This is a genomic window from Reyranella aquatilis (assembly GCF_020880995.1).
In the GTDB taxonomy this organism is placed as follows: Bacteria; Pseudomonadota; Alphaproteobacteria; order Reyranellales; family Reyranellaceae; genus Reyranella; species Reyranella aquatilis.
On the sequence record NZ_JAJISD010000013.1, the window covers coordinates 1 to 196,511 of the forward strand.

175 protein-coding genes, 2 tRNA genes, 3 pseudogenes and 1 riboswitch are annotated in these 196,511 nt (G+C 66.0%); of the genes and pseudogenes, 76 read left to right on the forward strand and 104 right to left on the reverse strand.

Annotation, left to right across the window (positions count from 1 at the left end; genetic code table 11):
- Window positions 1–103: pseudogene (locus LJ725_RS24235) on the forward strand (IS5 family transposase); the annotation flags it as partial.
- A gap of 449 nt (window positions 104–552) precedes the next feature.
- Here the strand turns inward: LJ725_RS24235 and LJ725_RS24240 are convergent.
- Window positions 553–837, reverse strand: a complete 285-nt coding sequence (locus tag LJ725_RS24240) for a hypothetical protein (RefSeq protein ID WP_230553527.1) — start codon at window positions 835–837, stop codon at window positions 553–555.
- Window positions 834–1,292 carry a thermonuclease family protein gene (locus tag LJ725_RS24245; protein WP_230553528.1) on the reverse strand — a complete coding sequence of 153 codons (459 nt, stop codon included), beginning with the start codon at window positions 1,290–1,292 and terminating at the stop codon, window positions 834–836. Before LJ725_RS24245 ends, LJ725_RS24240 begins: the two co-directional genes overlap by 4 nt.
- 138 nt (window positions 1,293–1,430) lie before the next feature.
- Here LJ725_RS24245 and LJ725_RS24250 point away from each other — a divergent pair, with 138 nt between their 5' ends.
- Window positions 1,431–3,032: a site-specific DNA-methyltransferase gene (locus tag LJ725_RS24250; protein ID WP_230553529.1), complete on the forward strand. Its 1,602-nt coding sequence runs from the start codon at window positions 1,431–1,433 to the stop codon at window positions 3,030–3,032.
- Window positions 3,033–3,180: 148 nt separating this feature from the next.
- Here the strand turns inward: LJ725_RS24250 and LJ725_RS24255 are convergent, their stop codons facing one another.
- The 9 genes from LJ725_RS24255 to LJ725_RS24295 all read right to left on the reverse strand — a co-directional run bounded on the left by LJ725_RS24255 (window position 3,181) and on the right by LJ725_RS24295 (window position 11,273).
- Window positions 3,181–3,699 carry a P27 family phage terminase small subunit gene (locus LJ725_RS24255; RefSeq protein WP_230553530.1) on the reverse strand — a complete coding sequence of 173 codons (519 nt, stop codon included), beginning with the start codon at window positions 3,697–3,699 and terminating at the stop codon, window positions 3,181–3,183.
- A 683-nt stretch (window positions 3,700–4,382) separates the two neighbouring features.
- The gene (locus LJ725_RS24260) at window positions 4,383–7,451 is read right to left on the reverse strand and encodes a hypothetical protein (RefSeq protein WP_230553531.1); all 3,069 of its coding nucleotides are present in this window, start codon (window positions 7,449–7,451) and stop codon (window positions 4,383–4,385) included.
- Between the two features lie 221 nt (window positions 7,452–7,672).
- Complete coding sequence (locus LJ725_RS24265) at window positions 7,673–8,140, reverse strand: hypothetical protein (protein WP_230553532.1); 468 nt, start codon at window positions 8,138–8,140, stop codon at window positions 7,673–7,675.
- Window positions 8,137–8,439, reverse strand: coding sequence for a hypothetical protein (locus LJ725_RS24270; RefSeq protein WP_230553533.1), 303 nt, complete (start codon window positions 8,437–8,439; stop codon window positions 8,137–8,139). The genes LJ725_RS24265 and LJ725_RS24270 overlap by 4 nt, the downstream gene beginning before the upstream one ends.
- A 38-nt stretch (window positions 8,440–8,477) precedes the next feature.
- Entirely contained in the window at window positions 8,478–9,095 is a 618-nt protein-coding gene (locus LJ725_RS24275) for a hypothetical protein (RefSeq protein WP_230553534.1), read from the reverse strand.
- Window positions 9,092–9,475 carry a helix-turn-helix domain-containing protein gene (locus LJ725_RS24280; protein WP_230553535.1) on the reverse strand — a complete coding sequence of 128 codons (384 nt, stop codon included), beginning with the start codon at window positions 9,473–9,475 and terminating at the stop codon, window positions 9,092–9,094. The genes LJ725_RS24275 and LJ725_RS24280 overlap by 4 nt, the downstream gene beginning before the upstream one ends.
- Before the next feature lie 71 nt (window positions 9,476–9,546).
- On the reverse strand, window positions 9,547–9,819 hold the full coding sequence (locus tag LJ725_RS24285) for a hypothetical protein (RefSeq protein WP_230553536.1): 273 nt from the start codon (window positions 9,817–9,819) through the stop codon (window positions 9,547–9,549).
- The gene (locus LJ725_RS24290; protein WP_230553537.1) at window positions 9,812–11,017 is read right to left on the reverse strand and encodes a tyrosine-type recombinase/integrase; all 1,206 of its coding nucleotides are present in this window, start codon (window positions 11,015–11,017) and stop codon (window positions 9,812–9,814) included. Before LJ725_RS24290 ends, LJ725_RS24285 begins: the two co-directional genes overlap by 8 nt.
- 163 nt (window positions 11,018–11,180) lie before the next feature.
- Window positions 11,181–11,273, reverse strand: a tRNA-Ser gene (locus tag LJ725_RS24295).
- 148 nt (window positions 11,274–11,421) lie between these two features.
- Between LJ725_RS24295 and argE the strand changes: the two genes are divergently transcribed.
- On the forward strand, window positions 11,422–12,582 hold the full coding sequence (gene argE / locus LJ725_RS24300; RefSeq protein WP_230553538.1) for an acetylornithine deacetylase: 1,161 nt from the start codon (window positions 11,422–11,424) through the stop codon (window positions 12,580–12,582).
- Between the two features lie 129 nt (window positions 12,583–12,711).
- Here argE and LJ725_RS24305 read toward each other — a convergent pair whose 3' ends face one another.
- The 5 genes from LJ725_RS24305 to LJ725_RS24325 all read right to left on the reverse strand — a co-directional run bounded on the left by LJ725_RS24305 (window position 12,712) and on the right by LJ725_RS24325 (window position 16,434).
- Window positions 12,712–13,230 (reverse strand): Dps family protein, encoded by a 519-nt coding sequence (locus LJ725_RS24305; RefSeq protein ID WP_230553539.1) that lies wholly within the window; start codon window positions 13,228–13,230, stop codon window positions 12,712–12,714.
- 65 nt (window positions 13,231–13,295) lie between these two features.
- Window positions 13,296–13,730, reverse strand: a complete 435-nt coding sequence (locus tag LJ725_RS24310; RefSeq protein ID WP_230553540.1) for a DUF3574 domain-containing protein — start codon at window positions 13,728–13,730, stop codon at window positions 13,296–13,298.
- Complete coding sequence (locus tag LJ725_RS24315) at window positions 13,730–14,356, reverse strand: glutathione S-transferase family protein (protein WP_230553541.1); 627 nt, start codon at window positions 14,354–14,356, stop codon at window positions 13,730–13,732. Before LJ725_RS24315 ends, LJ725_RS24310 begins: the two co-directional genes overlap by 1 nt.
- Window positions 14,357–14,396: 40 nt before the next feature.
- Entirely contained in the window at window positions 14,397–15,065 is a 669-nt protein-coding gene (locus LJ725_RS24320) for a DUF2076 domain-containing protein (RefSeq protein WP_230553542.1), read from the reverse strand.
- 79 nt (window positions 15,066–15,144) lie between these two features.
- Window positions 15,145–16,434 (reverse strand): serine hydrolase domain-containing protein, encoded by a 1,290-nt coding sequence (locus tag LJ725_RS24325; protein ID WP_230553543.1) that lies wholly within the window; start codon window positions 16,432–16,434, stop codon window positions 15,145–15,147.
- A 62-nt stretch (window positions 16,435–16,496) separates the two neighbouring features.
- Window positions 16,497–16,696, forward strand: a riboswitch (cobalamin riboswitch).
- Window positions 16,697–16,845: 149 nt separating this feature from the next.
- Here LJ725_RS24325 and LJ725_RS24330 point away from each other — a divergent pair.
- The gene (locus LJ725_RS24330; protein WP_230553544.1) at window positions 16,846–18,564 is read left to right on the forward strand and encodes a fatty acyl-AMP ligase; all 1,719 of its coding nucleotides are present in this window, start codon (window positions 16,846–16,848) and stop codon (window positions 18,562–18,564) included.
- 21 nt (window positions 18,565–18,585) lie between these two features.
- On the opposite strand, the gene LJ725_RS24335 is transcribed toward LJ725_RS24330, so the two are convergent.
- Window positions 18,586–19,668 carry a cyclase family protein gene (locus LJ725_RS24335; RefSeq protein WP_230553545.1) on the reverse strand — a complete coding sequence of 361 codons (1,083 nt, stop codon included), beginning with the start codon at window positions 19,666–19,668 and terminating at the stop codon, window positions 18,586–18,588.
- A gap of 114 nt (window positions 19,669–19,782) precedes the next feature.
- On the opposite strand from LJ725_RS24335, the gene LJ725_RS24340 reads away from it, so the two are divergent.
- Window positions 19,783–20,835, forward strand: a complete 1,053-nt coding sequence (locus LJ725_RS24340; RefSeq protein WP_230553546.1) for a CobW family GTP-binding protein — start codon at window positions 19,783–19,785, stop codon at window positions 20,833–20,835.
- Here LJ725_RS24340 and LJ725_RS24345 read toward each other — a convergent pair.
- Window positions 20,832–21,458, reverse strand: a complete 627-nt coding sequence (locus LJ725_RS24345) for a glutathione S-transferase family protein (protein ID WP_230553547.1) — start codon at window positions 21,456–21,458, stop codon at window positions 20,832–20,834. The genes LJ725_RS24340 and LJ725_RS24345 overlap by 4 nt on opposite strands.
- Before the next feature lie 73 nt (window positions 21,459–21,531).
- Here LJ725_RS24345 and LJ725_RS24350 point away from each other — a divergent pair, with 73 nt between their 5' ends.
- Complete coding sequence (locus LJ725_RS24350; protein WP_230553548.1) at window positions 21,532–22,284, forward strand: VOC family protein; 753 nt, start codon at window positions 21,532–21,534, stop codon at window positions 22,282–22,284.
- Between the two features lie 50 nt (window positions 22,285–22,334).
- On the opposite strand, the gene LJ725_RS24355 is transcribed toward LJ725_RS24350, so the two are convergent.
- Both LJ725_RS24355 and gatB read right to left on the reverse strand, forming a co-directional pair.
- Complete coding sequence (locus tag LJ725_RS24355) at window positions 22,335–23,102, reverse strand: N-acyl homoserine lactonase family protein (protein WP_230553549.1); 768 nt, start codon at window positions 23,100–23,102, stop codon at window positions 22,335–22,337.
- Between the two features lie 2 nt (window positions 23,103–23,104).
- On the reverse strand, window positions 23,105–24,553 hold the full coding sequence (gene gatB / locus LJ725_RS24360) for an Asp-tRNA(Asn)/Glu-tRNA(Gln) amidotransferase subunit GatB (protein WP_230553550.1): 1,449 nt from the start codon (window positions 24,551–24,553) through the stop codon (window positions 23,105–23,107).
- Window positions 24,554–24,744: 191 nt separating this feature from the next.
- Here gatB and LJ725_RS24365 point away from each other — a divergent pair, with 191 nt between their 5' ends.
- A complete protein-coding gene (locus LJ725_RS24365) occupies window positions 24,745–25,728 on the forward strand; it encodes a Bug family tripartite tricarboxylate transporter substrate binding protein (RefSeq protein ID WP_230553551.1) in 984 nt (327 codons plus the stop codon).
- A gap of 60 nt (window positions 25,729–25,788) precedes the next feature.
- Here the strand turns inward: LJ725_RS24365 and LJ725_RS24370 are convergent, their stop codons facing one another.
- Window positions 25,789–27,507 (reverse strand): N-acyl-D-amino-acid deacylase family protein, encoded by a 1,719-nt coding sequence (locus LJ725_RS24370; protein WP_230553552.1) that lies wholly within the window; start codon window positions 27,505–27,507, stop codon window positions 25,789–25,791.
- 339 nt (window positions 27,508–27,846) lie between these two features.
- Here LJ725_RS24370 and LJ725_RS24375 point away from each other — a divergent pair, with 339 nt between their 5' ends.
- Genes LJ725_RS24375 through LJ725_RS24390 form a run of 4 tightly spaced genes read left to right on the forward strand, consistent with a single transcriptional unit; the run spans window position 27,847 to window position 31,888 of the window.
- The gene (locus LJ725_RS24375; RefSeq protein WP_230553553.1) at window positions 27,847–29,160 is read left to right on the forward strand and encodes a tetratricopeptide repeat protein; all 1,314 of its coding nucleotides are present in this window, start codon (window positions 27,847–27,849) and stop codon (window positions 29,158–29,160) included.
- Between the two features lie 19 nt (window positions 29,161–29,179).
- Complete coding sequence (locus tag LJ725_RS24380; RefSeq protein ID WP_230553554.1) at window positions 29,180–30,283, forward strand: PIG-L family deacetylase; 1,104 nt, start codon at window positions 29,180–29,182, stop codon at window positions 30,281–30,283.
- Window positions 30,284–30,320: 37 nt separating this feature from the next.
- On the forward strand, window positions 30,321–31,289 hold the full coding sequence (locus tag LJ725_RS24385) for an ATP-grasp domain-containing protein (RefSeq protein WP_230553555.1): 969 nt from the start codon (window positions 30,321–30,323) through the stop codon (window positions 31,287–31,289).
- Window positions 31,277–31,888 carry a histidine phosphatase family protein gene (locus LJ725_RS24390; protein WP_230553556.1) on the forward strand — a complete coding sequence of 204 codons (612 nt, stop codon included), beginning with the start codon at window positions 31,277–31,279 and terminating at the stop codon, window positions 31,886–31,888. The genes LJ725_RS24385 and LJ725_RS24390 overlap by 13 nt, the downstream gene beginning before the upstream one ends.
- Window positions 31,889–31,901: 13 nt before the next feature.
- Here the strand turns inward: LJ725_RS24390 and LJ725_RS24395 are convergent, their stop codons facing one another.
- The 5 genes from LJ725_RS24395 to LJ725_RS24415 form a co-directional block, all read right to left on the reverse strand.
- Window positions 31,902–32,045 (reverse strand): hypothetical protein, encoded by a 144-nt coding sequence (locus LJ725_RS24395; protein ID WP_230553557.1) that lies wholly within the window; start codon window positions 32,043–32,045, stop codon window positions 31,902–31,904.
- Entirely contained in the window at window positions 32,042–33,538 is a 1,497-nt protein-coding gene (locus tag LJ725_RS24400; RefSeq protein ID WP_230553558.1) for a glycosyltransferase, read from the reverse strand. Before LJ725_RS24400 ends, LJ725_RS24395 begins: the two co-directional genes overlap by 4 nt.
- A 16-nt stretch (window positions 33,539–33,554) precedes the next feature.
- Window positions 33,555–35,027: an Asp-tRNA(Asn)/Glu-tRNA(Gln) amidotransferase subunit GatA gene (gatA, locus tag LJ725_RS24405; RefSeq protein WP_230553559.1), complete on the reverse strand. Its 1,473-nt coding sequence runs from the start codon at window positions 35,025–35,027 to the stop codon at window positions 33,555–33,557.
- A gap of 3 nt (window positions 35,028–35,030) precedes the next feature.
- Window positions 35,031–35,348: an Asp-tRNA(Asn)/Glu-tRNA(Gln) amidotransferase subunit GatC gene (gatC, locus tag LJ725_RS24410; RefSeq protein WP_230553560.1), complete on the reverse strand. Its 318-nt coding sequence runs from the start codon at window positions 35,346–35,348 to the stop codon at window positions 35,031–35,033.
- Window positions 35,349–35,425: 77 nt separating this feature from the next.
- Window positions 35,426–37,939 (reverse strand): cation:proton antiporter, encoded by a 2,514-nt coding sequence (locus LJ725_RS24415; protein ID WP_230553561.1) that lies wholly within the window; start codon window positions 37,937–37,939, stop codon window positions 35,426–35,428.
- A gap of 67 nt (window positions 37,940–38,006) precedes the next feature.
- On the opposite strand from LJ725_RS24415, the gene LJ725_RS24420 reads away from it, so the two are divergent.
- Window positions 38,007–38,774 (forward strand): alpha/beta hydrolase, encoded by a 768-nt coding sequence (locus tag LJ725_RS24420; RefSeq protein WP_268990864.1) that lies wholly within the window; start codon window positions 38,007–38,009, stop codon window positions 38,772–38,774.
- Between the two features lies 1 nt (window position 38,775).
- The gene (gene ruvX / locus LJ725_RS24425; protein WP_230553563.1) at window positions 38,776–39,252 is read left to right on the forward strand and encodes a Holliday junction resolvase RuvX; all 477 of its coding nucleotides are present in this window, start codon (window positions 38,776–38,778) and stop codon (window positions 39,250–39,252) included.
- Between the two features lie 23 nt (window positions 39,253–39,275).
- On the opposite strand, the gene LJ725_RS24430 is transcribed toward ruvX, so the two are convergent.
- Genes LJ725_RS24430 through LJ725_RS24445 form a run of 4 tightly spaced genes read right to left on the reverse strand, consistent with a single transcriptional unit; the run spans window position 39,276 to window position 42,304 of the window.
- On the reverse strand, window positions 39,276–40,454 hold the full coding sequence (locus LJ725_RS24430; RefSeq protein ID WP_230553564.1) for a cytochrome-c peroxidase: 1,179 nt from the start codon (window positions 40,452–40,454) through the stop codon (window positions 39,276–39,278).
- Window positions 40,451–40,852: a FixH family protein gene (locus LJ725_RS24435; RefSeq protein ID WP_230553565.1), complete on the reverse strand. Its 402-nt coding sequence runs from the start codon at window positions 40,850–40,852 to the stop codon at window positions 40,451–40,453. The genes LJ725_RS24430 and LJ725_RS24435 overlap by 4 nt, the downstream gene beginning before the upstream one ends.
- Window positions 40,849–41,661 (reverse strand): amidohydrolase family protein, encoded by an 813-nt coding sequence (locus LJ725_RS24440; protein ID WP_230553566.1) that lies wholly within the window; start codon window positions 41,659–41,661, stop codon window positions 40,849–40,851. The genes LJ725_RS24435 and LJ725_RS24440 overlap by 4 nt, the downstream gene beginning before the upstream one ends.
- Before the next feature lie 10 nt (window positions 41,662–41,671).
- Window positions 41,672–42,304 carry a TIGR02466 family protein gene (locus LJ725_RS24445; protein WP_230553567.1) on the reverse strand — a complete coding sequence of 211 codons (633 nt, stop codon included), beginning with the start codon at window positions 42,302–42,304 and terminating at the stop codon, window positions 41,672–41,674.
- A gap of 46 nt (window positions 42,305–42,350) precedes the next feature.
- Here LJ725_RS24445 and LJ725_RS24450 point away from each other — a divergent pair, with 46 nt between their 5' ends.
- Window positions 42,351–43,241, forward strand: a complete 891-nt coding sequence (locus LJ725_RS24450; protein ID WP_230553568.1) for a phytanoyl-CoA dioxygenase family protein — start codon at window positions 42,351–42,353, stop codon at window positions 43,239–43,241.
- Between the two features lie 30 nt (window positions 43,242–43,271).
- Complete coding sequence (locus LJ725_RS24455) at window positions 43,272–43,823, forward strand: hypothetical protein (RefSeq protein WP_230553569.1); 552 nt, start codon at window positions 43,272–43,274, stop codon at window positions 43,821–43,823.
- Between the two features lie 6 nt (window positions 43,824–43,829).
- Here LJ725_RS24455 and LJ725_RS24460 read toward each other — a convergent pair whose 3' ends face one another.
- Entirely contained in the window at window positions 43,830–44,915 is a 1,086-nt protein-coding gene (locus tag LJ725_RS24460; RefSeq protein ID WP_230553570.1) for a citrate synthase/methylcitrate synthase, read from the reverse strand.
- Window positions 44,916–44,999: 84 nt separating this feature from the next.
- Between LJ725_RS24460 and LJ725_RS24465 the strand changes: the two genes are divergently transcribed.
- The 5 genes from LJ725_RS24465 (at window position 45,000) to plsY (ending at window position 50,042) form a co-directional block, all read left to right on the forward strand.
- The gene (locus LJ725_RS24465) at window positions 45,000–46,205 is read left to right on the forward strand and encodes a citrate/2-methylcitrate synthase (RefSeq protein ID WP_230553571.1); all 1,206 of its coding nucleotides are present in this window, start codon (window positions 45,000–45,002) and stop codon (window positions 46,203–46,205) included.
- 62 nt (window positions 46,206–46,267) lie between these two features.
- Window positions 46,268–47,233 carry an aspartate carbamoyltransferase catalytic subunit gene (locus LJ725_RS24470; protein ID WP_230553572.1) on the forward strand — a complete coding sequence of 322 codons (966 nt, stop codon included), beginning with the start codon at window positions 46,268–46,270 and terminating at the stop codon, window positions 47,231–47,233.
- Window positions 47,230–48,570: a dihydroorotase gene (pyrC, locus tag LJ725_RS24475; RefSeq protein ID WP_230553573.1), complete on the forward strand. Its 1,341-nt coding sequence runs from the start codon at window positions 47,230–47,232 to the stop codon at window positions 48,568–48,570. The genes LJ725_RS24470 and pyrC overlap by 4 nt, the downstream gene beginning before the upstream one ends.
- A gap of 64 nt (window positions 48,571–48,634) precedes the next feature.
- Window positions 48,635–49,420: a hypothetical protein gene (locus LJ725_RS24480; protein WP_230553574.1), complete on the forward strand. Its 786-nt coding sequence runs from the start codon at window positions 48,635–48,637 to the stop codon at window positions 49,418–49,420.
- Window positions 49,421–49,430: 10 nt separating this feature from the next.
- Window positions 49,431–50,042, forward strand: a complete 612-nt coding sequence (plsY, locus tag LJ725_RS24485) for a glycerol-3-phosphate 1-O-acyltransferase PlsY (protein WP_230553575.1) — start codon at window positions 49,431–49,433, stop codon at window positions 50,040–50,042.
- Here plsY and LJ725_RS24490 read toward each other — a convergent pair whose 3' ends face one another.
- The gene (locus LJ725_RS24490) at window positions 50,043–51,056 is read right to left on the reverse strand and encodes a putative 2-aminoethylphosphonate ABC transporter substrate-binding protein (RefSeq protein ID WP_230553576.1); all 1,014 of its coding nucleotides are present in this window, start codon (window positions 51,054–51,056) and stop codon (window positions 50,043–50,045) included.
- Between the two features lie 87 nt (window positions 51,057–51,143).
- Between LJ725_RS24490 and LJ725_RS24495 the strand changes: the two genes are divergently transcribed.
- The 8 genes from LJ725_RS24495 (at window position 51,144) to LJ725_RS24530 (ending at window position 62,380) form a co-directional block, all read left to right on the forward strand.
- On the forward strand, window positions 51,144–52,319 hold the full coding sequence (locus tag LJ725_RS24495) for an MFS transporter (RefSeq protein WP_230553577.1): 1,176 nt from the start codon (window positions 51,144–51,146) through the stop codon (window positions 52,317–52,319).
- Between the two features lie 68 nt (window positions 52,320–52,387).
- Window positions 52,388–53,443: a DNA-processing protein DprA gene (gene dprA, locus LJ725_RS24500; RefSeq protein ID WP_230553578.1), complete on the forward strand. Its 1,056-nt coding sequence runs from the start codon at window positions 52,388–52,390 to the stop codon at window positions 53,441–53,443.
- Between the two features lie 51 nt (window positions 53,444–53,494).
- Window positions 53,495–56,188 carry a type I DNA topoisomerase gene (topA, locus tag LJ725_RS24505; protein WP_230553579.1) on the forward strand — a complete coding sequence of 898 codons (2,694 nt, stop codon included), beginning with the start codon at window positions 53,495–53,497 and terminating at the stop codon, window positions 56,186–56,188.
- The gene (gene rnr / locus LJ725_RS24510) at window positions 56,181–58,457 is read left to right on the forward strand and encodes a ribonuclease R (RefSeq protein WP_230553580.1); all 2,277 of its coding nucleotides are present in this window, start codon (window positions 56,181–56,183) and stop codon (window positions 58,455–58,457) included. Before topA ends, rnr begins: the two co-directional genes overlap by 8 nt.
- 22 nt (window positions 58,458–58,479) lie before the next feature.
- A complete protein-coding gene (locus LJ725_RS24515; protein WP_230553581.1) occupies window positions 58,480–58,884 on the forward strand; it encodes a DUF983 domain-containing protein in 405 nt (134 codons plus the stop codon).
- Window positions 58,885–58,933: 49 nt separating this feature from the next.
- Entirely contained in the window at window positions 58,934–60,532 is a 1,599-nt protein-coding gene (locus LJ725_RS24520; RefSeq protein WP_230553582.1) for a S41 family peptidase, read from the forward strand.
- Window positions 60,533–60,614: 82 nt separating this feature from the next.
- Window positions 60,615–60,782, forward strand: a complete 168-nt coding sequence (gene rpmG / locus LJ725_RS24525) for a 50S ribosomal protein L33 (protein ID WP_020696277.1) — start codon at window positions 60,615–60,617, stop codon at window positions 60,780–60,782.
- A 98-nt stretch (window positions 60,783–60,880) separates the two neighbouring features.
- Window positions 60,881–62,380, forward strand: a complete 1,500-nt coding sequence (locus LJ725_RS24530; RefSeq protein WP_230553583.1) for an aldehyde dehydrogenase — start codon at window positions 60,881–60,883, stop codon at window positions 62,378–62,380.
- Between the two features lie 85 nt (window positions 62,381–62,465).
- Here the strand turns inward: LJ725_RS24530 and LJ725_RS24535 are convergent, their stop codons facing one another.
- Window positions 62,466–63,032, reverse strand: coding sequence for a cysteine hydrolase family protein (locus LJ725_RS24535; RefSeq protein ID WP_230553584.1), 567 nt, complete (start codon window positions 63,030–63,032; stop codon window positions 62,466–62,468).
- 49 nt (window positions 63,033–63,081) lie between these two features.
- Here LJ725_RS24535 and LJ725_RS24540 point away from each other — a divergent pair, with 49 nt between their 5' ends.
- Window positions 63,082–63,600, forward strand: a complete 519-nt coding sequence (locus LJ725_RS24540) for a DUF2867 domain-containing protein (RefSeq protein WP_230553585.1) — start codon at window positions 63,082–63,084, stop codon at window positions 63,598–63,600.
- 86 nt (window positions 63,601–63,686) lie between these two features.
- Window positions 63,687–64,793, forward strand: a complete 1,107-nt coding sequence (locus tag LJ725_RS24545; protein ID WP_230553586.1) for an LLM class flavin-dependent oxidoreductase — start codon at window positions 63,687–63,689, stop codon at window positions 64,791–64,793.
- Between the two features lie 57 nt (window positions 64,794–64,850).
- Here LJ725_RS24545 and LJ725_RS24550 read toward each other — a convergent pair whose 3' ends face one another.
- Both LJ725_RS24550 and LJ725_RS24555 read right to left on the reverse strand, forming a co-directional pair.
- Window positions 64,851–65,612 (reverse strand): tellurite resistance TerB family protein, encoded by a 762-nt coding sequence (locus LJ725_RS24550; protein WP_230553587.1) that lies wholly within the window; start codon window positions 65,610–65,612, stop codon window positions 64,851–64,853.
- A gap of 64 nt (window positions 65,613–65,676) precedes the next feature.
- Entirely contained in the window at window positions 65,677–66,846 is a 1,170-nt protein-coding gene (locus tag LJ725_RS24555; protein ID WP_230553588.1) for an MFS transporter, read from the reverse strand.
- A gap of 128 nt (window positions 66,847–66,974) precedes the next feature.
- On the opposite strand from LJ725_RS24555, the gene LJ725_RS24560 reads away from it, so the two are divergent.
- Genes LJ725_RS24560 through LJ725_RS24570 form a run of 3 tightly spaced genes read left to right on the forward strand, consistent with a single transcriptional unit; the run spans window position 66,975 to window position 70,026 of the window.
- On the forward strand, window positions 66,975–68,000 hold the full coding sequence (locus LJ725_RS24560; RefSeq protein WP_230553589.1) for a patatin-like phospholipase family protein: 1,026 nt from the start codon (window positions 66,975–66,977) through the stop codon (window positions 67,998–68,000).
- A 31-nt stretch (window positions 68,001–68,031) separates the two neighbouring features.
- Window positions 68,032–69,114 (forward strand): linear amide C-N hydrolase, encoded by a 1,083-nt coding sequence (locus LJ725_RS24565; RefSeq protein WP_230553590.1) that lies wholly within the window; start codon window positions 68,032–68,034, stop codon window positions 69,112–69,114.
- Window positions 69,115–69,120: 6 nt separating this feature from the next.
- Complete coding sequence (locus LJ725_RS24570; protein ID WP_230553591.1) at window positions 69,121–70,026, forward strand: ROK family protein; 906 nt, start codon at window positions 69,121–69,123, stop codon at window positions 70,024–70,026.
- 123 nt (window positions 70,027–70,149) lie between these two features.
- Here the strand turns inward: LJ725_RS24570 and LJ725_RS24575 are convergent, their stop codons facing one another.
- On the reverse strand, window positions 70,150–70,956 hold the full coding sequence (locus LJ725_RS24575) for an EipB family protein (protein WP_230553592.1): 807 nt from the start codon (window positions 70,954–70,956) through the stop codon (window positions 70,150–70,152).
- Window positions 70,950–71,735, reverse strand: a complete 786-nt coding sequence (locus tag LJ725_RS24580) for an EipB family protein (RefSeq protein WP_230553593.1) — start codon at window positions 71,733–71,735, stop codon at window positions 70,950–70,952. Before LJ725_RS24580 ends, LJ725_RS24575 begins: the two co-directional genes overlap by 7 nt.
- Window positions 71,736–71,922: 187 nt before the next feature.
- Between LJ725_RS24580 and LJ725_RS24585 the strand changes: the two genes are divergently transcribed.
- Complete coding sequence (locus LJ725_RS24585; RefSeq protein ID WP_230553594.1) at window positions 71,923–72,900, forward strand: 2-hydroxyacid dehydrogenase; 978 nt, start codon at window positions 71,923–71,925, stop codon at window positions 72,898–72,900.
- Here the strand turns inward: LJ725_RS24585 and LJ725_RS24590 are convergent.
- The gene (locus LJ725_RS24590) at window positions 72,860–73,423 is read right to left on the reverse strand and encodes a hypothetical protein (RefSeq protein ID WP_230553595.1); all 564 of its coding nucleotides are present in this window, start codon (window positions 73,421–73,423) and stop codon (window positions 72,860–72,862) included. The two genes, LJ725_RS24585 and LJ725_RS24590, sit on opposite strands and share 41 nt — an antisense overlap.
- 82 nt (window positions 73,424–73,505) lie before the next feature.
- The gene (aspS, locus tag LJ725_RS24595; RefSeq protein ID WP_230553596.1) at window positions 73,506–75,311 is read right to left on the reverse strand and encodes an aspartate--tRNA ligase; all 1,806 of its coding nucleotides are present in this window, start codon (window positions 75,309–75,311) and stop codon (window positions 73,506–73,508) included.
- Window positions 75,312–75,436: 125 nt separating this feature from the next.
- On the opposite strand from aspS, the gene rnd reads away from it, so the two are divergent.
- Window positions 75,437–76,594 carry a ribonuclease D gene (gene rnd, locus LJ725_RS24600; protein ID WP_230553597.1) on the forward strand — a complete coding sequence of 386 codons (1,158 nt, stop codon included), beginning with the start codon at window positions 75,437–75,439 and terminating at the stop codon, window positions 76,592–76,594.
- Between the two features lie 44 nt (window positions 76,595–76,638).
- On the opposite strand, the gene LJ725_RS24605 is transcribed toward rnd, so the two are convergent.
- Both LJ725_RS24605 and LJ725_RS24610 read right to left on the reverse strand, forming a co-directional pair.
- Window positions 76,639–78,144 carry a Ppx/GppA phosphatase family protein gene (locus LJ725_RS24605; RefSeq protein ID WP_230553598.1) on the reverse strand — a complete coding sequence of 502 codons (1,506 nt, stop codon included), beginning with the start codon at window positions 78,142–78,144 and terminating at the stop codon, window positions 76,639–76,641.
- Window positions 78,145–78,230: 86 nt separating this feature from the next.
- The gene (locus tag LJ725_RS24610) at window positions 78,231–80,390 is read right to left on the reverse strand and encodes an RNA degradosome polyphosphate kinase (protein WP_230553599.1); all 2,160 of its coding nucleotides are present in this window, start codon (window positions 80,388–80,390) and stop codon (window positions 78,231–78,233) included.
- Window positions 80,391–80,502: 112 nt separating this feature from the next.
- Between LJ725_RS24610 and LJ725_RS24615 the strand changes: the two genes are divergently transcribed.
- The gene (locus LJ725_RS24615) at window positions 80,503–81,036 is read left to right on the forward strand and encodes a SixA phosphatase family protein (protein WP_230553600.1); all 534 of its coding nucleotides are present in this window, start codon (window positions 80,503–80,505) and stop codon (window positions 81,034–81,036) included.
- 36 nt (window positions 81,037–81,072) lie between these two features.
- On the opposite strand, the gene LJ725_RS24620 is transcribed toward LJ725_RS24615, so the two are convergent.
- The 6 genes from LJ725_RS24620 to LJ725_RS24645 all read right to left on the reverse strand — a co-directional run bounded on the left by LJ725_RS24620 (window position 81,073) and on the right by LJ725_RS24645 (window position 86,239).
- The gene (locus LJ725_RS24620) at window positions 81,073–81,813 is read right to left on the reverse strand and encodes an enoyl-CoA hydratase/isomerase family protein (protein WP_230553601.1); all 741 of its coding nucleotides are present in this window, start codon (window positions 81,811–81,813) and stop codon (window positions 81,073–81,075) included.
- Window positions 81,814–82,094: 281 nt separating this feature from the next.
- On the reverse strand, window positions 82,095–82,874 hold the full coding sequence (locus LJ725_RS24625) for an SDR family oxidoreductase (RefSeq protein ID WP_230553602.1): 780 nt from the start codon (window positions 82,872–82,874) through the stop codon (window positions 82,095–82,097).
- Between the two features lie 16 nt (window positions 82,875–82,890).
- Window positions 82,891–83,352, reverse strand: a complete 462-nt coding sequence (locus LJ725_RS24630) for a DUF2147 domain-containing protein (RefSeq protein ID WP_230553603.1) — start codon at window positions 83,350–83,352, stop codon at window positions 82,891–82,893.
- Between the two features lie 13 nt (window positions 83,353–83,365).
- Window positions 83,366–84,049 carry a P-loop NTPase family protein gene (locus tag LJ725_RS24635; protein WP_230553604.1) on the reverse strand — a complete coding sequence of 228 codons (684 nt, stop codon included), beginning with the start codon at window positions 84,047–84,049 and terminating at the stop codon, window positions 83,366–83,368.
- Window positions 84,050–84,056: 7 nt separating this feature from the next.
- Window positions 84,057–85,139 carry an AI-2E family transporter gene (locus LJ725_RS24640; protein ID WP_230553605.1) on the reverse strand — a complete coding sequence of 361 codons (1,083 nt, stop codon included), beginning with the start codon at window positions 85,137–85,139 and terminating at the stop codon, window positions 84,057–84,059.
- Window positions 85,140–85,162: 23 nt separating this feature from the next.
- On the reverse strand, window positions 85,163–86,239 hold the full coding sequence (locus tag LJ725_RS24645) for a DUF2066 domain-containing protein (protein ID WP_230553606.1): 1,077 nt from the start codon (window positions 86,237–86,239) through the stop codon (window positions 85,163–85,165).
- 45 nt (window positions 86,240–86,284) lie between these two features.
- Between LJ725_RS24645 and purM the strand changes: the two genes are divergently transcribed.
- From purM to LJ725_RS24660, 3 genes are read left to right on the forward strand one after another with little or no spacing between them, the layout of a single operon-like run.
- On the forward strand, window positions 86,285–87,391 hold the full coding sequence (gene purM / locus LJ725_RS24650; RefSeq protein WP_289296415.1) for a phosphoribosylformylglycinamidine cyclo-ligase: 1,107 nt from the start codon (window positions 86,285–86,287) through the stop codon (window positions 87,389–87,391).
- Complete coding sequence (purN, locus tag LJ725_RS24655; protein WP_230553608.1) at window positions 87,379–88,029, forward strand: phosphoribosylglycinamide formyltransferase; 651 nt, start codon at window positions 87,379–87,381, stop codon at window positions 88,027–88,029. Before purM ends, purN begins: the two co-directional genes overlap by 13 nt.
- Before the next feature lie 40 nt (window positions 88,030–88,069).
- Window positions 88,070–88,273, forward strand: a complete 204-nt coding sequence (locus tag LJ725_RS24660) for an aa3-type cytochrome c oxidase subunit IV (RefSeq protein ID WP_230553609.1) — start codon at window positions 88,070–88,072, stop codon at window positions 88,271–88,273.
- A gap of 73 nt (window positions 88,274–88,346) precedes the next feature.
- Here LJ725_RS24660 and ndk read toward each other — a convergent pair whose 3' ends face one another.
- Window positions 88,347–88,769, reverse strand: coding sequence for a nucleoside-diphosphate kinase (ndk, locus tag LJ725_RS24665; protein WP_230553610.1), 423 nt, complete (start codon window positions 88,767–88,769; stop codon window positions 88,347–88,349).
- A gap of 126 nt (window positions 88,770–88,895) precedes the next feature.
- On the opposite strand from ndk, the gene LJ725_RS24670 reads away from it, so the two are divergent.
- Window positions 88,896–90,773: an ABC-F family ATP-binding cassette domain-containing protein gene (locus LJ725_RS24670; RefSeq protein ID WP_230553611.1), complete on the forward strand. Its 1,878-nt coding sequence runs from the start codon at window positions 88,896–88,898 to the stop codon at window positions 90,771–90,773.
- Window positions 90,774–90,776: 3 nt separating this feature from the next.
- Here LJ725_RS24670 and LJ725_RS24675 read toward each other — a convergent pair whose 3' ends face one another.
- The gene (locus LJ725_RS24675; protein ID WP_230553612.1) at window positions 90,777–92,009 is read right to left on the reverse strand and encodes an MFS transporter; all 1,233 of its coding nucleotides are present in this window, start codon (window positions 92,007–92,009) and stop codon (window positions 90,777–90,779) included.
- Between the two features lie 131 nt (window positions 92,010–92,140).
- Here LJ725_RS24675 and LJ725_RS24680 point away from each other — a divergent pair, with 131 nt between their 5' ends.
- Both LJ725_RS24680 and LJ725_RS24685 read left to right on the forward strand, forming a co-directional pair.
- Window positions 92,141–93,178, forward strand: a complete 1,038-nt coding sequence (locus LJ725_RS24680) for a cyclase family protein (RefSeq protein ID WP_230553613.1) — start codon at window positions 92,141–92,143, stop codon at window positions 93,176–93,178.
- Between the two features lie 12 nt (window positions 93,179–93,190).
- Window positions 93,191–94,276: an FkbM family methyltransferase gene (locus tag LJ725_RS24685; RefSeq protein WP_230553614.1), complete on the forward strand. Its 1,086-nt coding sequence runs from the start codon at window positions 93,191–93,193 to the stop codon at window positions 94,274–94,276.
- Here LJ725_RS24685 and LJ725_RS24690 read toward each other — a convergent pair whose 3' ends face one another.
- Window positions 94,277–94,729, reverse strand: a complete 453-nt coding sequence (locus LJ725_RS24690) for a DNA polymerase III subunit chi (protein ID WP_230553615.1) — start codon at window positions 94,727–94,729, stop codon at window positions 94,277–94,279.
- Window positions 94,730–94,736: 7 nt separating this feature from the next.
- Window positions 94,737–96,230 (reverse strand): leucyl aminopeptidase, encoded by a 1,494-nt coding sequence (locus LJ725_RS24695; protein ID WP_230553616.1) that lies wholly within the window; start codon window positions 96,228–96,230, stop codon window positions 94,737–94,739.
- Between the two features lie 155 nt (window positions 96,231–96,385).
- Here LJ725_RS24695 and LJ725_RS24700 point away from each other — a divergent pair, with 155 nt between their 5' ends.
- From LJ725_RS24700 to LJ725_RS24715, 4 genes are all read left to right on the forward strand, one after another.
- Entirely contained in the window at window positions 96,386–97,717 is a 1,332-nt protein-coding gene (locus LJ725_RS24700; RefSeq protein WP_230553617.1) for a UDP-glucose dehydrogenase family protein, read from the forward strand.
- A gap of 100 nt (window positions 97,718–97,817) precedes the next feature.
- Window positions 97,818–99,542, forward strand: a complete 1,725-nt coding sequence (locus tag LJ725_RS24705) for a hypothetical protein (RefSeq protein WP_230553618.1) — start codon at window positions 97,818–97,820, stop codon at window positions 99,540–99,542.
- Window positions 99,543–99,603: 61 nt separating this feature from the next.
- Complete coding sequence (locus LJ725_RS24710; RefSeq protein WP_230553619.1) at window positions 99,604–101,316, forward strand: hypothetical protein; 1,713 nt, start codon at window positions 99,604–99,606, stop codon at window positions 101,314–101,316.
- 69 nt (window positions 101,317–101,385) lie between these two features.
- The gene (locus LJ725_RS24715) at window positions 101,386–102,414 is read left to right on the forward strand and encodes an FkbM family methyltransferase (protein WP_230553620.1); all 1,029 of its coding nucleotides are present in this window, start codon (window positions 101,386–101,388) and stop codon (window positions 102,412–102,414) included.
- On the opposite strand, the gene LJ725_RS24720 is transcribed toward LJ725_RS24715, so the two are convergent.
- On the reverse strand, window positions 102,411–103,988 hold the full coding sequence (locus LJ725_RS24720; RefSeq protein WP_230553621.1) for a hypothetical protein: 1,578 nt from the start codon (window positions 103,986–103,988) through the stop codon (window positions 102,411–102,413). The genes LJ725_RS24715 and LJ725_RS24720 overlap by 4 nt on opposite strands.
- A gap of 39 nt (window positions 103,989–104,027) precedes the next feature.
- Entirely contained in the window at window positions 104,028–105,161 is a 1,134-nt protein-coding gene (locus LJ725_RS24725; protein WP_230553622.1) for a tetratricopeptide repeat protein, read from the reverse strand.
- A 376-nt stretch (window positions 105,162–105,537) separates the two neighbouring features.
- On the opposite strand from LJ725_RS24725, the gene gmd reads away from it, so the two are divergent.
- Genes gmd through LJ725_RS24750 form a run of 5 tightly spaced genes read left to right on the forward strand, consistent with a single transcriptional unit; the run spans window position 105,538 to window position 109,561 of the window.
- Entirely contained in the window at window positions 105,538–106,575 is a 1,038-nt protein-coding gene (gene gmd / locus LJ725_RS24730; RefSeq protein WP_230553623.1) for a GDP-mannose 4,6-dehydratase, read from the forward strand.
- Window positions 106,572–107,492 carry an NAD-dependent epimerase/dehydratase family protein gene (locus LJ725_RS24735; RefSeq protein WP_230553624.1) on the forward strand — a complete coding sequence of 307 codons (921 nt, stop codon included), beginning with the start codon at window positions 106,572–106,574 and terminating at the stop codon, window positions 107,490–107,492. Before gmd ends, LJ725_RS24735 begins: the two co-directional genes overlap by 4 nt.
- Complete coding sequence (locus LJ725_RS24740) at window positions 107,489–107,896, forward strand: cupin domain-containing protein (RefSeq protein WP_230553625.1); 408 nt, start codon at window positions 107,489–107,491, stop codon at window positions 107,894–107,896. The genes LJ725_RS24735 and LJ725_RS24740 overlap by 4 nt, the downstream gene beginning before the upstream one ends.
- Entirely contained in the window at window positions 107,893–108,459 is a 567-nt protein-coding gene (locus LJ725_RS24745) for an acyltransferase (protein ID WP_230553626.1), read from the forward strand. The genes LJ725_RS24740 and LJ725_RS24745 overlap by 4 nt, the downstream gene beginning before the upstream one ends.
- Complete coding sequence (locus tag LJ725_RS24750; RefSeq protein WP_230553627.1) at window positions 108,452–109,561, forward strand: DegT/DnrJ/EryC1/StrS family aminotransferase; 1,110 nt, start codon at window positions 108,452–108,454, stop codon at window positions 109,559–109,561. The genes LJ725_RS24745 and LJ725_RS24750 overlap by 8 nt, the downstream gene beginning before the upstream one ends.
- On the opposite strand, the gene LJ725_RS24755 is transcribed toward LJ725_RS24750, so the two are convergent.
- The 14 genes from LJ725_RS24755 to LJ725_RS24820 form a co-directional block, all read right to left on the reverse strand.
- Window positions 109,537–111,003, reverse strand: coding sequence for a hypothetical protein (locus LJ725_RS24755; RefSeq protein WP_230553628.1), 1,467 nt, complete (start codon window positions 111,001–111,003; stop codon window positions 109,537–109,539). The genes LJ725_RS24750 and LJ725_RS24755 overlap by 25 nt on opposite strands.
- 11 nt (window positions 111,004–111,014) lie before the next feature.
- A complete protein-coding gene (locus tag LJ725_RS24760) occupies window positions 111,015–112,133 on the reverse strand; it encodes a class I SAM-dependent methyltransferase (protein WP_230553629.1) in 1,119 nt (372 codons plus the stop codon).
- Between the two features lie 31 nt (window positions 112,134–112,164).
- The gene (locus LJ725_RS24765) at window positions 112,165–112,941 is read right to left on the reverse strand and encodes a TylF/MycF/NovP-related O-methyltransferase (protein ID WP_230553630.1); all 777 of its coding nucleotides are present in this window, start codon (window positions 112,939–112,941) and stop codon (window positions 112,165–112,167) included.
- The gene (locus tag LJ725_RS24770) at window positions 112,938–113,756 is read right to left on the reverse strand and encodes a phytanoyl-CoA dioxygenase family protein (RefSeq protein ID WP_230553631.1); all 819 of its coding nucleotides are present in this window, start codon (window positions 113,754–113,756) and stop codon (window positions 112,938–112,940) included. The genes LJ725_RS24765 and LJ725_RS24770 overlap by 4 nt, the downstream gene beginning before the upstream one ends.
- Window positions 113,757–113,853: 97 nt before the next feature.
- A complete protein-coding gene (locus LJ725_RS24775; protein WP_230553632.1) occupies window positions 113,854–114,687 on the reverse strand; it encodes a class I SAM-dependent methyltransferase in 834 nt (277 codons plus the stop codon).
- 3 nt (window positions 114,688–114,690) lie between these two features.
- Complete coding sequence (locus tag LJ725_RS24780) at window positions 114,691–115,587, reverse strand: transketolase C-terminal domain-containing protein (protein WP_230553633.1); 897 nt, start codon at window positions 115,585–115,587, stop codon at window positions 114,691–114,693.
- Window positions 115,584–116,399, reverse strand: coding sequence for a transketolase (locus tag LJ725_RS24785; protein WP_230553634.1), 816 nt, complete (start codon window positions 116,397–116,399; stop codon window positions 115,584–115,586). Before LJ725_RS24785 ends, LJ725_RS24780 begins: the two co-directional genes overlap by 4 nt.
- A 4-nt stretch (window positions 116,400–116,403) precedes the next feature.
- A complete protein-coding gene (locus tag LJ725_RS24790; RefSeq protein WP_230553635.1) occupies window positions 116,404–117,291 on the reverse strand; it encodes an NAD-dependent epimerase/dehydratase family protein in 888 nt (295 codons plus the stop codon).
- A gap of 14 nt (window positions 117,292–117,305) precedes the next feature.
- The gene (locus tag LJ725_RS24795; RefSeq protein WP_230553636.1) at window positions 117,306–118,055 is read right to left on the reverse strand and encodes a cephalosporin hydroxylase family protein; all 750 of its coding nucleotides are present in this window, start codon (window positions 118,053–118,055) and stop codon (window positions 117,306–117,308) included.
- Window positions 118,052–119,275: a class I SAM-dependent methyltransferase gene (locus LJ725_RS24800; RefSeq protein WP_268990860.1), complete on the reverse strand. Its 1,224-nt coding sequence runs from the start codon at window positions 119,273–119,275 to the stop codon at window positions 118,052–118,054. The genes LJ725_RS24795 and LJ725_RS24800 overlap by 4 nt, the downstream gene beginning before the upstream one ends.
- A 7-nt stretch (window positions 119,276–119,282) precedes the next feature.
- Window positions 119,283–120,236, reverse strand: coding sequence for an NAD-dependent epimerase/dehydratase family protein (locus tag LJ725_RS24805; protein ID WP_268990861.1), 954 nt, complete (start codon window positions 120,234–120,236; stop codon window positions 119,283–119,285).
- 2 nt (window positions 120,237–120,238) lie between these two features.
- The gene (locus tag LJ725_RS24810; protein ID WP_230553639.1) at window positions 120,239–121,249 is read right to left on the reverse strand and encodes a GHMP family kinase ATP-binding protein; all 1,011 of its coding nucleotides are present in this window, start codon (window positions 121,247–121,249) and stop codon (window positions 120,239–120,241) included.
- Window positions 121,242–121,697 (reverse strand): dTDP-4-dehydrorhamnose 3,5-epimerase family protein, encoded by a 456-nt coding sequence (locus LJ725_RS24815; protein ID WP_230553640.1) that lies wholly within the window; start codon window positions 121,695–121,697, stop codon window positions 121,242–121,244. Before LJ725_RS24815 ends, LJ725_RS24810 begins: the two co-directional genes overlap by 8 nt.
- Window positions 121,690–122,730, reverse strand: a complete 1,041-nt coding sequence (locus LJ725_RS24820) for an NAD-dependent epimerase/dehydratase family protein (RefSeq protein WP_230553641.1) — start codon at window positions 122,728–122,730, stop codon at window positions 121,690–121,692. Before LJ725_RS24820 ends, LJ725_RS24815 begins: the two co-directional genes overlap by 8 nt.
- 155 nt (window positions 122,731–122,885) lie before the next feature.
- Here LJ725_RS24820 and LJ725_RS24825 point away from each other — a divergent pair, with 155 nt between their 5' ends.
- The 3 genes from LJ725_RS24825 to LJ725_RS24835 all read left to right on the forward strand — a co-directional run bounded on the left by LJ725_RS24825 (window position 122,886) and on the right by LJ725_RS24835 (window position 126,065).
- Entirely contained in the window at window positions 122,886–123,512 is a 627-nt protein-coding gene (locus tag LJ725_RS24825; RefSeq protein ID WP_230553642.1) for a D-sedoheptulose-7-phosphate isomerase, read from the forward strand.
- Window positions 123,513–123,523: 11 nt separating this feature from the next.
- The gene (locus tag LJ725_RS24830; protein ID WP_230553643.1) at window positions 123,524–124,735 is read left to right on the forward strand and encodes an HAD-IIIA family hydrolase; all 1,212 of its coding nucleotides are present in this window, start codon (window positions 123,524–123,526) and stop codon (window positions 124,733–124,735) included.
- Between the two features lie 76 nt (window positions 124,736–124,811).
- Window positions 124,812–126,065 carry a glycosyltransferase family 2 protein gene (locus tag LJ725_RS24835; protein WP_230553644.1) on the forward strand — a complete coding sequence of 418 codons (1,254 nt, stop codon included), beginning with the start codon at window positions 124,812–124,814 and terminating at the stop codon, window positions 126,063–126,065.
- Window positions 126,066–126,069: 4 nt separating this feature from the next.
- On the opposite strand, the gene LJ725_RS24840 is transcribed toward LJ725_RS24835, so the two are convergent.
- Window positions 126,070–127,056, reverse strand: a complete 987-nt coding sequence (locus LJ725_RS24840; protein WP_230553645.1) for an FkbM family methyltransferase — start codon at window positions 127,054–127,056, stop codon at window positions 126,070–126,072.
- Between the two features lie 221 nt (window positions 127,057–127,277).
- On the opposite strand from LJ725_RS24840, the gene LJ725_RS24845 reads away from it, so the two are divergent.
- The 4 genes from LJ725_RS24845 to LJ725_RS24860 are packed head-to-tail and all read left to right on the forward strand — an operon-like array spanning window position 127,278 to window position 131,257.
- Window positions 127,278–128,588: a peptidylprolyl isomerase gene (locus LJ725_RS24845; protein ID WP_230553646.1), complete on the forward strand. Its 1,311-nt coding sequence runs from the start codon at window positions 127,278–127,280 to the stop codon at window positions 128,586–128,588.
- Window positions 128,589–128,598: 10 nt separating this feature from the next.
- Window positions 128,599–129,597 carry a 4-hydroxythreonine-4-phosphate dehydrogenase PdxA gene (gene pdxA / locus LJ725_RS24850; RefSeq protein WP_230553647.1) on the forward strand — a complete coding sequence of 333 codons (999 nt, stop codon included), beginning with the start codon at window positions 128,599–128,601 and terminating at the stop codon, window positions 129,595–129,597.
- Between the two features lies 1 nt (window position 129,598).
- The gene (gene rsmA / locus LJ725_RS24855; RefSeq protein WP_230553699.1) at window positions 129,599–130,432 is read left to right on the forward strand and encodes a 16S rRNA (adenine(1518)-N(6)/adenine(1519)-N(6))-dimethyltransferase RsmA; all 834 of its coding nucleotides are present in this window, start codon (window positions 129,599–129,601) and stop codon (window positions 130,430–130,432) included.
- A 21-nt stretch (window positions 130,433–130,453) separates the two neighbouring features.
- Window positions 130,454–131,257 (forward strand): lysophospholipid acyltransferase family protein, encoded by an 804-nt coding sequence (locus LJ725_RS24860; protein WP_230553648.1) that lies wholly within the window; start codon window positions 130,454–130,456, stop codon window positions 131,255–131,257.
- On the opposite strand, the gene gmk is transcribed toward LJ725_RS24860, so the two are convergent.
- Window positions 131,232–131,879 (reverse strand): guanylate kinase, encoded by a 648-nt coding sequence (gene gmk, locus LJ725_RS24865; RefSeq protein ID WP_230553649.1) that lies wholly within the window; start codon window positions 131,877–131,879, stop codon window positions 131,232–131,234. The genes LJ725_RS24860 and gmk overlap by 26 nt on opposite strands.
- A complete protein-coding gene (locus LJ725_RS24870; protein ID WP_230553650.1) occupies window positions 131,869–132,753 on the reverse strand; it encodes a YicC/YloC family endoribonuclease in 885 nt (294 codons plus the stop codon). The genes gmk and LJ725_RS24870 overlap by 11 nt, the downstream gene beginning before the upstream one ends.
- Window positions 132,754–132,852: 99 nt before the next feature.
- On the opposite strand from LJ725_RS24870, the gene LJ725_RS24875 reads away from it, so the two are divergent.
- Both LJ725_RS24875 and LJ725_RS24880 read left to right on the forward strand, forming a co-directional pair.
- Window positions 132,853–134,106, forward strand: a complete 1,254-nt coding sequence (locus tag LJ725_RS24875; protein ID WP_230553651.1) for a hypothetical protein — start codon at window positions 132,853–132,855, stop codon at window positions 134,104–134,106.
- A 10-nt stretch (window positions 134,107–134,116) separates the two neighbouring features.
- A complete protein-coding gene (locus LJ725_RS24880; RefSeq protein WP_230553652.1) occupies window positions 134,117–134,869 on the forward strand; it encodes an SDR family NAD(P)-dependent oxidoreductase in 753 nt (250 codons plus the stop codon).
- Here LJ725_RS24880 and LJ725_RS24885 read toward each other — a convergent pair.
- Genes LJ725_RS24885 through LJ725_RS24895 form a run of 3 tightly spaced genes read right to left on the reverse strand, consistent with a single transcriptional unit; the run spans window position 134,866 to window position 138,048 of the window.
- The gene (locus LJ725_RS24885) at window positions 134,866–136,155 is read right to left on the reverse strand and encodes an alginate O-acetyltransferase AlgX-related protein (protein ID WP_230553653.1); all 1,290 of its coding nucleotides are present in this window, start codon (window positions 136,153–136,155) and stop codon (window positions 134,866–134,868) included. The two genes, LJ725_RS24880 and LJ725_RS24885, sit on opposite strands and share 4 nt — an antisense overlap.
- Window positions 136,148–137,347, reverse strand: coding sequence for an acyl-CoA dehydrogenase family protein (locus LJ725_RS24890; protein WP_230553654.1), 1,200 nt, complete (start codon window positions 137,345–137,347; stop codon window positions 136,148–136,150). Before LJ725_RS24890 ends, LJ725_RS24885 begins: the two co-directional genes overlap by 8 nt.
- A complete protein-coding gene (locus LJ725_RS24895) occupies window positions 137,344–138,048 on the reverse strand; it encodes a VWA domain-containing protein (RefSeq protein WP_230553655.1) in 705 nt (234 codons plus the stop codon). Before LJ725_RS24895 ends, LJ725_RS24890 begins: the two co-directional genes overlap by 4 nt.
- 63 nt (window positions 138,049–138,111) lie before the next feature.
- On the opposite strand from LJ725_RS24895, the gene LJ725_RS24900 reads away from it, so the two are divergent.
- Window positions 138,112–139,368, forward strand: coding sequence for an MFS transporter (locus tag LJ725_RS24900; RefSeq protein ID WP_230553656.1), 1,257 nt, complete (start codon window positions 138,112–138,114; stop codon window positions 139,366–139,368).
- Here the strand turns inward: LJ725_RS24900 and LJ725_RS24905 are convergent.
- Together LJ725_RS24905 and LJ725_RS24910 are read right to left on the reverse strand one after the other, a co-directional pair.
- Window positions 139,286–140,218, reverse strand: coding sequence for a division plane positioning ATPase MipZ (locus LJ725_RS24905; RefSeq protein WP_230553657.1), 933 nt, complete (start codon window positions 140,216–140,218; stop codon window positions 139,286–139,288). The genes LJ725_RS24900 and LJ725_RS24905 overlap by 83 nt on opposite strands.
- Entirely contained in the window at window positions 140,215–142,326 is a 2,112-nt protein-coding gene (locus LJ725_RS24910) for a molybdopterin-containing oxidoreductase family protein (protein ID WP_230553658.1), read from the reverse strand. Before LJ725_RS24910 ends, LJ725_RS24905 begins: the two co-directional genes overlap by 4 nt.
- An 80-nt stretch (window positions 142,327–142,406) precedes the next feature.
- Here LJ725_RS24910 and LJ725_RS24915 point away from each other — a divergent pair, with 80 nt between their 5' ends.
- Together LJ725_RS24915 and LJ725_RS24920 are read left to right on the forward strand one after the other, a co-directional pair.
- Window positions 142,407–143,675 carry a COG3904 family protein gene (locus LJ725_RS24915; protein WP_230553659.1) on the forward strand — a complete coding sequence of 423 codons (1,269 nt, stop codon included), beginning with the start codon at window positions 142,407–142,409 and terminating at the stop codon, window positions 143,673–143,675.
- Between the two features lie 23 nt (window positions 143,676–143,698).
- Complete coding sequence (locus LJ725_RS24920) at window positions 143,699–144,328, forward strand: D-glycero-alpha-D-manno-heptose-1,7-bisphosphate 7-phosphatase (protein WP_230553660.1); 630 nt, start codon at window positions 143,699–143,701, stop codon at window positions 144,326–144,328.
- On the opposite strand, the gene LJ725_RS24925 is transcribed toward LJ725_RS24920, so the two are convergent.
- The gene (locus tag LJ725_RS24925; RefSeq protein WP_230553661.1) at window positions 144,325–144,891 is read right to left on the reverse strand and encodes a D-sedoheptulose-7-phosphate isomerase; all 567 of its coding nucleotides are present in this window, start codon (window positions 144,889–144,891) and stop codon (window positions 144,325–144,327) included. The two genes, LJ725_RS24920 and LJ725_RS24925, sit on opposite strands and share 4 nt — an antisense overlap.
- A gap of 65 nt (window positions 144,892–144,956) precedes the next feature.
- On the opposite strand from LJ725_RS24925, the gene LJ725_RS24930 reads away from it, so the two are divergent.
- Window positions 144,957–146,591 (forward strand): AMP-binding protein, encoded by a 1,635-nt coding sequence (locus LJ725_RS24930; RefSeq protein WP_230553662.1) that lies wholly within the window; start codon window positions 144,957–144,959, stop codon window positions 146,589–146,591.
- 20 nt (window positions 146,592–146,611) lie between these two features.
- Here LJ725_RS24930 and LJ725_RS24935 read toward each other — a convergent pair whose 3' ends face one another.
- The 3 genes from LJ725_RS24935 to cyaY form a co-directional block, all read right to left on the reverse strand.
- Window positions 146,612–149,617, reverse strand: a complete 3,006-nt coding sequence (locus LJ725_RS24935; protein WP_230553663.1) for a S8/S53 family peptidase — start codon at window positions 149,615–149,617, stop codon at window positions 146,612–146,614.
- A 171-nt stretch (window positions 149,618–149,788) separates the two neighbouring features.
- Window positions 149,789–151,543, reverse strand: coding sequence for an ABC transporter transmembrane domain-containing protein (locus LJ725_RS24940; RefSeq protein WP_230553664.1), 1,755 nt, complete (start codon window positions 151,541–151,543; stop codon window positions 149,789–149,791).
- Entirely contained in the window at window positions 151,540–151,845 is a 306-nt protein-coding gene (gene cyaY, locus LJ725_RS24945; RefSeq protein ID WP_230553665.1) for an iron donor protein CyaY, read from the reverse strand. The genes LJ725_RS24940 and cyaY overlap by 4 nt, the downstream gene beginning before the upstream one ends.
- Window positions 151,846–151,976: 131 nt before the next feature.
- Here cyaY and rpmE point away from each other — a divergent pair.
- Together rpmE and LJ725_RS24955 are read left to right on the forward strand one after the other, a co-directional pair.
- Window positions 151,977–152,189 (forward strand): annotated as a pseudogene (gene rpmE / locus LJ725_RS24950) (50S ribosomal protein L31); the annotation flags it as partial.
- Window positions 152,190–152,316: 127 nt separating this feature from the next.
- On the forward strand, window positions 152,317–154,359 hold the full coding sequence (locus LJ725_RS24955; RefSeq protein WP_329958391.1) for a molybdopterin-containing oxidoreductase family protein: 2,043 nt from the start codon (window positions 152,317–152,319) through the stop codon (window positions 154,357–154,359).
- A gap of 39 nt (window positions 154,360–154,398) precedes the next feature.
- Here the strand turns inward: LJ725_RS24955 and LJ725_RS24960 are convergent, their stop codons facing one another.
- From LJ725_RS24960 to LJ725_RS24975, 4 genes are all read right to left on the reverse strand, one after another.
- Window positions 154,399–154,731 carry a putative quinol monooxygenase gene (locus tag LJ725_RS24960; RefSeq protein ID WP_230553667.1) on the reverse strand — a complete coding sequence of 111 codons (333 nt, stop codon included), beginning with the start codon at window positions 154,729–154,731 and terminating at the stop codon, window positions 154,399–154,401.
- A gap of 81 nt (window positions 154,732–154,812) precedes the next feature.
- Window positions 154,813–156,282 carry a DUF2252 domain-containing protein gene (locus LJ725_RS24965; protein WP_230553668.1) on the reverse strand — a complete coding sequence of 490 codons (1,470 nt, stop codon included), beginning with the start codon at window positions 156,280–156,282 and terminating at the stop codon, window positions 154,813–154,815.
- Between the two features lie 84 nt (window positions 156,283–156,366).
- Window positions 156,367–157,902: a serine hydrolase gene (locus LJ725_RS24970; protein WP_230553669.1), complete on the reverse strand. Its 1,536-nt coding sequence runs from the start codon at window positions 157,900–157,902 to the stop codon at window positions 156,367–156,369.
- A 4-nt stretch (window positions 157,903–157,906) separates the two neighbouring features.
- A complete protein-coding gene (locus LJ725_RS24975; RefSeq protein ID WP_230553670.1) occupies window positions 157,907–159,331 on the reverse strand; it encodes an MFS transporter in 1,425 nt (474 codons plus the stop codon).
- Between the two features lie 152 nt (window positions 159,332–159,483).
- Here LJ725_RS24975 and ogt point away from each other — a divergent pair, with 152 nt between their 5' ends.
- A complete protein-coding gene (gene ogt / locus LJ725_RS24980) occupies window positions 159,484–160,002 on the forward strand; it encodes a methylated-DNA--[protein]-cysteine S-methyltransferase (RefSeq protein ID WP_230553671.1) in 519 nt (172 codons plus the stop codon).
- A 3-nt stretch (window positions 160,003–160,005) separates the two neighbouring features.
- On the opposite strand, the gene LJ725_RS24985 is transcribed toward ogt, so the two are convergent.
- The 5 genes from LJ725_RS24985 to LJ725_RS25005 all read right to left on the reverse strand — a co-directional run bounded on the left by LJ725_RS24985 (window position 160,006) and on the right by LJ725_RS25005 (window position 164,134).
- A complete protein-coding gene (locus LJ725_RS24985) occupies window positions 160,006–160,539 on the reverse strand; it encodes a hypothetical protein (RefSeq protein ID WP_230553672.1) in 534 nt (177 codons plus the stop codon).
- Between the two features lie 49 nt (window positions 160,540–160,588).
- Window positions 160,589–161,566: a Bug family tripartite tricarboxylate transporter substrate binding protein gene (locus LJ725_RS24990; RefSeq protein WP_230553673.1), complete on the reverse strand. Its 978-nt coding sequence runs from the start codon at window positions 161,564–161,566 to the stop codon at window positions 160,589–160,591.
- Between the two features lie 49 nt (window positions 161,567–161,615).
- Window positions 161,616–162,623: an asparaginase gene (locus tag LJ725_RS24995; RefSeq protein WP_230553674.1), complete on the reverse strand. Its 1,008-nt coding sequence runs from the start codon at window positions 162,621–162,623 to the stop codon at window positions 161,616–161,618.
- A 105-nt stretch (window positions 162,624–162,728) separates the two neighbouring features.
- On the reverse strand, window positions 162,729–163,604 hold the full coding sequence (gene yghU, locus LJ725_RS25000) for a glutathione-dependent disulfide-bond oxidoreductase (protein ID WP_230553675.1): 876 nt from the start codon (window positions 163,602–163,604) through the stop codon (window positions 162,729–162,731).
- 149 nt (window positions 163,605–163,753) lie between these two features.
- A complete protein-coding gene (locus LJ725_RS25005; protein WP_230553676.1) occupies window positions 163,754–164,134 on the reverse strand; it encodes a YciI family protein in 381 nt (126 codons plus the stop codon).
- Window positions 164,135–164,474: 340 nt separating this feature from the next.
- On the opposite strand from LJ725_RS25005, the gene LJ725_RS25010 reads away from it, so the two are divergent.
- A complete protein-coding gene (locus LJ725_RS25010) occupies window positions 164,475–165,737 on the forward strand; it encodes a lipase family protein (RefSeq protein WP_230553677.1) in 1,263 nt (420 codons plus the stop codon).
- A gap of 33 nt (window positions 165,738–165,770) precedes the next feature.
- Here LJ725_RS25010 and LJ725_RS25015 read toward each other — a convergent pair whose 3' ends face one another.
- Window positions 165,771–167,396, reverse strand: coding sequence for an ABC-F family ATP-binding cassette domain-containing protein (locus LJ725_RS25015; protein ID WP_230553678.1), 1,626 nt, complete (start codon window positions 167,394–167,396; stop codon window positions 165,771–165,773).
- 163 nt (window positions 167,397–167,559) lie between these two features.
- Window positions 167,560–167,985, reverse strand: a complete 426-nt coding sequence (locus LJ725_RS25020; RefSeq protein ID WP_230553679.1) for a DoxX family protein — start codon at window positions 167,983–167,985, stop codon at window positions 167,560–167,562.
- A gap of 129 nt (window positions 167,986–168,114) precedes the next feature.
- Between LJ725_RS25020 and LJ725_RS25025 the strand changes: the two genes are divergently transcribed.
- Window positions 168,115–169,011 (forward strand): LysR family transcriptional regulator, encoded by an 897-nt coding sequence (locus tag LJ725_RS25025; RefSeq protein WP_230553680.1) that lies wholly within the window; start codon window positions 168,115–168,117, stop codon window positions 169,009–169,011.
- A 422-nt stretch (window positions 169,012–169,433) separates the two neighbouring features.
- The gene (locus LJ725_RS25030; protein ID WP_230553681.1) at window positions 169,434–171,656 is read left to right on the forward strand and encodes an NADP-dependent isocitrate dehydrogenase; all 2,223 of its coding nucleotides are present in this window, start codon (window positions 169,434–169,436) and stop codon (window positions 171,654–171,656) included.
- Between the two features lie 249 nt (window positions 171,657–171,905).
- Here the strand turns inward: LJ725_RS25030 and LJ725_RS25035 are convergent, their stop codons facing one another.
- Window positions 171,906–172,079 carry a DUF2256 domain-containing protein gene (locus LJ725_RS25035; protein ID WP_230553682.1) on the reverse strand — a complete coding sequence of 58 codons (174 nt, stop codon included), beginning with the start codon at window positions 172,077–172,079 and terminating at the stop codon, window positions 171,906–171,908.
- Entirely contained in the window at window positions 172,079–173,608 is a 1,530-nt protein-coding gene (locus tag LJ725_RS25040) for a cryptochrome/photolyase family protein (protein WP_268990862.1), read from the reverse strand. The genes LJ725_RS25035 and LJ725_RS25040 overlap by 1 nt, the downstream gene beginning before the upstream one ends.
- 228 nt (window positions 173,609–173,836) lie before the next feature.
- Here LJ725_RS25040 and LJ725_RS25045 point away from each other — a divergent pair, with 228 nt between their 5' ends.
- Complete coding sequence (locus tag LJ725_RS25045) at window positions 173,837–174,844, forward strand: DUF808 domain-containing protein (protein WP_230553683.1); 1,008 nt, start codon at window positions 173,837–173,839, stop codon at window positions 174,842–174,844.
- A gap of 249 nt (window positions 174,845–175,093) precedes the next feature.
- Here LJ725_RS25045 and LJ725_RS25050 read toward each other — a convergent pair.
- The 6 genes and pseudogenes from LJ725_RS25050 to LJ725_RS29250 form a co-directional block, all read right to left on the reverse strand.
- Window positions 175,094–175,424: pseudogene (locus tag LJ725_RS25050) on the reverse strand (ATP-binding cassette domain-containing protein); the annotation flags it as partial.
- A 121-nt stretch (window positions 175,425–175,545) separates the two neighbouring features.
- On the reverse strand, window positions 175,546–176,958 hold the full coding sequence (locus LJ725_RS25055; protein WP_230553684.1) for a hypothetical protein: 1,413 nt from the start codon (window positions 176,956–176,958) through the stop codon (window positions 175,546–175,548).
- Complete coding sequence (locus tag LJ725_RS25060) at window positions 176,955–181,292, reverse strand: AAA family ATPase (RefSeq protein ID WP_230553685.1); 4,338 nt, start codon at window positions 181,290–181,292, stop codon at window positions 176,955–176,957. The genes LJ725_RS25055 and LJ725_RS25060 overlap by 4 nt, the downstream gene beginning before the upstream one ends.
- A gap of 21 nt (window positions 181,293–181,313) precedes the next feature.
- The gene (guaA, locus tag LJ725_RS25065; protein ID WP_230553686.1) at window positions 181,314–182,864 is read right to left on the reverse strand and encodes a glutamine-hydrolyzing GMP synthase; all 1,551 of its coding nucleotides are present in this window, start codon (window positions 182,862–182,864) and stop codon (window positions 181,314–181,316) included.
- A 302-nt stretch (window positions 182,865–183,166) separates the two neighbouring features.
- A complete protein-coding gene (locus LJ725_RS25070) occupies window positions 183,167–183,745 on the reverse strand; it encodes a GNAT family N-acetyltransferase (protein ID WP_230553687.1) in 579 nt (192 codons plus the stop codon).
- Complete coding sequence (locus LJ725_RS29250) at window positions 183,742–185,286, reverse strand: RsmB/NOP family class I SAM-dependent RNA methyltransferase (protein ID WP_230553688.1); 1,545 nt, start codon at window positions 185,284–185,286, stop codon at window positions 183,742–183,744. Before LJ725_RS29250 ends, LJ725_RS25070 begins: the two co-directional genes overlap by 4 nt.
- A gap of 31 nt (window positions 185,287–185,317) precedes the next feature.
- On the opposite strand from LJ725_RS29250, the gene LJ725_RS25080 reads away from it, so the two are divergent.
- Both LJ725_RS25080 and LJ725_RS25085 read left to right on the forward strand, forming a co-directional pair.
- A complete protein-coding gene (locus LJ725_RS25080) occupies window positions 185,318–186,388 on the forward strand; it encodes an SGNH/GDSL hydrolase family protein (RefSeq protein WP_230553689.1) in 1,071 nt (356 codons plus the stop codon).
- Window position 186,389: 1 nt separating this feature from the next.
- Complete coding sequence (locus LJ725_RS25085) at window positions 186,390–187,436, forward strand: SGNH/GDSL hydrolase family protein (RefSeq protein ID WP_230553690.1); 1,047 nt, start codon at window positions 186,390–186,392, stop codon at window positions 187,434–187,436.
- Here the strand turns inward: LJ725_RS25085 and guaB are convergent.
- The 4 genes from guaB to LJ725_RS25105 all read right to left on the reverse strand — a co-directional run bounded on the left by guaB (window position 187,418) and on the right by LJ725_RS25105 (window position 191,314).
- Window positions 187,418–188,881, reverse strand: coding sequence for an IMP dehydrogenase (gene guaB, locus LJ725_RS25090; protein WP_408015772.1), 1,464 nt, complete (start codon window positions 188,879–188,881; stop codon window positions 187,418–187,420). The genes LJ725_RS25085 and guaB overlap by 19 nt on opposite strands.
- 128 nt (window positions 188,882–189,009) lie before the next feature.
- On the reverse strand, window positions 189,010–189,519 hold the full coding sequence (locus LJ725_RS25095) for a DUF1993 domain-containing protein (protein WP_230553692.1): 510 nt from the start codon (window positions 189,517–189,519) through the stop codon (window positions 189,010–189,012).
- Between the two features lie 33 nt (window positions 189,520–189,552).
- Window positions 189,553–190,245, reverse strand: coding sequence for an RlmE family RNA methyltransferase (locus LJ725_RS25100; RefSeq protein WP_230553693.1), 693 nt, complete (start codon window positions 190,243–190,245; stop codon window positions 189,553–189,555).
- A 1-nt stretch (window position 190,246) separates the two neighbouring features.
- Entirely contained in the window at window positions 190,247–191,314 is a 1,068-nt protein-coding gene (locus LJ725_RS25105; protein ID WP_230553694.1) for a Ppx/GppA phosphatase family protein, read from the reverse strand.
- A 114-nt stretch (window positions 191,315–191,428) separates the two neighbouring features.
- Between LJ725_RS25105 and LJ725_RS25110 the strand changes: the two genes are divergently transcribed.
- From LJ725_RS25110 to LJ725_RS25120, 3 genes are all read left to right on the forward strand, one after another.
- Window positions 191,429–191,502 (forward strand) — tRNA-Gln (locus LJ725_RS25110).
- A 211-nt stretch (window positions 191,503–191,713) separates the two neighbouring features.
- Complete coding sequence (gene rfbD / locus LJ725_RS25115) at window positions 191,714–192,682, forward strand: dTDP-4-dehydrorhamnose reductase (RefSeq protein ID WP_230553695.1); 969 nt, start codon at window positions 191,714–191,716, stop codon at window positions 192,680–192,682.
- A gap of 83 nt (window positions 192,683–192,765) precedes the next feature.
- Window positions 192,766–193,857: a hypothetical protein gene (locus tag LJ725_RS25120; protein ID WP_230553696.1), complete on the forward strand. Its 1,092-nt coding sequence runs from the start codon at window positions 192,766–192,768 to the stop codon at window positions 193,855–193,857.
- An 82-nt stretch (window positions 193,858–193,939) separates the two neighbouring features.
- Here LJ725_RS25120 and LJ725_RS25125 read toward each other — a convergent pair whose 3' ends face one another.
- Together LJ725_RS25125 and LJ725_RS25130 are read right to left on the reverse strand one after the other, a co-directional pair.
- On the reverse strand, window positions 193,940–194,884 hold the full coding sequence (locus tag LJ725_RS25125; RefSeq protein ID WP_230553697.1) for an NAD-dependent epimerase/dehydratase family protein: 945 nt from the start codon (window positions 194,882–194,884) through the stop codon (window positions 193,940–193,942).
- Between the two features lie 89 nt (window positions 194,885–194,973).
- Window positions 194,974–196,194 carry an NAD-dependent epimerase/dehydratase family protein gene (locus LJ725_RS25130; RefSeq protein ID WP_230553698.1) on the reverse strand — a complete coding sequence of 407 codons (1,221 nt, stop codon included), beginning with the start codon at window positions 196,192–196,194 and terminating at the stop codon, window positions 194,974–194,976.
- Window positions 196,195–196,511: the final 317 nt, after the last annotated feature.

Genomic DNA, 196,511 nt, shown 5'->3' on the forward strand with positions numbered 1-196,511 from the left:
CAGACTGAAGCAATGGCGACGCATTGCAACTCGCTACGACAAGCTGGCGGCAAACTTCCTCGGCTTCGTAAAGCTCGCCAGCATCATGCTCTGGCTCAAATAGAAATTGTCACCACAGCCTAGAGCATGCCAGTGAACGATCCACAGCGTTCAAGCTCTGGGTTCATGAGCCCCTGCGGCCTGCCGAAGGCAGCAACAACGGTTTCCCATCTGACAAGCTCGACATGATGGCCGAGGGGATTTGCAGGAATGTCGTTAATCCCGTCAACAACGCCCTCGGCTGCCCGGCGTTCGTCCTCACGGTCTCCCGGCGAGCCGCGAAACACCCGCACGACCCTTCTTGGCTCATCCACAGCGCTCGCCCCCGGAACCGGCAAGCTGCACGAACTCTGACGGATTTTACGCTGTGTGGAACTCCTGCGAGGAGACACGCCCAGAGCGCCCATTTTACTGGGCTTCAAGGTAATGGCGGAGGGGATGGAAGCGCGCCACATCGGCAAAAGCCATATAAACCGGGCCTTTGCTGGCCGGGCGCGCTTTCCGGTCCCCCGTCTAGTCCCCGCTTCCGACGGGCCGACGAACAATCCCCAAGGGCACCGCGCACGCGTAGTCCGCCGCCGCCAACCGGCGAACGAGGATCGCGCGAGCCTGTGCCATGGCGATGCCGGCGCGTTCGGATTTGATGCGACCCGCCGCGCGGTCGGCTTCGTCCAGCGCGCGCAAGGCGACTACGCGGTCGCGCTCGCAATCCGCTTCGGCGATTGCGGACGGTTCGGGGGCCGAACAGCCGGCCAGCACCAGCGCGGCCGAAATCGGTTTCAGGATATCGCGCATCATTGCCGCCCCTTCGCCCGCCACGTCCAAGGCGTCTCGCACCCTTTGCCGTGAACGCCAAGCCCTGCGGCCCGTGCCGCCGCTTCCTGCCGTTCGTAGTCGCGGCTATAGCGCGTGAACGCCCAAGCCCAACCGGCGGCCACCATGCGCGCGCCTAGATCGCCGTCGCCGGCCGTGCAGGTCGCGACGGTGCGGCCGTAACGGTCCACCGTGCGCGCCTCGCACGCGACATTGCGGTCCGCGATGAAAGCCGACAGCGCGGCGGCGGCCTTCGGGCCGGGGAGCCAGTCGCCGCACGTCTGGCCGGCTTCCGGCGCGTCGATACCGAACAGGCGAACGGTGACGCCGCCGACGTTGAGCGTGTCGCCGTCCACCACGCGGGCCGGGCCGTTGATCGCCTGCCCATGCGCCGACGTGGCGACCAACAGCGCGGCTAAGGTCGAGAGGGTTCTATTCATTTTCTGAAACTCTCTACAGGGCGCGGAGCCAGCCGGGCAATGTGCGTCGGTTCGTACTGGTAAGTCTCGCGGCAATGCGGAGCGCGATAGAAGGCGCCGGCTGTTTCAAGTATTCTGTTTCAAGGAGACAGAAACAGAATGCCGAACACGCTGTACTACGGTGATAATCTCAAAGTGCTGCGAGACGCGATCAAGGATGAGACGGTGGACCTCGTCTACCTAGACCCGCCTTTCAATTCCAATGCCTCGTACAACGTGTTGTTCAAGGCGCATTCGGGCAAGGGCTCGCAAGCACAAATCGAGGCGTTCGAAGATACATGGGAATGGGGTGAAAACGCCGAAGCGGCGTTTGAAGATGTAATCAAGTCTGGCAACGCGGACGCGGCGAACCTCCTGACAGCGATGCGCAAGTTTCTCGGTGACAGCGCCATCATGGCCTACATCGCCATGATGGCCGTTCGATTGATCGAACTTCACCGCGTCCTAAAGCCGACAGGGTCGCTTTATCTTCATTGCGACCCTACCGCCAGCCACTACCTGAAACTGGTGCTTGACGCGATATTCGGTCCCGAGCGGTTCTTGAACGAAATTACTTGGAAGCGGACAACAGCACACAACGATCCGAAGCGTTACGGCCGGATCGCTGACCGCATCTTGCTCTACTCAAAGACCGCGACCAAAACTTTCAACGTCGTGCATGGCGCGTACTCTCCCGAGCAACTGTCCCGCTACAAATACGAAGATGAGAAGGGCAAATTCAAAGCGGAACAACTTACCGCGCCACACTTCTCCGAAACTCGCACGGTCGAGTGGCGCGGCACTCATCCGGGTGACAACCGTCAATGGCGTTTCTCTACTGAGGAATTAGAGCGCCTCTACTCAGAGGGATTGATCCTGTTGCAGAAAGACGGCCGCCCACGGAAAGACGGTTTCAAGGAATACCTCGACGACCAAGAAGGCGCGGCGGTTCAAGATATATGGACGGACATAAACATGTCCCCCACTACGAAAGAGCGCCTTGGCTACCCAACACAAAAGCCGCTCGCTTTGCTAGAGCGCATTGTGGAAGCATCTTCAAATCCCGGCGATGTCGTGCTTGATCCTTTCTGCGGGTGCGGCACGACAATTCATGCGGCACAGAAACTCGACCGGCAATGGATTGGAATTGATGTAACGCACCTTGCTATCGGCTTGATCGAAAACCGATTGAAGGCCGCGTTTCCTGGAATTCAATTCACCGTTGAAGGAACGCCGAAGGACTTTGAAGCTGCCGTCGATCTGGCGACGCGCGACAAGTATCAATTCCAATGGTGGGCCGTGACGCTCGTCAATGCTGTCCCTTATGGCGGCAAGAAGAAGGGCGCCGACACCGGAATTGATGGCTACTACTACTGCAAGCCCGATGGAAAGCAGACCGAAGCCGGCATCGTATCGGTAAAGGGTGGCGATCATCCCAGCGTCAAAGACGTTCGTGATTTAGTAGGTGTCGTCCAACGAGAGAAAGCGCCGGTCGGTATTCTCATTACGCTTCGCGATCCTACCGGCCCGATGAAAGCCGAAGCGGCCAAGGCGGGGACCTTCGATTGTGCTTGGGGCAAGTTTCAGAAAATCCAAATCGTGACGGTCGATGAATTGCTCGCCGGCAAGAGCCTCAAGCTACCGCCGCAGGAAGCGGGGGGCGGTCTAAAGCAAGTGAGCAAAGAGGACACTAGTGCGAAGAAGCAAACGCAGCTTCTCTAGGCCGGCGCCGACGGGGTCTAATGCTTCGTTCGTGATCGTTTGGCGTGCGTGGGTACACGCAGCGAGGCATTAGGCGGCCTCGCGCTGTCCTGAAACGTGGCGACCCGCGATTAGTGGTCCGCGAGTTCGTTTCAGGATTGCGACCCTGTCAGCGTGTCCCGGTCGCCGGGCTCTGCCGCATCGGTGCCGCGCGGTTTGCTGCCGCGTACACCCTGCCGCCCTCGATAGGGTCGCCGTCGGTGTCCAGTTCGCCAGCCTCGCAGAGCCGGGCGTGCAAAAGTTCCTCGCCTTCGAAGGTGTGGCCGTCGGGCCGGGCTAGCAGGCAATCGGGGTCCATCGCGAACGCCAGCACGGCAGATATCGAGCCATCGGACATGATGCCGAATTCATCGCCGGCCGCAGCTTGGGCGCGGCCCTGCCGGCGGCTTTCACCGACACTGATATTCAAGCCCAGATCGGTGCGCGCCCGCTTGATCGCGAGTTCGGTCGCCTTGCGAACCGATATCAGCGGGTGCGCGGCCAGCCTGCCGCCGCGACCGGGCACCATCAACCCTTCGGCCTCAATCGTCCGATTGATCGCCCGCAGTTCGGCCATTCGTTCAGCCAACGCGCGCACCTGCCGGCGCTCGATAGCCGACCAGCCGCCCGCCGGTCGCAGGGCCAGCAAGGCCGCGAAATCGGCCTCTAGGGCGGCTTCCCGGTCGGCCGGGGCGTCGGGTGCCGGGGCGGCGGCCGGTGCTGCCGTGGCGGGCTCGCCACGGCCTGCCGGGGGCACCGCTGCCGGGGCGCTGGCCGGGGGCTCGCCGGGTGCTGCCGCCGGGCTTGCGACCGGCTCGGGCTGGCCTGCCGGGCTCGCGCCATGCCGGCGACGGCGGCGGCCCCCGGTCGCCGGGCGGTCGCCCATCGCGGCCGGATCGGCGGCCGGGGTGGCCTGCCGGTCGGGGGCCGGTCCGGTGCCAGTCGCCCCGGCCTCTAAAGCCGTAGGCGGGGCCGGAATTTCGGCCGCCTGTGGGCTTTGGGCGGCCCTTGCCCTGTGGAGCCTGTCGCGCTGGCGTCGGTTCATCTGGCGGCCTCTCTTGCCGGGGGCTGGGGTGACTATTTGCAGGGGTTTGCGGTTACACGGGGCAGGGAAAAAGGCTTGTTGCTCGGCTGATGCTAATTCATGAGAAGAATTTACCCTCCCCCTAGGGGGTAATTGCCTGTCGCCTTGGTCTGCCGGGTGCGGGGGATGCTGGGTATGCGGGGTATGATTTCAACTGTTGTCAGGTGAAGTAAAACGAGTTCGTTTTCTAAATATCAGCATGATGGAAACCATGCCCCGCATACCCAGCATCCCCCGCACCCTTTGCCCTAGCCCTCCCCCGGCGTGCTAGGGCCAAGGTCGCGGACCTTGACCACGGCCCAGCGCATGACCCCGTTGCGGTCCGGCTTTACGCGCCCGTCACGCCCGCGCTCCCCGGCATGTGACAGCTTCACTTCCAACCGCCTGCCGTCGTGGTCCACTGTCACAGCACGGTCCCGCACGGTGCGGAGGTAGTGCCCCACCCTGCCGGCGATGGCGTCCGCGCCGGGCAGTACGCCCCGTTCACCGCCAGCCCCCACCAGTCCGCCAAGGGTTTGAAGCCGCATCGCGTCGCCCGCCTGAATGTCTGCGATCAGTTTTTTGACCGTCCACATGCCATCCGTCACCATGCCATCCGTCCCCATGGCGGCCGTCCCCATGGCGGCCGTCCCCATGGCGGCCACGACGATGCCGACGACGCTCACCAGCTTATGCAATTCGGGGTCTTCGGCGATGGCCGCGCGCGTTGTCTCCAGCACGTCGGGACAGCCCAGCCAAACAAGCGCCGACCGCACCAGCCGGGACCACGCTTCGAACGAACCGTAAGACAGCGCACCCGGCGCGTCGGCCGCGCGGTACGCCCTCGCGATGGTCAACACGGCCGACACGAACCGACCACGATCCTGTCGCAACAGGTCGAGAGGGTCAGGCGTATCAAACACCCGCTCGCGAGGGTTCGCCATTCCCGGATTTATGTAGAGGGTAAGGAACCGCTGCGTTGCGTCTTCCTTGATGCGCGGATGGTTCCCGTTGATCGTCAGCACAACGCCCGTTGTCGGTGCTGTAATCTCTCGCGTCTCGCCTAGGATGCGGACTTTCACTTGCGGTTCGGTCAGCATCGAGCAAATCAGGTCGCCCGTGATATCAACCCCGTTCGCGTTGTCGTATGCGATGAACGGAACGCCAGCGACCAACATGGCGTGAAGATGTTTCGCGAATTCTTCACCCTTCGGCCAGTTGGACACGGCCGGCAATACACCATGCGCGAGGAAACCAATCGTCTTCGTGAGGTGCGATTTGCCCGCCCCCGCCGCCGGGGCTTCGATCATCAAGCCCGGCATCGAGGGGAAGGCCGGCCGCAGTACCGCGCCCATCATGTGAGCCAGCGCGACCGTTGCCGACATGTCATCCATGGGAAAGCCGGCGAGCAATTCGCGAAGGACTTCAAGCGCCGCCAACGCGTCCGCCTTCGTCGGCGTTTCAGGAACCGACAGGACCAAATCATGATCCAGCCAAAACCCCGTGTCGTTGTCGAAGCCATTGGCAGTCAGCAACGATCCATCCGGACGCATGGTCGGAGTTGATATAATTCCTGAAATGGTGGGGACCGTTTCCATGGTCGTTTCCATGACCTTGCTCACGATCACGCGCGGCACGTCGATTGAAGTGACGACCGGCGCCCCGCGCACCGGGTTGGGGTTGTCGAGTGTGCGCCGGGGCATCGCCCCCGGCTTCAGCTTCACGAAATCGAGGTTCTTCGCGAGTTCGGTTCCCAGCAACAGCGGCCGGACCCGTTCCATGGCCGTTGTCTTTAGCAGCGTCGGCCGGCCTTCGTTGTCGAACATGCGGACTTCACGCGACTTGCTGACGTACACCAGCCCGCCGGCATGTCGGAACATCGGCGGATTAAGCCGGGGCAGTTCCTCAAGCACTCGCTGCACTAGCAGATGTTCAACGCCCGTTGCGTAGACGACTTGCGCCCGTTCGCCTTGCGCCCGCATCGCTGACGCTTCGGTCGTGACCGCGTCCGCCGCGTGGTCGGCCCGGCTTTCGGCGACCGCTGCCGCGACGGTTTCGGGCGACAGGACTTCGTGCAGCCGTTCGCTAAGGTCGGCCACCGCTTCGGCGCGCAAGGCTTCAACATCCAACGTGTAGGTCGTGCTGGTCCCTACGTCGTGAAGGTATCCGGCTTCGGGTCCAGTACGGCGGATGAAAGCCGCTTCGGAAACCGAATACCTGAAACACGCCTCACAACGCATCGTCTCGCCGTCGCGCATCCCGGCCAGCCATGCGCCGAACGTCTGCACCACGCCCCGGCTTTCGATTTCGGTGGCGAGTGTGAGCAGTCCGGCCGAACGGGTCGCGATGCTCCCGCCTTCGTTGGCGTAGCTGATCCGCTCCCCTGTCATTTCCTGAAACGTGTCGAGCATTTCAGGTGTCGGCATCGTGAAGCCGGACAGGTCCAGCACACCGCCGCCTTCGTTCACGATGCGCACGTCCGCATCGGCCACCGTCCAGCCGGCCGCGATCATGCCATCCGACAGCGTCGGCCGTGCGCAGAAGATCAAGCGCCCGGCCCCCCACGGGGCCAGATCGAATACCGTGCGATGCGCATGGCCGATGACCGAACCGTCGGTGCGCGAGAAACGCGGCGAGGGGAAGGACAGGCCGTGCGTCACCATCGCGATGGACACGAACGCTTTAAGCGTCGCGATCATGTGCGGATCGCTCACGCGGACATAAGCATGTGACGCCCCGCCCGGCTGTTTACCGGGCGCGATCACGCGGGCCGATGAACCGCGAAGTTCCACACGCTCGCAGGTATCGAGGCCGGGAATGATGGCGGCCAGAAACGCGATGCGTTCCGCCATCGTCATCGCGCGCCATTCGTCCGGAATGCCGGGGGCATCGTCAAGGTCGAGCAGAAGCCACACCGATGGATCGAGGCCGCGCCGAAGCCTTGCAGCGACACGGCGGCGGCCTGCCCTGTTCAGGATGCCGGCCAGTTCCGGCGAGCCGACATGGTGGCCGGTGATGCGCGCAAGTTCTCCCTCGGTCACGATATCGAACGGCCGGCCTTCGCTGGCGCCCGTATCGCCGTGCCACTTCGCCGGGCAAATGGCGCGGTCGGTTTTCTGCGAAACCCATCGCAGGATTTTCGCCAGCGCGGCGGCGGTGTCGGCCATATGGGAATAAGCCACGCCCGCCGTTATGTTCGCGACCTGATGTTTGACGACTTCGCCGTTGACCAATTGGTATTGCTTGCCCACCGTCGCCGGGCTGGTCGAACGAATGACAGTCACCACGTCGAGTTGATCGGCCGGGGTGGCGGGTGCTTCGATTTGTGGAACACTCATGGTAAAGTCTCTCTGCGTTCGCGTGCCCCCTTGCTCAGAGAGACGCGCGAACGCGCTAGGGTGTTAAGACCGGGTCGCGTGCGGGATTGCGCGCGACCCGGCGGCCCTCTTTCCTTTTTCCTCTTTCCTGTTCCCCGGTTCCGGCCGTGCGGTCTTCGCCTAGTTGCCGTGCCCTACCAAGGCGCGGCGGCGGTAGTAGAATTCCTGAAACTACAACCGCGCTACTGCAACGTAGACGGCGGCTCGGAAATGTGTTGCGCGTTCGCCCCGTCCCAATGGAATTCAGGGAAGGCCAAGCGGGCGGCATCCATGGCGATTTCCATAACGGCAGGATCGCTTTGGCATCGTTGACAGGCGATCTGGATAATCTGTTGCCGGCCGTTACTGATATCGAGGAGCCGAAGGGCGATGACGGGCAGGGCTTCGCCGCCCGCTATGATAGGCGTCTGACAGACAAGGCAGCGCAGCGCCGGGCCTTTGGTGAACCTGTCGAATAGCATGGCGGCCACCAGCCGATCGTTCGGGTCTTGCGACTGCAAAATATCGGCTGTGGGCTGTCGCAACAGGTACACCCGCCGCCCGGCCGCGATCTTGTTTGCGGTGCGCAGTTGATCCGCGTCGAGGTCTTCGACCACGGCGGCCTTTCGTGCGCGCATCGCTGCGGCCTTCCGCCGTTCGTGCCGGTTCACGACTGGCCGCCATTGTACCGCCGTCGCCGCCGTGGCGGCGCGAGGTCTTCGGCCGGCGTCGGCGTCAGGAGCACGGCACGCCGTGCGGCGTCTTGCTTCGCCATCGCTTCGGCGTGCTGCCGGCGCGCGTGTTCATCGGCCATCATTCGGCCGAAGCGGTGAAGGATCGTCGCCACGTCCTGTGGCGGGCAACCGGCCGCAACGCAGCCGGCCACAAGGTCGCCCAGCGTTTCGTTGAACAGGTCGATTGCCGCGTTGTGTTCGTCAATCACGTATCGCCCCGGCTTGGCGTCACGCATGGCCGCGTTCACGGCGGCCACGCCTTTGCCGCCGGGGTTCACGACCGCACCGTGCTTGCCGGCTTCGCCAACGCCTTTTGAAGCGCGCGCGCTCGCGGCAATTCGGTCGTGAGTTCGTCCAGCGCGATGATGAACACCGCGCGGCCGGGATGGGTCGGCACGATCACGGCCGGACAGTCGGCGGGCCGGGTCGGCACGACGATGGCGAATGCCCGATACTTGAACGATACGGCCGGGTGTGGCGCGGCCTGCCCTTCACGCCCGGCGGCATTGACCACCGCGCCGATGAATGCCGCCGCCTCGCGCGTGATCGCATCGGTGTCCGTGGTCCATGGCAGCGCCAACACGGCCATGCGGACCTTTTCATCGGGCGGCCAGCCGGCCGCCAGCGCGGGCAGCGACGGCGGCAACGCTACACACCGGGCAGTCGTGCGCTTGATCCGCTTCAAACTCAGCCCGGCGATGCGCGTTTGGTATTTCCTGAAATGCGCCATGGCAGTTCCATCCGCGATGGCAGCGGGAAGCCATTTGCGCCACGCGTTCAGCATGATCGCGACAGGCGCGGCCGGGTCTTCCATGAAGACCACCACAGGGGCCGTAAGGGGCTTCACGAAGGCCGGGGCGGGCATGTGAAGCGTGCCGGCTTGCAGGCTCACGCCGCCCGCCTTGCGCGCGTGCGCGGTGCCGCTGCCGCTGCCGCTGCCGCTGCCTGCCGTGGCGTCTCGCGCCCGGCTGCAATGAGCGCATCGAGGTCCGTTCGCAGGATGAACGCCCGGCCGCCGATCTTGGTCCGCGCCAGCGTGCCGGCTTCGATCAGTTCGTAAAGTTTCGCGCGAGAAATTCGAAGGTAGCTGTGCGCCTTGTCGATGGGGAGCAAGGGCGACACAAGGTCCGCCCGGTGTTCGTCGCGAAGCGTGGCGATCAGTTCGGCGTGTACCGCTGAAAGCCGGCGGTTCTGATCCAGCACGGCCGCAATGGCCGCGTCAGCGGCGCGGGACGTGAACACGTCCAGTCGTTCGGTAGTCGGTCGGGTCATCGTCGGCCCCTCCATTCGCGAGCCGACAGACCATCTATCAGATGTTTTTCAAAAAGGTGGGGACATTAAATTCAGTCCGCGTCGAATTCGTATCCCCGGCGCTGCCGCAGCTTCCGCAGGCGTTCGAATTCATCGCCCTTGTGCTTTGCGGGCGCGGCCACGGCCAACAGGTGCTTGCGCACGCTCACGCCCGCCGGGCGCGCATCGGCTGGCACCAGCGCGGCCAGTTCGGTGGCCGTTAGCGCCCGGTCGGCGTGAGGGTCGCCGCCGTTCGCCACGGCCGCGAAGCGTTCGGCCAGCGTCAGCGCGGACCGTGCGCCCTTGGGGCGGCCCCTCTTAGCCATGGTCGCGTTCCGTCAGGTACGCGGCCCATGCGGTCATCATCGGCCGGCGCTGTTCGAGCAAGTCGGTTCGGCGGTACGCCGCGACGGTGGCGGACTTCTCGACGTGCGCCAACGCGCGATCTATCAGCGCCGGGGTATAGCCGCGCTCGGTCGCCCAATCGTCAAAGGATGACCGGCTGGTGCCGTGCGGGGTGGCCTCGCCTCCCCCGGCCTGCCGCAGCGCCTTGGACAGACTGGCAAGCGATAGGCTGGTTTCCTTGCCGCGCGTGCGCTTTCCGCCGGGGAAGACGTATTCGCTACGCTGCCGCGCCTCGGCTTGTTTCAGGACTGCGATGGCTTCGTCCGATAGCGGCACCCTATGCTCGCGGTCGCGCTTCATTCGCTCGCGCGGGATGGTCCACACCTTCGCGGCCATGTCGATTTCGGACCACGTCGCGCCGGTCGTCTCGCCCGGCCGGCCGGCGCATAGAATGTTGAACCGCAGAGCCAGCGCGGCCGTGCCCTCGCTGTCGCACAAGCCGGCATAGACTGCCGGCATATCGGCCACAGGGACGGCCGCGTGATGCTCTACCCTGTGAACGGTGCGCTTCGGCGGGAGCATCAGCGCGAAGTGCCCACGCCAGCGCGCCGGGTTCTCGCCGTCGCGCAAGCCCCGCGCCTTCGCCCAATCAAGCACGCGTTCCAGTCGGCCGCGAAGTCGTGAAGCCGTTTCAGGTTTTGACGACCAAAGCGGCGTGATGATCTTCGCCACATGGTCGGCCGTGATGGCGGGGAGCGCCAGCGCGCCAATGACCGGGCTCGCGTAGGTGGTCAACGTGTTGCGCCATTGCTGCCGGTGCTTGGGGTTCTTCCATGACGGCTCATGCGCGGCGATGAATTCGGTAACAGCATCGTCAAAGGTCATCGCATCGGCGGCGGCCTGCGTCGCGGCCTGCCGGGTCGATACCGGATCGCCGCCCATGGCGACGGTGCGGCGATGCTCGCTCGCGATTTCGCGCGCGTCCGACAGGCCGATAGCCGACAGGCTACCTAGGCCGATTTCGCGGCGCGTGCCGTTACGCTCAAACCTGAATACCCATGACGCGGTGCGCGCTGCCGTGATTTTGAGGAACAGCCCTTCGCCATCGAATAGCTTTGCCGGGCCGGGCTCGCTGCCGCGCGCCACCTTGTTGACCTGTGCCGATGTGAGATTGCCCATTGTCCGCCTTTTTCGGGGCTCGCCCCGGTCAGTCCCCCGGCGTGTCCACCGGGCTCGGCTGGACACTAATGGACAGTGGCGGACATTCCTAGACCAGAAATGGCCGTTTTACGGGCCTTTCCGGCGGGGACTGGACGGCGTTGGATCAGGGAAAACAGGGTAATGGCGGAGGGGATGGGATTCGAACCCACGATAGGGATTATCTCCCTATAACGGTTTAGCAAACCGCCGCCTTCGGCCACTCGGCCACCCCTCCGCGGACCCGTTAAGACCCCGGCGACCCAAACCACGACGGATGCCGGGCGGTTCTAGCGGCGGCGTCCGAGGGTGTCAAACGACGGAGAAATTTCGCAAGTATTTACAGGGTCTTGGCGCATTGGCCTGAAGCGTGCGACGGTCCGTCCATGACCTCCGCCTCCATCGACATGCTCCAGCGCCTCGTCGCGTTCGACACGACCTCGCGCAATTCCAACCTCGATCTGATCAAGTACATCCAGGCCTATCTGGACGATCACGGGATCCGCAGCACCCTGGTCCCCAACGAGGAAGGCACCAAGGCCAACCTGTTCGCCTCGATCGGTCCCGAGGCCGAGGGCGGCATCGTCCTGTCCGGCCATACCGACGTCGTGCCGGTCGACGGACAGCCCTGGGAGACCGATCCGTGGACCCTCACCGAAAAGGCCGACGGCAATCTCTACGGCCGCGGCACCTGCGACATGAAGGGCTTCATTGCCGTCTGCCTGGCCCATGTGCCGGCGCTCAAGAAGGCAAAGCTCAAGGTGCCGATGCATTTCGCCTTCAGCTACGACGAGGAGATCGGCTGCCTCGGTGCGCACGCGCTGGCCGAGAAGCTGGTCGGCAACGTCCCTCGCCCGCAGGCCGTGATCGTGGGCGAGCCGACCATGATGGGCGTCGTCAACGCGCAGAATGCCGGGGGCGGCATCATCGCCACCTTCACCGGCGTCGAAGCCCACTCCTCGATGACGCATCTCGGCGTCAGCGCCATCCACTTCGCCGGCGACTTCATCCACTGGCTGAACGAGCTGCAGGTAGAGCTGGCCGGCCGCAAGCGCACCGACATCGACACCGTGCCCGGCCATACAACGATCAACGTCGGCATCGTCACCGGCGGGACGGCCGGCAACATCCTCGCCCGCGAGTGCACGTTGAACTGGGGCTACCGCACCCTGCCCGGCGACGATCCGTGGGAAGTGCAGCGCCGGGCGGAAGCCTATGTCGCCGAGCTGCTACTGCCCAAGATGAAGGCGAAGCATCCCGACGCCGACATCAAGATGAAGCGGCGCTCGTTCGTGCCGGGCCTGCTGCCGCAGGAGAACGAGGAAGCCGCCAAGCTCGCGCTGCAATGGACCGGCGGCAATCGCACCTATGCCGTGCCCTACGGCACAGAGGCCGGCATCTTCCGCAGCCACGGCATCCCGACCGTGATCTGCGGCCCCGGCGACATCTCGCAGGCCCACCAGCCCAACGAATTCGTCGCGAAGTCGCAGATGGATGCCTGCGACGCCTTCATCGGCAAGATGATCGGCTGGGCCGAGCGGCAGTAGCCGAAGCAGCCCTCCCCATTCGGATGGGGAGGTGTCGCATCTCATGCGACGGAGGGGTCATGGCCCCATCGTCCTCGTAAGACGAGGGCACTTCCCCTTTGCGGACTCCGCAAAGGGGAAGGATTCGAGTCAACCTTCGGTGCGGCGCGTCGTCTCGAACAGGAACCAGACGCGCTTCTCGGTCTCGTCGATCCAGTTCTCGATCAGGCTCGCGCTTGCGATGTCGTTGTGCTCGTCGCACAGCTCATGGAGCGTGCGCATGTGGACGCAAAGCTGCCGGTTGTCGTCGCGCAGCTCGGCCAACATGTCGAGCGGCGTCACGTAGTCGGCATCGTTGTCGAGGACGCGCTGGAGGCGCGCCACATGGCCGATCGAACGCAGGGTCGTGCCCCCGAGCTTGCGCACGCGCTCGGCGATCACGTCGACCATCGCGTCGAGCTCCGTCGCCTGCTCGTCGAGCAGGAGATGATAGTCGCGGAAGTTGGGGCCCGAGACGTGCCAATGGAAGTTCTTGGTCTTCCAGTAGAGGGCCACCACATCCGCCAGGAGGATATTCAAACCGCCCGTTAGATCCCTGGTGGCGTTGGCGCCCAAATCCGTCGGTGTGGCGAGAGCGGCGGTCTTGCGTGACTTGGCATCCTTGGCCATGGGCTGACTCCTGTTGAAGGGTTGTGGCGGCAATCTATCGCGCTTCGGCCGTGCCGTGAACCGCGCTACCCGCCGGCGCAGACGGGCTGCTCGACCCTGAAAACGCCGTGCTGGCCGAAGCGGGCACGGTATCCCTCGACGATCGCCCCGACCTTCTCCCGATGGGCAGGCGCATCGAAAACCACGATCACCATCAGCTTGGTGCGCTCGCTGCCGATCCGTCCCTGCGGATCGCGATGCTGGCCACGCGCATCGATCACCGTGAGACCGGCCGGAAACCGGGGCGTAACGCTTTCTGCAACGAACGACGCCCATTCGGCGTCGCTGACCTCGCCGCCGCCCGGCTTCTCGCGCCCGAAATACAGGTTCACTTCGAGCGCAGGCACGAGCGGCGCGACGCAGGCGGAGGTCGCCGGCTGGATTGCCGGCTGACCGCACGCCGACAAAACCAGGAACAGACAGCCCGCCCCGAGCGCCCCAGTGCGCTGCCCGCGCGTCATCAGTTCAGGTACGGAACCGCCATGCCCTTGGTGACGGCGGGACGGGCATTCACGATGTCGTACCAGCGCTTCACGTTGGGAAAATCGGCGAGGTTGACCGTGTGCCATTCGTGGCGCGCGGCCCACGGGAAGATCGACATGTCGGCGATGGTGTATTCCTCGCCGGCAACGAACGCATTGCCCGCAAGCTGCTTGTCCAGCACGCCGTAGAGCCGCTTGGCTTCGTCGACGTAGCGCTTGATGCCGTACTCGATCTTGGTGGGGGCCGCCCGCAGGAAGTGATGGGCCTGGCCCAGCATCGGCCCGAAGCCGCCCATCTGCCACATCAGCCACTGCATCGCGTCGTAGCGCTTGGCGCCGTCGGCCGGCAGGAACTTCTTCGTCTTGTCAGCAAGGTAAATCAGGATCGCACCCGATTCGAACAGGCTGTACGGCTTGCCGCCCGGACCGTCCGGATCGACGATGGCGGGAATGCGATTGTTGGGGCTGATCCGCAAGAAATCGGGCTTGTGCTGCTCGCCCTTGGAGATGTCGACCTTGTGCACGCTGTAGGGCAGCCCGCACTCCTCGAGCATGATGGAAATCTTGCGGCCGTTCGGCGTGCCCCAGGTGTGAAGCTCGATCATCTCTTTACGTCCCCCGTATATTGCTCATCGCGGCTGCGCATCACGCCCAGCTGTCGTCATCTCCAGTACCACTGCCATCATCCAGCGATGCGGTATCGTAATCGTCCTGCGCTGAAGCGCCGTCCGCATAGGCCTGCTGCTGCGAAGGCAGCGATTCGGGCGGCAGCAGTTCGGGCGGCGTCGATCCGGTCGCTCCGCCCATGGCGGCTTGCTGGCCGAATGGCCCCGGGTTGCTGCCCATCAGGTTTCGAATGCCCTCGAACAGCAGTGCCCCACCGGCGACACCCGCGGCGGTCATCATGGCCGTCCGCAGGAAGCCGCCGCCGGCCGCCGCCGGCTGCTGCGGCTGCGCCGGCGGCGAGACCGCGGCCTGCAGCGACGAACGCGTCGAAGGGGCCGTCGTGGGCACGGAGGTGCGCGGTGCAGCGGCAGCGCCCCACGGGCCGAGCCGGGGTGCGCTGCCAAGGAAACTCGGCGCGGCCGGCGGCTCGGCAGCCGTCTTCGCCTCGAGTTCGGCAATGCGCTCCTGCGCGGCCTTCAACGCCTGCTCCTGGACGAGCACGGTCTGGACGAGCAGATAGGCCGAAGCGGGCTGCTGCGCCGCCAGCCCGCGAATGAACTGATCGGCCTCTGCGTCGCGCGGCTGCGTCTCGAACGGCTTCAGCCGGTCGAACAATCCTGAAATCAGCTCGCGTTCCTGCTGTTGCATGACAAAAGCCTCCTGCCGCGACCGACTGTCGAGGCTCCGCCAACGTGGTTGCCCGTCGGCGGAGCGTCAAGGGTGACGGTCAGTTCACCATGGCCTGGTAGACGAGGTCGCGCATCAGGTAGCGATAGCGCAGTCGTGCCTGCGGCGACTGCATCATGAAAACGACATACAGGCGCTCGCGCGGATCGTGCCAGAAGTAAGTCCCGTAGGCGCCGCCCCAGTAGTAGTCGTTGGGGGAACCGGGCAGCGGGTTGACGCCCTGCACGTTGCGAACGGCGAAGCCCAGGCCGAAGCCCTGCCCCATCCTGGCGCTGGGCTCCAGCGCCTCGAAGCGGAACATGTCTGCGCCCATCTTGATGTCGGGCGGCAGCGCGTCGGCCGTCATGAGATCGATGGTCTTGCGCGACACGAGGCGCACGCCGTCGAGCTGGCCGCCGTTGGCGAACATCTGCAGGAAGCGCGCATAGTCGGCCGCGGTCGAGACCATGCCGCCGCCGCCGGAGCGCCAGGTGAACTTCTCGGTGATGTCGGGAATCGCCGGCAGCTCGTTCTTCGGCCCCTCCTTCATGGGCTTGGCGCCGCGCGCCTTCTTGTCGGCGCTGGCCTCGAAGGCGGTGTCGCCCATCTTCAGCGGCTTGGTGATGCGTTCCTCGATGAACTTGTCGAGCGGCATGCCGGAGGCGACCTCTACGACGCGCCCCAGCACGTCGGTCGACATCGAGTACTCCCAGGTCGTGCCCGGCTGGTAGAGCAGCGCCAGCTTAGCCAGCTTGTCGGCCATCTCCGCATTGGTCTGGTTGCGGTCCGCGACCTTCATGTCGAGATAGGACTGCTTCACCGGATTGGCTCCGGCCGCGCCGTAGGTGAGGCCCGACGTGTGCCGCATCAGGTCGTGAACGGTCATCGGCCGGTACTGCGGCTCGAGCACCATCTCGACCGTGCCGTCGTCCTTCTTCTTCGGCACCGCGACCTTGGTGTCCGCGAAGGCCGGAATGTAGGTCGATACCCGGTCGGCCAGGGTGAGCTTGCCCTCCTCCATGAGCATCATCGCCGCGAGCGTCACGATCGGCTTGGTCATCGAGGCGATACGGAAGATCGTATCGTTGGTCATCGCGACCTTGGCCTCCTTGTCGCGGAAGCCATAGGATTCGAACATCACGATCTTGCCGTTTCGGGCGATCAGCACGACCGCGCCCGGCAGTTCGTTGTTCTTGACGCCCTCGTTCAGCCGGTCGCTCAGCCGCTTGAGGCGGGTCGACAGAAAACCGACTTCCTCGGGGGATTGAACCTTCGGAATGCCCTGCGCCACAGCGGGCAAGGCCAGCGCGACCCCCAGCGCCGCCGCAGCGGCCAGACGAATGACGGACATACCTGCACTCTCCTCCCGGTCTTTGCGGCATCAAAGCAATTGACCGACGTCCTGCGCAAGCCTAACGAGGGACTATCGACGGTCCTCCTTAACCGGAGGCGAACAGGGAATGCCGTGCCGCCCCTCAAAAGGCCAATCGGCAGCTGTACCCGCAGCTGTAAGCGGCGAGCGAGAGCCCATATGTCACTGGACGCAAGTCCGGGAAGACGGGCAGGAGCCGAGACCCGCGAGCCAGAAGACCTGCCGGCGATAGCGTCGCTCTTCCGATGGACGGGATGATCCAGCGGGACGGTCAACCGAGCGGTGACGCGCTTCGTGCGAACCGTTTGGGAGATCGTCTTGACGTCGATCCGTGGAATCCTGCCTGCGCTTGCTTCGGATGCCGTCCCGGCCGAAGGAGATGAAGTCCGCGTGCAACGTTATGCCTCGACCCTGCAGTCGAACCCCGACCGCTGGGTGGTAGCCCCCACACCGACCCAGAATGCCTCCCTGCCCTTCCGGCGCGGCGGTTTCGGCAGCCTGTGCGAGGCGCTGGACTACGCCGCCCGTGGCGAGACGGGGCTCAATTTCTTCGATGCGCGCGGCCGCCTGCTCGCCCCCCTGTCCTACCGGCAGCTCCGCCAGGAAGCCCGGTCCTTCGCCCGCCGCCTGATCGGGGCCGGCTTCGCACCCAGTGAACGGCTGCTCATCGTGGCCGACACCTGGCCGGGCTTCTGCATTGCCTTCTTCGGCTGCCAGTATGCCGGCGTCGTGCCGGTCCCGGTCCCGGTGCCGGTCGGCTTCGGCGCCAAGGCCCAATACATCTCCCAGCTTCGCAAGCAGATCGAGGCGTCCCAGGCCGTGGGCATCCTTGCCCCCGACGAACTGGCCGAGTTCGCGAGGAGCGCCGCCGAAGGCACATCCGCGCGGGTTGCGGGGCCCATCTCGCTGTTCAACGCGCTCCCCGAACCCAGGGTCGAGCTACGGCCGCTCGGTGCCGGCATGGCTTGCTACATCCAGTTCTCTTCTGGCAGCACCCGCGTGCCGCTGGGCGTCGACATCCGTCAGGACCAGCTCATGGCGAACATCGACGGATCGATCGCCGCGCAGGGATTGGACGACGCCGATTCGGGCGTTAGCTGGCTGCCGCTCTATCACGACATGGGCCTGATCGGCTTCGTCCTGGCGCCCATGTGCGCCCAGCGCACCGTCGACCTCCTGGCGCCGCGCGACTTCGCCCGGCGGCCGATGCAGTGGCTTTCTCTGATCTCGCGTCGCCGCGCGACCATCACCTACAGCCCGAGCTTCGGCTACGACCTCCTGACGCGCCGGGCGCAGACCGCGCCCCTCGCCGAACTCGACCTGTCGAGCCTGCGGCTTGCGGGCATCGGGGCCGACATGATCCAGCTTCCGGTCCTTCGCCGCTTCGCCGAATCCTTCAAGGCGGCGGGCTTCGACGAGCGCGCCTTCATGCCGAGCTACGGCATGGCCGAGGTCTGCGTGGGACTGAGCTTCACACCACCGTTCACCGGCATGAAGGTCGACCGTTTCGTCGATCCGCAGTCGGGCCGGACGCGCGACTTCGTGGTCTGCGGCAAGGTCCTGCCCGGACATGCGGTGGAAATCCGCGACAAGGCGGGCGCGATCCTGGGCGAGCGCTGCATCGGCCGCCTGTTCGTGCGCGGCCCCAGCGTGATGCCGGGCTACTTCCAGAAACCCGACGAGAGCGCGCGCGTGCTGCGCGACGGCTGGCTCGATACCGGCGACCTGGGCTACTGGCACCAGGGCGAACTGGTGATCACCGGCCGTGCCAAGGACCTCATCATCGTCAACGGCCGCAATATCTGGCCACAGGACATCGAATGGGCGGTCGAATCGCTGCCCCAGATCCGCCGCGGTGACGCCTGCGCCTTCTCGGTCGATGGCGCCGGTGCCGAGTCGGTCGTCGTCGTGGTCGAGGCCCATCCGACGGAACAGACCGAGCGGGAAGCGCTGCTCGGAGACATCAAGCAGGCCGTCAAGGATGCGGTCGGCGTCGACGGCCGGGTCGTGCTCATCAAGCGCCAGCCCGGCCTGCCGCGCACCTCGTCGGGCAAGCTCAGCCGCACGCACGCCAAGTCGAAGTTCGTCGCCGGCGACTACTCGACCTGACGCACGCCCGGCGCCGGTCGGTCAGGTGACCGCGATCGGCCCGCCGTTCGAGCCCGTCGCTCCCCGGATCGGCGCCGGCGAGAAGATGTAGGCAAACTGGTACTTGCGGTCGGCGATCAGCCCCGTGAAATCCAGGTTCTCGTGGTTGAAGATGCCGTTCTTGGTGATCAGCTCGGCATGGACCGGGAACGCCAAGTCCTTGTTGGGATTGGGCACGACCTCGGTTCCCCAGGTATCGGCGCCGGTGAGCGCAATGCCCTTGTCGATGAACCACTTGGCCGCTTCCAGGCCGATTCCGGGCTCGCCGCCGTTGAACTTGTCGTTGTTCTTCATCCAGAGCTTGCCCCAGCCGGTGTTGAAGAACACTGCATCGCCCTCCTTGATGTCGGACTCCTGCATGTTCTGCTTCTGCAGAGCCGCCTTCAGGTCGGCGACGGTGATCTCCTGCCCGGCCTCCATCATCGCGCCCTTCAGGGCCTCGAGATCGAACAGGTGGCCGCGCGTGAAGAACGGCTTCACGTTCTCGATGCCGAGCTTCTTCATGCCGTAGGCGCTGTTCATTTCCTGATCGGTGACGCCGTTGTAGTAGCGCATCTCGCTCTTGTCGCCGTCCTTGCCCATCTGGATGCCGATATGGGCGAGCCCGTCGAACTGCGTTCCGGTCTGGCCGATCTCGGTGGACAGATACTCGTCGTTGTAGATCAGCTTGTTGACGCCGAACGGACCGCCGGTGGGACTGCCCGGGATGCGCAGGGTGAAGGCGCGCTCGCCGAACTTTGGCATCGCCGATTCGTAGATGCGGCCAATGCGGTAGACTTTGCCGTCCTTGATCAGCTTCACCGTGTCGAGGACCTTTGCTGGCGTCATGTAGTTCGAGGCGCCGGCCTGGTCGTCCTTGCCCCACTTCGGATGCGGCCACCAGACTTTGTCCGACAGCGCGGGCGCCTGTGCGACCTGCTGCGCGTGCGCCATGCCGGCCGCCAGCGTGCCGGCAGCGACGGCGCCGCCGACCAGGCCCGCCGTCAGGAAGGAGCGACGGTCTTCGTCGATCTCCCGGCGCGGTTGCTTGAGCTCTTCCTTGTCCTGAAGATATCTCGAGTCCATGAACGCCCCTCCTTTTCTTGTTGATGAGAGAAGCGTCATATCCTCAGCTTGTAGCGTCAAGCAGAAGCGACATTCGTTACTTTGTTACATATGCATTCCTGAAGGTTTCATGAGATGAGCCTGTTCGACCGGGACAAGTCGGCCGAGCGCATGCCGGTGACCCTGTTCACCGGCTTCCTCGGCAGCGGCAAGACCACGCTTCTCAACCGCATCCTCGCCGACCGGCGCATGGCGCGAAGCCTCGTTCTCGTGAACGAGTTCGGAGAAGTCGGGCTGGATCATCTCTTCATGGAGCAGGTCGGCGGCGACATGGTGCTCCTCCAATCGGGCTGCGTGTGCTGCACGATCCAGGGTGATCTCGACAAGACGCTGCGTGACATCGCTCGACGCCGTGCGCGGGAAGAGACGCCTCCGTTCGATCGGGTGCTGCTGGAAACGACCGGGCTCGCCGATCCCGCTCCCATCCTTCAGCTGCTGCTGAACAACCCGATGATCAGCCACGACTACAGGCTGGATGGCGTCGTGACCACGGTGGATGCGGTGAACGGCGCGCGACAACTGGACGAGCATCCGGAAGCGTTGAAGCAGGCCGCCGTCGCCGATCGGCTGCTGATCAGCAAGACAGACATCGCCGAGGTGGCGGCCAGCGCCGGCGTGCGGTCGCGATTGGCGTCGCTCAATCCGGGCGCCGCCCTCTTCGAGATCGTCCAGGGCGAAGTCGATCCGGCCCTGTTGTTCGACTCAGGTCCGTTCGACGCCACCGGCAAGAGCGACGCCGTCCGCGCGTGGCTCAATGCCGAAGCGCACGATCACGCCCATCACGGCCATGACCACACTCACGACCGCTCCCGCCACGACGCCCATATCGGCTCCTTCTGCCTGACCTTCGAGGAACCTCTGGACTGGGACCGCTTCAACCAATGGCTCATGGCCGTGCGGGCGGCCTGGGGCGACCGCCTGCTGCGCGTGAAAGGCGTGCTCGACGTCGCCGGCGAGAGTCAGCCGCTGGTGATCCACGGCGTGCACCGGACCTTCCATCCGCCCACCCTGCTCGCGCGCTGGCCCGATGAAGACCGCCGGTCGCGGCTGGTCTTCATCACCCGCGACCTCGACCGCTCCACGGTCGAGGCGAGTTGGGTCGAGATGGAAGAGGCTGCGGGAGCCTAGGCAGCGTCCTGCTTCGGCAGGACGTCCTCGTACTTCTTGAAGCCCGGCAGCTTCTCGATGCGGCCCATCCAGGCCTTCACGTTGGGATAGGGCGAGAGGTCGATCGCCGCTTCCTCGGCATAGGCCACGTCGCCATAGACGGCGACGTCGGCGATGGTCGCTTCGCTGCCGACCAGGAAGTCGGACTTGGCGAGCGCGCCGTCGAGCACCTTCAGCGCGTCCCCCGCCTGGTTGACGTACATCTGATGGACGTTGTCGTCGGCCTTCATGAAGCCGCGCTTGATGGCCCGCGGACGGTAGATGTTCGAGGCGAGGCGATCGAACTCCCAGAACAGCCATTCGCGCACGCGCGCCGTCTCCTCGGCGGTCTTGCCGCCCATCTTGCCGAACTTGTCGGCGAGGTAGAGCAGGATCGAGCCCGACTGGCAGAGCTTGAGCTCGCCATCGACCAGCGCCGGCACCTGGCCGAAGCGGTTGATCGCCAGATACTCCGGCTGCTTGTGGGCGCCGGCCCGCAGGTCGACATGCTTGTAGGCGAAAGGCTGGCCCATCAGGGACAGGGCAAGACCTGCCTTGTAGGTCGGACCGCTCAGCCAAATGCCGTACAGCGTCATCTTGGACATCGTTTCCTCCAGTGAAATGGGACCCCGCAGCATCGCACTTGAGCGAGGGGGGTGTAAGCCTATATGAGCGGGCATGAAAATTTCAGCACGCGATATCGACCATCTCTCCCTCACGGCTTCGGACCCGGCGGAGATCGCAGCCCGCCTGAGCCGTCTGGGCTTCAACCTGACGCCCGACGATGTGGAGCCGCGCTGCATCTGCTTCCAGCCCGACCGCGACGACGTCCCGAACTATATCGAGCTGCTCCAGGGGCACCCGCCTGTCATCTCCCTGGCGCTCAACGTCCCGGAACTGGACGGCGAGGAGCGCACTCACTCCTGGGAGACCGAGGACGGCTTCGAGGTCGATGCCGGCGTCGTCGTCGGCGAGAGTGGCGGCCCCCTGCCCTGGTTCCCGGTGAAGCATGAGACTCCCGACGCGTTCATGGAACCGGAATGGATCGTCCATCCGAACGGTGCGCTGGGCATGATGGCGATCCACGCGATCGCCGAGACGCCGAAGGACACGGCCAAAGCCCTGAAGACCGCATGGGGCGCCAGCGTCGAGGAGATCTTCGACGGTTGCACCATGGTGAAAGCCGGCTCGGTCGAGTTGCTGATCTGGTCGCCGCTGGCCTTTCAGCTCGAATACAAGGCACTCGAAATGATGATGCCGACCGAACTGCCGGCGGTCGTCGGTGCGGCCGTCGCCATCGAGCGGGCCCGCCCGCTGCAGGGGCTGCTCAGCGCCAACAATGTGCCCTTCGCGCTGGCCGAAGGCGATCGTGTCCTGGTCGCGCCGGAGCAGACCGGCGGCCTCATGATCGAGTTCATCCCGCAGAACTGAGTCACGGGAGCGCGCCACTCAATTGGCCCGCTCCACCGAAATCCTTCGTTTCAGAAGGCCGGCACCGGGGCCTGCGGCACATCCTTCCAGAAGTCGGGATCGTGGCCGAAGAACAACCGGGCGCCGCCCTTCTCCAGGGCTTCCAGCCGGTCGAGCGATGCCAGCATCTGCTCGCGGTCGTAGACGAAGCGCGGCAGGCGGCGCTCGCGCAGCGTCCGGCAGAAGTAGCAGGCGTCGCCGGTGATCACGATCTCGCCCGCCTCGGTCCGCACCTTCAGCGACTGGTGGCCGGGCGTATGGCCGTAGGTCGGGATGCAGACCACCGAGCCGTCGCCGAACAGGTCGTGCTCGCCGTCGACCTGCTTCACCGGGTGGCCATGATCGAAGTCGGCGCGGAAGAAGCCGATCTTGGCGGCCAGCTCCGGATCCTGCGCGGCTTCCCATTCGCGCCTTTGCACGACCATGGTGGCATTGGGCACGAGCTCGTTGCCGCCGGCATGGTCGAAATGCAGGTGGCTGTTCACGATGAAGTCGACCTTGCCGGGATCCCGATCGATCGATTCCAGGCGGGACTGCACGTCGTCGTCGGCCCCGAAATGCTCGAAGCCGAAGATACGTGCCGCACGCTCTCCGATGCGGCCGGCCGCGTCGGTGCGGCATTGCGGGTGCATGCCGGTGTCGAACACCGCCCGGCCCTTCGGGTGCTCGATCAGGTAGGAGGGAATGGGCAGCGCGACCTGACCGTCCTCGCCCTCGATCATGTCCTTGAGGCGGCCGACCAGTCGGCCGCAGGTCATGGCGTAGAGCCTGACGGTCATGGTCAGGCGTCCAGCACTTTTTTCAGCAGCTCGTTGACGACCTTCGGGTTGGCCTTGCCGCCGGTCGACTTCATGACCTGGCCGACGAACCAGCCGAACATGGTGGGCTTCGCCTTGTAGGCCGCCACCTGCCCCGGGTTGGCGTCGATCACGGCCTTGATGGCCGCCTCGATCGCGCCGGTGTCGGTCACCTGCTTCAGCCCGCGCTCCTCGACCAGGACAGCCGGATCCTTGCCCGTCTCTTCCATGGCGACGAACAGGTCCTTGGCGATGCGGCCCGAGATCGTGCCGTCGGCTTGAAGGTCGAGCAACTTGCCCAGGTTGGCGGCGCTGATCGGCGAGGTCTCGACGGTCGCGCTCCGCCGTTTCAGCATGGCAAAGAAATCGCCCGTCACGAGATTCGCCGCCTGCTTGGCGTCGCGACCCTTGGCGACGGCTTCGAAGAACTCGGCCGTTTCCTTCTCCGCCGTCAGAACGCCCGCGTCGTAGGGCGAGAGGCCGTAATCCTTGATGTAGCGGTTCTTCCGCGCGTCGGGCAGTTCCGGCAGGGTGGCGCGGATCTGGTCGACATACTCCTGCGTGAAGATCAGCGGCAGCAGGTCGGGATCGGGGAAGTAGCGATAATCCTGCGCATCTTCCTTCGAACGCGATGAGCGCGTCTCGCCGCGTCCCGAATCGAAGTTCCGAGTCTCCTGTTTGATCGTGCCACCACTTTCGATCACCTCGATCTGGCGACGCGCCTCGTACTCGATCGCCTGCTTCACGAAGCGGATCGAGTTTACGTTCTTGATTTCGCAGCGCGTGCCCAGTTCGCCGCCCGGCCTACGCACCGATACGTTGACGTCACAGCGCATGGAGCCCTCATCCATGTTCCCGTCGCAGGTGCCGAGATAGCGTACGATCGAGCGCAGCTTGGCGAGATACGCCGCGGCCTCATCCGCCGAGCGCATGTCCGGCTTGCTGACGATCTCCATCAGCGCCACGCCCGACCGGTTCAGGTCGACATAGGTCTGGCTAGGATGCTGGTCGTGCAGGCTCTTGCCGGCGTCCTGCTCGAGGTGCAGCCGTTCGATGCCGATGGTGCGGGTCTTGCCGTCCGGCAGGTCGATCTCGACCGCGCCCTCGCCCACGATCGGATCCTTGTACTGCGAGATCTGATAGCCCTGCGGCAGGTCCTGGTAGAAATAGTTCTTCCGGTCGAAGATCGAGCGCAGGTTGATCTTGGCATTGAGGCCGAGCCCGGTCCGGATCGCCTGCTCCACGCAGCGCTCGTTGATCACGGGCAGCATGCCGGGCATGGCGGCGTCGACCAGCGACACCTGCGTGTTGGGATCGGCCCCGAACGTGGTCGGGGCGCCGGAAAAGAGTTTAGCGTCGGAAATCACCTGGGCATGGACTTCCAGCCCTAGCACGATCTCCCACTCGCCGGTTTCACCTTTGATCAGCGACATGGCCGGTAGATAGCCAATGACGACCCGCTTGGCAAAAGGATCGAGCCTCCGCCGACGCTCCCATCGATCCGTCACGCCACAATTTCGGCACAACATCGCGCTTCCCGACGTCGAAGATGCTGAAGTAAAAGCATGCCTCAGGAGCGAGCCTGAAATCGCTCACAACAAGACGTATCCGCAGGGAGGATTTCATGACGACGTTCAAACGCCGTACGCTGCTGGCTGGCGCGGCTGCCGCCGCTCTGGGGGCTCCGGCCCTCGCCCGTGCCCAGGGCGCCGCCGACTGGCCCAAGGGTGCCCTCAAGATCATCGTGCCCTTCCCGCCCGGCGGTTCGACCGACCCGGTGGCGCGCATCATCCAGGCCAAGATGATCGAGAACACCGGCTGGAACATCCTCGTGGACAACAAGCCGGGTGGCACAGGTGCCGTCGGCTCGGCGATCGCGGCCAAGTCGGCGCCCGACGGCCAGACCTGGATGCTGACCTTCGACAGCCACATCCTCAACCCCGCCTTCGCGTCGGGACTGCCCTACAAGGATTCCGAACTGTTCAACGTGATGCAGATCGGGCGCACGCCGCAGGCGATCTGCGCGCATCCCGACCGGCCGTACAAGACCTTCGCCGAGGTGATCGCCGACGCCAAGGCGCGGCCGGGCAAGGTCAATGTCGGCGTGCTGGGCGCCAGCCAGGCGCTGGTGCTGATGACGCTGATCAAGAAGGAGAACGGCGTCGACCTCAACCTGATTCCCTACAAGGGCGGCGGACCGCTCAATCAGGACATCCTTGCCGGAGTCACGGACGTCGCCATCGGCAGCCTGACCTCCTTCAGCCCGCACGTCCGTGCCAACAAAGTCCGGGCGCTCGCCGTGACCGGCGAGAAGCGCACCCCGGCGCTGCCCGACACGCCGACTCTCATCGAGCAGGGCGTGAAGGCCTTCCCGTCCTATTCGTGGTGGGGCGTCTACGCGCCGACCGGCACGCCGCGCCCGATCGTCGACCGCATGCATGCCGAGATCAAGAAGGCCGTGCTCGCGCCCGACGTGACGCAGAAGTTCATCGACCAGTTCAACATGGAAATCCTGACGACCTCGCCCGAGGAGTTCGCGGCCTACCAGAAGAGCGAGCAGGAGCGCTGGTTCAAGGTCATCAAGGACAACGACATCAAGGGCGACTAGTCGCCCCGGGACCATCAAGGGCGACCAGGCGCCCTCGTTGTCAGTGCCGCGCGGGCCCGATCAACCGGCCTGCGCGCCGCGCACCAGGCGGCCCGGCAACGCGCCGGTTGCCTCGCCGTCGCGATACGTGACCTGACCCGACACTATGGTCGCCCGGTAGCCCGTCGCGCGCTGCAGCAGGCGCTTGCCGCCGGCCGGCAAGTCCCACTTCATCACCGGCGCCTCGACGCGCAGCCGGTCGAAGTCGATGACGTTGAGATCCGCCTTCTTGCCGACCGCCACGACACCGCGATCGCCGAGGCCGACCGCCTTGGCATTGTCCTGCGTGTGGCGTTTCACCAGCCAGGACACGTCGAGCCTTCCCTGCTTGCGGTCGCGGCCCCAGTGCTGGAGCAGATAGGTCGGATAGGAGCCATCCGAGATCAGGCCGACATGCGCGCCGCCGTCGCCGAGGCCGATCAGCGTATGCGGGCTCTGCATCATCTCGCTGCAGCAATCGAGATTGTAGGCGGCGTAGTTCGCGAACGGCGCGAAGATGAAGTTCTTGCCCTCGCCCTCGATCAAATAATCGTAGATCAGCTCGCGCGGATCGCGGCCCTCTCGCGCAGCCCGGGCGCCGAACGAGGTCTCCTGCGGCGGCTCGTAGTTGGGCGGATCGCCCAGCGGGAACATGCGGTCGAAGTCGGTGAGGCGCTGTGCCATCTCGGAGCGCATCGGCTCGCTGCTCTCCTTCAGGATGCGGGCGCGGAAGGCCGGATCGCGCATGATCGCCAGCCGCTCTTCCACCGACTTGTGCTGGATCTCCTTGTAGGCGGCGCACATCGAGAACGGGATACGGCTCGCCTGCAGGCCCTGCAGCACGCCGATCGGGCGCGGCGCGACCTGCGCCTTGGCGCTGTGGCCCTTGGCGACCAGCCCCTCGACCAGGCCGAGCAGGCGCCGCCAGCCGTCGGGACGCGAATGGCGCTGCGCCAGCGACACCGAGAACGGACGGCCCGAGGCGGTGAGCAGCCGGTCGAGCATCTCGAACTCGCTCTCGGGATTGGGCGTGTTGAAGTCGGAGATGAATTCGATCACGCCGCGGCCGGCATCCTTCATGCCGAGCGCGATGCCGAGAAGTTCCTCTTCCGAGGCGCGCAGCGACGGCGTCGGATCGCCTTTCACCGTACGATGGTTCAAGGTGCGTGAGGTCGAGAAGCCAAGGGCGCCGTCGCGCATCGCCTGCGCCGTCAGCGCCCGCATCTGCGCCACTTCTTCCGGCGTCGCCTCTTCCAGCCGCGCGGCGCGCTCGCCCATCACAAAGACGCGGAGCGCGCCGTGCGGCAGCTGGGCGCCGAGATCCATGTCGCGCGGCTTGGCGTCGAGCGCATCGAGATACTGGCCGAACGACTCCCACGACCAGTTGAGGCCCTCGTCAAGCGCGGCGCCGGGAATGTCCTCGACGCCTTCCATCAGCTCGATCAGGCGCTGCCGGTCCTCGATCTTCACCGGCGCGAAGCCGACACCGCAATTGCCCATCACCGCCGTGGTGACGCCGTGCCAGCTCGACGGCTGGAGGTAAGAATCCCAGGTGGCCTGGCCATCATAATGGGTATGGATGTCGACGAAGCCGGGCGTGACCAGCAAGCCCTTGCCTTCGATCTCCTCCCGGCCCTGCCCGCTCACCTTGCCGACAGCGGCAATCCGGCCATCCTTCACCGCGACGTCGGCTTCCCTGATCGCGGCCCCGGTACCGTCCGCCAGGTTGCCGCCACGCACCACGAGATCGAAATCCGCCATGTTCGTTCACTCCCGATTTGACGATGAGCTTACGCGGCCGAATGGCAGTCGTCTTCACCGCCCGCTCGTGCACCGGCCGGGAATTTCCCTCTGTCTGCACCGTGCGGAACTCCCGGAAGGGTATCGGGTGCTCTGCGGCGCCGATGGCGATTTCGTGAACGATTTCATGCAAAATTTAATAAATTGCACCAAGATTGAGATTAACGAATATGCTGTTTCGTGCTACCGCATGGTGCGTGTGGAGGACGCGTGGGGACGCGTCCTTGGGTGTAGCGTAGGCCGCGTGGGGCGGCTCTTGGGACCGGGCTGGCTGCCATTGCCGGGTCGGGTAAGTGGGAAATGGTGCGTCGCGGTTGGAGCGTCGTCCTTACCGCCTGGCTGATGTCGTCGACCCCATGGGCCGTGGAAGCCCAGCAGGCCTGCGATGTCGATGAGGCTCAGCGTCTGTTCGGGGAGCAGCCCAAACCACTGCCCCGGCTGCGGGAGCTGTTGGCGGCGTGCGAACGCGCCGGCTCCCGGGACTATCGCGTCTACATGTTCCTCGGCGTGATGGCGCGCGATGCCGGCGACCGCACGGAGGCCATTGCGCAACTGCGCCGTGCCTACGAACTGGCTCCGACGGAACCCAATCCCGCGCTGGAACTCGCCTTCACGCTCGAACCGAAGCATGCGTCGCAGGCCGCACAGGTCTACCGCGCCCTGCTGGCCCGCGATCCGGACGACCGCGCGGCCTTGCTGGGGCTGGCGAGGGTCGACCGCAGCCAGCAACGCCTCGAAGACGCCCGCCTGATCTACGAACGGATGCTGAAGAAGGATCCCTGGGATGCGGACGCGCTGAACGGACTCGCCTGGCTCCAGCTTGCCAACCGCAACCGCGAGAAGGCGCGGTCTGAATTCGAGACCGTATTGGCAAAGGACCCGAACAACGACGAAGCGAAGTACGCGCTCACCAAGGTGAACGACGTCTACAAGTACGTCTTCGACACCAGCGGCGCCTATGTATCGACGACGAACGGCAATTCATGGGGCTTCGGCGCCTCGGCGCTGATCGGGCTCGACGCCTTCAACACGATCGAAATCGGCGAGTATCATTTCACGAACGAGCTGGTGACGGTGAGCTCGATCGGTCTTGCGGTCCTGCCGTCTAACGATGTGCGCCTCGGCTTCTATCACGCGGTGCCGACCTTCTATAACCTGTCGCTGACCTACGACTATCGCACGCACGCCACGCTGCCGTCCGAGCACTGGATCGAGGGCGGCGTCGGCTTCTACGTGACCGATCGCATCAAGTGCTTCGGCACCTATCGCCAGGCATTCGGGGCGACGCAGTGGAACGGCCGCCTGATCAGGACCGGCCTCGGCCTCATTCTCTCGGATTCCTGGGAAGTGGGCCCCAGCGTCTTCAGCTCCGCCCAGGGAATCTTCAACAACTATCAGAACATCTTCAGCTGGGTGTTCGACGTCACCTATCGCGGCCCGGAGAATCTGCTGGTCGTTTTCGGCGTCGGCTACAGCCCGATGATCAACAACGTCGACCTCCATGCGCGCGCCATCGTCCCGGTGACCGAGCGCTTCGGAGTGACCGGCTCGATTGCCTACAACTCGATCAATGCCGACACGCGTGCAACCGCCGGCCTTCGCATTAACTGGTAATGCCCAAATGACCCAAGCGATGAAGAAGCCTCCGCAGCCAAATCAGCTCCGCATGGTGAAGGCGCCGGTCAAGGAACCGCTCAACATCCTGTTCGTCGACGACGATGAATCCGATGCGGCTCTCGGCCGCCTCAGACTCTCGACGGAACGAAACCTTCATGTCGGCTATGTCACCGCGGCCTCGGACGCCGAACGCATGATGGCCGAGCGCGAATGGGACGTGGTGGCGGTCGATCCCAGCATTGCCGGCGGTTTCGAGTTTCTGAAGCAGACCAAGACGCTCAATCGCTACAGTTCCACCCTGGTCGTCGTGCGGTCGAACTGCCCGGAGGCGATCCGCATGGCCGTGCAGTGCCGCATCGAATGCCTGATGTTCAAGCCCGTCAACGTCGAGCATTTCACGGACCAGGTCCTTCAGCTTGCCGCCGAGGCCCGCAGGCGGCGCCAGCGCCAGCAACGCCGCGTTCTTGCCATCGGAGCCCATCCCGACGACGTCGAAATCGGCTGCGGCGGGACATTGGCGAAGCATCGGACCGATGGCGACGCCGTGGCCATCCTGACCCTGAGCCGCGGCGCCGCCGGTGGCGATACCAACGCGCGCACCCAGGAGGCCCGCAATGCCGCCGCCCTGCTGGGCGCACGGCTCGAGTTCGGCGATTTCACCGATACCCTCATTTCCGAAGGCACCCGCACGATCGAGCTGATCGAGGCGGCGATCCGCGAGTTCCGGCCGACGCACGTCTACACGCATGCCGCCGAGGACACGCACCAGGACCATCGGGCCGTGCATGCAGCGACGCTGGTCGCCGCCCGCGGCGTGCCCAACGTCTACTGCTATCAGGCGCCCTCCTCGACCGTGGACTTCCGGCCCAACTTCTTCATCGACATCACCCCGTTCATCGAGAACAAGCTGCGCGCCATCCGGGCCTATGACAGCCAGGTCAACCGCAGCCCTTTGCTGCAGGACGATGTCATCCTGGCGACCGCGCGCTACTGGGGCCGATATGCCGGGCATGTGCTCGCCGAACCCATGACCGTCGTGCGCCAGCGCGACAGCGCGCTCGACAACACGGAGGGTGACGCACCGTCGCCCCGGGAGTCGCGGTCGGCGGCGGCAGGGTGACCGCGATTCCGCGGCACCGGACCAAGAGGACGGATCGATGCGTATCCTGATAACCGGTGCGGGTGGCCCGTCGGCCATCAGCGTCTGGAAAAGCCTGTCCGCCGACCATGAACTCCACATGGCGGACATAGACCCCTGCGCGGCAGGACTCTACCTCGTCCCGGAAGACCGGCGGCTGATCGTGCCGCGCGGCGATTCTCCCGAGCTCGCGCCGGCGCTACACGCGGCCTGCCGCGCCCGGTCGATCGAGCTGCTGCTTCCGACGGTCGACTCGGAGTTCGTGCCGCTCGCCTCCGCGCGTGCCGACTTCGAGGTGCTGGGCGTGGCGCTTCCCATCTCGCCTCTCGAGGCGCTTGAGGTCTGCCGCGACAAGAACCTGCTGATCAACCGACTGCGGGGACTTGCCCCCGTTCCCGACAGCGAGCCCCTGACGCCGGCGGTCGCGGCGCGCGTGGACACATTCCCCCGCTTCGTGAAGCCACGCAGCGGTGCGGGTTCGCGCGGCGCGGAAAAGATCGCCAGCCGGCGCGAGCTGGAGGCCCAGGCGATGGACGGGTCTCTGCTGCTGCAGGAGTACCTGACGGGCGAGGAGTATTCCGTCGATGTCTACGTCCACAGCGACGGCCGGGTCATGGCCGCGGTCCCGCGCGAACGCATGAAGACCGACTCGGGCGTCGCCGTCACGGCCCGCACCCTGCGCAATGAGGAGCTGATCGCATCGGCCGTTCGAATCGCCCAGGTGATCGGCATCCGCTACGTGGCCAACATCCAGTTCAAGCGTGCGGCCGATGGAGTCTTCAAGCTGCTCGAAATCAACCCGCGCTTTCCCGGCACTCTGCCGCTCACCACCGCTTCGGGCATCGACATGCCGAAGCTCATGGTCGACGACGTCCTGGGCCGGGACATGCCGGATGGGCTGCTGCCGTTCAGGGAGATCATGGTCGTGCGCTATTGGACCGAGCATTACTGCGACTCGACGGAGTGGGAGAAGCTGTGCCGCCGCTAGCCGTCTGGCTTGTTCGTCACGGCCAGAGCACCTCCAATGCCGGCCTCCCCGCGGTCGGCCATGGCGACGTTCCTCTGACGCCGCTCGGCCTCGAACAGGCCAGGGCCGTGGCCCGCCGCATCGACCGGCAACCGGACCTGCTGGTCGTGTCTCCGTTCCTGCGTGCGCGTCAGACCTGCGGCCCCGTTCAGGAGCGCTGGCCTCAGGCGCCCTGCGAGACATGGGACATCTCGGAACTGACCTATCTCAGCCCCGAGCGCTGCCGCGGTACGACGGCCGTGACGCGCAAACCGATGATCGACGCCTACTGGGACCGCTGCGACCCCGACTATCTCGACGGGCCGGATGCCGAGTCGTTCGGCGGTTTCATGGCCCGGCTGCGTGCCTTCAACGATCGCCTGCTGGGTCTCGACGGAGGCTTCGTGGTCGCGGTCGGTCACGGTCAGTTCTTCCGTGCCTTCATGATCGGCTTGACGGCCGGCTTCGAAGCGACCCCCGACTGGATGCGCCGCTATCGCGCAACCGAGGTGGCGACGCCGCTCGCAAACGGCGAGATCGTCGAGCTGAGCGGTCAGGCGCTCAGAGGGAACGGCGGCTGAGCGCGTACCCCGCTCAGGCAGGAAAGAAGAGCATATAGGCCGCAACGAGGCCCGCGACGAAGACCAGCGAGATCAGCTCGCTCCAGATGAGGCGCCCCTCAGCCTTTCGGTCGGCCCTCATCAGCCGGTCGTATTCGGACTCCTTGTCTACGCTCATTTCCGGATCCTCGCCTTGCCCGACTTCACCGTCTTGTCCCAGCGCAGGTCCGCATTCTTGTATTGCGCCGCCATGGCGCCGAAGGAGATGGCGCACATGACCGGGCCATAGCCGATCACGATCAGGAGCAGGTTGCGCAGCCAATGCGGCGCCCCCGCGCGGTCGGCGCGAAAGACGAGCCAGGCGAAGAAGGTCGAGATGCCGGGCCAGGCGAGCATCACCTGGACGGGAATGTCACGCCACGACCACCCGACATCGCCCGACCAGTAGGGGCCGTTGAAGAGCGGATTGGCCGACGGGGGCACCAGGATCATCAGCATGATGATGATCGACACCAGCCCGGGGAACAGTAGGCCCTCCAGCCACGCACGTTTTCCCGTCTCCGGGTCGATCATCAGCGAGAACAGCGTCTCGAACAGATAGACGACGAGCGTGGCACTCCACAGCGCCGTGAACGCGGACCAGGCCCAAGGCGGACGAAGATAATAGAGACCGATGATGCCGATCGAGCCCAGGATCATGAACACCGGCAGGAGCGCCACGCTGAACCACAGGACGCCGAAGGTGACGCCGCCGAGCTTGGGATGCTGGCTGCGCCTGAACCACAGGTTCCGGAAGGCCGAGGTGAGCTGAAGGTTGCCGCGCGCCCAGCGGATCCGCTGCTTCCAGAGCGCGGCCAGACTGTCGGGCTCCTCCGCCCAGACGATGGCATTGCCGTCGAACACGACGCGCCGCCCCGCGAGCTGAGTCTTGAAGGTCGTAAACGTGTCCTCCGCCAGCGAGCTCGTGTCGATCTGGCCACCGATCGCGATCAGGTTCTCCCGGCTATGGAGCTGGGCGCCGCCGGCCATGCACGCGAGCACCCCGAGAACGTTCTGTGCGCGCCGGGCCGCCGCCTGCGCCGTGATGTACTCGAAGGCCACGAAGCGGGTGACAAGGTTGCCCGGAAAGCTTCCCTCCTTCACATAGGCGGTCACGCCACCCACGCTGGGATCCGCCAGGTGTCGCGTCATCCGTCGCAGGGTCACGGGCTCGAAGAGCACGTCGGCGTCCATGATCATGACCGCCTCGGCCCAGTCCTCCGAGAGGATGATGCTGAGGCCGTGATTGAGCGTGTGAGCCTTGCCCTGCCCTCCGACCTCACGCCGGAGGTGGAACACCGAGCCCGGATACTGCGCCATCTTCTCGCGCATTACCGCGGGCGTATCGTCCGTGCTGGCATCGTCGACGACGTAGATTCGCCAGTGACCTTCGGGATAGTGAAGGCTCATCAGCGAATCGATGCTCGAGCCGATGACGTCGGCCTCGTTCCACGCCGGCAGGACGAAGGCGACCCGCGGTGTGTAGTCGGCGCACTTCGAGTAGTTGTTGCGGACGCTCTGCCAGCCGATGATCACATACTGCACGAGCGACGCCACCGTCGGCACCATGCCCAGCAGCATCGCCACCAGGAAGAAGGCTGCCAGCAGGTCCGTCGGCTCGATCGAGCTCATGCGATGATCCGGGGGGTCAGTATCCCGTCGCCCGGCCGCTGAAAGCCGCCGCCTTTTCCAGCGCGGCCGCCGCACGCAGCAGCGTCTCCTCGTCGAAGGCGCGGCCGATCAGCTGCAGGCCGAGCGGCAGCCCGTCCTTGTCGAGACCGGCCGGCACCGAAATGCCCGGAAGGCCCGCCATCGACGCCGGGATGGTGAACATGTCGTTGAGATACATGGTCACCGGATCGTCCATCTTGTCGCCGGCGGCGAAGGCAGCCGTGGGCGCGGTCGGCGTCAGCAGCACGTCGCACTTCTCGAAGGCTTGCTTGAAATCGCGCGCGATGAGGGCACGGATCTGCTGCGCCTTCCTGTAGTAGGCGTCGTAGTAGCCCGCCGAAAGCACGTAGGTGCCGATCAGGATGCGGCGGCGGGTTTCCTTGCCGAAGCCGGCACCGCGCGTGTTCTCGTACAGCTCGGTCAGATCCTTGCCCGGCACGCGCAATCCGAATCGCACGCCGTCGTAGCGCGCCAGGTTCGACGAGCATTCCGCCGGCGCCACGATGTAGTAGGCCGGCAGCGCATACTTGGTGTGGGGCAGCGAGACTTCGACCGGCTCGGCGCCGGCGGCCTTCAGCATGTCCACACCGCGAGCCCACAGCGTCACGATTTCCTCGGACGTCCCGTCGACGCGGTACTCCTTCGGAATGCCGACCCTCATGCCCCTGATGTCGGGATTGCGCGCCGCGGCGGCGAAATCCGGAACCGGCAGCGGCGCCGAGGTCGAATCCTTCGGATCGTGGCCCGACATGGCCTGCAGCATCAGCGCGGTGTCTTCCACGGTGCGGGCGAACGGACCCGGCTGATCGAGCGAGCTCGCGAACGCCACGACACCCCAGCGCGAGCAGCGGCCGTAGGTCGGCTTCAAGCCGACGATACCGCAGAAGGAAGCCGGCTGCCGGATCGAGCCGCCGGTATCGGTTCCCGTGCTGCCGGGCACCATGTAGGCTGCCACCGCCGCGGCCGAGCCGCCCGACGAGCCGCCGGGCACCAGCTTGCGGTTGTCGCCCTTGCGCTTCCACGGATTCTCGACGCCACCGAAATGGCTGGTCATGTTCGAGGAACCCATGGCGAATTCGTCGAGGTTGGTCTTGCCGACCATCACCGCGCCCGACTTCCACAGGTTCGCCGTGACCGTGCTCTCGTACGGGGGAACGAACCCCTTGAGGATGGCGGAAGCGGCAGTTGTCTGGACGCCTTCGGTGCAGAACAGGTCCTTGATGGCGAGCGGCACGCCTTCGAGCAGGCCCGCCTCGCCGCGGGCGCGGCGCGCATCCGAGGCTTTCGCCATCTCCCGTGCCTTGTCCGGCGTCTCGGTGATGAAGGCGTTCAGCGCCCGATGCTCGTCGAGCTTCCCGAGGTGGGCGTCCGCCACCTCGACGGCACTGGCCTCCTTCTTCGCAAGTGTCGCCGAAAGCTGGGCGATGGTGAGATCGGTCAGGGCAGCCATCGCCTACTCCACCACTTTAGGCACGGTGAAGAAGCCGCCGGCATTCCTGTCCGACGGATCGATGTAGACCGCCCCACCCGGCGCGTTCGCGAGGACCTTGGCCGCGACACCGCCGTCCGTGACCTTGTCGGCGCGCATCGGCAGCGTCACGTCCGACACCGACGACATCGGCTCGACATTCTTCGTGTCGACCTCGTTCAGTTGCTCGATCCAGGCAAAAATGCCCGACAGCTCGCCGGCCAGCGGCGCGAGCTCCTCATCCGGCACCTTGAGACGGGCAAGCCGCGCGATGCGCGCCACCGTGTCCTTGTCGAGCGACATCCAAACACTCCAAAACCGCTCAAAAACAGCGTCTTAGGCGCGGTTGGTAGCGCCTTTGCCATCAGGGAGCAACCAGCCTAGCGGGCGGGCTCGGCCCGGTTCGCAGCGACGCGCTGCGCAGCGACTTTCTCGACGGCCGCCCTCACCTCGGGACGGCCGGCGAGCAGCTTGTTGAAGTCCCGGCGATAGAGAACCAGCAGATGGGTGTAGCCGCTCGCCACCACGTCGGCGTTGCGGGGCTGTGCGCTGAGCAGGCCCATCTCGCCGAAGAAATCGCCCTCCTTGAGGGTCACGACTATCGTCTTGGTGTGCACCGTCACCTCGCCGGCCGCAACGAAGTACATGGCATCGGGCGGTCCGCCGACCTTGATGATCGTTTCTCCCGGGAAGGCGACCAGCGCCCGCAACCGCTTGCCGACTTCGACGATCGTGTGCTGGTCGAGTCCGGCGAACAGGGACACTCGACCGATCATGGCCTGCAGCTCCAGGCCCAGATCCAGCGGCGGACGCTGGCTCACTGCACCGCGCCGTTCCGCGAGCTTGTCGCGCAGGTCGTTGTAGACCTCGCGGCTTATGATGCCCTCGTGCAGTCGCCGGATGTACTCCGCCCCCTCGTAGCGGATGGCGGCGCGCTCCAGCTGGCGCTGCTGCACCGACTCGGAATAGCCGGGATATTGCAGCGACAACGCCCTGAGCGCGCCTTCGACGCCGCGCTGGCGATTGCCGATCACCGCGGCGAGGCTTGCCTCCGCGTCGTGTCCCAGCAGGTCCGCGATCGAGTTGGCGTTGAAGGTCGTGAGTTCGCTGAGGACGCTGAGCGACACCATCAGGATTTCGAAGCGATCCGCCAGCCTATCCGTCAGCATCCGCTCGAAGCCGAAGCGCCGGTGCAGCCACAAGGCGAAGCGGAATCCCCGGTCCGGGCGCGAAATCTCCTCGAGCCACTGCTCGTAGCCTTTGGCGCCCTTGTCGCGAACGGTATCGATGAGCCGGTCGGCATTCGCCGCGAGGACGGCCACCATGCGTCGCGACAGGATCTGCTGCTCGAAAAGCTCGAGATAGAGTTCCTTCTCGCGCGTGCAGAGCGTCACCAGCCCGATCTTCACCCTCTCCTCGAGATCGAGCGCCAGTTCCGGCGGCACGGGTTCGACCGAGGGATCGCCCGCCGAGGCCGGATCCACGGCAAAGCCGTCCGTCCGTTCGTTGTGCTGGCGAATGATCTGCTGGAGATGCTTCTCGACATTGACGCGGGAGAGCGCCAGCACGCGGTCGCGCAGCGCCAGTTCCAGCCGGCTGAGCTTGTCGAGCCCGAACAGGTGCATGACCAGGCCGAGGGTGGTCGCATTCACGAACAGCGTGAACAGCACGAACAGCACCGCCGAGATCGCAATGAAGTCGCGCACCGGTTCAGGAAGCTGCTCGTTGCCCGCCGCGACCATCGCCAGCACGATCGTCACCGCACCGCGCAGGCCGCCCCATACCAGGATCGCCTTGTAGCGCCGGTTCACCGGCTGGACGAGCCGGAAGCCCTCCAGTACCGGCAACATTCCGAACACGACCAGAGCGCGGGCCGCGAAAGCGCCGATGGCGACCGCGAGAACGCCCCAGACATAGAGCCAGGTGATCTTCAGCAGCACGTCGGCCGCGACCATCGAGGCCAGGACGAAGATCAGGCAGTTCGCCCAGAATTCGAGTTGCGCCCATACCTGACGCAGCGCGGTCCACTGCCTCGGATGAAGATGGGTCGGCCCGTAGGCGGCGATGGTCAGCGCGGCCATCACCACGGCGACAACGCCGGAAACGTGGATGTACTTGTCGGCAATGATGAAGCTGAGATAGCAGAGGCTCACGGTCACGGACGCGATGGCCGCATCGGATTCGCCCAGCCGCGGCAGGATCATGATGGCGATGCGCGCCATCGAGAAGCCGAGCACGAGGCCGCCCACGAACTCCCGCAGGAACACCGCGATCGCCGAGGTCGGATCGGCCGGCATGCCGCTCCCGTCGGTCGAGGCCCGGGCGACCAGGATGCCCATGAACAGCCCGAAGGCGGCGATGGCGACCGCATCGTTCAGCAGCGATTCGCCTTCCGCCAGGATCGACAGCCGCTTCGGCGCCCCGACGTCGCGGAAGATGCCGATGACCGCGGCCGGATCGGTCGTCGAGACCACGGCGCCCAGGAGCAGGCAGACGACGATGTCCATGCCGGTCGCCAGATGCACGACGCCTGCTACGCACGCGATACACACGAGTACGGCCACGATCGCGAGCAACAGCACCGCATGGATCTCGTCCATCAGGCGGCGCACGTCGATCGTGAGGCCGGCCGTGAACAGGAGCGGCGGCAGGAACAGGGGCAGGAACAGTTCGGTTCCCACTTCCAACTTGTCGAGACCGATAAAGGCATCGGTGAAGACGCCGAGCCTGAGCCCGCCGGCGATGATCCATGATCCCAGGAACCCCATGCCCATGCCGGCGATGGCCAGCAGGACCGTGTGGGGCAGCCTGAACCGTTCCGCGAGCGGCACCAGGACGCTGACGACCGTCAGGACCACGGCAATGGCCAGCAGGGCGTAGAGCGTATCTGTCACCTTATCCGAACACCTTTGCTGCGGCCGCTTGTCGACCCGACCCGTTGCACGCCTTATAACCTTTGAGATGGCCCGGTTGGCAGTCCTGATTCACGGCATGTGGGGAACGTCCGTGGTGTGGCATCGCTGGCGCCCCATGCTCGAGGGACGTGGTTGGCAAACGATCGCGCACTCCCTGCGATACCACGACGTGCCACCAGGTTCGCCTCCCGCCGCGCTGGGCGAAACCAGCCTGCATGACTATGTTGCCGATCTCGAAGCCGCCATTCACGCGCTGCCGGACAAGCCGGTCGTCATCGGTCATTCGATGGGCGGTCTGATCGCCCTCCTTCTCTGTGCCAGAGGTCTCGCGCGGGCGGGCGTGCTCCTTACCCCGGCACCGCCGTCCAGCGTGCTGGCCCTGCGCCCCTCCAACCTGATGGCCTTCGCCCGCATCCAGGCGCGCTGGGGCTGGTGGCGCAAGCCGCACCGCGCGACGCTCGGGGAAGCGCTGACCTACACGTTCAACACGTCCGACCGCGTCACCGCCACCGCGGAGCATGCGGGTTTCGTCCACGAATCGGGCCGAGCCCTGCTCGAGATCGGCTTGCCATGGCTCGACAAGAGAAAAGCAGCGTTCGTCGATCCGCGGAGAGTGACCGTGCCTCTGCTGTTCGTCGGCGCCGAAAAGGATCGACTGGTGCCGCCGGGAGTCGTTCGCCGAACCGCGCAGCGCTTCGCCCACGTCTCGGACTATGTCGAGTATGAAGGTCAGGGACACTGGGTGCTCGGCCAACCCGGTTGGGACCGCGTCGCCGACGATGCCGAAACCTGGCTCACTGGGAAACTTGCCTGACATGCCCGTCGTCGATTTTGCGGAATTGAAGAGCCTGCTCGTTCGCGACGGGCGCCTGATGGCGCTCGACCTCGGGACCAAGACCATCGGCATCGCGACCTCCGACGTAATGCGCATGCTGGCGACGCCGCTCACCACGCTGAAGCGCACCAAGCTCGCCGCCGATCTCGCCGCGCTCGACCAGCTCGTGCGCAAGCACGAGGTCAAGGCTCTGACGGTCGGGCTGCCGCTCAACATGGACGGGACCGAAGGGCCGCGTTGTCAATCGGTGCGCCAATTCGTGACCAATATCCAGAACCACGGCACGCCCGCCCTCGCCGCCCTGCCGATCGTCTTCCAGGACGAGCGCCTCAGCACCGCTGCCGTCACGCGCGGCATGATCGACGACTACGACATGACGCGCTCGAAGCGAGCCGAACGCGTTGATGCTGCGGCGGCGGCCTGGATCCTGGAAAGCGCGATCGCGCGGCTCCGTTAGTCACTGGCGCGCGACTTCGTATCTCAAGGACAGAGTGATTTTGGCGCCGGCGCCGGCGCCGGCGGCGGGTCGGCATCGAGCGAGCGCAGGAAGGCGACCAAGTCGGCGCTCTGCTCCGTCGTCAGGCCGAGCGGCCGCACGAGCGGCGTGCCGTCGCTGTGCAGGCGATCCGGACTAACCTCCGAATAGTGTTTCACGACGTCTTCGAGGGTCGGCACGCTGCCGTTGTGCATGTAGGGCCCGCCGCGCCCGACCTGACGCAGACCGGGAACGCGAAACTCGCCGAAGTTGGAGTGCTGGCGCTGCACATGCCGCGTGCGCCGCGTGCTGGCGCCGGTCGCATCGTCATTGTACTTGCCCAGGAGGTTGAACGGACTGGCCGCCAGCCGGGCGAGCCCGCCCAGACGCCCCGGATCAACCTCGCCCGGCCGCACGAAGAACGGAATGCCGATGTCGCCGAACTCGCCGTTGGTGAAGCGCGGGCCGAGATGACAGAGATTGCAGTTGGCCTCGCCGATGAACAGCTTCAGCCCGCGCTGGGCCGCCAGCGGATAACGCGCCGCGCGCTCGCGATCGCCGGCCACGAGCGCGTCGCGGAAGTCGTCGAACGGTGTGCGCGGACTGACGAGGGTCGCCTGGAACGCGGCCAAGGCCTTGGCCGTGTCGACCAGCAGCCGCTCGTCGTCCGGGCCGGGCTTTTCGCCGAACGCCTTTTCGTACCCGCAGGCCAGGGCGCGGTCGCTGCGCAGGAGTTCGCCGGGACGCGCCGCCCCGCCGTTCATCTCGCGGGGATCCAATAGCGGACGGATGCTCTGCGCCCAGAGGGAATCGCCCGCGCCGTCCCAGCCGAACCAGTGCAGGTAGCCGATGTTCCACAGCGACGGCGTGCGGCGATCGAGGTCGACCGCACCCTTCCCTTTTGCCAGCCCGTCGCTCCATTCGCGACCGGCCTGATGGCAGGTCGCGCAACTCATGCGGCCATCGCCCGACAGGCGCGGATCGTTGAACAGGTGCTCCCCGAGCGCGATCCCGGCCGGCGTGCCCGACACCCGGTTGGACGGATCGCGCGCCGGTGGCGGCGGCCACGGCCCGTGCTGCCGGACGGTGCGGATTTCCTCGGCGGTCCAGTCGAGCAACGGCTGCGCAGGCGCGCCGCCGGCCCACAGGGCCAGCATCGACACCAGCAGCAGGAACCGGATCACTTGAGGATGATGTCGTGCGTCAGGCGCTCGCTTTCCTCGCCCGCCCGCACGTCGAAGGTGATCTCCCACCGGCCGGGCATGTGGAACAGCATGCCCTCGGCCCGGAATCGACCGTCGCCGTTCGACTTGATGCTCGCCCTGTAGTTCATGAAATGGCGGTGATCGGGCATCTGCGCATCGACGGCCAGCAATTCCGCCGGGGCACCGCTCTTGGTGCAGACGTTGAGGACGAGCGCGAAGGGCTCGCCCACCTCGATGCGCGCCGGATCGGACCGGAACGCCATCAGGTAATGATCGGAATACACGACCCAGCCCATGCCACGGCCCAGATCGAGCGGGCAGTCGGCCCAGGCCGGCGTCGCCAGGCAGAGCCCGAGCAGCGCCGCCGCCAGCCTCATTGGCCGCCTCCGAATAGGCGATCGCCGTTCTCGTACGCGATCTTGCGCGCGACCTCCGGCGGCAGGTCGGACAGCCACTGCCGCGACCAGCGGGCATTCTCGATCACGTAGTGCCAGCGCTCCGGCGTGAAGGTGTCGCTGCCCAGCACGAAGCGGTCGGGAAACTCGATGAAGAGTTCGCGCCAGCCCGGCGCCACCTTGCCGTTGGAGACGTGCGCGGTCAGGAAAGCGAGATCGCACCACAGCGTCGGATAGCGGCGCAGCATCTCGCGCACCTTCTCGGGCCGCTCGAATCCCGAGTGCGCCCACAGGACTCTTGCGTTCGGGTCCTGCTGGAAGTGGCGAGTCACGGCGTCGGCGTCGGAATGCGAATGCAGGTACAGCCCGTACTGCTTCGCCAGCTCGACCACGCGCCGCACGTTGGGCAGGTCGGCATCGGCGCCATAGATGTGGAACTCGCCGATCGCCCGATACTTGCGCTTCGACAGCAGGTCCTCGAGGTACGGGATCAGGGTCGGATCCCTTGCCCAGGTCGAGATCTCGCCGCGCGACCGGTAGGGACGAAGCTCCGGCACGATCAGGCCCGGCGCCGCGTCCTGCAGCATCTTGGTGCCCTCGTTGTTCGAGCTCGACACCATGGCACGCTTGATCCCAGCCTTCTTCAGGATCTCGACCACCTCGTGCGGCGGCACGACCGACCAGGCGTCGTGGCTGTAGTGCATGTGTGCGTCGAAGATCGGCAGTTCGTCGGCGGCTCTGGCGACGGCGGCAGAAGCGATCAGGGCGATGACGAAGGCGAGTATGCGCATCGATGGTCCTTCAGCGATCCGTCTTGAGCGGGCAGGCATAGTTGAAGCTAATCGAGATGCGCTCGCCCGAGAAGTGCGCCGGCGGCACCTCGTGGCGCAGCCAACTCTCGAACAGCACGAGATCACCCTCCTGCGCCGCCACGCTGACGAAGGACCGGAAGGCCTCCGGCGCATCGGCCCGGCGCGGCGGGGCGGCCATCTGGTGCGCAAGCCGCGGATCCTCGAACTTGATCGCCCCCGCCCCCTTCGGCACCGACACGTAGTAGGTACCGCTCACGAACGAGGTCGGGTGGAGGTGCATGGAGTGGACCGTGCCTGCCGGCATGACGTTGGCCCAGCAGTCGGTCATCGCGAGCGCGCGGCCCGCCAGATCGTAGTGAAGGTCGCGCGCGAAGCTCTTCACGTGGCCGTCGATCCTGCGACGCAGCCGGTCGAACAGCGACGAGACGAGATGCAGCCGGTCGAGCGACCCGTAGGACGTGTAGCCGCCGAGGTAGTTCTTCGCCGACCAGCGCTGGCCGGCCGCATCCGAGATCGCGAGCGACTGGCACTCGTCGGCGAGGTCCTGATTGAAGCGCCGCCAGCTGCGGTCGACGAGGGACTCGCGATAGACGAGGGTCGGAAAAAGGGCACGGCTCGGCATGGCAGTGATTATCGATGATGCGGCGCGGTCGTGCTATGGTTTAGCCATGCTCAGCGATCAACAAATCGAGGCTTATCGCCGCGACGGCTACCTGGTCATCCCGCGCCTGATCGAGGGCGCGCAGCTCGCCGAGTTGCGGCGTCTCACAGACCAGTTGGTCGCGGAGGCCCGCGGCGTCACCGCCAACGACGATCTCTACGACCTCGAACCCAGCCACAGCGCCACGCTGCCCCGCGTGCGGCGGCTGAAGCCCGCCATCTTCAAGCGCCACGCCTTCTTCCGCGACCTCGCGCGCGATCCCAAGATCACGTCCCTCCTGTCGCAGCTCATCGGGCCCGCCATCCGCCTGCACGGCGGCAAGCTCAACATGAAGTCGGCGGGTTACGGCTCGCCGGTCGAATGGCACCAGGACTGGGCATTCTATCCGCACAGCAACGACGACGTGCTGGCCACGGGCATCTATCTGGACGATTGCGACGAGGCCAACGGGCCGCTCATGGTCGTGCCGGGCACGCACCTGGGCCCGGTTCACGATCATCACGCCAACGGCCGCTTCTGCGGCGCCTTCGATCCCGACGCGAGCAACGTCGACTTGAGCAAGGCGGTGCCTCTGACCGGTCCGGCGGGCTCGATGACCATCCACCACGCACGGCTGGTCCACGGCTCGGCGCTGAACCGGTCCAACCGGCAGCGCCGACTCCTGCTCCACGAATATGCCGCGGCGGACGCCTGGCCGCTGATGGGCGTCGCCAATTTCGACGAGTTCAACGGCCGCATGGTGCTGGGCGAACCGACGATCGAGCCGCGCGTGCGGCCCGCGCCGGTGCGCATGCCACTACCACCGGCCGACCATCAAGGATCGATCTACGAGAACCAGCGCGGATCGGGCCGTCGATTTTTCCAGACCTATGACGAGCAGGCCGCGGTTGCCGGATAGCGCCGCCCGGTCGCCTGTCCGGCGACTTTGATGCTGGGGCGGCGCGGGCTACTTGCCGCCGCCGCGCTGCTCGCCGCGCCGCCCGTGCACGGCCAGCCCAATCCATGGGACGGCTGGCTCGGCACCTATGCCGGCGCCGCCCGCTTTCATCGCGCCATCCCGCTCGAGGATATCTTCCCACCGCCCAAGGCACCGCCGGAGAACTACGACGACGGCACGCCCTTCGCGCTCCACTTCGCCCTGCGCGCCGCCGGGGGAAGCCTCGCCGTCTGGCTGCGGATCGACGGTGGGCCGATGCAGACCGACGAGCGCGGCGAGACGATGGCGTTCGGCCCGGTGACCGAGGGCGTGGCGATCCTGAGTTCGGCCGACGCCCGCGCCATGCCGCGAACGGCGTCTCTCACCGTGCGGCCCAACCAGCTCGGCACGGAAGCGCTGTTCGCCCACGCCGATGGCAGCTTCTGGCGACGCCACTTCACCGCCACCTTCACGTCGGCGGGTGCCGACGTGATCCTCTGGGTGTTCGACGCGACCGGCACCCGCGCGCGCACCTGGCGCGGGTCGACGATACGGCGTGGCTGATCCGGCCTATTGCGGCCGCGGCCCGACATAGGTGGACTGCGGCCGGATCAGCCGCCCGCCCTTCTCCTGCTCGAAAATGTGGGCGCACCAGCCGGCGGCCCGGCCGACAGCGAACAGGGCGGTGAAGGCGCTGCGCGGCACCTCGAGCGCCTCCAGCAGCAGCGCCGTATAGTATTCGACATTGGTCTCCAGCCGCTGCTTCGGCTTGTGCTTGCGCAACGAGGCGATGGCGCTGCGCTCGACCTCGACCGCGAAGGCGAGCCGGCCTGCGGTCTGCGGCAACGTCGCCACCGTGTTCTTGAGTACGTCGGCGCGCGGATCGCGCTTCTTGTAGACGCGATGGCCGAAGCCCATCAGGCGCGTGCCACTGGCGAAGGCGTCGTCCAGCCAGGCTTCGGCGCGGTCGGGCGTGCCGATCTCGTCGAACATGTCGAGTACCGGCCCCGGCGCGCCGCCATGCAACGGCCCCTTCAGCGCGCAGAGTGCCGCGAGCACCGAGGAAATCAGACCGGCCCGGGTCGAGGCCACGACGCGTGCGGTGAAGGTGGAGGCGTTGAAGCCGTGGTCGGCGACGGTGGCGAGGTAGGTGTCGAGCGCCTTCTCGAAGGCTTCCTCGGCCCGGTTGCCGCGGATCATGCGCAGGAGGTCCTGTGCCGTCGTCAGCGTCGGATCGGGAGCCAGCGCGGATTTTGATTCTGCCGCGCGCAGGAGAGCCGCGAGAAACACAGGCAGCGCGCCGCAGACCAGATAGTGGTGAGGCATCGGCTCGCTGTCGGCCAGCATGCCGAGCCCGACCCTCAGCCCCTCGACAGGCGTGAGACCACGCGCGGCCGGCAGCAGTTTCGGCACCTCGGCAAAGGCTCGCACGCGGGCCTGGGCCAAGCCCTGACGCACCGCCGTCTCGTCACCCCCGCCCTCGGCGAACCCGTCCCACAGCAACGCTGCCACACCCTCGAAGCCTCGCGCCCCGGCCAGATCCTCGATCGCCTGCCCCCGGACGATCAGCCGTCCGGCCTCGCCATCGACTTCGCTCATCACCGTATCGGCCACGATCACCCCATCGAGACCGCTATCCACCCGTGTCTGCAGCATCGCAAAACCCCTTGCTGTTGCGGGCTCAACATTCGGTCCAGCACATATATTGTCAATATTGACTGAATTAATACATAATAAGAAATGGCAACTGAATGGCTGAGCTCGAAGGAAGCAGCGCGCCGTCTGGGCGTCTCTGCCGCGACCCTCTATGCCTACGTGAGTCGCGGCCTGCTGCGTTCCGAGGGCACGAACGGCCAGCGCGAGCGGCGCTACCGGGCCGACGACGTGGCCCAGCTGAAGAGACGGCGCGATGTCGGCCGCAAGGCCGAGTCGATCGCCGCGAACGCCCTCGACTTCGGCACGCCGGTACTGGAATCGTCGCTGACCCTGATCGAAAGCGGCCGCCTCTTCTATCGCGGCCATGAGGCCACACGACTCGCCCGCAACAGCTCGCTCGAGCAGGTCGCGCAGCTGCTCTGGGAGTGCGACGACCGACCGTTCGCCGCACGCAACCTGCCGCCCCTCTCCGCCACCCTGCGCAGCGCCTGGCAGGCGGCATCCGCCCTGCCACCGGTCGATGCCTGCCTGGTTCTCCTGCCGGCCGCGGCACGCTGGGATCATCCGAGCTGGGTCGAGGATCGCGCCGCGATGCTCGATACCGGAGCGCGCATCCTGCGCCTGCTGGCGGCGGCTGTGACCGGCCAGCCTCTCTCCGACCGTCCGGTCCACGAGCAGGTCGCCACCGCGTGGAACGTGCCGGTCGAGCATGCGCCGCTCATCCGCGCCGCGCTCGTCCTCTCGGCCGACCATGAATTCAACGCCTCGGCCTTCGCCGCCCGTGTCGTGGCCTCGACCGGCGCCAACCTGTACGCGTCGACGATCGCCGGGCTGGTCGCGATCAATGGCCCGCGGCACGGCGGGCTGACGCGACGCGTCGCCAGCCTTCTCGCCGATCTCAGGCAGGCGGGCGACATCGACGCCGAGGTCGCCCGCCGGGTGCGCGAGCGCACCTACATCCCGGGATTCGGCCACCAGCTCTATCCCGACGGCGACGTCCGGGCCGTCGCCCTCTTCGCCCTGATGCGCGAGTTCGCGGCCGGTGCCCCCGAACTGGCCTTCGCCGAGCGCGTGGCGGCCGCGGTCGAGCAGCAGATCGACCGAAAGCTGAACGTCGACTTCGCGACCGTCGTCCTGGAACGCCTGCTCGGTCTGCCGGCGGACTCCGCACTGGCGATCTTCCTGCTCGGACGCACGGTCGGCTGGATCGCGCATGCCATCGAGCAGGCTGCACATGGTGCGCTGATACGGCCGCGCGCCCGCTATACCGGACCGCGTCCGAGCGCCTGACGGTTATCCACCAAAACGCTTTCTTGCGAGCGCCGCGCGTGCGTGCTTAACGTCGCGCTTTAGTGACAAATAATCGCGCGGGCGTGCCGAGGTTGCCCCACTTACTCGGCATCGAAGGTCTTTCGCCTGAAACGATTTCGGGCTTGCTCGACCTATCCGAAACCTACATCGACCAGAACAGGTCCGTCGATAAACGGCGGGACCGGCTGGCCGGTCGCACCATCATCAACCTGTTCTTCGAGAATTCGACGCGCACCCGCACCAGTTTCGAGGTAGCGGCCAAGCGGCTGGGCGCCGACGTCATCAACATGGATGTGGCGACCTCCTCCGTGCGCAAGGGCGAGACGCTGCTCGACACGGCGATGACGCTGAACGCCATGCGACCCGACGCCATCGTGGTGCGCCATCACGAGTCGGGTGCGGTCAATCTTCTGTCACAGAAGGTCAACTGCGCCGTCATCAACGCGGGCGACGGCCAGCACGAACACCCGACGCAAGCCCTGCTCGACGCGCTCACCATCCGGCGCCGGCGCGGCAGCCTCGAAGGCCTCCTCGTGGCGATCTGCGGCGACATCATGCACAGCCGCGTGGCGCGCTCGAACATCCACCTGCTGCAGATCATGGGCGCCCGGGTGCGCGTGGTCGGCCCGCCGACGCTGATGCCCACCGACGTCGACAAGATGGGCGTCGAGGTCCACTACAGCATGAAGACCGGCCTGAAGGACGTCGACATCGTGATGATGCTGCGCCTGCAGACCGAGCGCATGCAGGGCTCGTTCGTCCCCTCGATCAGCGAATACTTCCACTTCTTCGGCCTCGACCGGGTCAAGCTGCAGTACGCCAAGCCCGATGCGCTGATCATGCATCCGGGTCCGATGAACCGCGGCGTCGAAATCGACTCGGAGGTCGCCGACGACCTCGATCGCAGCGTCATCCACGAACAGGTCGAGATGGGCGTCACCGTCCGCATGGCCTGCCTCGATGCGCTGATCGGCGGCAACCGCAATCAGATCGGAAACGGCGAATGAGCGGCAAGATCGACAAGGCCGCCCCGCCGCACGCCGGCTCGACGGCCTACATCAACGCCCGCATCGTCGATCCGACGGGCGGCAGCGAGTATCTCGGCGCCATCCTGATCAGCGACGGCAAGATCGCCGATTTCGGCCCCAACCTCTTCGCCTCGGGGGCACCCTACGGCATCCAGTCGGTCGACTGCCGCGGCTTCTATCTCGCGCCCGGCGTGGTCGATACGCGCGTCCATACCGGCGAGCCGGGCGAGGAGCACAAGGAAACGCTGGAAAGCGCCGGCGTGGCGGCTGCGGTCGGCGGCATCACCTCGATGGTGCTGTTGCCCGACACGGAACCTCCGTTCGACGATGCCTCGCTGATCGAGTTCGTGGCGCGCCGCGCGCGCCAGGTGAAGCTTGCGAACATGTATGCCTATGGCGCGCTGACGGTGGGCCTCGAGGGCAAGGAACTGGCGGAGATCGGCCTGCTCACCGAGGCCGGCGCCGTGGCCTTCACCGATGCCGACCACGCCGTGGGCAACGCGCAGGTGATGCGCCGCGCGCTCTACTACGCCAAGACCTTCGATGCGCTGATCGTCCACCTGCCGCAGGAGCCGACCCTCTCGGGCGGCACCATGACCAGCGGTGCGACCGCGACGCGGCTCGGCTTGTCGGGCAGTCCGCCGCTTGCCGAAGTGATGATGGTCGAGCGCGACATAAGGCTGGCCGAGATGACGGGCGGCCGGCTGCATCTCACGAAGATCTCCACGGCAGAGTCGGTCGAGGCGATCGCCGCCGCCAAGGCGCGCGGCCTCAGGATCACCTGCGATACCGCGGCGCCCTATTTCGCGCTGAACGACCTCGCGGTCGGCGACTACCGCACCTTCGGCAAGCTGGTGCCGCCCCTGCGTGCCGAGAAGGACCGTCTCGCCGTGGTCGAAGGACTGAAGAACGGTACGATCGACGCCATCGTTTCCGACCATCGGCCGCAGGACCAGGACAGCAAGCGCGTTCCGTTCGCGCAGGCCGAGCCGGGTGGCATCGGGCTCGAGACCCTGCTTCCGATCTCGCTGGAGCTGGTCCATGGCGGGCACCTCACCCTGCCGCGCCTCTTCCAGCTGCTGTCCAGCAAGCCCGCGGCGTTGTTCGGACTGCCGGCCGGCAAACTCGCCAAGGGCGCGCCGGCGGATCTCGTCCTGTTCGACGCCGACTACGCCTGGAAGATCGATCGCGACGATCTCTGGAGCAAGACGAAGAACTCGCCGTTCGACGAGCGCCCGGTGCAGGGCCGCGTGCTGGCCACGATCGTCGGCGGCCGCACCATCTATCGCGACGACAGCTTCGCAACCACCGCCTAACCGACGCCTTCAAACGGCCATCTGGTCTGTTATGGTCGTTCTGTCTTTCAACGGGGAACCGCAGATGCTCCGGCACTCACTTCTTCTCGGCGTCGCGACTGTCGCACTCGCCGGCACGGCCCACGCGCAGCAGCGCGGCGGGTCGCGCGAGGACCTTCTCGACGCGTTGACCCGGCATATCCAGATCTGCAGCGAGATCACCGAAACCCAGGCACGCCTGTCCTGCTACGACCGGCTGCAGACGCAGGTCGGCGGTGTACAGGCGCCGGCGGCGACGCCCGCGCCCACCCCCACGCCGACACCGCTGCAGGCCGCGCCTGCTCCCCTGTCGCCTCCGCCGAGCACGGGCTCCTCCATCAGCGCCGCGCCACTCGCGCCGCAGCCGCTCGGCGTGCCGGGCGGCGGTACCGCAACGCTTGGCGGTGCCCCGCAGCCGCTGGGAGCGCCGAGCGCCCCGAGCGTCGATCCGAACGCCGCATTCGACCCGAGCCGGTCGACCTACCGCCCGCCCGAGGCGATCGGCCCCAAGCCGCAGCCGCAGGCTCGCCGCACCGGTCCACGCCCGGTGCCCACCTTCTCGACGCCGCAGCCGCTCGTCACCATCGGCGCCAACAATCTGACCTACGGCCCGTCGCGCTACTGGCAGGTCACGATCGTGCTGAAGTCGAATACCCAGCGCCCCATCGACACCCAGGCCGTCTGCACATTCATGAACGGCACCCGCGCCCTGGAAGACGCCTATTACGGCCCCGTCTCCATCCAGCCCGGTGAGCAGATCACGACAGAACTGGTCGGACCGCCGACCACCGCCTATGTCGATTCGACGAACTGCCGGCTGTTGAGCCCGTAGGACACGTACGATGGTGTCGACCCTGATCCTGATGGCCGGCCCATTCCTCATGGGCTACCTCATGGGCTCGATCCCCTTCGGCCTGCTGCTGACGCGCGGCGCCGGGCTGGGAGACATCCGCAAGGTGGGATCCGGCAACATCGGCGCCACCAACGTGCTGCGCACCGGCCGCAAGGGACTGGCGGCGGCCACCCTGCTGCTCGACGCGCTGAAGGGTGTCATCGCGGTGCTGATCGCCGACCAGGTGGGCCAGCTTGCCGCCGTCGGCGCGGCCGCCGGCGCGGTGCTGGGACACATGTATCCGGTGTGGCTGGGCTTCAAGGGTGGCAAGGGCGTGGCCACGACGCTCGGCATCATGTGGGGCCTGTCGTGGCCGGTCGGCGCGATCGCGTGTGCCGCCTGGCTGGCGATCGCCGCCGCCTTCCGCTACTCCTCGCTCGCCGCCCTGCTCAGCGTCGTGGTCGCTGCCGCGGCGGCGTGGTTCCTCACCGACCACAGGGCCGCGTTGCTGCTCACGCTGCTCGTTCCGCTGGTGTGGGCGCGGCATCACGAGAACATCGCGCGACTTCTGAATGGCACCGAACCCAGGATCGGCGAAGGCAAGAAGCAGGCGGCGGCCTGACTACTTCCTCGCGGCCTTGCCGTCGTAGCGCCTCGCCCACTCCGCCAGGATGCGGGCGCGATTCTCCGACGCCCACGCAAAGTCGTTCCGGATCATCGAGGCGGCCACGCCTGCCGGGTAGTCGGGGATGTTGGAGGCGACGCCTTCCATCGCGACCTGGCTCACGAACGAGGCGTAGAGCTCGTTCGCTTTGCGGCTGGCGGCGAAGTCCATCAGGCGACGCACTGCCTCGGGCTTCTTCGTCCCGCGCAGGATGGCGGCCGCGTCCATGTCCCAGCCACCGCCCTCCTTCATCATGAGACCCTCGATCGGTGCGCCCTTCTGGCGGGCGCTCGCCGCCGCCAGCTCATAGGAGATGCCGAGCGGGAACTCGCCGGCGGCGGCCTGGCGGCAGGGCCGGGTACCCGAGTGCTCATAGACCGCGATGTTCTCGTGCAGCCTGTCCATGAACTCCCACGCCCTTGCCTCGCCGAACATCTGGATCCAGGCCGAGACGTGGAAGAAGCCCGTCCCCGACGATGCCGGATGCGGCATGGTGAGCTTGCCCCTGAAGCGCGGGTCGAGCAGGTCGTACCAGGATTGCGGCTTCGGCAGGGAGAGCTTCTGCGCCTCGATGGTGTTGAAGCAGACTGCGGCGACCCAGGCCTCCATGCCGACCCAGGCGGGAGGATTGGCGGGATCGCGGAACGACGGCTTGATCGCCGCCAGGTTCTTCGGCGCATAGGGTTCCAGCAGGCCCTTCTTTTCGAGGAGCAGCATCGAGGTGACGGCCAGCCCCCAGATCGCATCGGCGCGCTGCTGGCCCTGCTCGGCCAGGATCTTCGCCGTGACGATGCCGGTCGAGTCGCGGTTCCACTGGATCTCGATGTCGGGGTTCTCCGCCTCGAAGCTCTTCTTGAAATCGTTGAGGTTCTCGATCTCCAGCGTCGAATAGACTTCGAGCCGCGTTCTGTCCTGGGCCATCGCGCCCGTCGCTGCCAGCACGCCGGCCAGTGCGGCCCACCATCTCGTCATCGCTCGCTCCGTCGCAAACTCAAGTCATGGCTCGTATATCGAGCCGGCCGATGCGCACCGCCGGCATTCCTGTCATAGCAGCGACGAATGAGCGTTTCCTCCCCCCGCAGCCTCCCGTGGGCGCTGATCGGCGCCGCCTGCCTCGGATCCTTCGCTGCGACCTCGAGCGGCACCACGCGCGCGCCGTTCCTCCTGGAGATGGCGCACGACCTCGACGTCGCCATGCCGCTCGTCGCCAACCTCGTCTCGCTGACGGCGACGGCCTGGGGCATCACCTCGGCGCTGGGCGGCTGGATGTCCGACGTCATCGGCCGCCGGCCGATCCTGATCGCGGCCCCCTTCGCGCTCGCCCTCACGCTGGTGGCGCAGGCGGCGGCCGGCTCCTTCTTCTGGGTGGCGGTCTGGGCGGCGGCGGGCGGAGGCTGTGCCGGCGCCTTCACCGGCGTCGTGTTCGCGGAAGTCTCCTCTCGCGTGCACGACAGCCAACGCGGCCGCGCGCTCGGCTGGGTGATGAGCGGCCAGTCGCTCACCCTCGTCGTCGGCGTTCCGATGGCCGCCGCGATCGGCTCGATCGTGGGCTGGCGCGGCTGGCTGCTCTGCGTCGCAGGCCTCGCCATCGCGGCAGTGGTCGGCCTGTTCCTGACGCTGGGTCGCGGCAGCGCGGGTCATACGCGCGGTACGGGCGCCCGTCCCTCGATGCGGTCCGCCCTCTCGCCGCGGGTCCTGGGGCTGCTCGGCACCGGTGTCGCCGAGCGCATCTGCTACGGGCTCGCGGTCGTCTACTTCGCCACCTTCATGCAGGTCACCTATCATATGACGCTGATCGAACTCGCCATCCCGCTGGCGGTGTTCGCGTTGGGCAACATCGCCGGCACCGTGGCGGGCGGCCAGCTCGCCGACCGGCTGCGCGACCGGCTCCTCACCTTCGCGGTCGCCATGGCGCTTTCGGGCGTGGCGGCGCTGGTCCTCTTCACCTGGCATCCCGGCCCCGCCGTCTCGGTCGCGGTCGGCTTCGTCTATGTGCTGTTCAATGCCCTCGGACGGCCGTCCTTCATGGCGTCGCTCGCCTCCGTCCCCGAAGACGTGCGGGGCACCGTGCTCGGGCTGAACGGCACGTCGGCGAGCGTGGGCTGGATTGGCGCCGCCGCACTCGGCGCGGTCATGATCGGCTCCGTCGGCTTCGAGGGCTTCGGTCCGCTCACCGCATTGCTCGCCTTGCTGGGTGCCGCCGGCGGCTTGCTCAGCCGCCGCACCCGCGCTTAAGGCAACGAATCGAGATTGCTACCATCAGTTGTTTTACATGTGGATAACACGACCCTAATGTTCTCCTCATGTTCGATGGCACGCCCGAGATGGAACTCGCGCCCGAGGAGCGCCGCGCCCGGCTAAGGCTGGCGCGCAGCGCCCGCATCGGCCCCGTCACCTTCCACGAGGCCTTGGCGCATTTCGGATCCGCCCGCGCCGCCTGCACGACCCTCGCGACGGTGGCCGAGGCCTCGATCGAGCGCGAGGAGGCCGCCCTCGCAGCCCAGGCCGGCCGGTTTCTGGTTTTCGGAGATGCCCACTATCCCGCCGCGCTGGCCGCATTGCCCGACGCACCTCCGGTTCTCTCGGCACTCGGCGATCCCGCATGGCTCGCGCGGCCGATGCTGGCGATCGTCGGCGCGCGGGATGCCTCGCTGGCCGGCCGGCGCTTTGCCGCCGATCTCGCCACCTCCCTCGGGGCGTCAGGCTTCGTGATCGCGTCGGGCCTGGCCCGGGGCATCGACGCCGCCGCGCACGAAGCCTCACTCGAAACCGGGACAGTCGCCGTGCTCGCCTGCGGGGTGGATCAGGTCTATCCGCCGCATCATGCCGCCCTACAGGCCGCCATCGCCGAGCGCGGACTGATCCTCAGTGAGGCTCCCCTCGGCGCCCCGCCCACGGCCCGCGCATTCCCCCGCCGCAATCGCATCGTGAGCGGCCTCTCGGCGGGCGTCGTCGTCATCGAGGCCGCCGAGCGGTCGGGTTCGCTGATCACCGCGCAGCGCGCCGCCGAACAGGGACGCGAGGTGTTCGTCGTGCCGGGGTCGCCCATGGATCCTCGCTACGCCGGATCCAATGGCCTCATTCGTGATGGGGCGATTCTGGTGCGCGACTCCAACGATATTCTGAGCGTCCTCGGCCGCCCCTCCACAGTCCGCCAAGCCCCTGAGAATGCAAAGGAAATCCCGGGCGACGAAGCCTCCGCACGGATCGTGCAGGCACTGGGGGCCGTTCCCACCGCGGTTGACGAACTGGTGCGCCGGTGCCAAGTGTCCGCCGCCGCCGTTTCGGAGGTCCTGATGGCTCTCGAGCTGGAGGGTCGCCTGGAGAGGCACCGGGGTAACCGCGTTTCTCTGATTTAAATCAGTGATTTAGCTCCGGTATTTGATATTGAACTGGAGCATGTTCCGGCGATGGACGTACTGGTCGTCGAGTCCCCGGCCAAGGCTAAGACCATTGGGAAGTATCTGGGCCCCGGCTACACCGTGCTGGCCTCGTACGGTCATGTCCGCGACCTGCCGCCCAAGGATGGTTCGGTCCGACCCGATGAAGATTTCGCCATGGACTGGGAGGTCGACGCCCAGTCGCAGAAGCGCATCGACGCCATCGCCCACGCCGTCAGCAAGGGCGGCAAGCTCTACCTCGCAACCGACCCGGATCGCGAGGGCGAGGCCATTTCGTGGCACGTGCTCGACATCCTGCAGCGCAAGAAGGCGCTGAAGGACGTCGACGTCAAGCGAGTCACCTTCAATGCCATCACCAAGCAGTCAGTGCTCGACGCAGTCGCCCATCCGCGCGACCTCGACCAGCCGCTGATCGACGCCTATCTCGCCCGCCGCGCCCTCGACTACCTGGTGGGATTCACCCTCTCGCCGGTGCTGTGGCGCAAGCTGCCCGGCAGCCGTTCGGCCGGCCGCGTACAGTCGGTCGCGCTGCGCCTGATCTGTGAGCGCGAATCCGAGATCGAGGTCTTCAAGAGCCGCGAGTACTGGACGGTCGACGCCTATTTCGGCACCGCCAAGAAGCAGGTGCTGAAGGCCCGTCTCACCCATCTCGACGGCCGCAAGCTCGACAAGTTCGACCTCGACACGAAGGAACGTGCCGAGCAGGCCAAGCGCGAGATCGAGCGCCGCGCCTTCGCGGTGTCGTCGATTGACCGTCGGCAGGTCCGGCGCAACCCGCCGCCGCCCTTCATCACCTCGACCCTGCAGCAGGAAGCCTCGCGCAAGCTCGGCCTCGGCGCCGCCACCGCCATGCGCATCGCCCAGCGCCTGTACGAAGGCGTCGACATCGGCGGCGAGACGGTCGGCCTCATCACCTATATGCGTACCGACGGCGTGCAGCTCGCGCCCGAGGCGATCGGCCAGACCCGCCGCCTGATCGAGACCAAGTATGGCGCGTCTTACGTCCCGGCCAGCCCGCGCATCTATTCGTCGAAGGCCAAGAATGCCCAGGAAGCGCACGAGGCGATCCGCCCGACGGATCTCTTCCGCACGCCGCAGGACGTCGCGGCCTACCTCGACAGGGACCAGCTGGGCCTCTACGAGCTGATCTGGAAGCGCACGGTCGCCAGCCAGATGGAAAGCGCCGTGCTCGACCAGGTCACGGTCGACATCGCCAGCGGCGACAAGACCGTGCAGCTGCGCGCCACCGGGTCGGTCGTGAAGTTCAACGGCTTCCTTGCACTCTACGACGAGGGCCAGGACGACAAGAACGAGGACGACGAGTCCGGCACCATCCTGCCCGACGTGGCGGAGAACGAGGCGATGGAACGGCGCGAGGTCGTGCCGGAACAGCATTTCACCGAGCCGCCGCCGCGATACTCGGAAGCCAGCCTCGTGAAGAAGCTCGAGGAGCTCGGCATCGGCCGCCCCTCGACCTACGCCAGCATCATCGAGGTCCTGCAGCGCCGCAACTACGTGCGCCTCGACCGCAAGCGATTCATTCCAGAGGATCGCGGCCGCATCGTCACGGCCTTCCTGCAGACCTACTTCCCGCGCTACGTCGAATACGGCTTCACCGCCCATCTCGAGGAAGAGCTGGACGATATTTCCAGCGGCAAGATCGACTGGCACGAGGTGCTGCGCGAGTTCTGGAAGGCCTTTTCGGCGGCGGTCGGCGAGACCAAGGATCTTCGCGTCAGCGAGGTCCTCGACAAGCTCGACGAGGAGCTTGGCCCGCACTTCTTTCCTGCCAACGACAATGGCGGAAAGAACCCGCGTGACTGCCCGTCCTGCGCCAACGGCCGCCTCGGGCTGAAGCTCGGCAAGTTCGGCGCCTTCATCGGCTGCTCGAACTATCCCGAGTGCCGCTTCACGCGAAAGCTCGGCATCGTCGACGCCGAGGCCGATGCAGCCAGCGGCGAGAATCTTGACGGCCCCAAGATCTTGGGAGTCGACCCGGTGACGGGCAAGCAGGTGACCCTGCGCAAGGGCCCCTACGGTCTCTACGTCCAGCTGGGCGAGCCGGAAGGCAAGGAGAAGCCCAAGCGCCAGTCGCTGCTGCGCGACATGACACCGAGCGACCTGACGCTCGAGAAGGCGCTGGCGCTGCTCTCCCTGCCGCGCGAACTGGGCCCCCATCCCGAGGACGGCGAAGTGATCCTGGCCGGCGTCGGCCGCTTCGGCCCCTATGTGAAGCATGGGCCGAAATACAAATCGATCCCATCCGACGAGAGCGTGCTCGAGATCGGCATGAACCGCGCCGTGGCCCTGCTCGCGGAGGCGAAGAACCCGCGCGGCCGCGCCGCCGCCAAGCCGATCCGCAGCATCGGCAACCACCCGTCCGACGAGGCGCCCGTCGAACTATACGACGGCCGATACGGCCCCTACGTGAAGCACGGCGGCATCAACGCCACGGTTCCCCGCGACATCAAGCCCGAAGACCTGACGCTCGACCAGGCGATCGCGCTGCTGGCCGAGCGCGCCGCCAAGGGCGGGGGCAAGAAAAAGCCCGCACGCGCGAAGAAGGCCGCGCCCGCGGCGGCCAACGACGCCGGCTCCAAGCCCAAGGCGAAGAAGGCCGCCGCGAAGAAGAAGCCGGCGGCGAAGAAGAAAGCCGCGAAGGCCAAGGACGACGCCCCGCCCCGAACCGGCACCGATGGCTAAGGGCAAGGTCCCGACTCGCGACGAACTGCTGGCCTTCATCCGCGAGAACGAAACGCCTGTCGGCAAGCGCGAGATCGCCCGCGCCTACGGGTTGAAGGGCGACCAGCGTATCGAGCTCAAGGAACTTCTCCGCGACCTGCGCGATGCCGGCGACATCGCGCCCGACCGCGCCAAGACCTTCCGCGACCCGCAGGCGCTCACTGAGACCGCCGTGCTGGAAATCGTCACCGTCGACAGCGACGGCCATCTTCTGGCGGTGCCGCGCCGCCACGACGATGAGAAGGACGGACCGGCGCCGCGCATCGAGGTCGTGGTGCCCTCCTCGCGCACCGTGCCGGCGCCGGCCGTCGGCGATCGCGTGCTCGCGAGCCTGAAGCGCCGCGGCAAGAACACCTACGAGGCGCGCATCATCCGCCGGCTGGGCAGCGGCCCGAAGAAGATCCTCGGCCTCTACGAGGAGCCCGACGGCCGCCACGGGCTCGGTCTGGTCACGCCGACCGACCGCAAGCTGCGTCGCGAGTTCGACGTGCGCCCCAACGACCGGAACGGCGCCCTGCCCGGCGACATCGTCTGGATCGAGGAGACCGGCGGCGCGCTGACGCGGCGGGCTCGCGTGGTCGAGCGCATCGGCCCGATGAGCGATCCGCGCACCGTCAGCCTGATCGCCATCGCCGCCAACGACATCCCGGTCGATTTCCCCGAAGCCGCGCTCGAGGAGGCCGAGAAGGCCCGGGCCGCCCCGATGGGCGATCGCCTCGACCTGCGCGACGTGCCGCTGGTCACGATCGACGGCGAGGACGCGCGCGACTTCGACGACGCGGTGTTCGCGGAACCCGATCCCGACCATCCCGGCGGCTGGCGCCTGCTCGTCGCCATCGCCGACGTCGCCTGGTACGTGCGCCACGACCGGCCGCTCGACCGCGCCGCCTACCGCCGCGGCACCTCGGTCTACTTCCCCGACCGCGTCGTGCCGATGCTGCCCGAGCAGCTCTCGAACCACTGGTGCTCGCTGGTCCCGCGCGAGGACCGGCCGGTGCTGGTGGCGGAGATGTGGATCGACGCCCAGGGCCACCTGAAGCGCCACAAGTTCCACCGCGCCATGATGCGCTCGGCCGCCCGTCTCACCTACAACCGCGTGCAGCACGCCATGAACGGCATGCCGGACGCGGAGATCGAGCCGCTGATGGACCGGGTCGTGCGCCCGCTCTACGGCGCCTATCGCGTTTTGCTGGCGGCCCGCGAGGCGCGCGGTGCGCTCGATCTCGACCTGCCCGAGCGACTGGTGACTCTGGGCAAGGATGGCCACATTGCGAAGATCGGCGTGCGCGAACGCCTCGACAGCCACAAGCTGATCGAGGAGTTCATGGTGCTGGCCAACGTGGCCGCGGCCCAGGCGCTGGAGCAGCGCCACGCGCCCTGCCTCTACCGCGTCCACGACCAGCCCGACCTCGCCAAGCTCGAGGCCCTGCGCGAGTTCCTCGGCACGCTGGGCCTCAAGGTCCCGACCGGCCAGCGGCTGCGCCCCGCCGACCTCAACCGCATCCTCAGCGAGGTTGCCGACAAGCCGGTGTCGCAGCTGGTCAGCCAGACGGTGCTGCGCAGCCAGAGCCAGGCGGTCTACAGCCCGGACAATCTCGGCCATTTCGGCCTGGCCCTCGCCCGCTACGCGCACTTCACCTCGCCGATCCGGCGCTTCCCCGATCTCATCGTCCATCGCGCGCTGATCGCCGCCTACGGACTGGGCGAAGGCGGCCTCGTTGCCGACGACAAGGGCCGCTTTACCGAGTTCGGCGAGCACCTGTCGATGTGCGAGCGCCGCGCGGTCGCGGCCGAGCGCAGCGCCATGGACCGCTACGTCGCCAACTTCATGGCGGGACATGTCGGTGCCGTCTTCCCCGGTCGCGTCTCCAGCGTCACCCGGTTCGGCCTGTTCGCCTCGCTGGAAGGAACCGGCGCCGACGGCCTCATCCCGATCCGCTCGCTGGGTCAGGAATTCTTCCGCCACGACGAGGGCCGCCAGGTGTTGATCGGCGAGCGGACCGGCGAGACGTTCGGCTTGGGCGACCGGCTGCAGCTCAAGCTGGTCGAGGCCGATGCCGCCACGGGCGGCCTGATGTTCGAGATCGTCGACGTGATCGAGCGGGTCGAACGGCAGGCCGCGCCGCGCAGCTTCCGGGCGCCCCCGGGCAAGGATCGTCGTGGTCCGCCGCGGCGTCCGGTCGCGCATCGCGGGCCGCCACGGGACAAAGGGTCACGCCGACGAAAGTGAGCCGGGGGCCCATCCTGCCTCCATGAACGGCGATTACGCTCCGGTCGATTTCTGGACCGCCCTGATACGAGGCTGGCACGGCCGCTGCCCGCGCTGCAACAGCGGGCGCCTGTTCAGCTCCTACCTCAAGATGAAGAGCCGCTGCGACTGCTGCGACTTGGCGCTCGAACCGTTTCGCGCCGATGACGCGCCCGCCTACTTTACGATCTTCATCGTCGGTCACATCGTCGTTCCCCTGGTCCTCCTGGTGGAACGCTGGGGGACCGAGCCGCCGCTGTGGGTGCACGCCCTGCTGTGGCTGCCGCTGTCCGTCGTGCTCGCCCTCTTCCTGCTGCCGAAGATCAAGGGCGCCGTAATTGCGCTGCTTTGGGCCCAGAAGATCGCCGCGCCGAAGGCCGCAACCGGGAGCTTCGACCCCTCGGCCTGAAGGTCGTGGCCGCCTGCCGACGGCCTGTGGTATGGTGTTGGCGCAGGGTATGAATTTGCTTCAGCTCCCTTTCCTCGGATCCATGCTGCCACGCGCGGCCCTGTCGCTCGTGGCCGCGTGTCTCGTGGTTTCCTGCGCCACCGCCCCGGATGTCCCGGAGCGTCAGGCCGAGAACCGCCCCCCTTCCGTTGCCGCGGACGCCGGCTTCGACCGGGTCATGCTCCAGGCCTACCGGGCGATCGGCGACCGCCATCTCTACGAGCCCAATTTCCGCAATCTTTCGGTCGAAGCCTATCGCGGCTTCGTCAGCAGCGACCCGTCGCTCGTCCTCGAGGCCAGCGACAGAACGCTGGTGGTGAAGCGCGACGGCAAGGAGATCCTGGTCCGCCCCGTCCCCGCCGACACCGCGGATGCGCGGGCCTGGGGAACGACCCTGGTCGAACTGATGTCCGGTTCGCTCGATGCGTCACCTGCTCTGCAGAAGACCGACCGGCAGGCGCTCATCCGGCAGGCGATGACCGCGACGACCAAGCAGCTCGACCGCAACAGCCGCTATGCCGATCCGGACGAGGCGCGGGACAACCGCTTCCAGCGCGACGGCGGCGGCGGCATCGGTATCACCGTCGAGCGGACCGACGAGAAGAAGATCCTGATTCGTGCCGTCCAGGAGGGCTCTCCCGCCGACAGGGCCGGGGTGAAGGTCGGCGACCAGATCCTCGCCATCGATTCCGAATCGATGATGGACCGCCCGCTATCGGACGTCGTGGCCAAGCTGCGCGGCCCGGTCGGTGCGGCCGTCACCATGACCGTGCTGCGCCCCTCGCAGGGCGCCGAGATCAGCGTGCCGATGAGGCGCGGCCGGATCGTGCCGACGACGGTGGTCTACGAGCGCCGCGGCGACGTGGCGCTGATCCACCTCACCGGCTTCAACACCGCGACGACCGAGAATCTGCGCGCCGCCCTCGACAAGGCCAGGGCCGACATCGGCAAGGACCTGACCGGGGTGATCATCGACATGCGCTCCAATCGCGGCGGCCTGCTCGACCAGGCCCAGTCGGTGTCGGAAGTGTTCATTGGCGACGGCACGATCTTCTCGACCAACGGGCGGCACCCCGACAGCCGGCGCACCTACCGCAGTTCGAACGGCCGCCCCAATGCCGGCCAGCTCCCGATCGTCGTCCTGATGAACGGCGGCTCGGCTTCGGCGGCCGAGATCGTGGCGGCGGCCCTGCAGGACCGCGGCCGCGCCGTGGTGATCGGGACCACCAGCTATGGCAAGGGGACCGTCCAGACGGTCGTCCGTCTGGCCAACGAAGGCGAACTGATCCTCACCTGGTCGCGTCTGCAGGCCCCGTCCGGCTACACCTGGAACGAGCTGGGCGTGCTGCCCAACATCTGCACCTCCAAGGTCGGCGATGCCAGCAAGGTCGGCACGGCCACAGTCGATTCCAACCATGCTTCGCTGATGCGCTGGCACGCGCTGCGCAACCCGACCCAGCAGGAGGTCGCCGACCTGCGCAAGATCTGCCCGCCGGGCGATGCCGCCCCGGAGGCCGACGTCGATCTGGCCGTCCGCCTGCTGCGGGATCGGGCCCTTTATGCCCATGCCGTGCAATCTGCGACCTACCAGGCCGCCGCCCGTCCCTAGGCTCTGCGCTTGACACGGCACGCCTGCTGACTACTTTGCACGCCTCTGCGAATTCGCCCTCCAGGGCTTAAGGACAATCGACATGGCCAAGCCGACTTCCATCCTGATCAAGATGATCTCCAGCGCCGACACCGGTTTCTTCTACGTGACCAAGAAGAACCCGCGCACCAAGACCGAGAAGCTCGAACTCAAGAAGTACGATCCGGTCGCGCGCAAGCACGTCGTGTTCAAGGAATCGAAGATCAAGTAGCAACCTGCCGCTCTGCAGGTTCGACGACCGAGCCGCCCTTCCGGGCGGCTTTTTCGTGGGATAGGCTCCCGCGCAATCCAACGAGGAGGAGAGAGACTATGAGCGCCCAGCTTTCGCGCGACGACTGGAAAGGCCGCATTGGCGGCCTCAGCTACCGGAACCAGGCCTTCATCGGCGGCAAATTCACGGCGTCGCTGACCGGCAAGACCTTCGATTGCGTCAACCCGGCCACGGGCCAGGTCCTGACCAAGGTCGCCGCCTGCGAGCAGGCCGACGTCGATGCCGCCGTGAAGGCCGCGCGCGCCGCCTTCGAGAAGGGCACCTGGGCCAACATGGCGCCGGCCCAGCGCAAGCGCATCATGCTGAAGCTCGCCGACCTCATGATGAAGAACCGCGAGGAGCTGGCGCTGCTCGAGACCCTCGACATGGGCAAGCCGATCGCCTTCTCGACCACCGTCGACGTCCCGGGCTCGGCCAACACGGTGCAGTGGTTCGGCGAGGCGATCGACAAGATCTACGACGAGGTCGCCCCGACCCCGGGCAACGTCATCGCCATGATCACGCGCGAGGCCGCCGGCGTGGTGGCCTGCGTCGTGCCGTGGAACTTCCCGCTGCTCATGGCCTGCTGGAAGATCTCGCCCGCACTGGCCGCCGGCAACTCGGTGATCCTGAAGCCCGCCGAGCAGTCTCCCCTCACCGCGCTGCGCCTCGCCGAACTGGCGGCAGAGGCCGGAATCCCCGAGGGCGTGTTCAACGTGCTGCCGGGCTTCGGCGAAACCGCTGGCCAGGCGCTGGGCCGCCACATGGACGTCGACGTGCTGGCCTTCACCGGCTCGACCGAAGTCGGCAAGTACTTCCTGCGCTACTCCGGCGAATCCAACATGAAGCAGGTCTGGCTGGAGTGCGGCGGCAAGTCGCCGAATATCGTGCTGGCCGACGCCCCGAACCTCGACGTCGCCGCCCGCCGCACGGCGTTCGGCATCTGGTTCAACCAGGGCGAGGTCTGCACCGCCGGCTCGCGCCTGATCGTCGAGGACAAGATCAAGGACGAGTTCCTCGCCAAGGTCATGGCGATCGGCCAGAAGATGATGCCGGGCGACCCGCTCGACCCCAAGACCCAGATGGGCGCCATGGTCGACGAGACCCAGACCAAGCGCGTCATGGGCTACATCGACGCCGGCCAGAAGGAAGGCGCGAAGCTCGCCATGGGCGGCAAGCAGGTGCACATCGACAATGCCGGCTCGTTCATCGAGCCGACGGTGTTCGACAACGTCGACAACCGGATGAAGATCGCCCAGGAGGAGATCTTCGGGCCGGTACTATCGGTCATCCCGGTCAAGGATGCCGAGCAGGCTCTCACCGTCGCCAACGACACGATCTACGGCCTCGCCTCCGCGATCTTCACCTCCGACATCAACAAGGCCTTCAAGTTCTCGAAGGCCCTGCGCTCGGGTTCGGTGTGGGTCAACACCTACGATGGCGGCGACATCACCACGCCGTTCGGCGGCTACAAGCAGTCGGGCAACGGCCGTGACAAGTCCCTGCACGCCTTCGACAAGTTCACGCAGATGAAGACGACCTGGATCCAGCTCGGCTGATCCGGCCCGTTCGAACGAAGCCGCGCCGGTGATCGCCCGGCGCGGCTTTTTTTGTGACGATACCGGACCGAAACACCTGCCGCGGTCACCGCGTGCCGGCGAGAATCGCCTCGGTCGTCGTCACCTCCGCATACTCTCCGTCCAGCAGCGCCAAAGTCAGTTGATGCACGTCCTCGGCCGGCCAGAGCCGACCGGTCAGGTCACGCTTGTCGCACGACCAGCAGGCATCGCCCGGCAGGCGAACCCGGAATCCCAGGTTGGCGGCCACGCGCACGGTCGCCTCGACCGAGTTGGCGAGCAGGGCCCCACAGATCACGAGCGGCGGCTTTTCTCCACCCGCACCCGCCATCGCCTGCAGGCCGGCCGCCAGGCCGGTGCCGATGAAGGCGCTATGCACCGTCTTGGCCACCACCATCTCGCCATCGCGCGGGGCCGTGAGCGGCAGGAATTCGTTGCCCTCCTGGCCCGGCCGGAACGGCGAGTCCGGCCGCGTCCCGTCATGCTTCACATGGACGGTCGGTGCGCCGCGCCGGCGCCAGTCGGCCAGCAGACGCGCGATATTCGCTTCGGCATCCGGATTGTTGCGGGGTCCCCACTTGGGATGAAGCATGGCCTTTTGCTGGTCGATCAGGATCAGTACGTCGTCCGCCATCCTGCCTTGTCCCCTTGCTTCCGCCGCCCAATGCTAGTCGAGTGGAGGCATGACCGTCATGCGCCGTCGCGAACCGCCGGAAAGCGCATTCCTCGAGGGCCTCGCCCAGTCCTACTACTGGGACTCCCATGAAGCGCCGCTGCGCCGGCCCGATCTCACCATCACGGAAATCTACCTCGCGCTCTTCGCCCATCATCCGCGATGGGCGCGCTGGCTTCTCATCCTGCGAGGCTGGATCGTGGCCCCCTTCGGTCTCCGCAGGAGCACCGCGTCGGCATTCGACACGATCGAGATCAAGCCCGCCTATGCGGTCGGCGAAAAGATCGCCCGTTTCACGCTGTACGCGCAGAACGACACCGAGATCGTCACCGGCGGCGACGACCGTCATCTGGATTTCCGGGTGTCGGTCCGCAAGCTGTCCCGCGACGGTTCGGACCGGGTGGTGCTGTCGACGGCGGTGAGCCCGCACAACCTGTTCGGCAGGGCCTATCTCTTCGTCATTCTTCCTTTCCACCGTCTCGGCGTCAGGGCGCTGCTGGCCAACGCCGTCCGCGCGGGACGGGTCTGATACCGCGCCAGTCATGCAATTTCTGTCTCTTGTGCGCTCCCCCGCTTGGTAGTCGAATTTCAGGAACAACAACCAAGGAGGAAACGATGCAGTTCGGTTACTTCACCATGCCGTCTCATCCACCCGAGCGGTCGCTGAAGGACGGCCACGAATGGGATCTCCAGGTGATTCGCTGGCTCGACGAGCTGGGCTTCACCGAAGCCTGGATCGGCGAGCATCACACCGCGCCGTGGGAGCCTCACCCTTCGCCCGACCTGCTGGTGGCGCAGGCGCTGATGCAGACCAAGAACATCCGCCTCGGGCCCGGCGGCTTCCTGCTGCCCTACCATCACCCGGCCGAACTCGCGAACCGCGTGGCCATGCTCGACCACATCTCGGGCGGCAGGCTCAACTTCGGCGTCGCCGCGTCCGGCCTGCCCAGCGACTGGGCGATGTTCAACGTCGATGGCATGTCCGGCACCAACCGCGAGATGACGCGCGAGGCGCTCGACATCATCCTGAAGCTCTGGTCGGCGAACGAGCCGTTCGACTACAAGGGCAAGTACTGGCACGTCACCAAGCCCGACACGATGTTCGGCTTCCTCAAACCGCACATCAAGCCGCTGCAGGCCCCGCATCCGCCGATCGGCGTCGCCGGCCTCTCAAAGGGCTCGGACACGCTGAAGCTCGCCGGCGAGAAGGGCTACATCCCGATGAGCCTCAACCTCAATCCGGCCTACGTGAAGAGCCACTGGGAATCGGTCGAGACCGGCGCCGCCAAATCCGGTCGCACCCCCGATCGCGGCCAGTGGCGCATGGTGCGCGAGGTGTTCGTGGCCGACACCGACGAGGAAGCAATGCGCCTGTCGGTGGGCTCGCACATGGGCCGCATGATGCGGGAATACTTCCTGCCGCTGCTGTCCCAGTTCGGCTTCTTCGAATACCTGAAGCACGATCCGGCAGACGCCGATTCGGACGTGACGCCGGAATACTGCGCCAGGCACAACTGGATCGTGGGCTCGCCGCGGACGGTCGTCGAGAAGATCGAGAAGATCTACGACGAGGTCGGCGGGTTCGGGCAGCTGCTGGTCTTCGGCTTCGACTATGTCGAGAACCCGCAGGCCTGGCGCCATTCGCTCGAGCTTCTGTCGAAGGAGGTGCTGCCGAAAGTGCAGCACCTCAAGCCGAGGATGCAGCGACTCGCGGCCGAGTAGCACGCCCGACAAAGGAAAGGCCCCGGCGCCGAAGCGACGGGGCCTCTTCTGTCTGCGTCAGGCTGCGACCGGGACGGCCTTGCCGGTCGCCGAGGCGACACTGCCGTGCAGATGCGCGACCAGAGCGTCGTCGAGCTTGAGGCGCGCCGCCAGCATGCCGAGGTAGCCGCGCTCGGCGGCATTGTCGACGTCGATGGCGAGCAGCGACGCGGCATAGATCTCGGCCGCCTCTTCCGGTGTCGCGGCGGCCGCGGCCACCGCGTCGACGTCGAGCTTGGCCCGCAGTTCGTCCATCACGAAGGCCTTGTCGTCGGCATCGAGGGGCAGCTTGTCCATCTCGGCGAAGATGCGAGCCTGTTCCTGGGCGTCGACATGGCCGTCGGCCTTGGCGGCGGCGATCATCGCGCGAAGCAGGTGGCGCGCCAGGGTCTGCTGGCCCGCCTCGGTCGAGGGATTGAACGGCGTGCCGCTGGGGGCCGGCAGCATCGGCACCGGCGCGCTCGGCGCCTGGGCGACCGGCGGGGCCTGGCGACCGGCCTGCCAGTCGTTGTAGGCCTTGTAAGCCAGGGCGCCGACCGCGGCCATGCCGCCCAGCTTGAGCGCTTCGCCGCCGATCTTGCGGCCGGTCTTGCTGCCCAGCAGCAGCGCCGCCAGCCCGCCGGCCAGCGCGCCGCCGCCCGCGCCGCTCAGGAATCCGCCCGGACCGCCCTGCCCCCCGGGCTGGCCACCGGGCTGGCCACCGGCGATACCACCCAGTCCGCCCAGGCCACCGCCCTGGCCGCCCATGAACTGTTCCAGCAAACGCTTCGCATCAAACATGTCGCCTCGCTTCATTATAGTACGCGAGGTCAGTTGATGTGCGATTGTGGCAAAAGCTGGCGTTTCAAGCGCGCTTCGAGAGAAAAGCGGCAGCCGCGAACCCGCAGGCCGCGATCAGCATGATGCCGGCCAGCCCCCAGAGAACCGGCGTGTACCCGCCGAACGCCCCCCACGCGAGCGACGCCAGCACCGGCCCCGCCGCGCGCATGACGTTGGTCGGCATCGTGAGCGCCCCCGAGACCACGCCGTAGCCCTCCGGACCGATGAACTCCGGCACCGCCATGCCGCGCAGGATTGTCACCAGACCGTTTGCGATGCCGTAGACGACCGCGAAGAGGATGAGCGGATAGACGTCGGTTATGCCGGTCGCGAGGAAGCCCATCGAGATCGGGAAGGCGAAGTAGATCAGCGCGCCGAGCTGGATCGTGGTGATGTGGCGTTGCCCCACCATCAGGAGCACCCGACCGAACACCTGCATGGGGCCGATCAGCGCGATGATCGCCATGACGACGCCGATCGGCACGCCCCGGTCGTCGAGCAGCGGGATGAGATGGAAGCTCATGGCCGAGAAGGCGAGTCCGTAGCCGGCGAAGGCCACGACCAGCCCCCAGAAGGCCGGCACGCGGATCGCGGTCGCCAGCGGACTCCTCTTGGCGCCCCCCTCCTCGAGCGGTTTCGGCGCGGCGATAGGCACCGCCTCTTCCTGCGGTCCCGGAACGATCAGCCAGTGCATCGCGGCGACCCCGAGCACGATGAGCGCCATCACATCGAGCGCCAGCCGCCATCCGATCTCTCCGATCAGAAACTGCGCGAAGGGAATGCCGAAGGTGCTGGCCAATCCGCCGAGGAATGTCATCAGCAGGATGGCCTGCCTGTAGCGCGGCCCGTACACGCGCGTGATCACCGCGAAGGCGGGCTCGTAGAGGGTGACGGCCTGGCAGGCGCCCAGTCCCACCCACAGCACGTAGAACATCGGCAGCGAGTCGATGCGGGACCACAGGAGAAAAAGCACCGCGGCCAGCACCGAACCGCCGGTCATGAGGAGGCGGCCATGCCCACGGTCGATCCAGGCGCCCACGGGAATCGAGCACAGCCCCGCCGTGAGCAGCCCCGCGGACAGGGCACCGAACATGGCGCTGCGTGACCAGCCGAGCTCTTCGGTCATCGGCACCACGAACAGGGGAAACGTGTAGTAGACGAGCCCCCAGGTGATGAGCTGGCCGAGCGACAGCATCCACAGGATCGTAGACGGGCGCTTTCGCCACGCTTTGCGCCCCTTCTCCTCCGCCATAATGCCGCCCGTTCCGCTCGCTTCTCTACAGGCGGAGAGTCTAACGCCCCGCCGCCGATGAGGATACACGCATGACAGCGACCAAGCGCATCAACCTCGCCCTGCAAGGTGGTGGCAGCCACGGCGCCTTCACGTGGGGCGTTCTCGATGCGCTGATCGAGGACGGAAGGCTCGAGTTCGAAGCCGTCAGCGGCACCAGCGCCGGCGCCATGAACGCCGCCATCTTCCTGCAGGGGTGGGCCAAGGGCGGTCCGGCCGGCGCCCGCTCCGCACTGGCCGCCTTCTGGGGTGAGCTGGGAAGCATGTCGATCGCCAGTCCGATCCGGCGAACGCCGCTCGACCGCCTGCAGGGCAACTGGAACCTCGACGACTCACCCGGCGCCCTGTGGGCCGACCTGATCCAGCGCACCCTCACGCCCTGGCAGCGCAACCCGCTGAAATACGATCCGCTGCGCGACCTGCTCACCCGCCACTTCGACCAGGACGCCGTCCGCGCCTGCCACCAGATCAAGGCCTTCATCGCCGCCACCAACGTGGCGACCGGCAAGGTGCGCATCTTCACGCGCGAGGAACTGTCGATCGACGCCCTGCTGGCATCGGCCTGCCTTCCCAGCATCCATGAGGCCGTCGTGATCGACGGCGAACCCTATTGGGACGGCGGCTTTCGTGGCAACCCGCCGATCTGGCCGTTCATCTACAACAGCGAGAGCGAGGACGTCGTCATCGTCGAGGTCGATCCGCCCGGTCGCGCAGAGGTTCCGCGGTCCAACGCCGAGATCGCGGACCGCCTGAACGAGATCACGTTCGGCGGCGCCTTGATGGCCGAGATGCGCGCCATCGCCTTCGTGCAGGAGCTGATCGACAAGGGCGCGGTGACCGGCGAGTTCGGCGAACGCCTGCGGAAACTCCTGATCCACTCGATCAGCGACGCCCCGACCCTGGCGCCGCTCGGGGCAGTCAGCAAGTTCAACATCGAGCCGGAGTTCCTCGACCACCTGTTCCAGGCCGGCCGTGCCGCCGCAACCGGATGGCTGGCCTCGACGTTCGACAAGATCGGCGTGGAGAACAGCATCGACATAAGGGCACGCTTCCTGTGAGATCGACGGCAAGCAAACAGGGAGAAGAACGATGAGGCGGCTTGTTGCGGGCATGGCGGCCGTCGCCGCACTCACGGCCTCCCTCTCGACTCCCGCGCAGGCCTGCACGCGAACGCTCTATGTCGGCGAGGGCAACCTCGTCCTCACCGGGCGCAACATGGACTGGAAGGAGGACATGTCCTCCAACCTCTGGACGTTGCCGGCCGGCATGAAGCGCAACGGCGCGGCCGGTCCCAAGTCCGCCGAATGGACCTCGAAATACGGCAGCGTGATCGTATCGGGCTACGAGGCCGGCAGCACCGACGGCATGAACGAGAAAGGGCTGGTCGCAAACCTGCTCTATCTCGCGGAATCGCAGTATCCCAAGCCCGTGCCGGGCAAGCCCGATCTTTCCCTGTCCACCTGGCTGCAATACGTGCTCGACAATTTCGCCACTGTGGTCGAGGCCGTCGAGGCGCTCCGGGCCGAGCCTTTCAACGTCTTCGCTCCGGCGTTGCCCAACGGCGCGCCGTCGACGCTCCACCTTTCCCTCTCGGACGCCTCGGGCGATTCGGCCATCCTCGAGTATGTGAACGGCAAGCTCGTGATCCATCACGGCAAGCAGTACACCGTCATGACCAACTCGCCGGTCTACGACGAGCAGCTGGCGCTCGACACCTACTGGAAGGGCATCGGCGGCCTCACCTTCCTGCCCGGCACCAACCGGGCGGCCGATCGCTTCGCGCGCGCCTCCTTCCTGCTGTCCGCGATCCCGCGCGCAAAGGACGAGAACTACCTGAAGGGTGTGCCGGGGCAGTCCTTCACCTACCAGGCCGTGGCCAGCGTCATGAGCGTGATGCGGGCGGTCAGCGTGCCGCTCGGCATCACCACGCCGGACCAGCCCAACATCTCGTCGACGATCTGGCGGACCGTCTCGGACCAGAAGAACCTCGTCTACTATTTCGACTCGGCCACGCGACCCAACACGTTCTGGGTCTCGTTCGACAGGCTCGACCTGAAGCCCGGCGCTCCCGTGAAGAAGCTGACCATTCAGGACGGCGAGGTCTTTTCCGGTGAGACGTCGGGCCAGTTCAAGCCGGCCGATCCCTTCAAGTTCCTGCCCGCAACCCCGTAGGAGCCCATGCGCATCGGCATCGATCTCGGCGGCACGAAAATCGAAGGCATCGTCCTGGACGATAGCGGCGCCGAACGCGTGCGCCTGCGCGTGCCCACGCCACGCGAAAGCTACGATGCGACGCTCGATGCGCTTTCCGTCATGGTCCAGAATCTCGAGGCCCAGGCCGGCGCCCGCTGCCGCATCGGCATCGGCCATCCCGGCGCGATCTCTCCCGCGACGGGCCTGGTGAAGAACGCGAACTCCACGCGGCTCAACGGTCGGCCGCTCGACGTCGACCTGAAGAAGCGCCTCGGTCGCGACGATGTCCGCTTCTCCAACGACGCCAACTGCTTCGCCGTCTCGGAGGCGGCGGACGGCGCCGGCGCCGGCGCGCCGGTGGTTTTCGGCGTGATCCTCGGGACGGGCGTCGGCGGCGGCATCGTCATAGACGGCAGGCCGCTGGTCGGGGCGCAGGCGATCGGCGGCGAATGGGGGCACAACGCGCTGCCCCTGCCCCGCGACGACGAGCGGCCCGGCCCGCAGTGCTATTGCGGCCGCAAGGGCTGCGTCGAGGCCTGGCTGAGCGGCCCGGCCTTCCAGGGCCAGTACGCGAGCGCGGCCGGCCGCGAACTGCGCGCCACCGACATTCCCGAGGCTGCCGCGAAGGGAGATGCCATCGCGGCAGCGTGCTTCGAGCGCTACTGCGACCGCCTCGCCCGCGCGCTCGCCAACGTGATCAACCTGCTCGACCCGCACGTCATCGTGCTGGGCGGCGGCCTCTCGAAGATCCCGCAGCTCTACGAGCGTGTTCCCGAATTGTGGAAGGACTACATCTTCTCGGAGCGCGACCGCATCGCGACCATGCTGCGCCCACCGGTGCATGGCGATTCCAGCGGCGTTCGCGGCGCCGCGTGGTTGTGGCCTGCTTAACGCGCAATATTGTCAGCCTGAGCGAAGTGAAGGATCTCGCGCTCGCGAAGGAGTTCCCTGGTCGGTCTGTCAGATCCTTCGCTGTGCTCAGGACGACAGCGTCAGCAGCGCGCCTGGAAGCGCTTACTTGCCACACTCGGGCTTTGGAATCGGCTCGAGGCGGGTGATGCGGTATTCGATGCCGCCCTCGCCCTGCTCGTGGGTGCCGTAGAGTTCGATGCCGTTGTCGAGCGTGACACTGCTCATCTCGAAGGCCGGCTCGCCCTGGCCCTTCGATTCGGCGTCGAAGAAGCCGGCCCGGTAGTAGATGCGGGTGCGGCCGTCGACCATCTCTTCCCCGCCGTCGGGGATCTTCACGTCGGCCAATCGCTTCGGCACCCTGCCGATGACGGCATTGACCTGCTGCGGCGGCTTCACCTTGTCGCCGAAGAAGAACAGCGCATCGAAGCTGTTTTCGCCCGCCCTGGCGGCGCGGATGGTGGCGCGTGCAATCGCGACCGGGAAGAGTGTCCCCTTGGGCAGCGCCACGGTCTGCCCCTCGGGATCGGTGAACCGCGCCTGCCCCGTGCCGTCATCCGACATGACCGCATCGCCCTTGATCAGGCTGGTCTGCTTGCCGCCGGCCACCGAGCGATGTTCGAAGGTGAGCCTCCGGCCATCCTTGCTCTCGGTCATCTGCGTCTGCTGTTCGCTCACCACCGCCGAACGCTGGCCGGAGGCTTCGAGGCGCAGGCGCTGGTAGATGACGTAGCCGTCGCAGGTCTGCTTCAGCTCGTAGGCGTAGGTCCCGCGCGTCCCGTCGCTCGGCTTCCCGTTCTCGATCGCGCCCACTTCGTAGACGGCCCGATGGGGCGCCATCTCCTGAGCCATCACCGGAGTGGCCAGGCAGGCGAGAACGGCGGCAGGCACCAGCAGGCGGCAATTCAGCATCGTGGCCTCGGCAGGGCTTGGAGTTGAACGAGACGTGAATCCACGGCGAACTCGCCGTAGTCGAGCAACATCGAGCGGGCGATACCGTTGCCCAGCAAGTCGAGGGCCAATTCGTACTCGGGATGGGCGCCCTGGTCACCCGTCGCGAAGAAGGCGAAGCGCACGCCCCATGAGGGTTGATTGCGCAGCAGCGCGACGTCGCCGCGGACCACCGGCGCTCCGGTCTGCCGGGGTGGCCGGCCGATCACCGCGTTGACCTGGAAGGCACCGTCGAGGCGCGCGCCGTCGAACACCAGGTAGGACGCCGATTTGTCACCGTCCCGCGCGTGGCGGAGCACGAGGGCCAGATGGGTCGTCGGAAACAGCGTGCCGGCCGGAAGCTCGAAGCTGCGCGCCTCCGGGAGCGAGAACGACGCCCGTCCCTTGGCCCCCGGTGCATCGAGATCGGCAGTGCCCCGCAACTCCTCCTCGACCTCGTCGTCCTGGATGTTGCGCACGCTGAACCTCAGCGCCAGACCGTCCTTGGTCTCGTAGCTTGTAAAGCTAGAATCCGTCGAGAATTCGTCGCCGTCGTTGCGCAGGAACTTGAGTTTGATGCGCTGCTTGACCTCCCACCCCTCGCAGGCCTCGACGGTCTCGAGGACCATGCGGCCCGTGACTTCCATGATCCCGCTGTTGGCGCGCGCCACCGACAGCTTCATGTCGTAGGTCGCCCGGTGCGGAACGAGCGGGAAGTCAGGCTGCTGCGCGTCGGCGCCTCTTATCCACAGGCCCAGCAACACAAGAGCGCCGACCGCGGCGACAACGACCGCTGTTTGGATGCGAGGACGGCGAAAACTATGCGTGGTCAACTGACGAGGGCTTGGGAGGCTAGGCCTTGTAGCCGGGCTGCCAAGCGTAATATCCATGCGCGCGGAATACCAGAATGATCGCCTGCGTCAGGGCTACACAGGGAGGAATTTTTCGATGAGCAAAGGCAAGCCCCGGGTCCTGGCGACCCGGCACTTCCCGCCCGACGTCGAGGCACGCCTGGCGGCAAACTTCGACGCCCAGCTCAACCCCGAGGACAGGCTCTACGACGGTCCCGCCCTGGCCAGGGCCGCCGACGGGTTCGACGCCATCATGTGCGCGGCGGGCGATGCCCTGAACGCCGCGACGATCGCCACCCTGCCCGCCTCCGTCCGCATGATCGCAACCTTCTCGGTCGGCTACGAGCATGTCGACGTCGCCGCGGCAGCCAAGCGAAACATCGTGGTCAGCAACACGCCCGACGTGCTGACCGACGCCACCGCCGACATCACCCTGCTCTGCCTGCTGGGCGCGGCGCGCCGGGCGCACGAGGGGGCGAGCATGCTGCGGGCCCACAAATGGGTCGGCTGGACCCCGACGCAGCTGATGGGCACCCACGTCACCGGCAAGCGACTGGGCATCCTGGGCATGGGCCGTATCGGCCAGGCGACGGCAGACCGGGCGCGCGCCTTCCGCATGCAGATTCACTATTCGAACCGCAGCCGGCTGGCCCCCGACCTCGAGAAGGGCGCCGTCTTCCACGCCAATGCCGACGACATGCTGCCCCATTGCGACTTCCTGTCGATCAACGCGCCGATGACGCCGGCGACCGCCAAGTGGGTGAATGCCGAGCGGATCGCGAAGCTGCCCAAGGGGGCCATCGTGGTGAACACGGCGCGCGGCGGCGTGGTCGACGACGAGGCGCTGATCGCGGCCCTGAGGAGCGGCCACCTGGCCTCCGCCGGCCTCGACGTCTTCGACGGCGAGCCCCGTATCCATCAAGGTTACTACGACCTGGAGAACGCGTTCCTGCTGCCGCACATGGGCTCGGCCACCGTCGAGACGCGCAACGCGATGGGCTTCAAGGCGCTCGACAATCTCGAGGCCTTCCTGCTCAGGGGGCAGTCGCCGCCGGACCTCGTGAAGGCTTCTTAGGCGAGCGCTGCGCGGTCTTCGGCTTCTTGGACTTGGACCGGGTCGTCGAGGCCGCCGCCTTTGCCGGCGCCGTCGCGGGCGCGCTGGCAGCTGCCGGTTCGGCGCTGGCGGTCATCGGCCCCTCGGCGGCGGACGGTAGCGCCGTCGGCGTCTTGTAGGCCGCGGCATCCCAGCTCGTGGCCGGGGCGTTGGGCGCCGGCCGCAGCGGCGCCGTGTATTCGACGCCGCTCTCCGACACGGAGCGCTGCGGTTCTGTGTAATCGGTATTGTAGGGATCGGTGCCGTCGGCGCGGGCCGAGCAGATCTGGCGGCCCCTGAACACGCGCCAGACCGCGCAATCCTGCTTGGTCACGACCGAAGCGATATGGTCCGTCGAGGTCTTCTCGGAAGTCGCCAGAAGACCGCCGTCCGCCGCATAGCTCGCCGCAGACACGGCGACGGGAACGCCGCAGGCGCCCGTGAGCAGGGCCTGCCCCACCACCAATGGCAGGACGAGGAAAACGGAGAGCTTAAATGAGCTCATAATCTTCTTTATAAAAAGACTATAACTCATTGATCGTACTGAACCTTTCCGGTTCAGTCAATTTGCACTCTCCGTACCAGACCTAGTCCTTCTTGGCAGGCGGCAGACGCAACCCGATGTGCAGCTCGCGCAGCTTCTCGGCGGGCACTTCGGCCGGCGCATCCATCATCAGGTCGACCGCCGACTGGTTCATCGGGAAGGTGATGATCTCGCGGATGTTGGGCTCGTCGGCCAGCAGCATGACGATGCGATCGACGCCCGGTGCGGCACCGCCGTGCGGGGGCGCGCCGAACTTGAAGGCGTTGAGCATGCCGCCGAAGCGGGCCTCGACCTCTTCCTTGCTGTAGCCGGCGATGCCAAACGCCTTGTACATGATCTCCGGCTTGTGGTTCCGGATGGCGCCCGAGCACAGCTCGATGCCGTTGCAGACGATGTCGTACTGCCAGGCCTTGATGGTCAGCGGGTCCTGCGTCTCCAGCGCCTCGAGCCCGCCCTGGGGCATCGAGAACGGGTTGTGGCTGAAGTCGATCTTCTTCAGCTTGTCGTCGTACTCGAACATCGGGAAGTCGACGACCCAGCACAGTGCGAACTGGTCCTCGTCGATCACGCCCAGCTCCTGGCCGATCTTGGTGCGCGCCTGGCCGGCGAACTTCCAGGCCGTGTCGGCCGTGTCGGCCACGAAGAACACCGAATCGCCGTCCTCGGCGCCGGTCAGCTCCTTGAGCTTGGCCAGCCGCTCGTCGGCCACGAACTTGGCGATCGGGCCCTTGCCGGCCCCGTTCTCCAGGGTGATGTAGCCGAGACCCGGCTTGCCCTCGCCCTGGGCCCAGCTGTTCAGCTTGTCGAAGAAGCTGCGCGGCTGGCTGGCGGCCTTGGGCGCCCGGATGGCACGCACCACGCCGCCCTTGGCGACGATGCCGGCGAACACCTTGAAGTCGGAGCCGGCGAAGACCTCGCCCACCTCGAAGATCCGCAGCGGGTTGCGCAGGTCGGGCTTGTCGGTGCCGAACGACAGCAGCGCCTCGGCGAACGGGATACGCGGGAACGGGAAGGCCGAGACCTTGCGCGGCGTTTCGCGGTTGAAGGAGGCAAACTCCTGGAACACCCCGCCCAGCACCGGCTCGATCGCCTCGAACACATCTTCCTGGGTGACGAAACTCATCTCGAAATCGAGCTGATAGAACTCGCCGGGCGAGCGGTCGGCGCGCGCATCCTCGTCACGGAAGCACGGCGCGATCTGGAAGTATCGGTCGAAGCCCGACACCATCAGCAGCTGCTTGAACATCTGCGGCGCCTGCGGCAGCGCGTAGAACTTGCCGGGATGCAGACGGCTCGGCACCAGGTAGGAGCGCGCGCCCTCGGGGCTGTCGGCGGTCAGGATCGGCGTCTGGAACTCGGTGAAGCCCTGGTCGATCATCCGGCGGCGCAGACTGGCGATCACCTGGCTGCGCAGCATGATGTTCTTGTGCAGCTTGTCCTTGCGCAGGTCGAGGAAGCGGTACTTGAGCCGCAGCTCCTCCGGCGTGGTGTCGTTCTCCTGATAGACCGGGATCGGCAGCGGCTCGGCCATCGACTGGACGACCATCTCCGCGGCATCCAGCTCCACGGCGCCGGTCGCCAGCTTGGCGTTCACCGTCGAGGGCTCGCGGGCCACGACCTTGCCGGTCACGGTGATCACGCTCTCGTTACGCACGCCCTCGGCTGTCTTGAAGACCGGGCTCGAAACGTCCACCACCACCTGGGTCACGCCATAGTGATCGCGCAGGTCGATGAACAGCAGATTGCCGTGGTCGCGCTTGCGCTGCACCCAGCCTGAAAGACGGGCCTGCTGGCCGACATGCTCGGGCCGCAACTGGCCGCACGTATGGGTTCGGTAGACTGAAGACATTACGTATTTTCCGGGTTTTGAGGCCCGGCAAAAGGCACCCAAAGCCGAGCCAAGTCAAGGGATTGGCCACTTTCCGTTCACGGCAACTTTGCCGGAGCCGCCGCCGGGTCTATAGATCGTTCCCAATGAAGCTCATCACCACGACCGACGAGTTAGCGGCTTTCTGCAAGCCTCTCGCCGATACCGAGTTTGTCGCCGTCGACACCGAGTTCATGCGTGAGCGGACCTACTGGCCCAAGCTCTGCCTGGCCCAGGTCGCCGGCCCCGACGACGCGGCCGCGATCGACACGCTGGCCGAGGGCATCGACCTCGCCCCGCTCGACGAGCTGATGCTGAACCCCAAGGTCCTGAAGGTCTTCCACGCCGCCCGCCAGGACCTCGAAATCTTCTACCTGCGCCTCCAGAAGGTGCCGGGCCCCCTGTTCGACACCCAGGTCGCCGCCATGGTCTGCGGCCACGGAGAGGCCGCCTCCTACGAATCGCTCGCAACCCGGCTGGCCAAGGCCAAGATCGACAAGTCGAGCCGTTTCACAGACTGGAGCCGCCGCCCGCTCAGCGAGCGTCAGATCACCTACGCCCTGTCCGACGTCACCCATCTTCGGGTGGTCTACGAGAAGCTGAAGAAGCAGCTCGACAAGACCGGCCGGTTCTCCTGGATCGCCGAGGAAATGGCCGTCCTGAACGACCCGGCGACCTATCGCGCCGACCCCGAGCAGGCATGGCGCCGGCTGAAGCCGCGCGGCGCCTCGCCGCGCGTCATGGCGATCCTGAAGGAGGTTGCCGCCTGGCGCGAGCGGACGGCGCAGCGCATCGACATCCCGCGCCAGCGCCTGCTGCGCGACGAACAGCTCCTGGAGATCTCCGCCCACGCCCCGAAGTCGATCGAGGAACTGGCCGCTACCCGCGGCCTCGGCCGTGGCTTCGCCGAGGGCTGGCAGGGCCGCGAACTGATGGAGGCGATCGAGCGGGCGCGCGCCCTGCCCGAATCGGAGCTGCCGGTGCGTGACCGGGCGCCGGAGCAGATCCGCGCCCCCGGCGCCATCGTCGATCTGCTGCGCACCCTGCTGCGCCTCAAGGCGGAACAGGCCGGCGTCGCCGGCCGGCTCGTGGCCAGCGCCGACGAACTCGACCGCCTGGCCGCCGGCAAGCGCGACATCGCAGCCCTCAAGGGCTGGCGGCAGGACGTGTTCGGTGGCGACGCCGTAGACCTGATCGAAGGCCGCCTCGCGCTGGCGCTGGCGGGCGACCAGCCTAAGCTCATCAGGCTGCCATCGGAATCCTGAGTTTCCCGGGAGCGCACCTTTTGAGTGGCGCGCTCCAGTGACGCTCAGGCCGACACGATCATCGGCTTGAGGTCGAAGGCCTGCGCCGCGGTCTCGAGGCGCCGGGCCGTGACATCGCCCAAACTGCGCTTGAGAGCCGCCGGCACCAGCAGCCGCAGCTCGCGGTCGGTGCGGCGCAGCTGGAGCTGCGGCAGGAGGCCCGGCGCACCGCCGCTCAGATTGTAGGCGAGCCGGAGGCAGGCGCCGAGGCGCCGTGCGTAGCTGCGGGCCTTGCCGTCGGTCAGGCGCAGGGCCGTGTCGATCATCGCGGCCTTGAGGTCGCTCTTGTAGCGATAGGTCAGCGCCATCGCGAGGATCGCCCGCTCGCGGTGGCTCATGCCGGGCGCCGGAAGGTGCAGCACGCGGAAGTAGGCTTGGTCGGCGCGGTAGTCGGGATGATCGTCCCACGAGATGTCGCTCAGATGGCAGGCCGCGGTCCGCAGCACCCGATCGCCCGCGCTTTCGTCGTCGAAGGCCGGCGTCAGCCAGTCGAAGATTTCCTGCGGCGACAGGTCGAAGCGGCGCCAGCCGACACCCTGCTCCTCGGCGAAGGCGATCAGCGGATGGGACGTCCGCTCCGCCTCGCTCAGCCGTGAAAAGTAGAAGCCCTCGCGCAGGCCGAATGCCGAGAAGACGACGCTCCTCGGCTTCAGCGCGACCAGCAGCTTGTCGAGCGCCAGGCAGGCGAGCGGCAACGTGTCGACGCGTCGGCGCGACACGCCCGGCATCTTCTCCAGCGACTTGGCGCTCTGCACGGCGATCAGGCGCGCCACCGCCCGCGCCTCCTCCGCCGAAATCTCGTACTGGTGGATGATGTGCAGCGGATAGCCCGCCTGCTCCATGTGCAGGCGCGCGAAGGACCGCCAGGCGCCGCCCACGGCGTAGAAGGTCTTGCCCTGCTCCTCGCGCAGCCAGCGCACGTTCTCGATCGCATCGGCGACGATCTTGCGGGGATCGCCCCTGCCGGACGACATCAGGCGCAGCGGACCGACTGGCAGGGTGCTGGACGCGCCGAGCTGCCCTTTGGACATCGAAACGAGTTCGAGGCTGCCGCCGCCCAGGTCGCCCATGACGCCGTCGGCATCGGGAATGCCGCAGATCACGCCGTAGCCCGAATAGCGAGCCTCGTCCTGTCCGCTCACCGTGTGCGCGACGATCCCCGGACGGCTGGCGAGCTGGCGCATGAAGTCCGCACCGTCGGCGGCATCGCGAACCGCCGCCGTGGCCAGCAGGTCGAGCGACGTCACCTTCATGTTGTGGGCGAGCGTCACGAAGCGATCGATGTTGGCCAGCGCCATCTCGACCCCCTCGGGGTTCAGACGGCCGGTGGCGTCGAGACCGCGCGCGAGACCGCACAGGACCTTTTCGTTGAAGACAGGAAGAGGCGCGCGACTTGCGCGCTCGTAGACGACCAGACGGATCGAATTCGAGCCGACGTCGATGATGCCGACGCGGCCCTTTTCCTGGGGGCTGCGCGCGGCGGAGGCGCCTGCAATCGGGTGGCCGTCCATGCGCGCCCCGTCTAGCCGAATCCGCGAGGGATTACAGCGTCGGAAGGGGCGCGACCCGACGCCGCTGGCCCGGTCGCCGCTTCACGTCAGGAACTCAAGACCAGCCGCGGCACAGCACCGCTCAGCTTGAGCGCGCTGCCGCGGCCGGAGAGCGACGGGTTCGTCATGAAATAGTGATGCGCGATGAACGGCTCCTTGCTGGTCTGGGGCCGGCGATAGTCTCCGTCGGGGGTCATAAGCCAGCTCTGGCCGTCATCCTTCAGGTTCGCGACCATGATCTGGTCGAGCACCTGTTCGTGCACGGTCGGGTTTTCAACCGGGCACAGAAGCTCGACACGGCGGTCGAGGTTGCGCGGCATCCAGTCGGCCGACGACAGGAAGACCTTGGCCTGCAGTGACGGCAGCGCCTTGCCGTTGCCGAAGCAGATGATGCGCGCATGCTCGAGGAAGCGCCCGACCATGCTCTTGACGCGGATATGCTGGCTGAGCCCCGGCACGCCCGGCCGCAGGCAGCAGATGCCGCGCACCACGAGATCGATCTGCACGCCGGCCTGCGAAGCGGTGTAGAGCCGGTCGATCAACGCCGGGTCGACCAGCGAGTTGAGCTTGGCCCAGATGGCGGCGGGCTTTCCCGCCTGGGCATTCGCGATCTCCGCATCGATCAGGCTGTAGAGCGTCGGACGCAACGTCACCGGCGCGAAGGCGATCTTCTCCATCTGCTCGGGGCGGGCGTAACCGGTCATGTAGTTGAACAGACGCGCGGCATCGCGGCACATCGCCGGGTCGCAGGTGAAGAACGACAGGTCGGTGTAGATGCGCGCCGTGATCGGGTGATAGTTGCCGGTGCCGAAATGCACGTAGGTGCGAATGGAATTTGCCTCGCGCCGCACCACCATCGAGACCTTGGCGTGCGTCTTGAGGTCGATGAAGCCGTAGACGACCTGCACGCCCGCGCGCTCGAGGTCGCGCGCCCAGCGGATGTTGGCTTCCTCGTCGAAGCGCGCCTTGAGCTCGACCAGCGCCGAGACGGTCTTCCCCGCTTCCGCCGCCGCAATCAGTTCCTTCACGATCGGCGAGTCGGCGCTGGTGCGATAGAGCGTCTGCTTGATCGCCACGACGGCCGGGTCGCGCGCCGCCTGGCGCAGGAACTGCACGACGACGTCGAAGCTCTCATAGGGATGATGGACGACGATGTCCTTCTCGCGGATCGCGGCGAAGCAGTCGCCGCCGAAATCGCGGATACGCTCGGGGAAGCGGGCATTGTAGGGCTCGAACTTCAGGTCGGCCCGGTCGTCGACGATCACGGCCTTCACGTCGACGATGTTCAGCATGCGATCGAGATGGAAGACATGGACGCTCTGGGTCTGCGCCGGCACTTCGAGCTGGTCGAACAGGAAGTCGCGCAGTTCGGCCGGCATGGCACTGTTGACCGAGATCGAGATGAGATCGCCGCGGCGGCGGCGCTTCAGCGCGCTCTCGTAGAGCAGCACGAGATCCTCGGCCTCCTCGTTGATCTCGACGTCGCTGTCGCGGATCAGCCGGAAGAAGGCGCGCTCGATCACCTCGTACCCGGGGAACAGGCGCGGCAGATAGATATCGATCAGGTCTTCCAGGGGCAGGAAACGGATGTCGCTGCCCGGCAGGCGGACGAAGCGGTCGACCTGCGGCGGCAGCGGCAGCAGCGCCATCAGCGGACGCCGGTCGTCGCGGCGCTGCAGCTTGAGGATGGCCGAGAAGCCGCCGTTGGGAATGAAGGGGAACGGATGCGCCGGATCGATCGCGAGCGGCGTCAGGATCGGAAAGACCTGGTCGATGAAGTAGGTGTCGAGCCAGCTCCGCTCCGCCTCCGTGAGTTCACCCGCGTCGAGTACGGCGATACCGGCCTCGCGCAGGTCGTCCTGAAGGGCGGCCCAGACGTCCTGCTGATGCGCCATCAGGATCGAGGCGCGGTCGAGAATGGCAGCGAGCTGTTCGGCCGGCGTCAGCCCGTCGTCGCTGAGCAGCGTCGACCGCGTCTGCAGCATGTCGACCAGGCCGGCCACGCGCACCATGTAGAATTCATCGAGATTGGCCGCCGAAATCGAGAGGAAGCGCACCCGCTCCAGCAGCGGATGGCGCTTGTTGGTGGCCTCCTCGAGGACGCGCGTATTGAAGGCCAGCCACGAGAGTTCCCGATTGATGAAGCGTCGGGGACTGTCGGGTGTAATCTCGAGCGAAGCCGGATCGGCGGAGTTGAGCGCGTCCATGTGGACCCCAACCGGGGCACTCTCCCTGAAATTATGCACAGGGACGGTAGCGTCTCTACATGTCGGTGTCATGGCAATTCACTAAACCATTGTTCCGGATGGATTTATTGACATGACCAGCCTGAAGACGATTCTTCTCCTGCGGCATGCAAAATCGGCGTGGGACAGCCCTCGCCTCGCCGACCATGACCGGCCGCTCAACCGCCGCGGCGAGCAGGCTGCCCAGACGATGGCGGAGCACATCGCCCATCATGCCCCGCGGCCCGACCTGATCCTGTGTTCCACGGCCATGCGCACGCGCCAAACGCTGGCACCGCTGGTCGGCGCCCTGGGCAGTCCGGCGCCGCCCATCTCGCTGGAGAAAGGGCTCTACCTGGCGTCGGAAGACGAGCTGCTGGAGAGACTGCAGGCTTTGCCCGAGGATATCGAAACCATCCTGCTGATCGGCCACAACGAGGGCATCGGCGAACTGGCGGTCGCCCTGGCCGGACACGGCCCGCGGCAAGTGCTGGAGCTCCTGCGGGAGAAGTATCCCACCGGCGCCTTGGCGAGCCTTCGCCTGCCCCCAGGTCCCTGGAGCAGCCTCGGCCCCGGAACCTGCGAACTACTGGCCTTTGTCCGCCCTCGCGATTTCGACAATCGCTGACATCCCATCAAAGGGATATCGTCGCGCGCACGCGCGCTACCGGCCCTCGAACACCGGAGTACGCTTCTCCTTGTAGGAGGCGAATCCTTCCTGGTAGTCGTGACTGCTGCTGACGACCTCCAGGTCACGCCGTGCGCGCGCCATCTGTTCGCTCGGCCCCAGCGGCAGGATGGAGTTGGTCACAAAGCGCTTGAGCGTCTTCAGGACAAGCGGCGCCATACCGGCAAGCTCTCGCGCCATGGACAAGGCCGCGTCTACGTGTTGCCCGACCGGCACGACGTCATTGATGAAGCCGACTTCCTTTGCTCGTTTGGCATCGAGAATGCGCGCCAGCATGATCACTTCCATCGCGATCTTGTGGGGAATGCGAGCCGCCATTGCAACGATCATTCCCTGCGTCAACCCGAGCTTTGCCTCGGGATAGGAGAACTTCGCGTTATCGGCCGCCACGACGAGATCGCTCATCATGGGCAACAGGATCGCACCGCCGACACACCAACCCGCCACGGCGGAGATCACGGGCTTTTCGGTCCCCACTCCTGCCGTCGGAATGCAGCGCCAGAGCTCCGGGACATCGTTGACGTCGGCACCCGCGCTGAACGCTTCGTTGCCCTCGCCCGTGATGACGGCAACGCGCTGGGTCGACTTATCAAACCTGGCGAAAGCCTGTTGAAGCTCGATGGCCGTCTTCGAGCAGATTGCATTGCGCCGTTCCGGGCGATTGATCGTGAACAGCGTGACGCCATCGTCGAAGTCACGGACCTTGATACGTTCCATGGAATTGTCCCCTGCTTGGTCGCTGAAATTGGTGTGAAGGTGCTCGCCCTTGGGCGACGAAGTCGTTCATGCGGTCGTCGAGGCGACGCGACCGCAACCGGCGCCGTCCACAGTTGCGGAGGCGCTTCATTGGTGATGCGCGAGACGAATGAAGCCCCGGCGACAGGGCCTCGAAGAATGATCCCTGTCGCCGAGGTGTTGAGCCCCATCCGCTTCGGCGCCTTACGGATGGACCGAGGACGAAGCTCTCTGCGTGAACGTCTCGACCGACGCCGAAGCCGTCAGTAGGTCCCGGGGTACTGCCCGCCGTCCATCAGGATGTTCTGGCCGGTCATATAGCCCGCATGAACGCTGCACAGGAACGCGCACATCATGCCGAACTCCTCGGCCGTGCCGAAGCGGCCGGCCGGATGCGCCTTGGCGGCCGCCGCGTATTCCTCGTCGAAGCTGCGGCCGGCCTTGGCGGCCCGCGCCTTGGTCGTGCCGCGCAGGCGGTCGGTGTCGAACGGGCCGGGCAACAGGCCGTTGATGGTCACGCCATGACGGATCGTGGTGCGCGCGACGCCGGCCACGAAGCCGGTGAGACCCGAGCGCGCGCCGTTGCTGAGCCCCAGGATGTCGATCGGCGCCTTCACCGAACTGGAGGTAATGTTCACGATGCGCCCGAAGCCGCGCTTCATCATGCCGTCTACGCTCGCCTTGATGAACTCGATCGGCGTCAGCATGTTGGCGTCGATCGCCTTGATCCAGTCGTCGCGGTTCCAGTCCCGGAAGTTGCCCGGCGGCGGTCCGCCCGCGTTGTTGACGATGATGTCGGGCTCGGGACAGGCCGCCAGGACCTGCTTGCGGCCCTCGTCGGTGGTGACGTCGACGGCGACCGCCGTGACCTTCACGCCGTACTTCTTGCGGATTTCCTCCGCCGTCGCCTCGAGCTCCGACTTGGTGCGCGCGTTGATCACCAGATCGACGCCCTCGCCCGCCAGCGCCTCGGCGCAGCCTCTGCCAAGTCCCTTGCTCGCCGCGCAGACGATCGCCTTGCGGCCCTTGATACCCATATCCATCTACGTTTCCTTTTTTCTAATTTACGCGTGTCCAAAGTTGCGTTTTACCGAACATCGGCGTGCCGACGAAACCGCGCAACCGCAGCTTCCCGTCGGGCAGCAGGCTGATGTTGGCGCTGTAGGTCTTGCCGTCCTCGCCGTTGTAGACCTTGCCGTCCTCGAACGTGTTGGGATCGTTGGTCTTCTTGAAGCCCCAGATCAGCGGCATGCCGATCACCTTGCGGGTGCGCAGCGAGGCGTTCTCGTTGCGATAGTCGGTGGCGGCATCCGGCGCGACGGGAGCACCGTCCGGTCCCTTGGGATTGATGAGGTTCGACACGAAGCCGCAGATCGGGCCGCTGGCAGCATCGGGACAGGGCGCGATCCTGATCTGCGCCACGCCCGATTCCGAAAGCCAGGTCCCCATCACCGTCCCCTGCTGCGCCGAGGCCGCCGAGGCCACGAGGCTGAGCGCCAGGGCCGCCAGGATCGTCTTCATTGCCTACTCCCTTTCACGATGCGCCCGCGAGATCCGCCAGCACGTCCGCCGCCAGCCGCCGGTCGATCTCACGCCGCTCCGTCAGTGCCCGCCGGTCGAGCGCGGCCACGACATGGCGCGCCGCTTCCGCCGAACGCTCCATATGCGAGACGAGATACTGCACGACGCCGGCGCCTGCGTGCAATTGACGGTCGGCCAGCTGCTTCAGGATGATCGAGCCCAGCAGTTCGTCGTCGGGCGGCGATACTGATACGGCCGGCGCGGCACGCAGCCGCGAGGCGAGATCCGGCAGGACGATCGACCAGCGCGCCGGCGGCTCCGGTGAGATGAGGAGCAGGAAGCCGCCGCGCTCGCGCATGAGATTGTAGAGGTGGAACAGCCCGCGTTCGGGCGCCCGCTGCGCCTCCTCGACGAGGATCGCCGGCGTCGCCGCCGCGAGGTCTGTGAGATCGGCCACGCTCTTTCCGACGAGGTCGCTTCCCTCCATCACGACGGCGTGGCTGCGCACCGCCCAGATGCGACCCAGGTGGGTCTTGCCGCATCCGGACGGGCCGTTCAGGGACAAGGCCGGTGCCGGCCAGTCCGGCCAGCGATCGATCCAGGCCAGCGCCTCGCGGTTGCCGTCCGCCAACACGAAGTCCTCCCGCGCGTAGGTCGGCGGGGGCAGCGCGAGGTCGAGGATGAGCTGGTTCGCCAAGGCCCGCTCAGCCGTTCGAGCTACCGCGGTAGAGATCGCTTTCGCGGTAGCGTGCCACGAAGTGCCGAACGATCACCCCGAGGACCGCCGCCACCGGAACGGCGATCAGCACGCCGGTGAAGCCGAACAGCGAGCCGCCGGCCAGCAGCGCGAACATGATCCAGACAGGATGGAGGCCGACGCGGTCGCCGACCAGCTTGGGCGAGAGGAAATTGCCTTCGAGTGTCTGCCCGAGGAGGAACACGACCGCGACCTTCACCACGCCCATCCATTCGGGCGGGAACTGCGCCAGCGCCATGCCTAGCGCCATGACCGCGCCCACGAAGGTGCCGACGAAGGGAATGAACGAGATCGCGCCCGCGATCAGGCCGATGACCAGGCCGAACTGCAATCCCACCAGCGTGAGCCCGATGCCGTAGAACGTCCCCAGCGAGAGGCAGACCAGCGCCTGGCCGCGCATGTAGCCCGCGATGGCGGCGTTGGATTCGCGCGCGAGTTTGCGGATCGTGTCGGCATGGTCGAGCGGCAGCGTGCCGTCGATCGCCGCCATCAGCTTCTCCCAGTCGCGCAGCAGGTAGAAGGTCACGACCGGCGTGATGAACAGAAGGCCGAGCAGATTGATGATCGCCACGCCGCGCTCGGCCACCGCGCCGACGAGGCCGCCGGCGAAGGCGAGCCCCTTGCCGGCCCATTGCGTCGCTTCCGCCTGCAGGTCGTGGATGCTGGGCGGATCGAAGCCCAGACGGTTGCGCAGCGGTTCGAGCAGCGGCTGGATCCGGCCCATCGCCTTCACGATGTATTCCGGGGCGCTGGTGATCAGCGACTGGATCTGACCGAACAGCGGCGGCAGGATCGCCATCACGATTCCGACGGCAGCGAGGACAGCGAGGATCGTGACCACCGTGGTGGCCATGGTGCGCGACAGGCGTGCCCGTTCCAGGCGCACGACGACAGGGTCGAGGAAGTACGCCACCACCATGCCGACCACGAACGGCAGCAGGATGTCGTTCAGAAGCCACAGCAGCAGCAGAACCGCCGCAGCGACCGCGCCCCAGAACAGCCAGCGCCCCAAAGCGGGTGATTGCCCCATCGATCAGACTCCCCGGGCCGCGCCTAACGCGCCTGCAACTGCCATCGCCCCGCCTCTTGGGACAGGCTGAGGCCGGCCTGTGCCAGGGTGCGCTGCAGCTCCTCGGTCGTGCCGAAGAAGTCGAGCTTCAGGTCGGCACGATCGGACTCGAGCGTCTTCACGGTCACCGCCTTCACGGCCGGGATCGAGCCGAGGCGCTGGCGCACCTGAACCCAGTCGCCAAGCGCCCGAATCGGCACCACCACGTCGAGCGAATCCTGCGAATCGCGCCGCACGGTGCCGATGCTGCGCCAGTCCTGATCGGCTTTGGCGTGGATCGCCTTCACCGCCGCCGCCAGGTCCGCCGCGCTTGCGACCGGGACGCGCGCGATTTCGCTGCGGGCACCGGTCTGCGTGTCGTACCGCATGCCGCCGATCGTCAGGGGTCCGCCGCTCTTGTCGCCATCGACCGTGGCCACGATGATGGTCGGCGCGCGATAGCGCTCGTTCAGCCGCGCCAGCGCCGAGACGTCGCCGACATAGGCCTGTTCCGCCGAAAGCACGCCCTGGTCAGCCGGATCGCCGCGCAGCAGCGTGACCGGCACGGCACTGCCGGCGCTGTCGAGCTGCTGCCAGGCCTCGCGCCAGGCGTTGCGGTCGTTCAGCGGCTCGACCCCCGACGGTCCCTTCCAGAGCGGAATCACCAGCGCTGGCCTCGGCACCGTCTCGACGATCCTGGCCCCGGCGCCGCCCAGATAGGACTTCACCGCATCGGGCGCGAAAACGACGTTGAGCGTGGCGATGTAGCGGCCGGGCGCCGAGCGCTCGCGCACGAACTCGATGCCGCGCACCATGTTTTCAAGTTGCGCGTCGTCAATCTGCGGCAATCGCGCACGATCCTCCGCCGACACCATGCGATTCACCAGCAGCCCCAGCGCCTTGCGGCGGGCATCGCGGATACCCTGTTGCCGCGCCTGCACAGGGTCGGCCCCCGTGGCATCGACCTCGACACCGGTCACGTCGTAGCCGGTGCCGCCTGGAGCCTGCGCAGAGGCCACGGTGGCGACGAGGACCGCCAGGAGCGCGGCAGCAATCGTGGAAAAGACGCGGCCTATCGGCATTGCGGGGGTCCGGTTTTTGGTTATGTTCGCGGCGACCTATCTAGCATGAAAGAAGCCGGCTTGAAGCCTGACGCCCCTGGCCACAATCGGGCCCCCCTCACCTACAAGGACGCCGGCGTCGACATCGATGCGGGCGACGACCTCGTCGAGCACATCAAGCCGTTGGCCAGAAGCACCAACCGCCCCGGTGTGATGGGTGGGCTGGGCGGCTTCGGCGGGCTGTTCGACCTCAAGGCGGCGGGCTTCACCGATCCGATCCTCGTCTCCGGCACCGACGGCGTCGGCACCAAGCTCAAGGTCGCCATCGAGGCGGCCGTGCCGGACACGGTCGGCATCGACCTCGTCGCCATGTGCGTAAACGACATCGTGGTGCAGGGCGCCGAGCCGCTGTTCTTCCTCGACTACTACGCCAGCGGCCGCCTCGACGTCGATGTCGGCCGTCGTCTGGTGGCGGGCATCGCCGAAGGCTGCCGGCGCGCCGGCTGCGCCTTGGTCGGCGGCGAGACGGCAGAGATGCCCGGCATGTACGTCGATGGCGACTACGATCTCGCCGGCTTCACGGTGGGCGCCGCCGAGCGCAATGCGCTGCTGCCGCGCACCGACATCGCGGAGGGCGATGTCGTCCTCGGCATCGCCTCGAGCGGCCCCCATTCCAACGGCTATTCGCTGGTGCGCCGCGTCGTCGAGCGCAGCGGGCTGAAGTATTCCGACCGTGCCCCGTTCGCGGAAGCGACCCTGGGCGAGGCGCTGCTCGAACCGACCCGGATCTACGTGAAGCAGCTCCTGAAGGTGATCCGCGGCACGGGCGCCATCAAGGGACTGGCCCACATCACCGGCGGCGGCCTGCCCGGCAACGTGCCGCGCTGCCTGCCCGACGGACTGCGCGCCCGCCTCGACGCGCGCACCTGGGGCGTGCCAACGGTCTTCCGGTGGCTCCGCGAGGTCGGCCAGGTGCCGACCGACGACATGCTGCGCACCTTCAATTGCGGACTGGGCATGATCGTCGTGGTCGCACCGGCAGATGCCGCCCGCGTCGCCGCGGCCCTGAAGGAGACCGGTGAGACGGTGAGCGAGATCGGCGTCATCGAGAAGGCCCCGACGGACGAGGCCGACTGCGTGGTCGAGCACGCCGAAAGCCTATGGCGAAGCTGAAGGTCGGTGTTCTCATCTCCGGCCGCGGCAGCAATCTCGCCGCCCTGATCGAAGCGGCCGGGGCGGCGGACTATCCGGCCGAAATCACCTGCGTGGTGAGCAACAAGGCCGACGCGCCCGGTCTCGGGATCGCTGCGGCCGCGGGCATTCCGACCACCCTCGTCTCCCACAGGGACCACCCCGATCGCGAGAGCTTCGACCGGGCCGTCTCGACCGAACTCGAACGGCATGGCGTCGGGCTGGTTGTGCTGGCGGGCTTCATGCGGATCTTCAGCCCCTGGTTCCCCGCCCGATGGGCGGACCGCCTGATCAACATCCACCCCTCGCTGCTGCCGGCCTTCAAGGGCATGCACGTGCAGCGGCAGGCGCTCGACGCCGGAGTCCGGGTGAGCGGCTGCACGGCCCACCTTGTGACGCCCGATCTCGATTCCGGCCCGATCATCGCGCAGGCCGCAGTCCCGGTACTGGCCGGCGACACAGAGGAGAGTCTGTCGGCGCGAATCCTGCGCCAGGAGCACCGGCTCTATCCGCTGGTCGTGCGCTGGTTCGCCGAGGGGCGCGTGAACATTTCGGGCGGCAAGGTCATGGTCCAAGGCATCGCGTGCGACGCCACGCTCCTCTTTTCTCCCCAACCCTAGTTGGTTATAACCTCGCCAACGTTTTCAACGGGGACGAGACATGGCTGAAGCGCAGGACGACTATCCGGCTCACCTGGCGACTTACACGTCGTTCAACAAGCTGGTGACCTTTTCGATCCTCTGGATCGTCCTGGTGCTGGTCTCGATGGCGATCGGCCTCGTGGGCCATCTGCCCCTGCTGGCCCTCGTGATGGGCATCGGCGGCTCGATTGCGCTGCTGATCGCGTTCGCCATCCTGAGCTGACGCGGCGTCACCGACCGCGCAAAAGAAAAGCGGCCCGATGGGCCGCTTTTTTTGTGTCTGGCGGGCTTTCGCCTCAGCCGACGATCTCTGAGCCCGCGAAGAAGTAGGCGATCTCGATGGCGGCGTTCTCGGGCGAGTCCGAGCCGTGCACCGAGTTGGCTTCGATCGACTCGGCGAAGTCCTTGCGGATCGTGCCGGCGTCAGCGTTGGCCGGGTTGGTGGCGCCCATGATCTCGCGGTTCTTGGCGACGGCGTTCTCGCCCTCCAGGACCTGCACCACGACCGGGCCGGAGGTCATGAAGGTGCACAGGTCATTGAAGAACGGACGGGCCTTGTGGACGCCGTAGAACTGCTCGGCCTGGGCGCGGCTCATGTGGATGCGCTTCTGGGCGACGATGCGCAGGCCCTTCTCCTCGAAGCGGGCGTTGATCTTGCCGGTGAGGTTCCGGCGGGTCGCGTCCGGCTTGATGATCGAGAAAGTACGTTCGACGGCCATGAATTCCCTCGTGCTGTCCGTGATTTCAGCGTGTGGGCGCGCCTTATAGACGCGGTGCCCATGGCCGGCAAGCGGGGCCAATGTCCTTGGTTTGCGGCCAAATCGCATGGTAAATGCCCGCCGCCCATGCTCCACATCAACGACATCTCCTTCCGCCACGGCGAGAGGGTGCTCTTCGACCGCGCCTCCGCGTCCCTTTCGGACGGCTGGAAGGTCGGACTGGTCGGTCGCAACGGCGCCGGCAAGTCCACCCTGCTGCGCCTGATCCAGGGGCAGATCGAGGCCGACAGCGGCGAGATCAACCTGATGGGCAGGACACGGGTCGGCTCGGTGCCGCAGGACCCTCCCGGCGGCGACATCGCGGTGATCGACGCCGTGCTGGCCGCGGACGTCGAGCGCAGTGCCCTGTTGGCCGAGGACGAGACCTGCCAGGACGGTGTGCGCCTCGCCGAGATCCATGCCCGTCTCGAGGAAATCGGCGCGGCCGCTGCACCTTCGCGCGCGGCCTCGATCCTGAACGGCCTGGGCTTCGACAACGAGAAGCAGTCCCGCCCCTGCGGCGAGTTCTCAGGCGGCTGGCGCATGCGCGTGGCGCTCGCCGGCACGCTGTTCAGCAGTCCCGACCTGCTGATCCTCGACGAGCCGTCGAACCATCTCGACGTCGAGGCCATGATCTGGCTGACGGAGTACCTTAAGCGGTTCCGCAACACCGTTCTGATGGTGAGCCACGACCGCGACCTGCTGAACGACGTCTGCGACCACATCGTCCACATCGACCAGCAGAAGCTCGTGGCCTACACCGGCAACTACGACTTCTTCGAGCGCACCCGCGCCGAGCGACTCGCCAACGACGCCGCCCAGCAGGCCAAGCTGGCTGCACAGCGCAAGCACATGCAGGCCTTCGTCGACCGTTTCAAGGCCAAGGCCAGCAAGGCGCGCCAGGCGCAGTCGCGCATGAAGATGATCGAGAAGCTGGGGCCCGTGGCCTCGGTACCGATCGACGAGCGCATCTCATTCAACTTCCCCTCGCCCGACATCCTCGCTTCCCCGATCGAGACGCTCGACGACGTGTCGGTCGGCTATCCCGACGGGCCGCTGGTGCTGCGCAACCTCGACCTGCGCATCGACATGGAAGACCGCATCGCGCTGCTCGGCCAGAACGGCAACGGCAAGTCGACCTTCATCCGCCTGATCTCGCAGCGCCTGGAGCCGCGCGAAGGCCAGTTGAAGAAGACACCCAAGCTGCGCGTCGGTTACTTCTCGCAGGATCAGGAAGAGAGCCTCGACTTCGAGGCGACTCCGTTCGATCACATGGCCCGCGCGCTCGGACCGGGCGCCGGCGAGGCCAAGGTGCGCGCCCAGCTCGGCCGCTTCGGCTTCTCGCGCGACCGCGCCAATCTCAAGGTCGGCGTCATGTCGGGCGGCGAGAAGACCCGCCTGCTGCTGGCGCTGGCCACCCGCACCGCGCCGCACCTGCTGCTGCTCGACGAGCCGACCAACCATCTCGACATGGATGCGCGCGCCTCGCTGGTCGACGCCATCAACGACTTCGAGGGCGCCGTCGTGCTGGTGAGCCACGACACGCATCTCGTGAAGATGGTCGCCGACGCGCTCTGGGTCGTCGAGAAGGGCACGGTGAAACCGTTCGACGGCGACATCGATGAGTACCAAGCGAAGCTGCTGAAGGAGCGCGGCGCCCGCCCCCCCAAGGCCGAGAAACCGGCGGATGCGGGCAGCAAGAAGGACCAGCGCAAGGCGGCTGCCGACAACCGCACCAACAAGGCGCCGCTCAAGAAGGCCGTCGACAGCGCGGAGAAGATGCTGGCCCGCCTCACCGAGCAGCTGAACGGCGTGCTCGCCAAGCTGGGCGACCCGGCGATCTATGCCGGACCGGGCAGCGTCGTGACCGAGCTGCAGAAGGAAAAGGCGCGCCTCGAGCGTGAGGTCGAGAATGCCGAGAAGCGCTGGCTGACAGCGCAGGAAGCGCTGGAAGCCGCCGCCTGACGCCTATTCCGCGACGGCGGGATAGGCCGGCTTTGGCGTGCTGCTGTGCCGGATCAGCATCACCATCCCGGCGTTGAACGTATAGAGCCCGACGGCGATCCAGAAGATGACGGCCGGAAGGCCGCTGTTCATAAGGAAGCCGAACAGCGGCGGCGCCACGAACGAGCCGATGTCGAGGCCGGAATAGACGAAGCCGAAGACTTTGCCCGAGGCACCGGGCGGCGTGGCGTTGCGCACGATCATGTCGCGCGACGGATTGGTGATGCCCCCAGCCGCACCCGCCAGCGCCAGCAGGATCGGCAGTAAGGTCGCCGGCACCGTCTGGGTGGCGATCGGCACCGTGAGACAGGCCGCCGCCAGCAGGCCGAACGCCGCGACGAGATCGTGCCGGCGCACGCGGTCGGCGAAGTAGCCGCCCACCAGGATGCCGCCGGCCGAACCGACAATGAACACGATCAGGCAGAAGGCGGCATAGTTCTCGGTGACGCCGAACATGCTGCTCCAGGCCGGCACCGCGAACTGCTGGATCCCCACGGTGTTGGCCGCGATCAGCGCGAAGTACGCCAGGCAGAGCAGCAGCGCCGGCTGCAGGAACAGCGCCAGCCCCGGCTTTGCGCCCGGCTGCGCGGCGGCGGCACGCACCTTCACGCGATGGTCGACCAGCTCCTCGCGATGCATGAAGACCAGCACCGAAAGGACGATGCCGGGCAGCGCTCCGATCAGCGCCGCCCCCACCCAGCCGAACAGGCTGTCGAGGAAGTACATCACCGGCGCCGCGGCCCAGCCCAGCGAACCGCCGAGCCCATGGATGCTGAACGCACGGCCGAGCCGGTTCTGGCTGACCGACGAATTGAGCAGCGCGAAGTCGGCCGGATGGAAGACCGAGTTGCCCAGGCCGGCGATCACGGCGATGAAGGCGAACCCCGCGAAGGAATGCGCGAACGAAATGCAGGCGAGGCCGAGGCCGACGACGAGCAGGCCTCCGGCGAGGATGGGCCGGGCGCCAAACCGGTCGACAGCGAAGCCGGCGGCCGTCTGCGCGACGCCGGAGACGCCGTAGAAAATGCCGGCGAGCAGGCCGACATCGGCGTAGCTCAGCCCCACTTCCTGGCGGACGATCAGGAGCATCGTCGCGAAGGCGAGTTGGTAGTAGTGGCTAGCGCCGTGGGCAACGCCGATCAAGCTGATCACCCGGAAATCATGCCGAAGCGGCGGCGTGGCGGTTGCAGCGGACATGGACACCTCGTCCCCGCGATCATAGGCGATCCGCAGCGCGAACGCCGGTTGAATTGCGCGGGGTAGCCATGCGTGATGACGCGCTGCGGCGGCCCTTGTAGTGTCCCGGCGGCAAGAGGGAGAAACGCATCATGAAGCGCTGGAAGCATCGTCCTGAAGGATCGACCTGGGGCGACTGGGGCGACGACGACCAGCTCGGCCGCCTCAATCTGATCACCCCGAAGAAGGTGCTGGAGGGCATCGCCGAGGTGAAGGAAGGCCTGTCGTTCTGCCTCAGCCTGCCGCTCGACTTTCCCGGCGGCAACGTCCTGAATCCGCGCCGCCTGCCGCCGGTCCTCTCGCCGACCGGCGACGAGAACGGCTGGCGCTTCAACTTCCTGACCAACAGCCTGAACCCGCTGTTCGCCGACGTGGCGAGCGACGACCGTGTGATCCTCACCCTGCAGTATTCGACGCAGTGGGACACGCTGGCCCATGTCGGCGGCCTGTTCGATGCCGACGGCGACGGCGTACCCGAGCCGCTCTACTACAACGGCTTCAAGCCCGGCTCCGACGTGGTCGGCCCGCAGCCTGACGCCGGCCGAGACGGCTGCGGCCATCTCAGCTACGCCCACAAGCTCGGCGTCGAGAACATGGCGGCCAAGGCGATCCAGGGCCGCGCGGTACTGGTCGACCTCGAGAAGCACTACGGCCGCGACCACAAGTATGTGAGCTACGACGACTTCAGGCGCGTGCTCGAGGCCGACAAGGTGGTGGTGGAGCCCGGCGACATGCTGCTGCTGTACACCGGCTTCACCGACGAGATCATGAAGATGAACAAGAACGTCGACCCGGCGCGCGCCCACGCGATGTGCTGCGTCCTCGACGGCCGCGACAAGCAGCTGCTGCAGTGGATCACCGACAGCCAGATCTCCGCGCTGATCGCCGACAATTACGGCGTCGAGGCGGTGCCGGCCCGGCCCGGCCCCGAGGATGCCGAGCACCCGTCGCTACCGATCCACAATCACTGCCTGTTCAAGCTGGGCCTCAACCTCGGCGAGATCTGGTGGCTGAAGGACCTGGCGCTATGGCTGCGTGAGCGGAAGCGGTCGCGCTTCCTGCTGACGGCGCCACCGCTGCGCCTGCCCGGCGCCGTGGGCTCGCCCGCGACTCCGGTCGCCACGGTCTGAGTCCGGCACGCGATGTCGTTCCTTGCACTGGTCGCCCAAGGGCTGAAGGCGGAACGCTTCGCGCTGCTCGACATCGGCTGCTCCGGCGGCCTCGACCCGAAATGGCGTGCCTTCGGCGACAGGCTGAAGGCGCTGGGCATCGATGCGAGCGCAAGCGAATGCAAGCGTCTCGCGGCGGAAGAGCACAATCCCGAGGTCTCCTACGTGGCGGCCTTCGTGAGCCCCAGCGCCGACAAGCCGGTCGATCTGTCCGCCGGCCCGGCCGCGCCCCTGATCATGAAGATGCGCGACCGCATGAGCTTCATGCGCACACGCGAGATCCGTGACGCCCGGCTTCAGACAGCATCGGCCGAGGAGCAGCTCCGGCATAATGCCTGGGAGCTGACCGGCCTCGCCGATCCCAACAAGCCGGTGGTGGTGCCCGATCTTCTCGCCGAGCGCGGCTGGACCGATCTCGACTACATGAAGATCGACACCGACGGCATCGACTGGCAGATCCTGCAAAGTTTCGAGGGGCGCCTGCCCAAGGACCTGCTCGCCGTGCAGATGGAAGTGAACTTCGTGGGCGACGGCTCGCCCGACGAGCACTCCTTCCACAACACCGACCGCTTCATGCGCCGCCATGGGTTCGACCTGTTCCGGCTGGACGTCCGCAACTACTCCTCGCGCGCGCTTCCTGCCCGCTACGTCTGGCCGACCCCCGCCGAAACCCATTCCGGCCGCCCCTTCCAGGGCGAGGCCTACTATGCGCTCGATCTGATGGGACCCAATGGCACGAGCAGGCTTGCCAGCCTGAGCGGCGAGAAGATCGCCAAGCTGGCCGCGATCCTGTCGGCCTGGGATGTGCCGGATGCCGCCGCCGAGCTGCTCCTCGGCGCGCGCGCCAGACTAGAGCCCGTCATGTCCGTCGATGGCGGCCTCGACCTGCTCGCCGCCCAGACGCAGGGCAATCGCGCTCGCCCGCTCGACTATCGAAGCTACATGCAACGTTTCGAGTCCGATCCGCCGGACTTCTATCGCCCCGAAGGCCCCATCCCCTTGCGCGAGCGCCTCGCGGCGGCCTGGCGCGCTTACCTGAGGCCGCGCGACAGCCGCTAGCTATGCCTTCTTTTCCCAGCCGCCGCTGTCGGTCTGCTGCCAGTAGGCCACGGCGTGTCCGGCCGTCTTGTATTCCTTCCAGCGTTCGCGCGCGTCGGCGACGGCCGTGTCGTCGCGGCCGTCGAACAGTTCGAAGCAACGCTTGTAACCGCCGACCCTCTCGGACTTCGCCCGATCGGCCACGAACAGGAAGGCCGCTCCGTTCGGATTCTCGTCGAGATGAGTCAGCCAGATGGGCTGGCGATCGGCTTCGCCGTCGCGGGCGGCGCCGTGCGGCAGGAAGCCGTCGGGATCGTAGGTCCAGAGATGGGTGTTCAACGCATCCACCCGCTCCGCTGACCCAAGCAGCACGACCGCCCGCTCCCCCGCCTGCAGGGTCTTGGACAGCAGGCGCGGCAGCGTGTCTTCCAGCGACGATCGGGTCAGGTGATAGAAATTGACCTCGGTCGCCATTGGCGGATCAGCGCTCGTAGTTCTCGGCGATCAGCCGGTCGAGCAGCCGCACGCCGTAGGCGGTGGCGCCCTTGGGCGTCGTGACGTCGCCCTTGCCCGACCAGGCCACCCCCGCGATGTCGATGTGGGCCCAGGCCACGCCATCCTGCACGAAGCGCTGCAGGAACTGCGCCGCTGTGATCGAGCCGCCGTCGCGGCCGCCGCCGACGTTCTTCATGTCGGCGATCTCGGACTCGATCAGCTTGTCGTACTTCGGCCCCAGCGGCATGCGCCACAGCTTCTCGCCGATCGCCGCGCCGGCGGCGCGCAGGCGGTTGGAAAGCTGCGTGTTGTTGCAGAACAGGCCGGCGCGCTCATGGCCCAGCGCCACGATGATCGCACCGGTCAGGGTCGAGAGTTCCACCATGGCCTGCGGCTTGAACTTCTCCTGCGCGTACCACATGGCGTCGCACAGGATCAGGCGGCCCTCGGCGTCGGTGTTGATGACCTCGATCGTCTGGCCCGACATAGACTTCACGACGTCGCCCGGGCGCTGGGCATTGCCGTCCGGCATGTTCTCGACGAGGGCGCAGACCGCGACGACGTTCGCCTTGGCCTTGCGGCCGGCGATCAGGCGCATCGCACCGGTGACGGCGCCGGCGCCGCCCATGTCCCACTTCATGTCTTCCATGCCGGCGGCCGGCTTCAGCGAGATGCCGCCGGTATCGAAGCAAACGCCCTTGCCGATGAGCGCAATCGGCGCTTGGCCCTTGGGCCCGTTCATCCAGGTCATGACCAGGAGCTGCGAATCGCGCCCGCTGCCCTGCCCGACCGCCAGCAGCGTCTCCATGCCGAGCTTCTTCATCTCGGCCTCGCCGAGCACCTCGACCTTCACGCCGAGCTTGGTCAGCTCCCGGGCGCGGCGGGCAAATTCGACCGGGTAGAGGACGTTCGGCGGCTCGCTCACGAGGTCGCGCGTCAGGAACACGGCGTCGACCACCGGCTCGAGCTGGGCGTAGGCCTTGCGCGCGTCGGCCGGACCGGCCAGCACGACGGTGAGGTGCTGCAGCGAGAGCTTCTGCTCGGGCTTGTCCTTGGTCTTGTACTTGTCGAAGCGATAGGAGCGCAGTCGTACGCCCAAGGCGAGGTGGGCGGCGATCTGGGCCGGCGTCAGCCGGCTGCCCTTCACCGCATCGACTACCACCGTGACGGCGGTATGCCCCGCGGCGTTGGCTTCCGCAGCGATCACACCCCCCAGCCCCTCGGCCGCGCGGGCATCCAGTTCCTTGCCCTTGCCGACGCCCAGTAGCAGCAGGCGTGCGATATCTCCCGAATGCCCCAGGACGGTCAGGGTCTGGCCCTTGCTCCCGGTGAAGCGGCCGCCCTCGAAGGCGCGGGAGACGGCGCCGCCCGATGCCGCATCCACCGACTGGGCCGTCGCCAGCAGCTGCTTGTCGGCCCCGACGAACACCGCCACATTGCCCGAGAAGGCCTTCGGAAAGGCCGAAAATTCCACTTTCATCTCGTTACCCCGCCCTAAGCGCCTGATCGGCGACGATTTTTCGCCCCTGCGACGGGTGCGCGCAAGCAGTCTTTACCGTAAAGGACCCTGCAAATGGGGGTGGCATCCGGCCGCCAGCACCAGTATCAGTACCGGCCCTCAAAACGGACATGGAAATGACCTCAGGAACTCTGCCTCGCGTCTCGGTCGTCGGCCTCGGCAAGCTCGGTGCCCCCCTTGCGGCGGTCCTTGCCAGCCGCGGATTCACCGTCATCGGCCTCGACGTGAACAAAACGTTCGTCGACGCGATGAACGCAGGCAAGATGCCCATCGTCGAGCCGCAGCTCAACGAGCTGATCGCCGCGAACAAGGAGCGCCTGTCGGCCACCATGGACGCCAACGAGGCGGTTCAGAAGAGCGACGCCAGCTTCGTGATCGTGCCGACGCCGTCCGACAGCACCGGCTTCTTCTCGAACCGCTTCGTGCTCCAGGCAATGGAGACGCTCGGCAAGGCGTTGCGCAACAAGAAGGGCTACCACATGGTCGTCATCACCTCGACGGTGATGCCCGGCACCATGTCGGCTGAGATCGCACCGGCCCTCGAGGCCGCCTCGGGCCGCAAGATCGGGCCCGAGCTCGGCCTCTGCTACAATCCGGAGTTCATCGCGCTCGGCAGCGTCGTGCGCGACATGCTCTATCCCGATTCGATCCTGGTCGGGCAGAGCGATCCCAAGGCCGGCGACATGCTGGCCACCATCTACCTGCAGATGTGCGAGAAGAAGCCGCCGGTGCAGCGCATGAACTGGGTGAGCGCGGAGCTGACCAAGATCTCCGTCAACACCTATGTCACGACCAAGATCTCCTACGCCAACATGCTGGCGGACATCTGCGATCGCCTGCCGGGCGCCGACGTCGACGTCGTCACCAAGGCGCTGGGTGCCGACACCCGCATCGGCTCGAAGTACCTCAAGGGTGCGATGGGCTATGGCGGCCCCTGCTTCCCGCGCGACAACGTGGCGTTCGCGGCACTTGCCCGCAAGCTGGGCGCCCGCGCCGACGTGGCCGAGGCGACCGACCGCATCAACAACTACCAGATCGAACGGCTGTCGGGCCTCGTCGCCAAGTTCGCCAAGTCCGGCACGCGCATCGCGCTGCTTGGCCTGTCCTACAAGCCGCAGACGCCCGTAGTGGAGGAAAGCCACAGCGTGAAGCTGGCCGCCAACCTGGCCGATGCGGGATACGTGGTGGTGGTGCACGATCCGTTGGCCCAGGATCCGGCGCTGGCCGTGCTGGGGGACAAGGTGGTCGGCGCCTCCTCTCTCGAGGGCGCGGTCCGCGAGTGCGACCTGCTGATCGTCGGCACCGGCTGGCCGCAGTACAAGGACATCGATCCGGCGTGGTGCAAGCGCGACGGCCAGCGGCTGACCGTTCTCGACCTCTGGCGCACGCTGCCGGCCGAGAAGTTCGAACAGGTTGCAGACGTTCTGTATCTCGGGTCGGGCCGCTAGGCCTGGCTTCCGACATCCTCCGAGTGAGAAAGCCCGCGTCCCGCGGGCTTTTTCATGCCGACACGTTGGCAGCGAAAAGCGAATCTGGCACAGACGAGCGATGCTGGCGTCGCCTCTCCTCCCCGTTCCGACGACGCCGACCTGGCAAGTATCCAACGGGCAAGGCGGTTCGGGAGGGACCCTCGATGCCGTCCTCGTCTGGCTCCTGTCCTTCTGCGGCCTCGTCGGCCTGATCCTCTGGTACGACAACGCCCAGGGCATAACCGGCAACGGCATCTTCAAGGCCCTGCAACTCAAGCCCTGGGTTCAGACGCCGGCAACGGCATCGCTCGATGCCTCGAACTATCTCTACTTCCCGATCGTCGGCCGTCTCTGCGCGCTTCTCGATGTACTGGGTGTCTTTCCGGGCGATCCCCGTCGCCAGATGGCGGTCATCCATGCCGCCAGCGCGGCGGCCTGCCTGTCGGTGCTGTACCTGTTCGCGCGCCGGCTGACCGGCGACCGCGCGATCGCGTGGCTCGCCACCCTGTTCCATCTGGCCGGCGGCTTCTTCCTCAATCTCGCGATCAGCAACGAAGACATCATGCCGTCCTACACGCTGATGTTCGCGGCGATGGTACTGGCGGTACTGTGGTTCGTGCGGCCGACCGTGCGGCGCGTCGCGATCGTGTCGGCGATCTTCACCCTCGCCTGGCTGTTCGAGTGGCGGCTGATGTTCCCCACCCTGCCGGCCATGCTGCTGGCCCTGGCGATCGCTTCCGGCCGACCGCTCGCCAGACTGGGCTGGATCGCGACGTTCCTGCTGACCTCCGTGGCGGTCGTCGCCGTCTTGCAACTCCTGTGGGGGAGCCAGCCCGGAAATCCCTACCGCCTCGTCGATCTCGTCTGGACGGCGAAGGGCGTGGAGACCGGCTGGGCCGGATTCACCGCCGCCAAGTGGTGGTTCCTGTGGGCCGGCATCAGCGAGACGCTTCTGGGCGGGCGCAATCTGGGCGACCTGGCCTCGCTTCCCCTGTATGCGCGCGAGATGGGCGCGGCGACCGTGGTCATCGTCGGTCTGGCCGTCGCCGCCCTGCTGCTCTTCTGGCACAACCGGTCGGTGCCGCAGACGCGCATCCTCGTCGCCGTCTTCGGCGGCACCTTCGTCGCCGGCGAGGTGATGAACGTCTATTCGCAGCCGCAGGACCCGCAGATGCAGATCAACGTCATGCCCTGGCTGACGATCGCGGCGATCCTGCTCGTCGCCCACGCGGCCCGCACGCACCGGCGCGCGGCCCTATCGACATTCGCCTGCGTATCAGCTGGCATCCTCGCCTACAACGTGCACGCCCTGGCCGCGACGCGCGGCGAGGATACGCGCTGGCGGGCCACGCTTGAGCGCATCGAGCAGCACGTCCCGCCCGCCCGAAGCTTCCTGCTCGTTCACGGCTTCGAGGGCCTGGTCTCCCAGACCTACTATCACTGGAACGGCGACTGGAAGTTCTTCGACACGCTCGGCCCTGCGCCGACGCCAGCTACGAAGTTCAAGGTGCTGGCGCTGGTCAGCGGCGCCGTGAACCGTCCCCGCCTCACCGGGCCGGAACTGGCCGCTGAACTCGAGCAGCAGATCCTGCAGGCGATGGCACTCGGATACGACGTGGTCGCGGCCGACGTGTGGAACTGGAGCCGCGAGAAGATGGAATCGGCCCTGTCGACGGTTGCGGACAAGGGCAAATCGGATGCCCTGTACGAAATGCTCCACACGAAATTCACCGGAACACCGGTTTACGTGGATCCAGTGGCGGGGCCTTTCGTGCGGCTGACGCCGATCGCGCCGCGCCAGTAGCATTTCCCGCATCCACCCGCCCTTGGCACCTCCACCCGCCGTGTGGCAGAAACCCTAAATCTTGGGAAAACAGACACTTACGACGATCGCCGGGCGACCTGATCCCGCTCCCCCCTGGTGGTCGGAGCGCACCTGCGTCGTCGATCTCGCCACCATCTTCCTGGCGTCGCTGGCCGGTCTGGTCTGGCTGGTCGGCTGGCTGGACAATCCCCAAGCCCTGACCAGCAACGGCGTCTTCAAGGCGATGACGGTGCGGGAGTGGCTGAAAGACTACGTCAAGACCCCGCTCGATCCTTCGAACTTCCACTACTACCCGTTCGTCGCCTTCCTCTGCCACCTGCTCGACCTCGCGGGCGTGCAGACGGGCGATCCGCGCCGCCAGATCGCACTCATCAACTGCCTGTTCGGCGCGATCAGCCTCTGCATCGTCTACCTTCTGGTCCGTACCGTCACGGCGCGTCGGGACGTCGCCTGGGCCGCCACCGCCTTCCACCTCGGCGGCGCCTTCTTCCTCAACCTGTCGATCAGCAACGAAGACATCATCCCGTCCTACACGTTTCTGCTCGGCTCGCTGGCGCTCGCCGCCGTCTGGTTCGTCAATCCGACTCCCGGGCGCATCGCCATCGTCGCCGTGGTCTTCGCCCTGTCCTGGCTGTTCGAGTGGCGGCTGATGTTTCCGACGCTCCCGGCCCTGCTCCTTGCTCTCACGCTGGCTCCGGGGCCGCTTTGGAAGAGGCTCCTCCGCGTCGTGATCTTCCTGGTCGCCATGGTCGGCACCGCGGAGATCGCGATGCAGCTCTGGGGGCCGCACAATGGCAATGTAGGGACCGTCCGGGATCTCCTGTGGACCGGTAAGGCCGTCGAATCCGGCTGGGCCGGCTTTGCCATGCGCAAGGTCGTTTTCCTGTGGGTCGGCGTCACCGAGTATCTCCTGGGCGGCGCCAACATGGGAGATGCGTCCTATCTGAATGTCATCCGGACCGAAGTCCTGACGGCCACCGTCCTGATTGCAGCCATCGCCGTGGCGTGGCTTGTCCTTGTCTGGCGCGACGCCGGATCGCTGAGCCCGCGCATCCTGGCAGCGCTCTTCGGCGTGAATTTCCTGGCAGGCGAGGTCTTCAACTTCTACTCGCAGCCCCAGGATCCGCAGATGCAGATCAACGTCATGATCTGGCTGACGGTGGCCTGGGCCGCGATCGTGGCGGCCGCGACCCTCAGGTTCGGCCCGGCGATACCAAGGATCGCGCTCCTGCTCGCCGTCGCGCTCTTGTCCTACAACATCCATCGCATGGCCCCGGCACGCGGCGCCGACGGGCTTTGGCGTGGCGCGCTTCAGCGTATTGAAGGCCAGGCCGATCCATCCCGAACCGTCTTCCTCGTCCACGGTTTCGAGCAGCTCGTTTCCGAGACCTTCTACGAGTGGCACGGCGAGTGGAACTACTTCGCCAAACTCGGCCCCGCTCCCTCGTCGAAGCCGAAGATCAAGCTCCTTGCATTCGTTAACGGCCCGATCCATCGGCCCTCGGCGAGCGGCGAGGAGATCGCTGCCGAATTGAGTCAGCAGATCGGCCATGCCATGGACCTGGGCTATCAGGTCGTCGCGGACTATGTTTGGGAACTATCGGAGGCGAGCTTCACCTCCTACATGGCGACCGTCGCCGACGCCTCCAAGGCCTCGACAATCTACCGGGTACTCCACGCCAAATTCACCGGGACGCCACTGTTCGTCGATCCGGTCGCGGGTGCCTTCTTCCGCCTGCAGCGGGCGGATTGAGCCTGCTATATGGCCCGGGCCGGCTCTGCTAGGCTGGCCTCCCGAAGCCGTCGACAGATCTGGAATGACATGAGCACTGCGTTTGCCGCTTACCTCGCCGGAAGTCTTTCCTCTGAGCGCTTCACCTTCATCGACATCGGCTGCTCGGGCGGAATCGACCCTGCGTGGCGCGTCTTCGGAGACCGTCTGCGGTCTCTGGCCTTTGATGCCAGCCTCGACGAGTGCGAGCGCCTGACCCGGGAAGAGACGCATCCCGACGTCAGATATATGGGTGGGTTCGTCGGCCTGAATGCGGACCATCCCTTCACTCACGCCGCCGCGGGAAAGCCGCCGCAGGTCCGCAATCCCTTTGCCCGGACGAGCGCCGCGCGCGCCTATCACCTCAAGAGGGAGCGGATGGCCACGGCCACCCTCAAGGAAAAGCTCCACGTCAACGCCTGGAACCTGACGAAGCTCGGCGATCCGAAGAAGCCGATCATCGTGCCCGATGTCCTTGCCGATCTCGGCTGGACCGACATCGACCTTCTCAAGATCGACATCGACGGACCGGACTTCCACGTCCTGCATTCCTTCGACGACAAGTTCGACAGGCTGAACATCCTGGCCGCGCGTCTCGAGGTCAATCTATGCGGCGGCACGGATCCGACGGAGCACACCTTCCACAATACCGACCGTTTCATGCGCGACCGCGGCTTCGAGTTGCTGGCCCTCGACGTCCGCAACTATTCGATGGCAGCTCTCCCCGCGCCCTTCGCCATCACCTCGCCCGCCCAGACCCTCACGGGACGGCCCTTCCAGGCCGAGGCCTTCTACGCACGCGATCCGGCCGGCCCCGACTGGCGACACACCGTCGATGCGATGAGCGCGGAAAAGCTGGGCAAGCTGGCTGCCATCTTCTCGGTGTGGGGCCAGCCCGACGGCGCCGCCGAGTTGCTGACGGAATTCCGTCAGCGACTCGCTGCCGTGATCGACGTCGATCTCGGTCTCGAGTTGCTTGCCGGCCAGGCACAGGTCAGCCGCGAGAAGGCCGATAGCTACGCGAGCTACATCGCTGCCTTCGAGGCCGACGCGCCGTCGTTCTACCCGCCGCCGAACTAGAGGGCGCGGCGGCCCCGGAACCGCAGGACCTTGCCGCGGAGGCTCGGATCGATGCGCGGCAGCCCGGCAAGCACCTGGCTGCAGAAGGGGTTGATGTTGGCGCCGACATAGTCGGTGAAGAGCGGCCAGAACTTGTTGTAGATCACGTTCACGCCGACGAAGCGGCGCGCCGTCCGGCGATTGGCAGGCCGCGTTTCGGCTTCGGACGCCGCGGCCTGCCTGAACAGCCGCGAGATCACCTTGAGACGCTTGGAATCGACCGGTCCGGCATGCCGGCCCGCCCGGACGGGCTCGTCGGCCCGCTGGGTCGCAAGGCCGAACTCGAAGATGAACATATCGGTCTTTGGCAGCAGCGTCTCGAAGCTGGCCCGCTCGACTCCCTCCAGGTCCGTCGGCAGGCCCTCGCATTCCGTCGGCACGAGGATCTTGCCGGTGAAGCCCATGGCCTTCCAAGCCACGGCGAAGCGGCTCACGAATTCGGCCCGCGCCGCGACCATCATGACGGAGGTCGAACGCGGGAACGTCAGCATCTGGTCGCACACGAACGGAAGGGTGTGCGGGATGTCGTAGGTGAGATCGTCGTAGAGATGCCATTCGAGGCTGGTCGACGAGTAGGACACCTCGGCCGGCTTCATGGCCGCATCCAGCCCGGCGGTGAAGCGCTGGTACGATGTATCCCGATCAAGCCTGATCTCCTCGATCTCGACGTCGGGCCAGCCCCAGTTGTCGGCCTGGGCGGCGATGTAGGGCGTCGCCACGTCCCAGATGTACTGGTCCTGGTTGTTCATGCGGGTCTGCCGGCCCTTGTTGTTGGCCGCCGCGACGCGGGTATGGTCGCAGTGATACCCGAACACCTTGTCGATCAGGGTATCGACACGGCCACGATATAGAGCAAGGCGCGCCGCCAGATTCGAATCGCAGTGCCAGCCGAGAAGCATCGACTCGTCGAAGCCGTGGATCTCGAACATGTCCTCGCGCAGCGCCGCCTGGAAGTCGCCCAGCGCGTCGTATTTCATCGGCATGAAGTTATGGACCACCTGGTTCAGGTGGTAGCGAACCGACCAGTCGCGCAGCTTGGCGAGATTTCCCGCCGGGTCGCGCCGGTCGAACGCGGCTTCCCAGAGCATCTCCGGCAGCTCGAAGCGCGGGATCTGATAGAAGCCGTCGGGAACGCCGCCCAGGATGTCGCTGAGCGATTCGTTCTCGACGCGCGGCACCAGCAGCATGTCGGTGTTGGTGTACAGGATCCAGCGGTTCCGCGGATTCGACCGCCGCAGAGCCACGTTGCGCGATTGCGATTCGAGCGCCACCAGGTGGGTCTTCGACTTCAGATGGGCGTGTTGCTCGGGACGGATCCTGAGGATCCGCATCACCTTCTTGGTCTTCTCCGTCAACGTGTCGTGGATCGCCTCTGGAAAGGTCGGATGATCGTCCGGCGTGTTGTAGTCGACGAAGAGAATTTCGTCGTCCGGATCGGACATGACCTCGGCGATCGCGTTGAAACTGATCGCGGCACGCTTGTGCAGGTTATAGCCGTGGGTGTCGTTGCGACCGTAGAGGATGACGGAGAACATGCTACCTCACGCGACAGACGATGGGCTCGACGTTGAAACTCAGGAGGATCGCGCGAGTTCGTTGCGCGCCGCCGCATACTCGACGAGGTCGTGGGGCCCCTGCTCGACGACTTCCTGCCAACGCGAGCGCGCTGCAGCAGGGTCGGTCGCGGCCTTGAGGATGGCCATCTGGAAGAGCGCTTCCGCCCTTCGGCCGATCGTATCTGCCTGGGCGAGCACCGCATCGTCGCCGACCGAGCCGGCCTGCAGGGCAAGCAGCACACCGGGCCATCCCTCTTCGGTAACCGGGGCGCCACCGAGGGACTGCCGTCCCAGCCTCATCCGCGCGGCATTCAGATACAGCCTGAAGTACGGGTCCCGGGGATCGGCCTGGCTCGCCGCTTCCAGGTGGGGAAGGGCGGCCTCGTAGTCGGCGAGGCGAAGAGCCAGATACGCACAGACCGCCGGGCGACCGCCCGCGATCTCGAGCTGCAGCCGCCAGTCGGCGTTGGCCTCGGCGATCTTGCCCAGAGCCATGTTCACGATGCCCCGCGTGTTCAGCGCGCCGGCATCCCGCGGCCGGGCCGCGAGAACCTCATCCAGCAACTCCAGTGCGTCCTGATGACGACCGAGGGCCACCAGAGCCTCCGCCTTCAGGGCGAGCAGTTCCGGGAGCCCGGGACGCAGCTTCAGCGCGCGGTCGTAGTCCGCCAACGCACGTCCGGCATCGCCCTGGGCCAGATAGGCGTTCCCGCGCGCGATCAGGGGCAGGACGTTCCGCCGGAGCGACTGCCGTGCCGAACTATAGGAAATGATCTCGGAAACGTAGGGACCGCGCTGGCGGGCATAGAAGGGCCTGTCCGGCGGACCCGGGCGATTGCGCGCGCGCGACAGCCGCGCCGCATCGTACCGGGCGCGGGCGAGGTCTTCCTGCCCCGTCAAATCGAGCATGGCGCCCTCGGCTTCGAGGGCGTCGGCAAACTCGGGATCGAGCGCCGCGGCATCGGCGAACATGCTGGCCGCCAGAGGGATATTGCCTGTACGAGCAACGATCCGGGCTCGGAGGTAGAGGGCGCGGGCCTTGCTGAGCTCGATCGAGAGCGGCTTTTCCTCCCCCTCTCCGGACCGAGCGCCGCGACGCAGAGAGTCGCGCAAAGAGCCTGACAACCGTTCCAGCAAAGACAATTCGGTCACTTTTAGTGATTTCCCAGACCGCCGGCCACTTCTCCAGCTCCCATCCGTCGCGACCGGGGCCAGGAGTTTGGCTCGTCCGTGCGACCTGGAAACCGGTCATAGCGTGCAGGCGGGATTGCGTTTGGCATTTGACGACCCGGTCGGCTAACTCACGGCAGTAGAGGCGTCAAGCGAGTGTTCCCTTTTCGTCGGCCGGGTTCACCGGCGATCCGGCTCTGGCCCGTCGAAAGACCACTCGCCGCGATCAAACCAAGGCTTCAAACCCTATTGTAGTCGGTTCTTCTATGCTACGCCCTGCCGGCTTAAGCCAGTGCCCAAGGGCCCGATCGGCGGTTTCAGCCCCACAAAGTTGCCAGCGGACCAGCGACCCGAAAAAATGACCAAAAGAGCGTTTCTCACAGGCGCCTCCGGCCAGGACGGCTCCTATCTGGCCGAGTTTCTGCTGGCGAAGGGATACGATGTTCACGCCATCGTGAGGCGAAGCTCCGTCTTCACCTCACAGCGGATCGACCACATCCTCAATCACCCCAATTTCCACACTTACCTTGGGGATCTCACCGATTCCAGCAACCTGCACCGGCTGCTGGGTCGCATAGAGCCTGAAGAAATCTATAATCTCGCCGCCCAATCCCACGTCGCCGTCTCCTTCGAGGTGCCCGAGTACACGGCCGAGGTAGATGCGATCGGCTGCCTGCGGTTGCTGGATGCGATCAAGGATCTCGGGATCAAGCCGCGCTTCTACCAGGCCTCGACGTCCGAGCTGTTCGGTGGCGAGATCGGCACCCAGCCCCAGAGCGAGCAGACCAAGTTCCACCCCCGCTCTCCCTATGCCGCGGCCAAGCTCTACTCCTACTGGGTGACCACCAATTACCGGGAGGCCTACGGGCTGTTCGCCTGCAACGGCATCCTCTTCAATCACGAGTCTCCCCGCCGCGGCGAGACCTTCGTCACAAAGAAGATCACCAAGGCCGCCGCCCGCATCGCGCAGGGCCGGCAGAAGCAGCTCGTGCTCGGCAACCTCGAAGCCAAGCGCGACTGGGGTTACGCCAAGGATTATGTCGAGGCGATGTGGCTGATGCTGCAGCAGAAGGAGCCCGACGACTACGTCATCGCGACCGGCGAGGTCTATTCCGTCCGGGACTTCGCGACGATGGCGTTCGGTGTGGCGGGCATCAAGCTGAAGTGGCGCGGCGAAGGCGTTTCGGAGCAGGCCGTGGATGCCGCGACCGGCGAGGTTCGGGTCGTCGTCGATCCGAAATACTATCGTCCCTCCGAAGTCGACTACCTGCAGGGCGACGCCTCCAAGGCGCACCGCATCCTCGGCTGGCAGCCACGGACGAGCCTGCCCGAGCTTGTCCGCCTGATGGTCGAGTACGACCTGAAGCATGACGGCTACAGCGGTGAGCACGGATGATCCTCGTCCTCGGTGCCACGGGCTTTCTCGGCAAGCGGGTGATCCGCCAGCTCGAAGCCACGAAGAGTGACTTTGTCTCGACTTCCCTCTCCGCCGGCGTCGACCTTCGCGACCGCGCGCAGACCCTCGCGTTGTTCGAGAAAGTCAGGCCGGCCTACGTGCTGAATTGCGCGGCCTATGTCGGCGGCATCCAGTTCGGGCTGAAGCATCAGGCGGAGATGTTCCGCAACAACCTCCTGATGACCATCAACCTGCTGGAAGCCGCGACGAGTACCAAGGTCCGGCGCGTGGTCAACCCGATCTCCAACTGCGCCTATCCCGGCGACGCCACCCTCTTCCGCGAAGACGAATTCTGGGACGGCCCGCTGCACGATTCGGTGATGACCTATGGCTTCGTGCGCAAGGCCTCCTGGGTAGGTTCGTGGGCCTATGCGCAGCAATACGGCCTCGACGTCGTGAACCTCATCCTGTCGAACATGTACGGGCCCGAGGATCATTTCGAGGCGGAGCGCTCGCACGCACTCGGCGCCTTGATCATGAAGTTCGCCGAGGCAAAGGCCACCGGTGCCCCGGAGGTCGTCGTCTGGGGCTCGGGCAAGCCGGTGCGCGAGTGGCTGCACGTCGACGATGGCGCCGAGGCGATGATCCGGGCCATCGGTGCGCCGGCCACGACCGACATCGTCAACATCGGTGTCGGCAAGGGCATCTCGATCCTCGAACTCGCCGAAGTGATCCGCGACGCGGTCGGCTACGAGGGCCGGATCGTACTCGATCCTTCCAAGCCCGACGGCGCCCCCTTCAAGACCGTGGACGGTTCGCGCGGCGCCCGGCTTCTGGGCTGGAGCCCGACACGCGGGCTGCGCCAGGGAATTCAGGACACGGTCGCCTGGTATGTCGAGCAAGGAGCCGCACGATGAGCATCGTCGAGATCAAGGAAGGCGACATCGTGCTCGCCCGCCACATCCCGGCCGGTGCGGCCTGGGCCGGTGGCCTCAAGTTCTTTTCGCAGGACGAGGATTTCATCCAGGTCGGCACCTGGGGCTATCCGGCGGGTACCCTCCTGAAGGCGCACATCCACAACGAGGTGCCGCGCGAGGTCCTCTGGACCCAGGAAGTGCTGTACGTCCGCAAGGGATCGATCAGGGCGTCCATCTACAACACCACCGAGAAGAAAGTGGCCGAGCTGGTCATCGGCACGGGCGACATCGCCATCCTGCTGCGCGGCGGACACGGCTACGAGATCCTCGAGGACGGAACCGAAGTCCTCGAGGTCAAGAACGGTCCCTATGTCGGCGCGGACAGGGACCGCAGGCGGTTGTGAGCGACAACCTCTTCTTCGATGAGGCCTTGCTGGCCCATCGCGGCAAGAACGTCATCATCGGCAAGACGGTTCGCATCCGCTATCCCGAGCTCGTCCGGCTGGGCGACAACGTCATCATCGACGATTTCAGCTACATCTCCACAGCGCTGGAGTGCGACGACTACGTCCACATCTCGGCCGGCGCCAAGCTGATCGGCGGGCGGCAGGCCACCGTCCGGTTTGGCCAGTTCTCGACCCTGGCGCCGAACGTCGTTCTGGCCGCCGGCAGCGACGACTATGTCGGCGGCATCGCCACGCCACTGGTGCCGCGCCGCGTCAAGGGCGCCGTCGAGGTCGGCGACATTACCCTGGGGCGACACTGCATCGTCGGCGCCAACTCGACCGTGCTGCCCAACGTCACGTTCGGTGACGGCGCCTGTCTCGGCGCACAGTCGCTGGCGAAGAAGAATCTCGAGGCCTGGACGCTTTACGGCGGCGTGCCGGCGCGCAAGCTGCGCGACCGCGACAGGGTCGCAATCCTCGCCCTCGAAGAACAGTTCTGGAAGGAAGTCGGGAATGGTTGACCATTTCATCATGCAGATGCGTCCGCTCTTCGGCGAAGAGGAGAAGAAGGCGATCTGCGACTACATGGATGAAGACGGCTTCATCACGGAATTCAAGCGGACCACACAGTTCGAGCAGATGATTGCCGACTACACCGGCGCCCGGCACTGCATCGTGGTCAACAACGGCACGATCAGCCTGACGCTGGCGGCCATGGCGGTCGGCGTCGTCGCCGGCGACGAGGTCATCGTTCCCAACTACACGATGATCGCCAGCCCGAACGCCGTGAAGATGTTCGGCGCCGTCCCGGTGTTCGTGGACGTCGAGCGGGATACGCTGTGCTTAGACATCGAGCTGGTGAAGAAGGCAATCACCCCGAAGACCAGGGCGATCATGCTGGTCTCGGCCAACGGCCGCGCGCCGGCGGCCGGCATCGCCGCCTTCGAGGCCCTGGCGAAAGAGAAGGGAATCGCCCTGATTGAGGATTCGGCACAGTCGCTTGGCTCCTGGTTTCCCGACGGCCGCCATGTCGGACGCGCCGGCCGCGTCGGCAGCTTCTCCTTCTCCTCGCCCAAGATCGTGTCCACCGGCCAGGGTGGCGCCCTGATCACAGACGACGACGAGATCGCGCGCCGCCTGCGCCGCCTGAAGGATTTCGGCCGCTCGGGAGGCGGCAACGACATCCACGATTCGATCGGCTTCAACTTCAAGTTCACCGAGTTGCAGGCCTGCATCGGCATCGAGCAGATGCGCAAGCTGCCGGCCCGTGTGATCCGCAAGAAGGAGATCTGGAAGCGCTACCAGGAGAAACTTGCGGGCATCGACGGCGTCTCGGTGTTCCCGCACGACCTGGCGCTGACGGCGCCGTGGTTCATCGACGTTCGCGTCGAGCGCCGCGAGGGGCTGATCGACTATCTGAAGCAGCGCAACGTCGGGACGCGTGTCATGTATCCGCCGATCACCCGGCAGGCAGCCTACGACCTACCCGGCGACTATCCGGTGGCGGAGGATGTCGGGCGGCGCGGCCTGTGGCTCCCCTCCGCTGTCCAGCTTTCGGACGACGAGATCGACCACGTCTGCGAGGCAATCCGCGATTTCTACGAGGGCCCGAAGAACCGCTGAAGCCGGTACTTCATGCGTCCGTAGAGGCCCCTGGAGATCTCCTTCCGGGAGGATGGTCGGAAGCGCCCGAACAGCCGCGCCTCGCGGATCTTCAGGCGGACAGCCGGACCGTTGCCGCGAAACCGGCCGAACCGGACCGCCTTGCTTTCGGGCGGCATCTCCAGCCAGATCCCGACGGGTTCGCGACTGGCCCTCACCAGCGTCGGCGGCCGGCGATTCTGGTCGATGGCCTCAACGACGAGGTCGCCCTGCAGCACATCCAGCGACAGGAATATCCAGCGGCGCTCGTTGCTTTTCGGTGGCGGCAGCTTGTCGGGCAGGCTGAGCGCCGCAACGTTGTCCACGACACCCTTGGCACCCTCGATGACGCCCGCCTCGTCCCGGCTCGCGATCGGTGCGACCCAGACCCAGTCGAGCGGCAGCTTCGTGATCTCACTGGCGCCGTCTGCCGGGTCCTGGTCGTTCCGTTGGGCATGCAGCGCAACCAGGCCCGCCCGCACCTTCTCCGCCCGCCTCGACGCATCTCCGTCCAGCGCCGGCGCCGGCGCATTCGCGGCACCGAGGCCGACGTGCCAGACGCGATCGCCGTCCCGCGTCCACGCGAAGCGCCCCAGCCCCCACTCGTCCGGATTGAGATAGGGCAGGCTCACCTCGGTCACATAGGACTGGCTGTCGTAGGCTCCGCCAGCATTCACGTAGGACTGGGTGTGGCTGATATGAAAGATGCGTCCCAGCAACTCGCAATCCATCCCGGCATCCATGCAGGTCCAGCACAGGCGCGAATCGAGATGCAACTTGGAGAAGTCGATCGCCTCGTCGAAGCCACGCAGGCCGGTCATGGTCGCCCGGTCCATCATCAGGAAGTCGCCTGACGCATTCGTAAAGGGCGGCCGGTCGTAGGGCGGCTCCGAGCAGGTGTCGACCGACACGATATTCGCCGGATCCTCGATCTCGGCCGGCGTCGCGGAGACGAAGTCGATGTCGGCGCGGATGTTGACGCGCTCCGCGCGGTAGAGGCGATTGGCGACCAGTCCCTCGCGGGCGATGCGGTCGGCCAGCGCGCGGCCGAAGAAACAGTCGCCGCCCGTCACCACCAGGTAGTCGGCCTCGCTCGTCCTCACCGCGGCATTGATTGCCGGATTGAGCATGATGGGCATGGGCCCCTGGCAGATCGCCTTGTGCACTTCCGGTGCCACGACCACACAGCGGACGTAGGGGAAACGCTCGACGAGCATTGGCGCCAGGAGCGGATTGCCGGCCGGCGGATTCCATTCCACGAAGGCGACACGGAACTCGTAGCCGTCTCGCGTCAGTACCGCTCGGTTGTAGGCAATGGCGGCGAGAAGCTTCTCAGTCCATTGCGGCTCGTAGTTGTCGTTGCGCCCGAGGATGATCGCCTCGATGACGCCCCGCCGTACCTGCCCTGCTTCGCCGGTGGACATGGCGAAGCCCGCTACTTCGTCAGCAGATAATAGGCCGTGTTGCCCGAGGCGAAGAGCGTGGAGAACTCCGGCGCAAGGCTGTCGATCTCCGCATCGCTTACCACGTCACGCGGCGAGAAGCTTTTCACCTTGAAGCCGACATGGGCGAAGATGCGCTCGAGCATGCTGCGGCTGGGCATCAGCGCGAACTCGCCATCGAAGCAGCACTTGTACTTGGACGAATCCGCCAACGCCATGATCGCCTCCGGGCTGTCCACGATGTGCGAATGCACGACGGCCCCCTCCTTGACCAGATTGAACAGCGCCTGCGCACCGCCGACCGGATCGAGAAGGTGATAGAAGAGCCCGGAGCAGAAGCCGATGTCGAACGGCTCCGCCGGCTTGAAGCCGTGCAGCCCGCTCAACTCGAAGCGAATGTCGCGAACCGTCTTGACGTCCGAACATTGCTGGAGGAACCGGGCCTGCTCGATCGACGGCGCGTCGATGTCGACTCCGACCATGCGGCCACCCTGCCGCGCCATCTCCATCGTGTGGAATCCCGACGCGCATGCCACATCGACGATACGCTTGCCGGCGATGTCACCAAAGCCCGTCTTGAGAAGATGCAACATGATCTTCTGGTTGAGCCGGTGCATCGGCATGATGCCGTCAATCGTCGCCTCGACTCGCGCGCCCTGCCCCAGATCGTATGAATAGTGCCAGTAGTCCCAGGTGCCGGCCTTGAGGCGGCGAAACTCTGCCGGATCGGCGTTGTCCAGACGGGCAACCGCGTACAGGGCACCGACTGCCCGGCTCGCGCCCGGCGCGGCGTTTCTCACCATCAGGACCGGGCGCCCCGCCGGCTTTTCCAGCAGCACCCTCACCTTACCCCGAAAGGGGGCAGCAAGAGTGACCTTGCCACCGCATTCGCCGTGACTCTTCAGATCCAGGCACTCGACGCGAACCGCGCCCGACTTGAGTTCGATATCCGCCTCGACGACCTTGGGTAGCTTCTGCCAGAATCCGGAAAGCGGCAGCGCGAGCCCGTAGTCCCACTGCTTCGAAGCGATCTCGAACTCCAGACGCCCCCCGCTCGCATTTGCACGGGTATCCTTGAACGCCTCGAAGTTCGACAGGCTGACTTCACGCATCTTGCATCAACACTTTCCGTTATACCGGCCGTTAGCCAACCTTGCGGAAATAGCCTCCGGGCGTTGAAGTGAAGGGAAACTTCTTGAGTTGAGGTCTGTTGGCGCCGAAAAAGTCGTCGAAAGCGGCGCTTTCTCCAGGAAAGCCGTCCATACCGTATTCGTCCAGCAGCACGATTCCACCGGGGGACACGAGCGGGTATAGGTGACGGAGCGCCGCCAACGTCGGTTCGTAAAGGTCCATGTCGAGGTGCAGCAGCGAAATCCGGATCCCCGGATTTGCCTTCACGTACTCCGGAATGCTGACCGACGCATCGCCCTTGACGAGTTCCACCCGCTTCACCCTGGGGACCATCGAATCACGCTGCGTAATCTCGACCAGCTTCTGCAAGGTAGGAAGGAAATCGCTGGAGTTCCAACCGCCTACGACCTTTCCCCTTTTCTCGTTCGGAAGGCCGTCCTTTTCCGCCAGATTGACGAACCCTTCGAATGTGTCGAACCCGATTACCCTCTTGAGGGAGTCGGCGGGACACAGCACCTCGATGAGCTTCACAAAAGTCAGCAAGGACATGCCCTTGAAGACTCCGCACTCGACGATGTGCCCAGGAACATCCATCACTTCGTTAAATATCTGCACATGAGACAGGAACTTGCCGAAGTTCACTCTGCGCAGGAAGAGCATGAAGTTCTCGATGACGTCTTCCTGACCGATTCCGCCATCCGTAATCACCTTGACGGTGTCTTCCCAGATCTTGGCGTCGAAGCCGGTGCTTGCGCCCATGCGCGTTGGATCAGCCTTGTGCTCAGTCATTGTACGTATTCCGGGTAAGAAGCACTGAACGAATCATTGAGATAAAGTCCTTCCGGATAATTACGCTCAATGCTCTCCGATGCGAGAGCATCGTCGAACCGAATCTGGAGATTCAGCCGAGGCCGGTCCGTGGTGTTCAACTCGCTGCGGTGAACCAGAAGTGTACTGAACAACAACGCCTGCCCGGCCTTGACACTTGCCGATTCGAACTGGTGGCGCTCGGCGATCTCGTCGGCATTCGCGATGCTGAAGGATTTCGCGCCACTCCCAGGTGAATTCTCCTCGCGAACAGGCAGAACCCCCCATTTGTGACTTCCCTTGATCCACGAAGGAGGCCCCTGCTCCAGCTCGGTATCAAATAGCGGCAGCCACAGCGTCACCCCATTCAAGCTCCCCTGAATATAGGGAAAATCCTGATGGATCGGCAGCAAGAAGCGTTCTTCATCCGGCAAATCTATGCGCACGTTCACGAAGGTGCAGCATGAAACGAGGCGCGTTCCCATTACCGACTTGGCAAGTTCGATGAGCCAGGGATGACAAGCCAGTTGCCGCGCAGCCGGGAAGCGCCGCGAGACCTTGTAGAGCTTGCCAACAGCTCTCCGATCCACCTTAGCTAGGTGGACGATCGCCTCTGGCAAATCCTTCGCCGCCCCGAGATCAAGCGAAGCACAGTTAATCCATTCGCTCATTTCATGGATCATTTTTTGGCGCAGTTCATCAACGTCCGATGGCAAGCCGACAAGACATAAACCATCCCGTTCGTAGTCTAAAATCAGTCCTTCCAAGAGCCTGTCCTGACTAGCGTCGAAGTTCATGCGCAATCTCCGACTTCAAGGGTAAGGTGACCACAACTCGAATATATCGACAAGCAATCCTTCCTGGACCTTCCTGTCCCTAACTAATCGCGGTCACCTACGCAGAAACTGCCCCTGCACCTGTAAACGCACGCTCGCGATTGCGCGGATGATCAATCTTCACTACCCCGGACCTGACCCGGAGATTGTCCTTGCCGTTGTCGGTGAAGAGAACGGGACTCAGCCGGTGGTTGACGCAGAAGGAGAAAAAAGCGTTCGACCAGTCGATGTCGTCGACGACGATCGTCGCCGCAGGGCTCAATCGAGGCCATGCCGCATCGAGCTCGGCCGTCAGGAATTCCATCGAATGGTCGCTGTCGTGCAGGTAGAGATCGAACGTCTCCAAGCGGGTCGGGATCACCTCGAGGCTGTTGCCCTCGACGAAATCCCAATGCTCTTTGAGGTAATCCGGAATGATGAAGCCTGGCTTCAGCGTGGGCTGATAAAGTTCGGAGTCGCCGACCAGAGGATGACGCGGTGCCGCGCCGGCTGAAGCGCCCGCACGAATGGCCGAGTCCGGGAGGTCGATCGACACAAGGCGCCCCTTCCCGTTTCGATGCAGCCCCGCAAGCAGGAACGACGTATTGCCACCATAGTAGACGCCAGTCTCCAGCACCGTTTCGGGCTTGAGGTGGCGGACCAACACATAGATCAGGATGCGCTCGAAGGCGAACCAGTCGGCCGATTCGATCTTTTCGCGCGCGAAGATGGCTTTGATAAACCCATACTCCTCACGCACTTTCTTTAGCCTCGCATTGATGCCGGCCAGGAATCCTGCGTCTTCCGATATCTCGTCATAGTAGCCCCGCAGGACATCGGGAGCGATCGCCAGATAGTCGGCAAGGCGGTCAAGATTCCACAGGTTACACTTGCGGGTGTCGGCAATGTCCATGTCTCACCCCTTGCGCGGCGATCCGGCCAGTCGGTCCAGGATGCCGGCAGCATCGAGGGAAAAGAGCTTATGATAGAAGTCCGAGGACTGTCCGACCTTCAATGAGTATCCCTCCGGCGCGACCGGCTGCACCGTTATGGACAGCCCCTGCTCCATGGCCAGCTGGCAGACCGAAGAATAGAGGCCCGTCGTCGGGAAATGATCCTCGACGACGAGAACGCGCTCGTGCTTCGCGAGCAAGGAGGACAGCTTCACGGCATCCAGCGTGTGCAGCTTGTTCATGACCAGCACGCCCAATTCCGGGCGGGCCTGCCTGGCCTTCAGGCATTCCTGAACCAGGCTGCCGTACGAGACGAGCAGCGGGGCACCGGGCTGGCCTTCGATGTAGTGGAAGTCGCCATCGGCGCCGGGAATGGACGGCGTGCCCTTGGCGATGCGGACATACGCCGACTTCTCTCGCGCGATGGCCAGATCGAGGGCCTTTTCCGCGAACTCGACAGACGAAGTCGCATAGACGTCGATGCCCGGCAGCCCCTTCAGCATGCCCCACTCGTCGACGATGTGATGAGTCGGCCCGAGCGGGGCGTTGTCGAAGCCCGCGGAGGTTCCCAGCAGGATGACCTTGTTCTCGTGCAGCACGACGTCGTCGCGAATCTGCTCGAGACAACGATGGATGAGAAAGTTCGAGATCGTGTAGACCACCGGCAGGAAGCCCATGTTGCACAGGCCTCCCGCGACGCCGATCAGATTCTGCTCGGCAATGCCCACGTTGAGGAAGCGCTTGGGGAAAGCCTCCTCGATCGGCTCGACGAGGTTGATGCCCATGTCGCCGGTCAGGAAGAACAGGCGCTCGTCCGTCTTCATGCGGGCGAGCAGCGCATTGAGGATCTTGCCTCTCACGACACGTCTCCCTTCAGCGCCGCGACGGCCTGCTCGTAGGTTTCCTTGTTGAGCGACCGGTAGTGCCAGATCGGCTGATTCTCTGCGAAGGGCACGCCCTTGCCCTTGGTCGTGTTGGCAATGATGACGCTCGGCTTGTCGCCCGCGCGTATGGCGGCGATTGCGCCGGTCAGGGCCGCGAGGTCGTGACCATCAATGTCATGCACGGCGAAGCCGAAGCCGCGGAAGCGATCCGCGAGCGGCTCGAGGTTGATGACCTCCCTGGTCGCCTTGATGCTCGAGATGCGATTGTTGTCGACGACTGGAATCAGCCGGTTGAGCTTCTGGTGGTGGGCCAGCATCAGGGCCTCCCACACCGCCCCTTCCTGGATCTCGCCATCGCCCATCACGCAGAAGACCAGGGCGTCGTCGAAGCCCTTCGAGCGTAACCCGATCGCCGCGCCGACCGCGACGGGCAGGCCGTGGCCGAGCGCCCCCGTCGAATGTTCGACCCCGGGCACGGCGTGGCTGACATGGCCGGCCAGTTCGCTGCCGTTCTTGTGGTAGGTCGCGATCGTCGCCGCATCGAGCAGGCCGAAATGGTGCATCACCGAGTAGGTACACGCCGCCCCGTGCCCCTTGCTGACGAACACCCGGTCGCGGCCGTTCTCGCCGCGCCGGATCGCACCGACGTCGCAGGCGCCGTAGGCCGCGATGAGGATCTCGACCATCGACATCGACGTGCCGAGGTGGCTGGCCTGCCCTTCGAACAGGATCTTCAGGATCGTGCGGCGAACATCCGCCGGATCGGGAAGGTTGGGACGCGCCGTCATCGAACTACTTCTCCCCTTCCCGGAAATACTCGAGCAGCTCCGCGACCCCGGTCTCCAGAGAGGTCTGCGGCGCCCAGCGAAGCTCGCGCTTCACCCTGTCGTTCACCGGGTTCCGGATGCTGATCGCCGAGGCATCACGCTCGGTCACCTGAAGCTGCTTGCCGAGCCGGCTCCGCGCCGCCTCGATCACGTCGCCGAGGGTCACCAGCCTGTCGCCTGCGAGATTGAAGATCTCGAATCCCCGACGTCCCAGCGCGGCGCCGATGCCGGAAGCGATGTCGCGGACATGAATGAACCGGCGAGCCGTCGCGAGGCTGCCGACGGTCACCGTTTCGCTCGTGCGTGCCGTGTTGACGAGCGCCTCGACCGCCGACCAGTTGGCCTTGCGCGGACCATAGACGATTCCGAAGCGCAGGACGGTACCGCCCTCCAGACCGCGCCGCACCGCCACATTGAGCGCCATCTCGCCGGCGAGCTTGGTCGCCGCGTATTCGTTCCGTACCGCCGCTGGATCGATCACCGTGTCTTCCGACTGCACCGCGTCGTTGGCCACGTCGCCGTACACCCACTCCGACGAGGCGAAGATGACCTGCCGGGCATTGCGCTTGCGCGCCGCCATGAGCAGGTTGGCCGTGCCCGTCACGTTCACGTCGAAGGCGAGCCGCGGGTCGGCCGCGCAATCGGGCTCCCGGGAGATCGCCGCCAGATGGATCATCGCATCCATTTCCGGCAGGCGGTCGGCGAGCGCCGGATCCCGGATGTCGGCGGCCAGGCTGTTGGCACCGCCGGGCGCCACCGAGTCCACGCCGAACACCTCGTGCCCCTGCGCCGTGAGCGTCGTCTCGAGAACCTTGCCGATGAAGCTTTGCGAGCCCGTAATGACGACTTTCATTTTCGATCCACGCTCTACGACTTCACCCGGCGCAGGAATCCGCCGGGCGAGGACGTGATGTCCATCCGCTCGTAGTAAGGGTCCACCACGAACTCCGGATGCCTCGCCAGGAACTGGTCGATTGCCTGGAGCGGATGATCGTCCGCCCAGCCCGGCCGGGCCGCCGGGATATCCCCGACATGCGCCTGCGCCCCGTCCATGGCCACGATGTAGCTGTCCAGGGTGACCATCGGCGCATAGGCCTCGAGCTCGGCCGCCACATGGGCCGCGGTGTGATTCGAATCGAGCGTGACCAGCACCCGCTTGGCATCGCCGACCGACGCCCGAACCCTGTCAACGATGGTGGGGTCGATCGAGCTGCCCTCGATCAGCTCCATCCGGTGACGCAGGGGATGGGCGTCGATGATTTCACGATTGTGCTTACGGATGTCGACGTCGATGCCGATGACCCGCCCCTCGCCGATCAGCTCGAGGATGGAGGCCGACAGCACCAGGGAACCGCCGTGGGCGATGCCGGTCTCGACGATCACGTCCGGCCGCACCTTCCAGATCAGTTCCTGCATCGCCACGACGTCCTCGGGCAGCTGGATGATCTGCACCCCAAGCCAGCGCGGCTCGTACATGCGCCGATTGTGAGCCGAAACCTTGAGCCACAAAGCCGCTAGCAGCTCGCGACCCTCGGGCGAATAGAGATCGCAGGCGATCTCCTCACCGTTCCGGCGCAGGACGATCTGCGAGTTTGGCGGCGCGTGTACGGATTTCATTGCAGGATCTTCACTTCGGGGACCGGCAAGATGAACTTCCCTCCGCGGCTTCTGTAGTCGGCCTGCTGCCGGACGATTTCATCGACGAAATTCCAGGCCAGCACGAGCAGGTAGTCCGGCTGGTCCTGCAGGATCCGCTCCGTCGACACGACGGGGATATGGCTGTCGGGCGTGTAGCGACCCTGCTTGAGCGGGCTGCGGTCGGCAATCCATTGGAGGTCGCCGGCGTCGACACCGGCGAAGGTGAGCAACGTGCTGCCCTTCGCGGGCGCGCCATAACCGGCCACCTTCATGCCCTTGGCCTTCAGCTCGTCGAGCGTGCGTCGCAGCTGCCTTCGCACCTCATGGGCCTGTGCCGCCAGCTTCTCGAGGGGCGCGCGCTCCGGAACGCCATACTCGCGCTCCTGAGCGAGCCGTGCCGTCACCGCCGCAGACGCCGGGCGGACGCCCTTGCGCTGGATGAAGGCCCGCAGCTGCCCGTGATGGATCGGCAGGCGCTCGCAATCGACGACCTCGAAGCCGCGCGGATTGAACAGCTTCTGCATCGCGTCGAGCGACCAGTAGGAGACATGCTCGTGATAGATCGTGTCGAAGGCGGCCTGGTCGAGGAGGTCCAGCAGATAGTGTGCCTCGACGACGAACACGCCGTCGGCATCCAGCATGACGTCGAGGCCGGCGACGAAATCGTCGAGCGCGGGAATGTGCGGGAACACGTTGGTGGCCGTGATCGCCTTCGCCGGCCCGAAGCGCTCGCGCAGCTTGCGCGCCGACTCGAGACCGAAGAAGTCGTTGACAACCTCGATCCCCTTCTGCTTCGCGACCGGCGCCAGATTGACGGCGGGGTCCATGCCGAGGACGCTCATCCTCTGCTTCCGGAAGCCCTCGAGGAGCGTGCAGTCGTTGCAGCCGATGTCCAGGACCAGCGCGTTCGGCTTGAGCTTCGCCCAGTCGACGACGGCGGCGGCCAGCCCGTGCAAGTGATTGACCAGCGTCTCGGACAGGGAGGACATGTAGAGATAGTCCTCGAACATCGCCGCCGGCGGCACCCGATCGGGCAGTTGGACGTGGCCGCACGAACTGCAGTGCGCGAGGCGCAACGGGTAGGCCGGCTCACCGGCCTCAAGCTCCGTCTTGGTGAGAAACTTGTTGGCCAACGCCATTTTCCCGAGGTCGAGGACGACCTCGACATCGCTTGACTGACAGAGAATGCAGCGCGCCAAGTTTCACCTATGATCGCATACTGCTGGTATGCTGGGGCGCGTTAGTAAACCAATCGATTGTGCGCCGCAATGCCCCGGAAAATGGCACTTCTGGCCGCCAATCCAGCATTTCCCGGGCCTTTGAGACGTCGGCGCTGCACCGCCAGATTTCGTCCGCGCGCACTTCCGACGGCTCGATCGAGAGGCACCCGGATTTGCCCATCAGGGCGAGGATTTCGCCGGCGACCTCCCCGACCGAACGTCCCTGCCCCGACGCGATGTTGATGGTCGAGCCGCTCGGAATGTCCCGGATCATGGAGTTATGGAACGCCCGGACAACGTCGCCGATGTAGACGAAATCCCGCTCGGGCCGCGGGTTCCGGATACGGACCGGTTCGCCAGCCAGGGCGGAAAGGATCACATGCGGGATCAGCCGGTGCCGTGCCTCCCACGGTCCGAATGGCGTGAACAGCCGCAGTTCCACGGTTCGCCATCCGTGGAGGCGTCCCCCGCCATGGACCAGCTGGGCGGCGGCCGACTTGGTCATGCCCAGCCAGTTCGCCGGACGCTCCGGCGCGTCCTCCTTCAGCCCGTTGCCGTCGCCGTACTGGGCGGCACTGCCGGCCTGGATGAACCGCAGGCCCTTCTGCCCTGCCAGTGCCTGGAGAAGGTTCGCGGTGCCGCGTACATTGACGTCGACATGGTCGCTCGCCGCTGGCGGCGGGTTGAAGGCCGTTGCGGCGAGATGGACGACGATTTCCGGCTGCGCGACATCGACCGCGCGTTGCACTGCTGCCGGGTCGCGCAGGTCGGCTTCGAGGCACTCGAAACGCCTGACGACCTCCGAAAGATTCGGGGGGCACCCTGCAGACCGCGCGGTGACGAACACCCTGGCATCCTCGCCCAGCACGTGGCGCACGAGATTGGCGCCGATCATGCCGCCGCCACCGGTGAAGAGAATTCTCCGGCCCGCTAGGTCCATCTTCAGGTGACCGCGTACAAAACGCGCGCGCCGCGAGGCTCGTACGCCATGGGGACTTCGGTCAGGTCGCCCAGCGCCGCCCGAACGGCGGCGTGCTTCTCTGGCGGTGCGAGCAGCAACAGGAACCCGCCGCCGCCGGCGCCCAGCAGCTTGCCACCGTGTGCACCCGCTGCCAGGGCCGCCTCGTACCAGCGATCGATTCGTTCCTCGGAGATGCTGCTGGCGAGTTCACGCTTGCGGCGCCAGTTGCTGTCGAGCAGCGCACCGATTTCGGCAATCGTGCAATTCGCTCGCAACTTGTCCCGCAGCACCATGGCATCGTCCCGCATCGCTGCGACGAGAGGACGGGTGTCGGCCAGCTTGGCGCGCTGCTCCGTCAGTATGGTGGCTGCCGACCGCTGGATGCCCGTCCAGAAGACCAGGCTGTCGCGGAACAGGACCCGCAGGCGATCCTCGCCGATCGAGATCGGATCGATGGAAACCGCACCACCGGGATGGAACTGGATGAGATTGAGCCCGCCGAAGGCCGCGGCATACTGGTCCTGCTTGCCGATCGGATGGCCGAGGCGCTCGATCTCCACCGTGCAGGCCTCTTCCGCGAGCTGCGCGGCCGACACGTCCTCGCCCCTCAGCGTATGCAGGGCATAGAGCAGTCCCACCGCGAAGGCCGACGACGAGGCCAGACCCGAATTGGCCGGCAGGTCGGACGCGATGTTGACCTGCAGCGGGGCCGGCACTGTCACCAGCCGCAGACACTCGCGCACGATGTCGTTGCGGATGTCGGCCAGCGAATCGGTGTGCTCCGTCACCGAATAGTTGATCCGGTACGCCTCGTTGAAAAGCGGCGAATGCGCCTTCACCGTCACATAGATGTACTTGTCACACGCCGTGCTGACGACGGCACCGCGGTCCTGTTCATAGAAGTCCGCGATGTCAGAACCGCCGCCGATGTAGCTGATGCGCAGCGGCGTCATCGTCGTGACGAGCCGAGGCGGCCGCCACGATCTAACCATGCTTGAGGGCCCAGTCGTACGGGATCTCCGGCGTGAAGGGCGGCAAGCGCAGCATCTCGTCCGGCCGGTGCGGTTCGCTGGCGCAGTTCGCCATCACCACCATCTTGTCGCCGTAGGCCTTGTAACCGTTGGCGATACCGGGCGGAATTTGGACGAGGACATAGTTGTCCTCGCCGAAGAAGACCTCCTGAAGGGCACCCTTGGTGGGCGAGTCCGGGCGCAGGTCGTACATCACCAGCTTCGCACGCCCCACCATCACCGCGTTGTTCACGGTCATCGTCTGATGAATGTGCCAGGCCTTCACAACGCCGGGCCAGGCGCAGGAGAAGTAGATCTCGCCGAACGACTTGAAGTGCGGGTCGGTCGCCTTGAGCATGTGCATGATCTTGCCGCGCTCGTCGACGATCTGGCGCAGGGGAACGACCTTCACACCATCGATCTCAGCCATTGACGCCTCGCCACTTCAGGTTCTCGTCCAGTCGACCGTCGTCGATCAGGTGCCTCAGCCAGCTGAGGCGAATGAACTTGCCGCTCGCCACCGCGACCTTGTCGAGGCCGACCTTGCGGAAGGCGTCGGCAAGCTGGACGGCGCCGGACTCCGGCGTCCACTCGAACTTGAAGTCGGGGAAGGTCTTCGCGAACTTCGCGAAGCTCGCCCGGTAGGTGCGCTGGTCGGCGCCGGGCCGCGCCTCGATCGTCAGCTTGGCCCCTGGAACCGCCTTCACCGCCGCCTCGCCGATCGCGCGGATCTTGTAGTTGAGATGGTCGGCGCCGTTGTTGAACGCCTGGTTGTGGATGGTCTCGAGCGGCGCAGAGAGATAGAGACCGAAGGTCCGCGCCAGATCGTCGACGTGAACCACCGGCCGCCACGGTTCGCCGTCGCTGTGCATGGTGACGTGGCCCGTGGTCAGGGCCTCCGCCACGAAAGCATTCAGAACCGTGTCGAGACGCTGGCGCGGCGAGAGACCGTAGACGGTGCCGTTGCGGACATACACGGGCGAGAAAGTATCGTCGGCGAGTTCCTGGAGAGCCTGCTCGGTCTGCACCTTGGAGCGCGCATAGTCGGTCTGGGGATTGAGAGGCGCAGTCTCATCGACGAACTGCGCCTCGGAAAGGCCGTACATGATGCAGGACGACGAGAAGATAAAGCGCCTCACGCCGGCCTGCTTCGCCGCCTTGGCGAGGCGCACCGATGCGTGGAAATTGATGTCCTCGGTCCAGCCTTTGTTCAGATTGCCGACCGGATCGTTGCTGAGTGCGCCGAGATGCACTATCGCATCGAAGCCTTTGAGGTCGGAAGCCTCGACCTCGCGAAGGTCCTTGGAGATGGTCGGTACCTTGGCCGGCTCGGTCCCGAGCAGGCACTTGGAGAAGTACCCGGTATCCAAGCCGACGACGTCGTAACGCGAGCGAACAAGAGTTGGGGTGAGCACAGCCCCGATGTAGCCATCGTGACCCGTAACCAGGACTTTCCCGCTCATCTAAACCGAACCTCCCCTGCAGCCAGTCTGCGGTGCTCCCGGAGGAGCCGCATGCTTGCAATCGACAGCTTGCAAAACCAAGCTGGCCTGCCTCAATCGAGGCTGACAACTGGACCATGCGCCGGGGCTACGTCAACCCTTGGCAGGAAATGCAGATGAAAACCAAGTTCCCCAGCCGGAAATACCCTTCCGCGGGTGCCTACACTCTCGAATATGCCGTCAATCTTGCGACTGCCTTGCAGTCGGTCGGCGGCGATCAGATCGACCGGGCCGCGGCTCTTCTGTCCCGCGCCATCCGAGAGGACCGGCTGATCTTCGCCTGCGGCAACGGCGGGTCGGCGGCCATCTCCAACCATCTGACCTGCGACTGCTCCAAGGGCATCGCGACCGGGACCGGCCTGCGTCCCCGCGTCTTCAGCCTGTCCGCCACGGTCGAGCTCGTCACGGCCATCGCCAACGACCTCGAGTTTTCCGAGGTCTTCGTCCAGCAACTGCGCACGGCAGCACGCCCGGGCGACGTGCTGATGACCATCTCCTCCTCGGGTGATTCCGAGAATATCGTCCGGGCCGTGAAGTGGGCGCGCGAGAACGGCATGGCGACCATCGCGCTGACCGGGTTCTCCGGCGGCCGCAGCGCCGGCCTGGCGGATGTCAGCCTGCACGTCGCGGCTGACAATTACGGCGTGGTCGAGGACACCCACCAGAGCCTCATGCACATTCTCGCGCAGTATCTTCGTCTCGAAGCCCTGCCGGCCGATCAGATGGCCGCGACCCGCTTCTGATGCCGCTCGCGATGGATCGACGGAGCGAGCTTCTGCGGCCGAGGCAGGCCGTTATCCTGGCGGGCGGGCGCGGCACGCGTCTGGGCGCGATCACCGAATCGATCCCCAAGCCGATGGTCCCGTTTCACGGCCGCCCCTTCCTCGAGTACCTGATCGAATTCCTGAGGGACCAGGGGATGAAGAAGTTCCTGCTGCTGCTCGGCTATCTGCCCGAGACGGTGCGGGAGTACTTCGGCGATGGCCGCCGGCTCGGGGTCGAGATCGAGTACTCGGTCACGCCGGTCGAGGACGATACCGGCACCCGCCTGCGCAAGGCGATCCCGAAAATCGAGCCGACCTTCCTCCTCGCCTATTGCGACAACTATTGCCCGGTCGACGTCGAGGCGATGTGGCGGCGTTTCTCGCGCGGCGACGCGGAGGCGATGGTCACCGTCTATGCCAACGACGACGGCTACACACGCGACAATGTCGTGACCGACGATGACGGCTTCCTGTCGGTCTACGACAAGACCAGAACGGCTCCAGGCCTCAAGGGAGTCGATATCGGCTTTCTGATGGGCCGCCGTTCGATCCTCGACGGGTTGCCGGAGGAGGATTGCTCGTTCGAGAAGACGGTCTATCCCCAGTTGATCGCGCGCCACGCGCTCCTGGCGAACGTAACGCGTCATCGCTACTACAGTGTCGGCACGCAAGCGCGTCTGCCCGAAACAGCATCGTTCCTCGAGCGCCGCCCGACCCTCCTGCTCGACCGCGACGGCGTTCTGAACCGCCGCATGCCGCGGGCCGAGTATGTCTGCGACTGGAGCGACTGGGTCTGGTTGCCGGACGTGCTCGAGGCGCTGCGCAGGTTGAAAGAGGCCAACTGGCGAACCGCCGTCATCACCAACCAGCCCGGCATCGCGCGCGGCCATCTCACCCTCGAGAAACTGCACGAAATCCACGACCGCATGCGGGCCGAAGCGCGCGCCGCCGGGGGCGACATCGGCCCGATCTATTTTTGCCCGCACAACTGGGACGACGGCTGCGATTGCCGCAAGCCGCGGCCGGGCATGCTCTTCCAGGCACAGCGGGAAATGACCCTGGATCTCACCCGGACGGCCTTCGTGGGCGACGACGAGCGCGACGGCGAAGCCGCCGCCGCCGCCGGTTGTCCCTTCCATTTCGTCACCGAGCAGAGGCCTCTCGCCGCCGTGGTCGATACCCTGTTGCTCAAGGGCGGCTGAAGCCGGGAACCTTGTCGCGGGCGTCGCGGCCTAATACAAGGCGCCCCGAGCTTTCCCGTCCCGCACGAGCGCCCAGATGACGTCGACTCCGCCGTTCTACTCCTTCGTCATCCCGACCCGGGACCGGCACGACGTGCTCGGTTCGGCGATCCAGACGATTCTCGCTCAGACCCGCGACAACTTCGAACTGGTCGTCATGGACAACCACAGCACGCCCGAAACGCGCCAGGTCGTCGATGCCTTCGCCAGCCCTCGCATCCGCTACGTCCGCGCGCCCGAGCGCCTGTCGATGCTCGACAACTGGGAGTTCGCGCTCGACCACGTCAAGGGCGACTACGTCCACTATCTGGGCGACGACGACGGCATGTTCCCGGACTCGGTCGAGGTCGCGACCCATCTTCATCGCGAATTCCCCGGTCTTCCGTTGGGCTGGCAGTCGGTGCACTACTTTTGGCCGGACTTCATAGTTCCGAGCCATCGTGGTCTCGGCCAGATGCGCGTCGGCCGCGTCGTGGAGGTCCGTGACAGCAGGTGGGCACTTACAGAGGCCTACTCGGGAAGACTTCACCAGGCCGAGCTGCCCACACTCGTTTTTTCGTTCGTTCCAAGAGCCACGATCGAGCAGGCGCGGAAGAAGTACGGCCGCTACTTCTGGTTCCGTGCGCCCGACGTGAGCTCGGCAATCGTGAACGCGATCAACAGCGACGCCTATCTCTATTCCTACCGGCCGCTCGGCATCAATGGAGCCTCGCGGCACAGCAACGGCGCGTCGCACATGTACGCTCACATCAACGACAAGGCGTTCAAGAAGTGGCTGGCGGAAGCCAAGATAGCTTCTGCAGAAGAGCCTCTCGATGGTCGCCTCACCGGAGGCTTCATCACCGAAGTGGCAATCGTCGACGAACTGTTCTGGCTGCAGAACAAGTTCAAGTCCGAGATCGGCGACATCCCGGTCGATATGCGCGACTTCCTGAAGTGGATCGTACAGGCGGCGCCCCGCTACTTCGCCCGCTTCGACGAGGTCGTGGCCGCCGTCGAGACCATGGCCAAGCGCAACGGGGTCGACATGCGCGAAATCCAGATCCCTGCCAAGGTCCCGCCGCCCGAGAAGCAGGACTTCACCTTCGGCACGGACCACCGCACCGGCACCGTCAGCTACAGCTACTATACCAACACCGACCACGTGCGGACGGTCGCCGACTTTGCCGAGGAAGCCAGCCGGCACTGCGTGCCCGTCGGTCAACTCATCATTCAGGACCGGCGCTCTGAAGCCACGACCACGCGCGCGCCCACCCTTGGGGCGCGCCTGCGGTCTTTGCTGGGCCGCTGAGGCTCTAGCCGCCGAGCTTCAGTTCGGCAGCCCGTTCCTTCGGCACCAGGACGATGTTGGACGACAGCGGCACCCCTTCGACCGCGCGTTCCGGCCGGCCGCCGACCGGGGAGAAGGACAGGACCTGATAGTTCAGGTCGGTCTTCAGCGTGTTCAGCAGGGTTTCCGCGCTCTGGCCCTGCGCATGCAGCGCGCGGTCGTTCAGTTCCATCAACAGGACCGGACGGTGCGTCGAAAGGACCGTGCGCGCGCCGGCCACGACTCCGGCCTCCGCGCCCTCCACGTCGATCTTGACCATGTCCACCTTCGAGAGGCCATGACGGCTGACAACGGCGTCGAGCGTCTCCAGCGGCACGCGCTCGGAACTCGCACGCACCACGTCGTCATGGGCGAAGTCGCCCAGCGTGTTGTGACCGGCGTGGACACCGTGGGCGAGGTGGAGATCGACAAATCCCGCCTCGGCTCCCAGCGCCGCGGCGACCACCTGCACGTTCTCGAGGCCGTTGCGACCGAGATTGCGTTGCAGATGCGCGCGCTCGCGCGAACTGGGCTCGACGGCGATCACCCTGCCGGTCGGGCCGACGCGGCGGGCCGCGAAAAGCGTATAGTAGCCGTCGTTCGCGCCGACATCGACGAACGACATGCCGGGCTTCAGCATGCGGTCGACAAAGGCGAATTCGTTGGGCTCGAAAGAGCCGCACACGTAGAGACAGAGGCTGTTGTCGTTGCCGAGCGTGACATCGACGGTCGTGCCGCCGTGCCAGCGCACGGTCAGCGGGACGGCGAGTTCCTTCTCGCGCGCCGCCTCCCACAAGGCGCCCCTGCGGCAGGCGAGCCAGCGACGCTGGTCGTAGTACTCCTCGGCGAACCGCCAGCCGGGGCGCGGTTCCAGCCTCGACAGACGCGGGGCCAGGATTCCCGCGTAGGCAGCCCCGATAGACGGCGCCCGCACGATCAGCCATCGACCCATATTGTCGAGATGATAGCCCACGCCGGAGCAAACCCGTTCCCAGGCGCTTGCGACGCTGATTGAACGGCGGGCCGTCCGCATGGCTGAACTATTTGCCCCCAACTTTGCCGAGGTTCGGCTAACGTACCCACCGCCGAGCGTCAAGCGTGCCTGTGTGTTGCCACTTTCTGTCCGTAGTGGCGTGCGTTGCAGCATCCCTGCTACGGAATATAATAATGCCCCTCTCAAGCTCCGTTGGTGAAATGTCCGCGCCCCTCCTCCGCGCCTCCCTCCTCCTCGCCGTGATGACGCTGCCCATCGCAGCCTCTGCCCAGCAGCGGCCTGCCGCCCAGGGTGCTTCCGTCCAGACGGCGCCGAGCCAGGGTCTGCGCGTCGTTGCGCGCGTCAACGACGATGCGATCACCGACTTCGACCTGTCGCAGCGGGTCTTGTTCGCCATCCGGACTTCTGGCTTGCAGGACAGTCCCGACCTTCGCCAGCGCATGTCCGGGCAGATGCTCCGCCAGATGATCGACGAGCGTCTGCAGATCCAGGACGCCAGGAAGCTGGGCATGCGGCCCACCGACTCCGAGGTCAACAGCCGCTACGCCGAGATCGAGCGGGCCGCGGGACTGGGACAGGGACAGTTCAAGCTCTATCTCCAGAGCGTGGGTGTGGCACCCGACATCGCCAAGCAGCAGATCGAGGCCCAGATCGCCTGGGGCAAGATCATTCGCCGCAAGGTCCGGTCCCAGGTCGACGTGTCCGAAGCCGAAGTCGACGACGCGATGAGCCGCATGCGCACGAACGTCGGCAAGACGGAGACCCGCGTGGCCGAGATTTTCGTCCCGGTCGACCGCGCCGACGGTGTCGACGAGGGCAAGCGCAGTGCCGACCGCATCATGGAGCAGCTCCGCCGCGGCGCGCCGTTCGGCGCGGTGGCGCAACAGTTCTCGCAGGGCGCCTCCGCCGCATCCGGCGGCGATCTGGGCTGGGTCCTGCCCGGTGCCCTCGATCCCTCCCTGGATGCGGTGCTTGAGCGCGTACAGCCGCGCACCTATTCCGAGCCGGTGCGGTCGGGCTCAGGCTGGCACATCCTCTACGTCGTCGATCGCCGGCCGTTCGCCGCTGCCCGTCCGGATGACGTGAAGCTCAACCTTGTCCAGATGACGCTGGCGCTGCCGCCGAACGCTTCGCCGGAGGAAACCAACCGCGCGACGGCAGACGCCCAGAAGGCCATGAGCGGCGTGCGCCAGTGCAACGATCTTCACGTGCAATCCCGCCAGATCAAGGGCAGCACGTCGGGCGATCTGAACGGCGTGCGCGTTGGCGACCTGCAGGCAAATCCGCAGATGTACGAGCAGCTGCCGCGCCTCCCGATCGGCGGCACGGCGGGTCCGTTCCGCGTCGCCGAGGGCCTCCAGGTCGTCGCCCTCTGCAGCAAGGCCGGCGGAGACGGTCTGCCGACGCGCGACGCCATCCAGCAGCAGATTCTTGTCCAGAAGCTGGACTCCGCCGGACGCCGCTACATGCGCGACCTGCGCCGTCAGGCAACGATCGACATCAAGTCGTGATGTCGGCGCAATGAGCACGACCGCGCCGCTCGCCGTGACAATGGGCGAGCCGGCCGGTGTCGGAGGCGAACTTAGCCTCAAGGCCTGGCAGGCGCGGCATTCGGGCGCCCGCCCTTTCTTCATCCTCGACGATCCGGATCGCCTCGCCGCGCTCGCGAGGCAGCTCGGGGTCGATGTACCCGTGCGGAGCATCGGCCGGCCAGAGGAAGCCGCCGCAGCGTTCCCCAGCGCGCTTCCGGTCCTGCCCGTCCCCCTCGCCGCGGCCGTGACGCCCGGCCGCCCAGACGTGGCGAACGCGCCCGCCACGATCGAAGCGATCGAGCGCGCGGTGCAGTTTGCCAAGGCCGGCACCATCGCCGGCATCGTCACCAACCCGATCCAGAAGAAGACGCTGCAGGATGCGGGTTTTAGGCATCCCGGCCACACCGAGTTCCTCGCCGAACTCGCGGGTGGCGTCGAGGTCGCCATGATGCTGGCCTGCCCGCAGCTTCGCGTCATCCCGGTAACCATCCACCTGTCGCTGGCCGATGCGGTGAAGTCACTCGACGGCGAGCAGATCGTGCGCGCGGGCCGGATCGCCGCGCGGGGATTGCGCGACCTGTTCGGCATAGAACATCCCCGGCTGGCGGTGGCGGCGCTCAACCCGCACGCAGGCGAACAGGGCGCGATGGGCGACGAGGAGCGCCTCATCATCGTTCCGGCCATCGAGGCGCTGCAGCGGGAAGGCATCGCCGCACGGGGGCCTGCCCCGGCCGATACGATGTTCCATGCGGCAGCGCGGCCCGCCTACGACGTCGCACTCTGCATGTATCACGACCAGGCACTGATCCCGATCAAGACCATCGACTTCGCCGGCGGCGTCAACGTGACGCTCGGGCTGCCCTTCGTGCGGACCTCGCCCGATCATGGCACGGCGCTCGACATCGCCGGCACCGGCCGCGCCGACCCGGCCAGCCTGCTGGCGGCGATCGACATGGCCGATGACATGGCACGGCGGCGCGGCCACTGAGATGGACGGCGTCGAGGCCCTGCCGCCCCTCCGCGAGACCATCGCCGCGCACGGGTTCGATGCCCGCAAGCGCTTCGGCCAGCACTTCCTGCTCGACCTCAATCTCACCCGCCGCATTGCGCGCGCGGCGGCGCCGCTGGACGATGGGACCGTGATCGAGGTCGGCCCGGGACCGGGCGGGCTGACGCGCGCCCTGCTGCTCGAAGGGGCGCGCCGGGTCGTTGCCATCGAACTGGACGGGCGGGCGTTCGGCCCGCTCCTCGAACTGCAGGCCGTGGCCAGCGGACGGCTGGAACTGGTGGAGGCCGACGCGCTGCGCCTCGAGCCGCGGGATCTCGGGCCCGCGCCGCGGCGGATCGTGGCCAACCTGCCCTACAACGTGTCGACGGCCCTGCTGGTGCAATGGCTGCACGCAGCAACCGACATCGCCGACATGGTGCTGATGTTCCAGAAGGAGGTGGTCGATCGCCTCGTGGCGGCCCCCCGCACCAAGGACTACGGGCGTCTTTCCGTACTGGCCCAGCATGTCTGCGAGGTCCGCCGCCTGTTCGACGTCGCGCCAACCGCCTTCGTGCCACCGCCCAAGGTTACCTCGGCGGTGGCGCGCCTGACGCCGCGGCCGGCGGCCGACCGCTTGGCAGATCTGAGGCCGCTGGAGCGTGTCACGGCCGCGGCCTTCGGCCAGCGCCGCAAGATGCTGCGAGGGTCCCTGGCGGGCGTTTTTTCCGATCCTGTCACTATTCTGGAGGGGCTCGGCCTCAAGCCCACGGCGCGCGCCGAGGAACTGACCGTCGAAGACTTCGTGAAACTGGCAGGCCTCCTTGACAGTGAGTGAGTACTCACTATTATTGAGCCCATGATCCGTTCGCTCGCCTTCAACCTCTATTTTTATCTGGGCACCCTGCTGGTGGCCGTGATCGGCATCCTGCTCGTTCCCATTCCCACACCGGTCCTGCTGCGCGGCCTGCTGTTCCACTGGGCTCGCGCCGTCGTCTGGGGCATGCGCTGGATCGGCGGCATGAGCATCGAATATCGGGGCCTGGAAAACCTGCCGACTCGGGGCCCGGTCCTGCTGGCCAACAAGCACCACAGCGAGAGCGACGGCATTCTGCTGGCTGCCCGCATCCGCGGTATCGCCTTCGTCGCGATGCAGGAACTCTTCCGTTACCCGCTGATCGGAACGATCCTCTATCGCCTGCAGATGATCCGCGTCGACACGTGCGGCGGCGGCCGCGAGCGCGAGAATCTCGCCCAGTTCGCCAAGCGCGCCTACGACAGCGGCCGGCACATCGCGATCTATCCCGAGGGAAACCTGATGGCCCCGGGCGAACGCGAGCGCTACCGCTCCGGCATCTACTACCTCTATCGGGACCTCGACCTGCCGGTGACGCCCGTCGCCACTTCGGTGGGTCTGCTGTGGAATCGGCGTGACTGGCGCAAGAAGCCGGGCCCCGCCGCGATCGAGTTCCTGCCCGCCATCCCGACAGGCCTCGACAAGCAGACCTTCATGCGCACGCTGGAAGATACGATCGAAACCGCCAGCGACCGCCTGATCGCGGAGTTCTCGGGTCGGCCCTACACGCCCAGCCAGCTGGTGCTACGCTCCCAGGGACAGACCGGCATCGGCATGCCGATCACCGCCCCTCGCGCAACGCCTTGACGAAGGCCGAGAGGCCGACCTGACGCTCGCGCTTCAGCCGCTCGGCCGTCAGGATGGACTTCAGCTCCATCAGGCTGGTGGCGATGTCGCGGTTGATGATCTGGTAGTCGTACTCGGCCCAGTGGCTCATCTCGTCGGCGGCCTTGGCCATCCGCTTCTGCACCACTTCCATCGAATCCTGGGCGCGGGTGATCAGCCGGCGCTCGAGGTCGCGGGTCGACGGCGGCAGGATGAACACCGTCACCAGGTCGCTGCCGGCCTTTTCCTTGAGTTGCTGGGTGCCCTGCCAGTCGATATCGAACAGCACGTCACGGCCGTCGATCAGCGCCGCTTCCACCGGTGCGGCGGGCGTGCCGTAGAAATGGTCGAATACGCGCGCGTGCTCCAGGAATTCGCCGCGCTCGATCATGCCGCGGAAGGTGGCGGTGTCGACGAAGTGATAGTCGACCCCGTCCTTCTCGCCGGAGCGGCGCGCGCGCGTGGTCGCCGAGACGCTGAGCTGGATCTGCTTGTCGTTGTCGAGGAGTTGCCGCGACAGGGTTGTCTTGCCCGCGCCCGACGGCGAGGACAGGACGAGCATCAGGCCGCGCCGCGTGATCGCGGCGGCATCCTCATTCGACATTCTGGACCTGCTCCCGCATGCGCTCGACGGCGCCCTTCAGATCGATGCCGATGCGCGTCAGCTCGATGTCGGCAGACTTCGAGCAGAGCGTGTTGGCCTCGCGATTGAATTCCTGGCAGAGGAAATCGAACTTCCGGCCCACCGGGTTGTCGGCGCGGGCGTCGGCCAGCAGGGCGCGGGCCTGCGCGATGTGGGCGTTCAGCCGGTCCAGTTCCTCGCGCACGTCGGCCTTGCCGACCAACAGCGCCACTTCCTGGGCGAAGCGCTCCTCGGAGAGGGCGGGCACGCGCCCCAGCAGTTCGGCGAGCTGCGCCTCGAAGCGGGCCCGAACCGTGCCGATCTGCGCCAGAGCCCGCTCGGTCGCGCGGCTGCACAGGGCCTCGATCTCCGCGACATGCCCGTCGATCACCGCGGCGAGTGCCTTGCCTTCCGCGGCCCGCGACACGACCAGCCCCTTGAGCGCCTCATCGAGGCTCGCCTGCAGCGCCTTGTCGAGGGTGGCCAGAGCCTCCTCGGTCTCCTGGCCCGCATCCTCCTCCTCGATGACGCCCCTGACGCGCAACAGGCCATCCGCCGACGGAGGCGCGGCACCGGTACTCTTGCGGACCTCCTCGACCAGGGTCGCAAGTTCAGCGAGCAGCGCTCGGTTTATGGCGAGCGGCTTGGTCTGGCGTTCGCTGGTGACGGTAAGCGTGAGCGAAACGTTGCCCCGCTTCATCCGTCCGCCGACCGCTGCGCGCGCGGGGTTCTCGAGGCGATCGAAGCCTGGCGGTACGCGGCAGCGGATTTCGAGGTTTCGCCCGTTGACGCTGCGCGCTTCCCATACCCAGTGCCGCCGGTCATCCGAACCCTGCGCCCGGGCGTATCCCGTCATGCTTGCAATCAAATTGCCCCCTGCCCCATTCTTGGGCACCATCACTCCTTAAGTGGATCGGCATTTCGATTCAATGGACTATTGAGGCGCGTGTCGATCATGGCTGAGCGGCGTTGGGCACGGCAGACAGGCCTCAAGGCCGTGGCATTGTTGGTTGGTCTGGCGGTGGCATTGATCGGCCTGGAAGCGCTGTCCACGGCCTGGCTGACGATCCGCGACGGCCGCTACACGCCGGCGAAGGAACTGTTCGCCAACACCCGCAACTCCTACATCCAAGACCTCACCATCGGCGGAAACTGCCGGTACGTCGACACGATGTACCCGCACCCGTACCTGGCGTTTGTCCACCATCACGACGATCCCTGCGGCGTACCGGGCGCCAACAATATCGGCCTGCTCGGCGACAATTTTCCGGTCGCCCGCAATCCCGAGCGCTATGTGATCCTGGTCTCCGGCGGCTCGGTCGCTTCCCAGCTCTCCCAGCTCTACGATCCCGCGCGGCGGAGCTTTCTCGAGGAGGAGCTCAACCGCAACTATGTCAGCCCGACCGGCAAGCCCTTCCAGGTGCTGAACGGCGCGCTGGGCGCCTGGAAGCAGCCGCAGCAGATGATCGTGTTCTCTATCTACGGCGACTTCGTCGACGCGGTCGTAACCCTCGACGGCTACAACGAGCAGTATCTGATGACGCCGGGCCTCGGGGTCCGCTTCGAAATGCCGGCCGCGAACTATCTCGGCGTGAACCCGATCATCGCCAAGGACGGGTTCGGCAACCTGGCGATCAGCTGGTTCATGGGCCGGATCGCCGGCTGGCTGAGCCAGGGCGTCACGGCGCACTCCCATGCCGCGTACCTGCTGGCCGTGGCCCTCGCCGGCAAGCCGCCCGACGACAATTCCGGCTTCGGCGCCAAGACCTACGCCACCATGATGGGGCTGCCGAAGGAGATCGCCTCCTCACCGTCGGCGTACCTCGATTGGCAGGTCGGCCAATACTCGAAATATATCCGGATGATGGACTTCTCGGCCCGCGAGTCGGGCATCAAATCGATGTTCTTCCTGCAGCCGGTCCCGGCCGTCGACAAGACGCTGACCGAGGAGGAAAGTCGCAACACCCCCGACCGCTCCTACGGTCCACGCTACGTCGAGATCGTGCGTCGCCTCCTCGCACTGCGCGAGCGCAACGTCGAGATCCACAGCATGCTCGACGTCTTCAAGGACGAGACGGGCACGATCTACGTCGACGACATCCATCCAAAGCGCGAGAACATGGACAGCCGGGGTTATTCCCTGATTGCAGCCCGCATGGCCCAGGAAATGGCCAGCGCCTGGGGCTGGCGCTCGAAATCCCAGCGATAGGCAGCCCCTGATGAAATCCTTCTCCAGCATCGTGATCACCGGCGCATCGAGCGGCATCGGCGAAGCCATGGCCCTCGACTATGCCGCGCCCGGCGTGGCATTGGCCCTCACCGGCCGCGACGCGGACCGGCTCGAAACCGTCACGGCCGCCTGTCGGGCGAAGGGCGCCACGATCGTCGCAGCCACGATCGACGTCACCGATCGCGAGCGCTTCCTGCCCTGGCTGGAGGCCTTCGACGACGCCCATCCGGTCGACCTGGTGATCGCCAATGCCGGCATCTCGATCGACAAGGACAATTCCTCGCTCGACGATTTCTCCATCATCCGCAAGACGCTCGACGTGAACATCAACGGCGTGCTGAACACCGTCGAACCGCTGCTGCCCCGGATGATCGCGCGCAAGCGCGGCCAGATCGGCATCGTCTCCTCGCTTGCGGGCTTCATCGGCCTGCCCTACTCCGCGTCCTACAATGCCAGCAAGGCCGCCGTGCGCGTGTGGGGCGAGAGCATCCGCTACGTGCTGAAGAAAGACGGCGTCGGCGTCAGCGTCATCTGCCCCGGCTTCGTCGTCAGCCGGATCACGGCCGAGGCGCCGTTCCCGATGCCGTTCCTGATGACCTCTGCCAAGGCCTCGGCGATCATCCGCCGCGGCCTCGCCCTCAACCGGCCGCGCATTGCTTTCCCGATCGGGACCAAGGCGGCGGTCTGGCTGGGCACGACCCTGCCGGGACGCTGGTCGGCGCGTCTGCTGGGCGCCGGCTAGCGCTTCTCGAGCTTGCGCAGTTCCTCGTAGACGCGGCCCGCCGCGATCTCGACGCCCTTGTCGGTCCAGTGCGCGTCGCTGCGGCGGTAGGCGCCGCGCACGCCCTGGAAATCCTTGCGCAGGTCGACGTAGCGGATCTGTGTCCGGGCCAGCGCCTCGAGCAGACGGTCCTGCCGGTAGTCGGCGATCACGTTGAAGGCGTAGAAGCGCGGCCACGGCTTCCAGTAGGCGACATAGTCGGGATCGACGCTGCCCGGCGGCACGATGAACAACACCAGCGGCACGCCGCGCTCGCGGGCGGCGCGATCCATCGCCGTCAGCCAGGACAGCGTGGCCTGGATGTCGCCGTCCTTCACCAGGCGTGCCGCCAGTTCCTTGGTCGTCGCCTCGAAATAGGGAGACTTCTCGACCTCGGATTTGGTCATGAGGTTCAGGAGCCAGCCCTGCAGCGACTCGTCGTCGACCTTGCCGGAAGCGTAGGCCTGCCAGAAGGCGTCGCCGTCGCGACCGAAGATGGCGGCGATCTGCGCCTCGGAAAGATCGGGGTAGTAGTAGCGCTTGACGTGGCGCACGAGGGCCGGCGTGCGCTCGGCCGGCGGCAGGCGGGCGATCTTCGCCAGCGTGTCGAACTCCTGCGGTACCGGCTTGTTCGTGGTCAGCATCTCCGACAGGCGCAGGCGATTGACCAGTACCCAATTGGCGTTGGGCATGACGTTGCCCAGGATCGATCCGCCCGGTGCCTCGCTGACGAGATCGGGCAGGAGGCCCTGCCCATACCCTTGCCCGTCATAGAGGAAGTCGTTGCCGGAGAAGAAGAACACCGCGAGCGCATCCGGCGACAGGGCGAAGGCCACGTCGCGCATCCGGTAGTAATAGCTGCGCGGCCCCGTGGCGGAGATGCCGAGGTTGATCATCTCCGCCTTCGGCTGGCCCGCCTCGATGAAGCGCCGCTCGACCTCGCCCGGCACGGTGAGGCGCGTGAGCTGGAATTCGAGATAGCTGTCGCCGATGAAGACCGCGCGGTAGCCGCCGCCGGCCGGCTTGGCGATACTGCGTTCCTTGTCGCGCATGCCCCATGAATTGTAGGGCTCGAAGATCCACGGCTTGTCCGCGAGGCCGGTGAAGTCGCTCGACTGGACGTTGACCGGCGGCGTCGAGCGCAGTGCCCGGGCCGGCCACGGCGGTGCCTCGAGCGAGGCCAACAGTTCCAGGCCCGCGAGCGTGATCCCGGTCAGGATCAGCCCGAATACGATCGCGTAGATCCGTTTGCGGCCGTTCTCAGTCATCGCCCGGCGTCATATAGGGCGAGTCCGCGACGGTCCAGCGGGCCGGCTTCTCCTGCCGGAAGATCTGCCGCAGATGAACCTCGTCAGGCCCGTCGGCAATGCGCAGCATGCGCGCGACCGCGTAGGCGCGATGGATCGGGGCGTCGTCGCTGCCGCCCATCGCTCCAAACAGCTGCATCGCCCGATCGGCGATACGCTGCGCCATCTCCGGGACCGCGACCTTCACCATCGAAACGTCGCGCCACACGGCCTGGTGGCCGTCGCTGTCCAGACGCTCGGCCGTGCGCAGCACCAGCAGGCGGGCCTGCTCGATCTCGATGCGGGAGCGCGCGATGGCCTGTTGTGTCGAATCGTAGTCGATCACGGCCCGCCCGAACGTCCGCCGTTCGGCGGCCCGCGCCATCATCAGCTCGACCAGCACCTCGCACGTGCCGATCGCGCGCATGCAGTGATGCAGCCGTGCCGGTCCCAGCCGCACCTGCGCGGCGGCGAAGCCTTCACCCTCCTCGCCCAGCAGGTTCTCGGCCGGCACGCGTACGTCTTCGAATGCGAGTTCGGCGATGGGGGCGATGCTGTCCTCCCAGCCGAGGAAGCGCAGCTCGCGCACGACCCGAAGGCCCGGCGACGGCATCGGCACGATCACGCAGGAATGCCGCCCGGTGCGCGGCGCCTCGGGGCGCGACACCCCCATCACGATCACGAAGGCGCAGGCGGGATGGGCGCCACCGGTGATGTACCATTTGCGGCCGTTGACCACCCAGTCGCCGCCGTCGCGCCGCAGGGTGGTGGCGATGTTGGTCGCGTCGGAGGACGCGACGTCGGGTTCGGTCATGCCGAAGGCCGATCGCGTGCGGCCTTCCAGCAATGGCTCGAGCCAGCGCTGCTTCTGCTCCGGGTTGGCCGCGTGCTGCAACATGATCATGTTGGGAACGTCGGGCGCCTGGGCATTGAAGACTTCCGGCGCCCACGGGAGACGGCCGGTGATCTCGGCGATGGGCGCGTAGGCCCGATTGCTCATGCGGTCCGGCAGGCCGAGGTTCCATAGGCCGGCGGCACGCGCTTTCTCCTTCAAGCCGGCCATGAAGGGCGGCGTCCCCCTGTGCGTCGACACATGCGCCGCCCATTCGCGATGGCGGGGGAGGATCTCGGTGTCGAAGAAGGCCTCGACGGCAGCCAGCAGGCCGATGCTCATTTCATCTGGTTGGTCAGAAGGGCTGCCACGCCACCCTGGTCCTTCCCGTACTTCAGCAGCGCCGAGCGTCCGCCGGCGGCATAGGCGGCGACCGCCCCCAGCAGGCGCTTGAGCTGATCCGGACTCGACCTGTCGAACTTGCAATAGGCGCCGCGCGTCAACTTCGCGATCTGGGGGAACAGCCGCGACGCCGTGCGGTCGTCACCTTCCTGGAATACGAAGACCGGCAGCCCGAGCAGGCCCAGCTGGCCCGCCTCGTGTCCAACCGCATCGACATCCTCCTCGCAGCAGTCACCCACGAAGACCACAGCGTCGAGCCGGCTCTCGCGCCGTTGATCTCCGGCATAGCGCAGCAGGCGCGCAATCTGCGTACGCCCGGCGGCGCAGCGCACGCCGCCCATCAGGCGTGCCAGCTCGCGCCCGTCCGACGTCCACTTGCTCACCTTGAATTCCTCGAAGCCGCGATAGAAGGCGAGCCGCACGTCGAGGCCACCCAGCGCATCGGCGGCCACGAACATCTCGTCCTGGATGGCGCACGCATGATCCCAAGTCGGCTCGCGGCTCGCCGTCGCGTCCATGGCGAACAGCAGGCGGCCACGTCCACCCGGGGCGCGATTGGCCGGCAGCCTTCCGACCTCGCGCACGAAGGCATCGATGGCGTTCGCACCTGCGGTAGACGGAACAATCGGTTTGTCGGCCACGTCCTTTGACCCTCTGCCAAGCGTTCAATATGGTGCAGCCGCGCATTCGCGCCAACACGAAGCATGACCGGAAACGCCCCCTCCTTCGCCACGCTGCTGCTGCGCGTCTTCCTGCCGTTCGCGCTCGCCTATTTCCTCTCCTACATCTTCCGGGGCGTGAATGCGGTCATCTTCCCGTATCTCGAACGGGATGTCGGCATCACCGCGGGCGACCTCGGCCTCCTCACCTCGGCCTTCTTCCTGTTCTTCGCAGGCTGCCAGCCGATCCTCGGGGTGATGCTCGATCGTTATGGGCCGCGCCGCGTACAGGCCGTCTTGCTCGCCCTGGCGGCGATCGGCTCGGCCCTCTTCGGGCTGAGCCTCTCGCTGGGCGAACTGATCGTGGCACGCGTGCTGATCGGGCTGGGCTTCGCCGGCGGTCTCATGGCCGCGATCAAGGCGATCACGCTGTGGTATCCGCCGGAACGCTGGGGCCTGATCACCGGATTCCACATGATGGCCGGCGGCCTCGGCTCCATGGCCGCAACCCTGCCGATCCAGTGGTCGCTCTCGATCATCAGCTGGCAGGGCCTGTTCTTCTGGCTGACCGGACTCTGCCTCGTGACCTCGGCCATCCTGTTCACGGTCGTGCCCGAGCGTGGTGTCCCCGCACCGCAGGGCACGTTGCGCGACCAGTTCCGCATCACCGGCATCGTGCTGACCAACGGCTTCTTCTGGCGCATCCAGCCGCTGCTCACCTTCCAGCAGATGGCCTTCATCGCTGCGATCACGCTATGGATCGGCCCGTGGCTGCGTGACGTCGGCGGCATCGCCAGCCACCAGGCCCGTGCCGATATCCAGCTCTGGACGACGGCCGTGATGACGGCGGGCTTTGCGTTGAGCGGCGTGCTGTCGGGCGCCTTCCGTCGGATCGGCGTCAGCGACTTCGCCTCGGCCAACCTGGTCAGCGTGCTGTTTGCGCTGGTCTGTGCCTGGCTCGCCTTCCTGCCGTCCTTCTATCCGGTTGCGGCCTGGCTGCTGTTCGGCTTCCTCGGCGCCTATCCCATCCAGTACATGCCGCTTCTGGCGCGCTCGTTCCCGCCGCAGTATGCCGGGCGGGTCAGCACCAGTTCGAACCTCGTGGTCTTCACGGTGATCTTCGCCGGGCAATGGGCGATCGGCAAAGTCGTCGACCTGTGGCCGCGCACCGCCACCGGCTATTCACCCGACGGCTACAGCTGGTCGTTCGGCCTGCTGTTCATTCTGCAGGTAGCGGGTCTGGCGTGGCTTCTTCTGTCGCGGGCGCGTCCGCTTCTGCAGGAGCGACCCCCGGCAGGTTGAGCGATGCCACCAGGTCGCGCACTTCCTGGCGCGCGGCGACATGGCTCAACGTCAGGGACGGTCCCTTACCGCCGCGCTTCAGGTCGAGCAGCGTGAGGCCTGTCAGGAACAGCTCCTTGTAGATGACGCGCTCGCTGAGGCCCGCGGCGACGCGGAAGCCGATGCGCCTCGCCAGCGCCTCGATCACCGTACCCATGTCGCGCTTGTTGCGCGCGGCCAGCGACGACAGGCGATTGCGCATCACGATCCAGTCCACGGGGCGGCCACCCTGGACAGCGCGGATCTGCCGCTGCTTCCAGACCGCCTCGGCATAGATCGACGGCCGCACGATCTTCAGCGTGTCGGGATCGACGCGCGCCAGCAGGTCGAGGTCGATGAAACTGTCGTTCAGCGGCGTCAGCAGCGTATCGGCCCAGGTGTGGGCCAGCCGGCTGAGATGGGTGTCGCTGCCCGGCGTGTCGACGATCACGAAATCCGCCGCCCCCACCGCCGGCTCCAGCGCCGCCGCCAGCCGCTCCCGCTCGTCGGCCTCGGCCTCGCGGCGGTCGTTCAGGGTCGAAATCATGACCGGCGTATGCAGCGGCATGGGCAGATCCATGCCCTTCTTCGCGGCATAGGCAGCGCGGTTCTCGACGTAGCGGCTGAGCGTGCCCTGCCGCGCATCGAGATCGAGTGTCGCCACGCGCGCGCCGTCGTTCATCAGCGACACGGCGATGTGCAGTGCCGTCGTCGACTTGCCCGAGCCACCCTTCTCGTTGCCGATCACCAGGACGTGGCCGCGGCCCTCGACCCGAGGCGCCTGTGTCTGGGCGATGCTCGGGTTGGGCGCCGGTTGGAATCCCTCGCTCACGACGCTTTGCGGATCCAGACGGCGGTGTCGTGGAACACCGCGCCGCCATTGGGCCAGCCGGGATCGGCGGAGGTCAGCGCATTGATGCCGATGCCGGTCTCGAAGTTGCGATTGGGCCAGATGCCTTCCACGACGACGACGCCCTTCTGCTGGCCGGCGCGCGGCTTGGCATTGACGATGGTCCTGCCGCGCTCGTTGCCTATCTCCAGCCGTTCGCCCTCGACGATCCCCATGGCCGTGCAATCGTCGGGATTCAGGAGCGCGGTCGGACGCACCTCGCGCTTCTGCGAACTCGGCGTCTCTGTGAAGGTCGAGTTGAGGAACGTGCGTGCCGGCGCCGCGACCAGCCGGAACGGCTTGTCTTCGGTGGCATTGTCGATCACGTCGAAATGGTCTGGCAGAACCGGCATTTCCTTGCCGCGGCCGCCATAGGCGGCCCAGTCGGGCTTGAAGCGGAACTTCTTGTCGGGCCAGGCGAAGCCGTCGAGGAAGTGCGACGTCTCGAAGCCCAGATGAAAGTCCTGGCCGCCCTTCTGCCAGTTGGTCTCGGCGTCCCACATCTTCGAGACCTTGAGCGTCTCGTCCATGATCTCCCAGACCGACATGTCGAAGCCGCGATGCTTTGCGCCCAGCCGCTTCGCCAGTTCGGAAATCACATAGTGGTTCTCGCGGCATTCCCCCGGAGCGTCGATCACAGCCTTCGCGACCTGAAAGAAGGTGTGGCCGCTGGCCGTATAGAAGTCGTCGTGTTCCAGGAACATGGTGGCCGGCAGCACGATGTCGGCAAAGGCCGCCGTCTCGGTCATGAACTGCTCGTGAACGCAGACGAACAGGTCCTCGCGCTTGAACCCCTTGTGGACCAGCTCGAGCTCCGGGCAGACCATCGCCGGATTGGTATTCTGGATCAGCATGCCGGTGACCGGCGGACCGTTCTTCAGCGCCGCGGGATCGTTGGTGAGGATCGGCCCCAGGCGCGACTGGTCGAGGTCGCGGATCGACGTGTCCACCATGTCGAGCCCATCGATCAGCGTCTTGTCGATCGGATACATGCCGGTATGGCCGTAGAGCGCGCCGCCGCCCTTGTACTGCCAGGCCCCCGTCACCGCCGGCAGGCAGGTGACGGCATGCATGTTGGCCGCGCCGTTGCGGCTGCGGCTGAAGCCGTGATGGCAGCGGATGAACGAGGCCTTGCTCTGCCCGTAGAGGCGCGCGAAGGACACGATCTCCTCGACGGAGAGCCCGGTGATCTCGGAGGCCCATTCGGGCGTACGGCTCGCGACGTGCGCGGCCAGCTCGTCCGGCGCGTCGGTGTATTTCCGCAGATAGTCCCAGTCGGCATAGCCCTCCTTGAAGAGGACATGCATCACACCGACCGCCAGCGCGCCGTCGGTGCCGGGACGCACGGCGAGATGGACATCGGCCTGGTCGGCGGTGCCGGTACGATACGGGTCGACCACGACCAGCTTGGCGCCGCGCTTCTTCGCCTTCATCGCGTGGGTCATGACGTTGACCTGGGTGTTCACCGGATTGCCGCCCCAGATCACGACCAGTTCCGAATGCTCGTCGACCTCGCGTACGTCGGCCCCGCGCTTGGCGCCGACGCCGGCGATCCAGCCGGTGTCGGAAAGCGTGACGCAGATGGTCGAGAACCAGCGGGAATACTTCATCGCATGGCGCAGGCGGTTGATGCCGTCCCGCTGCACCAGCCCCATCGTGCCGGCATAGTAATAGGGCCAGATCGTCTCGCTGCCGTGCTGGCGCGCCTTGGCGATGAACTGCTCGGCGACGATATCGAGCGCGTCGTTCCAAGAAATCTCGGCGAACTGCTTGGAGCCCTTCGGCCCGACCCGGCGCAGCGGCTTCATCAGGCGGTCGGGATGGTGGATGCGCTCGGCGTAGCGCGCCACCTTCTCGCAGATCACGCCAGCGGTGTAGTCGTTGCGCATCGAGCCGCGAACGCGACCGATCCGGGTGTTGCTCAGCCTTTCGACATCGAGCGCGCAGGTACTCGTGCAGTCGTGCGGACACACCGACGGGACGGTCGTCGTGCCGGACTCGTGCGGCCGGGCACGGCCGACCGGCGGATAGGCATGATCGTCGGGTGACATGTGGACGCTCCGCGTGAAGTGCCGCAGCATACAGTCCCGTCACCGGCCGTGAAAGCGGCCTCAGGGAGTGGAAAGCCAGCGTGATATCCGAGGAACAGGTCTCCGTGGGCGCCGTACGGCGCGCCGCTGCTGGCGACGCCGAGGGTATCGCAAGACTTTTCCCCAGCTTCCCGCCCCTCGCGTCGACGAGCGACACGCGCGCGATCTTCGTGATCGGTGAAGAGGCCGCCCCTCTCGGTGTCGTGCTGCTCGAGCAGAGACCTGACCATCTTTCGGTCGGGCCGCTGGAAGTTGCGTCCGGCGACGAACGGTTCGACGTGGCGCGCACGCTGATCGCCTTTGCCGAACTCACGGCACGGGCTATCGGCTTGCGCCAGGTTCGGCTCGTACCGGGCTCGCTTCCATCGGAACTCGCCTTGTCGCTGGGTTATGGCGACGGCACGAAGCGCATCCGCACAGGCAAGCTCGCGCGGATGATCGATCATCTCGAGGCCGTCGGGGTGCCGCCGTGGCGCGATGGCGCGGCGCCGTTCGACTTTACGCTTTACTATCGCGGCATCTGGGCGGCGATGGCACTTCTGGTCGGCTTCGGCAGCATCTCCATCGCCGTCTTCGGCCCCGGCCACGTCACGCTGCTGCACGTCCTGGGACCGGCCCTGCTCTGCGCGTCGGCCTCCCTTTTTGCCATCATGCAGGTGATCCTGATCGTCCTGGCGGCGCGGCGACGCGCCCGTCCGCTGGTAGCGCTCGGCACCTTCGTCGCGGCGGCCCTCTCCATCGCCGGCATCGGCGGGCTTTTCCTGGAGCGGGCGGTACCCTCGATCGGTGAGTTGTGGGCGATCTACACCGGTGACGAGGCGCTGGACACGCTCACAGTCTCGGTGAGCCCCGATGGCACGACCCTGAACGTGGAGGGTGCCTACGGTACGCGAAGCGCGGAGACGGTGCGCACCGCACTCGACAAGCACCCGTCCGTACGCCGGGTCGTGCTCGCCGGGCCGGGCGGGCGCATCGGTGCTGCCTTCGAGATCAACCGCATGATCCGCAACCGCAAGCTCGCCACCCGGGTCGATACCGGCTGCGCCTCGGCCTGCACCATTGCCTTCCTCGGCGGCATCGATCGGTCGATCTCTCCATCCGGCCGTCTCGGCTTCCACCAGGGAAGCTTTCCCGGCATGAGCGCCAACGACATGTACGAAAGCAATCGCGACGTGCGGCGCTTCCTGGTCGCGAGCGGCGTGACGCCGGAGTTCGCCCAGCGCGTGACCGACACGCCGCATGACGAGATCTGGACGCCGACGCCGCAGGAACTGCTGGCCGGGCGGGTCGTCCAGAGGGTGAACCGCTGACGATGTCTTTCGCGGACAGTCGCTTGATCGATGGCGTCGCGCTGTGGTGCGAAGCCCTTACATCGCGCGTATCCAATGGCCGGCCGGCGCTGTTCTGCGACCGTGACGGCGTCATCGTCGAGGAAGTGGGCTACCTCGCGAAACCCGAGGACGTCCGGCTCATCCCCGCCGCCGTCTCCCTGATCCGCGCGGCGAACGAGCGGGAGGTACGCGTCGTCGTCGTCACCAACCAGAGCGGGATCGGACGCGGTTACTTTGGCTGGGCCGATTTCAGTGCCGTTCAGGACAGGATCATCATGGAACTGGCTCGTCTGAGCGCCGGAATCGATCTGGTCATCGCCAGCGGGCATCACGAGGATGGCGGTGGCCCCTTGGCGTCGGAGGCGCACAAGTGGCGCAAGCCCGGTCCCGGCATGATCCTGCTCGCCCGGGAACGCCTGAACATGAACCTAGGGGGATCGTTGATCGTCGGCGACAAGTTGAGCGATCTCGAAGCCGGCCATGCGGCGGGCATCGGCAACGGCCTCCTCGTGAGGACCGGTCATGGCGAAGAGGCCGTAAGGAAGCTTGCCGGTGCCTCCTTCGACCGGATGAAGCTTGGTGTGGCCGCGGACGCGTCCGGCGCACTCGCGTGGCTGGAATCGATCCCCTAGACGGGCCGCCCGGCCTCCACGCGCTCACAGATGTAGTGATACAGACACGCATGAGCCTGCTGGACCAGCGGCGTGTGCCGGCTGGGCACGTCGATGAGAATGTCGGCATGCCGGGCGAGTTCGCCGCCTCCCTGCCCCGTGAGCGCGATCGTGGTCATGTTCATGGATCTTGCTGCTTTGAAGGCTTCGACCACGTTCTTCGAATTGCCCGAGGTGCTGAGACCCAGCAGCGTCCCGCCCACCGCGCCGTAGGCCTCGACCTGGCGAGCGAAGACGCTCTCGTAGGCGTAATCGTTGGCCCAGGCGGTCAGCACGGCGGAATCGGCCGACAGGCAAATGCAATTAAGCCCGCGCCGTTCCTTCAGGAAGCGTCCCACCAGTTCTCCCGCGATGTGAGAGGCGTCGCTGGCCGAGCCGCCGTTTCCGCAGACCAGAAGCGGCTTGCCCGCGTCGAAGGTCCGGCCGATCTCGACTATGGCGCGTTCGACGTTCTGGATCGGCGCATGGTCGATACAGTCTTGCAGCACGCCAATGGACGCCTGAAGGTATCCAGCGATACTCATGGAATGCCCGGCCTTTCGTTGAAGCATCCCGTCCGCTCTAGCACATAAATGCAGGTCCAATCGGCATGATCCCGCGCGGTCTCTCCTACGACGATGCCATGAAGCAATTCCGCTGGCCCACGCCCCCGCGGTTCAATATCGGCCGCGCCGTCTGCGAGCGTCATGCGCCCGACTCGCTCGCCATGATCGTCGAAAATGCAGACGGGTCGGTTCGGAATTGGACCTTCGGACAGCTTCTGGCCGCCAGTTCGCGCCTCGCCAACGCGCTGGGCGCACGGGGCGTCAACAGGGGTGACCGGGTCGGGGTGTTCCTGAGCCAGGGCGCCGAGCTCACGATCTGCCATCTCGCCGGCTATCGCATGGGGGCAGTCGTACTGCCGCTCTTCACCCTGTTCGGCGAGGAGGCGATCGAATACCGGCTGTCGAATGCCGAAGCCTCGGCCATCATCACGGACATGAGCCAGCTTCCGAAGCTGCTGGCCGTGCGGGACCGCCTGCCGCATCTCAGGACGGTGATCGTGATCGGTGCCGGTGCGCATGGCAGCGCCTTCCTCGACTGGGACCGCCTGCTGGCCGCCGCCTCCGACAGCTTCGCCACGGTCGACACCGCTGCCGAGGATCCGGCCCTGTTGATCTACACGTCCGGCACGACAGGCCAGCCCAAGGGTGCGCTGCATGCCCATCGGATGATGCTGGGATGCATCCCGGCCGTGGAACAGTGGCTCGGCCACTGGCCGCGCGGCAACGAGGTGATGTGGACGCCGGCCGAATGGGCCTGGATCGCCGGGCTCTACGATGCCCTGTTCCCCGCCTGGTACTATGGAACTCCTGTTCTGGCGCATCGCTTTGCCAAGTTCGATCCGGAGCGCGCCTTCGCCATGCTGGCCAAGCACCGCGTCGGCGTGAGCTTCATCCCGCCGACCGCGCTCAAGATGATGCGCCAGGTACACAAGCCGCAGGATCGCTGGAGCTACGACATCCGCGCGATCAGCACGGGCGGTGAGGCCATGGGCGAGGAGCTGCTGAGCTGGGGGCGCGAGACGTTCGGCACGACCATCTCGGAAGGCTACGGCCAAACCGAGATGAACCTGATGCTGCTGAACTCGCCCGACTGGTTCGAGGTCCGTCCCGGCTCCTGCGGCAGGGCCTGCCCCGGGCGCAGGATCGCGATCGTCGACGAGCACGGCAACGTCCTGCCACCGGGCGAGGAAGGCCAGATCGCCGGCTGGCGGCACGATCCGATCGTCATGCTGGAATACTGGCGCAATCCCGAGGCCACCGCGCGCAAGTATGCCGGCGACTGGCTGCTGACCGGCGATATCGGCACGATCGATCCGGATGGCTACGTCTTCTTCAAGAGCCGCGACGACGACGTCATCACCTCGGGCGGCTACCGCATCGGCCCGGGCGAGATCGAGGAATGCCTGATGAAGCATCCCGCCGTGGCGATGGTCGGCGTCGTCGGCGTGCCCGACCGGCTGCGCACCGAGATCGTGAAGGCCTTCGTGCAGCTGCGCCCCGAGATCGCCCCGACCGAAGCCCTCAAGGCGGACCTCGCGGGCTTCGTGAAGACGCGTCTCGCCGCACACGAGTACCCGCGCGAGGTCGAGTTCGTCACCGAACTGCCGCTCACCACGACGGGCAAGATCCTGCGCCGCGAGCTGCGCCGTCTCCATGCCGACTCTGCGACCGCCCGGTAGTCAGCGGACCGCAGGGTGCGCTAGGCGACCAGCAGCCCGCTTCCCGCCGTGCTTGTGAAGTCGAGCTGGACGACGAGATCCTGGTAGTCGTGATCGCCCGTGAGCGGCCGGTCCTCGAACCCCCAGGTGTTCAGCCCGTAGGCGAAGATCGCCGAGGCCTGGCCGGTATTGCCCTGGGAGAAGGCCCAGTAGACTTCGCCGGTTGTCACGTTCGTGTACTTGAGCGCGACGATGTCGCCCTGGTCGACGTCGGCGATTTCCACCTGCAGGAAGTTCTTCTGCCCCGGCGCGTCGATCACCGTGCCGCCGCCGACGAGCTGATAGTTGCGCGCGGCGGCGGCGGCGGCATAGCCCGCCTCGCCCGGCAGCACGACGCCCGCGCCGGTGTCGATGCCTCCGTTGAGATCGTCGACCCGGTAGATCTCGAGTTGCGTCTGGTCGCCGCCATTCTGACGGATCCGCACGACCGCCTCCTGATCCGGCACGCCGCCCGCCGTCTGGGCGATCGCCACAGGACGCGCAAGCGTGATGCCGCCCGCGGCATCGCCGAACTGGACGAAGCCGTATTCGCTGGTGAGCAGTTCCTGGTAGGCGTCGAGGGCGACGCCATTGGCCGTAACGCCCAGCACGTCGCCCGCCGACACGCCGATCTGGTAGGGCGCCGATTTCATCGCCCCATCGAGCAAGGGCATCAGCTCGCTGTCGAAGTTGTCTCCCTGGACAGCCTGCCCGGCCAGACGGCTGGTCCAACCAAAGGCGCTATTGCCCCCCATGCTCACTGCATCGGTCCCGTCCACCTGGACGAGAACGCCGGCCCCGATGAAGTTGTTCTGCACCAGCAGGGTCTGCGACGCAGTGCTGGCGCCGCTGACCGGATCGATCACGGCATACGAAACGCCGTTGGCCAGTTCGTAGGTCTGCGTATGGGCGATCGTCGTCAGCGTCCGCGCCAGCACCATGCCGTTGGGCGTTCCCAGTCCCGAGACGAGATCGTAGCCCTCGCCTGCTTCGTACCCGTATCCGGTCGGAGTCACGTGGCTGTAGCCACTGTTCTCGCCGGGGGTGCGGTAGTCGCCGCCGGCCAGGAAAGAGGACGTGTTGTTGCCGTACAGGACGTCGTTGAACGAGGCCGGCGCGATGGCCGAAGCGATGTAGAGCAGGTCGTTCATGTAGCCGAGATTGGGCAAATTCTGATCGGCGAAGACGGCGTTGAGCTGGACGCCCAGGGATGCCCACAGCGGTGCGGCCGAACTGGTGCCATCGTCCGGCGTGGTGGCGACGTCGGTGCCTCCCATGTCCGCCGTGGGCACCAGGTACATGAGATTGCCGCCGCCATTTGCCGCGACGTCGGGGACCCCGCGCCCCGTCTCCGCAAGCGGATCGCTCGTAACCGGGGCGAGCCCGTAATTCAGCTGATAGAGCGGGATCGGCTGCGTGGGATCGACGCCGCCCGAACTCGTCGAGTTCTGGTAGTACCCGGTGTCCCAGTAGAGATTGGGCTCGCCGGTTATCGTGTCACCTTGCAGGTAGTAAGAGTTCCAGACCGTCTCGACGAAATACTGGACGGTCGCCGCATCCGTCGGAAGCGTCGTCATGCCTCCCTGTACGAGGCTCCAGATCGTCGCAAGATCGCCGGCCAAAGCCAGCGAATAGAGGCCTGGATTGAGCGTATCGTCGGCCTCCGCCGTGTCGAAGCTCGAGAGCGACGTGCCGCCGACCAGAATGTTGTAGGGCTGCGTGACATTGTATTCGACGTTGGTCACGCCGTTGCTGGTTTCGTTGCCGGAGCCCCCGTCACCGAGAGCGATGACGGTGGTCTGGTTTCGCAGCGCCGCATCGATGAACAGCTCCCAATAAGCCACGTAGAATGGCGAGCCGGGCGTCATGCTCTGCGCATCGCCCCAGGAGTTGGACGTCACCGCGGCGTAGTTGGGGTCCCAGATGCTGCTCTGCACCGCGGTGAACACCGACGCTTGCGCATATCCGGTGGTCGGCAGGCCATTGATGCCCGTGGCACTGCCGGCGCTTGCCGGCGTATTCTGTCCCGATCCGTTGTAGAGAACGATGTCGCTCTTCGGATTGATGGCGGCGACGATTCCCACATCGAGCGAGCGTTCGCTCGAGACTTCGGTTTGTCCGTTTATGCCCTGGACGGTCACTTGACCGGTGCCGGTCTGCCCGATCTGGGAGCTGGCGAGGTAGGCATCGAGTCGCGACTGGAACTCGCTACCAATTACCCCATCGGGACTGCTGCCGAGGTAGCTGCCGACACCCGGTTCGATGAGACCTATCGTCCCCGTCGCCACGTCCTCTCCAACCAGCGGGAAATTGTAGAAGGCCGCGATATCCTGAGGCGCCTGCGGCGCGGAGGTCGCGCCCGCCCCGTCGGGAAAATTGTAGGTCAGCGTCGTGCTGTTCCCGATGCTCTGGGCACCTTGGGACAAGGCGGGCGTATCGACGGTGGTCAGTTGCATACCGTCCGGGGCGTTGCTGGTATCGAACCAGATCCCTGCGATGTTCCATTCGCTCGGAAGCGAGAGATTGCCGTTCCAGAAGACGAAATCGTCCCAGGGCCTGCCGGGAACGTTGAACTCCTGAAGCGAAGAACTGAACAGGCTGTTGAACTGCGCCGCCGTGTCGAGCTGAACCCAGATGGTTCGCGATTCCTGAGACGTCACATAGTAGGAATTGGTGCTGTCGAGGATCGTGTACCCGGCAGTGTCCAGCGCGTTGTAGACGACCTGATAGGTGGCGGCATCGGCGCCATAGGTGGCCCACAGTGTCGTCTGGTCGGCAAGCGCCGCCTGGCGGGTTGCCCAGTTCTGCGAAAGCAGGGAGACGTCCGGGTCGGTGGCCGCATTGGCCCGCTCCAGGATGAGAGCGACGTTGATGTGTGCGTTCGTCGGATTGGTGTCGATATCCTCGGTCCGCATGTTGTAGGCGGCCTGCACGGACGTCCCGGCCGGGACGATTCGATACCCGGTGAAGTCGAGATACGAGGAATTGCTCAACTCTTCGACAGCCATATGCCCTCCTCAGTCCGAGAGAAACTGTCACAAACCGAAGTTGAAATCTTAGTCAAATTCGTCGCGAATGACGATCGCCGCCTCCTGATGGCAGTCCAATTAACCCGAGAGTGAGTGTTCGGAAGTAGCTCCGATATCCAAGCTGGTTTTCCAGTCGGTCACTGGTGAATATCAGCTAGCAGCCGCCGACAGGTTGAACTGCAGTTCGGCCAGCCGGGCATATAGTCCGCCCCGGCGCACGAGTTCGGCGTGCGTGCCGATGTCGGCCACCCGCCCCTCGTCGATGACGACGATCCGGTCGGCCTTCTGCACCGTGGCCAGGCGGTGGGCGATGACCAGGGTCGTCCGCTTGTGCATCGCCCGGTCCAGGGCCTGCTGCACCGCCAGCTCGCTCTCGGCGTCGAGGGCGCTCGTGGCCTCGTCGAGCAGCAGCACGGCCGGATCGCAGAGCAGCGCCCTGGCGATGGCGATCCGCTGGCGCTGTCCACCGGAGAGGCGCACGCCACGCGCGCCGAGGTCGGTCGCGAAGCCGTTGGGCAGGGCCTCGATGAAGGTCAGTGCCGACGCCGCCTCTGCGGCCGCTCTGACCTCGGCGTCGCTGGCGTCGGGACGCCCGTAGCGGATGTTGTCGGCCACCGAGGCACTGAACAGGGTCGGATCCTGCGGAACGATCGCCAGCGAGCGCCGCAGGTCGGCCAGCGCAAGCTGCCGAATGTCGATTCCGTCGAGGCGAACACTGCCCTTCTCGGGATCGTAGAAGCGAAGCAGCAGGTTGAAGGCCGTGGTCTTGCCGGCTCCCGACGGCCCGACGATCGCCACGGTCTCGCCCGGCGCGACCTGCAGGTCGAAGCGGTCGAGCGCCAGCGATTCGACCCGCGTGGGATAGCGGAACGACACGCTCTCGAACGACACCGCGCCCTGAACGGGCTTGGGCAGCGGCTCGGGGTTTGCCGGCTCGGCGATCGACGGCGGCTCGGCACGCAGCTCGGCCAGGCGCTCGGCCGCGCCCGAGGCGCGCTGCAGGTCGCCGATCGTCTCGCTGATGGCGCCGCCCGAACTCGCGACCAACACGGCGTAGAATACGAAGGCCGAGAGGTCGCCGGCGCTGATCCGCCCGGTCAGTACGTCGTGTCCGCCCATCCACAGCAGGAACCCGACGGCCGAGAAGACGATGAAGATGACCAGCGTGGTCATGTTCGCGCGACGCGAAACCCGCCGCGTCGCCGCGGTAAAGGCCCGTTCCGTCGCCACGCCGAAGCGCTGGGCCGCGCGATCCTCCTGCGCGAAGGCCTGGACCGTGCGCACGCCGTCCAGCGTCTCCGCGCCCTCCGAGACCATTTCGCCCATCCGCGCCTGGGCTTCCCGCGAGAGCGCCTTGACCTGACGCCCGAACACGATGATCGGCACGACCGTGAGCGGCACCACCGCTAGCGTCCAGAGGGCGAGCTTTGGGTTGGTGACCACCAGCATGACCACGCCACCTACGCACATCAGGGTGTTGCGCAGGGCCACCGAGGCCGAGGAGCCGATCACCTGCTCGATCAGCTGGGCGTCGGCCGAGATCCGGCTCATCACGTCGCCGGAGCGCTTCACCTCGAACCAGGCCGGCCCCAGCCGCACGACGTGTGCGAAGAGGTCCCGGCGCAGGTCGCTAACCACCCGCTCGCCCAGCCACGAAACCAGGTAGAAGCGCGCGCCCGACGCTATGGCCAGCACGACAGCCACGGCCAGCAGCGAGGCCAGCGCATAGTTGAGGATATCCGGCCGCCCCTGGGCGAAGCCGCGGTCGATCAGGGCGCGCAGGCAGGCGCCGAAGGCCAGGACGGTCCCGGCGGCGACCAGCAGCGACAGCAGGGCGAGGATCGTCCGGCCGCGATAGGGCCGGAGATAGGGACCGAGCAGGGCCAGGCCGCCGAAGCGCTTCATGGGGCCTGCCAGTTCAGCGGGACACCCAGCTCGTCGCCTAGGGCCGCCAGCAGGTCGCCGCCGGTCCGCGTGTCTAGCCACTGGCCGGCCGCCGCATCGAAAGCATAGTGGCGGGCACCGCTGATCGGCGAACTCAGCCAGACTTGCCGGGTGGGTGCATGTTTATTGACGATCCAGGTCCCGGCATCGCCCTCGACCGTCAGGATGCCCCTCTGGAGTTCGGCGTCGACATGGTCACCCAGTGCCTCCTCGAGGGTCGCGAGGAGGCTGTCGGCGAGGGTCTCGAAGATGGAATCGGTCATCGGCCCGGCCGGTCTACAGTCCGCAGCGGAGCCGTACAACCAGCTTGTCGCCGCGCCCCGGGGACTGTATACCCCCGCCCCTGTTGCGTCGGCCGGTCGGAAATCGGCCCTGAAGCGCTGGAGAAGGCATCATGAAAGAGAAGATCCACCCCGAGTATCACACCATCACCGTGGTGATGACCGACGGCACGTCCTTCGAGACGAAGTCGACCTGGGGCAAGGAAGGCGCGAGCCTTCGTCTCGACATCGATCCGAAGACGCATCCGGCCTGGACCGGCGTGCGCCAGAGCATCGATCGCGGCGGCCGCGTGCAGCGCTTCAAGAACCGCTTCGGCATGATCGGCGACGCCGGCGTCGGCGCCGGCGCGAAGGCCGCTGCCGCTCCGGCGAAGGCCGACGGAAAGAAGTAAGCCCGCTTCTTTAGGCGCTTCTGCTACATTACGGCCGCGATACCCTTCGGGAGGCGGCGTAGTGAAATCCGTTAGAGTTGTCTGTGCTCACGATTGTCCCGACATGTGCTCGCTCATCGCACATGTCGACAACGGTAAGGTCGTGCGCATCCAGGGTGACCCCGACCAGCCATACACGGCCGGTTTTGCCTGCGGCAAGGTCAACCGCGACAGCGACCTTGTGAATTCTCCCGAACGCATCGCCACCCCGCTGCGCCGCACAGGGCCCAAGGGCTCGGGCCAGTTCGAGCCCATCACCTGGGATCAGGCGCTCGACGAGATTGCAGATCGCTGGAAATCCATCATCCGCGAGAGCGGCCCTCTCGCCATCCTGGGCTACGCCTACTCCGCCCATCAGGGCCTGATGAACCGCGGGCTGGTGAACGGCCTGTTCCATGCGCTCGGCACGTCCCGCCTGCAGGCCGGTACGGTCTGCGACACCTGCTGCGAGACCGCCTGGGATGTGACGGTCGGTCCGGTCGGCGGTGCCGATCCCGAATCGGTCGTGCATTCCGATCTGGTGATCTCCTGGGGCGCCGACCTCGCCGCCACCAACGTGCATTTCTGGGCGCTCGCCGAGGCCCAGCGCAAGAAGACCGGCATGCCGATCGTGGTGATCGACCCCCGCCGCACGCGGAGCGCCCGGGCGGCCGATCTCTACCTGCCGATCCGGATCGGCACCGATGCGGCGCTGGCGCTCGGCATCATGCACATCCTCGTGCGCGACGGCCTTGCCAATCGCGACTACATCGCCAGGCACACGCTGGGCTTCGACAAGGTCGAGGCCGAGGTACTGCCCAGGTTCACGCCGGCGCGGACCGCGGAGGTCACCGGCCTGTCGGTTGCCGACATTGAGAAACTCGCCTCGATGTACGGCAAGGCCAAGGCCGCGCTGATCCGTCTTGGCGAGGGCATGACCCGCCTCACCCATGGCGGCCAGGCGCTGCGGACCGTGGCCCTGCTGCCGGGCGTCTCCGGCCATTACGGCGTCAAGGGCGGCGGTGCGATGCTGCTGACGGCCGCGTCCTGCGACCTGAACTACGCGGCGGTCCGCAAGCCCTCGGGCCCCGCCACGGCCCGCATGGTCAATCACCTGCGACTCGGTGAAGAACTCCTCAACATGAAGGATCCGCCGATCCGCGCCCTGTTCGTTGGCGCCAACAATCCGGTCGTGACCTGCCCCGAGGTGCACAAGGTCCAGAAGGGCCTGATGCGCGAGGACCTTTTCACGGTCGTGCACGACCCGTTCATGACCGACACGGCGCGCTACGCCGACATCGTGTTGCCGGCGGCCAACTACCTCGAGACCGACGATCTCTACCGCGCCTACGGCGCCTACTGGATGCAGTGGGGCCAGAAGGCGGTCGAGCCGGCCGGTGAAGCGCGCTCTAACTTCCACGTCGCCCAGGCGCTGGCGCAGCGCATGGGCCTTACAGACAGGATCTTCAGCCTGTCCCCGCGCGAGGCCGCCGAGGAGCTCTTCAAGGGCTCGACGGGCCCCGCCTCCAACGTCGACCGGAATGAACTGTTCGCCGGGGTGCCGTTGAACATCAAGCACGACTGGGACGGCCAGCCCTTCAAGACGCCGTCCGGCAAGCTCGAATTCTATTCCGAGCAGTTGGCGCAACAGGGTCTGCCACCGATGCCCGACTGGGAAGCCGATCCCATCGAGGCGGAGGAAGCGGCCAAGTGGCCGCTCCGGCTGCTGACGGCGCCGGGCTACTTCCAGGCGCATACCGCTTTCTCTGGCGTGGGTTTCCTGCGCGAACGCGAGGGCAAGCCCTTCTGTATCCTGCACCCCGAAGACGCCGCCAAGCGCGGCCTGAAGGATGGCGACCGGGTACGATTGTTCAACGACCGCGGCGAGATCGGTCTGATGCTCAAGGTGGCGGACGAGGTACAGCCGGGCGTTCTGCTGGTGCCGGGTCAACGCCCGGTGGGCGAAGCCGTGTCGGGCACGATCAACATGCTCTGCTCGGACCGCTACACCGACATGGGCGAAGGCGCGACCTACCAGAGCACCTGGCTGGAAGTTGCGCCCTGGAAGGAAGCGGCGGCGGCCTGAGCGGCGGCGCCCGATCGCAGTCCTTGCCGCCCGCCGGCCTCACGGGTCAAGCGTACCGGCCATGACGAAGCGGTGCTGCGTGCGCTCGCGCCGGGCGAGCTTCGGCAACGCCTGCCCGGCGATCAGCGCCTTGAAGTGCGGCGTTTCCTGATGCGAGGCGAAGCCCGCCTCGTCATGGAACACTTCGTAGAAGAAGAACTTGTGAGGCTCCGCGATCGAGCGGTGGATCTGGAACGCATGGACCCACGGCTCGCGCTGGGCCTGCGGCAGGTACTGCCGAATGATGGCAGCGACTGCGTCCGCTTCTCCCGGCTTTGCCTCCCAGAAGGCCGTGACGACGAGCCCGTCCTTGAGGGAATGAAGATCGACCATTTGGTTCTCCCGTCCGTCGCTGGGAGAGCGTTCTAGGTCGAATCGCCGAGCCGTCGCTTCGGCGCGCGGCGAAGCGACCCCCTACTTCACGACTTCCTGTGCGGCGACCTTGATGCGGCCGGTGCGCCGCGCCTTGTCGAGCGCGTCGTGGTCCTCGTCGGTCTGCTTTGCGTAGGCCATGGCGAATTTGCCGATCGCCTCGTCGAGCGTTTCGTTGTTGCCGCAATACCCGGCGATCATCGCAGGGTCGCCAGACTTCGCGTGGGCCAGCGCGAGGGCCCAGCCGCACAGGGCACAGTATTCGACGAAACCGTCGATGCTGCTGGGGTCGCTCTCGTTGAACTTTACGCTGCCTTTCATGTCGGCAAGCTGGCGGACGTAGAAATCCTTGCCCTCCGACTCGCCCCAGCCGAGGAAGATGTCAGGCGACCCCTGCGCCAGCCGCTGACCGACGACCACGCGTCGACCCTGGTTCTCGAAGCTGAGCTGGTGATCGACATAGGGGGCGAGGACCGAGCGCTTCGCCTCCTTCACCTGCAGGAACAGCGGATCGTCCGAATCGATCCCCTGCAGGAGCACGACCCAGCAGGCCGTGCCGACGCTGCCGACGCCCACGACCTTACGAGCAGCGTCGACGATGCGGTAGCGAGAGAGAAGCACGCGCCGGTCGATGGTCATCGATTGGATGTAGGCGCGAAGCATGTCGTCCAACGCCACATGGGTGGGCGTTCCCGCCACCGTATGCGTTTCGCGCACGATCAGCGGGACTTCCTCGATGATGCGATGCTCGCCATCGACCTGTTCGGTCAGCTTCTCGAGGACGCTCACGTGGCCCTTCGCGCGTGCCTTGTCCATCAGCCGCTCGGCGCCGCGCCGGGCTCGCGGCGACAGGGTATCGAGGACGGCGCGTTCGTCGATCCGGTCGTACCAGATCTGCAGGAAGCCCATTTCCGCGTACCGGCGCATCCGCTTGCGATAGGAGCGCACGATCGAGCGGGCGGCCCCTTCTGCCGCAACCCGATCGCCGCCCATGAAGCGCACCGCGACGGCGGCACTGGCCGCGAGGCGCTTGAGATCCCATTCCCAGGGACCGGGATGGACCTCGTCGAAGTCGTTGATGGCGAAGATCAGGTTCCGTTCGGCCGAGGCGAAGACGCCGAAGTTGGAGACATGCATGTCGCCGCAGGCGCCGACGCCCATGCCCGTCACCGGTGTCGTCGACAGGTCCGCGGCCATGACCGCCGCCGATCCGCGCAGGAAGGCGAACGGAGAAGCCAGCATCCGTGCAAAACGCACCGGTACGAGCTTCTGGATGCGCGAGGCGTTCTGCTCTTCCAGGATCGCGACGGGATCGGGCCGGTTCGCCGCTTTCTCGAACGAGGCATGGGACGTTCGCGGCACCTTCGTGCGTAACGCCTTGCCGGCCTGCATGCGTTCCGCGACGGTCGCCCGCGGCGCCGTGAAGCTCTCGAACAGCTCCATGCCCTCGGTCGCGGCATTCATGCGCGCAAACGTACGGTCGACGTTGGCGTCGATCTTGACCAGTGTCATGTTTCTCCCCCGCTCTCGACCGCCATTCAACGTCGGCGATACGCCGGGGTCAAAGAAATTGCCCGTGATCGCAGCGTCGAAGGGTCATCGGACCCTTGTCCGCTTCAGGGTCCCGTTCCCGTCCTCGTCGAGATTCTCGAAGGTGACTTGCGACGCCCGTCCATCCGGGCCGATCTGGAAGGTTACGCCCACGGTCCAGCCCGGGCTCTCGGCATAGGGCGCATAGAGGAAGAGGTCGCGGTTGAAATGCTTCAGGGGAAAGCGCCGGCCGGCGGGCCCCAGCACCAACGACAGGACGCCCCCGGACTCGATGACCCGAACGTCGCCGACATAGTCGTTCTGGTAGAAGCCGGTATAGGCCTGCAGCGGCAGCGGCGGTGACGGAGAGGCCGGCGGCGAGGCGTAGGGCGCCATGGCCTGCTTCTGGGCGCCGGCCCCGAAGCTGTCGTCGTAGATCTCATTCCAGTGGGCGATCCAGTCGCGGGAAGCCTTGCCCGCATAGATCTCGTCGAGGAAGGTCGCGGCCAGTCCCTCCGGCACACCGGTCGGAAAGGCATTGGTCAGGATGACGATCCCGAGTCTCTCGGCCGGCAGCATATGGACGAGGGTGCGGGCACCGGCGCTGAACGCCCCGGCATGACTCCACTCGACGCCGCGCTCGCGAAAATCGACGTTCCAGCCCATTCCGTAGAAGCCGGTGACGCCCGTCTTCGGATCGACGTTGCGAACGATCGTAGGCCGCCGTGTCTGCTCCAGTGCAGACTCCTTGATGATCGGGCGGCCGGCGAACCGGCCGTTGCCCAGTTCGAGCCGCAGCCACTGCATCATGTCGCGGGCGTTCGAACTCACGCCGCCTGCGGGAGACTGCGCATCGGCATTCCTCTTCACGAGCGGCGTCCATTTCCCGTCGACCCGGACATGCAGCGAAGAGCGGTTGGCCTGAAGCTGGAAGTCGCGGGCGCGCGAGCTGGTCGATTGCATGCCGAGCGGGCGGTAGACCTTCTCTTCCGCAAGATCCTCCCACCTCTTGCCGGTCGGCCGCGTGGCTGCGATGGCGCCCGCCGTAAAGCCGAAATTGCTGTAGACGAAGCTTGCCCGGAAGCTTCCGCCCGGCTTCGTGTAGCGGATGCGCTTCAGGATCTCCTCGCGGCTGAAGCCTAGATCCTCGATGTCGTTTCCGGCGTTCGCGGCCAGGCCGCTGCGATGCGAAAGCAGGTCGCGGATCGTGACCTGGGCCGTTGGATAGGCGTCGGGCAGCGAGAAGTCCGGATCGAGATCGCGGATGCGCGTATCCCAGGTCACCACACCGTCGCTCACCAGCGCCGCGACCACGGTTGCTGCCATCGGCTTAGAAACGGAGGCAAGCTGGAAAACCGTATCGGCGTTCACGGCCTCCGCCTGGCCCATCTCGCGAACGCCGAAGCCTTCGAGGAAAACGACCTCGTCGCGATAGACGATGCCGATCGAGAGACCGGGCACCTCCCCCTTGGCCACCGCCTGCCGGGCCAGTTCACGCAGCTTCGGCAAGGCGGCCGTGACCTTCTCCCTCGTCACGGGCTGCGCCTCGGCACCGAAGGAAACGAAGACAAGAAAGATCAGGGAAAGAAAAAGCCGCATCATCTGGTTACCTGCCCGACACAGGCTGATTTTTACCATCGGAGCGGCCCGCGAGAAGAGCCAGTCTCGCACCTGCAAAAGCGGCGATCAGGGCAACCGGCACGAAACTCACCGGGACCCAGAAGGCGGCGCTCGCGATGCCGTGGGTGCTGAGACCGCGCGAGAGCCCTGCCAGGGTGGAGACGATGCCGGCCGCGGCGGCCCCCAGCGCAAAGCCGGTCTGCTGCACCGTGGCCACCGCGGAGGCGGCGAGATCGCCCTCGCCCCGCCGGGCGCCGCCCATCAGCCGCTGGACCCCGAAGCCCCAGCACGCCCCGATGCCCAGCCCGACCAGCGCGATCAGTACGGGCAGGACGAGCACGGGCTTCGTCGTCATGAGCAGCGCGACGCCGGCCAGGCCCACGGCCATCGCCAGCGGGCCGACGGCGAGCATCCGGCCCGCCGCCCGCGGCGACCAGCCGGAAACCACAAGCGACGATACGGTCCAGCCCATCGACGCGCCGGCGACCGTATACCCCGCGGCCAGCGGGTCAAACCCATGCAGGCCCTGCAGGAAGATCGGGACGAAGATCGAGAGCGGGCTGTAGGCGATCGATACCAGCAGCGCGAACGACATCGCCATGCCGGTCACCGATCGCGGCGAGAAGGCATCGCTGGGGAAAAGCGGCGCGGTCGACCGCCGATCGAACAGGATCATCACGATCAGCAGGACGACCGCGGTGAGGAAGAGCCCGAACTTGGTGAGCGGCAGCGAGACGACGCTGGCGGCGGACATGACCGCGATCGCCAGACAGATCAGCGCCACTCTGCCGAAAGGCATGACGCGGGCCGGCCCGCCCTTCTCCGCCCGCGCCCGCGGCAGCGCGCGCGCCGCAACCACGGCCAGCAGCGCCGCCAGGACGGTCACCGCGTAGAAGGCGCCACGCCAGTTACCCCAGGTCGCGAAGGCGCCACCGACCAGGGGGCCGACCAGCACCGACATGCTCCATGCACCGGAGAGCAGCGCGGCGACGCGCGGCCACATCGGCTCGGGGAACGCATTGCTCACCAGCACATAGGCCATGGCCGACAGCACGCCACCGCCGAAACCCTGGATGAATCGCCCGGCCACCACCACGCCCATCGACGGCGCGACCGCGCAGATGAGCGCTCCGATGCCGAAGACCACGGCTCCGGCGCAAAAGGCGGTGCGCGCACCCAGGCGCACCGTAAGGTGTCCCGTGCAGGTCGCCGCCACGATCGACGAGGCCAGGAAGGCCGTCGTCGGCCAGCTCATCATGGCCGTGCCGCCGACATCCTCGACGATGCTGGGCAACACCGTCGCCAGCATCAGCACGTTCATCGAGTGCAGCAGGACGCCGCCCACCAGCGCTACCAGGAGCGGCAACCATTGCGGCTTCAGGAGCGCCGACCAACCGACCGTTGTGGACATGGCGGCGACTGATCATTTTCCGGCACCGAGGTCAAACGATGACGTGTGGTCGCGTCCGAAAACGCGAGCATCCATCGTGAGTGCATGGGAGTATCCAGCCATGGAATGGCTCGACCGCAGCACCCGTTACCGCGCCCTTGAGGGGCGAGCCCATGGCTGAGCCTCTCGAGTTCAGCGTCGACCGGCTGGAAACTCCAATCGGTGAGTTGCAGATCGTCGCCGACGACCGTGGGAGCCTCCGCGCGATCGACTGGACCGAACACGAGCCTCGCATGCGCCTCCTGCTCGACCGTTACTACGGCAAGGGCCGTTACACGCTGCGCCCGTCAAACGATCCCGGCGGCCTCACGGCAGCGATGCGCGACTATTTCGCCGGCAACGTCGCCGTCATCGACAGGCTGGCGGTCGAGACGACCGGCACGCCGTTCCAGAAAAGCGTGTGGCAGGCACTGCGCACGATCCCCCACGGCAGCACAGTCACCTATGCCCAGCTCGCCGCGCGCATCGGCAGCCCGAGGGCCGTGCGCGCGGCCGGCCTCGCAAACGGCCAGAACCCGATCAGCATCGTGCTACCGTGTCACCGCGTCATCGGCAGCAACGGTGCCCTGACAGGCTATGGCGGCGGCCTGCCACGAAAGAAGTGGCTGCTGGAGCACGAAGGCGCGCTGTAGGCCTCAACGGCGGAAGTTCGCCGGCGCCGTCACGTTGGCATACTCGAAGCGAACCTTGTGCTGCGCCTTGTCGGCGCCCTGCACGTCCGTCTGCTGGCGAACCGGCAGCCCGTCCCCGCCGATCCAAATCTCCGACACGGTGGGGCCCTGCGCGCCCGACGTCTGGACCCTGTAGAGGGTCGCTTCCTTGCCGTCGAACGTGTCGATGCGCACACGGGTACAGGTATGCGGCGACTTCTGCAGGGCCTGCGTCGAGTCTCTGACGGCTTTGAGGGCGTCGTACGGCTTGGCGATCCACTCGGTTCCCGCACGCATGTAGAGCGTGTCGCCCAGGCGGATGATCTCGCCCCTCAGGGGCTTGCCCGGCGCTGCCGCGCTCTCGATCGTGATGACCTGCCGCACGGGCACCCCCGCCTGCTTGATGACGGCGTCGAGCACCGGCTGGCAGGCCGCATCGTCGGCCTTCGCTATGCCAGCCGGCAGAGCGAGGGCAGCCGCCAGGATGAGACTCGAAAGCCCGCGCCGGATACTCGTCATGGCGTCCTCCAGCCTCGGAGATAGGCCGGCAGGACGGCCACGACAACCGTCAATCCAGCGAGATGCCGGTCTCGACCGCCACGGCCTTCCATTGGCGCACCTCGCCGTCGAGGAAGCGCGCCATCTCCACGCTGCCCTGCGGCATCGGATCGAGAAAGGCTGCGTCAAACTTCTCCTTCACATCCGGCAGCAGTAGGACGCGGGATATGTCGGCCGCAAGCTTGCTCGTCACGGCCGGCGGCGTGCCCGCTGGGGCCAGGAAGCCGTACCAGTTGTAGACGACGACACCCGGCGCACTCTCGGCATAGGTCTGCACGTCCGGCAGGCGCGGATGGCGCTCTGCCGTGGCGATCGCCAGCGCCTTCAGCTTGCCCGACTGGAGATGCGGCATGACCGGCGCCATCGCATTCATCACCAGCGGAATCTGGCCGTTGATCGCGTCGTTGAGCGCCGGCCCGCCACCCTTGTAGGGCACATGCACGAGATCGAGGCCGACTTTGGTGCGCAGCAGCTCATAGGTCAGATGCGGACCGCTGCCCTGTCCCGGCGTGCCGACGGCGATCTTCTGGAGCTGGTCGCGCGGCATTGCGAGCAGTTCCTTGAGGGAATTGGCCGGGAAGGACGGATGGGCGACCAGCACCTGCGGCGACGCGCCGACCAGCGTGATCGGAACGAAGTTCTTCACCGGGTCGTAGCGTGCCTTGGAATAGACCGCGGGATTGATGCCGTGCGCCACGTCGGCATAGAGCAGCGTGTAGCCATCGGCCGGCGCCCGCGCGACGATCTCGGTGCCGAGCATGCCGGCCGCACCGGGCTTGTTGTCGACGATCAGGTTATAGCCTGCGCCCATCTCCTGGAGCTTCTGCGCCACCAGTCGGCCGGTGAAATCAGACCCGCCGCCGGGCGCGTAGGGCACCACAAGACGGATAGTCTGCGAGGGATACGCCGCCTGCGCGCCGGCGGACGAGGCTGTCAGACCGGTGGCCGCGCCAGAGACCACGAAGCTGCGTCGAGAAAGGTGTGCCATGGCTGGAGGAACATACACACTTCGTGCCAGACCTGTACCGTCGTTGGTTTCAGTAGGTCGCGAAGATCCGCGCGATCTCGGCTGGATCCGAGGTGCGGGTGAGCGCCAGGGCGAGCAGCAGACGTGCCTTCTGGGGATTGAGATTGTCGGCCGCCAGCACGCCCGCGTCGGTGAGCTTCTTGCTGTGATGGATGCGCCCTGAGCCGGCGCGCGAGGACTGCACGACCGCGACCCCCTGCTTCACCGCCTCGGTCATGGCCGCCAGGTCGGCAGCCGGGGGCATCCCGGGCGCGAAGCCGGCCGAGACCAGCCCCTTTGCCCCGGCGGCGACAAACGCGCGCATCGCACTGCCGTCGGAGCCGGCATAGGCGTAGGCGATGTCGACCCGCGGCAGGGCGTCGAGGTCGGTGATGCTGAATTCGGTGTCCGGCATGTGCCGGCGTTCGGGCTTGCGGTAGTAGGCGATCCTGTCGCCGTCGGCATGTCCCAGGATGCCGAAGTCGGGCGTGCGGAAGGTCTGCATGCGCCAGTTCGAGGTCTTGGTGACCTCGCGCGCCGCCTGGATCTCGTCGTTCAACAGTACCAGCACGCCCCTGCCCCGGCTGTCGGCACTGGCCGCCGTGCGCACGCCGTTCACGAGATTGATGGCGGCATCGGTCGACAAGCCCGAGGCCGGCCGCTGCGAGCCGATCAGCACGACAGGCACATCGATCTTGAGCACCAGGTTCAGAACCCAGGCCGTCTCTTCCAGCGTCGCCGTGCCGTGACCGATGACGATGCCGGCGAGGTCGGGATGCTCGGCGACCACGCGATGGCAGAGGGTCGCGAGTTCCTTCCACTCGGCGAAGTAGATCTCGGGGCTCGGCACGTTGCGGAAATCGACCGGGATCACCTCGGCGATCTCGTTGACCACCGGAAAGCGTTCGACGATCTGACTGGCATGCATCCGCTTGTCGTGGATGCCGTAGTCCTGCAACTCGAGCGGATGAATGCCGAGCGACGAGATGGTCCCGCCGGTGCCGATGAAGGCCACCTTGGGCCGCTTCGTGCTGCTCACGCGATTCTCCTGCGCTGTTCGAGTACGCGGCGCAGGACGCAAGATCGATGCCGCCGCGATGTCGCCGCTCCGGCGACATCGCGCGCAGCGAAAGACGCGAGGCGTCTAGCCCTTCGCCGCCACCTTGTCCTGTGTCTTCAGGTCGAAGTCGCTGGCGTCGTGACGCTCGTGGAGCTGGGCCGCGGGATCGCCCTGCAGGCGGTTGACGATGCGGCCGCGGCGGACCGCCGGACGCGCGCCGATCTCGTCGGCCCAGCGCTGGACGTTCTTGTATTCGTGCACCGACAGGAACTCGCCCGCGCCGTAGAGCAGGCCCTTGGCCAGCCCGCCGTACCACGGCCACACGGCGATGTCGGCGATCGTGTAGTCGTCGCCGCCCAGGTATTTGCTCTCGGCCAGGCGCCGGTCGAGCACGTCGAGCTGGCGCTTGGTCTCCATGGCGAAGCGATCGATCGCATACTCGATCTTGACCGGCGCGTAGGCGTAGAAATGGCCGAAGCCGCCGCCCAGATAGGGCGCGCTGCCCATCTGCCAGAACAGCCACGACAGGCATTCCGCGCGCTCGGCGCTATCGGTCGGCACCAGCGCGCCGAACTTCTCCGCGAGATAGAGCAGGATCGCGCCGGATTCGAATACGCGCACCGGCTTCGGCCCGCTGCGATCCAGCAGCGCCGGGATCTTGGAGTTGGGATTGATCGCCACGAAGCCGCTGCCGAACTGGTCGCCCTCGCCGATCTTGATCAGCCAGGCATCGTACTCCGCACCCTTGTGGCCGAGCGCCAGCAGCTCCTCGAGCATGATGGTGACCTTCTGGCCGTTCGGCGTGCCCAGCGAATAGAGCTGCAGCGGATGCTTGCCGACGGGCAGCTCCTTCTCGCTGATCGCACCGGCGATCGGCCGGTTGATGTTGGCGAACCGGCCGCCGCTCGCCTTGTTCCAGGTCCAGACCTTGGGCGGCGTGTAGTCCGATGCGTTACTCATGCTCCACAATCCTCTGATGAAAGCTCCGTTGATGAAGCCATTCTATCCGGACCGGCGCGATCCCGCGCGCCCCGCCTCGAGGATTCGACGACGGATTCCTCATCGGCGGCCGCACGAATTCTCGTGCGACCTGCCGAAGGCTTCCGGTATCAGCCGGCCTCGCCCGTGAGGTCGGACAGTTCGTAGAGCGGCCGGATCTCGATCTCGCTGGGTCCCGGCATGGGATTGGGGCAGCGTTTCACCCAGGACACCGCCTCGTCCATGTCCTTCACCTCCCACAGCCAGAAGCCCGCGATCTGCTCACCCGCGGGCGCGAAAGGTCCCTTTCGCGCGGTGCGCGCGGCGCCGTCGAACGCCACCCGCCGGCCCTCCGAGGTGGGCTTCAGCCCGTCGCCGTCACGAAGGATGCCGGCTTTCTCCAGTTCCTGGTTGAACTTCCCCATCGCTTCCATCAGCGCCATGTTCTCCGGGGACTGGACGAAGCCCTTCTCGCTGTCCGCCGTCGCCTTCACGATCACCATCACCCGCATCTCTATCTCCTTCGTGATGCCGAACTCATCGGCCTTGTGATGGAACGACGAACGGGGCTCGCCGGAGCCGACAGGCCCGCGGACATAAAAGTCGCTGGCCGATGCGCGCGCCGCGCTGTCTGGAAACCACCGCGCTGGCGGGCGATGATCGCACGGTCTCGGCGCGCCCTTTACCCAATCGGGCCGCGCCGATCCGCACCCGATACGTTCCAAGGCCAATGGCATGAGCTCCGAAAACGCTGCCCCTCCCGCGCCACACTCCCGCCCGCCAGGCGCCCTTGTCGGCCGACGATCGGTTCTGGGTGCGACCGGCGCCACCGCCGGTTCGCTCGCGCTCGCAATGTCCATGCGGCAGGCGTCGGCATCGCCCGTCCAGACGGCGCAGGCCGACGCAGGGCCGCCCGTTCGGATCGCCAGGGCGCGGCTCGATGCGCTCGCGGCGAAGTTCTATCCAGTGTTCAACGAGGGCAACGTTCTGGGCGCCTTCTCGGCCGAACGGCATGGCGCGCGCTACGATGTCGAGTTGCGGGCCTTCACCACGCGCTCGCGGCTGCCGCAGACCGGCGAGCCGGTCGAGGTCAGCGGGCTTCTCGCGGTGCCCGCCGGCCGCGAGGGCCCCGTGCCTGTCGTCTCCTGGCAGCATGGCACGATCCTGTCTTTCGACCAGGTCCCCTCCAACCTCACGAAGCTCGCGGTCGAGCGCTACGAACTGCGCGATTCGGTCGATTCGCTGGAGACGCTGTTCAACATCCAGCGCCTCGCGGGAAACGGCTACGCCGTCATCGCCGCGGACTATCTCGGCAAGGGCGCCTACCGGAACGGCCGCGACGAAGCCTATGCCGTCAAGGACGTCACCGTTCAGGTCTGCCTCGATGTTCTGCAGGCCGGCGTGCGCGAACTGGAGCGATCGGGCCGGCGCCAGTCCGCGCTGTTCCTGAACGGCTGGTCGCAGGGCGCGCTCAACACCCAGTGGATCAAGCAGGACCTGCAGCGGCGCGGCATCGCGGTGGCCGCGACGGCCGCCCAGAGCCCGTTCAACGACCTGCCGAACACGTTCCACTACTGGTCGAGCCCGCAATCCTTCGCGCCGTCCACGGCGGCTTCCTATCCGCCACCGCCTGCCTGGATCGTGCCCTGCCTGATCGTGCTGCTCGGCAGCTATCGGCGCTATTACGGCCTTGCCGATCTCTTCGAGACCGCGATCAGGCCGCAATACAGAGCCTTCGCCGAGAAATACTGGTCCGACTACAGCATCGATCCGCAGGCCGCGAAGACGATCCCGCCGGTCGCCGACTTCCTGATCGAGGGCCTGTTCGAGCGCTACACCCACGACACGAACAGCAGACTGCTGCGCCGCCTCGCCGCCAACAGCACGACCTTCTGGGACTACGATTCGCCGATCCGCTTCTACTACGGTCTGGCCGACGAGGCACTGAACCCGCGGCTCGTCAGCATGGCCCTGGCGTCGGGCGGACGCGACATGGCGGGCGTTCCGGTCAAGGGCGCGAGCCACCGCGCCACCTTCCTGGCGAGCCTCTACGGCGACGGCGCCAACCTGAACGGCCAGTCCACCGTCTTGGACTGGTTCAATTCGCGCCTCTAGGCACGGCGCGATAGCCAGCCCTGGAGGCCCTCGTCAGCCCGGATGCAGGCCGGGCGCCTCCTGGCCCGTGCTGGCGACATACTCGGTATAGCCGCCGCCATACTGATGGACGCCCTCGGGCGTCAGTTCGAGGACGCGGTTGGAGAGCGCGGCCAGGAAGTGGCGATCGTGGGAGACGAACAGCATCGTGCCCTCGAACTGCGCCAGCGCCGCGACCAGCATTTCCTTGGTGGCCATGTCGAGATGGTTGGTCGGCTCGTCGAGCACCAGGAAGTTCGGCGGGTCGAACAGCATCTTGGCCATGACCAGCCGTGCCTTCTCGCCACCCGAGAGCACACGGCAGGGCTTCTCGACGTCATCGCCGGAGAAGCCGAAGCAGCCGGCCAACGACTTGAGCGCGCCGGTGCCCGCCTGCGGGAAGGAATGGTCGAGCGATTCGAACACCGTGTCGTCGCCGTCCAGCAGGTCCATCGAATGCTGGGCGAAGTAGCCCATCTTGACGCTTGCGCCGATCGCGACGCTGCCCTCGTCGGGCTCGGTGGCGCCGGCCACCAGCTTCAGCAGCGTCGACTTGCCCGCGCCGTTGGCGCCCAGCACGCACCAGCGTTCCAGCCGGCGCAGGCGCAGGTCGAGGCCCGAGTAGATCGACTGGCTGCCGTAGCCCTTGTGGACGTTGCGGAAGCTCACCACGTCCTCGCCCGAGCGCGGCGGCGTGCGGAACTCGAACATCACCGACTGGCGGCGGCGCGGCGGCTCGACCTTCTCGATCTTGTCGAGCTTCTTCACGCGGCTCTGCACCTGCGCGGCATGGGACGCGCGCGCCTTGAACCGCTCGATGAACTTCATCTCCTTGGCCAGCATCGCCTGCTGGCGCTCGAACTGCGCCTGACGCTGCTTTTCGCCGAGCGCCCGCTGCTGCTCGTAGAAGTCGAAGTTGCCCGAATAGGTGATCAGCGTGCCGCCGTCGATCTCGATGACCTTGCCGACGATGCGGTTCATGAACTCGCGGTCGTGGCTCGTCATCAGCAGCGCGCCGTCGTACTTCTTCAGGAAGTCCTCCAGCCAGATCAGGCTTTCGAGATCGAGATGGTTGGAGGGCTCGTCGAGCAGCATGCCGTCGGGCCGCATCAGCAGGATGCGGGCGAGCGCCACGCGCATCTTCCAGCCGCCCGAGAGCAGGCCCACGTCGCCGTCCATTCGCTCCTGGCTGAACGACAGCCCCGCCAGCACCTCGCGCGCGCGGGCGTCGAGCGCGTAGCCGTCCAGTTCCTCGAAGCGGCCCTGAACCTCGCCGTAGCGCTCGACCAGCGCATCCATGTTGTCGGCCTGGTCCGGATCGGCCATCGCCGCCTCCAGCCGGGCAATCTCGACCGCCAGTTCGCTGACCGGGCCGACGCCGTCCATCACCGCGGCGACCGCGCTCATGCCCGACATCTCGCCGACATCCTGACTGAAATAGCCGATGGTCATGCCGGGATCGATCGTCACCTGGCCGTCGTCGGGCTGCTCCTGGCCCGCGATCATGCGGAACAGCGTCGTCTTGCCCGCGCCGTTGGGCCCCACGAGGCCCGCCTTCTCCCCCTTCTGGAGGCCCATCGAGGCGTCGATGAACAGGATCTGGTGGCCGTTCTGCTTGCTGATGTTATCGAGACGAATCATGGCGCCCGTGCTGGCGGGAAAGCAGCCGCGATGCAAGCGCGGGCCGATGACGGTCTTGCGGCCGATTGTCCTCTCTTTGCTCGCGCCGGTGGCCTCAACGACACCTGCACCCAAGTGCGAGCCGCCTGGTGTGCGCGTCAGCCACCGGCTGCCTGTCTTCGGCTCAGCGCGGGCTGATGAGCGCCCTGCGCGATCGGCCCCACAGGATCAGCACGGCAAGGGCGACGTAGATCAGGTTGAACGGCAGCGGAGCAAACTCGCCGCGGATCATGTGGAACGGAATGGCCAGGGCCTGAATGGCCAGGAGGCCGGCGGCGGCCCAGACCGTCAGCTGCGGCATGATCCGGGTCGCGGCGGGCAGGATCAGGCCGACGGCGCCGAGGAACTCGACGAGGGCGATGCCCCGCACCAGCCAGAGCGGTGCGCCGGCGGTCCAGACGAGACCCATCGCCACAAGGTCGGGAATCGGCATCAGGCCCTTCATGTAGGCGGCCATCAGATAAAGGGCCGCCAGCGCGAGCTGCGCGGCCCAGAGGCCGGCGTTCCAACGCGGGCTGGAGAGGGGGGCGATCGTGGCTGTCAGGGTCATGGCTGTTCTTTCCGGTTGGCGCCGTCTCGGGACTGGCGCGGTTGACTGATGGACAGATCATTTGCTCTTTCTTGTAAATTGATCATCAGCCCAAGAATTGATGCTATATTTCCCTACAGGAGATAATTCATGGACGCCCTTCTCGGCCTTCGCGTCTTTGCCATGGTCGCCGAGCTGCGCAGCTTTGCCGCCGCGGCCGATCGGCTGGGCCTGTCGGCCGCGATGACCAGCAAGCACGTGCAAGCCGTCGAGGCCCGCGTCGGCGCGCGCCTGCTGAACCGTACCAGCCGAAGCGTCAGCCTGACCGAGGCCGGGACGATCTACCTTGCCACCGTGCGGAGCCTGCTCGACGGGCTCGAACAGACCGAAGCACAGCTGGCGCAATCGACGCTCCAGCCCAGGGGCATGCTCAAGGTCAGCCTGCCGGTCTGGATGGCGAACCGGGCCTTTGCGCGGCTTCTGGCGGCGTTCCACGCCCAGAACCCGGGCGTGACGCTGGATCTCGACCTGTCGGGCCGCAAGGTCAACCTCGTGGACGAGGGTTTCGACCTGGCGCTGCGGGTCACGCCCACGCTCGACGAAACGCTGATCGCGCGGCGCCTGGCGACGATCTCCTTCGCCCTGGTCGGAACACCCGCGCTGCTGGATCGCCTGGGCCGGCCCCGGGAGGTCGAGGCCCTCGCAGGGGCGCCGTTCCTGGCCTATTCCACGGTGGCGCCGGATGGCCGGGTACGCCTGTCCAGGGACGGCCCCGAGTTGCAGTTGTACCCCGTGCTGCTGTCCGGCAACGAGACGCTCCTGCACCTTGCCGTGCGCGAGGGGATGGGCCTCGCCTTCATGCCGCTGTGGCTGGTCGCCGAGGATCTGGCGACGGGCCGGCTGGAAGCCGTTCTGCCGCCCGAGCTCTGGCCCAGGCTCACGCTGCACGCGGTCTATCCCAATCGCAGTTACTTGCCGGCCAAGGTGAGGACCTTCCTCGACTTTCTGACCGGCCCCGACGGCATAGGCGGTCTGGACCGCGAGTGAGACTTGAACCCACCGCGCTGTCCGAGGCATGTCCGACGAATGACGGTTCGATGGACAGGTGACTGTCGTCGAACAGCCTGCGGCGCGCGCGCGGAACGGGATGCGCGACTTGCGGACAGGGCCCCTGCTCCTCGTCTGTCGCACCGACGGTGACGGTGCGTCGCCCCGCGATCGGACGAGGAGCGCTCGCCGATCCGGCACGCCATGACAACCCCTGTCCCTGACGTCCAGGATTGCGCCTGCCGACGCGTCGTGGATGGCAAGGAGCGATGACGGTCTTGCGGCCGATTGTCCGCGCCGGACGGCCTCGCCGTACCCCGCCGGAACATTGCGTTTAGGCGCCCGGTGGTGCAACAAGACGGGCCAAATTCAGCATTGGATCAACCCAGCCGACCCCAAAAGCGGCGCACGGAGGTGCAGGTATGTCAGATCTCGAAATCGTCTGGACGAAGGTCGATGAAGCGCCGGGGCTGGCGACGTTCTCGCTACTCCCGATCGTCCAGGCCTTCGTCGCCACGGCCGGCGTCAAGATGAGGCTGGCGGACATTTCGCTGACCGGCCGCATCATCGCCAACTTCCCCGAGAAGCTGAAGCCCGAGCAGAGAATCCCGGACGAGCTGGCCGAGCTCGGCAAGCTGGCGATGAAGCCGGAAGCCAACATCATCAAGCTGCCCAACATCTCCGCCTCGATCCCGCAGCTCAAGGCCGCGATCAAGGAGCTGCAGTCCAAGGGCTACGACGTCCCCAACTATCCCGACAGCGACGCCACGCCCGCCGACAAGGAAATCCGCGCCCGCTACGGCAAGGTGCTGGGCAGCGCCGTGAACCCGGTCCTGCGCGAGGGCAACTCCGACCGCCGCGCCGCCGGCGCCGTGAAGCAGTATGCCCGCAAGCACCCGCACAAGATGGGCGCCTGGAGCAAGGATTCGAAGACCCGCGTCGCCCACATGACGGGCGGCGACTTCTACGGTTCCGAGGTCGCCACGACCGTCGCGGCCCCGACCAGCGCCCGCATCGAGCTGGTCGCCGCCGACGGCGCGACCACGGTGCTGAAGCCCAAGATCCCGCTCAAGGCCGCCGAGATCATCGACTGCTCGGTGATGAGCGCCAAGGCGCTGAACGCCTTCTATGCCTCGGCGATCGAGATGGCGAAGAAGGACGGCGTCCTGTTCTCGCTGCACCTCAAGACGACCATGATGAAGATCTCCGATCCCATCCTGTTCGGCCATTGCGTGTCGGTGTTCTTCAGCGACGTGTTCGCCAAGCACGGCGAGACGTTCAAGAAGCTCGGCATCGATCCCGACAACGGCCTGGGCGACATGCTGGCCCGCATCGAGACCCTGCCCGAGGCCGAGAAGGCCGCGATCAAGGCCGACATCCAGGCCGAATATGCCAAGCGCCCGGGCCTCGCGATGGTGAACTCCGACAAGGGCATCACCAACCTCCACGTGCCCAGCGACGTGATCATCGACGCCTCGATGCCGGCGATGATCCGCGAATCGGGCAAGATGTGGGGCGCCGACGGCAAGCTGCACGACTGCATCGCCGCCATCCCCGATCGCTGCTACTCGACGCTGTTCCAGGCCGTCATCGACGACTGCAAGGCCCACGGCGCCTTCGATCCGAAGACCATGGGCTCGGTGCCGAACGTCGGCCTGATGGCCCAGCAGGCCGAGGAGTACGGCAGCCACGACAAGACCTTCGAGATCCCCACCGCCGGCACCGTCCGCGTCGTGGCCGAGGACGGCACCGTCCTGATGCAGCAGAAGGTCGAACAGGGCGACGTCTTCCGCATGTGCCAGGTCAAGGACGAGCCGATCCGCGACTGGGTCAAGCTCGGCGTGCGCCGCGCCCGCCTCACCAACACCCCGGCGGTGTTCTGGCTCGACGCCAAGCGCGCCCACGACGCGGAGCTGATCAAGAAGGTCGAGAAGTACCTCAAGGACGAGGACACCAAGGGCCTCGAGATCCACATCATGCCGCCGGTCGAGGCGACCAAGTTCTCGCTCGACCGCATTCGCAAGGGCCTCGACACGATCTCGGTCACCGGCAACGTGCTGCGCGACTACCTGACCGACCTGTTCCCGATCATGGAGCTGGGCACCTCGGCCAAGATGCTGTCGATCGTCCCGCTGCTGAACGGCGGCGGCCTGTTCGAGACCGGCGCCGGCGGCTCCGCGCCCAAGCATGTCGAGCAGTTCCAGCACGAGGGCTACCTGCGCTGGGATTCGCTCGGCGAGTTCCTGGCGCTGGGCGCGTCGCTGGAGCATCTGGCGCAGACCACCGGCAACGAGGACGTGAAGGTGCTGGCCGAGACGCTCGACGAGGCCAACGGCAAGATCCTCGACAACAACCGCTCCCCCGCCCGCAAGGTCGGCGAGCTGGACAATCGCGGCAGCCATTTCTACCTCGCCCTCTACTGGGCGCAGGCGCTGGCCCGCCGCGACAACAGCACGGCGCTTTCGGCCCGCTTCAAGCCGCTGGCGAAGACGCTGGAGGAGAACGAGGCCAAGATCGACGCCGAGCTGATCGCCGCGCAGGGCAAGCCGGTGGACACCGGCGGCTACTACGCGCCCGACCAGAAGAAGACCTCGGCCGGCATGCGCCCGAGCAAAACCCTGAACGACGCGCTCGCCTCGCTCTGAGCGGCGCGACAGGCTGAAGACGACGAAGCCGCCCCGGGCAACCGGGGCGGCTTTTTCTTGGCCCCGTGGCCTTGCCCTACCGCGACGACAAACAACGCCCTCACCCTGAGGAGCGGTCCAAAGGACCGCGTCTCGAAGGGTGGCAATGCGCACCTGCCCGTTGCCCATCCTTCGAGACGCGCGCCTTCGGCGCGCTCCTCAGGATGAGGGAATTGCTTGAATTGATTCAGTCGATTGCCGAGCGGCCTCTCAGGACGACGAAGGTATCGCCCGCCCCTTCCGCCGCAGATCGCCCTTGCAGCGTTCCGAGCAGGTCTTGACCTGGTCCCAGTCGCGCGCCCACTTCTTGCGCCAGGCGAAGGGGCGGCCGCAGGCGGCGCAGGTCTTCTCGGGCAGGGTCGACTTGGTGTAGCGCTTCGCCATCACAGCGTGCCCAGAAACGCCGCCGCACTGTCGGCGATCCGCCCCTTCTCCACGTCGGCGAACTTGTCGTAGGTGCGGACCATCTGCGCCATGCGGGGATTGCGCCCGATCTTCTCGCGGTGCCTCGAAATGAAATCCCAGTAGAGCGCGTTGAAGGGACAGGCGCGCGGGCCCGTCCGCTGCTTCACCTCGTAGGCGCAGCCCCCGCAATAGTCCGACATGCGATCGATATAGGCGCCGCTCGCGGCATAGGGCTTGGACGCCAGCAGGCCGCCGTCGGCGAACTGGCTCATGCCCACCGTGTTGGGCAGCTCGACCCATTCGTAGGCGTCGGCATAGACCGCGAGATACCATTCGTGCAGCTCGTGCGGATCGATCCCCGCCAGCAGCGCGAAGTTGCCGGTGATCATCAGCCGCTGGATATGGTGCGCGTAGGCCTGCTCCCTGGTCTGCGTCACCGCCGCCCGCACGCACGCCATTTCCGTCTCGCCCGTCCAGTAGAAGCCGGGCAACGGCCGCGTATGGCCGAGGAAGTTGCTGCGCTCGTAGCCCGGCATCTTCAGCCAGTAGATCCCGCGGACATATTCGCGCCAGCCGATGATCTGGCGGATGAACCCTTCCGCCGCGTTCAGCGGCACCCGCCCCGCCCGCCACTCGATTTCGACCTGCCGGCAAACCTGCAGCGGATCGAGCAGGCCGCAGTTCAGGTAGGGCGCGATGACGGCGTGATAGAGGAACGGCTCGCCCGCCAGCATGGCGTCCTGGTAGTCGCCGAACTTGGGCAGCCCCGTCTCCACGAAGGCCGTGAAGGCCGCCTCCGCGTCGGACCGCGTGACGGCAAACCGGAACGGCTCCAGGTCGCCGAAATGGTCGCCGAAGCGCGCCTCGACCAGCGCCAGCACCTCGCGCGTGATCGCATCGGGCGTCACCCCGCGCGGCCGCGGCATGAACAGGTCGGCCTTGGCGGGCTTGCGGTTCTCCGCATCGAAGTTCCAGCGCCCGCCCGCCGGCTGGTCGCCCTCCATCAGCAGCCCGGTGCGCCGGCGCATGTCGCGATAGAAATACTCCATGCGCAGCTGCTTGCGGCCCGCAGCCCAGGCGGCGAACGACGCGGGCGAACACAGGAAGCGCTCGTCCGGCAGGATGTCCACGGGCAGCGAAAAGCGCGCCGCCCAGGACTCCTGCATCTGCCGCACGCGCCATTCGCCCGCTTCCGTGACCACCACCCGCTCCGGCCGCAGCCGCTCGATCGCCGCGCCGAGCTGCTCCGTGAACGACCCGCGATTGTCGGGATCGTCCAGGGTCACATAGTCGACCGTCCAGCCCAGCCCGCGCAGTTCCGCCGCGAAATGGCGCATGGCCGAGAACAGGAAGGCGATCTTCTTCTTGTGATGCCGCACATAGCCCGCCTCGTCCGCCAGCTCCGCCATGAGCACGCGGTCCTGCGCCGGATCGCCCGCGGCAAGGCTGGTGAGGGTCGGCGTGAGCTGGTCGCCGAGGACGAGGATGAGGTTGCGGATGGCGGACATTGAGGAACTTGTAGGCAGATACGGCGTTTGACCCTGCCCGGTTCACTGAAGGGTCGCCGTGAGGCCTCGAAGCGTCGTCAGCCCTGCCTTGAACAGGCCTTCGCCATCGCCCACCAAACAGCTCACCCGGACGGCCCGCCGGCGCATTGGCAAAGAGGAAATCTCGAAAATGGCAGTGACGGGCCCCCTGGGCGGCTCTCCCCGGTCGATCCGACGTGCGGTGCGGCCATGAGCGGCGGTCTCGTGGCGCTGCTCGACGACATCGCGTCCCTGGCGAAGATGGCCGCCGCCTCGATCGACGACATCGCCGGACAGTCGGCAAAGGCCGGCGTCAAGGCGGCCGGCGTGGTTATCGACGACACGGCCGTCACCCCGCGCTACGTCACCGACTTCAGCCCGGCGCGCGAACTGCCGATCATCGGCCGGATCGCGCTCGGCTCGCTGCGCAACAAGCTCCTGATCCTCCTCCCCGCGGCCCTGGCGCTCAGCCTCCTGCTGCCCGGGGCGATCACGCCGCTCCTGATGATCGGCGGGGCGTACCTCTGCTACGAAGGCGCGGAGAAGCTCTACGAGGTCGTTTTCCCGCACGAGGAGCAGGCTCACGAGGCGACCACCGAGCCGGTCGCCCTCGATGCGAAGACCCTCGAGGACCGGAAGATCGCGAGCGCCATCAAGACCGACTTCATCCTCTCGGCCGAGATCATGGCGATCACGCTGGCCGCTCTCCCTGCGGGCGGCTGGGTGAAACAGGCAATCATCCTCGCCATCGTGGCCGTCGGCATCACCGCGGCCGTCTACGGCGCCGTGGCCCTGATCGTCAAAGCGGACGATTTCGGCCTGGCGCTGGCCCGGCTGTCGCCGGGATCGGCGCTTGCCGCGCCGTTGCGCGTCACGGGCCGCGCGATCGTGCGGGCCATGCCGCATCTCCTGAAGGCGCTCTCGGCGATTGGCACGGCGGCGATGATCTGGGTCGGCGGCGGCATCATCCTGCACGGCCTCGACGCCTATGGCCTGGGCGGACCGACGCATATGCTGCACGACGCCGGCGCCGCCGTCGCGCGCGCCGTTCCCGTGGCCAAGCCGGTCGTCGCCTGGGCAGTGGAAGCCGCCGGCTTCGGCGTGGCCGGACTTGTCATCGGGCTGCTGGCGATCCCTTTGACCAGCCGCGTGCTGTCGCCGCTCTGGCGCCGGGTCAAATCGCTGGGCCGCCGGATTCTTTCGAGAGACCGGGCCTGACGGCGGCAAGCGATTCCCGTAGGAGCAACAATCCTTTGCAAGTGCTCAGCTGCTCGCCGAGGACGAGGATGAGGTTGCCGATGGGCGGCATGCGAGCGCTGCAGACAGGCACGGCCAAAGCCCCTGCCCGGTTCACTGGCGGAAAGGCGCCATCGATCTGGGTTATGCGTCCGAACGCGAGATCGTCGGCCTTGGACTCTTCCGGGTGTCGGACAATCGCATCCGTGTGATGAGAAGCCGTTAGCGCACGACGAGGGCGTCCATGTCGTCGGCCTCCCCCTCCAACCACTCGACGGCCAGCGTGCTCACCGGCCCGACGCCGTCCATAACTCCCGCGACCGCGCTCATGCCCCACATCTCGCCGACGTCCTGGCTGAAATAGCCGATGGTCAGGCCGGGATCGATCGTCACCTGGCCGTCATCGGGCTGTTCCTGGCCCGAAATCACCCGGAAAAGCGTGGTCTTGCCGGCGCCATTGGGCCCGACCAGCCCCGCCTTCTCGCCCTTATGGTGCCCATCGACGCGTCGATGAACAGGATCTGATGGCCTTCTGCTTGCTGATGTTATCGAGACGAACCACGGGGGCTGTGCTGGCGGGAAAGACGCGGCAACGCAAGGCTCAGCCGGATCGCGCCGTTGCGGCTGATTGTGCCTTTTAATTCCCTTTGAGAGGGCCCCAGTCATGTTGTCGTGTCGCAAGGCTAGCAGCCATCATCTTCATCGAGCCAAAATACGGTACGCTCGACCTCGAAGTCGCTGTATTCAGTCTTGCGACGGCCCATTCGGATATACGCTAACCTTCGGGTACGAAGCTTCTTTTGCGCCAGAAACAATTGGAGGTCAGCAGTCCGCACGTCTGTTGCTCTGCCGATCCTGCTGCTGAGCATATCAGGTTTGGTTGGGCTCCAAGAAGTATTCCAGATCCTGGTAGCCGATGCATCCTGCCTAGAAACAGCGAGACCGATACCGTTATCCCGAAGTTCTACCTTGGCCTCGTGGTTGAACATTTCTGGTGACGCTACTTGGAGATGCGTTGGGAACAAGTCTATGTGCCAGCGCGCATACTCGCCCGGAGTCGCGACGACAGTCAGAGGATAAGGTGGCTTCGGGATGGATTTGGGTGGCCAGATAAGCACACTTTGAAAGTCGCGTGGATCACTCACACGGAGCCAGAGGTGCTCCAGCGGCGACAGACCTTCACGATCTTCGGGAAGCGACCAACAGGCGCAACCGGCAACGAGATCGACTTCAATCTCTTTGAACTCGAGTTCAGAAATGTCGACGGCGCGCACCGACAACAGAGCGCGCCCGCTGGCTAACTGGCCTTCGGCACTCTTCCAAACCAAGTCTGAGATCGATGCAGGCGATAACGCTGAACTCGCCAGCCCCTGCGTCCAAGAAGGCCGTTCACCATAGACTAGTCTGGCCAACCCGCGATCTAGGGGGCAAATCTCCAAAGCGATACGTTCTGCGGCGCCCCGATCCAGTCCCCATGCATGAGCCGCATATGCAAGAGTACGCAGGAAAGCCGACAAATAGACTTCCCTTTGGCGCAAATCGAAGTGTCCAATGCCTCGTTGATCCTCCCAACTGAACCAATGAGGACTCGATGACAATGGTTCAGCGACATGGCCTTGAAGCCATTGCCATTCATATTCCCACCGAGCAAGGAACGGCAGGCCAGTTCTCTCTTGCAGGAATTCGAACGTGGACTGGAACGAAAGCGGGATAGCCTGCCCCATCTTCTTATGGAAATAGGCAGCGATATGCGCGTTGATTCTTGGTGTGCCTTCGCCGAAACCGTAGCAGCTATTTGGCGAGCGATTGAATAAGCGCTGCATCAGCGTATCGCTAAGATGCGAAGGAGCCCTTACGGCCGATACCACCGCGTTATAGTTAAAGTGCGAAGCAAGATCGAAAGTGTCGATGACCGAAAGGCCAATGATTACTTCACTTTCTAATCGCCGCTCCGATATCCAAGTAATGAGGCCTCGCGCAGCCTCAATGTCACCAGTATCTATCAGTTCTGCGAGCCGCCGCGCAGCTTCCCATCGCACTTGAAAGACAGGCCAAAGCATCCGGTGGAGCAGGAGCTCGATCTCCGGCGGCGTCACGAGGCCCATCCGAGTACCGGCAACGGCTGCTCTTTAGTCTCAGCTCGAAGTGTGCCGACCATCTTCTCCGCAATAGCCCTAGCGAGCTCTTTCTCTCCAACTTTCAGAAGCAGGTAGATGAGGCGACTAAGGCCCAGCACGAGCGGTTGATCTCGTCTTCGATCCGCTCTCGTTCTGGCAGTTTCCTGCACAAATTCACGCCAACGCTCCGGGTAATGTTCCGCGACTGCATCCAGTCTTGCGATCGCGTCGTCATGACTACTGTGCCAACGCTGCCAGCCATAATTTGCGCGATGCCCAACAACCAGCCACTTAAATGCCGCGCTACGCCCTTCCAGTTTGAGAGAAAGTCGAAACGCTTCATCATAAAGCTCAGAAAAATCCCGCAGCGCGTCATCAATTCTGGAAGCCTCCAGAGACCGAAGCAATTCGTGGCCTTGGCCCAAACAGGCCCAGTGGGAAAACCAGCGTTGAAGGATATTACGTTGGTTGAAAATTCCAGCCTCTTTGAGTGCTGAGACTAGTTCATTGAGCTTGTCAGGACCAAAGCTAGATAAATCGAACTGCGGCTCCATTGACGAAGTAGATTCGGGTTTCTGCTTCTCAGTGTCGTCCACATTGGCTGGGCCGAGATAGCGTTTGACGCGCGCAATGGCGATCAGCCCATCAGAGTCCTTTCCGCGATCTCTAGATGCCAACCAACGCTGCTCCGTCGGTTGAATAAAGGTCGATAGCAGAGCCTCGCGGCGCGGCCCAGGCGGAAGGGTCGACACAAGCTCAAGCAGTAGTTCGTTTGCGTAGCGCCACTCTTCGCAGTGGATTAAGTACCCATAGGCACGCGCGGCTTGCTGCGGCGCGTACCGCGCCAACAGCTTGTAGAACTCAATTTTGATGTGGTCGGTCTCATCACCGTCTGTGAATTCGGTAATTTGGTCAAGAATCGGTGCGAGGCTCAGCAATGTTTTGACAGCATCTGAATCGCCATGCTCGTGCAACAGCTCGAGTGTCGTCAGCACTTCGTATCCGAAGACGTCCTTTCTCCAACCGTATCCAATGAGGCCATTGGCGGCGCGCTGCAGAAAAACAGCTGCAGCTTGTGTCAACCCATGCTCACCGCAGAAGAGGCTAAGGCGAATCCAAAGTTCCGTTCGTTCAGCAAATTGCGTTACCCCTTGGTCCAGCTCTTTGAAAAGTAGATCAGCTAGCGCTTGAGCTCCGGCCTGCGTATGGAGACGCAACGGACGCGTGCTGAAGGCATGCAGCCAGCCTTCATTCAACCAGAATGGTGATTCCGATGCTGTCGTTATGTCAATTTCATCGATGAAATTCTCACGAGCAACGGCAAGGCTGAGCACCTGGAGATCAATGCCGATGTCGAGTATTGCCTGGCGCAAGGCTTGGTAACGAGCGTGCACCTCATAGGACCCCTCAGGCGATACTGTTGGGTTAAGTCCTGCATAGAGCGCGGCCATCGTGGGTGGCTCACCGTACTCGCTCCATGCCTTCGCAACAGCCTCAGCCATATCGGCAAGATTTTCGAGTACCGGCACTAACCAGGCTTGATCCGAGGATGCAGAAGGCTCGGCGACGACGGGCCGCACCTCGCCTTTCGCAAAAGCCGCGCAGAAGGCGCGAAAGAAAAAGGAGCTTAAGAGCGAACGCGTTTCCACATTGCCGCCACTCAGATCGCGTTCCTCGAAAAGAGGAGCGAGTTCCAGGGGCGTAGTTAGCGGCGGCGGCGCCCCTCCGAGGAGCAAAGAAAGCGCATGCCGTCGAGGATCCTCCACCACCTCTAGGCCGATGTTGAAAGGATCGAGACGCTCTAAGCAAGCGGCGGTGAAGACTTCGGTGTTGAATTCCGGGCCGCTGGCAATGCCAGCAAGCTCCAGGACTTTCCTAGGCTGCTGCATTCGGAGGGCTTCACGGGCGAACGCTGTTAGGGGCGCATCGGGGTTCTGGAATTGCTGGCAAAACGCTACAAAGCGCGCACCGTCGTGCTTACTTAAATGTGCAATCACCTGACCGATCGAGTCAGGCAAATCCTGCGGCCAATTAAAGCTCCGTTTGGATAAGCGCTTTAAGCGACGGTTAAATTCGTCCACCGCCTGACGCGCAAGTCCCGTGCGTTCGCTGGGACTTGCGCGACGGAGCACCAGAGCCATCGAAGTCGTGTCAAGGTCAAGAAGGTCGGCTCTCAATTCGGCGAGAGGATAAAGATCGGCGGTGACCTCGACGGCCGCAGCAAGAAAGAGATCCCATCGGTCTGTTTGAAACTCTGCGCCATTCTGCACGCGTAACCGGAGAAGACGTAGTTCTAGTGTACGCGGTAGATCGAAGTGTAAAAACGCAGCCTCCTCAGCTGCTCTCAGGATTCGGCTGATCTGATCGATCGGATAGGCTGCGGCTAACGCGGCGAGAACCCAGGGCCGATCGGGAGCGTTTACGAGCGAGACGTCGTCCCCAAGCTGCGCTTGCGTTAGCCATAGCCAAGCCCAGCGCCAATAAGGCGGAGCACTTTGACTTAGCCATGTCAGGATTTTTTCTCGGTGAGCGGCCAGTGCCGATGCACTGCCTGACTGCTCCTGCACGAAGGCGAACAAGCTACCATGGAACGGGTACACGCCTAAGTCGCGATGATTTAGCAAGTGATCAATACGGGCTAGGGCGTCAGCATCTCCGGGCTCTGCGAACAGTTGTCTAAGACTTAAGGGTGGCATTGCAAACAGGAGCGCTGCCAGGACATGGAGAATATCCTGCCCTCGAGCACCAACTCTGGACCATAGTGCCGCATAGTAGAGACGGATGTCACCGCTCGGGCAGGATGGCAGCGCTTCGATGATCTCAACGGTTAGTGGGGCGCCTGTCCGAGCAAGATCCTCGAATGCATAAATCAGGTGAAGGGGGAGGCCGCCCGAGATCTCGAAGAAGGCGGCAGCGAGCGTCGCTCTCTCCCGGGAACGCACTTCAAGGTCTCGCGCAGCGAAGATCAGACGTCCGGCCACATCTTGCTCCTTGAGCCAGTGGCTAACTGCGTCCTGCGACATAAGGGGGAGCTCCATCCATGCCGCTCGCGGCGCGTGCTGAAGCAGTTTCACCGGCAGTTCTTCGTCGGGCGCAGGTTGCGTTCCAACTACTAGCGCGACGCCTCGTGGAATCGGTAGTAGTTCGGCGAACAACTGCGCCATGTGCTCTTTCGATCGCCCTTCGCGCCAGACGTGGTCCAGTCCATCGATCACGATCACGAGTCGCTTTCCAGCGTCGGCTTGGGCCTGGCCAGATGAGACAATTGCGCTGGAAAGATCATTAGGGTCATAGCTTGCTCCCGGGCTCTGGGCACGCAACTGCGACGTCAAGGAGTTAGCGATCTCGTTGTAATGGAAGCGCCCGGCGCTCTTGTCAGCGAGGTCGAGAAAGTAATGATGCCGGATGACGATCAGGCCCTCGTCTGATAGCTCCTCGACACAATGGCTTAGAAATGTACTTTTTCCGCGCCCGGGTGGCCCGACAAGTACTGTGACGCCGTCCACTTCCGATATCTTTCGGAGAAAGCTATCGGCAAACTCAGCGTCTGGGGGCTGATAGCCGGCTGGTACTTCGAAGTCCTGAGGTAACGGGCGTGGGCGGCGCAGAGAGAGCACTTGCCGAAGATGTTCGTGAAGAATCCTCCCATCGGGTTCCGGCCGGTACTTGAGTGTAGCCCAGGACTCAACTGCGTCCCGGAACGAAAGCCAAGCCGACCCATCGATGTCGAAGGCAACGTCGGAACGAAGACGATTCTCTAAATCCTCAAGGATTGGCTCGGAGTGGTGGAAGTCGAATACAGCGAAGAACGCTTCCGCGTCAGTTGTGCTTCCGATTTGCTTTACGATTTCTGCTTGGACCTCAGCATCTACGCGCCTGAAATCGATGCGCGAGCCGACCAAGCAAGCTGCGACCGCCGGATCAGGGATGCGATCCGTCCGAAGGCCGGCACTCGCCAAGCCACCGGCAAGAGCGTGTCGACCCACAGTTTGTGACCACTTTCGAAGAAGTGACGTGCCTTTCGGCCGATGCGAGAGCAACCATGACCAATTCAAAGCAGTGGCTGCGGCGCTCGGATCTGGCGTGAACTTGACTTGTAAGAGCTCGAAGCGGCCATCTGGACGACAGGCAACGACGTCATCGACTGCACCAAACTGCTTATCATCTGAGTCAAGTTCGACCCATTGGTACAGCGTCCGGTCTCTATAAAACCGGATCAGAACTTCGATCGCGACGAGGTCTTGATAGCGAAAGCCGGCGCGAATAATTCCCGGTCGCTTATATCCGATCGCCGCCGAGGCCGAAGATCGCATAGTCACCCGGGAACGCCCCCCTCACTCCCACTCGATCGTGCCCGGCGGCTTGCTCGTGATGTCGTAGGTCACCCGGTTCACACCGCGGCATTCGTTGATGATGCGGTTGGCGACGCGGCCGAGGAAGGCGTGGTCGAAGGGGTAGTAGTCGGCGGTCATGCCGTCGGTCGAGGTGACGGCGCGCAGCGCGCAGGCCTGGTCGTAGGTGCGGCCGTCGCCCATCACGCCGACGGTGCGGACCGGTAGCAGCACGGCGAAGGCCTGCCAGATCTCGTCGTAGAGGCCGGCCTTGCGGATTTCGTCGAGATAGACGGCGTCGACCTCGCGCAGCAGGTCGAGCTTCTCCTTGGTGATGTCGCCGGGGATGCGGATGGCGAGGCCCGGGCCCGGGAACGGATGGCGGTTCACCAGGTCGGCCGGGAGGCCCAGCTCGCGGCCGAGCGCCCTCACCTCGTCCTTGAACAGCTCCCGGAGCGGCTCGACCAGCTTCATGTTCATGCGCGCCGGAAGGCCGCCGACATTGTGGTGGCTCTTGATCGTCACCGAAGGCCCGCCGGTGAAGGAGACCGATTCGATCACGTCGGGATAGAGCGTGCCCTGGGCCAGGAATTCGGCGCCGCCGATCTTCTTGGCCTCGGCCTCGAACACGTCGATGAACAGCGCGCCGATCGTCTTGCGCTTCTTCTCCGGGTCGCTGACGCCGGCCAGCGCCTTCAGGAAGGTCTCCGAGGCGTCGGCGTGGATCAGCGGGATGTTGTAGTGGTCGCGGAACAGGCGGACGACCTGCTCGCCCTCGTCCTTGCGCAGCAGGCCGTGGTCGACGAACACGCACTGGAGCTGGTCGCCGATCGCCTCGTGCAGCAGCACGGCCACGACGCTGGAGTCGACTCCGCCGGAGAGGCCGCAGATCACCTTGCCCTTGCCGACCTGGGCGCGGACCTGGGCGATGGCGCGTTCGCGGAACGCGGCCATGGTCCAGTCGCCTTTGGCGCCGGCGATGTTCAGCGCGAAGTTGCGCAGGAGCTTGGCGCCGTCGGGCGTGTGCATCACCTCGGGGTGGAACTGCACGCCGTAATAGCCGCGGCTCTCGTCGGCGATGGCGGCGAAGGGCGCGTTCTCGCTGGTGGCGACGACGGAGAAGCCGGCCGGCAGCTTGGTCACGCGGTCGCCGTGGCTCATCCAGACCTGCTTGCGGTCGCCGGGCTGCCAGACGCCCTCGAAGAGGCGGGTCGAGGCCTTGATCTCGACTTCGGCGCGGCCGAACTCGCGGTGATGGCCGCTCTCGACCGAGCCGCCCAGCTCCTTGGCCATGGTCTGCTCGCCGTAGCAGATGCCCAGCACCGGCACGTCGGCCTTGAAGATGGCGGGATGGGCGGCGGGCGACTGGCCCTCGGTCACCGAGGCCGGGCCGCCGGAGAGGATGATCCCCCGTGGATCGAACGCCTTGATCTTCGCGTCGTCGACGGACTGGAAGGGCAGGATTTCACAGTAAACCCCGGCTTCGCGCACGCGGCGGGCGATCAGCTGGGTAACCTGGGAACCGAAATCGACGATCAGCAAACGGTCGGTCATGGGGCGATATAAGCGTGCCCGGCCGGGGCGGCAACCGTCGCGGTGTGGATGGCTGGGATCGGGCCGAAATCGAACAGGTCCGAGGTCACACCAGGGCCCTCATCCTGAGGAGCGCGCCGCAGGCGTGCGTCTCGAAGGATGGGCAACGGGCGCGGTGTGCGTGGCCCATCCTTCGAGACGGCCCTTCGGGCCTCCTCAGGATGAGGATGTGCGGGTGGCCTGGGGGACGAAGACCATTGGCCAGCGCAGCGCCGCTTCCCCCTCCCGGCCTCCCCCGTGTGACGGGGGAGGTAGAAGAAGGGTCAGTCGTCCTCCGCCAGCCGGCGCCGGATCAGCGGCGCACCGAGGTCGCGCCAGGCGTAGGCGATCTCCTCGACGTCGGTGCCGCCCATCGTGTCGGTGCGCTCGCCCACCCGCTCGCCGCCCAGCCCCTCGTAGAAGAAGCGGGTCGGGTTGCGGGCCAGCATCCACAGGACGGCGGTGTCGCAGCGGTCGGCCTTGAGCTGGCGGAACAGCGCGTCGAGCAGGCGGCGCCCCAGCCCCTGGTTCTGGAAATCGGGCTCGACGTAGAGCGTGTAGACCTCGCCCACCCGGATTTCGCGGCCGTCCAGCCCCTCGGGCAGCCCGTCCGGCGGGTCGCGCAGCGGGCCGCAGCTGCCGAAGCCCACGACGCCCATCTCCGCGTCGTCGGCCACGAAGACGCCCCGCGCCTCGGCGGGGTCCTGCAGGAGCTGCGACCACCAGGCCGACTGGCGCACGTCCGACATGGCGACCAGCATCGCGTCGGGCAGCAGGCCGGCATAGGTCGCCTGCCAGGTCTCGACATGGACCCGCCCGATCGCCGCGGCGTCCTGGCGGGCGGCGCGGCGGATGCGGATCATGCGGACGGCTCGCGCGGCCCCTCGGGAGCGTCGGGAGCCTCGGGGGCGGCCTGAGGAGCCACGTCCGGAACGGCCACGGGAGCCGCATCCACTCCCGCCTCCGCAGCCGGGTCAGGCGCCGTCTCGGCGACGGCGTCCGGTGCGCCCTCTTCCGTCGCTTCCGCGCCCGCCCCGGCGGTCGCGCGCGGTGCCGCCACGGCCCGGGTCGCTTCCTTGCGCACCAGGGCGGCGGCGAAGAAGCCGTCGGTGCCGTGCTTCAGGGGCGAGAGCCGCAGATAGGGCGTGCTGCCGGCGTCGGCCGGCGGTTCGGTGGGGAGGATGTCGCGCCACAGCGCCTCGACCGGCACGACCTCGAACCCGTCGTTGCGCTCGAGGAAGGCGGCGATCTGCTTCTCGTTCTCCGCCGGCAGCACCGAGCAAGTGGCATAGATCAGCCCCCCGCCGGGCTTCACCAGCTTCGCGGCGGCGTCGAGGATGGCGGCCTGCTTCGGGACCAGCTCGGCGAGATCCTCGGGCCGCAGCGTCCAGCGGCCGTCGGGATTGCGCCGCCAGGTGCCCGTGCCGGTGCAGGGCGCGTCGACCAGCACGCGGTCGAAGGCGCCGGCCTGGCGCTTCAGCCATTTGCGGTTGTCGGCGTCGATGGGGCGGCGCTCGACATTGTGCGCGCCGGCGCGGCGCAGGCGCTGGGCGGAGCGGTCGAGGCGCGATTCGTAGACGTCCATCGCCACGACGCGGCCCTTGTTGTTCATGCGCGCGGCCATCGCCAGCGTCTTGCCGCCGGCGCCGGCGCAATAGTCGGCGATCTGCATGCCGGGCTGGGCGTCGACCAGGGCGGCCACCAGCTGCGAGCCCTCGTCCTGGATCTCGACCAGCCCGTCCTGGAAGGCCTTCCCCTTCACCACCGACAGCCGGCGGCGCAGACGCAAGCCATCGGGGGCATAGCGCATCGTGTCGGTCTCGATGCCCTCGCGGGCCAGCGCCTCGCGCGCCTGCTCGACCGTCGCCTTCAGCCGGTTGACGCGCAGGTCGACCGGCGGCGGTGTCTCGATCGCGGCGACCTCACGCCCCCAGCCGTCGCCATAGGCTTCGCGGAAATGCGGCGCGACCCATTCCTGGACGTTGAGGCGCACCCAATCGGGCTGATCCGGATGGGGCAGCGAATGGCCTTCCATCTGGCGCAGGGCGCGATACTCGGCCTCGTCGAGCCGCGACGGCCGGTAGGTGCCGCCGTCGAACAGGCTCTCGAGCTGGCCCATGTCGAGCCCCTCAACCAGCATCAGGTCGGCGGCCACGATGGCACGCGCGCCGCGGTCGGGATGGCGCGTGCGGTCGAGCCACCAGGAGAGCTGCCCGTAGCGGCGCAGGATGCTCCAGACGCGATCGGACACGGCGCGGCGGTCGCCGCCGCCGATGAAGCGGCGCGACCGGAAATAGGCATTGGCGACGAGATCGGCCGGCCGTCCTCTCTCACCGGAGAGGCCATGGCTGACGATTTCGTCGAGGAGTTCTATGGTGGCCGCCACCCGCGCGCCCGGTGTCACGTCTGTCTCCCTTGCAAAGCATGCCGCTACGATGAATACGCCCGACGCGCAACGTCCCCGCTCCGAGCCGTTCCGTCGCGCCGCCCTCGTCCTTCTCTCCCTCCTCGTCGGGCTCGGCCTGCTGGAACTTGGCCTGCGCGCCGCCACGTGGAGCTGGCTGTTCGCCTGGCCGAACTTCGTGCTCGACGCGCGCAAGGTGCTGTCCGAGCGCGATACCGGCCGCACGGCGCATGACGGGCGGCTGGGCTACGTGCCGCGCGACGGCTACACCGCCGCCGGCATCACGATCGGCGCCAACGGGTTGCGCGATACGGGTCCGGCTCCCGCCGGCGCGCGCGCGCCGATCCTCGCGGTGGGCGATTCCTTCACCTTCGGCGAGGAGGTGGGCGATAGCGAGACCTGGCCGTCCGACCTGCAGCGGCTGACCGGCCGGCGCGTGCTGAACGGCGGTGTGAGCGGCTACGGCTTCGACCAGATCGTGCTGCGCGCCGAGGCGCTGGCGCCGCTCTACAGGCCCGAGGCGATCGTCGTCGCCTTCATCGCCGACGACATCCGCCGCACCGAGATGCGGCGCCTGTGGAGCGCCGACAAACCCTATTTCGATCTCGAGGGCGACGGGCTCCGCCTGCGCAACGTGCCCGTGCCGCCGCGTGCGCCGGCGCGCGAGACGCTCAGCTTCTGGCAGAAGACGCTGGGCTATTCCTTCGCCTTCGACTTCATCCTGCGGCGCCTCGACCAGCTGCACGACTGGTACGGCGACCACATCCGCGTCCATCCGCGCGGCACCGGCGAGCGGATATCCTGCCTGCTGACGGCGCGCCTCGCGGAGCTGCAGAAGAGCAGCGGCGCGAAGCTCCTGCTGGTCGCCGAGTACGATCCCGTCGTGTGGGACGATCCGCGCTTCGCGGCCGAGCAGCGTCGTCTCACCGCCGGCCTGCTGGCCTGCGCGGGGAAGAACGGGCTGGCGACCCTCGACACCTACGAGGCGATGGCGGCCACGCCGCGACCGCGCGACCTCTACGTGCTGTGGCACATGAATGCCGCCGGCAACGCGCTGATCGCACGGCTGGTCGCGGATGCGCTCGGGCTCAAGGGGCCCTGACATGCTGAGCCGCGCGGCGCTGGTCGTGGGCTCGCTGCTGGTCGGGCTGCTGCTGCTCGAACTGGGCTGCCGCCTCGTGCGCGGGCCGGCCGCGCTGCTCGACTGGTCTAACATCATCCTGAAGGAGCGCCAGGAGACGCGCGGCACCAGCGACGGGCGGCTGAAGCGCGACAGCGACCTGGGCTTCGTGCTGCGGCCGGGCTTCCGCGCCGACGGCGTCACCTACGATCTCCACGGCCATCGCCTCACGCCCGCCCCGGCCGGCGCGGTGCTGGCCGAACCGCCCGTGCTCGCGGTCGGCGATTCCTACGCCCATGGCGACGAGGTGAGCGACGGCGAGACCTGGGCGGCGCTGTTGCAGCCGCTGATCGGACGCCGCACGATCAACGCCGGCGTGAGCGGATACGGGCTCGACCAGTCTGTGCTGCGCGCCGAAAGGCTGGTGCCGGAGATCAGGCCGGCGGCGCTGGTCCTCGTCTTCATCGCCGACGACCTGCGGCGAGCTGAGATGAAGCGCGTCTGGGGCGCGGAGAAGCCGTACTTCGAGCCGGCCGGCGGCACGCTCGCCTTGCGCAACGTCCCCGTCCCGCCCTCACCGCCGCCCGTCGCGACGCTCGATCCCTGGCAGCGCCTGTTCGGCTGGTCGGTGCTGGTCGACACGATCCTGCGTCACAAGGGCTGGCAGTACGAATGGTCGATCGACCATTTGCGCGTGCTGCCGCGCGGCACCGGGGCGACGATGGCCTGCCCGATGATGAAGCGGCTGGCCGCGCTGAACGTGCCCACGCTCGTGGTGGCGGAATACGATCCGTACGTCTGGAAGAATGCGGAGTATGCGCAGGAGCAGCGCCGTCTCTCGGCCGTGGTCCTGGAGTGCGCCCGCGCGGCGGGCTTCGGCACGCTCGACCTGTTCGATGCGATCGACGCGGCCGTGAAACGCGACGGCTACGCCGCCATGTTCAGGTCATCGCACCCCGGCCCGCTCGGCCACCGCATCGCGGCGGAGCGGATCGCGGAGGCGCTGCGGCCCTACATGCCGCCGCGGTAGTTCGGCGCCTCGCGCATGATCTCGACGTCGTGCACGTGGCTCTCGCGCAGGCCCGAGCCGGTGATGCGCAGGAACTGGCAATTGCTCTGCATCTCGCGGATCGTGCCGTTGCCGGTATAGCCCATCGCCGCGCGCAGGCCGCCGACCAGCTGGTGCAGGATGCTGCCGACCGCGCCCTTGTAGGGCACGCGACCCTCGATGCCCTCGGGCACCAGCTTCAGCGTGCTCTGCACTTCCTGCTGGAAGTAGCGGTCGGCCGAGCCGCGCGCCATGGCGCCGATCGAGCCCATGCCGCGGTAGGACTTGTAGGAGCGGCCCTGGTAAAGGATCACCTCGCCCGGCGCCTCGTCGGTGCCGGCCAGCAGCGAGCCGATCATGGCGCAGTCGGCCCCGGCGGCGATCGCCTTGGCGAGGTCGCCGGAATACTTGATGCCGCCGTCGCCGATCGCGGGCACGCCCGCGGCGCGGCAGGCTTCGGCGGCCTCCATGATCGCGGTGAGCTGCGGCACGCCGACGCCCGCCACCATGCGGGTGGTGCAGATCGAGCCCGGGCCGATGCCGATCTTCACGGCGTCGGCGCCGGCATCGATCAGCGCCTGGGCGCCCTCGCGTGTGGCGACGTTGCCGGCCATCACCTGGGTGTAGTTGCTGAGCTTCTTTACCTGCGTCACGGCCTCGAGCACGCCGCGCGAATGGCCATGCGCGGTGTCGACCACGATCACGTCGACGTCGGCGTCGATCAGCAGCTGGGCGCGGCGCAGCCCGTCCTCGCCCACGCCGGTCGCCGCAGCGGTGCGCAGGCGGCCCTTCTCGTCCTTGCTGGCGCCGGGGAACTTGTTGGCCTTTTCGATGTCCTTGACGGTGATCAGGCCGATGCAGCGATAGTTGGCGTCGACCACCAGCAGCTTCTCGATGCGATACTGGTGCAGCAGCCGCTTGGCCTCTTCCTTGGTCGCGCCCTCGCGCACCGTGACCAGCCTCTCCTTGGTCATCAGCTTGCTCACCGGAATGGCGTTCTCGGTGGCGAAGCGCACGTCGCGGTTGGTGAGGATGCCGACCAGCTTGCCGCTGCCGCGCTCCACCACCGGAATGCCCGAGATCTGGTGCGCTTCCATCAGCGCCAGCGCGTCGGCCAGCGTCTGGTCGGGATGGATGGTGACGGGGTTCACCACCATGCCGCTTTCGAATTTCTTGACCCGGCGGACCTCGTTGGCCTGCGCCTCGGCATCGAGGTTCTTGTGGATGACGCCGATGCCGCCGGCCTGCGCCATGGCGATCGCCATACCCGCTTCGGTGACCGTATCCATCGCCGCCGACATCAGCGGGATGTTGAGTTCGATGGTCCGCGTGAGGCGTGTGCGGGTGTCGGTCTGTCCGGGCAGCACCGACGAGGCAGCAGGCTTCAGGAGGACGTCATCGAAGGTGAGCGCTTCCTGAATCTGCATACCAACCTCCATGAAGGAGAAATGAAAACGGCGGCCCTCGGAGAGGGCCGCCGGGTTGGCGAGCCTTTATACACACCGCCGCGCACAAGCCAAGTGCAGTAACGCGGGGCCGTTATGCACAGGAGTCCCTAAACGGCGCCCAGGAAATCGCGTTTCCCGATCTCCACGCCCGACTGGCGCAAGATTGCGTAGGCCGTGGTGCAGTGGAAATAGAAGTTCGGCAGCGCGAAGTGCAGCAGATACTGCTCGCCCGTGAGCTTGAGCGGGTTGCCGGCGATCGTCAGCACGACCTCCCGTCCCTCGCTGCCGTCGATCTGCTCGGCCTTGAAACCCTTGATATAGGCCTGCACCGCCGCGATGCGCTTCTGCAGGTCCCCCAGAGTCTTCTCCGCATTGTCATGCGGCGCCGGGACCTCGGCACCCGCCAGCCGCGCCGCGCTCTCCTCGGCGAAGCGGCAGGCGATCTGCACCTGGCGCGTGAACGGCAGCATGTCCGGCGTCAGGCGGGTCGCCCCCAGCACCGCCTCGTCGACCTTCTTCGCCGCCGCCCAGGCCGAGCCCTTTTCGAGGACCTTGGCCAGCGCGCCGAGCTGGCGCTGATAGACGGGAATCGAGGCGGCATACATGCCAAGCGACATGGAAATCTCCCAGGTTGGACCGAGCCAGAAAACCTAGCCGCGAAAGCCGGTCCCGACGACATACATCTCGGCCGAGTCGGCCCGGCTGGCCTCCGGCTTGAAATGGCGCACCTTGGCGAAATCTTTCTTCAGCCGGTCGAGCAGCGTCCGCTCGGTGCCGCCGCGCAGCACCTTGGCGACGAAGGCGCCACCGGGCTTCAGGATCTCGCGCGCGAAATCATGCGCGAGTTCGGCAAGTCCCATGATGCGCATATGATCGACCTGGGTCTCCCCCGTCGCCGCCGCCGCCATGTCGCTCATCACCACGTCGGCCGGCCCGCCCAGCAGCTCCGTGAGAATCGCTGGCGCATCTTCGTCATAGAAATCCTTGGCCAGCACCGTGGCGCCCGCGATGGGCTCGACCGGTGTCAGGTCGATGCCGATCACCACGCCCTTGTTCTTGCCCGAGCTGACGCGCTCGACCGAAACCTGCGTCCAGCCGCCGGGCGCCGCGCCGAGATCGACGATGCGCGCCCCGGGCTTCAGGATTTTGAACTGGTCGTCGATCTGCAGCAGCTTGAAGGCCGCGCGTGAGCGGTAGCCGCGCTTCTTGGCCTCCTCGACATAGGGGTCGTTGAGCTGGCGCTGCAGCCAGCGCTGCGAGGAAACGGTGCGGCCGCGTGCCGTCTTCACACGCACCGTGGCGCGCCGCCCCGTGGGCAGGCTGCCCTTCTTGTCGCGAGCCATCTCAGTGGCCCCGGCGGCAGGCCTGGTCGGCCTCGCGATCGGCCTGGCGCATCAGGTCCATCAGGACGCCTTCCCGGAGACCGCGGTCGGCGACCCGAATGACCGGTGCAGCCCATTGCCGGCACACCGCCTCGAGGATCGCTCCCCCGGCCAAGGCAAGGTCGGCCCGGTCGTCGCCGATGCAGGGCAGATGGGTAAGCTGGTCGACCGACATCACCGAAAGCTCTTCACAGATACGCAAGACTTCCTCTCGGCCGATCCGCGAACCGTCGACCAGGGTGCGGTTATAGCGCTTCAGGCCGAGATGGTGGGCGCTAACCGTCGTCACGGTGCCCGAAGCGCCAATCAGCTGGACCTCGCCGCGTGCGATCGCCGGCCCGATCCGGTGCAGGGCGCAGAACGGCCGCAGGTCGGCGCGGATGCGCTCGACCATGTCGTCGTAGCAGGCGCGGGTCAGCGGGCGCTCGCGCGGCTGCCCGCGAGTGCAGGATTCCGTCAGCGTCACCACCCCCCATGGCACGGAGGTCATGCCAAGCAGCTCGGTCCTCACACCTCCCTGCCGTCCGTCGCGCGGCATCACGCGGATCCAGCTCACTTCGGTCGAACCGCCGCCAATATCGATCAACAGACCGTAGGGAATGTCGGGATCAAGAAGATTCTCGCAGCTCGCCAGCGCGAGCCTCGCTTCCTCGGCCGGCGGGATAAGGTCGAAGCTGAGGCCGGTGCGGGACTTCACGAGTCCGAGGAAATCCTCGCCGTTGCAGGCACGGCGGCAGGCCTCGGTGGCAATGTGCCGGGCACGAGTGACGTGATTGCGTTCGATCTTGGACGCGCAGACGCCCAGCGCATGCAGCGTGCGTTCGATGGCCTCGCCACAGAGCGAGCCGCTAAGCGCCACCCCCTCGCCCAGCCTCACGGGGCGAGAATAGGCATCGATCACCTCAAAACCCTCGACCGATGCCTTCGCCACCAAGAGCCGGCAATTGTTGGTGCCGAGATCGATGGCAGCGAACGTGTGCGCAAATCGACCGCTGTGCCAGCCTCCCCTGAGTGTGGTTTCCCCGGTCATTCGCCACTCTTTGTTGGGAGGATGCTAACCGAGGATTTCGCGGACGGCGAGCGCCGCTTGCCAATCCCGTCCGTGATCGCTAAATCGTGCGGCGCGCGAGGTCCGCAAGGTCCTTGGGGGATAGTTTAACGGTAGAACAACTGGCTCTGACCCGGTTAGTCTTGGTTCGAATCCAGGTCCCCCAGCCACCTCCTGTACAGTCCAACCTTGATTTTGCCTTGATGTTTTGCACAATGGTTGCAATCACAGGCATTGAAGGCTGCACACGATGAAGCCTGAACATGAGAGCGGTCCCATCACGAATCCGTGGATACTGTCCATTACCCAGGCCGCGACGATGCTGGGTTTCCATCTGGGGCTCCGCGCGTTCCTGATGTAGCTGGACCGCCTTCATAGGCAATGAAACCAGGCTTTCCGAGCACGTCCGGCGAGACCAGGGGCATTCTGCTTCTGGGCGGCAGTGGACAAGTGGGCACGGCTCTATGCCGACTGAAATGGCCCGCTGGTTTCACGGTGCACGCCCCATCACACAACTCGCTCTCCATCACGGACGAAGACGCGATCGACCGCGTCTTCAGGGAGGGAAAGTGGGCCTGTGTCATCAACTGCGCCGCCTACACTGAAGTCGAAGCCGCGGAATCGGGCGAGCCGGCAGTGTCACGGGTCAACACCACCGGCCCGGGACTGCTGGCGGCAGCCGCCGCCCGTGGAGGTACGCCCTTCATTCATCTCTCGACGGACTATGTGTTCGACGGCACGGCGACCGAGCCGTACCGTTCGTTCGATCCCGTCCATCCTCTCAATGCCTATGGGGCAAGCAAGGCCGCCGGCGAGAATCTGGTCAGGCAGGCAAATCCGCGTCACGTAATCCTGCGGACGTCCTGGGTCGTGAGCCCGTTCCGGAAAAACTTCGTAAAGACCGTGCTGAACCTCGCCCAAAGGCTGGATCATCTCGAGGTCGTCGACGATCAGACCAGCCGTCTCACTTCGGCAACCGATCTCGCGGCAACGCTCCAGATCATTGCGCTGCGGTTGATCGAAGATCCGCAATGTCCCGTCGGAACCTACCATTTCGCCAACGAAGGACCCGCGACATGGCATGCCGTGGCCGTTGCCACGATGCAGGGAGCAGCACGGCGAAACGCCAGGTCCGTGCCCGTCGAGCCCATATCGACGCGCAGCCGACCATCGAGCGCCCTGCGTCCGCCTTACTCAGTACTCTGCACCGCGAGCCTCTCCAGGGACTTCGGTATCGCCCCGCGTCCCTGGCAATCCGCGCTCGAAGAAGTACTCGACAGCCTGCTTCCGAAAGCACCAAACGACACCTCGCCGCATTCGAACGACCCACGGCTTGGTTCGTTGACCTAGCAGCCGCCGGCCATTATCGACATGCAGCTTTTCCCGGACCATAGTTGCAGCATCTGGAGGTATTCATGAACGTCGCACCCGAGATGCCGAGCGACCTGCCACCTCCGATGCATCGCCCCAAGCCCCTTCACCAGGCGCACCTCGCGCCGCCCTTCGACGGCTACCTCGGCGAAATCCCCGAAGTGGCGAGTTCCGTGCCATCGATGATGTCTGATCTGGAGCGCCGCTTCCTGTTCAACATCGCCAAGAGCTACTACTCCGGCGCCGGGCTGATCGTGGATGCGGGAATCTTTCTCGGCGCGTCGAGTGCGTGCCTGGGCAATGGCGTCAAGGAGAACCCGCGCGTAGAGGAAATCGCAGCGCGCTGGGGGCGTCCCATCATCTCCCTGGAACTGGGCATCACGAACCAGCAGATGCTGCTGTCTTTCAAGCGGCACGGTATCGGACTGGATCTGAAGGCGGGAGACTCCTTCGGCCCCCTGATCGAAGCCCATATCCGCGACGCCCGGCACCTGATCGATTTGAGGTTGGGCGACATCCTCGAAACCGGACGTATCGGGGAGACTCCGAAGGATCGCAGGCTGCCGGTCGAGATCCTGTTTCTCGATGTTCTGAAGGCGTCGGCGATCTCCGAGTTCGCCGCCTATGAGTATCTTCCGCGCCTGATCCCGAAGCGGTCGCTCGTCATCCAGCAGGATTACCTCAACGGCGATCTGCCCTTCATTCACATCCACCAGGAGTATTTCGCCTCGAAGTTCGAATATGTCGGAGAGATTTCTTCGAGCGCGATCTTCAGGCTCAAGCACCGCATCACCCGCGACGAGGTCGCCGCGTTGTTCGCCGGCCCGCTGGACGGGGAGCAGGAGATTGCCCTCGTCTCACGCGCGGCGCAGCGCTCCATTGATCCCTATCGCCGCCTGATCATGTCCTTCGCGAAGCTGCGGGTCATTCTGAATGCCCGCGGCCTCGACGCTGCGAAGCAGTACCTCGCGTTCATCGAATCGGAGTATGCCGACCAGATCGCGCAGCAGCAGCTGCGCCGTGTCCAGAATGTCGTCAGGGCGGCACGCTACCTCTGCGAGGTCGGCGCAGGCGCAGAAAACGAGCGCGAAGCGGTAAAGATCAGCACAGGGCACCGCGGCGCCGATCATCGGAGAACCGACCTCGTCGCCTGAAAACGAGGTTCCCGCCCAGGGTTCGGGCAGCTGAACCGCAACCGGCGCCAGACATGAAGCTGGCGCCGATCATGCGCGGAGCCTACTTCTTGGCGGTGTCTCCGACCTGCGACAGGAACCACTGCCAGGTCGCCTCGAGCCCCTGAGACAAGGGAGTAGCAGGCTCGAAGCCGAAACCCGTTCGCGCCTTGGTGATGTCGCAATAGGTACGTCGCACCTCGCCGGCGCGCCAGTCGGCAAAATTCACGTCGGGCCAGCGGCCTGTTCCAACGACCTTCTTCATCTCGGTGAGAAGCTCGTTGATCGTCGTCGGCTTGCCAGAACCGAGCTGGAATGCTCCGGACACGTTCGCGTCGATCGCCTGAAGGATGCCGCGGCACAAGTCAGCCACGAACACGAAGTCCCGCACCTGGCTCCCGTCGCCATAGACGGTGATCGGCTTGCCATCGAGAGCCTGCTTGAAGAAGTGCGCGACGGCGCTGCCCTTCCGATAGGAGCGCGGACCGTAGACATTGGAAAAGCGAAGCGCGGTCACCTGCATTCCGTAGGAGGCGGAGAAGGCGGACCCATAGCCCTCGGCCGCGAGCTTGGAGGCCCCATAGGGCGCCGCCGGCTGGGGAACCATTCCTTCGTGAACCGGCGGCTCGACATCTCCCAGGATCGCTCCCCCGGTCGACGCCATGACAACCCGGCTGACCCCGGCATCCCGCGCGGCCATCAGGATGTTGAAGGTCCCGCGCACGTTGACTTCGAAGTTCAGGGTCGGATCCTCGATCGACTCGATGACCCGCGTATTGGCGGCGAGATGGATGATGGTGTCGCAACCGCTCACCGCTCGCGATACTGCCGCCGGATCGCAGATGTCTCCCTTGTGATAGTCGAGATCGATATCCGGCAAGTCACGCGGCGAGCCCATGGTCTCGTTGTCGAGAACCACGATGCGGCTGTCCCTGCCCTGCTCGACGATCTGTCGGATCAGATTCGAACCGACGAAGCCGCAACCTCCCGTAATCAAGATCTTGGACATGGGCCACCTCACGCAAGCTTAAAGGACATAACGAAATCGGCGCTCCTCGCAGAGCGCCGATTCGCAACCTGAGAACGACGTCGCGCTGTTTACTGCGCGGCAACCTTGTCGGCTGCGCTGGCGGCCGTGGCGCGCTCCTTCGACCAGTACGAAACGCACGGGATCTTCGTGCGGTCGCAGCGATCCTTGTAGCGCTGGGCGATCTCGGTGACCTCCTGCAGCAAGCCATGCTGGAGCGTCGTCGGGTTGAGGCCGAGTTCGAGGAAGTTCTTGTTGGCGACCTTCAGCTCGTTCTCGTCGGCTTCAGCACGCGGGTTGCTGAGATTCTCGATCTGCGCGCCCGTCAGCTCGCGGATGAGCTTGGCGAGATCACGGACGCGGTGGGTTTCCGTCATCTGGTTCATGATGCGCACGCGATCTCCCGCCTTCGGCGGCGATTCGATCGCGATACGAACACAATTCACGGTGTCGCGGATATGGATGAAGGCGCGCGTCTGACCGCCGGTGCCATGCACCGTCAGAGGATAGCCGACGGCAGCCTGCATCAGGAAGCGGTTCAGGACGGTGCCGTAGTCGCCGTCATAGTCGAAGCGATTGATCAGGCGCTCGTCGAGTTCCGTTTCCGGAGTCTGCGTTCCCCAGACGATTCCCTGGTGGAGGTCGGTGACGCGCAGCTTGTCGTTCCGGGCATAGAACTGGAACAGCAGCGCATCCTGGGTCTTGGTCATGTGATAGATGCTGCCGGGATTGGCCGGGTACAGGATCTCCTGATCCACGAAGCTGCCGTCGGGCAGCGGTACCTTGACCTTGAAGTAGCCCTCGGGAATCACCGAACCGACCGTGCCGTAGCCGTAGACGCCCATGGTGCCCAGATGGACGCAGTGGATGCTGGGATCCGTCTCGACGACAGCGGCCAGGATGTTGTTGGTCGCGTTGAGGTTGTTGTTGACGGTGTAGATCTTGTGCTTGGCCGACTTCATCGAGTACGGCGCCGCGCGCTGCTCGGCGAAGTGGACGATCGCGACCGGCTTGTACCGGTTCAGCAGGTTCTTGATCTCGTCGAATTCGCGGGAGACATCGATGTTGTGGAACGCGATCTCCTTGCCGGTCACCTCACGCCAGGCCCTCAGGCGGGCGTCCATCGTGCTGATCGGGGTCAGCGACTCGGCGCCGAGTTCGGCATCGATCCAGCGTCGCGAGAAGTTATCGACGATGACGACGTCGTAGCCGGTCTGGCTGAGATGCAGGCTCGTCGGCCAGCCGCAGAAGCCGTCGCCTCCAAATACGATCACTGCCCCTTTGGTTGCCACTTAACCCTCCAAATACGACGTCGAATTAGGAAGTTTACGCCAGATTCGTAGCCAAAAGGCTGAAAATCTTTCGTAGCTCCGCGACATCCCGTCACTACGGCTCTTCCACGCAACTACTCGCATAGCAATACGGGTAACCCACATGAATTTTGCGTTATCGCAAAATCATAATCATTTTCAGTGGATCTTCGTGACATTGGCCCCGCCCTCACCTTCGGCTATATCGCGGCCCGGCACGCGGCCGCAGAAGCCGCCCGCTAGGCGCCCCTCAGGCAACGAAAGCTGTCGCAATGTCGCTCATAACGCCCGTTATCCTC

What these genes read in the sequence shown, in the direction of transcription:
- LJ725_RS24240 (WP_230553527.1), bottom strand. Translation starts at nt 837, where the DNA reads ATGATGCGCGATATCCTGAAACCGATTTCGGCCGCGCTGGTGCTGGCC.
- LJ725_RS24245 (WP_230553528.1), bottom strand. Translation starts at nt 1,292, where the DNA reads ATGAATAGAACCCTCTCGACCTTAGCCGCGCTGTTGGTCGCCACGTCG.
- LJ725_RS24250 (WP_230553529.1), top strand. Translation starts at nt 1,431, where the DNA reads ATGCCGAACACGCTGTACTACGGTGATAATCTCAAAGTGCTGCGAGAC.
- LJ725_RS24260 (WP_230553531.1), bottom strand. Translation starts at nt 7,451, where the DNA reads ATGAGTGTTCCACAAATCGAAGCACCCGCCACCCCGGCCGATCAACTC.
- LJ725_RS24270 (WP_230553533.1), bottom strand. Translation starts at nt 8,439, where the DNA reads ATGCGTGACGCCAAGCCGGGGCGATACGTGATTGACGAACACAACGCG.
- LJ725_RS24280 (WP_230553535.1), bottom strand. Translation starts at nt 9,475, where the DNA reads ATGACCCGACCGACTACCGAACGACTGGACGTGTTCACGTCCCGCGCC.
- LJ725_RS24285 (WP_230553536.1), bottom strand. Translation starts at nt 9,819, where the DNA reads ATGGCTAAGAGGGGCCGCCCCAAGGGCGCACGGTCCGCGCTGACGCTG.
- LJ725_RS24290 (WP_230553537.1), bottom strand. Translation starts at nt 11,017, where the DNA reads ATGGGCAATCTCACATCGGCACAGGTCAACAAGGTGGCGCGCGGCAGC.
- argE (WP_230553538.1), top strand. Translation starts at nt 11,422, where the DNA reads ATGACCTCCGCCTCCATCGACATGCTCCAGCGCCTCGTCGCGTTCGAC.
- LJ725_RS24305 (WP_230553539.1), bottom strand. Translation starts at nt 13,230, where the DNA reads ATGGCCAAGGATGCCAAGTCACGCAAGACCGCCGCTCTCGCCACACCG.
- LJ725_RS24310 (WP_230553540.1), bottom strand. Translation starts at nt 13,730, where the DNA reads ATGACGCGCGGGCAGCGCACTGGGGCGCTCGGGGCGGGCTGTCTGTTC.
- LJ725_RS24315 (WP_230553541.1), bottom strand. Translation starts at nt 14,356, where the DNA reads ATGATCGAGCTTCACACCTGGGGCACGCCGAACGGCCGCAAGATTTCC.
- LJ725_RS24320 (WP_230553542.1), bottom strand. Translation starts at nt 15,065, where the DNA reads ATGCAACAGCAGGAACGCGAGCTGATTTCAGGATTGTTCGACCGGCTG.
- LJ725_RS24325 (WP_230553543.1), bottom strand. Translation starts at nt 16,434, where the DNA reads ATGTCCGTCATTCGTCTGGCCGCTGCGGCGGCGCTGGGGGTCGCGCTG.
- LJ725_RS24335 (WP_230553545.1), bottom strand. Translation starts at nt 19,668, where the DNA reads ATGGACTCGAGATATCTTCAGGACAAGGAAGAGCTCAAGCAACCGCGC.
- LJ725_RS24340 (WP_230553546.1), top strand. Translation starts at nt 19,783, where the DNA reads ATGAGCCTGTTCGACCGGGACAAGTCGGCCGAGCGCATGCCGGTGACC.
- LJ725_RS24345 (WP_230553547.1), bottom strand. Translation starts at nt 21,458, where the DNA reads ATGTCCAAGATGACGCTGTACGGCATTTGGCTGAGCGGTCCGACCTAC.
- LJ725_RS24350 (WP_230553548.1), top strand. Translation starts at nt 21,532, where the DNA reads ATGAAAATTTCAGCACGCGATATCGACCATCTCTCCCTCACGGCTTCG.
- LJ725_RS24355 (WP_230553549.1), bottom strand. Translation starts at nt 23,102, where the DNA reads ATGACCGTCAGGCTCTACGCCATGACCTGCGGCCGACTGGTCGGCCGC.
- gatB (WP_230553550.1), bottom strand. Translation starts at nt 24,553, where the DNA reads ATGTCGCTGATCAAAGGTGAAACCGGCGAGTGGGAGATCGTGCTAGGG.
- LJ725_RS24365 (WP_230553551.1), top strand. Translation starts at nt 24,745, where the DNA reads ATGACGACGTTCAAACGCCGTACGCTGCTGGCTGGCGCGGCTGCCGCC.
- LJ725_RS24370 (WP_230553552.1), bottom strand. Translation starts at nt 27,507, where the DNA reads ATGGCGGATTTCGATCTCGTGGTGCGTGGCGGCAACCTGGCGGACGGT.
- LJ725_RS24375 (WP_230553553.1), top strand. Translation starts at nt 27,847, where the DNA reads ATGGTGCGTCGCGGTTGGAGCGTCGTCCTTACCGCCTGGCTGATGTCG.
- LJ725_RS24380 (WP_230553554.1), top strand. Translation starts at nt 29,180, where the DNA reads ATGAAGAAGCCTCCGCAGCCAAATCAGCTCCGCATGGTGAAGGCGCCG.
- LJ725_RS24385 (WP_230553555.1), top strand. Translation starts at nt 30,321, where the DNA reads ATGCGTATCCTGATAACCGGTGCGGGTGGCCCGTCGGCCATCAGCGTC.
- LJ725_RS24395 (WP_230553557.1), bottom strand. Translation starts at nt 32,045, where the DNA reads ATGAGCGTAGACAAGGAGTCCGAATACGACCGGCTGATGAGGGCCGAC.
- LJ725_RS24400 (WP_230553558.1), bottom strand. Translation starts at nt 33,538, where the DNA reads ATGAGCTCGATCGAGCCGACGGACCTGCTGGCAGCCTTCTTCCTGGTG.
- gatA (WP_230553559.1), bottom strand. Translation starts at nt 35,027, where the DNA reads ATGGCTGCCCTGACCGATCTCACCATCGCCCAGCTTTCGGCGACACTT.
- gatC (WP_230553560.1), bottom strand. Translation starts at nt 35,348, where the DNA reads ATGTCGCTCGACAAGGACACGGTGGCGCGCATCGCGCGGCTTGCCCGT.
- LJ725_RS24420 (WP_268990864.1), top strand. Translation starts at nt 38,007, where the DNA reads ATGGCCCGGTTGGCAGTCCTGATTCACGGCATGTGGGGAACGTCCGTG.
- ruvX (WP_230553563.1), top strand. Translation starts at nt 38,776, where the DNA reads ATGCCCGTCGTCGATTTTGCGGAATTGAAGAGCCTGCTCGTTCGCGAC.
- LJ725_RS24435 (WP_230553565.1), bottom strand. Translation starts at nt 40,852, where the DNA reads ATGAGGCTGGCGGCGGCGCTGCTCGGGCTCTGCCTGGCGACGCCGGCC.
- LJ725_RS24440 (WP_230553566.1), bottom strand. Translation starts at nt 41,661, where the DNA reads ATGCGCATACTCGCCTTCGTCATCGCCCTGATCGCTTCTGCCGCCGTC.
- LJ725_RS24445 (WP_230553567.1), bottom strand. Translation starts at nt 42,304, where the DNA reads ATGCCGAGCCGTGCCCTTTTTCCGACCCTCGTCTATCGCGAGTCCCTC.
- LJ725_RS24450 (WP_230553568.1), top strand. Translation starts at nt 42,351, where the DNA reads ATGCTCAGCGATCAACAAATCGAGGCTTATCGCCGCGACGGCTACCTG.
- LJ725_RS24455 (WP_230553569.1), top strand. Translation starts at nt 43,272, where the DNA reads ATGCTGGGGCGGCGCGGGCTACTTGCCGCCGCCGCGCTGCTCGCCGCG.
- LJ725_RS24460 (WP_230553570.1), bottom strand. Translation starts at nt 44,915, where the DNA reads ATGCTGCAGACACGGGTGGATAGCGGTCTCGATGGGGTGATCGTGGCC.
- LJ725_RS24465 (WP_230553571.1), top strand. Translation starts at nt 45,000, where the DNA reads ATGGCAACTGAATGGCTGAGCTCGAAGGAAGCAGCGCGCCGTCTGGGC.
- pyrC (WP_230553573.1), top strand. Translation starts at nt 47,230, where the DNA reads ATGAGCGGCAAGATCGACAAGGCCGCCCCGCCGCACGCCGGCTCGACG.
- LJ725_RS24480 (WP_230553574.1), top strand. Translation starts at nt 48,635, where the DNA reads ATGCTCCGGCACTCACTTCTTCTCGGCGTCGCGACTGTCGCACTCGCC.
- plsY (WP_230553575.1), top strand. Translation starts at nt 49,431, where the DNA reads ATGGTGTCGACCCTGATCCTGATGGCCGGCCCATTCCTCATGGGCTAC.
- LJ725_RS24490 (WP_230553576.1), bottom strand. Translation starts at nt 51,056, where the DNA reads ATGACGAGATGGTGGGCCGCACTGGCCGGCGTGCTGGCAGCGACGGGC.
- LJ725_RS24495 (WP_230553577.1), top strand. Translation starts at nt 51,144, where the DNA reads ATGAGCGTTTCCTCCCCCCGCAGCCTCCCGTGGGCGCTGATCGGCGCC.
- dprA (WP_230553578.1), top strand. Translation starts at nt 52,388, where the DNA reads ATGTTCGATGGCACGCCCGAGATGGAACTCGCGCCCGAGGAGCGCCGC.
- topA (WP_230553579.1), top strand. Translation starts at nt 53,495, where the DNA reads ATGGACGTACTGGTCGTCGAGTCCCCGGCCAAGGCTAAGACCATTGGG.
- rnr (WP_230553580.1), top strand. Translation starts at nt 56,181, where the DNA reads ATGGCTAAGGGCAAGGTCCCGACTCGCGACGAACTGCTGGCCTTCATC.
- LJ725_RS24515 (WP_230553581.1), top strand. Translation starts at nt 58,480, where the DNA reads ATGAACGGCGATTACGCTCCGGTCGATTTCTGGACCGCCCTGATACGA.
- LJ725_RS24520 (WP_230553582.1), top strand. Translation starts at nt 58,934, where the DNA reads ATGAATTTGCTTCAGCTCCCTTTCCTCGGATCCATGCTGCCACGCGCG.
- rpmG (WP_020696277.1), top strand. Translation starts at nt 60,615, where the DNA reads ATGGCCAAGCCGACTTCCATCCTGATCAAGATGATCTCCAGCGCCGAC.
- LJ725_RS24530 (WP_230553583.1), top strand. Translation starts at nt 60,881, where the DNA reads ATGAGCGCCCAGCTTTCGCGCGACGACTGGAAAGGCCGCATTGGCGGC.
- LJ725_RS24535 (WP_230553584.1), bottom strand. Translation starts at nt 63,032, where the DNA reads ATGGCGGACGACGTACTGATCCTGATCGACCAGCAAAAGGCCATGCTT.
- LJ725_RS24540 (WP_230553585.1), top strand. Translation starts at nt 63,082, where the DNA reads ATGACCGTCATGCGCCGTCGCGAACCGCCGGAAAGCGCATTCCTCGAG.
- LJ725_RS24545 (WP_230553586.1), top strand. Translation starts at nt 63,687, where the DNA reads ATGCAGTTCGGTTACTTCACCATGCCGTCTCATCCACCCGAGCGGTCG.
- LJ725_RS24550 (WP_230553587.1), bottom strand. Translation starts at nt 65,612, where the DNA reads ATGTTTGATGCGAAGCGTTTGCTGGAACAGTTCATGGGCGGCCAGGGC.
- LJ725_RS24555 (WP_230553588.1), bottom strand. Translation starts at nt 66,846, where the DNA reads ATGCTGTCGCTCGGCCAGCTCATCACCTGGGGGCTCGTCTACTACACG.
- LJ725_RS24560 (WP_230553589.1), top strand. Translation starts at nt 66,975, where the DNA reads ATGACAGCGACCAAGCGCATCAACCTCGCCCTGCAAGGTGGTGGCAGC.
- LJ725_RS24565 (WP_230553590.1), top strand. Translation starts at nt 68,032, where the DNA reads ATGAGGCGGCTTGTTGCGGGCATGGCGGCCGTCGCCGCACTCACGGCC.
- LJ725_RS24570 (WP_230553591.1), top strand. Translation starts at nt 69,121, where the DNA reads ATGCGCATCGGCATCGATCTCGGCGGCACGAAAATCGAAGGCATCGTC.
- LJ725_RS24575 (WP_230553592.1), bottom strand. Translation starts at nt 70,956, where the DNA reads ATGCTGAATTGCCGCCTGCTGGTGCCTGCCGCCGTTCTCGCCTGCCTG.
- LJ725_RS24585 (WP_230553594.1), top strand. Translation starts at nt 71,923, where the DNA reads ATGAGCAAAGGCAAGCCCCGGGTCCTGGCGACCCGGCACTTCCCGCCC.
- LJ725_RS24590 (WP_230553595.1), bottom strand. Translation starts at nt 73,423, where the DNA reads ATGAGCTCATTTAAGCTCTCCGTTTTCCTCGTCCTGCCATTGGTGGTG.
- aspS (WP_230553596.1), bottom strand. Translation starts at nt 75,311, where the DNA reads ATGTCTTCAGTCTACCGAACCCATACGTGCGGCCAGTTGCGGCCCGAG.
- rnd (WP_230553597.1), top strand. Translation starts at nt 75,437, where the DNA reads ATGAAGCTCATCACCACGACCGACGAGTTAGCGGCTTTCTGCAAGCCT.
- LJ725_RS24605 (WP_230553598.1), bottom strand. Translation starts at nt 78,144, where the DNA reads ATGGACGGCCACCCGATTGCAGGCGCCTCCGCCGCGCGCAGCCCCCAG.
- LJ725_RS24610 (WP_230553599.1), bottom strand. Translation starts at nt 80,390, where the DNA reads ATGGACGCGCTCAACTCCGCCGATCCGGCTTCGCTCGAGATTACACCC.
- LJ725_RS24615 (WP_230553600.1), top strand. Translation starts at nt 80,503, where the DNA reads ATGACCAGCCTGAAGACGATTCTTCTCCTGCGGCATGCAAAATCGGCG.
- LJ725_RS24620 (WP_230553601.1), bottom strand. Translation starts at nt 81,813, where the DNA reads ATGGAACGTATCAAGGTCCGTGACTTCGACGATGGCGTCACGCTGTTC.
- LJ725_RS24625 (WP_230553602.1), bottom strand. Translation starts at nt 82,874, where the DNA reads ATGGATATGGGTATCAAGGGCCGCAAGGCGATCGTCTGCGCGGCGAGC.
- LJ725_RS24630 (WP_230553603.1), bottom strand. Translation starts at nt 83,352, where the DNA reads ATGAAGACGATCCTGGCGGCCCTGGCGCTCAGCCTCGTGGCCTCGGCG.
- LJ725_RS24640 (WP_230553605.1), bottom strand. Translation starts at nt 85,139, where the DNA reads ATGGGGCAATCACCCGCTTTGGGGCGCTGGCTGTTCTGGGGCGCGGTC.
- LJ725_RS24645 (WP_230553606.1), bottom strand. Translation starts at nt 86,239, where the DNA reads ATGCCGATAGGCCGCGTCTTTTCCACGATTGCTGCCGCGCTCCTGGCG.
- purM (WP_289296415.1), top strand. Translation starts at nt 86,285, where the DNA reads ATGAAAGAAGCCGGCTTGAAGCCTGACGCCCCTGGCCACAATCGGGCC.
- purN (WP_230553608.1), top strand. Translation starts at nt 87,379, where the DNA reads ATGGCGAAGCTGAAGGTCGGTGTTCTCATCTCCGGCCGCGGCAGCAAT.
- LJ725_RS24660 (WP_230553609.1), top strand. Translation starts at nt 88,070, where the DNA reads ATGGCTGAAGCGCAGGACGACTATCCGGCTCACCTGGCGACTTACACG.
- ndk (WP_230553610.1), bottom strand. Translation starts at nt 88,769, where the DNA reads ATGGCCGTCGAACGTACTTTCTCGATCATCAAGCCGGACGCGACCCGC.
- LJ725_RS24670 (WP_230553611.1), top strand. Translation starts at nt 88,896, where the DNA reads ATGCTCCACATCAACGACATCTCCTTCCGCCACGGCGAGAGGGTGCTC.
- LJ725_RS24675 (WP_230553612.1), bottom strand. Translation starts at nt 92,009, where the DNA reads ATGTCCGCTGCAACCGCCACGCCGCCGCTTCGGCATGATTTCCGGGTG.
- LJ725_RS24680 (WP_230553613.1), top strand. Translation starts at nt 92,141, where the DNA reads ATGAAGCGCTGGAAGCATCGTCCTGAAGGATCGACCTGGGGCGACTGG.
- LJ725_RS24685 (WP_230553614.1), top strand. Translation starts at nt 93,191, where the DNA reads ATGTCGTTCCTTGCACTGGTCGCCCAAGGGCTGAAGGCGGAACGCTTC.
- LJ725_RS24690 (WP_230553615.1), bottom strand. Translation starts at nt 94,729, where the DNA reads ATGGCGACCGAGGTCAATTTCTATCACCTGACCCGATCGTCGCTGGAA.
- LJ725_RS24695 (WP_230553616.1), bottom strand. Translation starts at nt 96,230, where the DNA reads ATGAAAGTGGAATTTTCGGCCTTTCCGAAGGCCTTCTCGGGCAATGTG.
- LJ725_RS24700 (WP_230553617.1), top strand. Translation starts at nt 96,386, where the DNA reads ATGACCTCAGGAACTCTGCCTCGCGTCTCGGTCGTCGGCCTCGGCAAG.
- LJ725_RS24705 (WP_230553618.1), top strand. Translation starts at nt 97,818, where the DNA reads ATGCTGGCGTCGCCTCTCCTCCCCGTTCCGACGACGCCGACCTGGCAA.
- LJ725_RS24715 (WP_230553620.1), top strand. Translation starts at nt 101,386, where the DNA reads ATGAGCACTGCGTTTGCCGCTTACCTCGCCGGAAGTCTTTCCTCTGAG.
- LJ725_RS24720 (WP_230553621.1), bottom strand. Translation starts at nt 103,988, where the DNA reads ATGTTCTCCGTCATCCTCTACGGTCGCAACGACACCCACGGCTATAAC.
- gmd (WP_230553623.1), top strand. Translation starts at nt 105,538, where the DNA reads ATGACCAAAAGAGCGTTTCTCACAGGCGCCTCCGGCCAGGACGGCTCC.
- LJ725_RS24735 (WP_230553624.1), top strand. Translation starts at nt 106,572, where the DNA reads ATGATCCTCGTCCTCGGTGCCACGGGCTTTCTCGGCAAGCGGGTGATC.
- LJ725_RS24740 (WP_230553625.1), top strand. Translation starts at nt 107,489, where the DNA reads ATGAGCATCGTCGAGATCAAGGAAGGCGACATCGTGCTCGCCCGCCAC.
- LJ725_RS24750 (WP_230553627.1), top strand. Translation starts at nt 108,452, where the DNA reads ATGGTTGACCATTTCATCATGCAGATGCGTCCGCTCTTCGGCGAAGAG.
- LJ725_RS24755 (WP_230553628.1), bottom strand. Translation starts at nt 111,003, where the DNA reads ATGTCCACCGGCGAAGCAGGGCAGGTACGGCGGGGCGTCATCGAGGCG.
- LJ725_RS24760 (WP_230553629.1), bottom strand. Translation starts at nt 112,133, where the DNA reads ATGCGTGAAGTCAGCCTGTCGAACTTCGAGGCGTTCAAGGATACCCGT.
- LJ725_RS24765 (WP_230553630.1), bottom strand. Translation starts at nt 112,941, where the DNA reads ATGACTGAGCACAAGGCTGATCCAACGCGCATGGGCGCAAGCACCGGC.
- LJ725_RS24770 (WP_230553631.1), bottom strand. Translation starts at nt 113,756, where the DNA reads ATGAACTTCGACGCTAGTCAGGACAGGCTCTTGGAAGGACTGATTTTA.
- LJ725_RS24775 (WP_230553632.1), bottom strand. Translation starts at nt 114,687, where the DNA reads ATGGACATTGCCGACACCCGCAAGTGTAACCTGTGGAATCTTGACCGC.
- LJ725_RS24785 (WP_230553634.1), bottom strand. Translation starts at nt 116,399, where the DNA reads ATGACGGCGCGTCCCAACCTTCCCGATCCGGCGGATGTTCGCCGCACG.
- LJ725_RS24790 (WP_230553635.1), bottom strand. Translation starts at nt 117,291, where the DNA reads ATGAAAGTCGTCATTACGGGCTCGCAAAGCTTCATCGGCAAGGTTCTC.
- LJ725_RS24795 (WP_230553636.1), bottom strand. Translation starts at nt 118,055, where the DNA reads ATGAAATCCGTACACGCGCCGCCAAACTCGCAGATCGTCCTGCGCCGG.
- LJ725_RS24805 (WP_268990861.1), bottom strand. Translation starts at nt 120,236, where the DNA reads ATGGACCTAGCGGGCCGGAGAATTCTCTTCACCGGTGGCGGCGGCATG.
- LJ725_RS24810 (WP_230553639.1), bottom strand. Translation starts at nt 121,249, where the DNA reads ATGGTTAGATCGTGGCGGCCGCCTCGGCTCGTCACGACGATGACGCCG.
- LJ725_RS24815 (WP_230553640.1), bottom strand. Translation starts at nt 121,697, where the DNA reads ATGGCTGAGATCGATGGTGTGAAGGTCGTTCCCCTGCGCCAGATCGTC.
- LJ725_RS24820 (WP_230553641.1), bottom strand. Translation starts at nt 122,730, where the DNA reads ATGAGCGGGAAAGTCCTGGTTACGGGTCACGATGGCTACATCGGGGCT.
- LJ725_RS24825 (WP_230553642.1), top strand. Translation starts at nt 122,886, where the DNA reads ATGAAAACCAAGTTCCCCAGCCGGAAATACCCTTCCGCGGGTGCCTAC.
- LJ725_RS24830 (WP_230553643.1), top strand. Translation starts at nt 123,524, where the DNA reads ATGGATCGACGGAGCGAGCTTCTGCGGCCGAGGCAGGCCGTTATCCTG.
- LJ725_RS24835 (WP_230553644.1), top strand. Translation starts at nt 124,812, where the DNA reads ATGACGTCGACTCCGCCGTTCTACTCCTTCGTCATCCCGACCCGGGAC.
- LJ725_RS24845 (WP_230553646.1), top strand. Translation starts at nt 127,278, where the DNA reads ATGTCCGCGCCCCTCCTCCGCGCCTCCCTCCTCCTCGCCGTGATGACG.
- pdxA (WP_230553647.1), top strand. Translation starts at nt 128,599, where the DNA reads ATGAGCACGACCGCGCCGCTCGCCGTGACAATGGGCGAGCCGGCCGGT.
- rsmA (WP_230553699.1), top strand. Translation starts at nt 129,599, where the DNA reads ATGGACGGCGTCGAGGCCCTGCCGCCCCTCCGCGAGACCATCGCCGCG.
- LJ725_RS24860 (WP_230553648.1), top strand. Translation starts at nt 130,454, where the DNA reads ATGATCCGTTCGCTCGCCTTCAACCTCTATTTTTATCTGGGCACCCTG.
- gmk (WP_230553649.1), bottom strand. Translation starts at nt 131,879, where the DNA reads ATGTCGAATGAGGATGCCGCCGCGATCACGCGGCGCGGCCTGATGCTC.
- LJ725_RS24870 (WP_230553650.1), bottom strand. Translation starts at nt 132,753, where the DNA reads ATGACGGGATACGCCCGGGCGCAGGGTTCGGATGACCGGCGGCACTGG.
- LJ725_RS24875 (WP_230553651.1), top strand. Translation starts at nt 132,853, where the DNA reads ATGGCTGAGCGGCGTTGGGCACGGCAGACAGGCCTCAAGGCCGTGGCA.
- LJ725_RS24880 (WP_230553652.1), top strand. Translation starts at nt 134,117, where the DNA reads ATGAAATCCTTCTCCAGCATCGTGATCACCGGCGCATCGAGCGGCATC.
- LJ725_RS24885 (WP_230553653.1), bottom strand. Translation starts at nt 136,155, where the DNA reads ATGACTGAGAACGGCCGCAAACGGATCTACGCGATCGTATTCGGGCTG.
- LJ725_RS24890 (WP_230553654.1), bottom strand. Translation starts at nt 137,347, where the DNA reads ATGAGCATCGGCCTGCTGGCTGCCGTCGAGGCCTTCTTCGACACCGAG.
- LJ725_RS24900 (WP_230553656.1), top strand. Translation starts at nt 138,112, where the DNA reads ATGACCGGAAACGCCCCCTCCTTCGCCACGCTGCTGCTGCGCGTCTTC.
- LJ725_RS24910 (WP_230553658.1), bottom strand. Translation starts at nt 142,326, where the DNA reads ATGTCACCCGACGATCATGCCTATCCGCCGGTCGGCCGTGCCCGGCCG.
- LJ725_RS24925 (WP_230553661.1), bottom strand. Translation starts at nt 144,891, where the DNA reads ATGAGTATCGCTGGATACCTTCAGGCGTCCATTGGCGTGCTGCAAGAC.
- LJ725_RS24930 (WP_230553662.1), top strand. Translation starts at nt 144,957, where the DNA reads ATGATCCCGCGCGGTCTCTCCTACGACGATGCCATGAAGCAATTCCGC.
- LJ725_RS24935 (WP_230553663.1), bottom strand. Translation starts at nt 149,617, where the DNA reads ATGGCTGTCGAAGAGTTGAGCAATTCCTCGTATCTCGACTTCACCGGG.
- LJ725_RS24940 (WP_230553664.1), bottom strand. Translation starts at nt 151,543, where the DNA reads ATGAAGCGCTTCGGCGGCCTGGCCCTGCTCGGTCCCTATCTCCGGCCC.
- cyaY (WP_230553665.1), bottom strand. Translation starts at nt 151,845, where the DNA reads ATGACCGATTCCATCTTCGAGACCCTCGCCGACAGCCTCCTCGCGACC.
- LJ725_RS24960 (WP_230553667.1), bottom strand. Translation starts at nt 154,731, where the DNA reads ATGGTCGATCTTCATTCCCTCAAGGACGGGCTCGTCGTCACGGCCTTC.
- LJ725_RS24965 (WP_230553668.1), bottom strand. Translation starts at nt 156,282, where the DNA reads ATGACACTGGTCAAGATCGACGCCAACGTCGACCGTACGTTTGCGCGC.
- LJ725_RS24970 (WP_230553669.1), bottom strand. Translation starts at nt 157,902, where the DNA reads ATGATGCGGCTTTTTCTTTCCCTGATCTTTCTTGTCTTCGTTTCCTTC.
- LJ725_RS24975 (WP_230553670.1), bottom strand. Translation starts at nt 159,331, where the DNA reads ATGTCCACAACGGTCGGTTGGTCGGCGCTCCTGAAGCCGCAATGGTTG.
- ogt (WP_230553671.1), top strand. Translation starts at nt 159,484, where the DNA reads ATGGCTGAGCCTCTCGAGTTCAGCGTCGACCGGCTGGAAACTCCAATC.
- LJ725_RS24985 (WP_230553672.1), bottom strand. Translation starts at nt 160,539, where the DNA reads ATGACGAGTATCCGGCGCGGGCTTTCGAGTCTCATCCTGGCGGCTGCC.
- LJ725_RS24990 (WP_230553673.1), bottom strand. Translation starts at nt 161,566, where the DNA reads ATGGCACACCTTTCTCGACGCAGCTTCGTGGTCTCTGGCGCGGCCACC.
- yghU (WP_230553675.1), bottom strand. Translation starts at nt 163,604, where the DNA reads ATGAGTAACGCATCGGACTACACGCCGCCCAAGGTCTGGACCTGGAAC.
- LJ725_RS25005 (WP_230553676.1), bottom strand. Translation starts at nt 164,134, where the DNA reads ATGCGGGTGATGGTGATCGTGAAGGCGACGGCGGACAGCGAGAAGGGC.
- LJ725_RS25010 (WP_230553677.1), top strand. Translation starts at nt 164,475, where the DNA reads ATGTCCATGCGGCAGGCGTCGGCATCGCCCGTCCAGACGGCGCAGGCC.
- LJ725_RS25015 (WP_230553678.1), bottom strand. Translation starts at nt 167,396, where the DNA reads ATGATTCGTCTCGATAACATCAGCAAGCAGAACGGCCACCAGATCCTG.
- LJ725_RS25020 (WP_230553679.1), bottom strand. Translation starts at nt 167,985, where the DNA reads ATGACCCTGACAGCCACGATCGCCCCCCTCTCCAGCCCGCGTTGGAAC.
- LJ725_RS25025 (WP_230553680.1), top strand. Translation starts at nt 168,115, where the DNA reads ATGGACGCCCTTCTCGGCCTTCGCGTCTTTGCCATGGTCGCCGAGCTG.
- LJ725_RS25030 (WP_230553681.1), top strand. Translation starts at nt 169,434, where the DNA reads ATGTCAGATCTCGAAATCGTCTGGACGAAGGTCGATGAAGCGCCGGGG.
- LJ725_RS25035 (WP_230553682.1), bottom strand. Translation starts at nt 172,079, where the DNA reads ATGGCGAAGCGCTACACCAAGTCGACCCTGCCCGAGAAGACCTGCGCC.
- LJ725_RS25040 (WP_268990862.1), bottom strand. Translation starts at nt 173,608, where the DNA reads ATGTCCGCCATCCGCAACCTCATCCTCGTCCTCGGCGACCAGCTCACG.
- LJ725_RS25045 (WP_230553683.1), top strand. Translation starts at nt 173,837, where the DNA reads ATGAGCGGCGGTCTCGTGGCGCTGCTCGACGACATCGCGTCCCTGGCG.
- LJ725_RS25060 (WP_230553685.1), bottom strand. Translation starts at nt 181,292, where the DNA reads ATGCGATCTTCGGCCTCGGCGGCGATCGGATATAAGCGACCGGGAATT.
- guaA (WP_230553686.1), bottom strand. Translation starts at nt 182,864, where the DNA reads ATGACCGACCGTTTGCTGATCGTCGATTTCGGTTCCCAGGTTACCCAG.
- LJ725_RS25070 (WP_230553687.1), bottom strand. Translation starts at nt 183,745, where the DNA reads ATGATCCGCATCCGCCGCGCCGCCCGCCAGGACGCCGCGGCGATCGGG.
- LJ725_RS25080 (WP_230553689.1), top strand. Translation starts at nt 185,318, where the DNA reads ATGAATACGCCCGACGCGCAACGTCCCCGCTCCGAGCCGTTCCGTCGC.
- LJ725_RS25085 (WP_230553690.1), top strand. Translation starts at nt 186,390, where the DNA reads ATGCTGAGCCGCGCGGCGCTGGTCGTGGGCTCGCTGCTGGTCGGGCTG.
- guaB (WP_408015772.1), bottom strand. Translation starts at nt 188,881, where the DNA reads ATGCAGATTCAGGAAGCGCTCACCTTCGATGACGTCCTCCTGAAGCCT.
- LJ725_RS25095 (WP_230553692.1), bottom strand. Translation starts at nt 189,519, where the DNA reads ATGTCGCTTGGCATGTATGCCGCCTCGATTCCCGTCTATCAGCGCCAG.
- LJ725_RS25100 (WP_230553693.1), bottom strand. Translation starts at nt 190,245, where the DNA reads ATGGCTCGCGACAAGAAGGGCAGCCTGCCCACGGGGCGGCGCGCCACG.
- LJ725_RS25105 (WP_230553694.1), bottom strand. Translation starts at nt 191,314, where the DNA reads ATGACCGGGGAAACCACACTCAGGGGAGGCTGGCACAGCGGTCGATTT.
- rfbD (WP_230553695.1), top strand. Translation starts at nt 191,714, where the DNA reads ATGAAACCAGGCTTTCCGAGCACGTCCGGCGAGACCAGGGGCATTCTG.
- LJ725_RS25120 (WP_230553696.1), top strand. Translation starts at nt 192,766, where the DNA reads ATGCCGAGCGACCTGCCACCTCCGATGCATCGCCCCAAGCCCCTTCAC.
- LJ725_RS25125 (WP_230553697.1), bottom strand. Translation starts at nt 194,884, where the DNA reads ATGTCCAAGATCTTGATTACGGGAGGTTGCGGCTTCGTCGGTTCGAAT.